At 69.3% G+C, this 230,686-nt stretch carries 196 protein-coding genes and 4 tRNA genes (1 of these 200 only partly in view); 65 read left to right on the top strand and 135 right to left on the bottom strand.

Annotation, left to right across the window (positions count from 1 at the left end):
- Window positions 1-535: the 3' portion of a helix-turn-helix transcriptional regulator gene (locus OG246_RS17145; protein ID WP_266462590.1), read on the top strand. The gene continues 308 nt to the left of window position 1, outside the view; 535 of the gene's 843 nt are visible here — the last part of the coding sequence; the start codon falls outside the window, past its left edge; its stop codon occupies window positions 533-535.
- A 204-nt stretch (window positions 536-739) separates the two neighbouring features.
- Here the strand turns inward: OG246_RS17145 and era are convergent, their stop codons facing one another.
- On the bottom strand, window positions 740-1,699 hold the full coding sequence (gene era / locus OG246_RS17140; protein WP_266462586.1) for a GTPase Era: 960 nt from the start codon (window positions 1,697-1,699) through the stop codon (window positions 740-742).
- A gap of 207 nt (window positions 1,700-1,906) precedes the next feature.
- Here era and OG246_RS17135 point away from each other — a divergent pair, with 207 nt between their 5' ends.
- Together OG246_RS17135 and OG246_RS17130 are read left to right on the top strand one after the other, a co-directional pair.
- Window positions 1,907-3,208, top strand: coding sequence for an ammonium transporter (locus OG246_RS17135; RefSeq protein ID WP_323178321.1), 1,302 nt, complete (start codon window positions 1,907-1,909; stop codon window positions 3,206-3,208).
- On the top strand, window positions 3,205-3,543 hold the full coding sequence (locus tag OG246_RS17130) for a P-II family nitrogen regulator (protein WP_266462583.1): 339 nt from the start codon (window positions 3,205-3,207) through the stop codon (window positions 3,541-3,543). The genes OG246_RS17135 and OG246_RS17130 overlap by 4 nt, the downstream gene beginning before the upstream one ends.
- On the opposite strand, the gene OG246_RS17125 is transcribed toward OG246_RS17130, so the two are convergent.
- The 5 genes from OG246_RS17125 to OG246_RS17105 form a co-directional block, all read right to left on the bottom strand.
- Complete coding sequence (locus OG246_RS17125; protein ID WP_266462580.1) at window positions 3,437-4,516, bottom strand: DUF916 domain-containing protein; 1,080 nt, start codon at window positions 4,514-4,516, stop codon at window positions 3,437-3,439. The two genes, OG246_RS17130 and OG246_RS17125, sit on opposite strands and share 107 nt — an antisense overlap.
- A 69-nt stretch (window positions 4,517-4,585) precedes the next feature.
- Complete coding sequence (locus tag OG246_RS17120) at window positions 4,586-5,902, bottom strand: beta-xylosidase (protein ID WP_266462577.1); 1,317 nt, start codon at window positions 5,900-5,902, stop codon at window positions 4,586-4,588.
- Window positions 5,903-6,140: 238 nt separating this feature from the next.
- Window positions 6,141-6,617, bottom strand: a complete 477-nt coding sequence (locus tag OG246_RS17115) for a hypothetical protein (protein ID WP_266462573.1) — start codon at window positions 6,615-6,617, stop codon at window positions 6,141-6,143.
- Window positions 6,618-7,034: 417 nt separating this feature from the next.
- Window positions 7,035-7,388: a cytidine deaminase gene (locus OG246_RS17110; protein ID WP_266462568.1), complete on the bottom strand. Its 354-nt coding sequence runs from the start codon at window positions 7,386-7,388 to the stop codon at window positions 7,035-7,037.
- 62 nt (window positions 7,389-7,450) lie between these two features.
- Window positions 7,451-8,272 carry a helix-turn-helix transcriptional regulator gene (locus tag OG246_RS17105; protein ID WP_266464292.1) on the bottom strand — a complete coding sequence of 274 codons (822 nt, stop codon included), beginning with the start codon at window positions 8,270-8,272 and terminating at the stop codon, window positions 7,451-7,453.
- A gap of 148 nt (window positions 8,273-8,420) precedes the next feature.
- On the opposite strand from OG246_RS17105, the gene OG246_RS17100 reads away from it, so the two are divergent.
- On the top strand, window positions 8,421-9,893 hold the full coding sequence (locus OG246_RS17100) for an MFS transporter (RefSeq protein ID WP_266462565.1): 1,473 nt from the start codon (window positions 8,421-8,423) through the stop codon (window positions 9,891-9,893).
- On the opposite strand, the gene OG246_RS17095 is transcribed toward OG246_RS17100, so the two are convergent.
- From OG246_RS17095 to OG246_RS17075, 5 genes are all read right to left on the bottom strand, one after another.
- A complete protein-coding gene (locus OG246_RS17095) occupies window positions 9,855-10,214 on the bottom strand; it encodes an MmcQ/YjbR family DNA-binding protein (protein WP_266462562.1) in 360 nt (119 codons plus the stop codon). The two genes, OG246_RS17100 and OG246_RS17095, sit on opposite strands and share 39 nt — an antisense overlap.
- Window positions 10,211-11,515, bottom strand: a complete 1,305-nt coding sequence (locus OG246_RS17090; protein ID WP_266462560.1) for a hemolysin family protein — start codon at window positions 11,513-11,515, stop codon at window positions 10,211-10,213. The genes OG246_RS17095 and OG246_RS17090 overlap by 4 nt, the downstream gene beginning before the upstream one ends.
- Complete coding sequence (ybeY, locus tag OG246_RS17085) at window positions 11,512-12,009, bottom strand: rRNA maturation RNase YbeY (protein ID WP_266462558.1); 498 nt, start codon at window positions 12,007-12,009, stop codon at window positions 11,512-11,514. Before ybeY ends, OG246_RS17090 begins: the two co-directional genes overlap by 4 nt.
- Before the next feature lie 35 nt (window positions 12,010-12,044).
- Entirely contained in the window at window positions 12,045-13,094 is a 1,050-nt protein-coding gene (locus OG246_RS17080) for a PhoH family protein (RefSeq protein ID WP_266462555.1), read from the bottom strand.
- 161 nt (window positions 13,095-13,255) lie between these two features.
- Window positions 13,256-14,047, bottom strand: coding sequence for an IclR family transcriptional regulator (locus OG246_RS17075; protein ID WP_266462552.1), 792 nt, complete (start codon window positions 14,045-14,047; stop codon window positions 13,256-13,258).
- Between the two features lie 107 nt (window positions 14,048-14,154).
- Between OG246_RS17075 and OG246_RS17070 the strand changes: the two genes are divergently transcribed.
- The 4 genes from OG246_RS17070 to OG246_RS17055 all read left to right on the top strand — a co-directional run bounded on the left by OG246_RS17070 (window position 14,155) and on the right by OG246_RS17055 (window position 19,907).
- The gene (locus OG246_RS17070) at window positions 14,155-15,168 is read left to right on the top strand and encodes a 5-dehydro-4-deoxyglucarate dehydratase (RefSeq protein WP_266462542.1); all 1,014 of its coding nucleotides are present in this window, start codon (window positions 14,155-14,157) and stop codon (window positions 15,166-15,168) included.
- Window positions 15,165-16,460 carry a glucarate dehydratase family protein gene (locus OG246_RS17065; RefSeq protein ID WP_266462539.1) on the top strand — a complete coding sequence of 432 codons (1,296 nt, stop codon included), beginning with the start codon at window positions 15,165-15,167 and terminating at the stop codon, window positions 16,458-16,460. The genes OG246_RS17070 and OG246_RS17065 overlap by 4 nt, the downstream gene beginning before the upstream one ends.
- A gap of 284 nt (window positions 16,461-16,744) precedes the next feature.
- Window positions 16,745-17,854: a carbohydrate kinase family protein gene (locus OG246_RS17060; protein WP_266462536.1), complete on the top strand. Its 1,110-nt coding sequence runs from the start codon at window positions 16,745-16,747 to the stop codon at window positions 17,852-17,854.
- 796 nt (window positions 17,855-18,650) lie between these two features.
- Complete coding sequence (locus tag OG246_RS17055) at window positions 18,651-19,907, top strand: MFS transporter (RefSeq protein WP_266462534.1); 1,257 nt, start codon at window positions 18,651-18,653, stop codon at window positions 19,905-19,907.
- A 9-nt stretch (window positions 19,908-19,916) separates the two neighbouring features.
- On the opposite strand, the gene OG246_RS17050 is transcribed toward OG246_RS17055, so the two are convergent.
- The 10 genes from OG246_RS17050 to hrcA all read right to left on the bottom strand — a co-directional run bounded on the left by OG246_RS17050 (window position 19,917) and on the right by hrcA (window position 30,855).
- On the bottom strand, window positions 19,917-20,909 hold the full coding sequence (locus tag OG246_RS17050) for an adenosine deaminase (protein WP_266462531.1): 993 nt from the start codon (window positions 20,907-20,909) through the stop codon (window positions 19,917-19,919).
- A 67-nt stretch (window positions 20,910-20,976) separates the two neighbouring features.
- On the bottom strand, window positions 20,977-21,882 hold the full coding sequence (locus OG246_RS17045) for a ribonuclease Z (RefSeq protein ID WP_266462528.1): 906 nt from the start codon (window positions 21,880-21,882) through the stop codon (window positions 20,977-20,979).
- A gap of 6 nt (window positions 21,883-21,888) precedes the next feature.
- A complete protein-coding gene (locus OG246_RS17040; protein ID WP_266462525.1) occupies window positions 21,889-22,242 on the bottom strand; it encodes a histidine triad nucleotide-binding protein in 354 nt (117 codons plus the stop codon).
- Between the two features lie 118 nt (window positions 22,243-22,360).
- Window positions 22,361-25,576 carry a S41 family peptidase gene (locus OG246_RS17035; protein WP_266462522.1) on the bottom strand — a complete coding sequence of 1,072 codons (3,216 nt, stop codon included), beginning with the start codon at window positions 25,574-25,576 and terminating at the stop codon, window positions 22,361-22,363.
- 64 nt (window positions 25,577-25,640) lie between these two features.
- Window positions 25,641-26,201: a hypothetical protein gene (locus OG246_RS17030; protein ID WP_266462519.1), complete on the bottom strand. Its 561-nt coding sequence runs from the start codon at window positions 26,199-26,201 to the stop codon at window positions 25,641-25,643.
- Window positions 26,202-26,303: 102 nt separating this feature from the next.
- A complete protein-coding gene (locus OG246_RS17025; RefSeq protein WP_266462516.1) occupies window positions 26,304-26,696 on the bottom strand; it encodes a VOC family protein in 393 nt (130 codons plus the stop codon).
- 31 nt (window positions 26,697-26,727) lie between these two features.
- Window positions 26,728-27,468, bottom strand: a complete 741-nt coding sequence (locus tag OG246_RS17020; RefSeq protein ID WP_266462513.1) for a 16S rRNA (uracil(1498)-N(3))-methyltransferase — start codon at window positions 27,466-27,468, stop codon at window positions 26,728-26,730.
- Window positions 27,465-28,565 carry a nitronate monooxygenase gene (locus tag OG246_RS17015; RefSeq protein WP_266462511.1) on the bottom strand — a complete coding sequence of 367 codons (1,101 nt, stop codon included), beginning with the start codon at window positions 28,563-28,565 and terminating at the stop codon, window positions 27,465-27,467. The genes OG246_RS17020 and OG246_RS17015 overlap by 4 nt, the downstream gene beginning before the upstream one ends.
- Window positions 28,566-28,698: 133 nt before the next feature.
- Window positions 28,699-29,838: a molecular chaperone DnaJ gene (gene dnaJ, locus OG246_RS17010; protein ID WP_266462510.1), complete on the bottom strand. Its 1,140-nt coding sequence runs from the start codon at window positions 29,836-29,838 to the stop codon at window positions 28,699-28,701.
- A complete protein-coding gene (gene hrcA / locus OG246_RS17005; protein WP_266462508.1) occupies window positions 29,839-30,855 on the bottom strand; it encodes a heat-inducible transcriptional repressor HrcA in 1,017 nt (338 codons plus the stop codon).
- Between the two features lie 172 nt (window positions 30,856-31,027).
- Here hrcA and OG246_RS17000 point away from each other — a divergent pair, with 172 nt between their 5' ends.
- Window positions 31,028-31,762 (top strand): MBL fold metallo-hydrolase, encoded by a 735-nt coding sequence (locus OG246_RS17000; protein WP_266462506.1) that lies wholly within the window; start codon window positions 31,028-31,030, stop codon window positions 31,760-31,762.
- A 45-nt stretch (window positions 31,763-31,807) separates the two neighbouring features.
- Window positions 31,808-32,614 (top strand): DUF3097 domain-containing protein, encoded by an 807-nt coding sequence (locus OG246_RS16995; protein WP_266462505.1) that lies wholly within the window; start codon window positions 31,808-31,810, stop codon window positions 32,612-32,614.
- Window positions 32,615-32,936: 322 nt separating this feature from the next.
- Here OG246_RS16995 and hemW read toward each other — a convergent pair whose 3' ends face one another.
- Both hemW and OG246_RS16985 read right to left on the bottom strand, forming a co-directional pair.
- The gene (gene hemW, locus OG246_RS16990; protein WP_266462502.1) at window positions 32,937-34,169 is read right to left on the bottom strand and encodes a radical SAM family heme chaperone HemW; all 1,233 of its coding nucleotides are present in this window, start codon (window positions 34,167-34,169) and stop codon (window positions 32,937-32,939) included.
- A gap of 53 nt (window positions 34,170-34,222) precedes the next feature.
- A complete protein-coding gene (locus tag OG246_RS16985; protein ID WP_266462499.1) occupies window positions 34,223-36,373 on the bottom strand; it encodes an ATP-binding SpoIIE family protein phosphatase in 2,151 nt (716 codons plus the stop codon).
- Window positions 36,374-36,476: 103 nt separating this feature from the next.
- Here OG246_RS16985 and OG246_RS16980 point away from each other — a divergent pair, with 103 nt between their 5' ends.
- Window positions 36,477-40,676 carry a HAMP domain-containing protein gene (locus OG246_RS16980; RefSeq protein ID WP_266462496.1) on the top strand — a complete coding sequence of 1,400 codons (4,200 nt, stop codon included), beginning with the start codon at window positions 36,477-36,479 and terminating at the stop codon, window positions 40,674-40,676.
- 12 nt (window positions 40,677-40,688) lie between these two features.
- On the top strand, window positions 40,689-41,273 hold the full coding sequence (locus OG246_RS16975; protein ID WP_266462493.1) for a two-component system response regulator: 585 nt from the start codon (window positions 40,689-40,691) through the stop codon (window positions 41,271-41,273).
- A gap of 51 nt (window positions 41,274-41,324) precedes the next feature.
- Here OG246_RS16975 and OG246_RS16970 read toward each other — a convergent pair whose 3' ends face one another.
- Window positions 41,325-43,199, bottom strand: coding sequence for a long-chain fatty acid--CoA ligase (locus OG246_RS16970; protein ID WP_266462490.1), 1,875 nt, complete (start codon window positions 43,197-43,199; stop codon window positions 41,325-41,327).
- A gap of 218 nt (window positions 43,200-43,417) precedes the next feature.
- Window positions 43,418-45,286, bottom strand: coding sequence for a translation elongation factor 4 (gene lepA / locus OG246_RS16965; protein WP_266462487.1), 1,869 nt, complete (start codon window positions 45,284-45,286; stop codon window positions 43,418-43,420).
- Between the two features lie 224 nt (window positions 45,287-45,510).
- Here lepA and rpsT point away from each other — a divergent pair, with 224 nt between their 5' ends.
- On the top strand, window positions 45,511-45,777 hold the full coding sequence (gene rpsT / locus OG246_RS16960) for a 30S ribosomal protein S20 (protein ID WP_121403109.1): 267 nt from the start codon (window positions 45,511-45,513) through the stop codon (window positions 45,775-45,777).
- A gap of 496 nt (window positions 45,778-46,273) precedes the next feature.
- On the opposite strand, the gene holA is transcribed toward rpsT, so the two are convergent.
- From holA to leuS, 8 genes are all read right to left on the bottom strand, one after another.
- On the bottom strand, window positions 46,274-47,260 hold the full coding sequence (gene holA, locus OG246_RS16955) for a DNA polymerase III subunit delta (RefSeq protein ID WP_266462480.1): 987 nt from the start codon (window positions 47,258-47,260) through the stop codon (window positions 46,274-46,276).
- 332 nt (window positions 47,261-47,592) lie between these two features.
- Entirely contained in the window at window positions 47,593-47,838 is a 246-nt protein-coding gene (locus OG246_RS16950; RefSeq protein WP_266462477.1) for a hypothetical protein, read from the bottom strand.
- A gap of 80 nt (window positions 47,839-47,918) precedes the next feature.
- On the bottom strand, window positions 47,919-48,749 hold the full coding sequence (locus OG246_RS16945; RefSeq protein WP_266462474.1) for an arylamine N-acetyltransferase: 831 nt from the start codon (window positions 48,747-48,749) through the stop codon (window positions 47,919-47,921).
- Between the two features lie 4 nt (window positions 48,750-48,753).
- Window positions 48,754-51,306 (bottom strand): ComEC/Rec2 family competence protein, encoded by a 2,553-nt coding sequence (locus tag OG246_RS16940; RefSeq protein ID WP_266462471.1) that lies wholly within the window; start codon window positions 51,304-51,306, stop codon window positions 48,754-48,756.
- 137 nt (window positions 51,307-51,443) lie between these two features.
- A complete protein-coding gene (locus OG246_RS16935; RefSeq protein WP_266462468.1) occupies window positions 51,444-52,301 on the bottom strand; it encodes a ComEA family DNA-binding protein in 858 nt (285 codons plus the stop codon).
- Between the two features lie 638 nt (window positions 52,302-52,939).
- Window positions 52,940-53,785 carry a DegV family protein gene (locus tag OG246_RS16930; protein WP_266462466.1) on the bottom strand — a complete coding sequence of 282 codons (846 nt, stop codon included), beginning with the start codon at window positions 53,783-53,785 and terminating at the stop codon, window positions 52,940-52,942.
- 72 nt (window positions 53,786-53,857) lie between these two features.
- A complete protein-coding gene (locus tag OG246_RS16925; protein WP_266464289.1) occupies window positions 53,858-54,589 on the bottom strand; it encodes a hypothetical protein in 732 nt (243 codons plus the stop codon).
- Window positions 54,590-54,801: 212 nt separating this feature from the next.
- Window positions 54,802-57,690, bottom strand: a complete 2,889-nt coding sequence (gene leuS, locus OG246_RS16920) for a leucine--tRNA ligase (RefSeq protein WP_266462464.1) — start codon at window positions 57,688-57,690, stop codon at window positions 54,802-54,804.
- 416 nt (window positions 57,691-58,106) lie between these two features.
- Here leuS and OG246_RS16915 point away from each other — a divergent pair, with 416 nt between their 5' ends.
- Both OG246_RS16915 and OG246_RS16910 read left to right on the top strand, forming a co-directional pair.
- Window positions 58,107-59,414 carry a ferric reductase-like transmembrane domain-containing protein gene (locus OG246_RS16915; RefSeq protein ID WP_266462461.1) on the top strand — a complete coding sequence of 436 codons (1,308 nt, stop codon included), beginning with the start codon at window positions 58,107-58,109 and terminating at the stop codon, window positions 59,412-59,414.
- On the top strand, window positions 59,411-61,030 hold the full coding sequence (locus OG246_RS16910; RefSeq protein WP_266462458.1) for an NADH-quinone oxidoreductase subunit NuoF family protein: 1,620 nt from the start codon (window positions 59,411-59,413) through the stop codon (window positions 61,028-61,030). The genes OG246_RS16915 and OG246_RS16910 overlap by 4 nt, the downstream gene beginning before the upstream one ends.
- Window positions 61,031-61,079: 49 nt before the next feature.
- Here OG246_RS16910 and OG246_RS16905 read toward each other — a convergent pair.
- Window positions 61,080-61,152, bottom strand: a tRNA-Ala gene (locus OG246_RS16905).
- A 148-nt stretch (window positions 61,153-61,300) separates the two neighbouring features.
- Between OG246_RS16905 and OG246_RS16900 the strand changes: the two genes are divergently transcribed.
- Window positions 61,301-62,485, top strand: coding sequence for a glycosyltransferase 87 family protein (locus OG246_RS16900; protein ID WP_266462452.1), 1,185 nt, complete (start codon window positions 61,301-61,303; stop codon window positions 62,483-62,485).
- On the opposite strand, the gene OG246_RS16895 is transcribed toward OG246_RS16900, so the two are convergent.
- From OG246_RS16895 to OG246_RS16885, 3 genes are all read right to left on the bottom strand, one after another.
- Window positions 62,454-62,687 carry a hypothetical protein gene (locus tag OG246_RS16895; protein ID WP_010986886.1) on the bottom strand — a complete coding sequence of 78 codons (234 nt, stop codon included), beginning with the start codon at window positions 62,685-62,687 and terminating at the stop codon, window positions 62,454-62,456. The two genes, OG246_RS16900 and OG246_RS16895, sit on opposite strands and share 32 nt — an antisense overlap.
- A gap of 3 nt (window positions 62,688-62,690) precedes the next feature.
- Entirely contained in the window at window positions 62,691-62,864 is a 174-nt protein-coding gene (locus tag OG246_RS16890; protein WP_266462448.1) for a hypothetical protein, read from the bottom strand.
- Window positions 62,865-62,933: 69 nt separating this feature from the next.
- Entirely contained in the window at window positions 62,934-64,298 is a 1,365-nt protein-coding gene (locus OG246_RS16885) for an MFS transporter (RefSeq protein WP_266464285.1), read from the bottom strand.
- Window positions 64,299-64,522: 224 nt separating this feature from the next.
- Between OG246_RS16885 and OG246_RS16880 the strand changes: the two genes are divergently transcribed.
- The gene (locus OG246_RS16880; RefSeq protein WP_266462445.1) at window positions 64,523-65,380 is read left to right on the top strand and encodes a helix-turn-helix transcriptional regulator; all 858 of its coding nucleotides are present in this window, start codon (window positions 64,523-64,525) and stop codon (window positions 65,378-65,380) included.
- Window positions 65,381-65,465: 85 nt separating this feature from the next.
- Here OG246_RS16880 and OG246_RS16875 read toward each other — a convergent pair.
- The 7 genes from OG246_RS16875 to OG246_RS16845 form a co-directional block, all read right to left on the bottom strand.
- Window positions 65,466-65,538: transfer RNA gene (locus OG246_RS16875), tRNA-Ala, on the bottom strand.
- Between the two features lie 106 nt (window positions 65,539-65,644).
- A complete protein-coding gene (locus tag OG246_RS16870) occupies window positions 65,645-66,316 on the bottom strand; it encodes a histidine phosphatase family protein (protein WP_266462441.1) in 672 nt (223 codons plus the stop codon).
- The gene (rsfS, locus tag OG246_RS16865; RefSeq protein ID WP_266462438.1) at window positions 66,313-66,756 is read right to left on the bottom strand and encodes a ribosome silencing factor; all 444 of its coding nucleotides are present in this window, start codon (window positions 66,754-66,756) and stop codon (window positions 66,313-66,315) included. Before rsfS ends, OG246_RS16870 begins: the two co-directional genes overlap by 4 nt.
- A 148-nt stretch (window positions 66,757-66,904) precedes the next feature.
- Window positions 66,905-68,668 (bottom strand): LCP family protein, encoded by a 1,764-nt coding sequence (locus OG246_RS16860; protein ID WP_266462435.1) that lies wholly within the window; start codon window positions 68,666-68,668, stop codon window positions 66,905-66,907.
- Window positions 68,669-68,687: 19 nt separating this feature from the next.
- A complete protein-coding gene (gene nadD / locus OG246_RS16855) occupies window positions 68,688-69,335 on the bottom strand; it encodes a nicotinate-nucleotide adenylyltransferase (protein WP_266464280.1) in 648 nt (215 codons plus the stop codon).
- 189 nt (window positions 69,336-69,524) lie between these two features.
- A complete protein-coding gene (locus OG246_RS16850; protein WP_198655517.1) occupies window positions 69,525-69,689 on the bottom strand; it encodes a hypothetical protein in 165 nt (54 codons plus the stop codon).
- A gap of 202 nt (window positions 69,690-69,891) precedes the next feature.
- Window positions 69,892-70,050 carry a hypothetical protein gene (locus OG246_RS16845; RefSeq protein ID WP_266462430.1) on the bottom strand — a complete coding sequence of 53 codons (159 nt, stop codon included), beginning with the start codon at window positions 70,048-70,050 and terminating at the stop codon, window positions 69,892-69,894.
- 96 nt (window positions 70,051-70,146) lie between these two features.
- Here OG246_RS16845 and OG246_RS16840 point away from each other — a divergent pair, with 96 nt between their 5' ends.
- Window positions 70,147-71,283 carry a M48 family metallopeptidase gene (locus OG246_RS16840; RefSeq protein WP_266462427.1) on the top strand — a complete coding sequence of 379 codons (1,137 nt, stop codon included), beginning with the start codon at window positions 70,147-70,149 and terminating at the stop codon, window positions 71,281-71,283.
- Window positions 71,284-71,346: 63 nt separating this feature from the next.
- Here the strand turns inward: OG246_RS16840 and OG246_RS16835 are convergent, their stop codons facing one another.
- From OG246_RS16835 to OG246_RS16735, 21 genes are all read right to left on the bottom strand, one after another.
- Complete coding sequence (locus OG246_RS16835; protein WP_266462423.1) at window positions 71,347-72,414, bottom strand: hypothetical protein; 1,068 nt, start codon at window positions 72,412-72,414, stop codon at window positions 71,347-71,349.
- A gap of 157 nt (window positions 72,415-72,571) precedes the next feature.
- Complete coding sequence (locus tag OG246_RS16830; RefSeq protein WP_266462421.1) at window positions 72,572-73,186, bottom strand: hypothetical protein; 615 nt, start codon at window positions 73,184-73,186, stop codon at window positions 72,572-72,574.
- A 143-nt stretch (window positions 73,187-73,329) separates the two neighbouring features.
- Window positions 73,330-74,616, bottom strand: a complete 1,287-nt coding sequence (locus tag OG246_RS16825; RefSeq protein WP_266462418.1) for a glutamate-5-semialdehyde dehydrogenase — start codon at window positions 74,614-74,616, stop codon at window positions 73,330-73,332.
- Window positions 74,617-74,689: 73 nt separating this feature from the next.
- Window positions 74,690-75,148 carry a hypothetical protein gene (locus OG246_RS16820; protein ID WP_266464278.1) on the bottom strand — a complete coding sequence of 153 codons (459 nt, stop codon included), beginning with the start codon at window positions 75,146-75,148 and terminating at the stop codon, window positions 74,690-74,692.
- A 205-nt stretch (window positions 75,149-75,353) separates the two neighbouring features.
- Complete coding sequence (proB, locus tag OG246_RS16815; protein ID WP_266462415.1) at window positions 75,354-76,481, bottom strand: glutamate 5-kinase; 1,128 nt, start codon at window positions 76,479-76,481, stop codon at window positions 75,354-75,356.
- A gap of 192 nt (window positions 76,482-76,673) precedes the next feature.
- The gene (locus OG246_RS16810; RefSeq protein WP_266462413.1) at window positions 76,674-78,764 is read right to left on the bottom strand and encodes a hypothetical protein; all 2,091 of its coding nucleotides are present in this window, start codon (window positions 78,762-78,764) and stop codon (window positions 76,674-76,676) included.
- A gap of 138 nt (window positions 78,765-78,902) precedes the next feature.
- Window positions 78,903-80,402, bottom strand: coding sequence for a bifunctional cytidylyltransferase/SDR family oxidoreductase (locus tag OG246_RS16805; RefSeq protein WP_266462410.1), 1,500 nt, complete (start codon window positions 80,400-80,402; stop codon window positions 78,903-78,905).
- A gap of 222 nt (window positions 80,403-80,624) precedes the next feature.
- On the bottom strand, window positions 80,625-81,827 hold the full coding sequence (locus OG246_RS16800) for a hypothetical protein (RefSeq protein ID WP_266462407.1): 1,203 nt from the start codon (window positions 81,825-81,827) through the stop codon (window positions 80,625-80,627).
- Between the two features lie 165 nt (window positions 81,828-81,992).
- The gene (gene obgE, locus OG246_RS16795) at window positions 81,993-83,429 is read right to left on the bottom strand and encodes a GTPase ObgE (RefSeq protein ID WP_266462405.1); all 1,437 of its coding nucleotides are present in this window, start codon (window positions 83,427-83,429) and stop codon (window positions 81,993-81,995) included.
- 135 nt (window positions 83,430-83,564) lie between these two features.
- The gene (gene rpmA, locus OG246_RS16790) at window positions 83,565-83,819 is read right to left on the bottom strand and encodes a 50S ribosomal protein L27 (RefSeq protein WP_028802588.1); all 255 of its coding nucleotides are present in this window, start codon (window positions 83,817-83,819) and stop codon (window positions 83,565-83,567) included.
- A 14-nt stretch (window positions 83,820-83,833) separates the two neighbouring features.
- The gene (gene rplU, locus OG246_RS16785; RefSeq protein ID WP_081221565.1) at window positions 83,834-84,154 is read right to left on the bottom strand and encodes a 50S ribosomal protein L21; all 321 of its coding nucleotides are present in this window, start codon (window positions 84,152-84,154) and stop codon (window positions 83,834-83,836) included.
- Window positions 84,155-84,428: 274 nt separating this feature from the next.
- On the bottom strand, window positions 84,429-85,223 hold the full coding sequence (locus tag OG246_RS16780) for a class I SAM-dependent methyltransferase (protein WP_266462396.1): 795 nt from the start codon (window positions 85,221-85,223) through the stop codon (window positions 84,429-84,431).
- A gap of 96 nt (window positions 85,224-85,319) precedes the next feature.
- Window positions 85,320-85,916, bottom strand: coding sequence for a dTDP-4-dehydrorhamnose 3,5-epimerase (gene rfbC, locus OG246_RS16775; protein ID WP_266462392.1), 597 nt, complete (start codon window positions 85,914-85,916; stop codon window positions 85,320-85,322).
- A 20-nt stretch (window positions 85,917-85,936) separates the two neighbouring features.
- A complete protein-coding gene (locus tag OG246_RS16770) occupies window positions 85,937-87,529 on the bottom strand; it encodes a glycosyltransferase family A protein (RefSeq protein ID WP_266462390.1) in 1,593 nt (530 codons plus the stop codon).
- Window positions 87,526-88,425, bottom strand: a complete 900-nt coding sequence (rfbD, locus tag OG246_RS16765; protein WP_266462387.1) for a dTDP-4-dehydrorhamnose reductase — start codon at window positions 88,423-88,425, stop codon at window positions 87,526-87,528. The genes OG246_RS16770 and rfbD overlap by 4 nt, the downstream gene beginning before the upstream one ends.
- The gene (gene rfbB, locus OG246_RS16760; RefSeq protein ID WP_266462385.1) at window positions 88,422-89,432 is read right to left on the bottom strand and encodes a dTDP-glucose 4,6-dehydratase; all 1,011 of its coding nucleotides are present in this window, start codon (window positions 89,430-89,432) and stop codon (window positions 88,422-88,424) included. The genes rfbD and rfbB overlap by 4 nt, the downstream gene beginning before the upstream one ends.
- Window positions 89,429-90,496: a glucose-1-phosphate thymidylyltransferase gene (locus OG246_RS16755; RefSeq protein ID WP_266462382.1), complete on the bottom strand. Its 1,068-nt coding sequence runs from the start codon at window positions 90,494-90,496 to the stop codon at window positions 89,429-89,431. The genes rfbB and OG246_RS16755 overlap by 4 nt, the downstream gene beginning before the upstream one ends.
- Window positions 90,497-90,754: 258 nt before the next feature.
- Window positions 90,755-94,690 carry an Rne/Rng family ribonuclease gene (locus OG246_RS16750; RefSeq protein WP_266462379.1) on the bottom strand — a complete coding sequence of 1,312 codons (3,936 nt, stop codon included), beginning with the start codon at window positions 94,688-94,690 and terminating at the stop codon, window positions 90,755-90,757.
- 245 nt (window positions 94,691-94,935) lie between these two features.
- Entirely contained in the window at window positions 94,936-95,790 is an 855-nt protein-coding gene (locus OG246_RS16745; RefSeq protein WP_266462375.1) for a TIGR03936 family radical SAM-associated protein, read from the bottom strand.
- Window positions 95,791-95,838: 48 nt separating this feature from the next.
- Complete coding sequence (locus OG246_RS16740; protein WP_266462372.1) at window positions 95,839-97,029, bottom strand: hypothetical protein; 1,191 nt, start codon at window positions 97,027-97,029, stop codon at window positions 95,839-95,841.
- 65 nt (window positions 97,030-97,094) lie between these two features.
- Entirely contained in the window at window positions 97,095-98,075 is a 981-nt protein-coding gene (locus OG246_RS16735; RefSeq protein ID WP_266462369.1) for an NADPH:quinone reductase, read from the bottom strand.
- Between the two features lie 239 nt (window positions 98,076-98,314).
- Between OG246_RS16735 and OG246_RS16730 the strand changes: the two genes are divergently transcribed.
- Complete coding sequence (locus OG246_RS16730) at window positions 98,315-99,877, top strand: recombinase family protein (protein WP_266464274.1); 1,563 nt, start codon at window positions 98,315-98,317, stop codon at window positions 99,875-99,877.
- Window positions 99,878-99,887: 10 nt separating this feature from the next.
- On the opposite strand, the gene OG246_RS16725 is transcribed toward OG246_RS16730, so the two are convergent.
- The 6 genes from OG246_RS16725 to OG246_RS16700 all read right to left on the bottom strand — a co-directional run bounded on the left by OG246_RS16725 (window position 99,888) and on the right by OG246_RS16700 (window position 105,282).
- Window positions 99,888-100,760, bottom strand: coding sequence for a hypothetical protein (locus tag OG246_RS16725; RefSeq protein ID WP_266462361.1), 873 nt, complete (start codon window positions 100,758-100,760; stop codon window positions 99,888-99,890).
- Window positions 100,761-100,975: 215 nt separating this feature from the next.
- Window positions 100,976-101,542: a hypothetical protein gene (locus OG246_RS16720; RefSeq protein WP_266462357.1), complete on the bottom strand. Its 567-nt coding sequence runs from the start codon at window positions 101,540-101,542 to the stop codon at window positions 100,976-100,978.
- A 243-nt stretch (window positions 101,543-101,785) separates the two neighbouring features.
- Complete coding sequence (locus tag OG246_RS16715) at window positions 101,786-103,144, bottom strand: replication initiator (RefSeq protein ID WP_323178320.1); 1,359 nt, start codon at window positions 103,142-103,144, stop codon at window positions 101,786-101,788.
- A gap of 289 nt (window positions 103,145-103,433) precedes the next feature.
- Entirely contained in the window at window positions 103,434-103,631 is a 198-nt protein-coding gene (locus OG246_RS16710; RefSeq protein ID WP_266462350.1) for a hypothetical protein, read from the bottom strand.
- On the bottom strand, window positions 103,628-104,929 hold the full coding sequence (locus tag OG246_RS16705) for an FtsK/SpoIIIE domain-containing protein (RefSeq protein WP_266462348.1): 1,302 nt from the start codon (window positions 104,927-104,929) through the stop codon (window positions 103,628-103,630). Before OG246_RS16705 ends, OG246_RS16710 begins: the two co-directional genes overlap by 4 nt.
- Window positions 104,929-105,282, bottom strand: a complete 354-nt coding sequence (locus OG246_RS16700) for a hypothetical protein (RefSeq protein WP_266462344.1) — start codon at window positions 105,280-105,282, stop codon at window positions 104,929-104,931. The genes OG246_RS16705 and OG246_RS16700 overlap by 1 nt, the downstream gene beginning before the upstream one ends.
- Window positions 105,283-105,445: 163 nt before the next feature.
- On the opposite strand from OG246_RS16700, the gene OG246_RS16695 reads away from it, so the two are divergent.
- Window positions 105,446-106,225: a GntR family transcriptional regulator gene (locus OG246_RS16695; RefSeq protein WP_266462341.1), complete on the top strand. Its 780-nt coding sequence runs from the start codon at window positions 105,446-105,448 to the stop codon at window positions 106,223-106,225.
- Between the two features lie 407 nt (window positions 106,226-106,632).
- On the opposite strand, the gene OG246_RS16690 is transcribed toward OG246_RS16695, so the two are convergent.
- The gene (locus tag OG246_RS16690; RefSeq protein WP_266462338.1) at window positions 106,633-106,929 is read right to left on the bottom strand and encodes a hypothetical protein; all 297 of its coding nucleotides are present in this window, start codon (window positions 106,927-106,929) and stop codon (window positions 106,633-106,635) included.
- A 327-nt stretch (window positions 106,930-107,256) separates the two neighbouring features.
- The gene (locus OG246_RS16685; RefSeq protein WP_266462334.1) at window positions 107,257-107,700 is read right to left on the bottom strand and encodes an ATP-binding protein; all 444 of its coding nucleotides are present in this window, start codon (window positions 107,698-107,700) and stop codon (window positions 107,257-107,259) included.
- 303 nt (window positions 107,701-108,003) lie between these two features.
- Here OG246_RS16685 and OG246_RS16680 point away from each other — a divergent pair, with 303 nt between their 5' ends.
- Window positions 108,004-109,374 carry a sporulation protein gene (locus tag OG246_RS16680; protein WP_266462331.1) on the top strand — a complete coding sequence of 457 codons (1,371 nt, stop codon included), beginning with the start codon at window positions 108,004-108,006 and terminating at the stop codon, window positions 109,372-109,374.
- 11 nt (window positions 109,375-109,385) lie between these two features.
- Here OG246_RS16680 and OG246_RS16675 read toward each other — a convergent pair whose 3' ends face one another.
- Both OG246_RS16675 and OG246_RS16670 read right to left on the bottom strand, forming a co-directional pair.
- Window positions 109,386-109,850, bottom strand: coding sequence for an SMI1/KNR4 family protein (locus tag OG246_RS16675; protein ID WP_266462329.1), 465 nt, complete (start codon window positions 109,848-109,850; stop codon window positions 109,386-109,388).
- Between the two features lie 89 nt (window positions 109,851-109,939).
- On the bottom strand, window positions 109,940-110,854 hold the full coding sequence (locus OG246_RS16670; protein ID WP_266462326.1) for an aminoglycoside phosphotransferase family protein: 915 nt from the start codon (window positions 110,852-110,854) through the stop codon (window positions 109,940-109,942).
- Window positions 110,855-111,317: 463 nt separating this feature from the next.
- On the opposite strand from OG246_RS16670, the gene OG246_RS16665 reads away from it, so the two are divergent.
- The gene (locus OG246_RS16665) at window positions 111,318-112,550 is read left to right on the top strand and encodes a dsDNA nuclease domain-containing protein (protein WP_266462324.1); all 1,233 of its coding nucleotides are present in this window, start codon (window positions 111,318-111,320) and stop codon (window positions 112,548-112,550) included.
- A 559-nt stretch (window positions 112,551-113,109) separates the two neighbouring features.
- Window positions 113,110-115,059: a hypothetical protein gene (locus tag OG246_RS16660; RefSeq protein WP_266462322.1), complete on the top strand. Its 1,950-nt coding sequence runs from the start codon at window positions 113,110-113,112 to the stop codon at window positions 115,057-115,059.
- Between the two features lie 513 nt (window positions 115,060-115,572).
- Here the strand turns inward: OG246_RS16660 and OG246_RS16655 are convergent.
- The 15 genes from OG246_RS16655 to OG246_RS16585 form a co-directional block, all read right to left on the bottom strand.
- Window positions 115,573-115,992: a hypothetical protein gene (locus OG246_RS16655; RefSeq protein WP_266462319.1), complete on the bottom strand. Its 420-nt coding sequence runs from the start codon at window positions 115,990-115,992 to the stop codon at window positions 115,573-115,575.
- A 117-nt stretch (window positions 115,993-116,109) separates the two neighbouring features.
- On the bottom strand, window positions 116,110-116,601 hold the full coding sequence (locus OG246_RS16650; RefSeq protein ID WP_266462316.1) for a hypothetical protein: 492 nt from the start codon (window positions 116,599-116,601) through the stop codon (window positions 116,110-116,112).
- Entirely contained in the window at window positions 116,591-118,018 is a 1,428-nt protein-coding gene (locus OG246_RS16645) for a tetratricopeptide repeat protein (RefSeq protein WP_266464271.1), read from the bottom strand. The genes OG246_RS16650 and OG246_RS16645 overlap by 11 nt, the downstream gene beginning before the upstream one ends.
- Before the next feature lie 447 nt (window positions 118,019-118,465).
- Window positions 118,466-118,888, bottom strand: a complete 423-nt coding sequence (locus tag OG246_RS16640) for a hypothetical protein (protein ID WP_266462312.1) — start codon at window positions 118,886-118,888, stop codon at window positions 118,466-118,468.
- 412 nt (window positions 118,889-119,300) lie between these two features.
- Complete coding sequence (locus tag OG246_RS16635; protein ID WP_266462309.1) at window positions 119,301-121,250, bottom strand: TIGR03960 family B12-binding radical SAM protein; 1,950 nt, start codon at window positions 121,248-121,250, stop codon at window positions 119,301-119,303.
- A 144-nt stretch (window positions 121,251-121,394) separates the two neighbouring features.
- Window positions 121,395-122,921, bottom strand: coding sequence for a CYTH and CHAD domain-containing protein (locus tag OG246_RS16630; protein ID WP_266462306.1), 1,527 nt, complete (start codon window positions 122,919-122,921; stop codon window positions 121,395-121,397).
- A gap of 127 nt (window positions 122,922-123,048) precedes the next feature.
- Entirely contained in the window at window positions 123,049-124,248 is a 1,200-nt protein-coding gene (gene rodA / locus OG246_RS16625; RefSeq protein ID WP_266462303.1) for a rod shape-determining protein RodA, read from the bottom strand.
- Window positions 124,245-126,515 (bottom strand): penicillin-binding protein 2, encoded by a 2,271-nt coding sequence (gene mrdA, locus OG246_RS16620; protein ID WP_266462300.1) that lies wholly within the window; start codon window positions 126,513-126,515, stop codon window positions 124,245-124,247. The genes rodA and mrdA overlap by 4 nt, the downstream gene beginning before the upstream one ends.
- A 98-nt stretch (window positions 126,516-126,613) precedes the next feature.
- Complete coding sequence (gene mreD / locus OG246_RS16615) at window positions 126,614-127,285, bottom strand: rod shape-determining protein MreD (RefSeq protein WP_266462297.1); 672 nt, start codon at window positions 127,283-127,285, stop codon at window positions 126,614-126,616.
- Between the two features lie 13 nt (window positions 127,286-127,298).
- Window positions 127,299-128,243: a rod shape-determining protein MreC gene (gene mreC, locus OG246_RS16610; protein ID WP_266462294.1), complete on the bottom strand. Its 945-nt coding sequence runs from the start codon at window positions 128,241-128,243 to the stop codon at window positions 127,299-127,301.
- Window positions 128,244-128,400: 157 nt separating this feature from the next.
- On the bottom strand, window positions 128,401-129,420 hold the full coding sequence (locus tag OG246_RS16605) for a rod shape-determining protein (RefSeq protein WP_266462291.1): 1,020 nt from the start codon (window positions 129,418-129,420) through the stop codon (window positions 128,401-128,403).
- 353 nt (window positions 129,421-129,773) lie between these two features.
- Window positions 129,774-130,187 carry a nucleoside-diphosphate kinase gene (gene ndk / locus OG246_RS16600; protein ID WP_266462288.1) on the bottom strand — a complete coding sequence of 138 codons (414 nt, stop codon included), beginning with the start codon at window positions 130,185-130,187 and terminating at the stop codon, window positions 129,774-129,776.
- A 104-nt stretch (window positions 130,188-130,291) separates the two neighbouring features.
- Window positions 130,292-130,669, bottom strand: coding sequence for a DUF4233 domain-containing protein (locus OG246_RS16595; RefSeq protein ID WP_266462286.1), 378 nt, complete (start codon window positions 130,667-130,669; stop codon window positions 130,292-130,294).
- Window positions 130,670-130,674: 5 nt separating this feature from the next.
- Window positions 130,675-132,204: a folylpolyglutamate synthase/dihydrofolate synthase family protein gene (locus OG246_RS16590; protein WP_266462283.1), complete on the bottom strand. Its 1,530-nt coding sequence runs from the start codon at window positions 132,202-132,204 to the stop codon at window positions 130,675-130,677.
- A 193-nt stretch (window positions 132,205-132,397) separates the two neighbouring features.
- Window positions 132,398-135,022 (bottom strand): valine--tRNA ligase, encoded by a 2,625-nt coding sequence (locus OG246_RS16585; RefSeq protein ID WP_266462279.1) that lies wholly within the window; start codon window positions 135,020-135,022, stop codon window positions 132,398-132,400.
- 136 nt (window positions 135,023-135,158) lie between these two features.
- Here OG246_RS16585 and OG246_RS16580 point away from each other — a divergent pair, with 136 nt between their 5' ends.
- Window positions 135,159-136,136, top strand: a complete 978-nt coding sequence (locus OG246_RS16580) for a hypothetical protein (RefSeq protein WP_266462276.1) — start codon at window positions 135,159-135,161, stop codon at window positions 136,134-136,136.
- A 67-nt stretch (window positions 136,137-136,203) separates the two neighbouring features.
- Here OG246_RS16580 and clpX read toward each other — a convergent pair whose 3' ends face one another.
- The 5 genes from clpX to OG246_RS16555 form a co-directional block, all read right to left on the bottom strand.
- A complete protein-coding gene (gene clpX / locus OG246_RS16575; protein WP_266462273.1) occupies window positions 136,204-137,490 on the bottom strand; it encodes an ATP-dependent Clp protease ATP-binding subunit ClpX in 1,287 nt (428 codons plus the stop codon).
- Between the two features lie 160 nt (window positions 137,491-137,650).
- On the bottom strand, window positions 137,651-138,331 hold the full coding sequence (locus OG246_RS16570; RefSeq protein WP_266462270.1) for an ATP-dependent Clp protease proteolytic subunit: 681 nt from the start codon (window positions 138,329-138,331) through the stop codon (window positions 137,651-137,653).
- Window positions 138,332-138,449: 118 nt separating this feature from the next.
- Window positions 138,450-139,055 carry an ATP-dependent Clp protease proteolytic subunit gene (locus tag OG246_RS16565; protein ID WP_266464267.1) on the bottom strand — a complete coding sequence of 202 codons (606 nt, stop codon included), beginning with the start codon at window positions 139,053-139,055 and terminating at the stop codon, window positions 138,450-138,452.
- Window positions 139,056-139,494: 439 nt separating this feature from the next.
- Window positions 139,495-140,880, bottom strand: a complete 1,386-nt coding sequence (gene tig / locus OG246_RS16560; RefSeq protein WP_266462268.1) for a trigger factor — start codon at window positions 140,878-140,880, stop codon at window positions 139,495-139,497.
- Between the two features lie 209 nt (window positions 140,881-141,089).
- A tRNA-Pro gene (locus OG246_RS16555) sits at window positions 141,090-141,166 on the bottom strand.
- Window positions 141,167-141,317: 151 nt separating this feature from the next.
- On the opposite strand from OG246_RS16555, the gene OG246_RS16550 reads away from it, so the two are divergent.
- Window positions 141,318-141,388, top strand: a tRNA-Gly gene (locus OG246_RS16550).
- Between the two features lie 161 nt (window positions 141,389-141,549).
- Here the strand turns inward: OG246_RS16550 and OG246_RS16545 are convergent.
- On the bottom strand, window positions 141,550-141,744 hold the full coding sequence (locus OG246_RS16545) for a hypothetical protein (RefSeq protein WP_266462266.1): 195 nt from the start codon (window positions 141,742-141,744) through the stop codon (window positions 141,550-141,552).
- Window positions 141,745-142,355: 611 nt separating this feature from the next.
- On the opposite strand from OG246_RS16545, the gene OG246_RS16540 reads away from it, so the two are divergent.
- Window positions 142,356-143,561 (top strand): acyltransferase family protein, encoded by a 1,206-nt coding sequence (locus OG246_RS16540; RefSeq protein ID WP_266462263.1) that lies wholly within the window; start codon window positions 142,356-142,358, stop codon window positions 143,559-143,561.
- Window positions 143,562-143,576: 15 nt separating this feature from the next.
- Here OG246_RS16540 and OG246_RS16535 read toward each other — a convergent pair whose 3' ends face one another.
- Complete coding sequence (locus OG246_RS16535) at window positions 143,577-144,029, bottom strand: HD domain-containing protein (RefSeq protein WP_266462260.1); 453 nt, start codon at window positions 144,027-144,029, stop codon at window positions 143,577-143,579.
- A 597-nt stretch (window positions 144,030-144,626) separates the two neighbouring features.
- Window positions 144,627-145,811 (bottom strand): PP2C family protein-serine/threonine phosphatase, encoded by a 1,185-nt coding sequence (locus OG246_RS16530; RefSeq protein WP_266462257.1) that lies wholly within the window; start codon window positions 145,809-145,811, stop codon window positions 144,627-144,629.
- 230 nt (window positions 145,812-146,041) lie between these two features.
- On the opposite strand from OG246_RS16530, the gene OG246_RS16525 reads away from it, so the two are divergent.
- Window positions 146,042-147,271, top strand: a complete 1,230-nt coding sequence (locus OG246_RS16525; protein WP_266462254.1) for a GNAT family N-acetyltransferase — start codon at window positions 146,042-146,044, stop codon at window positions 147,269-147,271.
- Between the two features lie 10 nt (window positions 147,272-147,281).
- Here OG246_RS16525 and OG246_RS16520 read toward each other — a convergent pair whose 3' ends face one another.
- Window positions 147,282-148,091, bottom strand: a complete 810-nt coding sequence (locus OG246_RS16520; RefSeq protein WP_266462251.1) for an Fpg/Nei family DNA glycosylase — start codon at window positions 148,089-148,091, stop codon at window positions 147,282-147,284.
- A gap of 188 nt (window positions 148,092-148,279) precedes the next feature.
- Window positions 148,280-148,768 carry a ribose-5-phosphate isomerase gene (locus OG246_RS16515; RefSeq protein WP_266462250.1) on the bottom strand — a complete coding sequence of 163 codons (489 nt, stop codon included), beginning with the start codon at window positions 148,766-148,768 and terminating at the stop codon, window positions 148,280-148,282.
- Window positions 148,769-148,986: 218 nt separating this feature from the next.
- On the opposite strand from OG246_RS16515, the gene OG246_RS16510 reads away from it, so the two are divergent.
- A complete protein-coding gene (locus tag OG246_RS16510; RefSeq protein WP_266462249.1) occupies window positions 148,987-150,468 on the top strand; it encodes an amino acid permease in 1,482 nt (493 codons plus the stop codon).
- Window positions 150,469-150,567: 99 nt separating this feature from the next.
- Here the strand turns inward: OG246_RS16510 and OG246_RS16505 are convergent, their stop codons facing one another.
- Window positions 150,568-152,598 (bottom strand): serine/threonine-protein kinase, encoded by a 2,031-nt coding sequence (locus OG246_RS16505; RefSeq protein ID WP_266464262.1) that lies wholly within the window; start codon window positions 152,596-152,598, stop codon window positions 150,568-150,570.
- A 193-nt stretch (window positions 152,599-152,791) separates the two neighbouring features.
- On the opposite strand from OG246_RS16505, the gene OG246_RS16500 reads away from it, so the two are divergent.
- Complete coding sequence (locus OG246_RS16500) at window positions 152,792-153,508, top strand: LPXTG cell wall anchor domain-containing protein (RefSeq protein WP_266462246.1); 717 nt, start codon at window positions 152,792-152,794, stop codon at window positions 153,506-153,508.
- A gap of 91 nt (window positions 153,509-153,599) precedes the next feature.
- Window positions 153,600-154,937: an FAD-binding oxidoreductase gene (locus tag OG246_RS16495; RefSeq protein WP_266462243.1), complete on the top strand. Its 1,338-nt coding sequence runs from the start codon at window positions 153,600-153,602 to the stop codon at window positions 154,935-154,937.
- Window positions 154,938-154,954: 17 nt separating this feature from the next.
- Here OG246_RS16495 and OG246_RS16490 read toward each other — a convergent pair whose 3' ends face one another.
- Complete coding sequence (locus OG246_RS16490; RefSeq protein WP_266462240.1) at window positions 154,955-155,545, bottom strand: biotin transporter BioY; 591 nt, start codon at window positions 155,543-155,545, stop codon at window positions 154,955-154,957.
- 559 nt (window positions 155,546-156,104) lie between these two features.
- Here OG246_RS16490 and OG246_RS16485 point away from each other — a divergent pair.
- From OG246_RS16485 to OG246_RS16450, 8 genes are all read left to right on the top strand, one after another.
- Window positions 156,105-157,397, top strand: coding sequence for an ROK family transcriptional regulator (locus tag OG246_RS16485; protein ID WP_266464258.1), 1,293 nt, complete (start codon window positions 156,105-156,107; stop codon window positions 157,395-157,397).
- A gap of 266 nt (window positions 157,398-157,663) precedes the next feature.
- Window positions 157,664-158,737: an ABC transporter substrate-binding protein gene (locus tag OG246_RS16480; RefSeq protein WP_266462237.1), complete on the top strand. Its 1,074-nt coding sequence runs from the start codon at window positions 157,664-157,666 to the stop codon at window positions 158,735-158,737.
- A 5-nt stretch (window positions 158,738-158,742) separates the two neighbouring features.
- The gene (locus OG246_RS16475) at window positions 158,743-159,606 is read left to right on the top strand and encodes an ABC transporter permease (protein ID WP_266462234.1); all 864 of its coding nucleotides are present in this window, start codon (window positions 158,743-158,745) and stop codon (window positions 159,604-159,606) included.
- Entirely contained in the window at window positions 159,582-160,328 is a 747-nt protein-coding gene (locus tag OG246_RS16470) for an ABC transporter ATP-binding protein (protein ID WP_266462231.1), read from the top strand. The genes OG246_RS16475 and OG246_RS16470 overlap by 25 nt, the downstream gene beginning before the upstream one ends.
- A complete protein-coding gene (locus OG246_RS16465) occupies window positions 160,325-161,683 on the top strand; it encodes an LLM class flavin-dependent oxidoreductase (protein ID WP_266462229.1) in 1,359 nt (452 codons plus the stop codon). The genes OG246_RS16470 and OG246_RS16465 overlap by 4 nt, the downstream gene beginning before the upstream one ends.
- 104 nt (window positions 161,684-161,787) lie before the next feature.
- On the top strand, window positions 161,788-162,687 hold the full coding sequence (locus OG246_RS16460) for a TauD/TfdA family dioxygenase (RefSeq protein WP_266462227.1): 900 nt from the start codon (window positions 161,788-161,790) through the stop codon (window positions 162,685-162,687).
- A gap of 149 nt (window positions 162,688-162,836) precedes the next feature.
- On the top strand, window positions 162,837-164,225 hold the full coding sequence (locus OG246_RS16455; protein WP_266462225.1) for an amino acid permease: 1,389 nt from the start codon (window positions 162,837-162,839) through the stop codon (window positions 164,223-164,225).
- 132 nt (window positions 164,226-164,357) lie between these two features.
- Window positions 164,358-164,999: a superoxide dismutase gene (locus tag OG246_RS16450; RefSeq protein ID WP_266462224.1), complete on the top strand. Its 642-nt coding sequence runs from the start codon at window positions 164,358-164,360 to the stop codon at window positions 164,997-164,999.
- Window positions 165,000-165,110: 111 nt separating this feature from the next.
- On the opposite strand, the gene OG246_RS16445 is transcribed toward OG246_RS16450, so the two are convergent.
- A complete protein-coding gene (locus OG246_RS16445) occupies window positions 165,111-165,737 on the bottom strand; it encodes a histidine phosphatase family protein (protein ID WP_266462222.1) in 627 nt (208 codons plus the stop codon).
- 210 nt (window positions 165,738-165,947) lie between these two features.
- Here OG246_RS16445 and OG246_RS16440 point away from each other — a divergent pair, with 210 nt between their 5' ends.
- Window positions 165,948-166,166 (top strand): hypothetical protein, encoded by a 219-nt coding sequence (locus OG246_RS16440; protein ID WP_266462221.1) that lies wholly within the window; start codon window positions 165,948-165,950, stop codon window positions 166,164-166,166.
- Window positions 166,167-166,169: 3 nt separating this feature from the next.
- Here OG246_RS16440 and OG246_RS16435 read toward each other — a convergent pair whose 3' ends face one another.
- Complete coding sequence (locus OG246_RS16435) at window positions 166,170-166,844, bottom strand: DsbA family protein (protein ID WP_266462218.1); 675 nt, start codon at window positions 166,842-166,844, stop codon at window positions 166,170-166,172.
- Between the two features lie 137 nt (window positions 166,845-166,981).
- Between OG246_RS16435 and pepN (OG246_RS16430) the strand changes: the two genes are divergently transcribed.
- Together pepN (OG246_RS16430) and OG246_RS16425 are read left to right on the top strand one after the other, a co-directional pair.
- Window positions 166,982-169,588 (top strand): aminopeptidase N, encoded by a 2,607-nt coding sequence (gene pepN / locus OG246_RS16430; RefSeq protein WP_266462216.1) that lies wholly within the window; start codon window positions 166,982-166,984, stop codon window positions 169,586-169,588.
- 273 nt (window positions 169,589-169,861) lie between these two features.
- Window positions 169,862-170,917 (top strand): hypothetical protein, encoded by a 1,056-nt coding sequence (locus OG246_RS16425; protein ID WP_266462213.1) that lies wholly within the window; start codon window positions 169,862-169,864, stop codon window positions 170,915-170,917.
- A 77-nt stretch (window positions 170,918-170,994) separates the two neighbouring features.
- On the opposite strand, the gene OG246_RS16420 is transcribed toward OG246_RS16425, so the two are convergent.
- The 5 genes from OG246_RS16420 to OG246_RS16400 all read right to left on the bottom strand — a co-directional run bounded on the left by OG246_RS16420 (window position 170,995) and on the right by OG246_RS16400 (window position 176,212).
- Window positions 170,995-171,675, bottom strand: a complete 681-nt coding sequence (locus tag OG246_RS16420; RefSeq protein ID WP_266462210.1) for a TetR/AcrR family transcriptional regulator — start codon at window positions 171,673-171,675, stop codon at window positions 170,995-170,997.
- Window positions 171,672-172,343 carry a DUF998 domain-containing protein gene (locus tag OG246_RS16415; RefSeq protein ID WP_266462207.1) on the bottom strand — a complete coding sequence of 224 codons (672 nt, stop codon included), beginning with the start codon at window positions 172,341-172,343 and terminating at the stop codon, window positions 171,672-171,674. Before OG246_RS16415 ends, OG246_RS16420 begins: the two co-directional genes overlap by 4 nt.
- 111 nt (window positions 172,344-172,454) lie before the next feature.
- Window positions 172,455-173,603 carry a serine hydrolase gene (locus tag OG246_RS16410; RefSeq protein ID WP_266462204.1) on the bottom strand — a complete coding sequence of 383 codons (1,149 nt, stop codon included), beginning with the start codon at window positions 173,601-173,603 and terminating at the stop codon, window positions 172,455-172,457.
- Between the two features lie 108 nt (window positions 173,604-173,711).
- The gene (locus OG246_RS16405; protein ID WP_266462201.1) at window positions 173,712-175,499 is read right to left on the bottom strand and encodes a TIGR03767 family metallophosphoesterase; all 1,788 of its coding nucleotides are present in this window, start codon (window positions 175,497-175,499) and stop codon (window positions 173,712-173,714) included.
- Window positions 175,500-175,762: 263 nt separating this feature from the next.
- Complete coding sequence (locus OG246_RS16400) at window positions 175,763-176,212, bottom strand: NUDIX hydrolase (RefSeq protein WP_266462198.1); 450 nt, start codon at window positions 176,210-176,212, stop codon at window positions 175,763-175,765.
- A 319-nt stretch (window positions 176,213-176,531) separates the two neighbouring features.
- Here OG246_RS16400 and OG246_RS16395 point away from each other — a divergent pair, with 319 nt between their 5' ends.
- Entirely contained in the window at window positions 176,532-179,843 is a 3,312-nt protein-coding gene (locus tag OG246_RS16395; protein WP_266462196.1) for a S8 family serine peptidase, read from the top strand.
- Between the two features lie 70 nt (window positions 179,844-179,913).
- Here OG246_RS16395 and OG246_RS16390 read toward each other — a convergent pair whose 3' ends face one another.
- From OG246_RS16390 to OG246_RS16360, 7 genes are all read right to left on the bottom strand, one after another.
- Window positions 179,914-180,300, bottom strand: a complete 387-nt coding sequence (locus tag OG246_RS16390; RefSeq protein ID WP_266462193.1) for a hypothetical protein — start codon at window positions 180,298-180,300, stop codon at window positions 179,914-179,916.
- Complete coding sequence (locus OG246_RS16385) at window positions 180,297-180,824, bottom strand: hypothetical protein (RefSeq protein ID WP_266462191.1); 528 nt, start codon at window positions 180,822-180,824, stop codon at window positions 180,297-180,299. Before OG246_RS16385 ends, OG246_RS16390 begins: the two co-directional genes overlap by 4 nt.
- Window positions 180,825-180,886: 62 nt before the next feature.
- Window positions 180,887-181,654, bottom strand: coding sequence for a hypothetical protein (locus tag OG246_RS16380; RefSeq protein ID WP_266462188.1), 768 nt, complete (start codon window positions 181,652-181,654; stop codon window positions 180,887-180,889).
- Window positions 181,655-181,764: 110 nt separating this feature from the next.
- Window positions 181,765-182,499: a hypothetical protein gene (locus tag OG246_RS16375; RefSeq protein ID WP_266462185.1), complete on the bottom strand. Its 735-nt coding sequence runs from the start codon at window positions 182,497-182,499 to the stop codon at window positions 181,765-181,767.
- A 2-nt stretch (window positions 182,500-182,501) separates the two neighbouring features.
- A complete protein-coding gene (locus tag OG246_RS16370) occupies window positions 182,502-183,050 on the bottom strand; it encodes an RNA polymerase sigma factor (protein ID WP_266464255.1) in 549 nt (182 codons plus the stop codon).
- A 135-nt stretch (window positions 183,051-183,185) separates the two neighbouring features.
- Window positions 183,186-183,923 carry a hypothetical protein gene (locus OG246_RS16365; RefSeq protein ID WP_266462183.1) on the bottom strand — a complete coding sequence of 246 codons (738 nt, stop codon included), beginning with the start codon at window positions 183,921-183,923 and terminating at the stop codon, window positions 183,186-183,188.
- Between the two features lies 1 nt (window position 183,924).
- On the bottom strand, window positions 183,925-184,458 hold the full coding sequence (locus OG246_RS16360) for a sigma-70 family RNA polymerase sigma factor (protein ID WP_266462180.1): 534 nt from the start codon (window positions 184,456-184,458) through the stop codon (window positions 183,925-183,927).
- Between the two features lie 157 nt (window positions 184,459-184,615).
- Between OG246_RS16360 and OG246_RS16355 the strand changes: the two genes are divergently transcribed.
- Together OG246_RS16355 and OG246_RS16350 are read left to right on the top strand one after the other, a co-directional pair.
- Complete coding sequence (locus OG246_RS16355) at window positions 184,616-186,658, top strand: TerD family protein (RefSeq protein WP_266462177.1); 2,043 nt, start codon at window positions 184,616-184,618, stop codon at window positions 186,656-186,658.
- A gap of 105 nt (window positions 186,659-186,763) precedes the next feature.
- On the top strand, window positions 186,764-187,780 hold the full coding sequence (locus OG246_RS16350) for an aspartate-semialdehyde dehydrogenase (protein WP_266462174.1): 1,017 nt from the start codon (window positions 186,764-186,766) through the stop codon (window positions 187,778-187,780).
- A gap of 273 nt (window positions 187,781-188,053) precedes the next feature.
- Here OG246_RS16350 and OG246_RS16345 read toward each other — a convergent pair whose 3' ends face one another.
- Entirely contained in the window at window positions 188,054-188,524 is a 471-nt protein-coding gene (locus OG246_RS16345) for a DUF1203 domain-containing protein (RefSeq protein WP_266462172.1), read from the bottom strand.
- 112 nt (window positions 188,525-188,636) lie between these two features.
- Between OG246_RS16345 and pepN (OG246_RS16340) the strand changes: the two genes are divergently transcribed.
- The gene (gene pepN, locus OG246_RS16340) at window positions 188,637-191,210 is read left to right on the top strand and encodes an aminopeptidase N (RefSeq protein ID WP_266462169.1); all 2,574 of its coding nucleotides are present in this window, start codon (window positions 188,637-188,639) and stop codon (window positions 191,208-191,210) included.
- A gap of 87 nt (window positions 191,211-191,297) precedes the next feature.
- Here the strand turns inward: pepN (OG246_RS16340) and OG246_RS16335 are convergent, their stop codons facing one another.
- The 4 genes from OG246_RS16335 to OG246_RS16320 form a co-directional block, all read right to left on the bottom strand.
- Window positions 191,298-192,068, bottom strand: coding sequence for a class I SAM-dependent methyltransferase (locus tag OG246_RS16335; RefSeq protein WP_266462166.1), 771 nt, complete (start codon window positions 192,066-192,068; stop codon window positions 191,298-191,300).
- A gap of 156 nt (window positions 192,069-192,224) precedes the next feature.
- Entirely contained in the window at window positions 192,225-193,205 is a 981-nt protein-coding gene (locus OG246_RS16330) for a LysR substrate-binding domain-containing protein (protein ID WP_266462163.1), read from the bottom strand.
- Window positions 193,206-193,228: 23 nt separating this feature from the next.
- A complete protein-coding gene (locus tag OG246_RS16325) occupies window positions 193,229-194,146 on the bottom strand; it encodes a DMT family transporter (protein ID WP_266464252.1) in 918 nt (305 codons plus the stop codon).
- 49 nt (window positions 194,147-194,195) lie between these two features.
- On the bottom strand, window positions 194,196-195,164 hold the full coding sequence (locus OG246_RS16320) for an EamA family transporter (protein ID WP_266462160.1): 969 nt from the start codon (window positions 195,162-195,164) through the stop codon (window positions 194,196-194,198).
- A gap of 123 nt (window positions 195,165-195,287) precedes the next feature.
- Between OG246_RS16320 and OG246_RS16315 the strand changes: the two genes are divergently transcribed.
- Window positions 195,288-195,791, top strand: a complete 504-nt coding sequence (locus OG246_RS16315; RefSeq protein ID WP_266462158.1) for a MarR family winged helix-turn-helix transcriptional regulator — start codon at window positions 195,288-195,290, stop codon at window positions 195,789-195,791.
- Between the two features lie 48 nt (window positions 195,792-195,839).
- Here the strand turns inward: OG246_RS16315 and OG246_RS16310 are convergent, their stop codons facing one another.
- The 3 genes from OG246_RS16310 to OG246_RS16300 all read right to left on the bottom strand — a co-directional run bounded on the left by OG246_RS16310 (window position 195,840) and on the right by OG246_RS16300 (window position 198,496).
- Window positions 195,840-196,085, bottom strand: coding sequence for a hypothetical protein (locus OG246_RS16310; RefSeq protein WP_266462156.1), 246 nt, complete (start codon window positions 196,083-196,085; stop codon window positions 195,840-195,842).
- Between the two features lie 89 nt (window positions 196,086-196,174).
- Entirely contained in the window at window positions 196,175-198,256 is a 2,082-nt protein-coding gene (gene malQ / locus OG246_RS16305) for a 4-alpha-glucanotransferase (RefSeq protein ID WP_266462150.1), read from the bottom strand.
- Complete coding sequence (locus OG246_RS16300) at window positions 198,257-198,496, bottom strand: hypothetical protein (protein WP_266464249.1); 240 nt, start codon at window positions 198,494-198,496, stop codon at window positions 198,257-198,259.
- Window positions 198,497-198,729: 233 nt separating this feature from the next.
- Here OG246_RS16300 and OG246_RS16295 point away from each other — a divergent pair, with 233 nt between their 5' ends.
- The 3 genes from OG246_RS16295 to OG246_RS16285 are packed head-to-tail and all read left to right on the top strand — an operon-like array spanning window position 198,730 to window position 201,316.
- Entirely contained in the window at window positions 198,730-199,263 is a 534-nt protein-coding gene (locus tag OG246_RS16295; RefSeq protein WP_266462146.1) for a PadR family transcriptional regulator, read from the top strand.
- Window positions 199,260-199,973, top strand: a complete 714-nt coding sequence (locus tag OG246_RS16290) for an ABC transporter ATP-binding protein (protein WP_266462144.1) — start codon at window positions 199,260-199,262, stop codon at window positions 199,971-199,973. The genes OG246_RS16295 and OG246_RS16290 overlap by 4 nt, the downstream gene beginning before the upstream one ends.
- Window positions 199,970-201,316: an FtsX-like permease family protein gene (locus tag OG246_RS16285; RefSeq protein ID WP_266462142.1), complete on the top strand. Its 1,347-nt coding sequence runs from the start codon at window positions 199,970-199,972 to the stop codon at window positions 201,314-201,316. Before OG246_RS16290 ends, OG246_RS16285 begins: the two co-directional genes overlap by 4 nt.
- Before the next feature lie 102 nt (window positions 201,317-201,418).
- On the opposite strand, the gene OG246_RS16280 is transcribed toward OG246_RS16285, so the two are convergent.
- On the bottom strand, window positions 201,419-201,955 hold the full coding sequence (locus tag OG246_RS16280; RefSeq protein ID WP_266462139.1) for an HNH endonuclease: 537 nt from the start codon (window positions 201,953-201,955) through the stop codon (window positions 201,419-201,421).
- A 272-nt stretch (window positions 201,956-202,227) separates the two neighbouring features.
- Here OG246_RS16280 and OG246_RS16275 point away from each other — a divergent pair, with 272 nt between their 5' ends.
- Entirely contained in the window at window positions 202,228-203,328 is a 1,101-nt protein-coding gene (locus OG246_RS16275) for a mechanosensitive ion channel family protein (RefSeq protein ID WP_266462136.1), read from the top strand.
- 9 nt (window positions 203,329-203,337) lie between these two features.
- Here the strand turns inward: OG246_RS16275 and OG246_RS16270 are convergent, their stop codons facing one another.
- From OG246_RS16270 to OG246_RS16245, 6 genes are all read right to left on the bottom strand, one after another.
- Window positions 203,338-204,291, bottom strand: coding sequence for a hypothetical protein (locus OG246_RS16270; protein WP_266462134.1), 954 nt, complete (start codon window positions 204,289-204,291; stop codon window positions 203,338-203,340).
- A gap of 72 nt (window positions 204,292-204,363) precedes the next feature.
- Window positions 204,364-204,867 (bottom strand): tetratricopeptide repeat protein, encoded by a 504-nt coding sequence (locus tag OG246_RS16265; protein ID WP_266462131.1) that lies wholly within the window; start codon window positions 204,865-204,867, stop codon window positions 204,364-204,366.
- 6 nt (window positions 204,868-204,873) lie between these two features.
- Window positions 204,874-205,203, bottom strand: coding sequence for a hypothetical protein (locus OG246_RS16260; protein WP_266462128.1), 330 nt, complete (start codon window positions 205,201-205,203; stop codon window positions 204,874-204,876).
- A gap of 110 nt (window positions 205,204-205,313) precedes the next feature.
- Entirely contained in the window at window positions 205,314-205,619 is a 306-nt protein-coding gene (locus OG246_RS16255; RefSeq protein WP_266462126.1) for a hypothetical protein, read from the bottom strand.
- A gap of 91 nt (window positions 205,620-205,710) precedes the next feature.
- Window positions 205,711-206,262, bottom strand: coding sequence for a hypothetical protein (locus OG246_RS16250; protein WP_266462121.1), 552 nt, complete (start codon window positions 206,260-206,262; stop codon window positions 205,711-205,713).
- A complete protein-coding gene (locus OG246_RS16245; protein ID WP_266462117.1) occupies window positions 206,244-206,888 on the bottom strand; it encodes a hypothetical protein in 645 nt (214 codons plus the stop codon). The genes OG246_RS16250 and OG246_RS16245 overlap by 19 nt, the downstream gene beginning before the upstream one ends.
- 398 nt (window positions 206,889-207,286) lie before the next feature.
- Between OG246_RS16245 and OG246_RS16240 the strand changes: the two genes are divergently transcribed.
- The 14 genes from OG246_RS16240 (at window position 207,287) to OG246_RS16175 (ending at window position 226,340) form a co-directional block, all read left to right on the top strand.
- Entirely contained in the window at window positions 207,287-208,120 is an 834-nt protein-coding gene (locus tag OG246_RS16240; protein ID WP_266462114.1) for a hypothetical protein, read from the top strand.
- Between the two features lie 214 nt (window positions 208,121-208,334).
- Window positions 208,335-209,546, top strand: coding sequence for an ROK family transcriptional regulator (locus tag OG246_RS16235; RefSeq protein ID WP_266462108.1), 1,212 nt, complete (start codon window positions 208,335-208,337; stop codon window positions 209,544-209,546).
- A 52-nt stretch (window positions 209,547-209,598) separates the two neighbouring features.
- Complete coding sequence (locus OG246_RS16230) at window positions 209,599-210,936, top strand: ABC transporter substrate-binding protein (RefSeq protein ID WP_266462104.1); 1,338 nt, start codon at window positions 209,599-209,601, stop codon at window positions 210,934-210,936.
- A 2-nt stretch (window positions 210,937-210,938) separates the two neighbouring features.
- Entirely contained in the window at window positions 210,939-211,880 is a 942-nt protein-coding gene (locus OG246_RS16225; protein WP_266462101.1) for a carbohydrate ABC transporter permease, read from the top strand.
- A 4-nt stretch (window positions 211,881-211,884) separates the two neighbouring features.
- Window positions 211,885-212,778, top strand: a complete 894-nt coding sequence (locus OG246_RS16220) for a carbohydrate ABC transporter permease (protein ID WP_266462097.1) — start codon at window positions 211,885-211,887, stop codon at window positions 212,776-212,778.
- 5 nt (window positions 212,779-212,783) lie between these two features.
- Window positions 212,784-214,049, top strand: coding sequence for a 6-phospho-beta-glucosidase (locus tag OG246_RS16215; protein ID WP_266462093.1), 1,266 nt, complete (start codon window positions 212,784-212,786; stop codon window positions 214,047-214,049).
- Window positions 214,046-215,059, top strand: a complete 1,014-nt coding sequence (locus tag OG246_RS16210) for an N-acetylglucosamine kinase (RefSeq protein ID WP_266462090.1) — start codon at window positions 214,046-214,048, stop codon at window positions 215,057-215,059. The genes OG246_RS16215 and OG246_RS16210 overlap by 4 nt, the downstream gene beginning before the upstream one ends.
- 616 nt (window positions 215,060-215,675) lie before the next feature.
- Window positions 215,676-217,172 carry a hypothetical protein gene (locus OG246_RS16205; protein ID WP_266462088.1) on the top strand — a complete coding sequence of 499 codons (1,497 nt, stop codon included), beginning with the start codon at window positions 215,676-215,678 and terminating at the stop codon, window positions 217,170-217,172.
- 14 nt (window positions 217,173-217,186) lie between these two features.
- Window positions 217,187-218,206: a glutamate ABC transporter substrate-binding protein gene (locus tag OG246_RS16200; protein ID WP_266462084.1), complete on the top strand. Its 1,020-nt coding sequence runs from the start codon at window positions 217,187-217,189 to the stop codon at window positions 218,204-218,206.
- 71 nt (window positions 218,207-218,277) lie between these two features.
- A complete protein-coding gene (locus OG246_RS16195) occupies window positions 218,278-219,603 on the top strand; it encodes a hypothetical protein (RefSeq protein ID WP_266462081.1) in 1,326 nt (441 codons plus the stop codon).
- Entirely contained in the window at window positions 219,600-222,131 is a 2,532-nt protein-coding gene (locus OG246_RS16190) for a serine/threonine-protein kinase (RefSeq protein ID WP_266462078.1), read from the top strand. The genes OG246_RS16195 and OG246_RS16190 overlap by 4 nt, the downstream gene beginning before the upstream one ends.
- Window positions 222,132-223,532, top strand: a complete 1,401-nt coding sequence (locus tag OG246_RS16185; RefSeq protein ID WP_266462074.1) for a PP2C family serine/threonine-protein phosphatase — start codon at window positions 222,132-222,134, stop codon at window positions 223,530-223,532.
- A 104-nt stretch (window positions 223,533-223,636) separates the two neighbouring features.
- Window positions 223,637-224,983 carry a VWA domain-containing protein gene (locus OG246_RS16180; protein ID WP_266462071.1) on the top strand — a complete coding sequence of 449 codons (1,347 nt, stop codon included), beginning with the start codon at window positions 223,637-223,639 and terminating at the stop codon, window positions 224,981-224,983.
- Window positions 224,984-225,056: 73 nt separating this feature from the next.
- Window positions 225,057-226,340, top strand: a complete 1,284-nt coding sequence (locus tag OG246_RS16175; RefSeq protein ID WP_266462068.1) for an FHA domain-containing protein — start codon at window positions 225,057-225,059, stop codon at window positions 226,338-226,340.
- A 27-nt stretch (window positions 226,341-226,367) separates the two neighbouring features.
- Here OG246_RS16175 and OG246_RS16170 read toward each other — a convergent pair whose 3' ends face one another.
- Entirely contained in the window at window positions 226,368-227,348 is a 981-nt protein-coding gene (locus OG246_RS16170; protein ID WP_266462066.1) for a methyltransferase domain-containing protein, read from the bottom strand.
- A 102-nt stretch (window positions 227,349-227,450) separates the two neighbouring features.
- Here OG246_RS16170 and OG246_RS16165 point away from each other — a divergent pair, with 102 nt between their 5' ends.
- Window positions 227,451-227,864, top strand: coding sequence for a globin (locus OG246_RS16165; protein WP_266462063.1), 414 nt, complete (start codon window positions 227,451-227,453; stop codon window positions 227,862-227,864).
- A 16-nt stretch (window positions 227,865-227,880) separates the two neighbouring features.
- On the opposite strand, the gene OG246_RS16160 is transcribed toward OG246_RS16165, so the two are convergent.
- The 3 genes from OG246_RS16160 to ettA are packed head-to-tail and all read right to left on the bottom strand — an operon-like array spanning window position 227,881 to window position 230,647.
- Window positions 227,881-228,573: a hypothetical protein gene (locus tag OG246_RS16160; RefSeq protein ID WP_266462059.1), complete on the bottom strand. Its 693-nt coding sequence runs from the start codon at window positions 228,571-228,573 to the stop codon at window positions 227,881-227,883.
- Window positions 228,570-228,980: a thioesterase family protein gene (locus OG246_RS16155; RefSeq protein ID WP_266462056.1), complete on the bottom strand. Its 411-nt coding sequence runs from the start codon at window positions 228,978-228,980 to the stop codon at window positions 228,570-228,572. Before OG246_RS16155 ends, OG246_RS16160 begins: the two co-directional genes overlap by 4 nt.
- 2 nt (window positions 228,981-228,982) lie before the next feature.
- Window positions 228,983-230,647, bottom strand: coding sequence for an energy-dependent translational throttle protein EttA (gene ettA, locus OG246_RS16150; RefSeq protein WP_266462053.1), 1,665 nt, complete (start codon window positions 230,645-230,647; stop codon window positions 228,983-228,985).
- Window positions 230,648-230,686 lie beyond the last annotated feature (39 nt).

Below are 230,686 nucleotides of genomic sequence, written 5' to 3'. Positions count from 1 at the left end.
GCCGGGGCTGCTGCTGATCCTCGACCGGCTGTACGACGCGCCCGCGATGATCGCGACGGACTACGGTGACGTGCTCGCCCAGAACGCGATGGCGGCGGCGCTCGTCGGGGATGCGGGCGGTGACCGCAACATGGTGCGCCGCTTCTTCACCGAACCGGGGGCCCGTGCCCTCTTCCCCGTCGAGGACCATCCTGAGCTGGCCCGTGCCCATGTCGCCAACCTTCGGGCCGTCACCGCGGCGCGGCCCGAGGATCCGCGGCCGGCTCGGCTGGTGGCCGAACTCCGGGCGGCCGGTGGGGAGTTCGCGGAGCTGTGGGACGCCCACGAGGTCGCCGTGCGGCGTGCCTCCACGAAGCGCTTCCGCCATCCCACCGTCGGCCTGCTCGAACTCGACTGCGAGATCCTGCTCAGCTCCGGCCACGACCAGTTCCTGATCGTCCACACGGCCCGCCCCGGCACGGAGTCCCACGAACGACTCCAACTGCTGCGGGTGGTGGGGCTGCAGGACCTGTCGCCGAGCGGGGGCCGGCCCTGAGTTTTTTCGCCCCCTCCGCCCCTTCCCGTCCCGTTCCTGGGGGCTCCGCCCCCAGACCCCCGCTTTCGGCCTGAACGGCCTCGTCCTCAAACGCCGGAGGGGCTAAAGATTTTTAGCCCCTCCGGCGTTTGAGGAGCGGGGGTTTGGGGGCGGAGCCCCCAAGTGACGGGAATGGGTAGGGGCGGAGGGGGCGAAAAAAGCCCCTCAGAACCCCAGCTTCCGCAACTGCCGAGGATCCCGCTGCCAGTCCTTGGCGACCTTCACATGGAGGTCGAGGAACACCGGCGTACCCAGCAGCGCTTCAATCTGCTTCCGGGACTTGATGCCGACCTCCTTCAGCCGCTTGCCCTTGGGCCCGATGATGATGCCCTTCTGGCTGGGCCGCTCGATGTAGACGAAGGCGTGGATGTCGAGGAGCGGCTTGTCGGCGGGCCGGTCCTCGCGGGGAAGCATCTCCTCGACGACGACGGCGATGGAGTGCGGCAGCTCGTCCCGCACACCCTCGAGCGCGGCTTCACGGATCAGCTCCGCGACCATGACCTGCTCGGGCTCGTCGGTGAGGTCACCCTCCGGGTACAGCGCGGGCCCCTCCGGAAGGAGCGGCACGATCAGGTCGGCGAGCAGATCCACCTGCTCGTCCGCGACCGCCGACACCGGCACGATCTCCGCCCACTCGAACCCGAGCTCGGTGCCGAGCTGATCGATGGCGATGAGCTGCTCGGCAAGCGTCTTGCCGTCGACGAGGTCGGTCTTCGTGACGATCGCGATCTTCGGCGTCTTCTTGATGGACGCCAGTTCCTTCGCGATGAACCGGTCACCGGGACCGAGCTTCTCGTTCGCGGGCAGGCAGAAGCCGATGACGTCGACCTCGGCCCAGGTGGTCCGCACGATGTCGTTCAGCCGCTCCCCGAGCAGCGTGCGCGGCTTGTGGAGCCCGGGGGTGTCCACCAGGATCAGCTGCGCGTCGGCCCGGTGCACGATCCCCCGCACCGTGTGCCGCGTGGTCTGCGGCTGGTTCGCGGTGATCGCCACCTTCTGGCCGACCAGAGCATTCGTGAGGGTGGACTTGCCCGCGTTGGGGCGGCCCACGAAGCAGGCGAAGCCGGCGCGGTGGTTGGCCTCGGACGGCTCGGATGACTCGGTACGAACGCTCATGGCGCCCATTGTCCCTGATCATCGGAGCCCTGCCGCACGGCGGACGAAAGCGGCGGCGGTCTCGGCCACGGAACGGTCACCACCGTGAGGTTCCGGAAACCCCCACGCAACACGAAACACGCCCGAAACGCGCGTGTGCACAACCGGAAACGCGGGCCCGTGACCCTCGGACGACGCCCCCACCCCGTTGGAGACACCGTGATCCTGGCCGCGCCCCTGGCTGTCCCCCACATCGACACCGGCGACACCGCCTGGCTGCTCGCCGCCACGGCACTCGTGCTGCTGATGACCCCGGGCCTGGCCCTGTTCTACGGCGGCATGGTCCGCACGAAGAGTGTCCTCAACATGCTGATGATGAGTTTCGTGTCGATCGCGCTGGTCACCGTGGTGTGGCTGGCCGCCGGCTACTCGCTCGCGTTCGGCGACGACGCCTTCGGCGGGCTGATCGGCGGACTGAAGCACGCGGGCATGGCGGGCATCGGCCCGGACAGCGTGCAGGGCACGGTCCCCACGATCCTCTTCGCGACCTTCCAGCTGACCTTCGCGATCATCACGGCGGCACTGATCAGCGGCGCGATCGCGGACCGCGCGAAGTTCGGCGCGTGGCTGGTCTTCGTACCGCTGTGGGCGCTGCTCGTATACGTTCCCGTCGCCCACTGGGTGTGGGGTCCCGGTGGCTGGATCCTCGACAGCCTGGGCGCGCTCGACTTCGCGGGCGGCCTGCCGGTCGAGGTCACCTCGGGCGCCTCCGGTCTGGCCCTCTGCCTGGTCCTGGGCCCGCGCCTCGGCTTCAAGAAGGACGCGATGCGTCCGCACAACCTGCCGATGGTGATGCTGGGCGCCGGTCTCCTCTGGTTCGGCTGGTTCGGCTTCAACGCGGGCTCGGCCCTCGGCGCCAACGGCCTGGCCGCCGCCGCCTTCCTCAACACCCTCACCGCCGGCTGCACGGGCCTGCTCGGCTGGCTCTTCGTGGAGCAGCGGCGCGACGGCCACCCCACCACGCTGGGCGCGGCGTCCGGCGCGGTCGCGGGCCTGGTCGCCATCACCCCGTCCTGCGGCTCGGTCTCCCTCCTTGGCGCGCTGGTCGTCGGTCTTGCCGCCGGTCTCGTCTGCTCGTACGCCGTGAGCTGGAAGTTCAAGCTCAACTACGACGACTCGCTGGACGTCGTCGGCGTCCACCTGGTCGGCGGCGTCATCGGCACGGTCCTCATCGGCGTCTTCGCGACGGAGTCGATGACGGGCGGCGCCGAGGGCCTCCTCTACGGCGGTGGGCTCGGGCAGCTCGGCAGGCAGCTGGTCGCCGTCGTGGCCGTCGGGGCGTACGCCTTCGCCGTCACGTACGGCATCGGGAAGCTGATCGACCGGGTCATCGGCCTGCGCGCGGACGAGGAGCAGGAGCAGACCGGCCTGGACCTTACAGTGCACGCCGAGACCGCCTACGATCACGGGGTCCTGGGGCACGGCGCCCCGGTCTCGTCCTCCGTCCCCTCCGCCCAGAAGGTCAAGGCCCAGGCATGAAGCTCATCACCGCGATCGTCAAGCCGTACCGGCTCGACGAGGTCAAGACCGCCCTCCAGGAACTCGGCGTGCACGGTCTGACCGTCACTGAGGCCAGCGGGTACGGGCGCCAGCGCGGCCACACCGAGGTGTACCGCGGCGCCGAGTACCAGGTCGACCTCGTCCCCAAGGTCCGTATCGAGGTCGTCGTCGACGACGCCGACTCGGACGCGGTCATCGACGCGATCGTCAGGGCCGCGCAGACGGGGAAGATCGGCGACGGGAAGGTGTGGGCGGTTCCGGTGGAGACGGTGGTGCGGGTACGGACCGGCGAGCGCGGCCCCGACGCGCTCTGAACACCCATGGCCATGTACGGCGTTGACGTTCTCCGGACGTCCACGGCCAGCTGCCGCCGCGCCGCGCTCTGATCACCACCAGGGCCCCGAGGAGCGCGGCCCCCAGCACCGCCGCCACCAGCCAGGGCAGCGCGAAGAACGAGGCGCTCGCCGACTCACGGGTGTCATGGGCCGAAGCCGTGAGCGTGACCTCGCCCCAGTCCAGCTGGGGCGCTCCCCGCCACGGCTCGCTCAGCCGGACCCGCTGCCCGGGCAGCAGCTCCGAGGGGATCTTGGTCAGTCCCCGCGAGAGCAGCGTACGGCCGAAGAGCCCCTCGGCCTTCAGCTGGACCTTCGGGTTCAGCGTCACGTTGCCCGTGTTGCGCAGGGTGTACGAGATGGTGGCGGTGCTGTCGCCCAGACCGGGTACGAGGGGCTGGTGGTGGGTGATGCGGACCTTCTCGACGGAGATGGCGGGCATCGTCGGGCCGCCGACCCGCAGGTAGATCCGGGCCGCGACCGCCCGCTGAACCCCCATCGCGAGGGCCCCGTCGCCCGCGTCGATCCGCTCGTCGAGCGCGACCAACGCCCCTGGGTGGTCCCCGGGTTCGGCCTTCTCCGGCACCCGGAGCGTGAACGGGACGGTGACCGAGCCGTGCGCGGGAACCGTCACCCGGGAGCGCGCGGGACGCGCCCACGCCCCGACCCCCCGCTGCTTCTCCTTGAGCGTGCGCACGGCGAACCCGCCGTCGCGCACGGTGTTGTACGCGTCGGCCGCGTACAGCCGGAAGGTCAGCGGCTCGCCGGTCTTGTTGGCGACCGTGACCTTGTCCTCGAGGGTCGTGCCGGGGTCGGCGGAGAGGTAGAAGTACGGCCGCGCGGCGAGTTTCGTCGAGACGGGGAAGACGGACCAGCTGCCGTTGTCGGCGGCGTAAGAGGGTGCGGCCTGTGAGGCCAGGAACAGACACAGGAGGAGAACGTACAGCTTGCGCATGGGTGCGGACCCCCACGGACGAGGTGGACGGGCGGGTGCGCGCCCGGCCACGAGGTGCGGATGGACGGATCAGCTGAGCGTCAGCGTGAGAACGCCTGAGTACGAACCCGGCGGGGTGAACGCCGGTACGTTCAGCGACAGTTGGGCGTCAGCGGTGAACTCACCACCGGTGACCGTGCCGTTGGGGGCGGACGCCAGTGTCGCTCCCGAACTGCCCACCGTGCCGGGCGAACCGGCCTGGCAGGTGCTCGGGCTCCCGGCCTTGGTGGCGCATGCCGGGGTCCAGCTCAGTTGTCCGGCGTCGATCTTGGCGCCGGGCGCGGTGAAGTCGGTGACCTTGCCGACCAGGGACCAGCCCGCGGGTCCGCCGCGGAAGTCCTGGACGGTCACCGTGTTCAGGGCGCCCGTCGACGGCCCGCCCTTGCCGAACTCGACGGCCGAGAGGTCGACGGTGTCGCCGTCCTGGGTCATCGACAACGACCCTGCGGTCACTGTGGTGTTGAGCTTCTGACTGTTCGGCGGGACCGGTGTGTTGTCGATGACGGTGTACGTGGCCGGGCCCGCGCCCAGGTCGCTGCTCCAGCTGCTTCCCTCGTACGCCACGACACCGGTCGTCGTCTTGTCGTTGACGGTCAGCGCGCCGGTGATGGCGCCCGCCGCGGTCGCGGTCACGGTTGCGGTGTCCGCGGTCTGACTGGCACCGGACCGTCCGGCGAGCGTGACGGTCGCGCCCGGGGTGAAGTTGCTGCCGGTGACGGTCACGCTGTCACCGGGGTTCCCTGAGGCCGAACCCAGCTGGATGGCACGGGTGTTGGGCTGGGGTGTGTCCGCAGCGGTGATCGTCTCGGAGACCGGCGCGGGCGCGTTGGTGACCGTGCAGGGGGTGTCCAGCTCCAGGATGTAGCTGGTGTGGATGTTGTAGTCGCCGGGCGAGAGCGTGATGGCGCCCGGACTGGTGACCGTGAAGGTGCCGGTCATGGTGAACCCCGGGAAGGGGGCGTTGCCCGCCACCGGGTCGTTCTTCTTCGGTCCCGCGACGGTGACGCTCCCGGTCTGGGCGCCGCCCAGCGTGACCTTGCCGGACGGCGTCATGATGTCGGCCGGCAGGCTGATGGCCGTGGGGTTGTTCGCGGCGGGCTTGACCACCTCGTACGTCACCGTGACGGTGTCGCCGACCGTGGGACTGGCGTTGTCCACCGTGATGACCGCGGTGGTGGTGCCGTCGATCGGCGGGATCCCCGCGATCTCCGGCGGGATGCAGTGCGTGGGGAAGTCCACGTTCGTGGCCGCCCCGGCCGGACCGGCCAGCGCGCCTGTGGCTGTGACCGCGAGAGCGGTCACCCCGAGGAGCGCCGCCCAGCGGCGTCTTCGAGCTGTCGAACCCATGATTGACATGGTTGCCCCCTCCTGAGGGATGCGGGCGCAGCGGCTCTTCTGCGCCGACAGGGGGCCATTGATGTGCGGGTAGTGTGAAAAGTCAATGGAATCCGGCCACAGCAACTGATGGACCATCAGATTTCGTAGATACCGCCAACAGTGCGCGGCAGAAGGCCAGTTGGACACGCGTCAACGCGAGGACCGGTGCCGCTGCGCGCGGGCGGCACCGGTCTGCGCGTACTGGGGCCTACTCGAACACGAACGGACCCGGGGACTGCGGCGCGTTCGCGTTGCAGGTGATGGGGATCCCGAAGACCACCAACTGCAGGGAGCCGCCGTAGGCCTCCAGGCTGTCACCGGGGGCGACAGTGCCGTCCAGGGGGCCGACCGAGACCCCGCCGCCCGCCGGGATGGCGGGGTTCTTCGTACCGCTGAAGACGCTGGTGCCGCCGCTCGCCTTCACCAGGGTCAGCGTGGCGCTGACCGTGTCCTGGTCCAGGGCGAGCGGGGTCGTGATCTCGGTGGAGGTGACGGTGATGGTCGCGGCCGTGCCGGTCTGCGTGGCCGTGAGGGTGGCCTCACCGTCGCCGACGATGCTGCAGGTCGCTGTGATGGTGGCCGTCAGTGGGGTGACGGCCGCGGCGGTCGGCGCGAACGCCAGCCCGGTCACCGCGAGGGTGCCTGCGGCTAACGCCGCGACACTCCCGAGTCGCTTGCTTCTCATCGGATTCCCTTCCCTTGTACGGGAATTGCCATGTGGGGATGGAGGGACGGCGCCGCCTTGCGCCGGGCACACGGACGCGTCACCGGTACGCCGGTGAGGGTGCGGAGTGTTGTGTACGCGGACCGCCCACGTACGTGGTGCGGGACGCCACGCGGCGGTGTTTCTGACGGTCCGTCGGAACTGACGGTTCCATTGATGCGCGAGCGGCTCGCCAACGCAAGCGATTGCCGACGGATTCCTCCAGGGGTCAGCAAAAGTGGCTGAAGGTTACCCCGGGTAAGTCTCTTTTTCGCCCCTAGCCGGAGGGGCTGATTTCAGCCCGTCCGGCGTTTGAGGACGAGCGCGTCAGCGCGAAACGGAGGTCTGGGGGCGGAGCCCCCAGAAACGGGACGGGAAGGGGCGGAGGGGGCGAAAAACTCAGCCCGCCACAACCCTCACCCGCAGAGCCCCGTCGGGCCCGGCGACCAGCACCGGCGTCCCGGCCCCGCCGAGATCCCGCACAGCCGCAAGATCCTCCGCAGCGGCGACCTCCGCCTCCGTCACCACCGCCGCCGCCTCCAACGACTTAGCCCCCGAAGCCACAGCCATCGCCACAGCCGTCCGCAGCGCACTCAGCCGCAACGAGGGCAGATCCACGGTCCCGGCGACATACGTACGCCCCGTCTCGTCCCGCACAGCCGCCCCCTCGGGCACACCGTTACGGGCCCGAGCCGAACGAGCCAGGGTGACGATCTTGCGGTCCTCGGGATCGAGGGCGGAGTTCTCGGTCATGGACCGAGCTTATCGACACGCCGGCCAGGACTTTCGTACACCCGGCCACCACTCCCCAGGTCCTAGCCCGCCACCGGATACATGGACCCCCGCCGCCCCTCCGGCGTAGCCAGCCACTCCAGCTTCGCCGCGGTGTTCGCCTCCGGCAGCGGCGTATGCAGGACGACGGTGAGATCGGGCCGCGCGGGCACCTTCATCGCGGTGGACTCGACGGCCAGCACCCCGACCAGCGGATGGTCGAGCTCCTTGCGGATCTGCCCCGCGTCCTGGATGTCCCGCCGCTCCCACAGCTCGGTGAACTCCGTACTGCCCGCCTTCAACCGGGCCAGCAGCTCCTGGAACCCCTCGTCGTCCGGGGCGGCGGCACAGGAGGCACGGAACTGGGCGACCACCGTGCAGGCGTTCCGCTCCCAGGTCCGGGAACGCCCCCGGTAGAGCGGGTCGTTGAAGAAGTCGACGATGCAGTTCTGGGAGTTCTCGGGACGCATGCCGAGGACCATGGTGGCGGCGTCGTTGTACATCACGCAGTTGTAGTACTGGTCCATGATGTGCGCCGGATACGGCATCCACGTGTCGATCAGCCGCCGCAGCCCGTCGCACATGTCCCGCACCTCGGGCGCGACTTCGGGCGCCGGCGGATTCAGCCCGGCGAGCACATACAGGTGGCGGCGCTCGGCGTTGCTCAGCCGCAGCACACGGGACACCGCGTCGAGGACCTGCGGCGAGACGGAGATGTCCCGCCCCTGCTCCAGCCACTGGTACCAGGACGCGCCCACCCCCGCGAGCACGGCGACCTCCTCACGGCGCAGCCCCGGGGTACGGCGCCGGGCCCCGCCGTCCGGCAGCCCCGCCTCGGCCGGAGTGACCCGCGCACGGCGGCTCATCAGGAACTCGCGCAACTCCCGCCGTCGGTGCGTCTTGAGCGCCGCGTCTTCAGCCACGTACGAATCCCCCTACTGGCGACTGGTGGTGCGACCACCAGCATAAGTTCCGGCTCCCCACGGTTATTCCGGCCGCAGCAAGCTCTTGCCCATGCCGACCGACACAACCTCCAGTCCCCTGAAACACCCGAAGCAGCGCCCCCTCGACACCCGCCGGTCCACCCGCCTGTCGACCCGCGACAAGCTCGTCCTCTTCGTGCTCTGCGCGGCCCAGTTCATGGTCGCGCTCGACTTCTCCGTACTGAACGTGGCGCTGCCCGTGCTCGGCAGGGACCTGGGTATGAGCCAGTCCGCCCTGCAGTGGGCGGTCACCGCCTTCGCGCTGCCGTCGGGCGGATTCCTGCTCCTGTTCGGCCGCATCGGCGACCTGTACGGGCGCCGCAGGCTGTTCCTGACGGGCCTCGCCCTGTTCGGCGCGGCCTCGCTGCTCGCGACCTTCGCCTGGGACCCGGCGTCGTTCCTGACCGCGCGGGCGCTGCAGGGTCTCGGCGCGGCGGCGATCGTGCCGACGGGCATGTCGCTGCTGACGACGACGTTCCCGGAGGGCCCGGCGCGCGACCGTGCCCTTGGCATCTCCGGCACGCTCCTGTCCCTCGGCTTCACGGTCGGCATGGTGGCGGGCGGCGTCCTGACCGACGTACTGAGCTGGCGTTCCACGATGGGCCTGCTCGCGGTCTTCGCACTGATCGTGCTGCCGCTGGCGCCCGGCCTGCTCCCCGAGTCCCGCACCCCGGACCGCCCGCGCCTGGACATCCCCGGTGCCGTCACGGTCACCGGCGGTCTGCTGGCCCTGATCTACTCGCTGTCGACGGCGGCCGAGCGCGGCTTCGGCGGCGCCGACGTCATCACGACCCTCGTCGCGGGCGTCGCGCTGCTCGCCGCCTTCGGGTACGTCGAGTCGCGCACCGAAGCTCCCCTGGTGAGTCTGCCGATGCTGCGCCGCCGCACGGTGGCGTGGGGCAACCTGGGCGGCCTGGTGACCTTCTCGATGATGTCGACGGTGGTCTTCGTCCTGACCCTGTACCTCCAGGAGACCCTGGACCTCTCCGCGTTCGAGACCGGCCTGGTCTTCGGCGTGCAGGGCGTCATGTCGGCCGTCGCCGGAGTGAACGCCCCGAAGGTCATCGGCCGCTTCGGCGCCCGCCGCACGCTGGTCGCTTCGCTGGCGGGCCAGGGCGTTCTCACCACCGCGCTGCTCGGCCTCGGCGAGGGCGGCCGGTCGGTCTGGCTGGCCACCGCCGCGGTCTCGCTGGCCAGCATGTGCCACCTCGGCGCGATCATCTCGTACGGCCTGACCGTCACCTCGGGCGTCCCCAACGAGGAACAGGGCCTGGCCACGGGCCTGGTGACCTCCACCCAGCAGGTCGGCCTCACCATCGGCATCCCGCTGCTCGGCATCCTGGCCACCACGTCCACCGACCTCCTGTCCGGAGTCCACACGGTGCTGTCCCTGGACGCGGCGATCCTGCTGGTGGCGGCGGTGCTGGTCGCGGTCGGTCTGGGACGGAGCCGCCGCCCGGAGACTTCAGGGGCGGTCGAGGCGGAGGCGGTCGGCCTTCGGTAGGCCGGCGACGACGAGGTCGTAGCTGTCCTCGATGAGCTCCCGGACCAGGCGGTCCGGGAGTTCGCCGTCGACCGTCACGGTGTTCCAGTGCCGCTTGTTCATGTGATAGCCGGGGATGATCAGGCCCGGATGCTCCTCGCGCAGCCGGACCGCGTCGTCGGGGTCGCACTTCAGGTTGACCGTCAGTGGCCGCGCGCCCAGATTCGTCAGCGCGAAGAGCTTGCCCAACACCTTGAAGACCGAGAGGTCCGGGTTGAAGGGAAAGTCCTCGACGGTCGCGTTGAAGGACAGGCAGAAGGCGCGAAGCCGCTGCGGAGTCACTCCGGCTTCTCCTTCTCGGCAGGATCCGCCGCGCCCACCGGCTCGACGAGCACCGTGACGATCTTGTTCCGGCGTCCGGCCGCAGCCTCCGCGGTCAGCCGCAGTTCCCGCCCGTCGGGCAGCTCGACCACCGACGAAGCCCCGGCGATCGGGACGCGCCCGAGCGCCTTCGCGAGCAGCCCGCCGACCGTCTCGACGTCCTCGTCATCGTACGCCTCGAAGCCGTACAGCTCGCCGAGGTCGCCGATGTCGAGGCGGGCGGTGACGCGGTAGCGGTCGTCGCCGAGCTCCTGGACCGGCGGCAGCTCACGGTCGTACTCGTCGGTGATCTCGCCGACGATCTCCTCGAGGATGTCCTCGATGGTGACGATGCCGGCCGTGCCGCCGTACTCGTCGATGACGACGGCGACGTGGTTGCGCTCCTGCTGCATCTCGCGCAGCAGATCGCCCGCGTTCTTGGTGTCGGGCACGAAGGTGGCGGGCCGCATGGCCGTCGACACCAGCTCGGACTCGGCCTCGCGGCTGATGTGCGTCTTGCGGGCCAGGTCCTTCAGGTACACGACCCCGACGATGTCGTCCTCGCTCTCCCCGGTGACGGGAATGCGCGAGAAGCCCGACCGGAGCGCCAGGGTGAGCGCCTGCCGGATGGTCTTGTACCGCTCGATGACGACGAGGTCCGTCCGCGGCACCATCACTTCCCGGACGAGGGTGTCGCCCAGCTCGAAGACGGAGTGCACCATGCGGCGCTCCTCGTCCTCGATGAGGGACTCCTTCTCGGCGAGGTCGACCAGGGCGCGCAGCTCGGCCTCGGAGGCGAACGGGCCGCGGCGGAAGCCCTTGCCGGGGGTGAGCGCGTTGCCGATGAGGATGAGGAGCGGCGGGATCGGGCCCATGATCCGCGCGAGCGGAAGCAGTACGTACGCCGCCGCCGTCGCCGTGTTGAGCGGGTGCTGGCGGCCGATGGTGCGCGGTGAGACGCCGACCGCGACGTACGAGACGAGAACCATGACGCCGATGGCGACCGCGAGGGCCTCCCAGGTCGCGTCGAACTCCTGAAGGCACGCGTAGGTGACGAGCGCGGAGGCGGCCATTTCGCAGGCGACGCGCACCAGCAGCGCGACGTTCAGATAGCGGGTCGGGTCGGCGGCGACCTTGGCGAGCTTCGCGCTGCCGCGCCGACCGGACCGTACGGCCTCCTCCGCCCGGAAGCTGGAGACGCGCGCGAGGCCCGCCTCCGCGCAGGCGGCGAGCCACGCGACGACGACCAACAGGACGGCGCCGGCGATGAGTTGCGGACTCATGACACGGTCGGGGCCGGTGAGGGACCCGTCATGCCCTTGTCCGCGCGCCAGCCGTCCACGATGGCCGCCTGAAGACCGAACATCTCGGCCTTCTCGTCGGCCTCCTCATGGTCGTAACCGAGCAGGTGCAGCACCCCGTGGACGGTCAGGAGCTGGAGCTCCTCGTCCATGGAGTGCTGCGTCTCTGCATCCTTGCCCTGCTGCTCGGCGACCTCCGGGCAGAGCACGATGTCGCCGAGCAGACCCTGCGGCGGTTCGTCGTCGTCCTTCGACGGCGGCCGCAGCTCGTCCATGGGGAACGACATGACGTCAGTCGGCCCCGGCAGGTCCATCCACTGGATGTGCAGCTGCTCCATGGCGTCGGCGTCCACGACGATCACCGAGAGCTCGGAGAGCGGGTGGATACGCATCCGCGCGAGCGCGTAGCGGGCGATGTCGAGGATCGCCTGCTCGTCGACCTCGGTTCCGGACTCGTTGTTGACGTCGATCGACATGGCTGTGCTGGTCTCCTGCTTTAAAGTTACGGCTCTTAGTGCCTGCGGCCCTTGTGGGAGCCGTTCTCGGTGCCGTTCTCGCTGTCGTACTTCTCGTACGCGTCGACGATACGGCCGACCAGCTTGTGCCGTACGACATCGCTCGACGTGAGCCGGGAGAAGTGGATGTCCGGAAGGCCCTCCAGGATGTCCTGGACCTGCCGCAGACCCGACTTCGTCCCGCTCGGCAGGTCGACCTGGGTCACGTCACCCGTGATCACGATCTTCGACTCGAAGCCGAGCCGGGTCAGGAACATCTTCATCTGCTCGGGGCTCGTGTTCTGGGCCTCGTCCAGGATGATGAAGGCGTCGTTGAGCGTACGGCCGCGCATGTAGGCGAGCGGCGCGACCTCGATCGTGCCCGCCGCCATCAGGCGCGGGATCGAGTCCGGGTCGAGCATGTCGTGCAGGGCGTCGTACAGCGGGCGCAGGTACGGGTCGATCTTGTCGTAGAGGGTGCCCGGGAGGAATCCCAGGCGCTCTCCCGCCTCCACCGCCGGGCGGGTGAGGATGATCCGGCTGACCTGCTTGGCCTGGAGCGCCTGGACGGCCTTCGCCATGGCGAGGTACGTCTTGCCCGTACCGGCGGGGCCGATGCCGAAGACGATGGTGTGCTTGTCGATGGCGTCGACGTACCGCTTCTGGTTGAGCGTCTTGGGGCGGATGGTGCGGCCCCGCCAGGACAGGATGTTCTGCGTGAGGACCTCGGCCGGGGTCTCCTCGCCGTCGCCCTCCCCGTTCTCGCTCGCTCTGAGCATCGCGATCGAGCGTTCCACGGCGTCCTCCGTCATCGGCTGCCCGGTGCGGAGCACCAGCATCATCTCGTCGAACAGGCGCTGGACGAGGGCGACTTCGCCGGCGTCGCCCACCGCGCTGATCTCATTGCCCCGGACATGGATGTCGGCCGCCGGGAAGGCCTTCTCGATCACGCGCAGGAGGGCGTCGCCGGACCCCAGCACAGTGACCATGGGGTGATTCGCGGGGACCGTGAAACGCGCTCGTGCCTGCCCCTGTGCGGGGGTCTGTGCTGTGGGTGTCTGAGTCATGGGCCGGCTCTGAGGCCTGCTTTTCCTCCTCGATCGGCACGCTTGCCACGGGGGCAGCCTTGCGATTCCAAGAGTACGACCCTGCACTGACAAGTCCGTAGGGCTTTTCACCGTGACGTGGACCGTCGACGCACCGTGACCTGGACCGTCGCCGTGCGGCCTCAGCGCCAGTGCGGGGCTCCCGCCGCCCCCGGGGCCGCCGTCTCGATCTTGGCCCGGATCTCGCGCATGACCGTGATGATCCGGTCCTCGTGGGCCGGGGTCAGCCGGGCCACCGGAACCGAGCAGCTGACGGCGTCCTGGGCGGGGACGTCGTACCGCAGGGCGAAGCCGAACCCGACGATGCCGAGGACGCCCTCCTCGCGGTCGACGGAGTAGCCGCGGGCGCGGGTGCGGGCCAGGTCCGCCGCGAGGGCGTCGCGCCGGGTGTGGGTGTGCGGGGTGGCGGCGGCGTACGGGCCCTCGGGCAGGTCCTCGTCGGGGCGCTCGGCCAGCAGGGCCTTGCCCAGGGCGCCCACGTGGGCGGGGAGCCGGCGGCCCACCCGGCTGATGGTGCGCAGGTACTCGTGCGATTCGCGGGTCGCGAGGTAGGCCACGTCCGTGCCGTCGAGGCGCCCCATGTGGATCGTCTCGCCGAGCGCCTGCGAGGCCTCGTCGAGGTAGGGGCGTACGGCGCGCACGCGCGGGTCCGAGTCCAGATAGCTGGTCCCCGTGAGGAGTGCGTGGATGCCGATGCCGTAGAGCGAACCTGTGACGTCCGTGCGCACCCAGCCCCGGCCGATCAGGGTCTGGAGCAGCGCGTACATCGAGCTGCGGGGCACTTCGAGCGCGTCCGCGAGCTCCTGGAGGCGTGCCGGACGGTCGCCCCGCGCGGCGAGCAGTTCCAGCAGTTCGACCGTGCGCGCGGCGGACTTCACCTCGCGCACTCCGCGCTCGTCAGTGGGTTCCGGCATGTGCAGATCGTAAGCGTGGCGGCCCGGCCCATTGACGTCTCTCGTTCGCGTACCTAATCTCCATCTTCATACGTAGACAACATCTACATACGGAGATGATGACAGGGATGACCGCGGACACGCACAGGAAGGCCGTCGTGGAGCGGCTGCGCGAAGGGATGGCACGCGGCGTGCTGTCGTTCCCGCTCACCAGCTTCCACCGCGACGGCTCCCTCGACCTCGACGGCTTCCGTACACATGTGGCCGCGCAGATCGCCACCGGCCCCGGCGCCGTCTTCCCGGCCTGCGGCACCGGCGAGTTCTTCTCGCTCGACGAGGACGAGTACCGGAAGGTCGTCGCCGCCACGGTCGAGGAGGCGGCGGGGCGCGTGCCCGTCGTCGCGGGCATCGGGTACGGCTGGGCCCAGGCCGCCCGGTTCGCGCGGATCGCGGAGGAGGCCGGCGCCGACGCCCTGCTGGTGCTGCCGCACTACCTCGTCGCCGCGCCGCAGGAGGGGCTCGTCGCACAGGTGGAGCAGATCGCCGTACGGACACGACTGCCCCTCATCGTCTACCAGCGCGGCCAAGTCACCTTCAGCGCCGAGTCGTTGAGGCATGTCGCCCGCATCCCCGGCGTCATCGGGCTCAAGGACGGCCACAGCGACCTCGACCGCCTGCAGCGGCTCACCCTCGCCGCGCCCGAGGGCTTCCTGTTCTTCAACGGGGCCGCCACGGCGGAGATCCAGGCCCGCGCGTACGCCACCGTCGGCGTCCCCGCGTACTCGTCGGCCGTGCACGCCTTCGCGCCCGAGATCGCCGACGCCTTCTTCGCGGCGCACCGGGACGGTGACGACGCCGCCATGGACCGGCTGCTGCGCGACTTCTACATCCCCTTCGTCGAACTCCGCGACCGGCGGCCCGGCTACGCCGTCTCGCTCGTGAAGGCCGCCGCCCGGCTCCGCGGCCACCCCGTCGGCCCGGTCCGCGCCCCGCTCACCGACCCGTCGCCCGCGGACCTCGCCGACCTGGAAAAGCTGCTCGCCACCGGACTCGCCCTCGTCCCCACCTCCACCTCCACCTCCGCTTCCACCTCCACCTCCACCTCCACCTCCACCTCCGCCTCCGTAGGAGCCGCCCTGTGACCCGCGATCTGACCATCACCGACGTCCGGCTGACCCCGATCCTGGTGGCCGACCCGCCGCTGCTCAACACGCAGGGCGTGCACCAGCCGTACACCCCCCGGCTGATCGTGGAGGTCGTCACGGCGGACGGCGTCACGGGCATCGGCGAGACGTACGGCGACGGCAAGTACCTCGAACTGGCGCGCCCCTTCGCCGACAAACTGGTCGGCCGCCAAGTCTCCGACCTCAACGGCCTGTTCACCGTCGCCGACGAGGTGGCCGTCGACCGGGGCCGGGTCGACGACCAGATCGACGTCGGCGGTCTGCGGGGCGTCCAGACCGCCGACAAGCTGCGCCTGTCCGTGGTCTCCGGCTTCGAGGTGGCCTGCCTGGACGCGCTGGGCAAGGCACTCGGGCTGCCCGTGCACGCGCTGCTCGGCGGCAAGGTGCGGGACACGGTGGAGTACAGCGCGTACCTCTTCTACAAGTGGGCCGAGCACCCCGAGGGCGTCGAGAGCGAGAAGGACGACTGGGGCGCCGCCGTCGACCCGGCCGGAGTCGTCGAGCAGGCGCGGAAGTTCACCGAGCGGTACGGGTTCACCTCGTTCAAGCTGAAGGGCGGTGTCTTCCCGCCGGACGAGGAGATCGCCGCCGTACGGGCACTCGCCGAGGCGTTCCCCGGGCATCCCCTGCGCCTGGACCCCAACGGCGCCTGGTCCGTGGAGACTTCACTGAGGGTCGCCGAGGAGCTGGGTGACGTACTCGAATACCTGGAGGACCCCGCACTCGGCACGCCCGCCATGGCGGAGGTCGCCTCCCGCACCTCGGTCCCGCTCGCCACCAACATGTGCGTGACGACCTTCGCGGAGATCCAGGAGGCCTTCACCAAGGGAGCCGTACAGGTCGTCCTGTCCGACCACCACTACTGGGGCGGACTGCGCAACACACGTGAACTCGCCGCCATCTGCCGCACGTTCGGCGTAAGCGTGTCCATGCACTCCAACACCCACCTCGGCATCTCACTCGCCGCGATGACCCACGTCGCCTCGACGGTCCCCGACCTCCACCACGCCTGCGACTCCCACTACCCCTGGCAGTCCGAGGACGTACTCACCGAGCGCCTCACCTTCGAGAACGGCTCGGTCAAGGTCTCCGACGCCCCCGGCCTCGGCGTCGAACTCGACCAGGACAAACTCCGCTTCCTGCACCAGCGCTGGCTCGACGACGACGGCAAACTGCACGACCGCGACGACGCGGCGGCGATGCGGATCGCGGCCCCGGACTGGGTCACACCGGCCGTGCCGCGCTGGTAGTCACCGGCGCCGCTTCCCTTCAAGCCGACCTCGCCGATCCTCTGGACTCACCGAGGTCGGTTTCCTGGTCCGCGGCGGCGGCCGCAACGACCGTATCCGGCCGCGCCCCGCGAGAGCCTCCACGCCCACCGCGCCGAAGGCCGCACCGGACGCCGCCCCCGGACCTGCGGGAACGGCTCCGGCGGGAGCCTGACGCGACGGCAGTTGCGGGCGTGCTCACCGCCGCTCCGCCCGCAGCGTGGTGCAGACTGACTTGAAATCAGCACCACGTCAGGGAGCGCACCGTGACCGCAGCCAACGGAGAGCGACCGTACAGCCATGCGCCCGTCGACCCGCTCGCCGGGCTGCGCGCGCCCCAGGATCCGCCCTGGGACGTCTACCTCACGGGCACCGTCTTCCTCGACATCATCTTCACCGGGCTCGACTCCGCCCCGGTGCGCGGGACCGAGTCCTGGGCGCGCGGGATGGGGTCGAGCCCCGGCGGCGTGGCGAACATGGCGACGGCGCTGGCGCGGCTGGGCCTGAAGACCTCGCTGGCGGCGGCCTTCGGGGACGACCACTACGGGGAGTACTGCTGGGACGCCCTGGAGCAGGGCGAGCACATCGACCTCTCCCCGTCCCGCACGGTGCCCGGCTGGCACTCGCCGGTCACCGTGTCGATGGCGTACGAGGGCGAGCGCACGATGGTCTCGCACGGCCACGAGCCGCCTCCGGAGGAGCCGGCGCCCGACTGCCCGCCGAGTGCGCGTGCCGCCGTCGCCGCGCTCACGCCGGGCAAGCCCGCGCCGTGGATCGCGCAGGCCGCGAGCAAGGGGGCCCGGATCTTCGCGGACGTCGGCTGGGACGACACGGGCGCGTGGGATCTGGCGGGGCTGTCCGACCTCGCGCACTGCGAGGCGTTCCTGCCCAACGCCGAGGAGGCGATGCGCTACACAGGCGCCTCCTCGCCTCGGGCCGCGGCCCACGCGCTCACGGAGCACGTGCCGCTCGCCGTGGTCACGCTCGGCTCCGAGGGTGCGTACGCCGTTGACGCCGGCACCGGCCAGAGCGCCGAGGTGCCCGCCATCGCCGTCGAGGCCCTGGACCCCACCGGCGCGGGTGACGTCTTCGTCGCCGGCTTCGTCATGGCCACCCTCGCCGACTGGCCCCTCGCCGACCGCCTCGCCTTCGCCGGCCTCACCGCCGCGCTCTCCGTCCAGGAGTTCGGCGGCTCCCTCTCCGCCCCCGGCTGGTCCGAGATCGCCGCCTGGTGGCGCCGCGTCCAGTCGGTCGACGACCAGGACCCCGCCGCCCTCGACCGTTACGCCTTCCTGGAGCCCCTACTCCCGGAGACTTCCCGCCCCTGGCCCCTGAGACGAGCAGTCCCCACCATCGGCTTCGGCCGCTCAGCCTGAACCCCCGGCCCCCACAGAGGCATTTTTTCGCCCCCTCCGCCCCTACCCGACCCGTACCTGGGGGCTGCCGCCCCCAGACCCCCGCCATCGGCCTGAACGGCCTCGTCCTCAAACGCCGGACGGGCTAAAAGATCTCCCCCAGCCGGGATGAAGAGTGGAGCCCCCACGGGTGGGTGGGGGATTGGGACGGCACCATCTCGTCCTCGGACGCCGGACGGGCTGAAACCCCAGCGGGGAATCGGGATGGCACCACCTCGCCCCCAAACGGCGGACGGGCCGGAGGATCCCCACCCGGACTGAAGAGCGCGGCCCCCACGGGTGGGCGGGGAATCGGAATAGCACTACCTCGCCCTCAGACGGCGGACGGGCCGGACGGTGCGCGCAGCCCCCACCCATGCGCGAGGGATCGGGACAGTGCTGCGGGAGGGTCGTCCCCCGGCCGCCCACGCGCCCGCAGCCACATACGTACGGAAGGGGCCGGGGGCCGGTACATCAAAAGCCCGTCGCGTACGTCCGCGTCACCGGACGCCTCACTGCTCGGCCAAGGTCTGATCCGTCGGCGACGGGCGGATGTACCGGCCCCCGGCCCCGACCCACCACCCAACCCCAGGGCGCAGCCACGACACGCACGGCTACCCCACCACCCCCACCCCAAACGCAACGTGCCTCACATCACACCACCCCCCCTTCTTCGCACCCCCACCCCCTTGATACAAATTGCCCGCGCGTTCCTGTCCGTCGACAGCCGCCCAACCCCCCTATTGAGCCGCTTCTTTCGCATGCCCTGGGAACGCCCGTGTCCGCCCGCACCACCCCCCGCCCCTGGCCCCTCGTCGCCCTTTTCACGGCCGGGTACCTCGCCCCGTACCTCCTCCCGACCACCGTCGGCAGACTGGACGCGGGCCTCCCCCTCTCCGCCACACAGGCCGGCTCCATCGGCAGCGCCCTGCTGCTGAGTTCGGCCATGGCGGGCTTCCTGCTCGCCTCGCGAGTCGACCGCTTCGGCCCCCGCAGGCTCGCCCAAGCGGGCCTGCTCCTCGCCGCAGCCGGCTACGGCACCGCCGCCACCACGACGACGATCCCCCTGGTCGTCACCGGCGCGATCCTCGGCGGCCTCGGCTCCGGCACGGCCACCACGGTCGCGGCCACCGGCATAGCCGCACAACGCGACCCCCACCGCACCACCACCCTGGGCCTCCTGGGCGTCTCCGCCCTCGCAGGCACGCTGTACCTGACGATCCCCCACCTGGGCGGCGCCCACGGCCTCCCCCTCGCCGCGATAGCGATCACCGCACTACTCGTCCTCCCCACAACCCGGCACCTCCCCACCCACACACGGCAACCCACCCCCCACACCCTCCGCATCTCAACCCCCCTCCCCCACCTACACGCCGGCGCCCTCCTCGCCACCGCCATGCTCTTCTGGTCCCTCGCCCAGAACTCCCTGTGGGGCGTCAGCGGCCGTATCGGCCTGGCCCAGGCGGGACTCACCGAGGTCACCGTCGGCGCGGTCTTCGCGGCGGCGCTCGGTGCCGGACTCCTCGGGGTGATCGGCGCGAGCGCGCTGGGCCCGCGCTTGGGACACGCGCTGCCGATCGGCGCGGGCACAGCCCTGATCGCCGGCTGCATCGCGCTCAGCGCGGCGGCGGACGACCTGACGTCGTTCGCGATAGGCGAGATCGCGTGGAACACGCTCTACCCGGTGGTGCTCTCGTACGTGATCGGCCTCGCCGCGTCCCTGGACCCGCGCGGCCGCTGGGCGGTCCTCGTAGGCTCCGCCTCCTCACTCGGCACGGCGTGCGGCCCGCTCACGGGCAGCCTGCTCTCCGCCCGGGCGGGCTACCCGGCGATGGGCACGATCCTGGCCCTCGGCCTGCTCCTGCTCACGGTCCCGATGACGGCCGTGGCCCTACGCACCAGGCGCGGCAGCACCCCCGAACACACGGTCGTGGAGATCTCGTTGGACGCGATCCCGGCCCAGCGGACGGCGTACGACACGGCAGGACCCCGGCAGGCAGCAACAGCGGCCGCACCGGGGCCCGGCCCCACGTAAAACGCCCGTCTACTCGAACTCGTACGCCGCCACCTCGGCGATGTACCGGGCCCGCCGCTCCTCGTCGTGCTCGAGGAAGGACGCCTCGAACGAGTTGCGGGCCAGCTCCCGCAACCGTTCCTGATCGACCCCCAGCGCTTCCCGCACCGCGTGGAAGGTGTCCCCGACGTATCCCCCGAAGTAGGCGGGGTCATCGGAGTTGACGGTGCACAGCAGCCCGGCGTCCATCATCGCGACCAGCGGATGGTCCTCCAGCATGTCCACGGCCCGCAGGCGTACGTTCGACAGCGGACACAGCGTCAACGGCACCCGCTCACGCACGAGCCGCTCGACCAGCGCGTCGTCCTCCATGCAGCGCAGCCCGTGGTCGATGCGCTCGACGCCGAGGACGTCCAGCGCCTCGGTGATGTAGGACGGCGGCCCCTCCTCACCCGCGTGCGCGACGCGCCGCAGCCCGAGCGCGGCAGCGGCCTCGTACACCTCGCGGAACTTGACCGGCGGGTGCCCGACCTCGGCGGAGTCGAGGCCGATGCCGACGATGCGGTCGAGGTACGGCTTCGCGGCCTCCAGGGTGTCCATGGCCGACTCGGCGGACTCGTCGCGCAGGAAGCACATGATCAGCTGGGTGGAGACACCGTGCGTCTCCTCACTGCGCGCGAGCGCGCGGGAGAGCCCCTCGACGACGGTCCCCATTCCCACCCCCCGCGCGATGTGCGCCTGCGGGTCGAAGAAGATCTCGGCGTGCCGCACGCCCTGCGCGGCGGCGCGCGCGAGGTAGGCGTTCGTGAGGTCTTCGAAGTCCTGCTCGGTACGGAGGACGGCCATGAGCTCGTAGTACAGGTTCAGGAACGACTGGAGATCGTCGAAGAGATACGCCTTGCGCAGCGCTTCGGTGTCCGCGTACGGCAGGGTCACGCCGTTGCGCGCGGCGAGCGCGAAGGCCAGCTCGGGTTCGAGGGTGCCTTCGATGTGGAGGTGCAGTTCAGCTTTGGGGAGGGGCATCAAATCATCGTAAAGGCGATTCCCCACAGCTCCGGAACCGGCACTCGAACTACCACCCGAACCACCGTCACCACCGCTTGGGAACCGGCACCCGAACCAGATCGTGCGCCACGGTCAGCTCCCCCTCGAACCCGGCGGCCCGAGCCTGCCGCTCGAACTCATCCGGTTCGGAGTACCGCTGACTGAAGTGCGTGAGCACGAGATGCCGTACGCCGGCGTCCTTGGCCACCCGGCCAGCCTGACCAGCCGTCAAATGGCCGTGATCCGAAGCAAGTTGCTCGTCCTGATCAAGAAACGTCGACTCGATGACAAGCATGTCGCACCCCTCGGCAAGCGCATACACCCCGTCGCACAGCCGAGTGTCCATGACGAACGCGAACCGCTGCCCGCGCCGGACTTCGCTCACCTCGTCGAGGGAGACTCCCGGAAGGGAGCCCTCTCGCTGCAGCCGCCCGACATCAGGTCCCCGGACCCCCCGCTCGGCGAGCCGCTCGGACAGCATCCGCCGCCCGTCGGGCTCGACAAGCCGGTAGCCGTACGACTCGACGGGGTGGGAGAGCCGCCGGGCCTCCAGCGTGTACGAAGCACTCACAGCGAGCACCCCATCGGCGTCGACCGGCGCTTCGGTGAGCGCGACGGTCTCGCGGTAGGCAGTCGCGTACCGCAGCCGGTCGAAGAACCGCTGCCCGGAGCGCGGATAGTGCGCGGTCACCTCGTGCGGCACCCGGTCGAGGTTGATGCGCTGGATCACCCCGGCGAGCCCGAGCGAGTGGTCGCCGTGGAAGTGGGTGACACAGATCCGGTGCAGATCATGGGCCGCGACCCCGGCACGCAGCATCTGCCGCTGCGTGCCCTCGCCGGGATCGAACAGCAGCCCCTCCCCGTCCCAGCGCAGCAGGTAGCCGTTGTGGTTGCGATGGCGGGTGGGGACCTGGCTGGCGGTGCCGAGGACCACCAATTCACGTACGGACAAGGCCGGTTACCCCGGCGGCCACTGCATGCCACGACCACCGAGGAGGTGGGCGTGTGCGTGGAAGACGGTCTGCCCGGCGCCGCTGCCCGTGTTGAACACGATGCGGTAGCTGTCGAGCTTCTCCTCGGCCGCGACCTGGCCGGCCTCGCGCAGTATGTCCGCGGCGATGCCGGGTTCGGCGGCTGCCAGTGCTGCCGCGTCCGGGTGGTGCACCTTGGGGATGACCAGGATGTGGGTGGGCGCCTGGGGGTTGATGTCCCGGAACGCCACGGTCGTCTCGGTCTCCTGGACCACGTCGGCCGGGATCTGCCCCGCGACGATCTTGCAGAACAGGCAGTCGTCCTGCGGCTCTCCCACCATGCGTGTGCCTCCTCACGTGGTCCGGTCAGTACGCCAGCATCGTATCGGCCCTACCGATCAAGGGCGCCCTGCCCGATAGGGGCGGATGTTCCAAGCCACAACGCACCCGCAGAAAAGATCAAAGCTGCGGCAAAGCGGGCGCAGCCTTCGCCGGGTTCTCGGCAAGCGCAGCCAGCGCGATCCGGATCGCCTCGTCCAACTGTGTGTCGCGCCCCGCGGCGTAGTCCTGCGGGGCCTGGACGACCTCGACGTCCGGATCGACGCCGTGGTTCTCCACGCCCCACTCGTAACCCTCGAACCAGAAGGCGTACTTGGGCTGGGTGACGAGGGTGCCGTCGACGAGCCGGTAGCGGCTGTCGATGCCGATCACGCCGCCCCAGGTCCGGGTGCCGACCACGGGACCGATGCCCAGCGCCTTGATGGCCGCGTTCACGATGTCGCCGTCGGAGCCGGAGAACTCGTTGGCGACGGCGACGACGGGCCCGCGCGGCGCGTCCTCGGGGTAGCTGTACGGGCGCATGCCGCGGGGCAGGTCCCAGCCGACGATCCGCCGGGCGAGTTTCTCGACGACGAGCTGGGAGGTGTGGCCGCCGCGGTTCTCGCGGACGTCCACGACGAGTCCCTCGCGTGCCACCTCGACGCGCAGGTCGCGGTGGAGCTGCGCCCACCCGGAGCCGACCATGTCGGGCACGTGCAGATAGCCGAGCCGTCCGCCGGACTGCTCGTGGACGTAGGCCCGCCGGTCGGCGACCCACGCGTGGTAGCGCAGCGGTTCCTCGTCCGCGAGGGGCACCACGACGGCGTGCCGCGGATCGCCGCCGCCGGACGGGGAGACGGTCAGCTCGACCGGCTTGCCCGCCGTGCCGACGAGCAGCGGTCCCGGCCCGGCCACCGGGTCCACCGGCCGCCCCGCGACCGCGACGATGGCGTCGCCGGCGCGCACGGCGACCCCGGGCGCGGCGAGCGGCGCGTGTGCGTCGGGGTCGGAGGTCTCCGAGGGGAGGATCCGGTCGATGCGCCAACTGCCGTCGTCGTGACGGGAGATGTCGGCCCCGAGCAGCCCCTGCGCACGGTCGCCGCCGCCCCATCCGCCGCCGCGCGGCATGACGTAGGCGTGCGAGGTGCCGAGTTCGCCCTGCACCTCCCACAGGAGGTCCACGAGGTCGTCGTGGGTGGCGACCCGTTCGAGCACCGGCCGGTACCGCTGAAGGACCCCGTCCCAGTCGGTGCCGCCGAGGTCGGGCCGCCAGAAGTTGTCCCGCATGAGGCGGCCGGTCTCGTCGTACATCTGCCGCCACTCGGCGGCCGGATCGACGGTCTGCCGTACGCGCGACAGATCGACGGTGATGTTGGTGTCGCTCTCGTCGTCGTTCGAGGCGCGCCGGTCGCTCGGTACGACCTTGAGCTTGCCGTCGGTCCACAGCAGGACGCGCTTGCCGTCGCCGCTGACGGCGAAGTGGTCGGCGTCGGCGGCGAGATGCTCGATGCGCTGCTGGACGAGGTCGTACCGCTCCAGTTCGGTCTTGGGGTCCGGGTCGTCGGGGGTGGCGCGGGAGGAGCCGAGCACTCCGCGGACGGGATGCCGCAGCCACAGCAGTCCGTCCTTGGCGGCGCGAAGGCCGGAGTAGCGGGCGGCCTCGACGGGGAACGGCACGATCCGGTCGGCGAGTCCGTCGAGGTCGATCCGGGTCGCGGGGGCGCCCTCGCTGTCGGGCGTCTCGTCCTTGTCGGGTGCCTCGAAGGGGCGGCCGTGGCGCTGCGGTCCGAAGGGCGAGGGGGTGGTCGCGGCGAGCGTGATGAGGTGCGGTCGCGAGCCGCCCACGAACGCGAGGTCGAAGACGTGCTCGTCGTAGACCGGGTCGAAGGACCGGGCCGAGAGGAACCCGAGGTGCTTGCCGTCGAGGGTGAACGCGGGTGCGTAGTCCCGGAAGCGGAGCGGGGTCGCCTCGGTCACCGACAGGTCGGTGGTGTTGGCGAGCTTGAGCTGGCGCAGCGGGCGCGGGCCGGGGTGCGACCAGGCGAGCCAGGCGGAGTCGGGCGAGAAGGCGAGGCCGCTGACGTCGCCGTTCTCGCTGCGGTCGACCTCGCGGACCTCTCCCGTCTCGCGCTCGACGAGCAGGACGCGTCCGTCGTGCGAGGCGACGGCGGCGCGGCTGCCGTCGGGTGACATCGCGAGGGCGAGGACCCGCCCGAGCTGTCCGGCGGCGAGCCGCCGAGGTGTCGCTCCGGGCGCGGCCCCGGTCGCGGGGGCGAACTCCAGGGCGTCGTCGCCCTCGGCGTCCGTCACCCACACCACATGTTCCTCGCCCTCCGCCCGGAAGGTGCGGGGCAGCCGGGCGCGTACGCCGGGTTCGGCGGCGAGCGCGCGGGCCGGGCCCGAGCGGTGGGTGACCCAGTGGACGGAGCCGCGCACGGCGATCGCGCTGCCGCGTCCGGTGTGGTCGGGCGCGGCGGCCCCGAACCAGCGGGAGGCGCTCACGGGATGCGGCTGCAGGTCGACGCGCTGTCCGCCGAGCCGCAGGTCGAGCCTGCGCGGTTCGGCGCCGTCCAGGTCGTCGAGGAGCCACAGTTCACCGGCGGACGCGTACACGACCCGGGTGCCGTCGGTCGCCGCGTGCCGGGCGTAGAAGCCGTCGATGGCCGTGTGCCGCCGCAGATCCGTGCCGTCCGCGAGTGACGAGTACAGCGCCCCGACGCCTTCGTGATCGGACAGGAAGGCGACCCGGTCCCCCACCCACAGGGGGTACTCCAGGTTTCCGTCCAGCCCTTCATGCAGCCGTACGAACTCCCCGTCGCCCTCCCGGTCGATCCACAGCTTGCCCGCCGTACCGCCCCGGTACCGCTTCCACCAGGCGGCCTCGCGCCCCATCGGAGCGGACAGCAGCAGCACGCCCCCGTCGCCGTGGGCGACGTCGCCGACGGGCCCGTACGGGAGGGTGGTGGCCGGACCGCCGTCGAGCGGGATCGCCCGCGCCCAGCTGCGGCGCAGGCTCGCCTGTCCCTGCGTACTGAGCGCGAGCACCTGCCCGTCGGGGGTCCAGCCGCGCACCTGGGTCTTCGAACTCCCCCAGTACGTCAGCCGTTTGGACGGTCCGCCGTCCAGCGAAGCGGCATGCACCTCGGGGGCGCCGTCACGGGTGGACGTCCAGGCGACGGTCGTCCCGTCCGGGGAGATGCGCGGATGGTTCACCGGAACGTTGTCGGCGCTGACCCGCCATGCGCGGCCCGCCCCGTCCAGCGGGGCGACCCAGACGTCGTCCTCGGCGGTGAAGGCGACCAGATCGCCGTGCAGATGCGGAAACCGGAGATACGCGGAGGGTGCGGACTCTGTCACCCGATCACCTTAGGCAGCGATCACGCCCCCGGACAGGGGTTTCGATCACTTACCTCCCCGCACGTCACTTGCCCTGGGGCCAGCACGTGGGGTTCCCCTGGCAGTAGATGGTCTTGGTGACGGTCACGGTCACAGTGGGGCCGGGCTGCTGTGGGTTGTTGACGGGCGGGGTGTATCCGGGCGTGCTGGGGGTGTCGCAGTTGCCGAGACCCTTCACGTGGAACCACTCCTTGCCGTCGATCCTGGCGGTCAGATCACCGCGTACGCACCGGCCGTTGACGGCCCGGGTGACCTTGCCCGTGACGGTGATGTCCTTCCCGTCCGAGGTCTCCCCCGTGCAGTCGACGTCCGCCACGGTGGTCTCGGTCGGCGAAGGCGTCTTCCCGGGCGTGTAAGCCTTGTTGCCGCCGCCGAACGACGCCGTGCAGCTGAGCCAGGCCACATCCGCCTTCTGCCGCTCGAGCTCCTTCGTCACGGTCTGGTCGGTCGTGTACGCCACGGAGGCGGAGCTCAGCCCTGCGGGGTCGCACGCGACGACGCCGCCCACGGCGACCGCCACGAGACCGGCCGCCGCCATCGTCCGCCGCTGTCCGGCCCGTCTTCCTATCCGCCTCAAAGCCCCCATGACTGGCAGCGTGCCACCGTCCCGGGTGACGCGGAAGACCGCATGCGGCCACTGCCGCATCCTCACGCGTCACACTCGAACACCTGGGCGCCGACCGCGGATTCAGGCGAGCAGCAGCTGCCACTCCTGCAGCTCCACCAGGTTCCCTTCCGGGTCCTTGAGGTGGGCGACGCGCATGCGGTCGGTCATGGGTGCGGGGCCGTGCAGGATGGTCGCGCCACGGGCCGTGATCTGCTCGCAGTACGTGTCCAGGTCGTCCACGCGAAGCACCACCAGCGAGCGGTGTCCCGTCGCCATGTCGCCCAGTTCGCCGAGGACTTGGGCCATCATCGCGCGGTCCTGGAGGGCGATGCCCGCCGAGCCGGTGACCGGGCTGAACTTCTCGTACGGTCCCCCGGTCGCGCCCGACTGGGGCTTGAGGCCGAGGACTTCCGCGTAGAAGCGGTAGCAGGCCGGGAAGTCGGAGACGAGCAGGCGTACTTGGGCGAGTTCCAAGGGGATCTCCATTGGTTCAGGACCAGCTGGTTCAGGACCAGCGACCGGTGCGGCCGAGCAGCAGCGCGGCCGCCGCGGTCCCGGCGGTCGAGGTGCGCAGCACGCTGCGCCCCAGGCGGTACGCCCGCGCGCCCGCCTCGGTGAAGAGCGCCAACTCCTCCGGGGAGACGCCCCCTTCGGGGCCGATCACGAGCACGATCTCGCCCTGTTCCGGGAGTTCGGCCGTGGCGAGGGGTTCGTCGCCGCTCTCGTGCAGGACGGCCGCGAGGTCGGCTTTGGCGAGAAGTGCGGCAACCTGCTTGGTCGTCATCGCGTCCGCGACCTCGGGGAAGCGGACACGGCGGGACTGCTTGCCGGCCTCCCGGGCCGTGGCCCGCCACTTGGCGAGCCCCTTCAGTCCCCGCTCGTCCTTCCACTGCGTGATGCAGCGGGAGGCCGCCCAGGGGACGATCGCGTCGACGCCGGTCTCCGTCATGGTCTCGACGGCCAGCTCGCCGCGGTCGCCCTTGGGGAGGGCCTGGACGACGGTGATGCGGGGCTCCTCCTCCGGCTCCTCGGCCACCGAGTCCATCTGGACGATGAGCCGGTCCTTGCCCTCGGTGTCGAGCACCACGCAGTCCGCCCACCGCCCGGCGCCGTCCGTGAGGATGACGTCCTCGCCGGCCCGCAACCGCTTCACGGAGACCGCGTGCCGCCCCTCGGCCCCGTCGAGGACGTAGCGTCCTCCGCCGCCCGCGTCGAAGTGCTCGACCACGAACACCGGCGCCGTCATCGGACCGCACCCCCCGTACCCGTCCCGGACTCCGGATCCGCCGACAACGCTGTCTTCGCAGCGGCGAGTTCGGCGCTCAGCACCTCCACCAGCTGCCCGGCCGGCAGTTCGCGTGCCATGCGGTGTCCCTGGCCCGCCCACAGCGCCATGCCCTGCGCGTCGCCCGCCTTGGCCGCCGCCTTGCGCAGCGGGGAGGTGAGGTGGTGAACCTGGGGGTACGCGGCGGGCGCGTACGGGCCGTGCTCGCGCAGGAAGCGGTTGACGAGTCCGCGTGCCGGGCGCCCGGAGAAGGCGCGTGTCAACTCCGTACGTACGAAAAGGGGGTTGGTCAGTGCCTGCTTGTGCACGGCGTGCGCGCCGGACTCGGGGGTGGCGAGGAACGCCGTGCCGAGCTGGGCCGCGTTCGCGCCGGCCGCGAGCACCGCGGCGATCTGGCTGCCCCGCATGATGCCGCCGGCCGCGACGATCGGGATCTGCACGGTCTCGCGGACCTGCGCGATCAGCGAGAGCAGTCCGATGCCGGTGCCGTCCGTCTCCGGGTTGTCCCGGTGGGTGCCCTGGTGGCCGCCCGCCTCGACGCCCTGCACGACGACCGCGGCGGCTCCGGCCCGCTGCACGGCGAGCGCTTCCTCGGCCGTGGTCGCGGTGACCAGGGTGAGGGTGCCGGCGCGGGCGAGGGAGTCCAGGACGTCGCGGGTGGGGATGCCGAAGTGGAAGGAGACCACCGGCACCGGGTTGTCGTGGAGGACCGCGAGTTTGGCGTCGTAGCCGTCGTCGCGGCCGCTGTCCGGGTCGCCGAGTTCGGTCTCGTACCAGGCGGCCTCACCCGCGAGCTGGTGGGCGTACACCTCGACGGCGGCCTTGTCCGCGTATTCGGGCTGCGGCATGAAGAGGTTCACGCCGAAGGGTCGTCCGGTAATCCCGCGCAGCTGCTTGATCTCCTGGTACATACCGTCGGCGGTCTTGTACCCGGCGGCGAGGAAGCCGAGCCCGCCGGCCTCGGACACGGCGGCCGCGAGATGCGGGACGGATACGCCGCCCGCCATGGGGGCCTGCACGATCGGGTGTGGGAAGAGATCGGTCAGTGCGGAGGACATGACGGCATGTTGTCACGTCCTCCGAACAAGTCCGAATCGAGCCTTCGCCCTGGCATAGGCCACCCGCACGTCCCGCCCCGGCCTGTGCGGCCCGGGGCGGAAAGGCCCACCTCAGCGAGTGCTGAAGGCGCTCTCAGCGACCGTTGAAGGCGTCCTTCAGGCGGGAGAACAGCCCCTGCTGCCCCGGCTGGAACTGCCCGATGGGCCGCTCCTCGCCGCGCAGCACGGCCAGCTCACGCAGCAGGCGCTCCTGCTCGGCGTCGAGCTTGGACGGCGTCATCACCTCGACGTGCACGACGAGGTCACCGCGCCCGCCGCCCCGCAGATGCGTGATGCCGCGCCCGTGCAGCGGGACCGACTGCCCGGACTGCGTGCCCGGACGGATGTCGATCTCCTCCATGCCGTCGAGCGTCTCCAGCGGCACCTTGGTACCGAGGGCCGCCGCGGTCATCGGGATGGTGACCGTGCAGTGCAGGTCGTCACCGCGCCGCTGGAACACGGCGTGCGGGAGCTCGTGGATCTCGACGTACAGGTCGCCGGCGGGGCCGCCGCCGGGGCCGACCTCGCCCTCGCCCGCGAGCTGGATCCGGGTGCCGTTGTCGACACCGGCGGGGATCTTGACGGTCAGCGTCCTGCGCGACCGCACCCGGCCGTCGCCCGCGCACTCCGGGCACGGCGTCGGGACGACGGTCCCGAAGCCCTGGCACTGGGGGCAGGGCCGCGAGGTCATGACCTGGCCGAGGAAGGACCGCGTGACCTGCGACACCTCACCGCGACCGCGGCACATGTCACAGGTCTGCGCCGAGGTCCCCGGCGCCGCGCCCTCACCGCTGCAGGTGCCGCACACCACGGCCGTGTCGACCTGGATGTCCTTCGTGGTGCCGAAAGCCGCCTCGTCCAGCTCGATCTCGAGCCGGATCATGGCGTCCTGGCCACGGCGCGTACGCGACCGGGGGCCACGCTGCGACGCCGTGCCGAAGAAGGCGTCCATGATGTCCGAGAAGTTGCCGAAGCCACCGGCGCCGAAGCCACCGGGGCCGCCCGCGCCGCCCGACTGGGACAGCGGGTCGCCGCCGAGGTCGTAGACCTGCTTCTTCTGCGGGTCCGACAACACCTCGTACGCGGCGTTGATCTCCTTGAACCGCTCCTGCGTCTTCGGATCGGGATTGACGTCCGGGTGCAGCTCGCGCGCGAGCCTTCTGAACGCCTTCTTGATCTCGTCCTGGGACGCGTCGCGGCGCACGCCGAGTACGGCGTAGTAGTCCGTGGCCACTTAGGACTCCGCCAGGATCTGTCCGACGTACCGTGCCACCGCTCGTACCGCTCCCATCGTGCCGGGGTAATCCATGCGGGTCGGTCCGACCACGCCGAGTTTCGCTACTGCTTCGTCGCCCGAACCGTAGCCGACGGAGACGACGGACGTGGAGTTGAGTCCCTCATAGGCGTTCTCGTGACCGATCCGTACGGTCATGCCCGAATCCCCGGCCTCACCAAGCAACTTGAGGAGCACGACCTGCTCCTCCAGCGCTTCGAGGACGGGCCGGATGGTGAGAGGGAAGTCATGTCCGAAACGGGTGAGATTGGCGGTGCCGCCGATCATCAGCCGCTCCTCGGTCTGCTCGACGAGCGTCTCCAGCAGAGTGGAGAGCACCGTCGTGACCGTACCGCGGTCCTCCGCCTCGAAGGCGTCGGGCAGGTCCTGCACCAGTTGCGGAACGTCCGAGAACCGACGGCCCGCGACCCGGCTGTTGAGCCGCGCCCGCAGATCCGCCAGCGACGTCTCCCCGAACGGCACCGGGCAGTCGATCATGCGCTGCTCGACCCGGCCGGTGTCCGTGATCAGGACGAGCATGACGCGGGCCGGAGCCAGCGACAGCAGCTCGACGTGCCGCACGGTCGAACGCGTGAGGGACGGGTACTGCACGACCGCGACCTGCCGGGTGAGCTGCGCGAGCAGTCGTACGGTCCGCCCGACGACGTCGTCGAGATCGACCGCGCCGTCGAGGAAGTTCTGAATGGCCCGCCGCTCGGGGGCGGTCATCGGCTTGACGCCCGCGAGCTTGTCGACGAAGAGCCGGTAGCCCTTGTCGGTGGGGATGCGCCCGGCGCTGGTGTGCGGCTGGGCGATGTACCCCTCGTCCTCGAGGGCGGCCATGTCGTTGCGGACCGTAGCCGGAGAAACCCCGAGCCGGTGCCGCTCGGTGAGGGCCTTGGAACCGACCGGCTCCTCCGTCCCCACATAGTCCTGGACGATGGCGCGCAGCACTTCGAGCCTGCGTTCACTGAGCATCGCGCACACCTCCAGCTGTCGTCCCGTGGTCCTGGTGGGCCTTTCGCCCTGGCACTCAGCGCGTGCGAGTGCCAGCGTTCCCCGGCCCAGTGTACGGCGGGGAGGTACGCCCCCGGCAAGGGCGGCCCCCGCGCGGTCGTGCCGACGACGTCCTCGCCGTTAGCGTCTGCCCATGAGCGTGACTTGGGAAGAGGCAGGCTGGGAGAGGGTGACGCCACGGGTCGGTCGACGGCGTCTTCCGGACTGGGACTGCACGACCGGACTCGTGGTGGGCGACGGGGCTGCACTGATGATCGACGCGGGGTCGAGCCTGCGGGAGGGCGCGCGGTTGCGTTCCGAGGCGCGAGGGCTGCTCGACGGCCGCCGGGTGACGCACCTCGCGCTCACCCACGCGCACTTCGACCATGTTTTCGGCGCGGCCGCCTTCTCGGGTGTGGAGGTGTTCGGGGCGGTGGGCCTGGACACGGTTCTCGCGCACGGCCGCGAGGGGCTGGGCGCGGACGCCGTACGCCACGGTCTCGACCCGCGGGAGGCGGACGAGGCCGCCGATCTGCTCGTCCGCCCCCGCCACCTCGTGTCCGGCGAGTGGACCCTGGACCTGGGCGGCGGCACGCAGGTCCTGCTCGCGAACGTGGGCCCCGGCCACACGGGCCACGACCTGGTGGTCCTGGTCCCCGGATCGACGTCATGGCCGGAGGTCGTCTTCTGCGGCGACCTGGTGGAGGAGTCGGGCGAGCCCCAGGCGGGCACCGACGCCGTCCCGTCCCACTGGCCGGCGGCCCTCGACCGGCTGCTCGACCTGGGCGGGGAGGACGCGTTGTATGTGCCCGGTCACGGGGCGGTGGTGAATGCGGGGTTTGTCCGGGCCCAACGGGACGCGCTGGCAGCCCGTTTCGGCGTGTCGTAGGAGGCCGTACGACACGGGGGCCCGGCTTCTCCTATCGTCATCCGAATGCGCCAGTACCAGCCGGACCTGACTCCGCCGTGGAAGAAGCCCAAGCCCGTACCCGAGGTCCCGGCGGACCCCGGTCTGGTGGTCGAGGAGCCCGGCACCGGTTTCTGCGGCGCGGTGATCCGTTGCGAGGCGGGCACGGTGACGCTTGAGGACCGCTTCGGCAAGCACCGGGTGTTCCCGCTGGAGCCGCGCGGCTTCCTCCTCGAGGGCAAGGTGGTGACCCTGGTCCGCCCCTCCGGCGCCGCTCCCGTACGTCCCGCCCGCACCGCCTCCGGGTCGGTCGCGGTGCCGGGTGCGCGGGCGCGGGTGGCACGGGCCGGGCGGATCTACGTGGAGGGGCGGCACGACGCCGAGCTCGTCGAACGCGTCTGGGGCGACGACCTGCGCATCGAGGGCGTCGTCGTCGAGTACCTGGAGGGCATCGACGACCTGCCCGCGATCGTCTCGGACTTCGCTCCGGGTCCGGACGCCCGCCTCGGCGTCCTCGTCGACCACCTGGTCCCCGGCACGAAGGAGTCCCGCATCGCGGACGCGGTCACCAGCGACCACGCCCTGGTGGTCGGCCACCCGTACATCGACATCTGGGAGGCCGTGAAACCGTCCTCCGTCGGCATCGCCGCCTGGCCCCGGGTCCCCCACGGCCAGGACTGGAAAACAGGCGTCTGCCGCGCCCTGGGCTGGCCCGAGAACACCGGCGCGGCCTGGCAGCACATCCTGTCCCGCGTCCACTCCTACAAGGACCTGGAGCCAGAACTCCTGGGCAGGGTGGAGGAACTGATCGACTTCGTGACGGCACCGGAGTGAGCGACAGGGGTGTTTTCTCGCCCCCTCCGCCCCTTCCCGTCCCGTTCCTGGGGGCTGCTGCCCCCCAGACCCCCGCATCGCGCTGACGCGCTCGTCCTCAAACGCCGGACGGGCTGAAAGATCTCTCCCGGCCGGGACTGAAAGATCTGCCGCGGGGGCGAAAGATCTGCCGGTCGGGGTTGAAAGGTTCTCTGGCCGGAACTGAAAGATTTCAGCTCCGGCCGGGGAAAGATTCAGCCCCTCCGGCGTTTGAGGAGCGGGGTCTGGGGCGGAGCCCCAGGAACAAGGGACGGGTAGGGGCGGAGGGGGCGAAAAAAGCCCCTCAGTCCACCAGATCCCGCACCACCGCATCCGCCAGCAACCGCCCCCGCAACGTGAGAACGGCACGACCGTCGTCGTACGCCCCGATCTCCAGAAGCCCCTCGGACAGCGCCCGCCGCGAGGCGGAGAGCCCGTCAGGGCGGAGCAGCGACAACGGACACCCCTCCCGCAACCGCAGCTCAAGCAGAATCCGCTCCACCCGCCGATCCTCCCCGGAGAGCAGCTCACGCCCCGCCCCGGGCGACTTCCCCGCTGCCAGAGCCCCGGCATAGGCCCCCGGATGCTTCACGTTCCACCAGCGCACCCCGCCCACATGGCTGTGTGCCCCGGGCCCGGCACCCCACCAGTCGGCACCACGCCAGTACAGCTCGTTGTGGAGGCACCGCCCGGCATCGGAGGTGGCCCAGTTGGACACCTCGTACCAGTCGAAGCCCGCCCCGGAGAGCACCTCGTCGGCGATGAGATACCGGTCCGCGTGGACGTCGTCGTCCGTCATGGGCACCTCCCCGCGCCGGATCCGCCGCGCGAGCTGAGTGCCCTCCTCGACGATGAGCGCGTACGCGGAGATGTGATCGGGCCCGGCACCGAGCGCCGCGTCCAGCGAGGCCCGCCAGTCGTCGTCGGACTCCCCAGGCGTGCCGTAGATGAGGTCGAGGTTCACATGCTCGAAGCCCGCCGCGCGGGCCTCGGCGACACAGGCCTCGGGCCGCCCGGGCGTGTGCGTGCGGTCGAGCACCTTCAGTACGTGCTGCCGGGCGCTCTGCATGCCGAAGGAGATCCGGTTGAAGCCCCCGGCCCGCAGGGTCGCGAGGTACCCGGGGTCCACGGACTCCGGGTTCGCCTCGGTGGTGATCTCCGCGTCGTCGGCGAGCCCGAACTCGTCACGGATCGAGGCGAGCATCCGTACGAGATCGGCGGCGGGCAGGAGCGTGGGCGTACCGCCGCCGACGAACACCGTACGGACGGGACGCGGGTCGTCGCCGAGCACCTTGCGGGCGAGGCGGACCTCGTCGATCAGTGTCTCCGCGTAGTTGTCGCGGGAGGCGAGCACGCCGCCGGTGCCCCGCAGCTCGGTCGCCGTGTAGGTGTTGAAGTCGCAGTAGCCGCAGCGGGTCGCGCAGTACGGCACATGGAGATAGAACCCGAGGGGGCGGTCGGCGGCCCCGGCCAGGGCGTGCGCGGGCAGCGCCCCGTCGTCGGGGACGGGCTCACCGTCGGGAAGTGCGGAAGGCATGCCTTCCATTGTCCCGTACGCCCGCCCGAACCTCGTACGAGCTGCGGCCGTGCCTATTCCGCCTGCAGCACCAGCAGCGCCATGTCGTCCTCCGGCGGCTTGGCACCGAACTCGTGGACGAGCCTGCGGATCCGTTCGGCGATCAGTTCGGCGCTCAGGCCGGTGCAGTCGGCCAGGGCCTCGGCGAGACCGTCGTCGTCGTCGAACTGACGGGAGCCGCTGCGGCGCTCGGTGACACCGTCCGTGACACACAGCAGGGTGTCGCCTGGGTACAGCTCGAAGGTCTCGGAGGCGTAGGTCGCGTCCTCGAAGACGCCGAGGAGGGTCCCCGGCCGGGCCACCTCGCGCACGTCGCCGTCCGGGCCGAGGAGCAGCGGCAGCGGATGCCCGGCGGAGGCCAGGGTGCAGCGCACTCCGCCGTCGAAGGGCACCAGTTCGCCGTACAGCATGGACAGGAAGCGCGTCTGCGGTCCGGGGTCCGCGGCGAGCCCGGGCCCGCCCGCCGCCACGAGCGCGCGGGCCGCCGCGTCCGCCGCCTCGGTCGCGTCGTCGAGCAGGAGCCTGTTGAGTCGGTCGAGGACGTCGGCGACCTCGTACCCCTCGCGGGCCAGCAGCCGCAGCCAGGGCCTGGCCAGGCCGATCACTACGGCGGCCTCGGGCCCCTTGCCCTGGACATCGCCGACGAGGAAGGACCAGCGCCCGTCGCCGGCCGGGAACAGGTCGTAGAAGTCGCCGCTGGGCCCGCCCTTGTCGAGCGGTTCGTAGACGAGGGCGCTGCGCACCCCGGGGATCTCGGCGACCGCGCCGGGCAGCAGGCCGCGCTGGAGGACCCGGCTGATGGTGGCCTGGCGCGCGTACTGGCGGGCCGCGCCGATGGCGAGGGCGATACGGCGGCTGAGGTCCTCGACGAGCCCCGTGATCTCGTCGGGGAAACCGGTCGCCCCGGCCCGCCCGATGACGAGCGTGCCCAGCGGCCGCCCACCCGCGATCAGCCGGTACGCGAGCGCCGCCCCGCTCACCCCGGGCCCGGTCGGCACATCCGACTCACCAGTTTCGTGCACGTCACCTGCCGCATCAGCCCCATGCCCGTCCAGGATCTCGCCCACCGGGCCCGTCCCGTCGCCCCCGCCCGAAGCCAGCGCCTCCCCGGGCCAAGGCACCGGTACGGCCCGGGAGCGTACGGAGTCGGGGAGCCGGGGCGGGTCCTTCTCCAGGGCGCGGCGCAGGTCCTCGATGCGGTTCTCGCTGCCGTGCCAGACGCGGGCGAGGCGCGGGCCCAGGGCGATGCCGAGGCCGCCGGCCCGGTCGGTGGCCTCGTCCTCCAGCCACACCGCGCACCAGTCGGCGAGGCGCGGCACGATCAGCTGTCCGGCGAGCGCGGCGACGAGATCCTCGTCGAGCTGCCCGGCGAGCAGGTCGGAGGCCTCGGCGAGGAAGGAGAGGGCGCCGCGGTTGAGCCAGTCGTGGTCCTGCTGGACTCTGCGCCTCGGCTCGGGGGCGAGTATCTCGGCCACCCGCAGCCCGCGTTCCAGGGCCTGTTCACCGGCGTACGCCTCCATCCTCTCGTCGACTTCCACGATCCTGCCGACGCCCGGGATCCCCTCCCTGCCCACGCCGAGGCCGCCTCCGGCGAGGGGCAGCCGCGCCCAGACGGTCTTGACGCCGGTGCGGTACGTGATCCCCCAGGCGTCGGAGAGCGCGGAGACGAGCCGCAGGCCGCGCCCGTACTCCGGTGTGCCGTACGGCTGTTCGCAGTTGTCGTCGCGTACCGCGCGTGAGGGGTGGTGGTCGGACACCTCGATGACCAGCGAGCCCGGCGAATCGCAGTCGGTGCCTGCGGCGCTGCCGGAAATCCCGATGCCATCGGTGTCCTGCCTGCTCACCCTGCTCCCCTGGCCCTCCTCGCCCTCCATGCGGCACGCGAGCTGGACGTCGGTGCCCGCGTGCACAACGGCGTTGGTGACGAGTTCGCTGACGACCACGAGGGCGTCATCGGTGAGCCGGTCGTCCATCATCTCGGCGCCGTGCGGAGCCAGTTCGGCCCACTCGGCGAGTGCGGCGCGAACAAAGTCGCGGGCGGCTCCTGGAGCGAGTGGGGTGCCCGGCAGCGAGGTGCGGGTGACGGTGTCCTGGCCGGCGCGGTGGTGCGCGGGCGCATCAAGGGCACGCGCCTCGGACTCCCGTTGCGTCGGAATGGCCCCCACGGTGCGGCTCCCTGAGCAGTTCGGACGAATAGGCCTCAGCCGATGCGGACACAGTGACAGACTGGCTGTGCCCATAAGCGCCGAGTTACCGAAGTGGGCCGCCATGAGTGAGAACAGTGGTATGCGTGTGCTCGAAGACGGACAGATTCGGGCATCGGATCTGCGCCCTCTGTTCGCCGCGATGACCGCCGCAAGGGACGGCGACTTCAGCAAAGTGCCGGAATCCGGACACGGCCTCGTGGCCGATCTCAGCACGATGTTCAACCAGATCATGGACCGCAGCCTGCACTTCAACTCCGAGGTGCAGCGCGTCCGCCGGGAGCTGGTGCGCCACGGCCGCCTCGACGAGCGCCTCTCGGCGAGCCCGGGCCAGGGCAGCTGGACGACCCAGGTCAACAACGTGAACCAGCTGCTCGACGCGCTGGTCGCACCCGCCGCGAACGCGACACGCGTCCTCGACGCGGTGGCCGGCGGCGATCTGACCCAACGGGTCGACCTGCACGACGGCAACCGTCAACTCCGGGGCGATTTGCGCCGGTTGGGGCGTGCCGTCAACAAGATGGTCGACCAGCTCTCCCTGTTCACCGGAGAGGTGACCCGGGTCGCGCGCGAGGTCGGCACCGAGGGACGGCTCGGCGGCCGCGCGAAGGTGACGGGTCTGTCCGGAAGTTGGCGGGACGTGACCGAGGCGGTCAACACCATGGCGTCCCGGCTGACCGCCCAGGTCCGGGACATCGCCCTGGTGACCACGGCGGTGGCCCGCGGTGACCTGACCCGCACGGTGACCGTCGAGGCGACGGGCGAGCTGCTCGAACTGAAGCTCACCGTGAACACCATGGTCGACCAGCTCTCCGCCTTCGCCGACGAGGTCACCCGTGTGGCCCGCGAGGTCGGCACCGAGGGGCAGCTGGGCGGCCGGGCCCAGGTGCGCGGTGTGTCGGGGGTCTGGAAGGACCTGACCGACAACGTCAACTTCATGGCCTCGAACCTGACCTCCCAGGTCCGCAACATCGCCCAGGTCACCACGGCCGTGGCCAACGGCGACCTGAGCCAGAAGATCACGGTCGACGCGCAGGGCGAGATCCTCGAACTCAAGTCGACCATCAACACGATGGTCGACCAGCTCTCCGCCTTCGCCGACGAAGTGACGCGCGTCGCCCGCGAGGTCGGCACCGAAGGCAACCTCGGCGGCCGCGCGCAGGTACGGGGCGTGTCGGGGGTCTGGAAGGACCTCACCGACAACGTCAACTTCATGGCGGACAACCTGACTTCGCAGGTCCGCAACATCGCCCTGGTGTCCACGGCGGTGGCTCAGGGCGACCTCGGCAAGAAGATCACCGTCGAGGCGAAGGGCGAGATCCTCGAACTCAAGTCGACCATCAACACGATGGTCGACCAGCTCTCCGCCTTCGCCGACGAAGTGACGCGCGTCGCCCGCGAGGTCGGCACCGAAGGCAACCTCGGCGGCCAGGCGCAGGTGCGAGGCGTGTCGGGGGTCTGGAAGGACCTCACCGACAACGTCAACTTCATGGCGCTGAACCTGACTTCCCAGGTACGGAACATCGCCCAGGTGACGACGGCCGTCGCGAACGGCGACCTCTCCAAGAAGATCACCGTCGACGCCCGCGGCGAGATCCTGGAGCTCAAGGACACCGTCAACACGATGGTGGAGCAGTTGCGCGCCTTCGCCGACGAGGTGACACGTGTGGCCCGCGAGGTCGGCACGGACGGCCGGCTGGGCGGTCGAGCCCAGGTGCTCGGCGTCTCCGGTGTCTGGGCCGACCTGACCGACAACGTCAACTACATGGCCGACAACCTGACTTCACAGGTCCGCAACATCGCGCAGGTCGCCACCGCCGTGGCCCAGGGCGACCTGTCCAAGAAGATCGACGTGGACGCGCGCGGCGAGATCCTGGAGCTGAAGACCACGATCAACACGATGGTCGACACCCTCTCCTCCTTCTCGTCCGAGGTCACGCGCGTGGCCCGCGAGGTCGGCTCCGAGGGGCAACTCGGCGGCCAGGCAAGGGTCGAGGGTGTGTACGGCACCTGGAAGCGCCTGACGACGAACGTGAACGAGCTGGCGCTCAACCTGACCACCCAGGTCCGCGCGATCGCCGAGGTGGCGTCCGCGGTGGCCCAGGGCGACATGTCCCGCTCCATCACGGTGGAGACCCAGGGCGAGGTCACCGAGCTCAAGGACAACATCAACCTGATGGTGGCCAACCTCCGCGAGACCACCCGCGCGAAGGACTGGCTGGAGTCGAACCTCGCCCGGCTCGCCGCGCTGATGCAGGGCCACCGCGATCTGATGGAGGTCGCCGACCTGATCCTGCGCGAGCTGACCCCGCTGGTGAACGCGCAGTACGGCGCCTTCTACCTGGCCGACCCCGAGGACGAATCCCTGCGGACCGCCATCCCGGCCAAGGGGCTCGCCTTCATCGCCGGGTACGGCTCGGCGCAGGGCGCGACCGTCGACACGGGCGGCATGCCGGTGCACGGGCTGGTCCGGCAGGCGGCGCGCGAGAAGAAGCGGATCCTGGTGGAGGAGGCCCCGCCGCACTACATCAAGATCAACAGCGGTCTGGGCGAGGCCTCCCCCGCAAGCGTCGTCATCATCCCGATCCTCTTCGAGGACAAGCTCCTCGGCGTGATCGAACTCGCCTCGTTCTCCCGCTTCTCCGACGTCCACCTGGCCTTCTTCGACCAGTTCGTGAACACCATCGGCGTCGCGATCAACACCATCATCGCCAACTCCCGCACCGAGTCCCTGCTCGGCGAGTCCCAGCGCCTGGCGATCCAGCTCCAGGACCGCTCGGACGAACTCCAGTCGCAGCAGGCCGAGTTGCAGCGCTCGAACGCCGAACTGGAGGAGAAGGCAGCGCTGCTGGCCACCAGCTCCCAGTACAAGTCCGAGTTCCTGGCCAACATGTCGCACGAACTCCGCACGCCCCTCAACTCACTGCTGATCCTGGCCCGCCTGCTGTCGGACAACCCGGACGGTCATCTCTCCGACCAGGAAGTGCAGTTCGCGACCACCATCCACCGTTCCGGCTCCGACCTGCTCCAGCTCATCAACGACATCCTCGACCTCTCGAAGATCGAGGCCGGCCGGATGGACGTACGCCCCAAGAAGCTCCCCCTCATCAAGCTCCTCGACTACGTCCACGCGACCTTCCGCCCGCTCACCCTCGACCGGGGGCTCGCCTTCGAGGTGGCCGTCGGCGACGACGTACCGCGCGAGATGTGGTCGGACGAGCAGCGGCTCCAGCAGATCCTGCGCAACCTGCTCTCCAACGCGATCAAGTTCACCGCGACCGGCCGGGTCGAGCTGCGCGTCAACCGCCTCAAGGACCCGGACCACGTTTTCACCCGCGAGAACAGCGACGACGTCATCGCCTTCGCCGTCTCCGACACCGGCATCGGCATCGCCCCGGAGAAACTCCCGGTGATCTTCGAGGCCTTCCAGCAGGCCGACGGCACCACCAACCGCAAGTACGGCGGCACCGGCCTCGGCCTGTCCATCAGCCGCGAGATCTCCGGACTGCTCGGCGGCCGGATCGTCGCCGAGAGCAAGCCAGGGCAGGGGTCCACCTTCACGCTGTACGTCCCCGTCATCAGCCCCGGGCACGCGCCGACCGGCCCCACCCACGAGGACCAGGACCTGCCCGTACCCGAGCTGTCCACCGAGCCGTACACCGCCCACGACACGGACGACACCTGGCCCACGCCCACCAAGCTGGAGGCGTGGAAGGCCGGCCGGGCGGGCCAGGTCCTGCCGGGGCGGCGGGTGTTGATCGTGGACGACGACATCCGCAACGTCTTCGCGCTCACCCATGTCCTGGGCCGCGTCGGCATGCCCGTCCTGTACGCGGAGAACGGCCGCGAGGGCATAGAAACGCTGGAGCGCAACCCCGACGTCGAACTCGTCCTGATGGACATCATGATGCCGGAGATGGACGGCTACGAGACGATCGCCGCCATCCGCCGCACGCCCCGCTGGACAGGCCTGCCCATCGTCGCGCTCACCGCGAAGGCGATGCCGGGAGACCGCGAGAAGTCCATCGCGCAGGGCGCCAACGACTACGTACCCAAGCCGGTGGACGTCGACCAACTGCTCACCGTCGTCTGCGCACTCCTCGACCCGGAGGGCACGAAGAACTCCGAGCTCCCGGAGAACCCGGAGGGCGCGAACGACACCGAGCGGCAGGCCAACGACGCTGCCGCCGCCGAGACTGCTGTACCCGTTGTACCGGGACCGAGCACATCAGGGGAGCCCGCGATCCCGCCGACGACTGAGTGAGGCACAGTCATCATGAGCGCTGAGGAAACGACCGACGAGCGCGCCAGCATCCTCCTCGTGGACGACATGGAGGACAATCTGATCGCCCTTGAGGCCGTCCTGGGGTCCCTCAACGAGCCGCTGGTGCGCGCGCGTTCGGGCGAGGAGGCGATGAAGGCGCTGCTGCGGCAGCGATTCGCCGTCGTCCTTCTCGACATCCGGATGCCCGGCATGGACGGCTTCGAGACCGCCGCGAACATCAAGCGGCTCGACCAGACCAAGGACGTCCCCATCATCTTTCTGACCGGCACGGACGCCGACGCGGGCTACGCATTCCGCGGGTACGCGACCGGAGCCGCCGACTACCTGACGAAGCCCTTCGACCCATGGGTGCTGCGCGCCAAGGTCACCGTCTTCCTCGACCTGCACCGAAAGAACCAGCAACTGGAACGTTTGCTCGCCCGTGAACAGGAACAATTCGACGAACTGGCCGCCCGGCTGAAGAAGATCGAGACGCACATGGCCGCGAGCAGCCTGCAGGACGTGTTCGAACTGCGCCACCAGGTACGGCAGATGGAGGAGCTGCTGAAGGAGATGCGAAGGGGACGGGGCCTGTGACTCCCCGCCCCCTTCGGGGACTTACGCCTCGGGGACTTACGCCTCGGGGACTTATGCCTCGCGCGATCCCGCGTACATCTCGTCGATGAGGTGCTTGTACTCGCGCTCGACGACCGGCCGCTTCAGCTTCAGGCTCGGCGTGATCTCGCCGTGCTCGACGTCGAGGTCGCGGGGCAGCAGCCGGAACTTCTTGATGGTCTGCCAGCGCTGGAGACCCTCGTTGAGCTCCTTGACGTAACCCTCGACGAGGCTGACCGTGGCGGGCGCGGCGACGACCTCGGCGTACGACTTGCCGGCGAGCCCGTTCTCCTCGGCCCAGACCAGAATTGACGGCTCGTCAAGAGCGATCAGCGCGGTGCAGAAGTTCCGGTCGGCGCCGTGCACAAGGATGTTGGAGACGTACGGGCACACGGCCTTGAACTGGCCCTCGACCTCGGCGGGCGAGATGTACTTGCCGCCCGAGGTCTTGATGAGGTCCTTCTTGCGGTCGGTGATGCGGAGGTAGCCGTCCGGGGACAGCTCGCCGATGTCACCGGTGTGGAACCAGCCGTCGGCCTCAAGGACCTCGGCGGTCTTCTCGGGCAGCCCGTGGTAGCCCTCCATGATGCCGGGGCCACGCAGCAGGATCTCGCCGTCGTCCGCGATGCGCACCTCGGTGCCGGGCAGCGGCTTGCCGACGGTGCCGGTGCGGTAGGCCTCACCGGGGTTCACGAAGGAGGCGGCGGAGGACTCGGTGAGCCCGTAACCCTCGAGGATGTGGATGCCGGCGCCGGCGAAGAAGTAGCCGATCTCCGGCGCGAGCGCCGCACTGCCCGACACACAGGCGCGCAGGTTGCCGCCGAAGGCCTCGCGGATCTTGGCGAAGACGAGCGCGTCGGCGACCTTGTGCTTGGCCCCGAGCGCGAAGGGGACGGAGGCGGATCCGGTACGGCGGAAGTTGTCCTGGCTGGCCTTCGCGTACTCGCGCGAGACCCCGGCCGCCCACTGGAAGATCTTGTACTTGGCGCCGCCACCGGCCCGTGCCTTGGCCGCGACCCCGTTGTAGACCTTCTCGAAGATGCGGGGCACGGCCGCCATGTACGTCGGCTGCACCACCGGCAGATTCTCGATGATCTTGTCCACCCGGCCGTCGACGGCGGTGACGTGCCCGACCTCGATCTGGCCGGAGGTGAGCACCTTGCCGAAGACGTGGGCGAGCGGCAGCCAGAGGTACTGCACGTCCTCGGTGCTGATCAGACCGGTCGCGGCGATGGCCTTCGCCATGTACGACCAGTTGTCGTGCGGGAGACGGACACCCTTGGGGCGCCCGGTGGTACCCGAGGTGTAGATGAGGGTGGCGAGCTGGTCGGAGGTGATCGCGCCGACCTTCTCCTTGATCAGATCGGGGTTCTTCTCCAGGTAGGCGGCGCCGCGGGCCTCCAGCTCGGCGAGGGTGAGAACCCACTCGCTGCTCTCGACGCCCGCGGGGTCGATGACCACGACATGCGTCAGCTCGGGAAGGTCGGCGCGCTTCTCCACCGCCTTGGCGAGCTGGGCCGCGTCCTCCGCGATCAGGACCTTGCTCGCGGAGTCCGAGAGGATGAACGCCGACTCCTCGGCGTTCGTCTGCGGATACACGGTCGTCGTGGCCGCGCCCGCGCACAGGATGCCGAGGTCCGCGAGGATCCACTCGACCCGGGTGGAGGAGGCGAGCGCGACGCGCTGTTCCGGCTGCACGCCCAGTTCGATCAGACCGGCCGCGACGGCGAAGACCCGCTCGGCGGCCTGGGCCCAGCTCAGCGACTTCCACTCGTCCGGGCCCTCGCCCGAGGTGGCGGGCACCGGGTAGCGGTACGCCTCGGCGTCCGGCGTGGCCGCCACACGCTCCAGGAAGAGGGCCGCCACGGACGGCGGACGGTTCTCGATCAGGGTCTGTGTGTCGCTCACGACATCCTCCGGGGCCCGCGGCAGCGCGGCTGGCTCAATGGTGCGGCTGTTGTTTAACTCGTGAGTAACTAGCGAGCAGTGATCAGAGTAAAGCCCGACCGGCCACTGCGTAAGAGGCCGCGGCCTGTCACTTCCTACAGAGCGCAACCGGGCGCAAGCGCAAGGGCCCGCCACGCCGAAGCGCAGCGGGCCCTTGGGAACAACGGCATTCCGCGGGTCTACTTCTTGCCCTTGCCCGAGCCGCTGTCCTCGTCACTGGACAGCACGGCGATGAAGGCCTCTTGCGGAACCTCCACAGAGCCCACCATCTTCATCCGCTTCTTGCCTTCCTTCTGCTTCTCCAGCAGCTTCCGCTTACGGGAGATGTCACCGCCGTAGCACTTGGCGAGGACGTCCTTACGGATCGCGCGGATGGTCTCGCGGGCGATGACCCGCGACCCGATGGCCGCCTGGATGGGAATCTCGAAAGCCTGGCGCGGGATGAGCTCGCGCAGCTTGGCCACGAGCCGCACTCCGTACGCGTACGCCGCGTCCTTGTGCGTGACGGCGGAGAAGGCGTCGACGCGGTCGCCGTGGAGCAGGATGTCGACCTTCACCAGCTGGGCGTCCTGCTCGCCGGTGGGCTCGTAGTCCAGGGAGGCGTACCCACGGGTCTTGGACTTCAGGTTGTCGAAGAAGTCGAAGACGATCTCGGCGAGGGGAAGCGTGTAGCGGATCTCGACCCGATCCTCCGACAGATAGTCCATGCCGAGAAGGGTGCCGCGGCGGGTCTGGCAGAGCTCCATGATCGAGCCGATGAACTCGCTGGGAGCGAGGATCGTGGCCCGGACGACCGGCTCGAAGACCTTGTCGATCTTGCCCTCGGGGAACTCGCTCGGGTTGGTGACCGTGTGCTCCTTCCCGTCCTCCATGTTCACGCGGTAGACCACGTTGGGCGCGGTGGCGATGAGTTCGAGGTTGAACTCGCGCTCCAGGCGCTCACGGATGACGTCGAGGTGCAGCAGGCCGAGGAAGCCGACACGGAAGCCGAAGCCGAGGGCCGCGGAGGTCTCCGGCTCGTAGACCAGGGCGGCGTCGTTGAGCTGAAGCTTGTCCAGCGCCTCACGGAGGTCGGGGTAGTCCGAGCCGTCCAGCGGATAGAGGCCGGAGAAGACCATCGGCTTGGGGTCCTTGTACCCGCCGAGGGCCTCGGTGGCGCCCTTGTCCTTGCTGGTGATGGTGTCACCGACCTTGGACTGACGGACGTCCTTCACGCCGGTGATGATGTAACCCACCTCGCCGACGCCGATGCCGTCGGCCGGTGTCATCTCGGGGGACGAGACGCCGATCTCCAGAAGCTCGTGCGTGGCGCCGGTCGACATCATCTTGATGCGCTCGCGCTTGCTGAGCTGGCCGTCGATGACACGGACGTACGTGACCACACCCCGGTACGAGTCATAGACGGAGTCGAAGATCATCGCGCGGGCGGGCGCATCGGCGACACCGACCGGGGCAGGGACGTCACGGACGACCCGGTCCAGGAGCGCGTCCACGCCGATACCGGTCTTCGCCGAGACCTTGAGCACGTCCTCCGGCTGGCAGCCGATGAGATTGGCCAGCTCCTCGGAGAACTTCTCCGGCTGGGCGGCCGGCAGGTCGATCTTGTTCAGTACGGGGATGATCTTGAGGTCGTTCTCCATCGCCAGGTAGAGGTTGGCGAGAGTCTGCGCCTCGATGCCCTGAGCTGCGTCGACGAGGAGAACGGTCCCCTCGCAGGCGGCGAGCGACCGGGACACCTCATACGTGAAGTCCACGTGCCCGGGGGTGTCGATCATGTTGAGGATGTGGGTCTTGCCCGGATCCTCGGTCGGCGCCCAGGGCAGTCGCACTGCCTGGGACTTGATCGTGATGCCGCGCTCGCGCTCGATGTCCATCCGGTCGAGGTACTGGGCGCGCATCTGCCGCTGATCGACCACTCCGGTCAGCTGGAGCATGCGGTCGGCGAGCGTGGACTTGCCGTGGTCGATGTGCGCGATGATGCAGAAATTGCGGATCAGAGCCGGGGCGGTACGGCTCGGCTCGGGCACATTGTTAGGGGTCGCGGGCACGCAGGGTCCTGTCTCTTGAGGCGCCTGTCGCCTCGGGTCGGATCGATACGTAGGCTCCATGGTCCCACGGGCGGGGAGCTGCGACCGGTTTGGGCCGGTCGCAGGAGCACTGGTAGCCTGGGTAGCTGTGTCTCATGCCCTCTCTGCAGGAGGCACACCCAAGGAAATCAAACGGCGAGTGAGACGTGCTGTCTCGCGCGCCTGAACCTGTAAAGGCTCATTCAGTGGCGAACATCAAGTCCCAGATCAAGCGGATCAAGACCAACGAGAAGGCTCGGCTGCGCAACAAGGCCGTCAAGTCCTCCCTGAAGACCGCGATCCGCAAGGCCCGCGAGGCAGCTGCCGCCGGTGACGTCGAGAAGGCCACCGAGTACACGCGCGATGCTTCGCGCGCGCTCGACAAGGCCGTCTCGAAGGGCGTCATCCACAAGAACCAGGCCGCCAACAAGAAGTCGGCGCTTGCTTCCAAGGTCGCTTCCCTCAAGGGCTGATCCAACCCGACTTAACCGCCGAATAGGACCCAGCGGACCCTCTCTACCGCTCCTACCCGGCACCCCTGGACCCACGCACGACCTGCGTTCGCCACGCGGGCGTGGCTCCAACATCTTGAACCGAGACCCCGTTTCCCCTTCCTTCCCCGGGAGGGCGAGCGGGGTTTTTGGCGTTCGAGAGCTCGGCGGGCAAGTTCCAGCCCATGAGGTGCATGAGCTCTAGCCCGTCCGGCGTCCGAGGACGAGGCGGTGGCGTCCCGAACCGCCACCCACCCGCGGGGGCGGGGGTGTTTCAGCCCGTCCGGCGTTGGAGGACGAGGTGGTGCCGTCCCGAACCCCCACCCACCCGTGTGGGCAGGGATTTCAGCCCGTCCGGCGTTTGAGGACGAGCGCGTCAGCGCGATACGGGGGTCTGGGGGCGGAGCCCCCAGGAACAAGGGACGGGTAGGGGCGGAGGGGGCGAAAAACCCCAAGGCCGACACCAGCCCAGGAGCACCTACCCCCGCCGGGATCGCGCAGCCCGAGCAATCACCACAACAGCCTTCTCCAGGGCGTACTCGGGATCATCCCCGCCCCCCTTGACGCCCGCGTCAGCCTCCGCAACCGCCCGCAGGGCAACAGCAACCCCATCCGGAGTCCACCCCCGCATCTGCTGCCGAACCCGGTCAATCTTCCACGGCGGCATCCCCAGCTCCCGCGCAAGGTCGACCGACCGCCCGTTCCTCGCCGAGGACACCTTCCCGATCGCCCGCACCCCCTGCGCCAACGCGCTGGTGATCAGCACCGGCGCAACCCCGGTAGACAGAGACCACCGCAACGCCTCCAGCGCCTCCGCAGCCCGCCCCTCCACCGCCCGATCGGCCACGGTAAAGCTCTGCACCTCGGCCCGCCCGGTGTAGTACCGCCCGACGACAGCCTCGTCGATCGTCCCCTCGACGTCCGCGGTCAACTGCGACACCGCGGAAGCCAGCTCCCGCAGATCACTCCCGATGGAGTCCACGAGCGCCTGACAGGCCTCAGGCGTGGCAGCTCTCCCCACCGCCCGGAACTCACTCCGCACGAACGCCAGCCGATCCGCCGGCTTCGTCATCTTGGGGCACGCCACCTCCCGCGCCCCCACCTTGCGCGCCGCATCGAGCAGCCCCTTGCCCTTGGCACCACCCGCGTGCAACAGCACCAGGGTGATCTCCTCGGCGGGCGCCCCCAGGTACGCCTTCACGTCCTTGACCGTGTCGGCCGGCAGATCCTGCGCATTGCGTACGACCACGACCTTCCGCTCGGAGAAGAGCGACGGACTCGTCAACTCGGCAAGCGTGCCGGGATGCAACTGGTCCGGAGTGAGATCGCGTACGTCCGTGTCGGCGTCGGCGGCCCTGGCGGCGGCCACCACCTCCTGCACGGCACGGTCGAGCAGGAGATCCTCCTGGCCCACGGCAAGCGTGACAGGGGCGAGAGGGTCGTCATTAGCAGTCTTCCTGGCCATCCCGACAAGCATCCCACGCGCCACTGACAACGCGTCCCGAGCGGTCGCACCCTGACGCCGCAGCCGGGTCACCGGGCTACCGGAACCGGGGTCGGGGTGCCGGAACCGGGGTCGGGGTGCCGGATCGGAGCCGAGGTCGGGCGCCGGACCGAGGCCGGGGGTCGGGGTGCCGGACCGAGGCCGGAGGTCAGGGTGCCGGACCGAAGCCGGAGGTCAGGGTGCCGGACCGAAGCCGGAGGTCAGGGTGCCGGGTGGACCACCTGTCCACGGCCGGCCGTAGACAACCCACGGTTCGCGAACCACCCCCACAACTCCCGCACCCCCGCGGAGCGCTACGGCTCCTCGCGCCAGCCGTCCCACTCCCCCACGAACTCGTCCAGTTCCTTGGGGTCGAGCCGCTCCTCGGCATCCCGCAGCACCACCAGCCACTGCGCGTCCTCGGCGTCGTCCTCACCGGCCAGCGCGTCCCGCACGAGCTGCGGTTCCTCATCCAGCCTGAACCTGTCACCGAGTGCCTCCGCGGCCTCTTCCGCGGCATCACGGTCGGGCAGTACCAGCACATGTCTCACATCACTCACGCAGACATTTTCCGATACGCCCGACAGGCCCGACACCAGGGGCACCCGTCACAGCACACCACCTCCCTCACCCAGCGCAGCTAACGCGCCTCCCTCACCTCCGGCACCCGCCCCAACTCGATCCCGAATCGGTCGCGATAGGTCGCCAACACCTCCTCGTCCGTGGCCAGCTCCGACACCTCCTTCGCCCCGTCGGCCGCCGTCACCGTGAAGTTCCGACCGCTGAGCGTGATCCTGCCGCCGTCCTCGGTGACCCGCGAACAGACCAGCGACCGCGCGAAATGCGATACCGGTGAGGTGCTGTGCCACCAGGCCCCGGTCACGAAGTCCCCGAGCACCCGCGGCCGCACCTCCAGCCGGTACTGCGTCTTGCCGTTCCGGATGACATCGAGGTCCTCCCGCTCGCGCGACCCTCCCGCACCCCGCACCCCCGCCGCGTCCGGCCCCGCCTCGACGACCCGGAACGTGCCCCCGGGATCCTCCTGCTCCCCCCGCTCCCCGAAGGCCAGCGGGTAGAGACTGTGCGCGCCGAACCCGACGTCGGTCAGCCAGTCACCCCCGTCCACCGTCCGCACCCGCAGCGCGAGATGGTCGTACGGAATCCCGAGCCGCCCCTCGTCGCCGTACACCCTCCCCGCCAGCAGCGTCACGTCGAAGCCCAGCGCCCCCAGCAACGCCCCGAACGCCCCGTTCAGTTCGTAGCAGAACCCCCCTCTGCGCGCACCCACCAGCTTGTCCAGCAGCCTCTTCTCCTCCAACACGATCTCCTCACCGAGGTGAATCGACAGGTTCTCGAACGGCACCGCCTCCAGATGGCGCCGGTGGAGCTCGCGCAGCGCATCGGACGTGGGCCACGCGGGGTACTGAGCCCCGATCCTGCGGAGGTAGGCGTCGGCCTGTGCGGAATTCATGACCTCAGTGTCTCGCCACGCTCAGCCCTCCGCCCGCACCTACGACCGCCAACGCCCCGTCCTCGTCGGTACGCAGCACCACGGCACCCCCTGCTTGCAGCGCCGCGACCGTGCTGGGCGCGGGATGCCCGTACGGGTTGTCCTTGCCGCACGAGATGAGCGCGAGCCGCGGGGCCACCCTGCGTATGAGGTCCGGATCCTGGTAGGCCGAGCCATGATGGGCGACCTTGAGGACGTCCACGGCTCCCAGCTCAGCAGCCGCGGGCGATCTCAACAACGCCTGCTGGGCCGGTGGTTCGAGATCACCGAGCAGCAGCATCCTCAGCCCCGCCGACCGTACGAGCAGGGTGACACTGGCGTCGTTCGGGCCGTCCGGCGTGGAGGCCGGGCTCGGCGGCGGCCACAGCACCTGCCATTCGAGACCGCCCGTGCGCCGCCACTCCCCCGCCACCGCCCGCGTCATCGGAATGTTCCGTGCAGCCGCCTCTCTTCTCACGAACTCGGCCTGGTCCGGCGGCTCTTCGAGACCGGTCGTCTCGATCGCGCCCACGGAACGCCCGCGCAGCACGCCCGTCAGCCCCGCCACATGATCGGCGTGAAAATGCGTGAGCACGACGAGAGGGATCCGGGTGATTCCGAGCGCCCCCAGACAGCGGTCGACCAGCACCGGATCGGGCCCGGCGTCCACCACCACTGCGGTGCCGTCACCCGCCGCGAGTACCGTCGCGTCTCCCTGTCCCACGTCGCACATCGCCATCCGCCAGCCGGGCGGCGGCCACCCCGTGATCACCCTGGTGAATGGCGGCGGCTGCACCACGACCAGCAGGAACAGCACCAAGCAGGCGCCGGTCAGCCACGGATACCTCAGGAGCCGCCTGCCGACGAACACGAGGGCCACGGCCACCAGGGCGAGCAGCAGCGCCCCTGTCCAACTGCCCGGCCAGTCCACTCCACTGCCGGGCAGCGCCGCCCCGGTACGGGCGATGTCCGCGATCCACTGGACGGGCCAACTCGCGCACCACGCCAAGGCCTTGGCAACGGGCAGCGCCACCGAGGCCGTCGCCAGCGTCGCGAAACCCAGCACCGTGGCCGGCGCGACCGCGAACTCCGCGAGCAGATTGCACGGCACCGCCACCAGACTCACCCTGGCCGAGAGGACAGCGACGACCGGTGCGCACACGGCCTGCGCGGCGCCGGCGGCAGCGAGCGCCTCGGCCAGGCGCGGCGGTACCCGACGCCTCTGGAGCGCGGCACTCCACCGGGGGGCCAGAGTGAGCAGCGCGCCGGTCGCCAGGACGGAGAGCACGAAGCCGTAACTCCGGGACAGCCAGGGGTCGTAAAGCACCAGCAGCAGGACGGCCGTGGCCAGCGCGGGGATCAGCGATCTGCGGCGGCCGGTCGCGATGGCGAGCAGCGCGATCGATCCACAGGCCGCGGCCCGCAGCACGCTCGGGTCCGGTCGGCACACGATCACGAAACCGAGCGTGAGCGCGCCGCCGAACAGTGCCGCTGCCCTTAGCGGTACACCGAGCCGCGGTGCCAGACCGCGCCGCTCGGCACGCTGGGCAAGGCCCGGTGGTCCGATGAACAGGGCGAGCAGGATCGTGAAGTTGCCCCCGCTCACAGCGAGCAGATGTGTGAGGTCCGTCGCCTTGAACGCCTCGTCCAGCTCCGGCGTGACCCGAGCAGTGTCCCCGACGACCAGTCCCGGAAGCAGCGCCCGCGCGTCCGCCTCCAGTCCGTCGGTCGCCTCCCGCAGGCCTTCGCGCAGCCCGCCGGCGAACCGCTGCGGCCCGGACGGCTCCCCCACCACCTGCGGCGGCGCACTCCCCCGAACCCGCAACACCGCCGCGATCTCGTCCCCACCCGACAGGGCCGGCGCAAGCCGTGCGGCCACCCGCAACCGCGTGGACGGCAGCAGCGACAGCCAGGGTGAACGCCCACCGGACAACTGAGGCGAGCCCCTTGCCGAACCTGCGTCGACGATCATCAGCACCGGCGTACGCGTCACCACGACATTCCCTTCCGCCCGCGTCACCCGCCGAACCTCCGCGTCGAGCAGCACGGCCGCCGGAGCCGCGTGATCTCCCTTGATCCGGGGCCGGGTGAGCCGTGGATCGGACGTGATCTCCACCTCGGCGGTCACTTGCGCGTACTGCCGCGCCAGGGCGGGAACAGGCCCCCGGCGCAGATCGGCCCCGTGCAACCCCGCGGAGGCGGCGGCCGCCGCGACACAGAGCAGCACAGCGGCGACGGACGCCCGGGGCCATGTACGCGACCGTTCTCCCAGATGCTCGCCGGCGAACGGAAGCCCCTCACGCCGTCCGCCGAACCGACGCCCCTCCTCGGTGTGCGCCTCCCTTCGCCCCGCCATCAGCAGCGCCCCGCCCACGACGAGGCAGAACACCGTGACGCCCGCGACCCACCCGGGCGGGGCACCCAACGTCACCGCCGCCGTCGCCCAGGCCGCCAGCGCGGGCGGTACGAGCCGTAAATCCGCTGGCCCTTCCTCCCGGGGATTCGAGGCTCCCAGCCGCTTGCCCGAGGCGACATGCACAGCCCGCCGATTCGCAACGCCGAGGCCGGGTCCGCCAACATCAGCGCCATTCCCAGACCCCGACCCCGCACCCGCACCGGCACCGGCACCGGCACCGGCACCGGCACCGGCGAAGCCCACAACCCTCCTCCGTCCACTCATGGCCGCACCAGATTCCGCAGATCGGCGAACCTGCGGTCCCCGATTCCATTGACCTCGCGAAGTTCGTCGACCGAGCGGAAACCGCCGTTCTGGGTGCGGTAGTCGACGATGTGCTGGGCCAGGACGGGGCCGACGCCCGGGAGGCCGTCGAGTTGCTCCACGGTGGCGGTGTTGAGTGAAACGGGAGCGGCGGGTTCCGCACCGCCGACGGTCCCACCAGTGCCGGCCGCGCCCGCGCCGGATCCCCCCGCGAACACGGGTGCACCGACCACGATCTGTTCTCCATCCGTGAGGAGGCGGGCGCGGTTGAGTCCCTCGGTGTTCGTGCCAGGACGCACTCCGCCCGCGGCTCGCAGCGCGTCCTCTACGCGAGAGCCGGACGGCAGGCGTTGGAGCCCCGGGCTGCGCACCTTGCCGCTGACATCCACCACGATCGCGGTCCCGGCCGCACCGAACGGGCCGGGTGACCCCGCCGAGGCGTCCGGCGCCGCCCCCTGCTGCTTCGCTTGTCCGGCCGGTTCGCCGAATGGAGCCGCAGCCCGTACGACCTCGGGAGCCCGCACCGACTGTGTCCGGCCTGCCCAGAAGTGCTGCACGGCGAAGACCGCGGCGACGACGAGCAGCACGGTGAGAGCGGCCACGCTCCTGCGTTCAAGCCCGCACCTCGACTGCAACCACAGCGGCATCCGCTCCCGCACGGCCGGCCCGACCCGATCCCGCCAGGCCCCCGCACCCGCGCCGGCGTCCGCGTCCAAAGCGAGATCGCCCCGCACACCAGCGTCGACAGCCCCACCCTCACCTGAAGCGCCGTAGCCGACCGCCCTGCCCACTCGGGCAGGATCACGGTCCCCCATCCCGCTCCCCCGGGCAGGACCGGGATCCTCCATCCCGCTCCCCCGGAAACCATCTCGGCCGACCGCCCCGCTCCCCCGGAAGGCATCACGGCCGACCGTCCTGCTCGCCCAGAAACCATCCGGGACCCCGGCCCCGCGTACCCCAAAATCACCATCACCACGATCCGCAGCCCCGCCGCGCCCCTCAAGCCCCCAGACATCAGCAACGCCCGCCCCCACGACAGTTCTCGCCCTCGGGCTGTCCCCTACGTCCCGGTCCCCCACATCCCAGTCCGCCCCCGGCGGCCCGTTCCCGTTCCCCAACTCCCGCCGTTCCCCGGCCCTTTCGGCGAAGAGCGCCTCCGCGCGCAGGCGGAGTGCCTCGGCCGAGGCCTCGCGGCGTCGGGCCCGGCCGCGGGGATGGTGGCGGCGATGCCGGGTGCGGCCGTCGGAGACGGGCCCGCGACCCGGGCCGCTGGTCGGAGTGGCTGTGCGTGAGCGTGATCGAAGTGCCATGCGGCGAGGATCCGGCACCTCGGCACATTCGCGATGATCTTGCTCGATTCCCGGGGACTACTGCCCAGTTGTGGATAACTGCTTCACCCACACGCGCCACACCCACCACATACGCCACGGCACCCCAACAGGCCCCTCTGGCCTCACCTGGGCGAGACAACAGCTCCCAGCAGCCCAGGCCCCGTGTGCGCACCGATCACCGCGCCGACCTCGCTGACATGCAGATCCGCGAGACCGGGCACCCGCGCCCGCAACCGGTCCGCGAGAGCCGCGGCTCGCTCGGGGGCGGCGAGGTGGTGGACGGCGATGTCGACCTGGGCGCTGCCCGCGCGGTCGGCGACGATCTCCTCCAGGCGGGCGATCGCCTTGGACGCCGTCCGTACCTTTTCCAGGAGTTCGATGCGGCCGCCGTCGAGCTGCAGCAGCGGCTTCACCGCGAGCGCGGAACCCAGCAGCGCCTGAGCGGCTCCGATCCGGCCGCCACGGCGCAAGTAGTCGAGGGTGTCGACGTAGAAGTACGTGGAGGTGCCCGCGGCCCGTTTTTCCGCGGCTGTCACCGCCTCGTCGATCGTGCCCCCCGCCTCCGCGGACTCCGCCGCGGCCAGCGCGCAGAAGCCGAGAGCCATCCCGACCATCCCGGTGTCCACCACGCGCACGGGCACCGAGGCTTCCCTCGCGGCGAGGACCGCGGCGTCGTACGTGCCCGAGAACTCGGACGACAGATGGAGGGAGACGATGCCGGTGGCACCCGCTTCGGCGACCCTGCGGTAGGTCTCGGCGAAGACCTCGGGGCTGGGCCGTGACGTGGTGACGGAGCGCCGCTTCTGCAGCGCCTGAGCCAGGGAGCGGGCCGAGATCTCGGTGCCCTCTTCGAAGGCCCGGTCGCCGAGGACCACGGTCAGGGGCACCGCTGTGATGCCGTGGCGCTCCATCGTCAGCGGCGGCAGGTAGGCCGTTGAATCGGTGACGATCGCGACATGGCGGGACATGAGCTGGAGGTTACCTGCCGGGGCGCACGGACGGCAGCCCGGCCCCTCCCACCTGCGGCTGGGGTGGCCGGATCAAGTCGTGCTCTCGGGGCGGGGCTTCTTCTGCCAGGGGTAGACGGGCCGCTGTCCCGGCGGGGTGATGGCGGGACGCGTCGGCTCCTCGGCCGTACGGGATTCCGGGCTGTCGGGCCAGGTCTGCCCGTCGGAGGCGGCCGGGTCCGGCGCCGGTGCCTCGGGCCAGGAAGCCGCGGACTCCGGCTCCGTGGTCCAGTGCCGCAGTGCGCCGGCCTCGACGTCTATCTGGGCGCTCAGCGAGTCCAGGTCGTCGTCCGCGAACCGGTGCGCCCGGTCACGCGCGGCCCAGCGCAACGAATCCGCCGAGTGTGTGATGCGCTCGGTGCGCTCGCGCAGCCCGGGCAGCAACGAGATGAGCGTGCGCCGGTCGGGCTCGGTCTCCAGGCGCTTGAGATCGGCGTCCAGTTCGTGCCCGTGTGCGCTGAGCCGCTCGAAGAGGCCGATGGACTCCTTCAGGGACTCGTCCTCCGTCACGCCCGCGTGCAGCGCGTCCTGCGTGGCCCGCATCGAGGTGCGCAGCTTCAGGCGGAGCTGGGCCAGCTCGCCCAGCGGGCCCGGCTGGGCGAGGGTCTTGGCGCGCAGCGTGGTGTCCTCGACGGTGCGACGGGCCTGCGAGATCGTGCGGTCCACACCGCGCTTGGCGGCACCGACCACCTTCACCGTGGCGTACACGCCCAACACCACGAACAGCAGGAAGAGCAGGGCGATCACTGTGATCACGGCTTCCACCACGCTCCTCCTCCGGCCGGTCGCGGGCAGCTGCCGCGGCACTCTTCAACGGTAAACGCTACGGGCAGGTTCGGAGTTCCAGAAGAACCCCGAACCTGCCCGTAGGGGACTACCCCGACGGCCGCACCCGACATCGTGCGAAGGGCACGGCGGCCGCAGGCCGACGAGGGTCCGGTCACCCGCCGGCTTTCGGCCACCCGCCGGCTTCCGGGCTACGCCGGAACGATGTTCACCAGCTTCGGCGCCCGCACGATCACCTTGCGGATCCCCGCACCACCCAGCGCGGCGACGACCTTCTCGTCGGCCAGCGCCGCCTTCTCCAGCTCCTCGTCGGAGATCGAAGGGGAGACCTCCAGGCGCGCCTTGACCTTGCCCTTGATCTGCACGACGCAGGTCACAGCCTCATCCACGACGTACGCCGGGTCGGCGACCGGGAAGTCCTGGTGGACGACCGAGTCGGTGCGGCCCAGCTTGCGCCACAGCTCCTCGGCGATGTGCGGGGCCAGCGGCGCGACCAGCAGCACCAGGGGCTCGGCGACCGTGCGCGGGACCGGGCGGCCCACCTTGGTCAGGTGGTTGTTCAGCTCGGTGACCTTGGCGATCGCGGTGTTGAAGCGCATGCCCTCCAGGTCCTGGCGTACGCCGTCGATGGTCTTGTGCAGGACACGCAGCGTGTCCTCGTCGGCCTCGGAGTCGACGACCGTGACCTCACCGGAGTCCTCGTCCACGACATTGCGCCACAGCCGCTGCAGCAGCCGGTACTGGCCCACCACCGCGCGTGTGTCCCACGGCCGCGACACGTCCAGGGGGCCCATCGCCATCTCGTACAGGCGCAGCGTGTCCGCCCCGTACTCGGCGCAGATCTCGTCCGGAGTGACCGCGTTCTTCAGGGACTTGCCCATCTTGCCCAGCAGCCGGGAGACCTTCTCGCCCTGGTAGTAGTACGCGCCGTCGCGCTCCTCCACCTCGGCGGCGGGCACCGCGATGCCACGGCTGTCGCGGTACACGAAGGCCTGGATCATGCCCTGGTTGAACAGCTTGTGGAACGGCTCGGCCGAGGAGATGTGGCCCAGGTCGAACAGCACCTTCGACCAGAAGCGCGCGTACAGCAGGTGCAGCACGGCGTGTTCGGCGCCGCCGACGTACAGGTCGACGCCGCCGGTCGGCTGTCCTTCGCGCGGGCCCATCCAGTACTGCTCGATGGCCGGGTCGACCAGCTTCTGGTCGTTGTGAGGGTCCAGGTAGCGCAGCTCGTACCAGCAGGAACCGGCCCAGTTGGGCATGGTGTTGGTCTCGCGGCGGTACTGCTGCGGACCGCGGCCGTCGCCCAGGTCCAGGGTGACGTTGACCCAGTCCTGGTTGCGGGACAGCGGGGTCTCCGGGGACGTGTTCGCGTCGTTGGGGTCGAAGGTGCGCGGCGAGTAGTCCTCGACCTCCGGCAGCTCCAGGGGCAGCATCGACTCGGGCAGCGGGTGGGCGATGCCGTCCTCGTCGTAGACGATCGGGAAGGGCTCGCCCCAGTAGCGCTGCCGGCTGAACAGCCAGTCGCGCAGCCGGAAGTTGACGGTGCCCGCGCCGACGCCCTTGCGCTCCAGCCACTCGGTGATGCGGGCCTTGGCCTCGGTGACGTCCAGGCCGTCCAGGCTGATCTCGTCGTTCGACGAGTTGATGATCTTCGCCTCGTACGACCCGAAGGCGTTGTCCCATGTCGAGGTGTCGGTGCCGCGGCCGTCGGTCGGCTCGACCACGCAGCGGATCGGCAGCTCGAAGGCGCGCGCGAACTCGAAGTCGCGCTGGTCACCGGCCGGGACGGCCATGATCGCGCCGGTGCCGTAGCCCATCAGGACGTAGTCGGCGATGAAGACGGGGACCTGCTCGCCGTTGACCGGGTTGGTCGCGTACGCGCCGATGAAGACGCCGGTCTTGTCCTTGGCCTCGGCCTGGCGCTCGACGTCGGACTTCGAGGCGGCCTGCGCGCGGTAGGCGGCGACGGCCTCGGCGGGCGTGGCGTGGCCGCCGGTCCACACCTCGTGGGTGCCTTCGGGCCAGGTTGCCGGCGTGAACTTCTCGACCAGCGGGTGCTCGGGCGCCAGCACCATGTAGGTGGCGCCGAACAGGGTGTCCTGGCGGGTGGTGAAGACCGTGATCGCTTCGCCGTCGATCGGGAAGTCGACGCGGGCGCCCTCGGAGCGGCCGATCCAGTTGCGCTGCTGCAGCTTGATGGCCTCGGGCCAGTCCAGTGCTTCCAGGTCGTCCAGCAGGCGGTCGGCGTAGGACGTGATGCGCATGTTCCACTGGCGCAGCTTGGCCTTGAAGACGGGGAAGTTGCCGCGCTCGGAACGGCCGTCGGCGGTGACTTCCTCGTTGGCCAGTACGGTGCCCAGCCCGGGGCTCCAGTTGACGGGCGCGTCGGAGGCGTACGCCAGGCGGTACTCGCTCAGGACGTCGGCACGCTCGGCCGGGCTCAGCTCGTGCCACGCGCGCGTGGAGCCGTCAGTCGCCGGTACGGCGCGCTCACCGCTCTCGAACTGGGCGACCAGCTCGGCGATCGGACGGGCCTTGTTCGCCTCGCCGTCGTACCAGGAGTTGAAGATCTGCAGGAAGATCCACTGGGTCCACTTGTAGTAGTCCGGGTCGATCGTGGCGAACGACCGGCGCTTGTCGTGCCCCAGACCCAGGGCACGCAGCTGGGACTTCATGTTGTTGATGGCCGCCTCGGTGGTGACCCGAGGGTGCTCGCCCGTCGACACGGCGTGCTGCTCGGCGGGCAGGCCGAAAGCGTCGAAGCCCAGGGTGTGCAGGACGTTGTGGCCCGTCATGCGCTGATACCGGGCGGATACATCGGTGGCGATGTAGCCCAGGGGGTGGCCGACGTGCAGGCCCGAACCGGAGGGGTACGGGAACATGTCCATGATGAACTTCTTGGGCTTGGCGACCAGCTCCGGGTCGCCCGCCAGGTCGCCGCTCGGGTTCGGAGCGTCGTACGTACCCTCGGCGTCCCAGAAGTCCTGCCAGCGTGCCTCGATCTCAGCGGCCAGCGCGGCCGTGTAGCGGTGCGGCGCGGCCACCTCGGAGGCGGCAGCGGTATTCGTCTCGCTCATGATCCTCAAAGCTCCATCGATCGTCTCTGCCAGCGGCTTAGGAAATGAAAAAACCCCTCGCACAGGAGGGGACGCCGCGCCGATGCCGACCACGATTCGTCAGTGGCCGGGACTGGTCAGCGCGGCTCGCTAAGCAGAAGGCGTACGGCACGCATGGCGTCAGGGTACCGCAGCCCCCGCGCGGGCCGCGACGAGCTTCCGAGGACCCGTCGGCACTCCGTGCCACTCCACGGAATCGTCACAAAAATCTGAACAACGTTCAAATATTACTTCGCGTAACGGACTCTAAGGGACAACACAAGGGCCTCACGGCCCTTAGATAACAACGCAATAACTCAAACGTCGCACTCATAGGTATGGCTCGACTTAGAGTGCGGCTTCGGGACCGCTTCCCCGAACTGTTTGGGAGTAACCCCATGACCCCTCGTCGTAAGAACAGCTCGCTTCCCCAGCCGGGCCGATCGGCTTACGGGGCCCTGACGGCTGCCGCGCTGTTGCTCATACCCGTGGTCGTGCTGGTCGGAGGTGACGGCCTGCGCGACTTCCTCAACTTCGGCGCCGGCGTGCTGTCGCTGGTCGCCCTCACCTGCTCCGTGGTGTGGGGAATCGTCGCCACCGACCGGCTGTTCCTCAACACACGCCAGCGACTGGTCGCGCAGGCCGTGCACAGAACGACCGCCGTGTCCTCGGTCGCCTTCCTCCTGCTGCACGTCTCGGTCAAGCTGGTGCTGGACCACACCACAGTGGTCGCCGCCGTGGTCCCCTTCGGGCTCGGCGTCACGGGCACCAACGGACTCATCGGCTTCGGCTCACTGGCCGGCCTGCTCATGATCTTCACGGCCATCACCGGTGCGCTGCGCAGCGCCTTCGCGTCCCCCGCGCCGATCGCCGCACGCTGGCGGGCCGTGCACATGCTGGCGTACCCGGCCTGGTGCTCGGCCCTGGTGCACGGCCTGTACGCGGGGCGTCCCGCCGCGACCTACGTCACCGTGATGTACAGCCTCTGCCTGGTCTTCGTGGCAGTCGCCCTGGCCCTGCGCTCGTCCTCCGGCCCCCTCAAGCGCGCCATCGCCGAGCGGATCCTCGCGATCATCGGAGAGAACAACCGCAACGGTGGCCGCCTCGCCCGTGAGGATCTCGAGGCATCCCGTGCCGCCGCGGGGGGCGCCTCCCAGCCGGGATTCGCCCCGCGCCCGCGGCAGTCCCTCGAGGACACGTATGTGCCCCAGCAGCGCATGGCGTCCCCCGCTTCGCCCTACGAGGCCCCGTACGACCCGGCCGCGACCAGCGGAAACAACGGCTTCGCAGCCGCCTACCGCGCAGTGTCGGGCCCTCCCGGCGGAGACGCCCTGGGCCCCGACCCGACCGAGCGCTTCCAGATGCCCATGGACATGCAGCCCACAGAGACGTTCCAGCGCGTCGACAACGGAAGCACGTCGGGCAGTTGGCCGATTCCCTCGCCGCCGCCCGTCGGTGCCGCGCCCCCCTCTGCCTACGACCCGCTCAATGACACGGGATACAACATCCCTGTCTATGACAATTCAGCCGCCAACACGTACGGCACGAGTGACGTGTACGACACCGGTGAGTCGAACGATGCCTACGGCACGTACAACCCCAACGACACGTACGACAGCGGTCCCACGACTGAAGTACTGCCGGGTGCCTTCGACGCTCCTGGCTCCGGTGAATCATGGAACGCCCCTTCCGGAGGCTTTAAGTGAACGAGGCCCTACCCGACGTCCCGGAAGTCCGCGTCGTCGGACTTCCGCAGCTCACGTCGGGTTTCGACCTGGTTGAACGACTCGATCTCCCGATGCACCTCAAGGTGCACGGGCCGCTCGAACCCATGGGCGGCGAGCAACTCGCGGGCCTCGCCGAAGCGATCTCCCTGAAGGGCCGCGGCGGCGCGGGCTTCCCCTTCGCCAAGAAACTGCGCTCCGTGGCGGAATCGGCCATCAAGAAGGGCATCCGCCCCGTGGTGGTCGTCAACGGAAGCGAGGACGAACCCGCCTGCCGCAAGGACACGGTGCTCATCAACCGAGCCCCGCACCTCATCCTGGACGGCGCACTGCTGGCCGCGGAGGCCATGGGCGCCCGCACCCTCGTGATCGGCGTGACCCGTGAGTCCACCCAGCGGTCCATGGAGGCCGCGCTGGCCGAGCGCGGCCTGAGCAACCGCCGCGGATCACCCCTGCGCGCGCGCGTGCAGCGCAATCCGGTGCGCATGGTGACCGGAGCGGCGGCCTCGCTGATCCGTTCCATCGACGGCGGCCCGGCCATCCCGCCCGGCCGCAAGATCAGCGCGTCGCAGACCGGTGTCGGCGGCGCGCCCACGCTGCTGTCCAACGCCGAGACGTTCGCCCAACTGGCCATCGCGGCCCGCATCGGCCCCGACCGCTACCGCAACACGGGCCTGTACGACGAGCCCGGCACCGTCATGCTGACCGTCTCCGGCGCCGTCGCCCGCCCCATGGTGATCGAGGTCCCGACCGGTGTACCGCTGCGGTACGTGCTCCAGCTCGCGGGCGCCCCGCCCATGCCGCAGGGCGTGCTGACCGGCGGGTACCACGGCAAGTGGCTGGACGCGGCGACGGTCAACGAGGCGATCGTCTCGCGCAACAACCTGGACGCGGTGGGCGGCGCCCTCGGCGCCGGCGCGATCCTCCCGATCACCCAGCAGACCTGCCCCCTCGGTGAGTCACTGCGAGTGGCGCAGTGGCTGGCCGAGGAGAGCGCGGGACAGTGCGGTCCCTGCTACCTCGGTCTGCCCGCCGCGGCACGCGGCCTGGAGGACATCCTCAACGGCGGCGGCCCGGCCGCCCTGGAAGCCGTGAAGCAGGTCGCCAAGGCCGTGAAGCGGCGCGGCGCGTGCTCGCACCCGGACGGCTCCGCGATGTTCATCGAGTCGACGCTCAAGGCCTTCACCGACGACCTCGCCGCGCATGTCCTCGGCAACGGCTGCGGAAGGCCCGTGGAGGGCGTTCTGCCGCTCTTCGAGGGCGGCCAGACCCCGACGGGCATCCCTGGCGGCCAGAACCAGCTGGAGGCGGGTCCTCCCCGCCAGAAGATCTACGTCGACTGGACGCTGTGCCGTGGGCACGGCCTGTGCGCGGACATCCTTCCCGAGGTCTTCGAACTGGGCGCCGACGGCTTTCCCACCGTCGCGCAGGCATCGGTGCCCCGGTACGCGGAGGCGAAGGCCCTGCGCGCCGTACGCCGCTGCCCGGCGCTGGCGCTGCGCCTCGAGGAGGACACCAGGTCCTCCGCCCCGGCGCGCAACAACCTGCCCGTGCTCTCCGAGAAGCGCGGCCGCCGGGCGCTCGGCTCCGGTCGCTGAACACGAAGAAGCGGGCCACCCTGATCGGGTGGCCCGCTTTCAACGTCTGTGGAGCTAAGGAGAATTGAACTCCTGACCTCCTGCATGCCATGCAGGCGCTCTACCAACTGAGCTATAGCCCCTTGTGGCCATGCGGCGAAGCCGCATCTTGACCGTGTCGCCCGGGTTTCCCCGGCGGCGACGCCAACATTACACGGTCCTCCGGGTGCACCACCAAATCGTTTCCGTGCTGTGCGGACAATACGGATATGCGGGATAGTGTCGGCCTTCGTGACCGTGATCGCCGCGCCCCGTGTCCGCCGCCGGGTGCCCGTCGCCCTGGGGGCGTGCCTGCTGTCGTTCGCGGCCTTCTGGTGCGCGCAGCGGGCCGCACACGTGTCGATGATCGACCTGATGGTGTACCGGGCGGAGGGCGAGACGGTCCGCGCGGGCGGCGACCTCTACGCACTGCGCACGACCGAGGCCCATCTGCCCACCACCTACCCGCCGTTCGCGGCGCTGCTGTTCACACCGCTGACGCTGCTGGACACGGCGAGCATGCGAACCCTGGCAACGGCCGGAAACCTGGCTCTTCTTGTGGGGTTCGTGGCCCTCTCGCTGCGGCTCGTCGGGCACGCGCGCGTGGAGCGCGTCTGGTGGGTCTCGGCGGCTGCCGTGTGGTGCGAGCCGGTGTGGACGACACTGCGGTACGGGCAGATCAATCTGCTGCTCGCCGTACTGGTGCTGTGGGACCTGTCACGCCGGCCCGGCCACCGCTGGGCCGGAGTGGGCATCGGCATCGCGGCGGCGATCAAACTGACGCCCGCGCTCTTCGCGGTGTTCCTCCTGCTCACCGGCGCCGTGGAGTACATGAGGCGGGGCTCCGCGGGGCCGTGGTTACGGCACGCGCGCGGGGCGGCCGTCGCGTTCGCCGGGGCGACGCTGCTGGCGGCGGCCGTCCTGCCGTACGACTCATGGCGCTTCTGGACCCGCATGGTCTTCGAGGCGGGTCGCGTGGGGCTCGTCGAGGACACCGCGAACCAGTCGCTGCGCGGCGTCCTGGCCCGACTGCTGCACACCACCGAGCCCGGCGTCTGGTGGGCCGCCACGGCGGCTGTGGTGGGCGCGGCGGGCCTCGCTCTCGCCGTGGCCGCGGAACTGCGCGGAGGGCGGGCCTGGGCGGTGCTCGCGTGTGCAGTGACGGCTCTGCTGGTCAGCCCGGTGTCGTGGTCGCACCACTGGGTGTGGTGCGTACCGATGGTGCTGCTCCTCGCGACGGCCAGCCGGACCGCCGCCCTCTGCACGGCGCCGGCCTTCTGCTCGTACGCGCTGTGGTGGGTGCCGCACGGCCCGGGCAGGCTCGAACTGCACCAGACCGGCGCCGAGTTGACCTTGTCGGCCCTCTACGTAGGGGCCGGTTCCGCTTTCCTGGCCCTCGCCGGGCTCAGGCTGTCGCGAACGAATAGAACCGCTTGAGCGTGCAGTGCTCGTCGAGGAGCCGGCCGTAGATCGGCTCGCCCTCCAGTTCGCGGTACGTCTCGATCGGGTCGCCCTTTATGATCAGCGCCCGCGCGCACTCCTCGCACCAGTACTGGTAGTCGTGGTTGACCGGTTCCATGTCGCGGACGATTGGCGTACCACTGCCGCACCAATCGCACTTTCGCCTGTGCGCACCCATCGATCAGCTCCAGCTGTGGCCGCAGGCCGTGCACACGTAGGAGATCCCGCCGTTGTCGCCGAGAACCTGGGCGACATGGACCGATCCGCAGGAAGGGCAGTCAAGGAGAGTTACTTTTCTGCGTGTCTGTGCCGCTTCGAGGAGATCGTCGACCTCCTCGAGGATGCTCGCAGGCATCGCTTCTCCCTCCCGTCGGGCCGCGCCCCCTTCCGGCCGTTTGATTCTGCCACGGCCGGAGCAATACGGTCAGCGACGCCTTCGTACCAGTCCGGACACGGCACCCAGCGTGGCCGTCCCGGCCAGCGCATACATGCACGCGAGGAGCGCGTCCGCAGAGGTATACGCCCCGGGGGCCCCAAGTGACTCAAGCCGGTTCAAGAAGAGTGTGCCGAAGGCCGCGACACCGATCAGCTGACCGAGCTGGGTGACCGTCGCGAGCAGCCCGCTGGCGTCCGCCGCGTCCTCGGCACGGACGGTGGCCAGGGCCTTGGTGAGGGTGGGACTGAAACCGAGCGCGAGGCCCACGCCCACCCCCGCGAACGCCACGTACAGCCACGGGCCGCCGTCACCTCCGTCCCGCAGCACACGTCCGACACCGGCAACGGAGATCGCCGCGAGGGCGAAGCCGGCCGGAATCAGGCTGCGCTGCCAGGACGCGGGCCAGTTGCGCCAGGTCAGACCGACCAGGCCGAAGACCACCGCGGTCGGTGCGAAGGTGAGCCCCGCGCGCAGCGCGCTGTAGCCGAGACCGCCCTGTATGTGCAGCGTGAGTGTGAAAAGGAAGCCGGCGTTCACGGCCATCACGGCCAGTAGCCGGAAGACCGCGAGGCCGACGCCGGGCTGCCGCAACACCCTCGGCGCGATCAGCGGCGCCCCGCCACGTCGGGCGAGGCGGGACTCGTACAGACAGAACAGCCCGAAGCACACCGCGGCCGCGCCCAGCGACAGCCAGGACCACAGCGGCCAGTCCTCCTCCTGCCCCAGCACGAGCGGCACGGTGAACAGCGAGACAGCGGCGGCGAGGAGGACGAGCCCCGGCAGGTCGAGGCCGCGCGAACGCTCGAGGGCCCGCGCGTCGTCCCGCGGCAGTATGCGTCGGCCGACGGCCAGGAGTACGACGCCCACGGGCACGTTGACCAGGAACACCGGCCGCCAGCTGGTGCCGAACAGGTCCGCGCTGACCAGGACGCCGCCCAGCACCTGCCCGGCCGCGGCACCGGTCGCGAGGACGGCCGCGTACGCGCCGAGCGCCCGGGCCCGCGCCTCGCCGCTGAAGTTGCGCTGGATGAGGCTGAGTACCTGCGGGATCATCACGGCCGACCCGGCACCCTGAACCAGCCGGAAGGCGATCAACTCGCCGGTGCCCTGCGCCAGTCCGCAGGCCAGCGACGCGGCCGTGAACAGGGCGAGCCCGGCCAGATAGACACGGCGGTGGCCGAGCCGGTCGCCCAGCCGCGCTCCGGTGATCAGCAGCACGGCGTACGCGATGGTGTATCCGGCGACCACCAGTTGCAGGCCCGCGCCGGACGCGTGGAGTTCGGAACCGATCGTGGGCACCGCGACGTTCACGATGAAGACGTCGAGCAGTGCCATGAACTGGGCCGCGAGCACCACCGCGAGCAGCCGTCCGGGGCGATTGTCAGTGCCAGGGGCTTTACTGGTCACAGGACTTGGACCTGCTGCGGGGCCTGGTCCCGAGGGGGTTGTCGTCGTCATGGCATCGAGCCTGACGGCGAGTGGATACGGGTAACGAGAGCCCGCCGATGCTGGTACTGACAGCACCTGGCAGCGGACGGGCCGAGCACGGACGATGGGTGACGGGGGATGTGATGCCGATGAACACGGCACAGCGCCGCAGGCCGGAGCTGGCCGCCTTCCTGCGCGGCAGGCGGGCGCGGGTGACACCCGCCGACGTGGGGATGCCGCCGGGCTTCCGGCGCCGCACACCCGGGCTGCGCCGCGAAGAGGTCGCGCAGCTCTCCGGCGTCGGCGTCACCTGGTACACGTGGCTGGAGCAGGGACGCCCGATCAACGCGTCCGCGCAGGTCCTGGACGCAGTGGCGCGCACGCTGCGCCTCGACCAGCCGGAGCGTGAGCATCTGTACCACCTGGCCGAGGTGCCGTACGAGCCGGATCCCCAGACCGCCGCGCGAGCCGTGGGCCCGCAGGTCCAGAGCATCCTCGACGCCCTCGACCCGCACCCGGCGGTGGTCTACAACTCACGGTTCGACATCCTCGCCACCAACCCCGCCTACCGCGACGTGTTCTTCGTGCCGGGCGCCCTCAAGACCCGGTCGTACAACGCGCTGTGGACGCTGTTCACGATGCCCGAGCCCGACTGTCCGCTGGTGTTCCGGGACACCGAGCTCCCGGTGATGGTGGCGACACTGCGCTCGTCGTACGGGCTCCATGCGGGCGAACCCGTCTGGGAGGACTTCATACGCAGGCTGTCGGAGGCCAGCCCTCTCTTCGCCCGACTGTGGAGCGTCGGCGATGTGGCGCAGCCGGGTTCGCGGGTGAAGACGTTCCGGCACACGGCGGTCGGTGAGATGCGGATGACGTCCGTCTCGCTGTCGATCCACGGCATGTCCGAGTGCCGGATCGTGGTCTACCAGCCGGACGACGAGGAGACGCATCTGCGGACGGCACGACTCCGCGACCTGAGGGCGGCACCGACAGCTGTTCAGACATAACTGTCCAGACAACGAAAAACCCCGTCCCCTGACGGGAACGGGATCATTCACCACTGATCTTTGACAACTCAAAAGAGTCGATCTGTGGAGCTAAGGAGAATTGAACTCCTGACCTCCTGCATGCCATGCAGGCGCTCTACCAACTGAGCTATAGCCCCGTGTGTTCTTCCCGCCCGGCGGGGCGAACAAGAAGAACTTTAGCCTGCGACCAGCCGGAAAGTGAAATCCGGTCCCGACGGGTCCGCGGGACCGGACAGGGGCCGCTCAGTCGTCGTCGCCGAGCACCGGTTCCGGCAGCGTGCCGGCGTTGTGCTCCAGGAGTCGCCAGCCCCGGGCGCCCTCTCCGAGGACGGACCAGCAGCAGTTGGAGAGCCCGCCGAGGCTCTCCCAGTGCTGGGATTCCAGACCGAGGAGACGGCCGATGGTGGTGCGGATCGTGCCACCGTGGCTGACGATCACGAGGGTGCCGTCGTCGGGGAGCTTTTCGGCATGCCGCAGCACCACGGGGGCGGCGCGGTCGGCGACCTCGCTCTCCAGTTCGCCTCCACCGCGGCGGACGGGCTCACCGCGCTTCCAGGCGGCGTACTCCTCGCCGTGCCGGGCGATGATCTCGTTGTGCGTCAGCCCCTGCCAGACGCCCGCGTAGGTCTCACGCAGGCCCTCGTCGTGGGTGACGTCGAGGCCGGTGAGCACGGAGAGCTCGGCGGCCGTGTCGGCGGCGCGCTTGAGGTCCGAGGCGACGATCACGTCGGGCTTCAGCGAGGCGAGCAGCCGAGCGGCGCGGCGGGCCTGGCCGATGCCGGTCTCGGTCAGCTCGACGTTCGTCGTGCCCTGGAAGCGCCGCTCGACGTTCCAGGACGTCTGGCCGTGCCGCCAGAGGATGACGCGGCGGCCCCGGCCGGGCTTCTTCCCGGCCTCGGCGCCCGCGGCGGTCACCGGAGCTCTCCGAGCTCGGCGGCGTCCTCCGCATCCTGGAGCTTGGCGTGCTCGGCGCCCTTGCCTCGGGTCGCCAGGGCGTCGGCGGGCAGGTCCAGCTCCGGGCAGTCCTTCCACAGCCGCTCGAGGGCGTAGAAGACACGCTCCTCGCTGTGCTGCACGTGCACCACGATGTCGACGTAGTCGAGCAGCACCCAGCGGGCCTCGCGGTCGCCCTCGCGGCGCACCGGCTTGGTGCCGAGCTCCTTGTTCAGCCGCTCCTCGATCTCGTCGACGATCGACTTGACCTGGCGGTCGTTGGGAGCGGACGCCAGCAGGAAGGCGTCGGTGATCGAAAGTACGTCGCTGACGTCGTACGCGATGATGTCGTGCGCGAGCTTGTCGGCGGCCGCCTGTGCGGCGGTCTTGATGAGCTCGATGGAGCGGTCCGTGGCGGTCACTACGCGGCTTTCCGTAGGCGGTCAGTAATGACTCAAGGGTCTCACGGACCGCCGACGACACCCCACGCGTTTCTCCGGCCCTGCCGCCGGCCGCCCCCGGGACGGCTCGTCGACCGTCCCGGGGCGGGCGCCCTCTCCCGCGTCCTGTCTACGAGGACGAGGGCTCGTAGTCCTGGCCGAGGACCACGGACACGTCCGCGTTGGAAGTGACCGTGCCCTTCTTCACCGAGGTGGCGGGCAGCCCCAGGGTCTTGGCGACCTCGGCGGCGTTCTCCTTCTGGGCGGCGTCGGCGTATGTGATCTGGGACACGCTCTGGCTGGTGGCGGCCGTGCCGGAGTCCAGGAAGGTGTAGCCGCCGTTGACCAGGACGACGCGGGCCTTCTCGGTGAAGTCCTTGTCGCCGGTGGCGTTCTTGATGCCGACGCGGACGGCGGCGCCCTCCTCCGGGCTCTTCACGGTGCCTCCGAGCACGTCCTTTACCACACTGTCGGTGGCCTCCTCGCTCAGGGTGCCGTCCTGCTGCACGGGAAGCAGCGCCGTCTTGTAGTCGCCGCCCTTGGCCTGGTCGGCGAGGGTCGCGAGGAAAGCGCCGAGATCCTTGTCGGTCAGCGACGGGTCGAGGATCTGCGCGAGGGTCTGCACGGTGATCGTCGCGGCCTGCGGGTCGGAGGACAGCTTGCGCAGCACGCCCTGCATGACCTGCCCGAACCGCTCCAGCTGGGCGGTCTGGGACTCGCCGGAGGCCTGGTAGGTGGCGTAGGCGACGGCCATCTTGCCGCTGAGGGACTGGTCCGAGCCCTTCTTCACGAGGGCCGCCTCGCCCTTCTTGTCGGAATCGGGGTCCGGCACATCGGCGTTGGTGTCGATCTCGATGCCGCCGACGAGTTCGACGAGATTGTTGAGGTACGGGGTGTCGAGACGCCAGGTGCCCTCGATGTCGGTGCCGAGCACCGTGTCGACGGCGTCCAGGGTGCCGGCCGAGCCGTCGTCGTCGACGGACTTGGCGAGCGTGGTCGTGCTGCCGTCGTCGTCCGTCAGGGCAAGGGAGTTGGGCAGCAGGACGCTGGTGCCCTGCTTGGTGGTGGTGTTGTTCACGAGCAGCATCGTGGAGGTGCCGCTGCCACTGGTGTTGTGGAGGTGGACGACGATCACGTCACGCTTCTGGGCGGCCGCGGACGTGGCGGTGCCGGATTTGTCGCTCGTCGACGACAGGCCGGGGAGCTTGCCCGCGTACCAGAGGTAGCCGACGCCGCCGGTAGCGACCAGGGCGAGCACCACGACCAGGCCGATGATCCGGCCGCGGGTGCGGCGCCTGGCCTCCTCGCGGCGTTCGGTGCGGTTCTCGGTGAACTTCAGCCAGTCGATGACGTCTTCGGAGTCGGCTTCCTGCTCCTCGACGAAGGCGAACTGCTCGGTGCCGTAGTCCCGGTCGGCCCGGGGCTCGCTCTTCTCCGCGGGACCCGCCTGCTGCGGGATGTAGGCGGTCTGCTCGGCAACCCGGGGCTGCTGACCGGTACTTGAGGTCTGCCCGGTCCGGCCCGCCTGCCCGGCCTGGCCCGTCTGCCCGTACGGGTCGTACCCCGTCGAGGTCCCGGCGGCACCGGGCGCGCCGGCGCCGTACGGGTCGTAGGAGTCCTGCGTGTTGTAGGTGGGGGCGGGCGGCTGCCGGCCGGTGTCATGGGACGACACAGGCGGCTGCTGACCGGTGTCATACGGCGACACAGGCGGCTGCTGGCCCGTCGCGTACGGGTCGTAGCCGTAGCCCTGCGGCTGCTGCTGTCCGTAGGTGTCGTAGCCCTGCTGCTGAGGCTGCTGGGGCGACACCTGCTGGTACACAGGCTGCCCGAACTCGTCGTAGCCGACGAGCTCGTACTGGTCGCCGCCCGCGTACCCGTCGTATCGGTCGTTCACCGGTGCCCCTCTCGGCTCACTAGCCGCGGTACAGCTCACGCTTGTCGATGTAGCGCACCACACCGTCCGGCACCAGATACCAGACGGGATCGCCCTTGGCGACCCTCGCGCGGCAGTCCGTGGACGAGATGGCGAGCGCGGGTACCTCGACGAGCGAGACACCGCCCTCGGGAAGCCCCGGATCGGTCAGGGTGTGGCCGGGCCGGGTGACCCCGATGAAGTGCGCGAGGGAGAACAGCTCTTCCGCGTACCGCCAGGTGAGGATCTGGCCTAGCGCATCGGCGCCGGTGATGAAGAAAAGGTCCGTGTCGGGGTTGAGCGCGCGCAGGTCGCGCAGGGTGTCCGTGGTGTAGGTCGGGCCGCCGCGGTCGATGTCGATGCGGCTCACCGAGAACGTCGGGTTCTCCGCGGTCGCGATGACCGTCATCAGATAGCGGTCCTCGGCCGGGGTGACCTTGCGGTCGGTCTTCTGCCACGGCTGCCCGGTCGGCACGAACACCACCTCGTCGAGGTGGAACTGCGCGGCGACCTCGCTGGCCGCCACGAGGTGTCCGTGGTGGATCGGGTCGAACGTTCCGCCCATGACGCCGAGGCGGCGCTTGCCCGGATTCGACGGGGCGTTCCCAGGACCGATCGTCAGACGCTTCACCACGCCAGGACTCACCATGTCAGGACTCATCGCACCAGAACCCACCGCGCCACGGGCGATCCCGCCGCTCACAGTGCCGTCGGCCGCGCCGCTCTCCGTGTCACCCGCCGGACCGGTAGGCATGTCCTGCTCTCCCATGCGTGCAGACCCTACCGGCCCGGTCTGTGGGCCCTGGTCGACAGGGGTCCCTGACCGTCCCGGTGGGTGTCAGCGGTCCCGGTTGAAACGCGTGGTGATCCACAGCAGCAGCATCAGGATGAAGAAGGCGCCGCCGCCGGTGAGGTAGGGGCTGAGGCTCTCGTGGTTGCCGCCGTGCTCTTCGCCCTCGGCGGCAAGAGTGACCAACTGTGCGGCGGTGCTGTGGAAGCTCATCTCGGCAGAACCTATCCGGTGTGGGCGGGATAAAGACGTCGGCCCATCGTAAGCGTGGGGCTCGGCCGCGATCACGCCGACTCCGCCGTTGGTGACGCGCGCCGCCCCGGCGACCGCTTACGCCGCTCGAAGCAACGTCGACCGCGAGGACGACGTCAGTCAAGGAGTAGGCCGGCGGTGAGCACGCCGGTCGACGAGAACCTCAGTCGTCCCGCTTGTAGCCGCGCAGCAGGAACCACGCCACAAGGACGGAGCCCAGCACCATCACGATCAGCACGACGCGGAGCAGATTGCCCGCCCCCTGCGTGTCTGCGGCGGCGGCCGCCTCGGTCAGCCGGAAGGCCGCGGGAATGTGCTCCATGGGGATAGCTCCTTACGGTGTGCTGCCCCTTGACGGTATCTCCGCCTACGCTGGAGCCCGCTTCGGGGGCACGGCACTCAGAGCATGGGGGAACACATGTCCGATGACAGCCACGAGCAGAACGGGCACGAGAACGTGCCGAGCAGGCAGCGCAGGCGCTTCGAGGGGATCTCCTCGCGGGCGTACGAACACCCGGCGGACCGCTCGGCCCTGGTGGCCCTGCGCAAGCTCAGCGGCTTCGACACGGTCTTCAAGGCGCTCAGCGGCCTGCTTCCGGAACGCAGTCTGAGGCTGCTGTTCCTGTCCGATTCGGTGCGCGTCTCGGACGCCCAGTTCGCGCACCTCAACGCCATGCTGCGGGACGCCTGTCACATCCTGGACCTGGAGAAGGTCCCGCCGATGTACGTCAACCAGGACCCGCAGCCCAACGCGATGTGCATCGGCCTGGACGAGCCGATCATCGTCGTCACCACCGGCCTCGTGGAGCTGCTGGACGAGGAGGAGATGCGGGCCGTCGTCGGGCATGAAGTCGGCCACGCGCTGTCCGGCCACGCGGTCTACCGCACGATCCTGCTGTTCCTGACCAACCTGGCGCTCCGGGTGGCCTGGATCCCACTGGGCAACATCGCGATCATGGCGATCGTGACCGCGCTGCGCGAGTGGTTCCGCAAGTCGGAGCTGTCGGCCGACCGCGCAGGGCTCCTTGTCGGGCAGGACCTGAAGGCCTCGATGCGCGGCCTGATGAAGCTTGCGGGAGGCAATCACCTGCACGAGATGAACGTCGACGCGTTCCTCGCACAGGCCGAGGAGTACGAGGCCGGGGGCGACCTGCGCGACTCCGTGCTCAAGATCCTCAATACCCTTCCCCGCACGCACCCCTTCACCACCGTTCGCGCCGCCGAGCTGAAGAAGTGGGCGGAGTCCCGCGACTTCCAGCGGATCATGGACGGCCACTACCCGCGACGCAGCGAGGACAAGGACACCTCGGTCGGGGACTCCTTCCGGCAGTCGGCGGCCAGCTACGCCTCCGACGTCAAGAACTCCAAGGACCCGCTGATGAAGCTGGTCGGAGACATCGCGGGCGGCGCGGGAGACCTCGGCGGCCGGGTGCGACGCGGCTTCGGAGGCTTCGCGAGCGGTTCACCGAAGGACACGGGCAGCTCGACCAAGGAAGCGCCACCGAGGGACACCGACGAGCACCCCGACGACGAGACCCCCAACGGCAACGGCTGACCGGAGACCAGCTCGGCAAAGGAGACCAGCTCAGCAAAACGGGCTCACAAGGCGCCCAGAAGCTCAGACCTTAGGCTGCGCGCTGGTCGCCAGTGATCCGCACAGCGCGGTGGCGCTGCCGGTCGCGTACGGGTCCGTACCGGCCGGGCCGCCCGCCTTCGCCGTCTGCCCCGCGAGCAGCGGGCGCAGCTGGTTGACCGAGTCCTCGGAGCAGGCGAGCGGACCGGCCTGGACGTAGGAGACGACCAGCTCCGCCTGGTGCATGCGCAGGTCGTCGCGGTCGAAGCGGAAGTGCAGCTCGCGCCGGACGGTGAAGAGCGAGGCGTCCGCCTTCTCGTCCGAGCCCGCCGGCTTCAGCGCGTACACGAAGGTGTGGTCGGCGATGACCTCAAGGGTGTTCGAGTCGAACTCGGCGGCCTGGAGGGTGCCCTGCACACGGATCTTGGGGTCGGCGAGCTCGACACGGGTCGCGTCGAAGCGGACCAGCCAGCCGGTGGGGACGTGCCGCCCGTCGGCGGCCGGGCGGTCGAAGCTCTCGTCGAACTGGTCGAGCTGCTGTGGGTCGAGCAGGATCCGTACGGGCCGGGTGGCGCCGCCGGTGAGTACCTCCGGGTCGAGGGAGGACTCGACGAGGTAGTCCTTGGCGGTGGTCAGGGCGGTGACGACCTGGCTGTCGGAGAAGTGCGCGGTGCGCCGGGAGGCTGGCAGCGTGATGCCTTCGGCACCCATGCGGAACTGGGCGGCCGGGCTGTTCGTGTACAGGTCCTCGGGGCGCATGGCTCCGGGTACCGCGCCCTGCGGGGCGAGCGGGATGACCGTCATCCGAAGCGGCTCGGGGGGCTGGGCTACGGGGGTCTGGTACGGGTGGCGGACGCCCATGTAGATCGCGGTGCCGAAGGCGACGGCGATCAGCAGGACGAGGATCAGCGCCTGCCGGGAGAGGCCGCGGTGGAGGGGTGGGCGGCGGCGTACGGCCGGGGCGTGGTCGGCCAGGCGCTCCTGCGCGGAGAACTCCTGGAGGCGGGCAGCGCGGACGAACGATTCGTCGAAGACGACGGATCGGTACTCGTCCTCTCCACCGGCGGAAGCACCCTCGGGTGTTCCCCCAGGTGGTTCTCCAGGCCCGCCCATACCTTCAGAGTAGGTCTCCGGGACCTCAGGTAAACGCCCTGCTACACGACAAGTTCTGACAGGTTCTCACCAGAGTCGTCCGAGTATTCGCACAGGGTTCGCCCTGGTGCCGGCAGCGGGGCCGAGCCCGGCTCGTCACGGGGTCGCCCCCGGTTCGTCACGGCGTGCGAGGGACCGCCGACACCGCCGGCTGGGAGTAGTCGGCCGAAGCGGAGGGGCTAGTGCCGGTGACCTTGTCCAGGCCTTGCTCCAAGCCCGTCGAGGCGGGCGGCGGGACCTGTTCCTGGCGGTTCGAGGAAGCCCCCCGGTAGACCGCCGCGAAGGCCAGGGCGACCATGCCGATGCCCATCACGAGGGCGAGCATCCAGGCGACGGGGCGTTGCCAGCGGGTGTGTTTTCCGTAGGCCCTGCCGTACGTTCCCGCCAGGCCGTAACGGCCCTGAAGGACCTCGGTGTCGTCCAGATCGTCCAAATCGCGGTCCCGGCCGAAATCACCGCGGGCATCCGGTCCGAAGCCGTCCTCGTAGCGCTCGTCGTCGCCGCGTGCGCCCCGGGTGTGCGCCCGGCGCGTCTCGGCCTCGGCTGCCTCCGCGCGGGCCTGGGCGGCCGAGAGCAGCCGCTCCACGGCGGTCGGCTCGTGGATCGCGGCAGCCTGTACGAAGTCCTCGTCGAAGACCACGGAGGCGAACTCTTCGTCCGCACCCCCGCGGTCGCGGTCGTCGTCGGGCTCCCAGCCGTCGGGAAACGGCGAGCCCCCCACGTCCTCCGGCACGGATCCAGAGTAGACCTGGGGTGTCAATTTGGGCAGACGGTATGGAAATTCATCCGCCTGACGAGACGCGTCTCACGCGCCGCGCGCCCCGTCCCCGCGCCGGACGCGCCCGCACATCGCCCGTACATCGCCGGGCGGTCGCCTTACCGCCGAACGTGTCCGTCCCCGGTGACGATGTACTTCGTGCTGGTCAGCTCCGGAAGCCCCATCGGCCCCCGCGCGTGCAGCTTCTGCGTGGAGATGCCGATCTCGGCGCCGAAGCCGAACTGGCCGCCGTCCGTGAAGCGGGTCGAGGCGTTGACCGCGACCGTCGTGGAATCGACCAGCTGGGTGAAGCGGCGGGCGGCCTGCTGCGAGGTGGTGACGATGGCCTCGGTGTGGCCCGAGGTCCACAGCCGGATGTGGTCCACGGCCCGGTCGAGCGAGTCGACGACGGCGGCGGCGATGTCGTACGAGAGGTACTCGGTCTCCCAGTCCTCGAGGGTGGCCTCGACGACGGTGGCCCTGGAGTCCTTGGCGTACGCGAGGACGCGCTCGTCGGCGTGCACCGTGACCCCGGCGTCCGCGAGGGCGTCCAGGGCACGCGGCAGGAACTCGGGCGCGATGTCCTGGTGGACGAGGAGCGTCTCGGCGGAGTTGCAGACGCTGGGCCGCTGCGCCTTGGAGTTGATCAGGATGTCGACCGCCATGTCGATGTCGGCGTGCGCGTCGACGTACACATGGCAGTTGCCGGTACCTGTCTCGATGACCGGGACGGTTGATTCCTGGACGACCGTGCGGATCAGCGAGGCGCCACCGCGCGGGATGAGGACGTCGACCAGCCCGCGGGCGCGCATCAGCTCGCGTACGGACTCGCGGCCCTCACCGGGCACGAGCTGGATGGCGTCGGCGGGCAGTCCGGCGCCCCCGACGGCGTCGCGCAGGACGCGGACCAGGGCGGTGTTCGACTCGAACGCCGAGGAGGAGCCGCGCAGCAGCACGGCGTTGCCGGACTTCAGGCAGAGGGCGGCGGCGTCGACCGTCACGTTCGGGCGGGCCTCGTAGATGATCCCGACGACGCCGAGCGGGACGCGGACCTGGCGCAGGTCGATGCCGTTCGGGAGGGTCGAGCCGCGGACGACCTCGCCGACCGGGTCGGGCAGGGACACGACATCGCGTACGTCCGAGGCGATCGCGCGCACGCGCTCGGGCGTGAGCGTGAGCCGGTCGATGACGGTCTCGCTCGTGCCGGCCTCGCGGGCGCGCGCGATGTCCTTGGCGTTGGCCGCGACGATCTCGCTCGTACGGACCTCCAGCGCGTCCGCGATCGCGAGCAGCGCGTCGTCCTTCTCGGCCCGCGGCAGCGGCGCGAGGTCGGCGGCGGCGGACTTCGCGCGGTAGGCGGCCTGGGTGACCGGAGACATCGAGTCGTACGGCGAGAGCGTGGTCATGTCGGCAGCGTAATGCTCCGAACGGGTCTGTATCGCCGCTGTCCCAAACTCCAAGACACCCGGCGAAGGCGGCTCAAAAGGGATGTACGCCGACGGGGGTCGCCGGCAGTGGTCCGTAGCCCTCCGCGATCCGCTGGTGGTAGGTCCCGCGGTCGATGACCTCCAGACCGACGATCTCCCAGGGCGGCAGTTTGGCGGTCTGCCGGTGCTCACCCCACAGGCGCAGCGCGACGGCCGCCGCGTCGTGCAGGTCGCGGGCCTCTTCCCAGTAGCGGATCTCGGCGTGGTCGTTGGCGTACCGGCTGGTCAGCAGAAAGGGGTGGTCGTGGGCGAGCTGCTCGAGACCGCGCCTGACCTCCTTCAACGGTGCCTCGTCACCCGAGACGCTCAGCGTGACGTGCCACAGCCGGGGCTGGTGCGCCGGTTCCCCGCTCGAGTACGTGTCTCCGGCCGCGACGCTGGTCAGCGCCCGTTCCTCGCCCACCGCACGGGAGGCGGCACCACCGCGGGACGCCGCCGCCCCAGGGCGCACTCGTCTCACGACGGCCTCCTTTACGCAATGGTCCGCAATGGTCCAGCTGAATCCGGGGGTCTCCCTGCAACAAAGTTGAGCAGGTGGGGCGCCGTCGCGTGGCGGTTTTACGGAACGTCCCCCCGCGGAGGACGGGCTTTCGGACGTTTATGGGGCAACTGGCACGTCGACGACATGGCGCCGCACGTACGGGTGCACGAGATCACTACAGGTGCAGCAGCACGAGAGCGTCCCTGTGTACGACTTCGCGTTCGTACTCGGGCCCCAGTTCGCGCGCCAGTTCCCTGGTCGAGCGTCCGATGAGCTGGGGGATCTCCTTGGCGTCGAAGTTCACGATCCCCCGGGCGACTGCCCGGCCCGTGCTGTCGCGCAGTTCGACGGGGTCACCGGCGGTGAACTCGCCCTCGACGGACGCGATACCCGCAGGCAGCAGCGACATGCGCCGCTCGACGACCGCGCGCACGGCCCCGTCGTCCAGGGTGAGCGCGCCCTGCGGCGTGGAGGCGTGCTGCAGCCACAGCAGCCGGTCGGTGGAGCGCCGGCCCGTGGGGTGGAAGTACGTGCCCGTGTCGCGCCCCGCGAGCGCGTCGGCGGCGTGGACGGCGCTCGTCACCACGACCGGGATGCCCGCGCCGGTCGCGATCCGGGCCGCCTCGACCTTGGTGACCATGCCGCCGGTGCCGACGCCGGCCTTGCCCGCGCTGCCCATGTCGATGCCGTCGAGATCGGACGGGCCACGTACTTCCGCGATCCGCGACGTACCGGGTTTGCCGGGGTCGCCGTCGTACACGCCGTCCACGTCGGAGAGCAGGACGAGCAGATCGGCTCGTACGAGATGGGCGACGAGCGCGGCGAGACGGTCGTTGTCGCCGAAGCGGATCTCGTCCGTGGCGACCGTGTCGTTCTCGTTGACGACCGGCAGGGCGCCCATCGCGAGGAGCTTGTCGAGGGTGCGGGAGGCGTTGCGGTGGTGGGCGCGGCGGCTGGTGTCGTCGGAGGTGAGGAGCACCTGTCCGACGCGGATGCCGTGGCGGGCGCAGGAGGCGGCGTAGCGGGCGACCAGGAGGCCCTGGCCGACGCTGGCCGCGGCCTGCTGCCGGGCGAGGTCCCTGGGGCGGCGGCGCAGTCCGAGGGGGGCGAGCCCGGCGGCGATGGCGCCGGAGGAGACGAGGACGACTTCCTTCTCGCCGCCGCTGCGGCACTTGGCGAGTACGTCGACGAGGGCGTCGACCCGGTCCGCGTCGAGGCCGCCCGCGGCGCTGGTCAGCGAGGAGGAACCCACCTTGACGACGATCCTGTGCGCCTGTGCCACGGCCTGCCTTGCCCCTGCCACCTGCTGTGCATCCCCTCGCGTCCGGTCCTGCTGCCCACCCGGCAATCTACGTGAAGGGGACCGGGCGTCGCGCATCGGTCCAGTTCCCGGACAGGCTTCTCGCGCGTTTCGCCCGGGTGTCACGCGGAAGGGCCCGGGTCCCGAGGTGAGTCCTCGGGAGCCGGGCCCTGAAGCAACCAGCGGAACCCGCGATCAGCCCTTGACCGCGGCTCCGTCGGTGTCGCCGGGAAGCGCACTCGCCAGGTCCGCGGCCGGAGCGCCCGCGGCCGAAGTGCCGTTCTCCTGGCCGAGGTTGCGCGTCTCGGCCTTCTGCGCCAGCTGCCGCACCGCGGAGTTGAACTGGTCGATCGAGGTCGGCTCGTCGGGCCCGAGCAGATACCGCTTCAGCTCCTGGCGTTCGGCGGCCTGCGCGTCGGCCGCCTGGTCGCGCACCGCGGCCAGCAACTGGCCCAGTTCGGCGGCCGAGTTGGACAGGATCACGGCGGCGCGTACCGCGGTGTTCTGCCGCTTGAACTGCTCGGCGCCGAGCTCCGCGGAGTCGGTGACGGCGTACGGCTTGCCGCTCGCGATGAAGTCGGAGACCACGCTGGAGATGTCCGAGACCATCGCGTCGGAGACGTTGAAGCAGTCGTACAGACGCGGTTCGGCACCCGTGACGACCTTGTGCTCCCAGCTGGGGATGGCACGCCAGTAGGCGTCGTCCCACTCGCCCCGCAGCCGGGCGATCTCCGCGTGCTTCTGGACGTCGACCACACCGTCCCGGCTGGCCTCGGCCTCGTCGCCCTTCTGGGCGCCGGCCCCGGACAGCTCGGCCAGGCGGGCCTCGATGCGGGTCAGCTCGGCCTTGGCCTGCGCCTGGACGGCCGTGTCGACGGTGAACCGGGAGTCGGCGGCGCGGGCGACGGCGGCCTTCTCGACCAGCGCGGTGATGCGTCGATGGGCGGCAGCGGCCTCGGCGCTGACGGTGCCGGTGAAGGGGTGCGGCTTGTACAGCACCCGGACCGGCGGGTCGGCCTTCACCAGCTTCTTCACGATGGTCTCGCCGGCGAGCACGAGGGAGGTGTTGCCGGGGTTGCCGTCCCAGCCCTCCCAGGTGGGCGCGTACAGAACCGTGGGAATGCCTTCCGGCACGCCCTGCCAGGGCTGGATCGGCGCCAGCTGCGGGCGGCCGACCTCGACGATGTCCTCGTCGCGGACGCCGACGTCGGCGATGGCGTAGCGGTCACGCCCGGCACGGCCGGCGGTCCACACCTCGTCGTACGCCTTGCTGAACGGGTTGACGCTGGCGAGCTTGTCGCTGTCGCCGTGACCGATGAAGACGTGCTTCATGGTCGGGACGCGCAGCAGGTGGATGTTCTTGCCGACGTTCGCCGCGTACAGCGCGACCCGCACCGTGGACAGGTCCATGTTCATCAGGTGCACCCCTCCGGGCACGCAGATGACCGGCACGGTGGTGGGCGCCATGAGCTCCAGGATGGCGCGCTCACGGAGGATGATCAGCGGCCGGGTGTCCAGCTCCTCCATCGTCTCGAGCCACATGTTGACCTGGTACGCGGAGTCCTTGGAGCCCGAGAAGTAGAGCGCCGTCTCCGGGCGGTGCTCGCGCAGCCAGGAGTCGGTCGCCGCCAGGACCTCGTCCGCGCTCGGCGGGGTGCTCTTTCCGCGGACGTACGGGACGAGCGCGACGACGTAGCCGAAGGCCAGCACCAGTGTGATGGCGATGCCGACGAACCCGTACACGGCCGAGTCGGTCGCCGCGGTGACGAGCACGCCGACGACCGCGGCCAGGTCGAGGTGGAGCATCTTCTCGGCGTTCCGGTCCAGCAGGAACGCCGGGGGCGCGTCCGGGATGCGGATGCGCGAGCCCAGGTCGAGGTTGCGGGTGGCGACGGGCATCTTGCGGCGCGACCGGATCAGCGTGACCAGCGCGCTGTGCGGGGCCTGGAAGCCGTAGAAGGCGAGGAAGCACGCGATCGCCGCGTAGAAGACCGTGCTCTCGGACAGGTCGGCGCGCGCCAGGAGCAGCACCAGGAGCAGCTGCCGGATCAGGAACCTGATGGACAGACCGGCCCGTACCTTGCTGAGGCGGTTGATCAGATAGCTGCCACGCCGGTGCAGATAGTGGTCCGCCAGGTACGTCACGGCGGCCGCGGCCGCGAAGGCGGGGACGCTCGGAATGAGCGCGGCGAGCATCAGGCAGGGGAAGCCCAGCATCATGAGGGCCGCCGCCGCCAGCTCGGCCGCGCTGCCCACCCGGGCGACGCGAATAGCGGTGGAAATCACGGAGAAACCTGCTCTTGAGGGGTGAGTGCCGGTTTAATGCCAAAAAAGAGAGTTTGAAATTTTACGGATTCAGGCCTCTGCGAATGCGTGGAAAACACGCGAACACAGAGGCCTGAATTCTGAAGATCGATTAATTGATTATGCCACGCCGTCCTGGCGGTCCAGGACGGCGGCCAGGGCCGCCTCGAAACCGGAGGCCGTTCCGGCACCGGCCGTCGGGTCCTGCTGACGGACGTCGATCACGTGCCCGGTGAGCTCGGAGAGCAGCACGTCGAGCGAGGTCTGCGCGACGGCCTCGGACGAGAGCAGCGAACCCGCGGGCTCCTGGCCGAACGCCTTGGTCCGCATCGGGGTCGCGGTGCGCTCGGGATTGATGCAGTTGACGCGGATGCCGTCGCCGGCCCACTCGTCGGACAGCGCCTGGGTCAGGTTGACCATGGCGGCCTTGGTCGAGGAGTAGAGGCTGTACTCGGCACGCCCGCGGGTGTAGCTGCTGGACGTGTACAGGAGCAGCTGGCCCTTGGTCTCGGCCAGGTACTTGTACGAGGAGCGGGCGATCTGCACCGGGGCCAGGTAGTTGACCTTCAGCGCTTCCTCGATGGTCGCGTTGTCGGTCTCGGCGAGCTTGCCGATGCGCAGCACGCCCGCGGTGTTGATGACGTAGTCGATGCGCCCGGTCTCCGCGTACGCCGTGGACAGCGCGTCGTCGACCTCCTCCGGGTTCTCGACGTGCGTGCCGGTGGTCGAGCGGCCCAGCGCGTACGTCTTGGCGCCGAAGCGCGCGGCGAGTTCGGCTATGTCCTTGCCGATGCCGTACGAGCCGCCGAAGACGACCAGGGTCTTGCCGGTGAGCAGCTCCCGGTAGGCGGCCTCGTCGGCCTGCTCGGGCGCGGCGGTGGAGGCGAGCTGGAAGAGCTTGTCGGCGATGAAGACGTCGACGGGCTGGGTGACCTTCATGTTGTACTCGTCGCCCGCGACGACGTGGATCGGCACGTCCGGCAGGTACTTGAGTACGACGCTGCAGTCGTCGGTGGCCTGGAAGTTCGGGTCGTTCGCGGCGACCTCGTAGGCCCGGCGGATCGTGGACAGCTTGAACGCCTGGGGCGTCTGGCCGCGGCGCAGCCGGGAGCGGTCCGGGATCTCGGTGATGAACTCGCCGTCCTCGCCGTGCGTGCGGGTCACGATGATCGTGTCCGCGGACGGGATGGCGACGTCGACGGCCTGGTAGCGCTCCAGGGCGGTGACGCAGTCGTCGATGACACGCTCGGAGAGCAGCGGGCGCACGGCGTCGTGGAACAGGACGTTGGCGTCCTCGCCCTCGGCCAGGCCCTCACCGAGGGCCGCGATGGCACGCTCGGTGGTCTCGTTCCGCGTCGAGCCGCCTTCGATGATCCTCGTCACCTTGGCGAAGCCCGCCTTCGCAACGATCTTCTCCACGTCCGGCACATAGCCCGGAGCCATCAGCACGATGATGTCGTCGATCGAATCGGCGTTCTCGAAGGTGGTCAGCGTGTGCTCGATGACCGCCTTGCCGGCGATCTTCAGCAGCTGCTTCGGAATCGACAGACCCACGCGCTGTCCGGTCCCACCAGCAAGGATCACTGCGGTGGTACGGGGCTTGGCAAAGTGCTCAGACACAGGTGACCTACCTTGGGGCGACAGGGAACCTACGAATGGTCCCACTTTCGGTTACTGGCATGCAAGGTGAGCGATGTCTGTTGCATATGTGCACGCAACCGATTATTCACCTTGCATGCAGGCGCCTTCCCAGAACCCGAACCGGATTGTCCGGATTTGCTGTGAGTAACTGCACACGATTTACGTGCGTCCTTCACTCCGGCGGCAAGTGCTTCGCCTCACTCAGGTCCGCTTCAGGCGCTTGAGAACCCGGTGACCCAGTACCCGGACGAGTTCCCTGGACGAGGTCTGGTGAACCGTACGCACCGGAGCCGCCCTGCGCGCAGGAGCGGCGGCGGCGACGGCGAGCGCCCCGTACAGCGCCTGGGCCGCCACCTCCGGAGCGATCCGCGCACCCGCCGGCGCCGCGCCCTCCGGAGCCGGTACGACGGCCGGTACGACGGACAGCAGCGCCGGATCGCCCAGAACCCGTACGCCCATGGCCCCGATCCGCCCGGCCATTTCCGCGCCGATACCCGCGGCGGCCTCCAGCGCCCACACCGGTGTGCTGATCCGCGCGTCTCCCGGAGCGGGGCGGCAGGTGTTCTTCATATGCATGACCGCGCCGCCGCGCACGAGCTTGGAATACAGCTCGTCGGGCAGTCCGTTGCCGCGGAATTCCATGTTGAGCTTCCGCAGCATTTCGGTCTCGGCGAGCGTGAGGGAGCGGTTGGCCGTGTCCGGCACCTCCTCCAGAAGGCCGTCGGGCAGGCCGAGGAGCGATTCGAAGGTGCGCATCAGGCCGCCGCGGTCGCTGTCGTCGACCACGACGACGGTGATGTTCTCCGCGCCGACGACCCGCGCCCAGCGCTCCACGAGCCGGTCGTGGCGGTGCCGGCGCCAGAAACTCGGGTTGGGCTTCTCGTACGGGGCCTTGCGCAGCATGTGCGTCAGCCAGTCCTCGTAGCCCATGCGCAGGCCGTTCTGCACGTACTGCTGCCACTGCGAGGGCATGATCTTCGCCAGCGGGCGCAGGGTGATCAGGACGTGTACGCGGTCCCGGCCCAGGTCGTCGACGATCCGGGCGATGGTCTCATCGTCGGGAGCGTCGGCGAAGAACTCGCTGCTGACCACCGAGGTGCGCTTCCCGGTGGCGTGCACCAGGTCCACGAGCCGCTGCCAGTGCCCCTCGGTGGGCTTGGTCTCGCCCATCATGCCGGGCCGGGCGCAGACCCCCAGGGCGGCCTCCATCGGGTGTCTGCTGGGCGCCGGGAAGACGACGCCGTGCTCGGCCATCGCATCCCTCGCGGCGAACAGCGCGCCCTGGATCGACGTGGTCCCGGTCTTGTGGGGACCTATGTGCAGCAGCCGGGAACCCACCGGAAGCGGGGCCGGCGCGGCCGTCTCAGCGGCCGCCGCGTCAGGTGTCGAACAATCAATCTCCATGGTAAGAGGACATTAAGAGCAGATGCTGAGGACAGACTGAGAATGCCCTGGGACTCGCGTGAGTCCCAGGGCACCGGTTTGTTCGTACGAGTGGAATGGGCCGTACGGGTTGTACGAGCCGGACGTCCCGGCACCTGTACCAGGCGCCCCGAGCAGCCAGGGAGCCTAGAAGGGCTCGAAGTCGTCGTACTCCTTCTCGGCCTCGTCCCGCTCCGCCTGCTTGTCACGGCGACGCTGGGTGGCGGGACGCGGCTCGTCCAGCCGGTGGTCCTCGCCACGGCGGCCGAGCATCTCCGCACCGGCCATGACCGTGGGCTCCCAGTCGAAGACGACCGCGTTCTCCTCGGGGCCGATGGCGACGCCGTCGCCCGAGCGGGCGCCCGCCTTCATCAGCTCCGTCTCGACACCGAGACGGCTGAGGCGGTCGGCGAGGTAGCCGACGGCCTCGTCGTTGCTGAAGTCGGTCTGGCGGACCCAGCGTTCGGGCTTCTCGCCGCGGACGCGGTAGAGGCCGTCCTCCTCGCGGGCCACGGTGAAGCCGGCGTCGTCGACCGCCTTCGGGCGGATGACGATCCGGGTCGCCTCCTCCACCGGCTTGGCGGCGCGTCCCTTGGCGACCACGTCGGCGAGCGCGAAGGACAGCTCCTTGAGGCCCATGTGGGCGACCGCGGACACCTCGAAGACGTGGTAGCCGCGCGACTCCAGCTCGGGCCGCACCATCTCGGCGAGGTCCTTGCCGTCCGGTACGTCGATCTTGTTGAGGACGACCATGCGCGGCCGGTCGCCGAGACCGCCGTACTGCTTCAGCTCCTCCTCGATGATGTCGAGGTCGGAGACGGGGTCGCGCTCGGACTCCAGGGTCGCCGTGTCCAGGACGTGCACCAGTACGCTGCACCGCTCGACGTGGCGCAGGAACTCCAGGCCGAGCCCCTTGCCCTGGCTGGCGCCGGGGATGAGCCCGGGCACGTCGGCGATCGTGTAGACCGTCGAACCGGCCGTGACCACACCGAGGTTGGGGACCAGGGTCGTGAAGGGGTAGTCCGCGATCTTCGGCTTGGCGGCGCTCAGCACCGAGATCAGCGAGGACTTGCCCGCGCTCGGGTAGCCGACGAGTGCCACGTCCGCGACGGTCTTCAGCTCAAGGACGATGTCCTGGAGGCCACCGGGCACACCGAGCAGCGCGAAGCCGGGCGCCTTGCGGCGGGCCGAGGACAGCGCCGCGTTGCCGAGGCCACCGCGGCCGCCCTCCGCGGCGACGTACGTCGTGCCCTGGCCGACCAGGTCCGCGAGGACGTTGCCCGCCTTGTCCTGCACCACCGTGCCGTCCGGCACCGGCAGGATCAGGTCCTGCCCGTCCTTGCCGGAGCGGTTGCCGCCCTCGCCGGGCTTGCCGCTGGTCGCCTTGCGGTGCGGGGAGTGGTGGTAGTCGAGCAGCGTGGTCACGGCCTGGTCGACGACGAGGATCACGTCACCGCCCTGGCCGCCGTTGCCGCCGTCCGGGCCGCCGAGCGGCTTGAACTTCTCCCGGTGTACGGAGGCACAGCCGTGACCTCCGCTACCCGCGGCGACATGCAGCTCGACGCGGTCCACGAAGGTGGTCATGGGATGTGCCTCCAGTTACGTACGGAAAGTCTTTTGGATGTCGTGCCCTCGTTAGGGCCACATCCATTGAAAACACGCGAAAGGCGGACCCGCTTCCCGAAAGGGAAGTGAGGTCCGCCTCGCGAAAAGTACCGGTCAGGCGACCGGAACGATGTTCACGACCTTGCGGCCACGGTGGGTACCGAACTCCACCGCACCGGCGTCAAGGGCGAACAGCGTGTCGTCCTTGCCACGGCCGACGCCGTTGCCCGGGTGGAAGTGGGTGCCGCGCTGGCGGACCAGGATCTCACCGGCGTTGACGACCTGACCGCCGAAGCGCTTCACGCCGAGCCGCTGAGCATTGGAGTCGCGACCGTTCCGAGTGGACGATGCGCCCTTCTTGTGTGCCATCTCTCCTCAGTCCCTTACTTCGCAGCCGCGGGGATCTCAGTGACCTTGATCGCCGTGTACTGCTGGCGGTGGCCCTGACGACGGCGGTAACCGGTCTTGTTCTTGTACCGAAGGATGTCGATCTTGACGCCCTTGTGGTGGTCCACGATCTCGGCCTGGACCTTGATCCCAGCCAGGACCCACGGGTCGCTGGTCACGGCTTCGCCGTCGACAACGAGCAGCGTAGAGAGCTCTACGGTGTCGCCAACCTTGGCAGTGGAAATCTTGTCAACCTCAACGATGTCGCCTACAGCAACCTTGTGCTGGCGACCACCGCTGCGCACGATGGCGTACACGCGGATCTCACTCTCTGACTCGAAGCGGGACCCTCGCAGTCCAGCCGCACGCAGGGCGAGCGGCCTCTCCCGGAGACCGGGAGGCTTCCGGAAGAGTCCGGAAGGAAGGGTTTACGAGGGGCATGGCGCGCAATGAACACGCCGACGGTCTAGGTTACGGGGCGCCGGTCGGGGGGTCAAACCGGGCCCTGGCAGGGGCAGCGCCCCGCATTTCAGCCGACGAAGTCGGCCTTGTCCCCCGGGCCGTCGTCCTCGGCCCGAGGGTCAATCGGTGTCAGCCGGCAACCGTTTCGATGCTGCGGCGGATGGGCGCGAACGCCGAGCGAGGGCGACGCAGATTGCGGGCCCTGACCAGGGCCGGCCAGAAGTCCGCCCCGAGCAGGGCCTCGCCCTGGATGGCGTTCTTGCGCAGCAGGACTTCCTCCGGGACGACCTGCGGGTCGTCCCTGCGGTACTCCTCCATGATCTTGTCGTAGTTGTCCTTCAGCACGGTGCTGGTCGGGTCCGCCCCGAAGATCGCGACGACACCGGTCGGAACCGTGTCGAGTTCCACCACCACAAGATCGGGGCGGAAGCGCCGCAGCACCTGCGCCACCTTGAACACGTCGCCGGTCCACATTCCGGTGTGCCGGTCGCGGGCCGCCTCGTCGACGTCGCGCGGCAGCATGTCGTCCAGCACGATCACGCTCGACCAGCGCGAGTGGCGCTCGACGTTCATGAAGTCCCGCAGTGCGAACTCGAAGAGGTGCATGCCGTCGATGAACGACAGGTCGAGCCGCGGCTCACCGCCGAGGAGGTTCAGCACATCGCGGCGGGCGAGCGCGCGGAACGGGTTGCGCCCGTTCCGCAGGTGGATCAGCGGGTCCTTCCGCTCGAAGAAGGCGTCGCTCGTCGCCTTGACCAGGTGCACGTCACAGCTGAGCTCCGACGTCACCTTGAATGCCGGGTCGATGGCGACCGTGGGGACTCGAGACAGCGTCAGGCTGCGGCCGTCATTGACTCCGATCTCAAGATAGTTGCGGGGTCGGTAAACCTTGTGCAGCTGGCGAAGAATTCCGTGCCGATCCACGTGGAACGCGCCCTTCACTGGCAGTTGACGAAACACCGATCCAACGGAAGCTAGCGGGGAGTTGACCGGGGAGTAAACACCTACCGGTCGGTAACCTCAGCGCTTGTCAAGGTCCGCACGATAAGCGATGCAGTCCTCGTATCTGGGGAGCAGTCCCTGAGCCGCCGCGTCCGCGAGCGTCGGAGCAGCAGCATCCTTGTCCGACAGCAACGGCTCCACGTCCGCCGGCCATTCGATGCCCAGCTCGGGATCGAGGGGATGGATGCCGTGCTCCCGCTGCGGTGCGTAGCCCTCGGAACAGAGGTAGACGACCGTCGCGTCGTCGGTCAGCGCCAGGAAGGCGTGGCCGAGACCTTCGGACAGGTAGACCGAGGCGTGTGTCTCGTCGTCGAGCCGGACCAGCTCCCACTGCCCGTAGGTGGGGGAGCCGACCCGGATGTCGACGATGGCGTCGAGCACGGCGCCGCGTACGCACTTCACGTACTTGGCCTGGCTCGGCGGCACGTCGGCGAAGTGGATACCGCGCAGGGTGCCGCGGCGGGAGACCGAGCAGTTGGCCTGGGCCAGGGACAGGTCGTGCCCGGTGCTCGCCCGGAAATCCGCTCCGCCGAACCACTCGTGGAAGCTACCGCGCTCGTCCGGAAAGACGTTGGGCTCGTAGACCCAGGCGCCTTCGATAGAGAGGGGTTTCATGATGTAGCGGGACCTCCGGGTCAGGATGCGAGAACTCGTTTGACCTTCTTGGCGACTCTGCGCCAAGCGGTCTGGGATCCGGCCGACTTGTCCGGCACCTTGTGCATGTTTCCGCCGATGTCCAGAGCCAGCCGCCCGTCCCGGGTCCAGTAGGGGGCGGCCTGGATGTTCTGGCGCTGCGAGCGCGCACCGCCGCAGGGCAGCAGTTCACTCACCGGGCCGCCCTCGACACGGGCCATCCGGTCGATCCCGAGCAGCTGGACGTTGACGTGAACGTCGTAGAGCCCCTTGGGGAGCCGCCCGCCACACGCGGCGGTGTCGGGGTCGATGCGGAGGGTTCCCTGGATCTCCACGGTCCCGTCAGCGGTGACAGTCACCTTGGACTCGACTTCGGGGAACCAGGCCTGCGACTTGTTGCGCTGTCGCAGCTGGAAATCGATGGCCGCACGGTTCTCGATGTCCTTGAAGGTCCAGTCGGGTCCGCCGTCGATCCCATGGACCAGGGCGAGGTCGAGGCCGTAGCCGTCGCCCAGCTTCCTGACCTTCACCGTGGCACCGTCCTCGTACCGCAGCCGGGCACGGAACGGCGCCACAAGGGCGCCCTTCCGCCAGCGCACGGGTCCGCTGAACTCGACCTCGCTGACGGCGTCGCGGTAACGCTTGGCCACCTTGCGCAGGTCCTCGACCCGGTCGGCCTCGAGCAGTTCGGCGCGGAACCGCCAGAGCGGCGGCAGCCCCTCACGGACGGAGTCCGAGTACTCCTCGACGACTACCTTCCGGGCCGCCTCGTAGTGCCCCATGCTGTGGGGATCGCCGTTCAGGAAACCCGTCGTGGCGGTGTTCCGCAGGACTTCGACCCGGTAGTTACGCGTCAGGAAGGCGTCGCGCGCCGGTCCGGGAGTCGTGTTGGCCTTGACGATCTGCGCGGTCTTGGCAAGCCACGGGTAGTACTCCGCCGGCTCGGTACGGCCCTTGCTGTTGTTACTGCCGTCGTCGCGCTTGCTCCAGTCGTAGCACACGACATCGCCGACGATCGTGATGCTCTTGGCGAGCGGAAAGGCCTTCGCCAGGAACATCTGGTCCTCGAGACGGCAGCGCCCTTCCTGGAAGGTGATGTCGTTGTCGAGCAGGAACTGACGCCGGAACATCTTGTGCGGAGTCAGCGTCTCGTACAGCTCGGCGAACTCCGGACCGGTGCGTTCGACCGACTCGCGGAAAAGGCGAATGGGGCCACGCATGTTCCCCTTCACCTTGCCGACGACGATGTCGGAATTGTTCTTCAGCGCCCGGTCGTACATGACCTCCAGCGCCTTCGGGCCCAAGCCGTCGTCCTGGTCGAGGAAATGCACGTACTCGCCGAGCGCGCTGGCGACACCGACGTTACGGGGGCGCCCGGGCCAGCCCGAGTTCGGCATGGAGAGCACCCGGAAGTTCTCGGTCTTCTCGGCCACCGACTGGAGCCGCTCCGCGGAGTCATCGGTCGACCCGTCGTCGACGAAGATCACCTCGATCTCCTCCTGCGGCAGCGTCTGCTTCAGGATCGAGCTGATCGGACGCTCGATGTACTCCCCCGCGTTGTAGACCGGGATGACGATGCTGACCTTCACGGTCATGGATTCCCCTCCTGAAGCTCTGCGACCAGCACGGGCATCGCGGAGCTGAGTCCTTCGGACCAGTCACGTATCGGTTCGATGCCGGCCTGCTGCCAACGATCGTGACCCAGCACGCTGTACGCGGGCCGGGGCGCGGGGCGGGCGAACGCCGCGCTGGTGGTCGGCCGGACCCGCGCCGCATCGGCGCCGAGCAGCCGGAAGATCTCCTGGGTGAAGCCGAACCAGGTGGTCTCGCCGCTACTGGTGCCGTGATACACGCCGGCCGGAGCGGTGCCGGCCAGCGCGGCCTGGCCCAGCAGGACCAGCCGGTCGGCCAGATCCACCGTCCAGGTGGGCTGACCTCGCTGGTCGTCGACGACGTCCAGGGTGTCCTTGACGGCTTCCAGCTTGATCATCGTGCGGACGAAGTTGCCGCCGCCCGCGCCGTACAGCCATGCCGTACGGACCACGAAACCGCTGTCGGGAAGCGTCGCGAGGACCGCCTGCTCACCGACCAGCTTCGTGCGGCCGTACGCGCTGCGCGGGCCGGTCGGGGCGTCCTCCGCGTACGGCTTCTCGGCATCGCCGGGGAAGACGTAGTCCGTGGAGACGTGCAGGAGTACGGCGTCCAGCTCGCGGCACGCCTCGGCCAGGTGGCGGGGGCCGTCACCGTTGATCCGCAGGGCGTCGTCCTCGCGGGTCTCCGCGTCGTCCACGGCCGTCCAGGCGGCACAGTTGACCACGACGGCCGGACGGTGCTCCGAGAGAACGGCCCGTACGGCGGCGGGGTCGGTGATGTCCAGGTCGGCGCGGGCGACCGCGACCGCCGGGACGCCGGCGCCGGCGAGCCGGGCCAGGACATCCTGCGCGAGCATCCCGCCCGCACCGGTCACCAGCCAGTTCCGGGTGTCACTCACAGGGCCGCGCGCTCCTTCAGCGGTTCCCACCACGCGCGGTTCTCGCGGTACCACTGGACCGTCTCCGCGAGACCCTGCTCGAAGGTCTTGCGCGGGACGTAGCCCAGCTCCTCGCGGATCTTGGTGCAGTCGACCGAGTAGCGGCGGTCGTGGCCCTTGCGGTCCTCGACGTACTCGACGCTGGTCTCCCAGTCGGCGCCGCACGCCTCGAGCAGCAGCCCGGTCAGCTCCTTGTTGCTGAGCTCCGTACCGCCGCCGATGTTGTAGACCTCGCCCGCGCGGCCCTTGGTGCGGACCAGGTCGATGCCCTGCACGTGGTCGTCGATGTGCAGCCAGTCGCGGACGTTGCCGCCGTCGCCGTACAGCGGGACCTTCTTGCCGTCGAGGAGGTTGGTGACGAAGAGCGGGATGACCTTCTCGGGGAAGTGGTGGTGCCCGTAGTTGTTCGAGCAGCGGGTGACGCGGACGTCCAGGCCGTGGGTGCGGTGGTAGGACAGCGCGATCAGGTCGCTGGAGGCCTTCGCCGAGGAGTAGGGCGAGTTGGGCTCAAGCGGGTGGGTCTCCGGCCAGGAGCCCTCGTCGATCGAGCCGTAGACCTCGTCGGTGGAGATGTGCACGAAGGTCTTGATGCCCGCCCGGTGCGCCGCGTCGATGAGCGTGTGGGTGCCCACCACGTTCGTACGGACGAACTCGGCGCCGCCGTCGATGGAGCGGTCGACGTGCGACTCAGCGGCGAAGTGCACGACCTCGTCGTGCTCGGCCATCAGCTTGCCGACCAGCTCGGGGTCGCAGATGTCGCCCTGCACGAAGGCGAATCCGGGGTGCTCGCGCACCTCGTCGAGGTTGGCCGGGTTGCCCGCGTACGTCAGCTTGTCCAGGACGGTGATCGAGACATCACCGGGACCCTGGGGGCCGAGCAGCGTACGGACGTAGTGGGAGCCGATGAAACCGGCGCCGCCGGTCACCAGAATCCGGGTCGGGCGGGCGGGAGAAGAAGGCGTCGTCATGAAGAGATCTGCACCTTGCTGTGATCACCGAGCACGAGCCGGTGGGCTGCGGGGTTGCGGGGGGCGGGAGTGACTTCGACATCGCGGCCGATCAGCGAGGCCTCCACCCGGCGCACGCCGGTGACGGAGGAGCCGCGCAGCACGATGGAGTACTCGATCTCGCTGTCCTCGATCCGGCAGTCCTCGGAGACGGAGGTGAACGGACCGATGTACGCGTCGCTCACCACCGTGCCGGCGCCGATGATCGCGGGTCCGACGATCCGGCTGCCGCTGACACGGGCACCCGCCTCGATGCGCACCCGGCCGATGATCTCGCTGTCCTCGTCCACCGTGCCCTCGTTCACCGGGTCCACGGTCTCCAGGACGGACCGGTTGACCTCCAGCATGTCGGTGACGTTGCCGGTGTCCTTCCAGTAGCCGGAGATCGTGGTGGAGCGGACGTCACGCTTCTCGTCGATCAGCCACTGGATGGCGTGCGTGATCTCCAGCTCGCCGCGCCAGGAGGGCTCGATGGAGCGGACGGCCTCGTGTATGGCAGCGGTGAAGAGGTAGACGCCGACGAGCGCCAGATCGCTCTTGGGCTTCTTCGGCTTCTCCTCCAGGCCCACCACCAGGCCCTTGTCGTCGAGTTCCGCGACGCCGAAGGAGGTGGGGTTGGGAACCCTGGTCAGCAGGATCTGCGCGTCGGGCCGGTCGGCCCGGAACTCCTCCACCAGACCGGTGATGCCACCGACGATGAAGTTGTCGCCGAGGTACATGACGAAGTCGTCGTCGCCGAGGAAGTCCTGGGCGATGAGCACCGCATGGGCGAGCCCGAGCGGCGCGTCCTGCGGGATGTAGGTGACCTTGATTCCGAACTGGGAACCGTCACCCACCGCCTCGCGGATCTCGTCGGCGGTGTCCCCGACGACGATCCCGACCTCGGTGACCCCGGCTTCGGCGATCGCCTCCAGGCCGTAGAACAGCACAGGCTTGTTGGCTACCGGCACCAACTGCTTGGCCGAGGTGTGCGTGATCGGGCGGAGGCGGGTGCCCGCTCCCCCGGAGAGCACGAGAGCCTTCACGTGTTGCCCCCAGATACTATGTTCATAAGGGAAAAATATCCCATTTTGTCTAAGTTTGATGTCAATCTCGCTCCTCATCTTAGCCCGGTCGTGCATCATCGATTCACACGTCGTTCACCTATGCGATTCACAGATGACGACCCGCGGTCCGGAATGATCCGGCCCATCACGCAAGAACGGCGGTGGCCCGCCCGGTTCTCACCGGGCGGGCCACCGCCGTTCTTCAGCCCCGTCGCGCGGGGCGCTGGAGGGACCGGGTCAGTCCTCCGTGACCGCCGACACCGTCGACTGGTCCTGCTGCTCGGCCGCCGCGGTCTTCTTCGACGCCGCCTTCTTGGCGGTCGTCTTCTTCGCGGCGGTCTTCTTCGCAACCGTCTTCTTGGCCACGGCCTTCTTGGCGGGGGCCTTCTTCGCGGTCGCCTTCTTGGCCGTCTTGCGGGCGGCCGTCTTCTTGGCCGGAGCCTCGGCGTCCGCCTCGGTTTCGGCCGTCTCGGTCACCGTCTCCGCCTGGACCGACGGGACGACCACGACGGCCGCCTCCTCGGACGCGGTGGGCGCGGTGGCCTTGCGGACGGCGCGACGCCGCGGGCGGGCCGGGGCCGCGCTCTCAGCGGGCGCCTCGACGGCCTGCTCGGCCTTCGGCTCCTGCGGGGCAGCCTCCGACACGGGCGCCGCGACCGGCTCCGTGACCGTCACGACGGCCTCTTCCGCGGCCTTCGGCGAACCGGCCGGGGCCGACACCTTCCGGGTCGCACGACGCCGCGTACGCCCCTTGGGAGCGGCCTCGTCCTCCTGTACGGCAGCCACGGGGGCCGGGGTCTCCTCGACCGCCTGGACAGCCGGAGCCTCGACGACCGGAGCCTGCGCGGCCGGTGCCTCGACGACCGGGTCCTCGACCGCGACCGGCTCGGCCTCGGCGACCTCGCGGGACTTCCGCTCCTCACGCCTGCCACGGGGAGCCCGCTCCTCGCCCTTGGGCGCACCCGCGGGAGCCGACGCACGCCGGGTGGCCCGGCGCCGCGAACGCCCACGGGAAGCCGCGGCCTCCGCCTCGGCGGCGCTGCTGTACAGCTCCTCGTCGGGCACGAACTCGGGCTGCGCGAACGGGACCGGAGCGGCGACCTCGGCAGCCACCTCGGCCTCGGTCTCGATCTCGTCCTCGTCGACGGATTCGTCGGTCTCCGTGCCCAGGGCCTCGTGCTCGTGCGTGTGCTCCTGCTCGGAACCGCCCCGGCCGCGCTTCTTGCGCTTGCCGCCGCCTCCGGCGGAGGTCGGCTGCTCCATGTGCACGATGACACCGCGGCCGTTGCAGTGGACGCAGGTCTCGGAGAAGGACTCGAGCAGACCCTGTCCGACGCGCTTGCGCGTCATCTGGACGAGGCCCAGCGAGGTCACCTCCGCCACCTGGTGCTTCGTACGGTCGCGTCCCAGGCATTCGAGCAGGCGCCGCAGCACCAGGTCCCTGTTGGACTCCAGGACCATGTCGATGAAGTCGATGACGACGATGCCGCCGAGGTCGCGCAGCCGCAGCTGGCGCACGATCTCCTCGGCCGCCTCCAGGTTGTTCCTGGTCACGGTCTCTTCGAGGTTGCCGCCCTGACCGGTGAACTTGCCGGTGTTGACGTCGACCACGACCATCGCCTCGGTCTTGTCGATCACCAGCGAACCGCCGCTGGGCAGCCAGACCTTGCGGTCAAGGGCCTTCATCAGCTGCTCGTCGATCCGGTACGTCGCGAAGACGTCGACCTCGGAGGTCCACTTCGACAGCCGGTCGGTCAGGTCGGGCGCGACATGGGCGACGTACCCGTGGATGGTGTCCCATGCCTCGTCACCGCTGACGATGACCTTGGAGAAGTCCTCGTTGAAGATGTCGCGGACGACGCGGACGGTCATGTCCGGCTCGCCGTACAGCAGAGTCGGCGCGTTGCCGCTCTTCGACTTCTTCTGGATGTCCTCCCACTGACCCTGCAGCCGCTCGACGTCACGGCGCAGCTCGTCCTCGCTCGCGCCCTCGGCGGCGGTGCGCACGATGACGCCCGCGTCCTCGGGGACGATCTTCTTGAGGATGGTCTTCAGTCGAGCGCGCTCGGTGTCGGGCAGCTTGCGGCTGATGCCGGTCATCGAGCCCTCGGGCACGTAGACCAGGTAGCGTCCGGGCAGGGACACCTGGCTGGTGAGGCGGGCGCCCTTGTGGCCGATCGGGTCCTTCGTGACCTGCACGAGCACCGACTGGCCGGACTTCAGCGCGCTCTCGATACGGCGCGGCCCGTTGGCCATGCCGAGCGCCTCGAAGTTGACCTCACCGGCGTAGAGCACGGCGTTACGGCCCTTGCCGATGTCGATGAAGGCGGCCTCCATCGACGGCAGGACGTTCTGCACCTTGCCCAGGTAGACATTGCCGACGTACGAGGTCGACTGCTCCTTGTTGACGTAGTGCTCGACGAGCACGTTGTCCTCGAGGACGCCGATCTGGGTGCGCTCGCCGCTCTGGCGGACGACCATCACACGCTCGACGGCCTCACGGCGGGCCAGGAACTCGGCCTCGGTGATGATCGGAACGCGCCGGCGGCCCTGCTCGCGCCCTTCACGGCGGCGCTGCTTCTTGGCTTCGAGGCGGGTCGAGCCCTTGATGGACTGCACCTCGTCGGACGGGTGCTCGTCCCGCTTGCTGCTGCGGGGCTCGCGGACCTTGACGACGGTGCGCTCGGGGTCGCTCTCGGCGGGCTCGGTGTCGGGACCCGAGTCACCGGCGCGACGCCGACGGCGCCGACGCCGACGGCTGCTGCTGGAGCCGCCCGACTCCTCGCGCTCGTCGCCCTCCTCGGCGTCCTCTTCGGCCTGCTCGGCGGTGTCCTCGGCGTCCTGCGCGGCCTGCTCGGCGGTGTCCTCGGCGTCCTGCGCGGCCTGCTCGGCGGCGTAGTCGTCGTCACCGGACTCGCCGTCCGACTCGGCGGACTCACCACGACGACGGCGACGGCCGCCACGGCGGCGACGACGACGGGAGCCCGCGGACTCCTCGTCACCCTCATCACCGTCTGCGGCATCCTCGACGTCCTCGGCGGGCTCCTCCACCTCTTCGGCGGCGGGCTCCACAGCCGCGGGCTCCTCCTCGACGGCCCGGCGGCGACGGCGCCTGCGCGGCCCCGTCTCCTCCTCGACGGCCTCAGGGGCTACGACGGTCTCGCGAACCTGCGGAGCGGCGGGGGCCTCGACGACCTCCTCGACCTCCTCCTCCGCAGCCTCGGCGGCAGCCGCGGCTGCGGCGCGCTCCGGCGTCTGGAACATCGGCTCGGTGAACACGGGCGCCTGGAACACGGCGACGGCCGGACGCGCGGGCTTGCGCGCAGACTCGGCTTCCTTCGGCGCGGGCGCGGAGAACCCGACGGCGGCCTTGCGCGTGGCGCGGCGGCGGCCGCGCCGCGGGGCCTCGTCCTCGGTCTGCGCGGGCTCGGCCTGCGCGACCTCGGTCTGCGCGGGCTCCTCGGGCTGGGTCTCGCTGGTCACGGGCGCCTCCACACGCTCGTCGACGGTGTCGCCCTCGGGCGCACCGGCGGGTGCGGAGACGCGCCGGGTGGCGCGACGACGGGTGGTGCGGCGGGGGGCGGCCTCCTCGACGGGGGCGGCCTCCTCTGCCTCGACGACGGCGGGCTCCGCCGGGGCGGCGTCGACGGCCGTCACCGGCTCCTCGACGGCCTCGGCGGCCTTGGGCGCGCCGGTGGGCGCGGAAGCGCGGCGGGTCGCACGACGACGCGGACGACCGGCCGGAGCGGCCTCCTCGGCTTCGACGGCGGCAACGGGGGCGGGTGCCTCGGCGGGCACCACGGTCTCCGCGACCTCAGCCGCCTCGGCTGTCTCCGACGCACCGGCGGGTGCGGACACCCGACGAGTGGCACGACGACGCGCACGACGCGGCGCGGCTTCCTCAGCCACCGCCTCTTCGGTGTCTTCGGCCTCAACGGTCGCTTCGACCGCTTCGGCCTGGACGACCGCTGCTGTTTCGTCCGCCTCCTCCGCGAGGTCGGCGGACGCCACGGCCGGTATGGCCGGCGCGGTGGTCTCGGCCACGGCTTCGGCGGCGCCCGTGGGCGGGCCGGCCGGGCGCGACGCTGCGCGGCGGCGGCGCCGCGGCGGCAGGGTGTCGCTGGGAGTGTTGTTGTTGTCGGAACCCTCAGTGGGTTCGATCGGCTCGAGCATGCGGGTGGATCTCCCGTCAGGCTCCCGGGCGCCGCACCTGGTCCGGCAGTGCCGGTGACGTCCGCGGCTCGCGCGATGCGCGGTGCCGCCGTCCGGGGCGCGGGCGCCGCACGGGAGCTCTCTGTGTCCTGTCTCGCCGGTTCCGTACGCCATGTGTGCGTACGGCCTGGCGAAAGTCTTGTGGTCGGTGCACTGCCCGACCCAGGTGGCTCCCGAGTACGAGGGCGGCGCTACGACATCTGTCCTTACGCGGGACCTTCCGGCACCGGCGCCTTCGCGGCGGCAGATCCGGCGACCGCCTCTTCGTGAGAGGGAGGGACTGCCATGACTGCCTCGCGGTCGGGCGCGAGCGGGTCGGTCACCGTGCCGGTCTCTTCATCGAACAGCCCCTGCGCCAGCCTGGTCACCGCAGCGGCGACCGGCGGCGCCAGGTCGGCCACGGCGCGAAGACCGGACAGGACGTCGTCGGGTCGAACGGCAGGCGTCACGTGCCGAACAACCAGCCGCAGTATCGCACAGGCCTGGTCGCTCGACCTATCAGCCTGTGGACTGTTCGTCTCACTGCTTGTCTCACTACTTGCTTCACTGCTTGCCGCAGTGCTTGATCCGCTGCTTGCTTCAAGGCTTGCCACGGCGGCGCGGGCGTCGAACGTCCGCATGCCGTTCTTGGTCTTGCGCTGCACCTCGACGGCCTCCGCCGCCTTGAAAGCCTCGACCGCGCGCTCCGCCTCTGCCGGGTCCACGCCGTCGAGGCGCAGCTCCCAGACGGAAGCGGTGAGCCGGTCGGCGAGCCCGGAGGTCCGGGCCTCGACCGCCTCGATGATGTCGAGCCCGACAGGCATCGACTCGTCGAGGAGATCGCGCAGCTTGTCCGGGTCACGCGCCTCGGTGAGCGCGATCTCCAGATACTCCGCCTCACTGCCCGTGCCGGTGGGTGCGGCATTGGCGTACGACACCTTCGGATGCGGCGTGAACCCCGCCGAGTACGCCATCGGCACCTCGGCACGGCGCAACGCACGCTCGAAGGCGCGCTGGAAGTCACGGTGGCTGGTGAACCGGAGGCGGCCGCGCTTGGTGTAGCGCAGTCGGATGCGCTGCACCGCGAGTGCGGGCGGCGGGCCTTCGGGCTGTCGCTTGCCCAGTGTCGTTCAGTCCTTCGTGAGAGCGGTCCTACTACTACCTAGAGTACGTGTCTCGTCGGCTCCCGGTTCCCTCCGGGACGCTCCGGAAGGAATGGGCGAGGGCTCGAGCGGCACCGGCTCGGGCTCCCCAGGCGCCCCGAAAAGCATCCGCCGGAAGTCCGCGCGGGCCTGCCGGGCGGACTCCCGGGCGGTCGCGAGGGCCTGCCGTGTCGCCCTTCCCACGCTGCGCGCGGCCTCGGCGGCGGGCCGCAGGACCGTGTCCCGGACGGCATGCCCGACGGGCGTCAGCACGCTCAGGTACACCCACCGCACCGGCTCCACGAAGATCCACCGGAAGAGTCGCCCGAGGAACCGCCCGACGGCGAGCGAGATGTACCCGGCGACGCGCCAGGCGTGCCCGAGCGCCTCACCGACCTCCCGCCCTATGACGACGAGCACACGCCCGATCGGCGCGAGCACCCACCGCCACACGGCGAGCGCGGGCAGCACCAGCAGCACACGCAACGTCCAGTAGAGCGCGACACCGATCCCGGTGAAGATCATCCGTACGAGCCACACGAGCCCCCGCACGGTCCAGGCGATGCCCCTCCCGACGGGCGCGAGGACCCACTCGTACAGCCACACACCCGGCACGACGAACAGATACCTCACCAGCCACGCGACGGCGGTGTACACCCCGGTCCCGACAGCCGCGAGCACCATCCCCGCGCCCTTCCCCAGCCAGGCGATCGCATGCCCGACGGGCGTGAGCACCCGCGCGTACACCCAGCCGGCCCCGGCCCCGATCCCCCGGAACACCCAGGCGATCCCGGCCCCGACACCCCGGGCCAGCCAGGCGAGCGCATGCCCGATCGGCGTCAGCACGGTCCGGTAGAGCCACACCAGCGGCACTACGACCAGCACGTGCCCGAGCCACCCGACCGCCTTCCCGGCCGGCACGACGACGTACCGCCACACCGTCACCAGCGGCCAGACGAACACCGCCCACGCCAGCAACGCCAGCGCCCGCCCCACCGGCCGCAGCGCGTAGTCCCGCAGAAACCGGCCACCGACGACCAGCGCGTCCCACACCATCCGCACCGGCACGACCAGTACGAGCACCACGATCCGCACCGGGATGCGGATCGCGACCGCGAGGCACCCCTCGGCCTGCGCCTGGGGTACGGGTCGCTCGGCGGGCGTTTTCTCCAGATCCATACCGACGTAGACGCATCAGCCCACCGCATGGATGCGCCCCGTCCGGTCCGGATCCGATAACGCTGTTACCGGGGGACGGTGACCAGCACGCGCCCCCGGCCGCCGGCGTCGACCCGGTCGTGGGCCTTGGCGATCTCGTCGAGCGGGCAGCGGTGGCCGATGTCGACGGTGAGGGCTCCGACGGCGGCCGCGGCGGTGAGATCGCGGGCGGCCTGGCGCCTGGCCCCGGCGGGGAAGTCGTCGCTGCCGAGCATGCGGAGGGTGACGTTGGCGAACAGCAGGGGCCAGAAGGGGAGTTCGGGGCGGTCGGTGCGGGTGGCGTAGGCGGCGATGACCGCGTCGTTCGCGACCACCGCGGCGTCCAGGTCGGCGTTGTCCGACAGGGCCACCTCGACGATGCGGTCGACGCCCCGCGGTGCATACGCGCGGATCGCCCCGGCCGGGTCGTCCTGGTCGAGGGCGACGGCGTGGGACACCACGGCGGGGTCGACGCGGTCCAGGTCCTCGCCGCGTCGCACCGTGGCGAGGACGGTGGCCCCACCCCAGCGGGCGAGCTGGGCGGCCAGTGAGCCGACGCCGCCGAGCACGCCGTGCACCAGCACGAGCCTGCCGTCGACCGGGCCGTCGGCGAACACGGTCCGGTGGGCGGTGATCCCGGGAATGCCCAGGCTCGCCCCGAGTTCGTCGCTCAGGTGCTCGGGCAGCGGCACCGCCAGATCCTCGGGTACGACGGTGTACTGGGCAGCGGTACCGAAGGGCCGGTAGGACTGGGCGCCGTACACCCACACCCGCCGACCGACCCGGCGTGCGTCGACACCGTCGCCCACCGCGTCGATGACACCGGCCGCGTCACTGTGCGGGATCACCCGGGGATAGGGCATGGCCGAGCCGAGCCAGCCGCGCCGTTTCTTGGTGTCGCCGGGATTGACACCCGACACGGTCACCTGGACGCGGACCTCGCCGGGACCGGGCTCCGGGTCGGGCAGTTCACCGACCCGAAGCACCTCGACAGCGGGACCCTGTCGCTCGTACCAGGACGCAAGCATGGTCAGCCCTCCTTGGCCCCACCGGCCCCGAGTGCCCGGCCGGGGCGATCCTCAGTGCGTGTGCCCGCTGACCGCAGGCTGGTTGACCGTCAGCGGCAGCAGCTTCTTGCCCGTCGGGCCGATCTGAATCGTCGTGTCCATGGCGGGGCCTATGGAAAAAGCCCCAAAACCAGGCCACGCTGGTCCGCATGGCGAAACGAGGACAACGACGGCTCGCGGCAGAGCGAGCGACGTACAACGTGGAAGCCGAGTGGACCAAGGCCGACCTTGCCTTGTTAGAGGAGTTGCAGCAAGCCGACGCACTTCTCCCCCAGGACGCTCCTCGGGCTCTGTTATCCATCCGTCTGTCTGTACTGACAGACGACACGACATCACCGGTGCGTCAGGAGCTCGACCTCCGCATCCTGGCCAGGGAGCGAGGTTGCCGAGTCGTCGGCGTCGCCTCGGATCTCAACGTGTCGGCGACGAAGGTTCCGCCATGGAAGAGGAAGGAACTCGGGGACTGGCTGAACAACCGCTCCCCCGAGTTCGATGAGCTCGTCTTCTGGAAGCTCGACCGCTTCGTGCGTCGCCTCTCCGACCTCTCAACGATGATCGAGTGGAGCCTGAAGCGCGGGAAGAACCTGGTCTCGAAGAACGACAGTCTCGACCTCACGACGACAGCCGGGAAGATCATGGTCACGATCATCGGCGGTATCGCCGAGATCGAGGCTGCCAACACCTCCACGCGAGTCATGAGCCTGTGGGACTACGCGAAGAGCCAGGAAGACTGGATCATCGGCAAGCCGACGTACGGCTACGTCACCGATGAAGACGACTCGGGGAAGCTCGTTCTCGTCATCGAGCCCGAGGCGCGCAAGGCACTGCACTGGGCTCGGCGCATGGCGCTTCGAGGACGCTCCGCCCGGTACATGGTGCGCTGCCTGAAGCGGTCCGGCCTGATGAGCCAGGGCCTCACCGTGGCCACGCTCCACCGCCGGCTCCGCAACCCCGCACTCCTCGGCTACCGAGTAGAAGAGGACAAGCAGGGAGGGCAACGACGCTCGAAGCCGATCCTCGGCAAGGACGGCAGGCCGATCAAGGTCGCTCCCCCTATCTTCACCGAGGAGGAGTTCGAGACCCTCGGCGCCGCTCTCGACAAGCGCAAGAAGAACCAGCCTCCACGCCGTGTCGGCGGAGCGACCCAGTTCCTCGGCGTCCTGCTGTGCGCCGACTGCAAGACGAACATGACCGTGCAGATCACGAACAACAGCTATGGGACCTACCACTACCTACGGTGCCGCAACTGCAAGAGCGGCGGGCTCAGCGCGCCCCACCCCAACCAGGTCTACGAACGTCTCGTAGAGGACGTGCTCAAGGTCCTCGGGGACTTCCCCGTACAGGTTCGCCAGTACGCCGAGGGTGCCGAGGTACGGCGGGAGATCAAGCGCCTTCAAGAGTCCATCACCCTATATATGAAGGAGCTCGAACCCGGGGGCCGGTACACGAAGACCCGGTTCACGAAGGAGCAGGCGGAGACGACGCTCGACAAGCTCATCGGGGAGCTCGAAGCCATCGACCCCGAGACGGCTCACGATCGATGGGTCAACGTCCACGGTGGCAAGACCTTCCGTGAGCACTGGCAGGAGGGCGGCATGGAAGCCATGTCCGCAGACCTGTACCGAGTCGGCATCCGATGCGAGGTCACCCGCACGAAGGTGCCGAAGGTACGAGCCCCGAAGGTTCACCTCCGCCTGCTGATCCCGAAGGACGTACGCGAGCGGCTCGTGATCCGAGAGGACGACTTCGCGAGTGCCCTCTAGGTGTGCCATCTCATGAGATTGGTGCCAGGGAACCGTGATCGACGAAGTTGTGGCCCTCTTCGGATTGGACGATGAAGACACCGGAGCCAGGAGGATCCTCCACGGATGCTCTGTGGATGCGAGCTGTCCACTCAGGGGTGGGCCACTGTGTGTCGCGGTCCCAGCGGATCCCTGTGAGGTTGACCGCAGCAGGGTTCACGGTGGTGAGGTCGGCACCAACGAAGTTATTTGCCGCGTCGGTCAGATTGCTACGGGCTTCGATGAAGTCGCGCGCTAGGCCGGGGTCAAGGACGCGGGCGCGGGCTCGGGCGTGGGTGAGAGCGGGGTCGAGGGCAGGGTCGAGGGCGTGGTCGAACTCGCGGGCAAGGGCGAGAGCCCGGTCGAAGTCGCGGTCGAGGTCACGGATGAGCTTGAGGTCACGGATGAGGTCGCGGGCGCGAGTGCGGGCCAGGTTGACCGCGCGGGTGACGGCGAAGTCGCGGTCGAGGTGGCGGCCGAGGCCGTCGCTGGCGAGGTCGATGGCGGTGTCGATGGCGCGGACGAGGTCGAGGGCGCGGTCGAGGTCGAGGGCCCGGTTGAGGTCGAGGCCGGGGTCGAGGGCGCGGTCGAGGGCGCGGTCGAGGGCGAGGGCAAGAGCGCGGGCGCGGACGAGTTCGCGGACGAGAGTGCGGGTGCTGGCGCGGGCGCGGATGCCGCCAGCGCGGCGGGCGAGGCCGAGGGCGCGGTCGAGGGTGAGGTCGCGGTCGCGGACGAGGTCGGGGGCGAGGTCCGGGTGAAAATTGAGGTCTTTGGCGGCGGTGTCCAGGAAATCTGCAACCTTTAGAAGGTGGCCGCGACGCCAGAGCCGCCATTGAGGAGACACGGCCTTCCAGCGAGCTGTCACGTCAGCCAGCCTCGGCCCTGTCAGGCCATCTTGGGTTGGATCGGCTTGGGAGGTCTCACTGGAGCGAGGAACATCGAGAACTGGGGCGGGACGAGACGTAGCAGGATCATTCGCCGCGAACAGCAGGGCGGAAGTCTTCAGGGGAGGCCGGAAGCCGGGAGAACGACGTGAAAACACAGCCAGGACGCAGCCCACGAAGGACTCGGCAGCAATCGTCACGCCGCGCCTCCTCCGCCAGTCGGATCCTGCTGTGCGGCAACGCCCGTGCCTGATTGTGGATTCCCTGCTGAAGGGCTGCCCGTCTGGGGCCCTGGCAGAGCACCATGCGACTGCCCAGGGCCAGACTGCAGCCCGTTTTCTTGAAGAACCTGCGGTTGCTGCTGCGCCTCTCCCACTACTCCGCCAAGAGCAGCCCGCCCCGCGCTCTTAACCATCAAGGGCACCAGTGTGGTGATCTGCTGGACAGCCGACAGCGCGCCCAACCCGATGAGAAACGTCGTCAGCGGATTCGTGCTTTGCGGATAGGTGGCTGCCACGACACCAGTCAGGGCTGCGCTGACGAGCAGCCGCAGTACCCCGGCGACGCAATACGCCTTCCAACCGGGTGCGGGCAGGTGCTCCTCGCCAGGCCGGATGTCAGTTCTGCGCTGGGGCGGATCGATCGTGTCCGACTGGACGTTCCATGGCATCTGACGGTGCCACTTGATGGACTTTATGACGTCGATGGCCTCCATGGAGGCGCCTCCGGCCGCTCCCACCATCGCCGCCATCAACCAATCCATGGTCCGAGGCTAGAAGGAATCACGTGGCGGGGAAGGAGTTCTCCGTAACCAACGTGCCGAGACAGCACATCTAGGAGTGTCCGTCGCCTCACTCGAACCATGTCTCAGGATCGAACGGTTGCTCATTGCCGTCATCGTCCACAATCACGATCTCGCTCTCGATCATGCTCTGTGCTTCGGTGGCCGGGCCGCGAGGTGAGCGGGTCTCGCACGGAAGCAGAGGCTCACGCTGAGATGCAGCGGCTATTGGCTCCACTCCCCCTCATCACGCACCGCGGTGAGAAGCTGCCGGGACTGTTCGAGGTCTTCGGCGACCCCAGCAGCGATCAGGGCAGCGCCCGGGGTGTGGCCGGACCCGGCATAGCGCCAATACGCATCGGTGACCGTGCCGGGGATGTCGGCATGGCCGACGTGGCGTGCACGTTCGGCGCGTAGGGCTGCGTATGTCGTCGAGTAGGCCCGGGACTTGGTGAGGATGTGGCCGCGATAGCCGAGGGTGTGGGCCCAGGCTCGGAGGTGCAGGGGTTCGTACGCGGGTAAGCCGCCGAGGCGCCAGCACGTTCGCATGAGGTTCCGTGCATGGTCGGATACCGGCGATGCGTCGATGTCGTCCCAGGTCGTGAGCCTGTGGTCGGTGCCGGCGCCGGTCTCGCTCGCTCCCTTGGTGACGTACTTGGCGACGTATGCGGCCACGGCGTCGTCATCCGGGCCGGGGCCGTCGGCGCGCAGGGGACGGACATCGACCTGGGCACCCCAGCGCAGGGAGAGTTCGCCGACGGCGGGACTGTACGGAGTGCGGACCAGGACCCGCCGGGCGGACGCGAGTACGGCATCGGCGAGCCGGGCCGCGGTGCCCCAGACCGGGGGTTCGTCGTTCGGTCCGGCCGGGCCGTCGAAGCGTACGACGGCGTGGATGTGGACGGCCGCCCGCTTCTGGTACTCCGCGATGCGGGCGAAGGAGAGCCGCGCGTGTGAGGAGAAGCGGGACTGCGTGAAGCCTACGGCTGAGGCGAGTTGGCGGCGGACACCGATGACGAAGCGGTCCCAGAGTTTGCCCGCGTGTGCGTGCCAGAGGACGTGGGCCGGGTAGTCGTAGCAGTCGGCACAGAGGGGTTGGCCAACGAGCGGATCGTTTGCGTCATGGACGGCACCGCAGCCAAGGAGGCGGCCATGACCGCATTCGCTGCGTTCACGACGGGGGCGGCAGCGCTCCCCGACGCGGTGTACCGGCCCGAAGGACGGTGCGGTGAGGGTGATGAAGAGCCGGGGGCGGTCGCGGACTGTGGCGGGGACGTTCTTGCCGCCGAGGAGGCCCGCGCGGATGAGGTGGAAGGTGTCTCCGGCGTGGAGTCGGGAGCAGGGTGCGCAGACGGTTGCGCGTCTGTTGCGGCAGCGGATGAGGAGGCGTTCGCCGGGTTCGGTGCGGGTGTCGTAGTGGTGCACGATCTCGCCGGTCGTTGGGTCGTGCGTTGTCGTCGAGCCGGACAGGTGCACGGGGTGCGCGCAGCCGCCCGTTGCCGTGATCTGTTCCAACCAGCGTGCGAACTTGGGGTCTTGGGCGATGCGTATCGCGTCGCGGTCTGCTTCGGGGAGCTGACGCAGGCGCGCCGCGCGGTCGAGGACAGCGCGCCTGTCAGCCGAGGTGGACTCGGGTGTGATGGTGGTGACCTTCCAGGGTGGGCCGCCGAAGCGGCACGGGTGATGGTTGGTGGCGCGCTATCGGTCATGGGGATCACTCCTGACGGATGTGGTGGGTGGAGGGTCAGCGGATGGTTCCGGTGCCCCGGCAGACGCGGCAGCGGCGAAGCCGTCCGGTCCAGGTCTTCCGAGCCCCGTCGCCCTTGCAGTGGGGGCATCTCACGCGGCGCATGGACATGGCGTTCCTTCCTGCTTAGAAGTGGGAGAAGCCGCTCAGGACCCAGGTCATGAAGCCGTTGATGGTGAGGCTGACCGGGGTCTGGCCGAGGTACATGCCGAAGAGGGCGATGCAGACGGCTTCCCAGGCGCGTACGTCCCGGGAGCGCACGAGGAGGAAGGTGATGATCCCGAAGACCACGACGAGGGACACGGCGGTACCTGCGCTGATCACTGGGAGCCTCCTTCGAGCACCGCGAGAGCTCGGTCTATGGCGGGCAGTTCGGGGGTCATCGCCGCGTACTTCCTGGCCGTTCCCGAAGCCTCTTCGGCCGATGTGAGGTGCGAGCGGGCGCGGCTCCAGCCACCGTCAGGCCCGGTGCAGACAGCCACCCCCTGTTCCTCCGCCGTAATCGACTGAGCAACAACAACCGCGTCCTTGTTGAGATCACCGAGCGTCATTTCCGCCGTGCCGGGGTCGTTGACCCGATGGCAGATCCGGCCGCCGAGTTGGGCCCGCAGCGCGGTGACGCCAGGTCCGAGGTCGGAGCCGACGCGTTGTCCGGCAACGACCAGATGGATGCCAAGTGCGGCACCGAGCTGGGCTATGCGCAGCAGGAGCGTGGAGCACTGTTCCGCCTCTGCCTTGCTCTCACGACGGCCGTCGGAGAGGTACAGCTCCGCGAGTTCGTCGACGATCACGACGACCGGCACCGGCCGCAGCTTCTCGGGCAGTTCCCAGATGGAGCGCACGCCCGCATCTCGGCAGACGCGCATACGCTCTTGCATGTCGACGACGAGCGCGGAAAGCACTGCGACCGCCTCGCGCCGGCAGGTCGTGAGCGCGCTCAATCGCCGGGCGAAGAGGCCGAGTTCCATGCCGCCCTTGCAGTCGATGCCGACCAGGGCGACGGGTTGTGGAGCGAGTTCGGTGATGAGCCGGGCGAGCAGGGTGGACTTGCCGGACCGGGTGGCCCCGGCGATGAGCCAGTGCGGCACGAGCCGCAGATCCATGACCCAGGCGCCGCCGCTCTCCAGTACGCCGATGAGCGCGGACAGGAGCGCGGCGGGCGCCGAGGCTAAGCCGGGCCGTGCCAGCGGGTCATTGGCGGTTGCGGTCAGGAGCACGAGGCCGCGTTCCGGCGAAGTGACCCGCACCGCGTGCACCCTCCAGGCGTGCACGAGCGCATCCGCCGCCTTGAGGTACGTCGCCGGGGTCTGGCCCGCGTGCAGGCGCACGGTCGCCGTCAGCCCCAGGCGGGTAGCGCGCGGGAACGAGATCCGGGGAGTGACCGGCCGCAGGGGATCGCCCTTGACGACCAGGTCCCCGAGGAGCCCGCGGGGCGGACGCCGCGATACGGAAAGGTCGTTGAGCATGGCGACCTTGCGCCAGGTGAACAGCACCCGGCACGCGGTCAGCGGGTAGCCAGCGAGGTACCAGTGCCAGGCCGGACGGTGCCGGCGCAGCAGGTCACCGAGGACGAGTACCCACGCGAGTGCGGCGAGAGTGAAGGCGAGCGCGGTCGGACCCATCACGCACCCCCGGCCTTAGCCGGTCCGGGCGCGGGTGTGCTGTGTACGGGGGTGATGGCGTCGGCGCGGAAGCTGATTCCGTGCCGGTCGCCCATGGCCCAGGCGAACGCGGTCAGTCCGGTGACCTTGAGGATCTGTCCTTCCTCGATGCCCTTCGGCTCACCGGCCACGGCGATCTCGATGACGGAGATACGCCGTCCGTCCTGGCGCACCATGACGGCGACGGTGTAGATCGTGTTGCCGTCGCGGTCCTTCTTGACCTCCTGTGTCTCGAAGTTGCTGATCTTTGCTTCCGGTGTGATGGCGCACCGCAGTACGCCCAGTCGTGCCGTGTCCACGGGTATGGACTGCATTACTTGGCCTCCTAGGCCAGTCAGGACGTCCGACATATTCAGACGTCACTTGTCATTACGAGTTACGACTATGTGGCTCTGTACGGCGAGGATGCAACTACTTATGCTGACGAGTGATGTCGCGCGTGCGACGTGCCTACGACTTCAACCCGAAGGTGCCGAGATGACGGAGATCCAGCGCCCCGGAGCGCTCTACCAGCAGGTGGCCGCCGCGATCCGGGAAGCGATCCTCAAGGGCGAGTTCGAGCCCGGCGCCCCGCTGCCCTCCGAGGCCCAGCTCATCGAGCGCTACAAGGTGTCCCGTCCCACCGTCCGCAACGCCGTCGCCGCCCTGCGTGCCGAAGGGCTGATCGAGGTGAGGCACGGCAAGGGCAGCTTCGTACGCTCCGACGGCCAGCCCTCCGTCACCCTCGAACGCCGCATCAGCCGCACGCCGGACGGAAAGTTCGTGATGCCCAACGGCGCCGTCTGGGACGAGGCCGAGGAGCCCACCCCGTACCGCTCGCACACCACGAAGGCCACCGGCCCGCTGCTCAAACTCGACGAGGAGGAAGCCCTCTTCGGCTGCGACCGGCTGCTCATCGACCCCGCCACCGGCACCCGAGCCATGCACCGCACACTGATCCCGTTCGAGGTGGCCGAGGGCATCCCGATGCTCGCCGAGGACCCGGACCGCCGCCCAGCCTCCGCCTACTGGATCCTCACCCAGGCCGGACACAAGCTGTGGTGGTCCGAGACGGTCCGCGCCCATATGCCGCTCCCGGACGAGCGGACCGCACTCCAACTCCCGGACGCGACACCGATCCTGCACCTGGCCCGCGTCACGCACGGCACCCACGACCGCCCCTTGATCCTCGAAGAACTCCGCGTCGGGGCGGACCGAGCCGAACTCGCCTACCGAATCACCGCCGACAAACAGCCCGCGCGACGCACCCGCACATGATCGACAACGGCAATCGGTCGAAATCCTCTGCACTTCCTCAAGGGCGCGCCTGCGGCGCGCCGGGCAGCCCGGCCGCCCCGGCCGGGCGTGCGGCGTGGCCGCCGGTCCCGTCCGGTCACCCGACTGCCCGCACCGCAGTACGCCAGAGGACGGGAGTCGTCGACCGGACGACTCGGGCCGGGGCCCACGGGGCTGGGGGTCGACGGCCTCCGAGACTTTAGGCAGCTCCCATGGGGCGAGCCTCGAAGAACAGGGGGCCCATCGGGCTATTGCGGGCAGCTCCAAGGACTGCCCGATCCGCTGGCGAGCGTAGGGCCCCCTGTTCACTCGCCCCATGGCAGCTACCGCCCAAAGTCTCTGCGGCCGGCGACGTGCCCACGCGCGCCACTCACCAGCGAAGGGGCGCCTCATGCCGCACCGCCGTCGCCGTCCGCGACCGCCGCCAGGAGGCCGGCGAGCCGTTCCGCAGCGTCCGGCCAGCCCGCCAGGCGCACGACCCCGCGCCCGCTTTCATCCGTTGAGGCGACGGCCCGTACCTCCGACAACTCGAACCCGGCACCGAGCAACGCCCGGTTCAACCGGTCGGCAGCCTCCCGCGCCTCGCGCCAGCCCGTCATGTAGTCGACGCCGGGCACCCACAGACCACAGTCCGCACCCGCGACGTCGAGACCATCGCTCAGCCAGTCCTCACCCGCGCCAGTCACCTTGCCCACCTCTGCCCTGATCTCGGTAACGGATCGTCAACTCTCTTTTGGTGCAGGGCAGATGCGCAGCGCAACGGCCCCGGTACCATCAGGCACCGGGGACCGCTGTCCCCTGCCGGACCACCCCAGTTGCTGTCCAGGCGCGGGGGTGGTCCGGTCTCGGTATGAGGTTGTGAAGCGCGGCCCCTCACTTCGGGAGGGGAGCTCCCGGGATCACCGAGGAGCCGCGCCCCTTACGGCCGGAGGGGTCAGACTCCGGCCGGTGTCCGGGCCGCCGTCCACTCCCGATCGCGTGGGAGCCAACAGGAGACGACGGCCCGAAGATCTCTACGTCGTACCGTCGAGGTCGAAGCGGCACCACACGGTCTTGCCGCCCTGCTCCCTCGGCGACCACCACACCGCATCGGCCAGCCGCTGAATGATCAGCAGCCCGCGCCCCCGGTCCGGCAACAGCGCCTCGGAGAAGTCGCCCACCAGTTCCGGCGAGACGAACTCACCCGCCGGAAGATCAGGCGGAGTCGAATCCTCATCCGCGACGCCGATGAACAGCCATCCGGGCCACGCCTTCACCAACACGTCGATCCGCCGTGCGGCACCAGGCCGCGTCAGGCAGTCGTCCGGCACCGCGTGGTGCACAACGTTGCCGACCAGCTCCGAGACGACGAGCCGGGCATCATCGACCATGTGGCCAAGTCCCCAGTCCTGGAGGCAGCCGCCGACCATGTTGCGCGCGGCGCACACGGTGCTCGTGGACTCGTCGAAGAGCGTCATCGCCCGGAAGTGGCCAGTCGAGGGATCTTGCGCCGCTTCACGCGACGAGACCGTCCCAAGGGTGTTCGCTCTGTGTTTGCTCGGTTGAGCATTCATGGCGTCCGTTCCCGACTGTCGACAGGCTCCGTAGCCCGTCGCTCCGTGCCGAACAGTGAACGGCGCGAGCCGCCCAGCCGGGAGCGTTCACCAGGGGGTTCACGTGAACACCGGCAAAGGCAAAGGGGGTTCGCCGATGAACCCCCCAATGTCACTGCGCTGTGCCACGATGAATACTCGCTGTCATTCTCGGGCTGGCAGGGGAGCATGAGCCGAGAGCCGAACGCGCACTTAATCGCCGCCATGGACGAGGCGAAGGTCTCGAACAAGGGCCTCGCGAAACGCATGCAGGATGCCGCCGCACGCCGCGGCACGAGTCTCGGCACGACGCACGTCGCCGTGCAGCGTTGGCGAGACGGCGCCGGCATCCAGCCCCAGACAGCAGCGATCATGGCCGATGTGCTCGGCGCCAAGCTGAACCGTCGCATCACGCCCAGCGATCTCGGGTTTTTCCGCCAGCTCCAGCAGCCCACACCGCAGCCAGTTGGCTACCCGGGCACCGTGCCCGATGTGCTGTCGATGCTGGACGGACTCGCCGAGGAGCGAGCCGACACCCCATCGGGCGGACCGCTGGTCATCGCGGACACCGATCTCAGCTCCGCAGTCCTGTCATGGATGGTGGCCCGCCCCGACGGTGTCCAGGCCGGCAGACCCGCTTCCCAACGCGTGGGAATGCGGGACGTCAAGGCCATCCGAGCAGCCGCCGACATGTTCATGCAGCTCGACTTCAAGTTCGGCGGAGGCCACGGCCACAAGGCCTTGCGGCACTACTTCCGGCACGAGGTCCTCCCGCTGCTGAGCGCGAGCTACAGCGAGCGGGTCGGCACAGCGCTCTTCGGCGCCGCCGCCGAGATCTCCCAGTTGCTCGCGTGGACCGCGTACGACTCCGGAAACCACCCGCTCGCCCACCGATACCTGACATCCACCCTGCGCCTATCTCAGGTGATCGACGACCGGATGTTCGGCGCCCGCATCCTCGGCAACCTCAGCCACCAGGCCAATTACCTCGGCAACCACGCCCAATCCGCCCAGCTCGCCCGCGCCGCCGTCGAGGGCGCGAAGGGCCGGGCCACCCCCCGAGCCATGGCGTTGAACTCGGCGATGGAAGCCCGCGCCCTGTCCAACGCAGGTGACCCAATCGGTGCCGGCCGAGCCATGAACGAAGCAGAACGCTACTTCGAGCGCGCCGACACCGCCGAAGACCCGGCATGGCTCAGCTACTTCGACTCCGCGGAACTCATGGGCGAGTTGTGCCACTGCTTCCGCGACCTCAAGATGCGCCGCGAGTCCGTCGAGCACGCCCAGCGCGCCGTCAACGACACCGACCCGAAGTACGCCCGAACCCTGGGGTTCTGCCGCATGGTGCTCGCCCAAAGCCAACTACTGAACGGCGAGTTGGAAGCCGCCGTCACCACCGCCAGCCTCGCAGTCGACGGCGGCGACTCCCTCCAATCCGCCCGCTTCCAGCGCTACGTCACCGACTTCCAGACCGAGGTCAGCGCCCACTCGACCAACCCCACCGTGGCCGCTTTCAACGACCAGGTACAGGACGCACTCGCCCGACTGGACGACGAGTAGCCTCCCTCAACTCACTGGTGCCCAGCCCAGTCGTGCCACTCACGCATCCAGCTCGCGAACGCGCTGCGCGCTTCCCAGTCAGTGGTCCCGTCGGCGTAAGGCGTCGCACACCCATCCCCCAGCCACCAGACGCGCCCACGCTGTGGTCCGGTTACGACCAGCACCCAAAACTCACCGTCCTCGCACCCCAGCAGAACCGAGCCATGCAGGTACAGGGCATGCAAGAGAGACGAGTGCCCGGCCTGGCCGTCGTAGTCGTACTCCCATTGCCACTCCTCATTCAGCGGGAAGGGCATGGACGGGTCGCGCGGAGCCGAGGCGTTGAACGGTTCTGGGCTCATCCAGTTCTCGGACTCCCAGCCGGTCCAGGTTGCCGGGATCTCTCCCAGCGGCAGCAGTCCGCGAGCGTCGGGCCGCTCAGCTCGTGTCCCGTTGGCGACCTCCGCCATGAACGTGCGATACGGCTCGGGAAGCACGACAGAGTGCTCCGCTTCCCAGGACTCAAGCACCGGCCAGCCAAGGGGAGGCAGCCGACTGTCCACGGGAACGACTACGCCCGGGCCGCTCACCAGGGGCACCAATCTCGGGGCCCATCGTCGTTCCGCAGCCCAGCAATACGCCGGCGGTACTCGGCCGCCGTCCGCTCGTCCTCCTGCACGTTCTGCATGAGCCACGTCGTCATGCCGAACTCTTGCAGTCCACGCAGCGTCTCGTACCCGTGCCAGTCGTACAGATCCCGCCCGTACGCGGCCACGAAGTCGGCGTACTGCTCATCGGTCTGCCACCCGAGGCTGTGATGTTCCGTGGCCGTGACCATCAGGTCCCACTCCGGGTGATCGAAGCAGAAGGCTTCGAAGTCGATCAGGATCACTTTCCCTTGATCGTCGACCATGAGGTTCTGCACGTGAGCATCACCGTGCACTGGACCCTTGGGGGTCTCGAACCGCAACTCGGCGTACTTGTCGCGCAGCTCCCGCCACCGCTTCCGCAGGAAGATCTTGTCATCCTGCGGGATCACGGCACGGTTGAGCCGCAGGTCTTGCTTGTCGAAGGGGTCGAACGACGGCAGCTCAAGACCATCTGGGAGCGACAAGGAGTGCAGATCCCGTAGGACGGCACCCAGTTCCCCGTATGTTGCCTTCCGGTCGCCCTCGACTATCAGATGCCAGAAGGTCACCGGATGACCGTCGATCAAGAACGGCTGCTCCAAGTCCTCAACGACGCGAGCCGCGCGGAACCCCTCACTCGTCAGCCACCGCGAGACAGCCACTTCGTTCCGCGCCGTCGGCAGCCACTCCTCCCCGCGCGCTACACGCACGATCACCGGTATCGAGGCCAGCCGGAACAACGCGTTCTCTCCAAGGCGGATCAACTCCGCATCTCTGTCGTCGAGGCCCGCAGCCTGGCACGCTGCGACCATCACCTGCGTCGCCCCCACCGATGTGAACCCCACTTCCGATCGAGCAGCGTCAATCGCCATGCCCGTACCAGCTCCCCTAGTCGCGCGCGATCAACCGGAGCACGCCGACAGGTGACCAACCCAGCGCGCACCGGACACACCACGACCGTACCGAGCCCATACACACAACGGCGAGACCACGACCTGGCGTCCACTACGAATAACAGCCGTAGCAAGGACGACCCATCCCTGAAGAAACCCCACGCCAGGCAGACCACTCGACGGCGGCGAAGGGGAAGGTTAGTCCCATTGGGCCCAAAACGATGTGTCCTCCAGGGCAACAGCCGTTCGAGGCTCACGACCACACGCGGGTTGGGTCAACTGGCGGTTGGAGGGTCAACCTCGCGACAGGACACCGATCTCGAAAAGACAGCCAACCTACTGCGCTTCGTAACTCAAGTCGCTAGCATCATTTACGGAGGGTGCCTGAAAAGGTGGACAAAACTCAATAATTGCGCAAACAATATCAAGAGCTGGGGGATGTGTGGATCTTGAGGAGTCGATCGACGACGGGCGAGACGGACTTCTTGCCGCACTTGCGCAAATGGACAGCGAGGAAACTGGCAGTGCTACGTTCGCGCGTTACCGCTGGCAAGCAAAGCAAGCTGTCAGGCACTGGCTCACATGCATGAGGAGAAATGACGGCCCGATCGCCGTTATCTGCGAGCGCACCGAAGACATTACTATTGTGCACCCCAAGAGAGTTCGTTTCGCGCAACTTAAGACACGCGACAAGGGCTCATGGAGCGCTAGCCTCGTCTGCGACAAAGGCCATGGCATAGATTCACTCGCTCGCACATATACGGCTGCGCGAAAGCTGGGCCTCCATGGCGTGTCCTCCTTTGAACTCTGGCTCGAAGGTCCAATGTCCGATGTCAAAGCAACTGTGGACTTCTTCAAGGATCCTCGAAACGCATCAGCCGAAATCCGAAAGAAGATTGTTGCTCGTGGTGTGCCACGAGCACAACTCGACGACTTCCTTCAAAGGCTGGTAATTCGGGTCCAGCAGCCCACGAGGGCGCACATTGACGCAGTGATCCTTTATGAGATGTCAGCATTATGGCCCGCTCATACGCATTCAGAACTGATAGACGTCTACGTTAGACTTCTAGACACCGCCTCAGCCGCTCAAGCGGGAGAGAGCACGATTGGGGAAGTGCATCGAATCCTGAATCGGAAGTTCAATCAGGAAAAGGATGGACTATCCGATGCTCAGGCTCTCGCAGGGCTTGGAGTACATCTTCTGGAAACGGATCAACTCTCCAGACTGACACCACCGCTAGCCGACGACACTGACGATGATCTACTTGCTCGGATTTCACGGGGTGAAGCCACATCAATGCTTGAGCTCAAGATGCGGAGGGCAGGCGCCTCTGAAAGTGTAATCAGGCAGGCTCAGGAGTTTCGAGCGGGCTCCGACATTCAGCGACTTATGGTTGTTGCGAGCCGCACGAACACAGAGCATGATTTTTCCAATCTACAGCAAAGAGTCCTTACCGTAGCGCGAGCTTGCGCACACAAAGTGCATTTGAATGCCGCTTCCAACCCTGCCGCTGCCGCGCGTCCTGCAGACGTGATCTCAGCGGAACTCTTGAGTCGGCCAAGCGAAATGGCGCAGCTCGACTCTGGTGACCTTTTTGGCCGAGACGGATTTCAAGTCTACGGGTTTCTTTGTCATCTTTCGGATGAATGCCACTTCCCTTGGAGAGCGGCATGAGAGAACAAGGAAGAAGCACTCACGCAATCAACAAGTTCAGGTTCCGATCGTCTCCAGAAGCAGAAGCCAGACTACTCTTGTTGATTGATGGCTTCAGTCGGACAAGGACCGGAACCCGATCTTTGGAGGGCCGCGTAAAGCTAGCAAAACTAGATTTCCTGCTCCGGTATCCACGTCACCTCAGTCGGGTTCTATCTTCACTCAACGTCAACACGTCAAACATGGATGCATTGGATGAAAACGAGGCGCCTCTAGATGCTCGAATGATGAGGTATCGGTATGGCCCCTGGGACCCTTCGTACTACGCGATCCTTGGGTCACTCATTGGCAGGGGTCTTGTAAGAGTTGAGCCGCTGCCTGGTTCCTCTGGGCTCGGATACTCCACCACTCCATTGGGGGCGGACCTTTCAACAAAGATTGGGAGTGACGAGAGCTTTCAAATAATCGTTAATAGAGTCAAAATCCTGCGTCGTAATTTGGATAAGTCAGGATCGACGTTGAAGGAGTATTTGTACTCCCTTCCCGAAGTTGCAGACTCAACCTGGCATGAGGAACTGACATGACACAAGACGAATCAGCTCCTACGAGCCGAACGAACCACCGATTGATGGTTCTGGGTATCGACTTGGTCGGTGGCAATCGGTCAGTCACTATGCAACCAGGCCTGAACTTCGTTCATGGAACAATCACCACAGGAAAGACGACGTTCGTTCGACTCCTCAGAGCTTTGCTCGGCACGGTCCCTGACGACCTTCCGGCTGAAACAGGCATCGTTTCTTCACTCAAAGCCGTCATCAAGACTGGAGAAAAGGTCTGGATCGTCAATCGCCCTCTAGTTACGACAAGAACCGCACCCGTTGACGTCGTCGAGTCTGATCCTCCAGCTGACGAAGAAGGCATCGCCATCCGACTGCCGGCCTCTGGTGCGAACACATCGTTTGGGCGCTTCATCCAGGATCAGACAAGCATTCCTGCCGTCTCCGTCCCCCAGGCGAAATCAAAGCCAGCCGGCAACCTGACGAGTGTGACGATGACCGACTGGCTCGGCTACTGCATCGTCACAGGCGACGAAATTGATTCGCAGGTCTTTGGGCATCTTCACCCATTCAGGAATCAGAAACGCAAGTGGATCTTTGAGCTTGCCTATGGTTTGTACGATTCGATCCTTGCCAAGCTAGCCGCGGACCTGAATCTAATCAATTCCCAAATCGCTGCACTCGAACACGAAGAGGAATTTCAACATAAGTTTCTGAGTGGCACCCCATTCGCAAATCAAGACGCCTTGGAAGCTCGTGTAAGTGAAATTGACCGCGACCTTAGCGCCGTGGATTTGGGTGGACGAGAAAAAGCTGAAGAAGTGATCCTCCTTCATGACGTAGAGAGGCTACGAAGAAAACTCTTGACGGTACGCACAGAATTGGCAATACTGGCCGACGAGTTTCGGCGAAACCAGGGACAGCTTCAAGATCTAGAAGATCTTCTAGGGCAATTGAAGAGTCAATTCGCGCGACTGACACGGGCCGTTGTTTCCGATGAATGGCTCGTAGACTTCGACTTCGTTGTCTGCCCACGATGCGGAAGCGACGTCTCCCCCGTTCGCTCGGATTCCGAACACTGTTACTTGTGCCTCCAGCCCCCTCAGCCGACGGCAAGTAGAGACGCGTTTATGACCGAGCAAGATCGTATCGTCGGGCAGATTCAAGAAACGGAGGCTATTATCGCGTCTCGCAAGAAGGCCCTGGAAGAAATCGCGGAAGGCTTGACGGAAAAACGGCATGCGGAAACCTTCTTGGCTGAGCAACTCAATGCCACGACAAATTCTTTTGTTTCTGACAGCGCGTCCGAGTTGCAGGAACTAGCCGCTCGCAAGTCTTACTTGCTAGCCGAGAAGTCCAAGATGGAAGACTACCGATCCGTGCTGGATAGGTTTCACGAGACAGGAAAATCTAGGCAAGAACTGGAAGAGAAGCGAGAAGAGATTGAGGAGGCTATCGAACGTCGCGACTTTTCGACCTCGGTAGCGGAAGGCAACATCGTCGCCCTCGAAGTTCGAATCAAAGAGTACCTGGAGAGACTCAACATTCCACTATTCGGGGACAGCCTCTCCGTAAAAATCAACAGGGAGACCTACCTTCCTGAGATCTCAGGAAGGACATTCAATGAGCTATCAAGCCAGGGGCTCAAGACGCTAGTCAATGTTGCGCACTCACTAGCGCACCACACTGTCTCTATCGACAGGGGGATTCCACTTCCTGGACTCTTAGTATTGGATGGCCTGTCTGCCAATGCGGGGAGAAAAGGATTCGATGCAGAACGAATCCAAGACATGTATCGATTGCTTCTCAATGTGGCAGAGGAATACGCAGATGATCTACAGATCATCGCTGTCGACAACGATGCTCCAGCGGTATTCGACGAGGCTCTGAGTGACAAAGTTGTTCTTCACCTAACCCCTCAAGACAAGCTGATCAGAGATCCTTCCGGTAACTCATTCTCCATCAGCGTCTAAAGAACGCTCAGGGTCGTCGCTCATCCCTCGGCTTTCGGGTGGTACACCTCAGACTGTCGTGGACACCGTTCGCGGCTGCGCCGGGTTGAAGGCGTAGCGCTCAGGCCTCGGCGAGAGCGACGCCGTTTGGGCAGGACACCCCTGTCCCTACGAGGGTGTACACAGCGAACCCTCAGCCTGTACCCGCCACAGCCAGGAACGTTCTCACCACTCATAGGCAGAGCGAGCCAATGGCCCAGGGATGGCGGCGCCAGTTGCCCACCATGCCAGGGTCCACTGTTCACTCGACGCCATCACGTACACGTTCCGCCTCTGGCAAGGGCCCTGTTCCACATGCCCACGCCTTGCCCCTCAGCGTGCACTCCTCGCGGTACCCCCGGATCGTGTCCAACCGGAACACCGTCGCCAAAAGGAGACAACCAGTACAGCCCGGGCGCGCGAAGAGCGTGGGCGAGCTTCGGCCGGCCGGAGTGTCGGGCGGACTATCGCCCAGCACCCGTTCTCATGCAACCCTCACGGTCGAATGGTGACGTTGTCCCCGGTGATAGCAACTCCGATATTCCGTGCGGCAATCGATCGCTCGCCCGACACTGTTACTGTCACGTTTCCCCCTGCATCAGCCAAGAGACTGGTGAGTTCCCTACTCAGTTCTGGATCTTCTCTAAGTATCCGTTTCATCTGCTGCCGCAATGCGCTCGCTGCGTCAGCATCATCAGGTTCGTCAGCCGCGTCGCGAACGGCCAATTCGAGCGCTCTACGACCTTCCAGCCCTTGTCGGCGCCACGCGGTTACCAGCATCTTCCGCCCAGCGTTCGACATCGCGTCTACGCTCACATCGCCGACTTGTTCAAGTGCTCGTTCCCCGTATACGCCCACTGCTGCCGCGAGATACGGCGCGAATCGCGCCATCAATTCTGCAGTATTTGTGGTCATGCAATCTACTTTCCCATAGAATTTCCAGGGACCGTGTGTATTTCACTACCGCGATATGCGGCTGGGGCAGCAACGTAGCGCGTCATAAACCTCGATCGCGCTGACGACTAGGCACCTTCACCCACCTGCAAGCGAATGCGCGATGGCCAGAGCGGCGACTTCGACTCCGATGACACGCGCCATCTTGAGCGCCCATTCTCCTGCAGATTTCAAATGAGCCAACGTACCCGGCGTGTCGCCGTTTGAAGCTGTAACTTCCGCTTGCGCAACTGCGCCGATCGACATGTCATGTTCCGCAGTTTTCGCCTCCTGCTTCATCGCTGATCGAAGAGTCTCTAGCTGGGCAGTCAGTGCTGGAAGGTCGAAGGGAGTCTCGGGGGTGCGATTTTGCTGCTGGAAAGTATTCCCTTCCACATGCCCATCGGGACCCACATTGCCCGCTTGCCCGGGAACGTTGTACGTGTCACCCATGTGCTTCACCTCTCGAATCACGAAAGCGTTCATTGGACCCTGAGACGAAATATCTCTAATCAATTCCGAGATATTCGTATTATCATTTTCACTTAGCTCGACAATTACGATTCTCGCCCGCCTGGAATCACTCGCCATTTTCGTACTCCTGCGAGTGATTTCGTGTTGACATACTGTTTAGCGCCTGATGGGCGCTGGCGAGGTTGTTCCGGCTGGTCAGAGCGCCAGGATGGTCATCACCGAGCACCCGCTCAGTCTGGGCTAGGACAGCTTCCAACAAAGGGATCGCTCGACCGAGGTCACCAGCGGCGTAGTACGCGCTGGCAAGGTTGTTCCGGCTGCTCAGAGTGTCTGGATGGTCATCACCGAGCACCCGCTCACGCTGAGCCAGGACAGCTTCCAACAAAGGGATCGCTCGACCGAGGTCACCAGCGGCGTAGTACGCGCTGGCAAGGTTGTTCCGGCTGCTCAGAGTGCCAGGATGGTCATCACCGAGCACCCGCTCACGCTGAGCCAGGACAGCTTCCAACAAAGGAATCGCTCGACCGAGGTCACCAGCGGCCTGATAGGCGCTGGCGAGGTTGTTCCGGCTGGTCAGAGTGTCTGGATGGTCATCACCGATGACCTGCTCACGCTGGGCCAGGACAGCTTCCAACAAAGGGATCGCTCGACCGAGGTCACCAGCGGCGTAGTACGCGCTGGCAAGGTTGTTCCGGCTGGTCAGAGTGCCAGGATGGTCATCACCGATGACCTGCTCACGCTGGGCCAGCACAGCTTCCAACAAAGGGATCGCTCGACCGAGGTCACCAGCGGCCTGATAGGCGCTGGCGAGGTTGTTCCGGCTGGTCAGAGTGTCTGGATGGTCATCACCGAGCACGTACTCACGCTGAGCCAGGACAGCTTCCAACAAAGGAATCGCTCGACCGAGGTCACCAGCGGCCCGATAGGCGCTGGCGAGGTTGTTCCGGCTGCTCAGAGTGTCTGGATGGTCATCACCGAGCACCTGCTCACGCTGAGCCAGGACAGCTTCCAACAAAGGAATCGCTCGACCGAGGTCACCAGCGGCCCGATAGGCGCTGGCGAGGTTGTTCCGGCTGGTCAGAGTGTCTGGATGGTCATCACCGAGCACCTGCTCACGCTGAGCCAGGACAGCTTCCAACAAAGGAATCGCTCGACCGAGGTCACCAGCGGCGTAGTACGCGCTGGCAAGGTTGTTCCGGCTGGTCAGAGTGTCTGGATGGTCATCACCGATGACCTGCTCACGCTGAGCGAGTACTGACTCGTAGAGAGGGATTGCTCGACCAAGGTCACCAGCGGCGTAGTACGCGCCGGCAAGGTTGTTCCGGCTGGTCAAAGCGTCGGGATGAGCACCGCCCCATACTTGCTCGAACTGGGCGACTACGTCTTCCAGCAAAGGGATCGCTTGTTCGGGGCTCCCGATGGCCTGATAAGTGCTGGCGAGGTTGTTGCGACTGATGAGGTTCTCTTCAGAAATAGTTCTCGCCCGAGCAACGGGTCCACTGACGACCGTGTGTCCTGAGGGAGGTGGCAACATCGCTGCGAGCCTCGGCAACGACTCCACGTCTTCACGCAACGCTCGCTTGACCTGCTGGCGCAAAGCTCCAGCAGCGTCTTCGTCATCCGGTTCTTCGACGGCGTCTCGTACTGCAATTTGTAGTTCCGCGCGCCCTTGCGGATCGCGTAGATCCTGTACCTCCTGCAGCAGCCGCCGCCCAATATTCGCTTTCGTGTCTACAGCCGAGTCTTCATCTCGGCTCAACGCCTGCGTGGAGTACGCCTCTAGCGCGGCTTCGAGATACGGCCTAGCCCGAGCCACAAAGTCTGCGATCTCCGTGTTCAACCTAGCCCCCATGGTCCGCTGCCCCTCAGCGCCCGAGACCAGTGTGCCCTTCCTAGCCTTCGCACAAGAGGGAACTGCGGAATCTAGTACATGGAGACAGCGAACCGCAGTGGAGGCATCACAGACGCGCAGGCGTACTCGTCAGCCCGCGAACCGGTTCACCTTCGTCACCTTGCACGTCACCTTTTGCGTGACCTGGTCCAAGCCGAGAACCGAGGTCTTCACCTTCTGGCCAGGCGCGACTGTCAAGGACAGAGCCGCGCCCTCAGCCAGACGCGTCCCATTCGATGCAGTGAACTCGACGCTTACGCCGTACGTCGAAGCCTTCGAGCTGCGGTTGTGGATCTCAAGCCCGGCCGAAGGGAACCGAGTTACCGGATCGACCGTGCATGACGTGACCTTCACATCGGCCGACGGCGGATTCGCCGGCGGATCCTTCGGGTCCTTGACCGTTTCCCCCAGCTCGATCACCAGCACAACGACGACGATGACGACCACGGCGGCCAGGGCCCCCGCGCAGCCCCAGAGACAGCCGCGCCCCCGCCGTTTCTTCTGCTGCGGCACCGCGGGAGAAGCCCAGCCCCCGGAACGAGCATGGTCGTCGCCCCGACTCCCCCACCGAGGACCATTCGCCGGCGGCCCACCCGAAGGCGGCTCACTCCCTGCCATGGCAGCCTCCTCCGTAGCGGACAACGCCACGCTAGGAAGCCAGACACCACCCCGCGAACCGAGAGCAGCCACTCAGGCGACGGTCAGCCTCGTATGGCCCCCTCTTGGACCGTCAGCCCCTCAGACCCACTCCACCTCGGAGTGAACGGTAGAAGAGCCCCCAGGCAGCGGCAGAGGCGTTCTCGGCGCCTCCCGCACGATCCCCTGCCGCTCACTCCGAGCGCCAAGCACCCTCAGGACAGCAGCCACCTCTTCCTCGCTGCCGTCCCCCAGCACCTCCACGACGCGCCGCAACCCCTCACTCACGTCAGTGAGCGTGTCCGCTGCCCGCGGCGCCCTTGACCGCCAGCGGTAGCAGCTTCTTCCCGCTGTTACTTACTTGTGGCCAAGTGTCCATCTGCGGGCACACGCCACAATCGAAGCACGGCGTCCACCGGCAGTCCTCGACCTCGGTCTCGTCGAGGGAGTCCTGCCAGTCCTCCCAGAGCCAGTCCTTGTCGAGGCCGGAGTCGAGGTGGTCCCAGGGGAGGACTTCCTCGTAGGTGCGCTCGCGGGTGGTGTACCAGTCGACGTCCACGCCGAAGGCGGGCAGCGTCTTCTCGGCGCAGGCCATCCAGCGGTCGTACGAGAAGTGCTCGCGCCAGCCGTCGAAGCGGCCGCCGTCCTCGTACACGGCGCGGATGACCGCGCCGATGCGGCGGTCGCCGCGGGAGAGCAGGCCCTCGACGATGCCGGGCTTGCCGTCGTGGTAGCGGAAGCCGATGGAGCGGCCGTACTTCTTGTCGCCGCGGATCTTGTCCCGGAGTTTGGTGAGGCGGGCGTCGGTGTCCTCGGCGGAGAGCTGCGGGGCCCACTGGAACGGGGTGTGGGGCTTCGGCACGAAGCCGCCGATCGACACCGTGCAGCGGATGTCGTTCTGGCCGGAGACCTTGCGGCCCTCGGCGATGACCTTCATCGCCATGTCGGCGATCTGGAGGACGTCCTCGTCCGTCTCCGTCGGCAGGCCGCACATGAAGTACAGCTTCACCTGGCGCCAGCCGTTGCCGTACGCCGTGGAGACCGTCCGGATCAGGTCCTCTTCGGAGACCATCTTGTTGATGACCTTGCGCATGCGCTCCGAGCCGCCCTCGGGCGCGAAGGTCAGGCCGGACCTGCGGCCGTTCCTCGTCAGCTCGTTGGCCAGGTCGACGTTGAAGGCGTCCACTCGCGTCGACGGGAGGGACAGGCCGATCTTGTCCTCCTCGTACCGGTCCGCGAGGCCCTTGGCGATGTCGCCGATCTCCGAGTGGTCGGCCGACGACAACGACAGCAGGCCCACCTCCTCGAAGCCCGTCGCCTTGAGGCCCTTCTCCACCATGTCGCCGATGCCCGTGATCGAGCGCTCGCGCACCGGGCGGGTGATCATGCCCGCCTGGCAGAAGCGGCAGCCGCGCGTGCAGCCGCGGAAGATCTCGACCGACATCCGCTCGTGGACCGTCTCCGCGAGCGGGACGAGGGGCTGCTTGGGGTACGGCCACTCGTCGAGGTCCATGACGGTGTGCTTGGACACCCGCCACGGGACGCCCGACTTGTTGGGTACGACGCGGGCGATACGGCCGTCGGTGAGGTACTCGACGTCGTAGAACGCCGGGATGTAGACGGAGCCCGTCTTCGCGAGGCGGAAGAGAACCTCTTCACGTCCTCCCGGGCGGCCCTCCGACTTCCAGGCTCGGATGATGTCCGTCATGTCGAGGACGGCCTGCTCGCCGTCGCCGATGATCACCGCGTCGACGAAGTCGGCGATCGGCTCCGGGTTGAAGGCCGCGTGGCCGCCCGCGAGGACGATCGGGTCGTCGAGCGTGCGGTCCTTGGACTCCAGCGGGATGCCCGCCAGGTCAAGGGCCGTCAGCATGTTCGTGTAGCCCAGCTCCGTGGAGAAGGACAGGCCGAAGACGTCGAAGGCCTTCACGGGGCGGTGGCTGTCCACCGTGAACTGGGGCACCCGGTGCTCGCGCATCAGCGCCTCCAGGTCCGGCCACACGCTGTACGTGCGCTCGGCGAGGACGCCCTCGCGCTCGTTCAGCACCTCGTAAAGGATCATGACGCCCTGGTTGGGCAGTCCGACCTCGTACGCGTCGGGGTACATGAGCGCCCAGCGGACGTCACAGGCGTCCCAGGGCTTGACAGTGGAGTTGAGCTCTCCGCCGACGTACTGAATCGGCTTCTGCACATGCGGGAGCAGAGCTTCGAGCTGCGGGAAGACCGATTCGGCTGGCATCTGGCAAACCTTCGTGAGCTGAGGGAGCAGAGGGAGCTGACTGTGCTGCCAGGGCTGGCTGACAGAGGTGACCATCTAGCCTAACGCGGCCCGAGGCACCCGCCGCACCGCCGGACCAGGACCCCGCCCCCGCCTGCCCCGCGATCAGACGGCCGCCCGGCCCACGATCGTCTCCCAGGCCTCCGGCAGAGCCGCCTCGGCCGCCGCGGCCCGCTGCTCCTCCCGCCCGTACAGCACCCCGTACGTGAAGGCGTTCTCCCCCGCCGCGTGTGCCTGGGCCGCGAGTCCGAGCACGGCCTCGCGGACCATCACGCTGTCCTGGTGGTCGCCGAGCAGGGTCTGCAGGGACTTCATCGACTTGACCAGGTCGGCGGCCGGCTTTCCCAGGGCGGGCGCGGCGGTCTCGGCCGCGTACCGGGTGCGCTTGGCCTTCTTGCGGGCCTCGTGCATCGCGAAGTCGCGGTCCGCGCCGGACGGCCGGTCGAGAGCCTCTTCGATCAGGTCGGAGACCTTCTTGAAGTCCTTGCGTACAGCGTTCGCGATCACCGTCGACGGGTCGCCCGCCGCCGCCTTGAGCAACGGCGGATCCGCGACGATCGCGTCGAGCGCGGTCAGCAGGTCGAGGTAGCGCTTCCCGTCGAGTACGGCGATCAGACGGCGCCTGGAGCCGGAGCTGCGGGCGTGCGACCAGGTGCGCAGCCGGGTGCGGACGGGCCCGGAGAGCAGATTGCGCGGCAGGTCGGCGAGGGACTGCGTCAGCCGCTCGGTGAGTACTTCCTGATCGCGGTCGACGCCCAACTCGCCCGCCAGCCACTTCAGTTCCTCGCCGATCGGGTCGGTGACGATGCGGTCGAGGACCTTGCCGTACGAGCGGAAGGCGCTGCGCATCCGGCGGGTGGCGACGCGCAGGCTGTGCACGGAGTCGTAGACGTCGCGGCGGACGGCGGGATCCAGCTCGACGATCGCGTCGCGCTGGGCGCGGATGTACGCGAGGACGTGGTCGCCCGCAGTGACCGGTTCCGTCTCCGGCGCGGGCGGCTTGGGCTTCTTGCCCTTCGTCTTCGGCGCGGTCTCCGCCAGCGCCTTCGCCAGCTTGGACGCCGAAGACGAGCGGACCAGGCCCGCCTTGCGGAGCTTCTTCTCGACCTTGTCGAGGAAGGCGGGGTCGCCGTCGTCCGCGAGCTCGACCTCGATCTCGGTCCACTCGGCGGTGCCCTCGCCGCCGCTGAGCCGCTCGGCGCGCACGCGGTCGAGGCTGACCTCGGCGAGCAGTGCGCCGGAGTCGTCGACGAGGTGGCGGATGTCGCGGGCGGAGCGCAGGCGTACGAGGGGGACGAGCTCGGCGTCGCGCACCCGGGAGCGTACGAGGCCGCTCAGCGAGCGGGGCAGGTCGTCGGAGAGCGGGGCCTGGATCTCGTCGCGGACGTCTTGGGAGACGGGGAGTTTGAGGTGCCAGCCGGCGTCGGAGCCGCCGGTGCGGCGGCGCAGCGTGAGCGAGGCGGCGGCTAGCCGCTGGTCGGCCGTGTCGTAATACGTGGCGTCGAGCTCGGCGACGCCCTTGTCGATGACGGACGCGACCCCCGCGACGCCCGTCAGTTCTGGCAGGCCCGCGTCACCCTCGGCCGCGGGACCTTCGTACTTCCGCTCGATCTCGCGCTTCGTGTCCGCCATGAACCGAATCTAGACGCGATTACGGCCCGGGGGCAGTCCCCCATGTGTCCGGACTTGCCATCTCGGCCACATTTGTCGTTTTCCCGGGTGTCGCCTCATGTTTTCCGGGGCGACACCCGAGCACCACCTAGGCCGACATCGGCCGCTGCACCCTGATCGACTGCAACAGCCCCACGGCCACCCACACCGCGAACATCGATGAGCCTCCGTACGACACAAAGGGCAGCGGCAACCCCGCGACCGGCATGATCCCGAGGGTCATGCCGATGTTCTCGAAGGACTGGAAGGCGAACCAGGCGATGATGCCGGCGGCGACGATCGTGCCGTACAGCTCGGTGGTCTCGCGGGCGATACGGCAGGCGCGCCACAGGATGACGCCGAGGAGCACCAGGATCAGTCCGGCGCCTACGAAGCCGAGTTCCTCGCCCGCGACGGTGAAGACGAAGTCCGTCTGCTGTTCGGGGACGAACTGGCCGGTGGTCTGCGAGCCCTTGCCGAGGCCGGTGCCGAAGAGACCGCCGGAACCGATGGCGATACGGGCCTGGTTGGTGTTGTAGCCGACGCCTGCCGGGTCGAGTTCGGGGTTGGCGAAGGCGGCGAAGCGGTTGATCTGGTACTCGTCGAGGATCTTGAGCTGCCAGACCGCGATCGCGCCGAGCGCGCCGGCGCCGAGCAGTCCGAACACCCAGCGGTTGGACGCGCCGGAGGCGAGCAGTACACCCAGCACGATGATGACCATGACCATGACCGAGCCGAGGTCGGGCATCAGCATGACGATCATCATCGGGACGGTGGCCAGGCCCAGCGCCTGGAGGACCGTGCGGTGGTCGGGATAGGGCTTGTCGCCGGCGTCCACGCGGGCCGCAAGGAGCATCGCCATGCCCAGGATGATCGTGATCTTCACGAACTCGGAGGGCTGGAGCGAGAAGCCGCCGCCGAGCACGATCCAGGCGTGGGCGCCGTTGACCGTGGCGCCCAGCGGGGTCAGCACCGCGAGGATCAGGGCGACCGAGAGGCCGTAGAGGATCGGGACGGCGGTGCGCAGGGTGCGGTGGCCGAGCCAGACCGTGCCGACCATCAGGCCGAAGCCGATGCCGGTGTTCATGAGGTGGCGGATCAGGAAGTAGTACGGGTCGCCCTGGTTGATCTCGGTGCGGTTGCGGGTCGCCGAGTAGACGAGGACCGAGCCGATGAGCGAGAGCGCGATGGCCGAGAACAGTATCGGCCAGTCGAGCCGCCGGGCCAGCGAGTCACGGGCGAACAACCGGGAGAGGCTGCCGCGTTCGGGTCCGTACCCGGAGACGGAGAAGTTGTTCGCGCCGGTCATGTGAGCAGTCTCCGATTCCCGGTCGTCCTGCGCCTGCCGCACCCTCGGGCTCTGCGCCGTCGGGTGTCACGGTTCTCCGCCGACGGCGAGGAGACCGTCGCGCCCGGGAGCTGTCCGTCGATCCCGCCGAGCGCCTCGGTCTCGCTGGCCTGCTCCTTCTCCGGGTCGTACTTCTCGATCTTCGGGGCGTCGATCGAACCGTCGGACTGGATCTTCGGCAGGCTCTTCTGCGGGGTGGGCAGCAGCGCCTTCTTGCTGTCGATCGTGCCGTCCGCGGAGACGCCGTAGAGCGCGTTGTAGATGTTGCGCACGGCGGGGCCCGAGGCGCCGGAGCCCGTACCACCCTGGGAGATGGTCATGACGACCGTGTAGTCCTTGGTGTACGTGGCGAACCACGAGGTCGTCTGCTTGCCGTAGACCTCGGCGGTACCCGTCTTGGCGTGCATCGGGATCTCGTCCTGCGGCCAGCCGCCGAATCGCCAGGCGGCCGTACCCTGCGTCGCGACTCCCGCGAGGGCACCGTCTATTTCGTCGCGCGTCTTGGACGTCATCGGCAGCTTGCCGTTCGCCTTCGGCGCGATCTCCTCGACGTTCTTGCCGTCGGCGCTCACGATGGCCTTGCCGACGGTGGGCTCGTACAGCGTGCCGCCGTTGGAGATCGCTCCGTAGATCGCGGCCATCTGGATCGGGGTGACGAGGGTGTCGCCCTGGCCGATGGAGTAGTTGACGGAGTCACCGGCGCGCATCTTGTTGCCTTCGAGGCAGTTCTCGTACGCGATCTGCTCGGCGTACGTGCCGCCCTTCTTGCCGTACTTGCACCAGGAGTCCTTGTTGGCCTCCCAGTAGCTTTCCTTCCACTGGCGGTCGGGGATGCGCCCGGTGACCTCGTTGGGGAGGTCGATGCCGGTCTCCGCGCCGAGGCCGAACTGGTGGGCCGTCTTGTAGAACCAGTCGTTCGGCTTCCCCTTCGGGTCGATGCCGCCGTCCTTCTTCCACTCCTCGTGCGAGAGGCGGTAGAAGACGGTGTCGCAGGAGACCTCAAGGGCCCGGCCGAGGCTGATCGGGCCGTAGCCCTTGGTCTCGAAGTTCTTGAAGGTCTGGCCGCCGATGGAGTACGAGCTGGAGCACTCGTAGGGGCCGTCGAAGGAGTAGCCCGCGTTGATGGCGGCGGCCGTGGGGACGACCTTGAAGATCGAGCCGGGGGCCGACTGGCCCTGGATCGCGCGGTTGAGCAGCGGGTAGTTGGAGGTCTTGCCGGTGAGCTGGGCGTAGTCCTTGCCGGAGATGCCGCCGACCCAGGCGTTCGGGTCGTACGTCGGGTTGGAGGCCATGGCGACGACGCGGCCGGTCTTGGCCTCCATCACCACGACGGCCCCGGAGTCCGCCTTGTAGTTCTCGCCGGTGTTCTTGTCGAACACGTCACGGGCGTCCTTCATCGCCTCGTTGAGCTGGTACTCGGCGACCCTCTGCACGCGTGCGTCGATGCTGGTGACGACGTTCGAACCGGGCTCGGCCGCGTCGCTCTCGGCCTGTCCGATGACGCGGCCGAGGTTGTCGACCTCGTAGCGGGTGACGCCCGCCTTGCCGCGCAGCTCCTGGTCGTACTGGCGCTCCAGGCCTGAGCGGCCCACCTGGTCGGAGCGCAGATACGGCGAGTCGCTGTCCTCGGCCTTGGTGATCTCGTCGTCGGTGACGGGCGAGAGGTAGCCGAGCACCTGGGCGGTGTTGGCGCCGCCGGGTGCGGCGTAGCGGCGTACGGCCTCGGGCTCGGCGGTGATGCCGGGGAAGTCCTCGGAGCGTTCGCGGATCTGCAGGGCCTGCTTGGCGGTGGCCTCGTCGGTGATGGGGATCGGCTGGTAGGGCGAGCCGTTCCAGCAGGGCTGCGGCGTCTTGGCGTCGCAGAGGCGGACCTTCTCCATGACGTCCTGGGGCTTCATGCCGAGGACGGCGGCGAGCTTGGTGAGGACGGCCTTGCCGTCGTCCTTCATCTTCAGCAGGTCGGTGCGCGAGGCGGAGACCACGAGCCGGGTCTCGTTGTCGGCGATCGGCACCCCGCGCGCGTCGAGGATCGAGCCGCGTACGGCGGGACTCACGACCTGCTGGACATGGTTGCCGGATGCTTCCTTGGCGTACTCGTCGCCGTTGCGGATCTGGAGGTACCAGAGGCGTCCGCCGAGGGTGCCGAGGAGGGAGAGTACGAGAATCTGGATGACGACGAGTCGGATCTGGACCCTTGGGGTCCGACCGGTCTCGGGGATGTTGGTCACTGCTGCTGCCTCCCCCTCTCAGTGTGCGTACGAGTCATACGAGTACACGGTGAACCTGTGTGGCCGGGCCACCGACCGGGCCACCAACTGGTGCGTGCTCAAAGCCGCTTGACCCCCTTGATGCGTCCCGCCCGGGCGACGCGTGCCTTGGCGGCCTTCACCCGCAGTCCCCCGCGCTGGCTGCCGATGCGCAGCCCGGTGCCGGACGACAGCCAGCCCGAGGCGACGTCGCCCGATTTGCCGCCCGAATTGGCCTCGGCGAGCGGATCGTTCTCGGCGCGTCTGGCCAGGGCCATCAGCCCGGGGACCACGAAGGGCGCGAGCAGCAGGTCGTACAGGGCGGCGGTGAACAGCAGCCCGGTGAGGCCCACATGGCGGGCGGAGGTGTCGCCGACGAGGGCGCCGACTCCGGCGTACAGCAGGGTGGATCCGACCGCGGCGGCGACGACCACGGCCATCGGTCCTGTCGCGGACTTGAGCTGGCCGCTCTCGGGCTTGACCAGGCCCGCCAGATAGCCGATGACGCACAGCACGAGGGCGTAGCGCCCGGCGGCGTGGTCGGCGGGCGGGGCGAGGTCGGCGAGGAGGCCGGCGCCGAAGCCGATGAGGGCGCCGCCGACATGGCCGTAGACCATGGCGAGGGCCAGCACGGTGAGGAGCAGCAGGTCGGGGACGGCGCCCGGGAGGTGGAGCCGGGCGAGGACGCTCACCTGGATCACCAGGGCGACAACCACCAGGGTGGTGGAGAGCAGCATCCGGTTGAAACGCATGGGGGTTCGGCTCCTACTGCTCTTGCTGCTGGCCGTCGACGGGCACGAGCGCCGAGGGGGTGACCGTCACGGTCACCGTCGGCGTGGGCGTTGGCTTCGGTTTCGGCGGCAGCACGGCGTCGCGCGGGTCCTTGCTGGGGGCCTCGACGACTACGCCGACGATGTCGAGCTTCGTGAACGAGACGTACGGCTTGACGTAGATGGTGCGGGTCAGGTCGCCGCCGGAGGGGTCGACGCGGGAGACCACGCCGACCGGGACGCCGGGCACGAAGGGCTTGTCGGCCTGCGAGCCGAAGGTGACCAGACGGTCGCCGTTCTTGATCTTGGCCTTGCCGTTGAGGAGTTCGACGCGGAACGGCTGGTCGCCCTGCCCGGAGGCGAAGCCGAGCTCGTCGGTGGACTCCATGCGCGTGCCGACGGTGAAGTCGGGGTCGTTGGCGAGCAGCACGGTGGCGGTGTTGGGGCCGACGGTGGTGACGCGCCCGACGAGTCCGTCTCCGTTGAGGACGGTCATGTCGCGGGTGATGCCGTCGCTGGAGCCGACGTCGATCGTGACGGTCCAGGAGAAGCCCTGGGCCGCTCCTATCGCGATGACCTCGGCGCCCTTGATGCCGTACTGGCCGGCGCCCGCCGTCTTCAGCATCTTGTCCAGCTGGGTGAGCCGGCTGCTGTTGCGGTCGTCGCTGCCGAGCTTCACCTTCAGGGCCGCGTTGTCCTTCTCGAGCTGGGCGATGCGGTCGTGCCGCTCGCCCGAGTCGCGGACCGCCGCGATCGCGTTGCCGACGGGGTCGACCGCGGACGCCACCCCGTTCTCGATCGGGCCGAAGACCGTGGCGGCGGCCCCCCGGGCACCGTCGACCGGTGAATCCTCGCCACCGCGGATGTCCACCGTGATCAAAGCGAACGCGATGGCGATCAGCAGCACCAGGAGCAGCCGGCTCTCTCGTGTGTCCCTCACGTGCGGCGGCCGTGCCTTCCTTCGTGGGTCAACAGGGGCGCACCCCGAGCAGAAATGCCAAGGGTGTTGAGGATGTTATGGGGGAGCTTATGCCTGAATATCAACGATCCGCCGTACGAGAAGGGTGCATCTCGTACGGCGGAATCGAAGAGTTACCTCATCTGCGCGGCTGGGCGTCCAGAACCTGCTGCAGCGCCTCGAACTCCTCGACGCACTTACCGGCGCCGAGCGCAACGCTGTCCAGCGGGTCCTCCGCGATATGGATCGGCATGCCGGTCTCGCGGCGCAGCCGCTCGTCGAGACCGCGCAGCAGGGCTCCGCCGCCGGTCAGAACGATTCCGCGGTCCATGATGTCGCCGGACAGCTCCGGCGGGCACTTGTCGAGAGTCGTCTTCACGGCGTCGATGATCGAGTTGACCGGTTCCTCGATGGCCTTGCGCACTTCGGCCGCGGAGATGACGACGGTCTTGGGCAGCCCGGACACGAGGTCCCGGCCGCGGATTTCGGTGTGTTCGTCATTGTCGAGGTCGTACGCCGAACCGATCGTGATCTTGATCTGTTCGGCACTCCGCTCACCGAGAAGAAGTGAGTACTCCTTCTTGATGTGCTGGATGATCGAGCTGTCCAGCTCGTCGCCCGCGACGCGGATGGACTGGGCGGTGACGATGCCGCCGAGCGAGATGACCGCGACCTCCGTGGTGCCGCCGCCGATGTCCACCACCATGTTGCCCGTGGCCTCGTGGACCGGCAGGCCGGAACCGATGGCCGCGGCCATGGGCTCCTCGATGATGTGCACCTGGCGCGCCCCGGCCTGGGACGACGCCTCGATGACGGCACGGCGCTCGACGCCCGTGATGCCCGAGGGCACACAGACGACGACACGGGGGCGGGCGAGATAGCGCCGCTTGTGGATCTTCAGAATGAAGTAGCGGAGCATGCGCTCGGTGATCTCGAAGTCGGCGATCACACCGTCCCGCAGCGGACGCACGGCAACGATGTTGCCAGGGGTCCGCCCGATCATCTTCTTCGCTTCCGCGCCGACCGCGAGAATTCCACCGGTGTTGGTGTTGATCGCGACGACGGACGGCTCGTTGAGTACGATCCCGCGACCCCTGACGTACACCAGCGTGTTGGCGGTCCCGAGGTCGACAGCCATGTCACGGCCGATGAACGACATTGAGTTCCCCATCAGGATTCGTCTGGCCTTCCCAAGTGGAGCTTTGACGGCTTTTTAGGACGGCGAGGTGGGTGCAGTGACGTGAAGGCTTCCATCGTAGACGCGCCTGCACGAACACTGCGCGAGGGTCTTCGCCATTGTCAGCAGATGAGACGCCGCCCCGCTCCTGGAGACGGGCCATCGGGGGTACGCGTTCCCCCGATCGGCACGCATATGCCACGGGACGGCCGGAAATCCACGGCCGCCCCAGGTCAGACACCCGAGTGGGGCTGACGCCCCCTCAGAAAGTTTCTCGAAATACTTACGGCCCGGTGCCTGCGGTTCGGTGCTCGGCCCGCTTCGGACCCGGCGGTTCAGCCGCGGCCGGGGAAGAAGATCTTCAGCTCACGCTCGGCGGACTCCTCGGAGTCGGAGGCGTGGATCAGGTTCTCGCGGACGATCACACCGAAGTCGCCACGGATGGAGCCGGGGGCGGCGGCGATCGGGTCGGTGGGCCCGGCGAGCGCGCGCACGCCCTCGATGACCCGGTCGCCCTCGACGACGAGCGCCACGACAGGACCCGACGCCATGAACTCCACCAGCGGCTCGTAGAAGGGCTTGCCCTTGTGCTCGCCGTAGTGCTGCTCCAGCGTGTCCTGGTCCAGCGTCCGCAGCTCCAGCGCGGTGATCTGCCAGCCCGCCTTGCGCTCGATACGGCTGATGATCTCGCCGGTCAGGCCGCGACGGACGGTGTCGGGCTTGAGAAGGACGAGGGTGCGCTGGCTCACTTGATGGCTCCTTCGATCACATGGTGTGCGGGGAACCGAGGCTACAGGGCGTGTCTGGGTGGGTGTTACGCAGCGTCAGGTGGTACGGAGGTACGCGGCCGCCACTACCCCGCGTTGCCCTCCGCCGGAGCCTGCCCCGCGCCCTGTGCCTGCGCCTGGGCCGCGAACCTGGCCTTGGCCTCGTCGATCTTCCGCCCGTAGTGGATGGACGCCCACCACAGGGCCCCGAAGGCCAGTCCCAGGATGAACATCGTCGGCACGATGAAACCACTGGCGACCAGCGCGATCTGCAGGGCCCAGCCGAGCTGGACGCCCCCGGGCCGCGTGATCATCCCGCAGAGCAGGACGCTCAGCGCCATCAGGATCCCGCAGACCGTCAACACCGTGGAGGTCGCCAGATCGGGATCCTTCATCGCGACCAGACCGGCGAACCCGATGACGAAGAACTCGCCGATCAGCGTCGAAGCACAGAGCGTACGCACAGTGTTCAGCCCCTCCCCAGCAGCAGTCGGGCCTCGCCGACGGTGATGACGGACCCGGTGACCAGCACACCGCTGCCGGCGTACTCGCCCTCTTCCTCGGCCAGCGTGATCGCGGCCTCCAGCGCGTCATCGAGCCGCGGCTCCACCTGCACCCGGTCGTCACCGAAGATCTCGACGGCGACACCGGCCAGCTCGTCCGTGTCCATCGCGCGATCACTGGAGTTCTGCGTGACCACGACCTCGGCGAAGATCGGCTCGAAGGCCTCGAGAACCCCTCGTACGTCCTTCTCCCCGCTCGCGCCCACCACACCGATCAGCCGGCTGAAGTCGAACGCCTCGCTGACGGCCTCGGCGGTCGCACGGGCACCGGCCGGATTGTGCGCGGCGTCCAGGACGACGGTCGGCGAGCGGCGTACGACCTCCATGCGGCCCGGTGCGGTGACCGAGGCGAAGGCCTTGCGGACGTTGTCGATGTCGAGGCGCTGGGTGTGCGCGGCGCCGACTCCGAAGAACGCCTCGACCGCGGCGAGCGCCACGGCGGCGTTGTGCGCCTGGTAGGCGCCGTGCAACGGCAGGAAGACCTCCTCGTACTCCCCGCCGAGCCCGCGCAACGTGACCAGCTGCCCGCCGACGGCGACCTGCCGCGCGACCACCCCGAACTCCAACCCTTCCCGGGCCACCGTCGCGTCCACCTCGACGGCCTTCTTCAACAGCACCTGCGCCGCGTCCACCGGCTGCTGCGCCAGGATGACGGTCGCGCCCTGCTTGACGATGCCGGCCTTCTCGGTGGCGATCTCACCGGGCGTTTCACCGAGCCGGTCGGTGTGATCGAGGTCGATGGGGGTCACCACGGCGACGTCCCCGTCGATGACGTTGGTGGCGTCCCAGCTGCCGCCCATGCCGACCTCGACGACGGCGACGTCCACCGGTGTGTCGGCGAACGCCGCGTACGCCATGCCGGTCAGCACCTCGAAGAACGACAGCCGGTACTCCTGCTGACCGTCGACCATCTCGATGTAGGGCTTGATGTCGTTGTACGTCTCGATGAACCGCTCGGCGGGGATCGGCGCCCCGTCGAGGCTGATCCGCTCGGTGATCGACTGCACGTGCGGGCTGGTGTACCTGCCGGTGCGCAGGTCGAAGGCGCCGAGCAGGGCCTCGACCATGCGGGCCGTGGACGTCTTGCCGTTCGTGCCCGTGATGTGGATCGACGGGTACGCCCGCTGCGGCTCGCCCAGCACGTCCATCAGCGCGGCGATGCGGCTGACGGACGGCTCCAGCTTCGTCTCGCCCCAGCGGGTCGCGAGCTCGGCCTCCACCTCGCGCAACGCCTTGTCGATCTCGGGGTCGGCAGGCCGGCCGGGCACGTCGGCCTCCGGCGCGCCACCGCCCTGCGTACGCAGGGTTCGGCTGCCGGCCTCGATCACCGCGAGATCGGGATCCCGGCCGGTCTCGGCTTCGACGATCTCGTCGAAGAGCCCAAACGGATCCTGCGGCTCTGACTCACTGCTGTCGTGCGGGGGAAGCTGGCTCACGGGGTCAGTCTACGGAGGGGTTTTCGCCCCCGCCGCCCCTACCCATTCCCGTCCCCTGGGGGCTGCCGCCCCCAGACCCCCGCCAAAGATTTTTAGCCCCTCCGGCGTTTGAGGAGCGGGGTCTGGGGCGGAGCCCCAGGAACAAGGGACGGGTAGGGGCGGAGGGGGCGAAAAAACCACCCCCCGCCCCCGGTCACGCCTCCGGCAGCCGCTCCAGTTGCTCCTTGATCCGGGCGATGTCCTCGTCCGCCTTGGCGAGCCGCGTGCGGATCTTCTCGACCACCTGGTCCGGCGCCTTCGCGAGAAACGCCTCGTTGCCGAGCTTCCCGTTCGCCTGGGCCTTCTCCTTCTCGGCAGCGGCAAGATCCTTGGCGAGCCGCTTACGCTCCGCGCCGACGTCGATCGTGCCGGAGAGGTCGAGCGCGACGGTGGCACCGCCGACCGGCAGGGTCGCCGTGGCCGAGAAGCTGTCGCCCTCGGGCTGGAGACGCAGCAGCTGCCGGATCGCCGCCTCGTGCGGAGCCAACGCGGTCCCGTCGAGGCTCAGCCGCGCCGGCACCCGCTGACCGGGCTGCAGCCCCTGGTCGGCACGGAAGCGCCGCACCTCGGTGATGACCTCCTGAAGCGTCTCGATCTCCCGCTCGGCGGCGGTGTCACGGAACCCACTGTCCTTCGGCCACTCGGCGACGACGACGGACTCACCACCGGTGAGGGTGGTCCAGAGCGTCTCCGTCACGAACGGAACGACCGGGTGGAGGAGACGAAGCGTCACGTCCAGGACCTCACCGAGGACCCGGCCGGACACCTTCGCCGGCTCGCCGCCCGCCATGAACGTCGTCTTCGACAGCTCGACGTACCAGTCGAACACCTCGTCCCACGCGAAGTGGTAGAGCGCGTCGGACAGCTTCGCGAACTGGAAGTCGTCGTAGAGCGCGTCGACTTCGGCGACGGTCTTGTTCAGCCGGGACAGGATCCAGCGGTCGGTCGCCGACAGCTTCGACGCCTCCGGCAGCGGCCCCTCGACCGTCGCACCGTTCATCAGCGCGAAGCGCGTGGCGTTCCAGATCTTGTTGGCGAAGTTCCGGGACGCCTGGACCCAGTCCTCACCGATCGGCACGTCGGTGCCGGGGTTGGCGCCGCGGGCGAGGGTGAAACGGACGGCATCGGAGCCGTACTTGTCCATCCAGTCCAGCGGGTCGACCACGTTGCCGAAGGACTTCGACATCTTCTTGCCGCGCTCGTCGCGGACCAGGCCGGTGAGGGCGATGGTCTTGAAGGGGACCTCGCCGTCCATCGCGTACAGGCCGAACATCATCATCCGGGCGACCCAGAAGAAGATGATGTCGTGGCCGGTGAGCAGGACGTCCGTCGAGTAGAACTTCTGCAGGTCCGGGGTCTGTTCGGGCCAGCCGAGCGTGGAGAACGGCCACAGCCCTGACGAGAACCAGGTGTCGAGAACGTCGGTGTCCTGGGTCCAGCCCTCGCCGCTCGGCGGCTCCTCGTCGGGGCCGACGCAGACGACCTCGCCGTCGGGGCCGTACCAGACGGGGATCCGGTGGCCCCACCACAACTGCCGTGAGATGCACCAGTCGTGCATGTTGTCGACCCAGTCGAAGTAGCGCTTCGACATGTCGGCGGGGTGGATCGCGACGCGGCCGTCCCGGACGGCGTCGCCGGCGGCCTGGGCCAGCGGGCCGACCTTGACCCACCACTGCATGGACAGGCGCGGCTCGACGGTCGTACGGCAGCGCGAGCAGTGGCCCACGGAGTGGACGTACGGACGCTTCTCGGCGACGATCCGGCCCTGCGAGCGCAGCGCGCCGACGATGGCGGAGCGGGCCTCGAAGCGGTCGAGTCCCTGGAAGGGGCCGTGGACGGTGATGACCGCCCGCTCGTCCATGACCGTGATCGACTCCAGGCCGTGGCGCTGGCCGATCGCGAAGTCATTGGGGTCGTGGGCGGGGGTGACCTTGACGGCGCCGGTGCCGAACTCGGGGTCGACGTGCGTATCCGCGACGACGGGGATGGTCCGGTCGGTCAGCGGCAGCTTGATCCGCTTGCCGACGAGGTGCTTGTAGCGCTCGTCGTCGGGGTGGACGGCGACGGCGGTGTCACCGAGCATCGTCTCGGCGCGGGTGGTCGCGACCACGAGGGTCTCGTCGCCCTCCCCGTACTTGATCGAGACGAGCTCGCCGTCGTCCTCCTGGTACTCGACCTCGATGTCGGAGATGGCGGTCAGACATCGGGGGCACCAGTTGATGATCCGCTCGGCGCGGTAGATCAACTCGTCGTCGTAGAGCTTCTTGAAGATGGTCTGGACGGCCTGCGAAAGACCCTCGTCCATGGTGAACCGCTCGCGCGACCAGTCCACGCCGTCCCCGAGCCGGCGCATCTGCCCGAGGATCTTGCCGCCGTACTCTTCCTTCCACTGCCAGACGCGCTCGACGAACGCCTCACGCCCGAGGTCCTGCCGCGACTTGCCCTCTTCGGCGAGCTGCTGCTCGACCTTGTTCTGCGTCGCGATACCCGCGTGGTCCATCCCCGGCAGCCACAGCGCCTCGAAGCCCTGCATGCGCTTACGACGCGTCAGCGCGTCCATGAGGGTGTGCTGGAAGGCGTGCCCCAGGTGCAGCGACCCGGTGACGTTCGGCGGCGGGATGACGATGGTGTACGCGGGCTTGTCGCTCTTCGCGTCGGCGGCGAAGTAACCCCGCTCGACCCAGCGCTCGTACAGCTTCCCCTCTACCTCGGCCGGCGCGTACTGGGTCGGCAGTTCGGAGGTGGGCGCTGGAGGCTGCTGCTGAGCGTTGTCGGTCACGGAGTCAGTTTAGAGGCGTCACGGGGGTGTCCCGAAACGCGTTTACTTCGTAACGGTGCGGCCCCCGAGGACGTGCGTCCCTGACCTGTACGCCAGGATGTCAGGAACACATAAGCTTCTGGAGGGGAACCCAGTAATGAGCTACAACCAGCCGGGCCCGTACGGCGGGCAGCCCCAGCAGCCCGGACCGTACGGTCAGCCGGGCCCCTACGGCCAGCAGCCCCAGCAGCCGCAGGCCGCCCCCCAGCCCGGCTATGGGTACCCGCAGCAGGCTCCCCCCGCTCAGCCCGGCTACGGCTACCCCCAGCAGGGTGCCCCGGGCGGCCCGCCGCAGACGCCGCCGTACGGCCAGGCTCCCTACGGCCAGCAGCCCCCGTACGGCCAGCAGCCCTACGGCGTTCCGCAGCCGCCTCCGCCCGGCGGTGGCAAGAAGAAGACGGCCCTCATCATCGGCGCCGTGGCGGTCGTCGCCGCGATCGCGGTGGGGGCGTACCTGGTCCTCGGCAGCACCGGCAGCAGCTCGGACGTGGCGGACGACGGCCCGCACAAGCTGACCACGCCCGCGAAGGTGCTCAGCGACGAGTACACGAAGGGCAGCAGCTCGGACAGCTCCGGCGGCTTCGACGAGAAGGACCTCAAGACCGCCGAGGACGCCGGCGTCACGGACGCCAAGGACGTGGATGCCGCGTACACGGCGGGGGACGACAGCAACCCGCTGGCGCAGAAGATGCTCCAGTTCATGGGCGTCTACGGCACCGTCGAGGACCCGGAGAAGGCCGTCGACGCCATGTTCGCCGACATGAAGAAGAGCGCGGGCGAGGACGACAGCGAGGGCGAGGTCGTAGGCAGCCCGAAGACCTTCACGCCCGCGGGTCTCGACGGCGCGATCCTCAAGTGCCAGGAGACCAAGTTCACGAACACCGAGGCCGGGTCCACCGATGAGTCCGGCCCCTCGGAGTTCAGCATGCCGGTGTGCATCTGGGGCGACAACAGCACCCTCGGCGTCACCATCTCGATGGACATGGCCAGCATCATGGCGGGCAAGGGCGCCGACCTCGACGCCGCCGCCGAGACAACCGCCAAGTTCCGTAAGGAAGTTCGGGTCAAGATCTGACCCCGCGCGTCAACGACGAAGGGGCCCCGGTCGGTTGACCGGGGCCCCTTCGTCGTAAGAGATCTGCCTACGCCGTCTTCTGCTCGCCCGGGCCGCGGCCCCGCGAGTCCCGCGGGATCAGTGTCGGGTTCACGTTCGAGTGGACGACGTCCGCGGTGATGACGACGCGGGCCACGTCCTTGCGGGACGGGACCTCGTACATCACGGACATGAGGACTTCCTCCATGATGGCGCGCAGGCCGCGGGCGCCGGTCTTGCGGAGGATGGCCTGGTCGGCGATGGCTTCGAGGGCCTCGCTCTCGAAGTCCAGCTCCACGCCGTCGAGTTCGAAGAGGCGCTGGTACTGCTTCACCAGTGCGTTGCGGGGCTCGACGAGGATCTGGAGGAGGGCCTCGCGGTCCAGGTTGTGGACCGAGGTGATGACGGGGAGGCGACCGATGAACTCGGGGATCATGCCGAACTTGACCAGGTCCTCGGGCATGACGTCCTCGAACTGGTCCTTGGCCTCGATCTCCCGCTTCGAGCGGATCGTCGCGCCGAAGCCGATGCCCTTGGCGCCGGCCCGCGACTCGATGAGCTTCTCCAGGCCCGCGAAGGCGCCGCCCACGATGAACAGGACGTTCGTCGTGTCGATCTGGATGAACTCCTGGTGCGGGTGCTTGCGTCCGCCCTGCGGCGGGACCGAGGCCGTGGTGCCTTCGAGGATCTTCAGCAGGGCCTGCTGGACGCCCTCGCCGGACACGTCGCGGGTGATCGAGGGGTTCTCGCTCTTCCGCGCGACCTTGTCGATCTCGTCGATGTAGATGATGCCGGTCTCGGCCTTCTTGACGTCGTAGTCCGCTGCCTGGATGAGCTTCAGCAGGATGTTCTCGACGTCCTCGCCGACGTACCCGGCCTCCGTCAGCGCCGTCGCGTCCGCGATGGCGAACGGAACGTTCAGCATGCGGGCCAGGGTCTGCGCGAGAAGGGTCTTGCCGGAACCCGTCGGGCCGAGGAGCAGAATGTTGGACTTCGCCAACTCGATGGCGTCCTCGCGGTTCTGACCCGTGCTGTTCTCACCGGCCTGGACGCGCTTGTAGTGGTTGTACACCGCGACCGAGAGCGCCTTCTTGGCCGGCTCCTGGCCTACGACGTACCCCTCGAGGAACTCGTAGATCTCGCGAGGCTTGGGAAGTTCCTCCCAGCGCACCTCGCTCGTCTCCGCGAGTTCTTCCTCGATGATCTCGTTGCAGAGATCGATGCACTCGTCGCAGATGTACACACCAGGGCCTGCGATGAGCTTCTTGACCTGCTTCTGGCTCTTGCCACAGAACGAGCACTTGAGCAGATCGCCGCCGTCACCGATGCGTGCCACGGTGTGCTTCCCCTTCGCCTGGGAGACGCCTAGGTCCAGCGGCTCCTGGTGCTGCCTTATGTCCGACGGTACCTTGCCTAGCCCCCCGTTCGGGCCCCCCTTGGCGCGGTTCACTTTGTCGTGAACCGCGTCAAGGAGCGGCAGATGCTACAGGGATACGTCAGACGACCGCGTTGTTGTTCATCTTCCGGGTGGAGATGATCTGGTCGATCAAGCCGTACGCCAGCGCGTCCTCAGCGGTGAGGATCTTGTCGCGCTCGATGTCCTCGCGGATCTTCTCGATCGGCGTGGTCGAGTGCTTGGCCAGCATGTCTTCCAGCTGCGCACGCATCCGGAGGATCTCGTTCGCAGCGATTTCGAGGTCCGAGACCTGGCCGCGGCCGGTCTCGCTGTAGGGCTGGTGGATCAGCACACGGGCGTTCGGAAGTGCCATGCGCTTGCCCGGCGTACCGGCGGCCAGCAGGATCGCGGCGGCCGAGGCAGCCTGGCCCATGCAGACCGTCTGAACGTCCGGCTTCACGAACTGCATCGTGTCGTAAATCGCCGTGAGCGCCGTGAATGAGCCACCGGGGCTGTTGATGTAGACCGAAATATCGCGGTCGGGGTCCATCGACTCCAGGCACAGCAGCTGCGCCATGACGTCGTTGGCGGAGGCGTCGTCGATCTGCACGCCGAGGAAGATCACGCGCTCCTCGAACAGCTTCGCGTACGGGTCGTACTCACGCACGCCCTGCGAGGTGCGCTCGACGAAGCGCGGGATGACGTAGCGGGACTCCGCGCGAGGACCGGTGTACTCGGCCTGCGTGCGGGCGAAGAGGCCGCTGCCGGGGTAGTCGTTCACTGTGTCTCCTGAAGAGCCTGGAAAGGGCTGAGGCGGTCGACTGGGGGCGCTGAAGGCCCTGCGCCGCCCCGTGGGGGCGATGGAGAGGCCCGCGCCGCCCTGGGGAGCGCTGAGGGGCTTACGCCGCCCCGGTGCCGCCGCCGCCCGGCATAGCGGCAGCGGTGGGCATGATGTCGTCGATGAGGCCGTACGCCTTGGCCTCGACCGGGTCGAACCAGCGGTCCCGGTCCGAGTCGCGGGTGATCTGCTCCACGGTCTGGCCGGTGTGGAAGGAGGTCAGCTCCGCCATCCGCTTCTTGGTGTGCAGCAGCCGCTCGGCGTGGATCTTGATGTCCGACGCGGAGCCGGCGAGGCCGGCCGAGGGCTGGTGGATCAGGATCTCGGCGTTCGGCAGCGCGAAGCGCTTGCCGGGGGTGCCGGCGCTGAGCAGGAACTGGCCCATCGAGGCCGCCATGCCCATGGCGATCGTCACCACGTCGTTCTTGATGTACTGCATGGTGTCGTAGATCGCCATACCGGCAGTGATCGAGCCGCCGGGGCTGTTGATGTAGAGGAAGATGTCCTTCTCCGGGTCGGAGGCAAGGAGCAGCAACTGCGCGGTGATCTTGTTGGCGATGTCGTCGTCGACCGCCTGGCCGAGGAAGATGATCCGCTCGCCGAGCAGCCGGTTGTAGACCTGGTCGCCGAGGCCACCACCGATAGGGTCGCCGGCAGCTGTGGGCATCAGATTCGTCACGTATCCACCTGCTCGTCTTACGACGGCGCCGGGCCGTCTCACGTCTTCGGCTGGGGCGTGGGACCCCGGTGCTCTACCGCCACGGGAGCGGCTGCACACCGCCTCTGGGCGGCTTCGGGGACTCCCCTGCCCTCGTCTTCATGGACCCTAACGCGCGGGTCCCTCCGGGGAATCCCGGAGAAGGAACTGTTCGCTGTGAGCGCATGCGTTGCACTGGCTTGAACGGGGGCTCAGTGGACCCCGGCAGGGGCGCGGGGAACTGCGCGCTCAGCCCTCTACGAGCCGCAGACGCGTCTGCCACGGGCGGTCCATAGGCGGGTGCGGCCTGTCGTGGGTTGCTCGCGCAGTTCCTCGCGCCCCTGAAAAGCGACGGGCCCCCGGGGGCAAGAAGTCCCCGGAGGCCCGTCGTGGCGTACTAGTGGGGCGGTCAGGCCTCGGTGGTTTCCTCGGCGGAGCCGTCCGTGGCCTCGGCGGCGACCTCGGTCGCCGTCTCGGTCTCGTCCTCGTCGTCGAGGTCCACGACCTCGCCGTTGGTGTCCTTGACGACGGCGGCCTCGACGACGACCGCGAGGGCCTTGCCGCGGGCGACCTCGCCGACCAGCATCGGGACCTGGCCGCCTTCGACGACGGCCTGGGCGAACTGGTCGGGGGACATGCCGGAGGAGGCGGCGCGCCGCATGAGGTGCTCGGTGAGCTCCTCCTGGTTGACGTTCAGCTTCTCCTTGTTGACGAGCTCGTCCAGGACGAACTGCGTCTTGATGCCCTTGACCGCGGCTTCCTCGGTCTCGGCGTCGAACTCCTCGGCCGTCTTGCCCTGGATCTCGAGGTACTTCTCGAGATCGAGGCCCATCTGGCCGAGCTGGTGGTGCTCGAGGTTGTGCTTACGGGTGTTGATCTCGTCCGCGAGCAGCTTCTCGGGGACCGGGACCTCGACCAGCTCGAGCAGCTTCTCCAGGACGCGCTCCTGGGCCTGCGTGGCCTGGTCGTACTGCTTCATGTTCTCGAGGCGCTTGCGGCTGTCGGCCTTGAGCTCGTCGAGGGTGTCGAACTCGGACGCGAGCTGCGCGAAGTCGTCGTCCAGCTCGGGCAGTTCGCGCGCGGCGACCTGGGTGACCTTGACGGCGACCTCGGCCTCCTTGCCGGTTGCCGAGCCGCCCTTGAGCTCAGAGGTGAAGGTGGTCTCGCCACCGGCCTCCAGGCCCTTCACGGCCTCGTCGATGCCGTCGAGCAGCTCGCCGGAACCGATCGTGTACGAGACGTCGGAGGCGATGCCGTCCTCCAGCACCTCTCCGTCGACCTTGGCCTCCAGGTCGAGGGTGACGACGTCGCCGTCCTGGGCGGCGCGCTCGACCGGGGAGGTCGAGGCGAAGCGCTCGCGCAGCTCGGTGACGGCCTTCTCGACGTCCTCGTCGCTGACCTCGACGGCGTCGACCTCGACCTCGATGCCGGAGTAGTCCGGGATCTCGATGGTCGGGCGGACATCGACCTCCGCGGTGAAGTTCAGCGTCTCGCCGTCCTTCAGCTCGGTGATGTCGACCTCGGGCTGGCCGAGGACGTTCAGCTCAGCCTCGTTGACCGCTTCGGTGTAGAACTTCGGGAGCGCGTCGTTGACGGCTTCCTCCAGCACGGCGCCGCGACCGAACCGCTGGTCGATGACGCGCGCCGGGATCTTGCCCTTCCGGAACCCCTTCACCGTGACCTGCTGGTTGATCTTCTTGTACGCCGCGTCGAGGCTGTCCTTGAGCTCCTCGAAGGGCACCTCAATGCTGAGCCGAACCCGAGTCGGGTTCAGGGTCTCCACGGCGCTCTTCACGGTTCGGTCTCCTTGTGGCTGACTTCTTGGGGGTTCTGCTGCGTGCGTCTGACGACTTCTGCTGAGTCGACCGGAGCACTGAGGCGGATTCGCGGCCCTTGAGAGACGTAACAGTGCAGACATACGGGCGCGCAGCTTGCATAGTAACCGCAGGCGGTACACGGCCCAAAAGGCGATCTTGACATCGTCCGGCCGATGGTCCGGCACGGTGGTCGGGGTGGCGGGATTTGAACCCACGGCCTTCCGCTCCCAAAGCGGACGCGCTACCAAGCTGCGCCACACCCCGTCGGTGCGACACGTAGGGTACATGCCCCCAGGGGGCACGGCTGCCGCATTTCAGGAGCGTGCACGGGGCACGTAACGGGGTGTGCGACGAAGGGGTGCGACCCGCTACGATGCTTTCTGTGCCGCGGTCACTGACCTGCGGTGCGTCCTGTGCGGGCGTAGCTCAATGGTAGAGCCCTAGTCTTCCAAACTAGCTACGCGGGTTCGATTCCCGTCGCCCGCTCTTCGTAGTCGCTTGGGGCCCGGTTCCACGGAACCGGGCCCCAAGTGCGTTCACGGGCGTCGCCCCCGCATGACATCCGGGCCCTATGGCATGCAGGCATGGTGGAGTCCCCGCGGCCCGGCTCTCGTCGCGGGGCGCTCTCGCCGGGCGCGGCCGTCCGCTCAGAACTGGATCGAGTTGATGGTCTCCGCCACCGAGTTGAGGAACCGTTGTATGTCGTCCGCCATGCCTGTGGACGCGAGGAAGAAGCCGAAGAGCACGGCTACCGCCGCCGGCCCTCCCTTGATCGATCCACCCCGTATCAACACCACCAGGACGATCCCCAACAGCAGCACCACTGACAGCGAAATGGCCACAACTGATCACACCCTACGGTCGGTCCGCTCTCCCGGCCCGGGGATGCAGCCCCACACCCCCGCCAGAACCATCGTGCCACCAACCCGGCTTCGTCATGCCGCGGGTGACACATCGTCGGCCACGGACTCCCGGCCTCCGCACCGCCGTTACACCTCCGTCCAAGTGAACAGCGGTGCTGTGCACCGTAATTCGAAGGTGTGTCCTCATAGGAAATTCAGAGCGACCGTTTCCATACCCACACATCCTGTTCGCAGGTAATTCGAATTGTTGCCACGGGCACATCACAGACTCCCTGAGCGGGCCACAAAAACCGCACGAACCGGACATGCCGCCAGAGTCACCCGCGGGCCTTATGCACCATTTAGTCGGGATGAATAAGGACAGAACGACCGCACGTGGTAAGCAAATCGATATAAGGAGTCACTTGCGAACCAGACCGCAAGCCCTCCTCATTCCTGGGTACTCGCAGGCAATAAGCAGGAATGACGTCGACGGTTTTACGGGAACACATAGACAACGCTAGGGTGCCTCAGATGTTCCACGCCGCCACGTCCCCCGTATGCGCAGCGAGGTCACGCATCATCTCCCCGAGTTTCTCCTCGGAGCGACTGTGACGAACTCGCTACGTCCGCAAGGCCATCGCGGAGCCGCACTCCCCCTGGCGCAGCAGCCGGCGCGGGGAGTGCCGAGTCCCCGCTCGTCCCCGACGCCGAAGGCCGCCACCTCCCTGACGCCGAAGGCGGCCACCGGTGCGGCCGCCCCGGGCACCAAGCCCGCGAAACAGCGCGACGCGTTCTTCGACAACGCCAAGTACCTGGCGATCGTGCTCGTGGCCATGGGTCACGCGTGGGAGCCGCTGAAGGGCCAGAGCCGCGTCCTCGAAGCGGCTTACACCGTCGTGTACGCCTTCCACATGCCGGCCTTCATCCTCATCTCCGGCTACTTCTCGCGCAGTTTCGACATGCGTGCGGACCGCCTCAAGCGACTGGTGACCGGCGTCGCCGTGCCGTACGTCGTCTTCGAGGTGGCGTACTCCCTCTTCAGCCGCTGGGCCGACGACAATCCGGGACAGTCGATCAGCGTGCTCGACCCCCTGTACCTCACCTGGTTCCTGGCCGCGCTCTTCGTCTGGCGGCTGACGACTCCGCTGTGGAAGCTGGTCCGGTGGCCGCTTCCGCTCGCCCTCGTCATCGCCATGCTCGCGAGCGTCTCACCGGACATCGGTGACGATCTGGACCTCCAGCGCGTACTGCAGTTCCTGCCGTTCTTCGTCCTGGGCCTGTTCATGAAGCCCGAGCACTTCCAGCTGGTGCGCCGGCGTGAGATCCGGATCCTGTCGGTACCGGTCTTCGCCACCGCGCTGATGGTGGGCTACTGGGCGGTGCCGCGGATGAACACGGGCTGGTTCTACCACCGCGACAGCGCGCAGCAACTGGGTGCGCCGTGGTGGACGGGGCCCGTCATGACGCTCGCTCTCTTCGGCTGCTCGCTGCTGCTCACCGCGTGCTTCCTCTCGTGGGTGCCGCGTCGCAAGCTCTGGGTCACGGTGCTCGGTGCGGGCACGCTGTACGGCTATCTGCTGCACGGCTTCCTGGTCAAGGGCGGCGAGTACTGGGGCTGGTTCGACCACGCGTGGCTGCACAAGCCGCTCGGTGAGGTCTTTGTGACCCTCGTCGCGGCTGCGGGCGTCACTCTGCTGTGCACGCCGCCCGTCCAGCGGGTCTTCCGCTTCGCGATGGAGCCCAGGATGGAGTGGGCCTTCAAACGGGACGCGACGGAGCTCGCCCGTGAACGGGCCGGGACCGCCAAGTCGTAGCTCTCCTGGCCGCGTTCAGGGAGCGAGGCCCAGCAGGGCGCGCATCGAGGCGTACTTCTTCGTCAGCCGGGCTCTGGTGTGTTCGTCGAGGACCGCGAGCCTCGCCGGGTCGGCGTTGTGCGCCAGGTCCGAGGCCTTCACCAGGAGGGCGCCCGGGGTCGTGCGGATACGTTTCGCGTACGACTCCGGGGGCTCGCCCTCGCGCTTGGTGAGCGCCAGCACGATGGCCTTCGTGCGGTTCGTCAGGGCGGCGTCGGTCAGCCACTCCTCCGACAGCGCCTCGTCCTCGACCGCGTCGTGCAGCCAGGCCGCCGCTATCTGTTCGTCGTCGCCGCCGCGGTCGCGGACGCCCTCCGCCACCGCGTGGAGGTGCTCGGTGTACGGCCGCCCCGCCTTGTCGGTCTGGGCGGCGTGCGCCTCACGGGCGAGGGCCTCGACTTCGGCCAAGGTCAGAAGAGTTCGCGTCACCCGACCAGTGTCACCCCACGCGCCGCACCGCGGACCCCGGACGGTCGCCCCGCCCCACCCAGTTTTTCTCGCCCCCTCCGCCCCTACCCGTCCCTTGCTCCTGGGGGCTCCGCCCCCAGACCCCCGCATCGGCCTGAACGGCCTCGTCCTCAAACGCCGGACAGGCTGAAAGATCTCCCCGGCCGAGGCTGAAGAGCGCAGCCCCCCGGGAAGAGTGGAGCCCTCTCGGGTGGGCGGGGGATCTGGACGGCACCAGCTTGTCCTCTCACGCCAGACAGTCGGGCTGAGTGATCTGCGGCCCGGGCGGAAGATTTCAGCGCCGGCCGGGGAGATATTCAGCCCCTCCGGCGTTTGAGGAGCGGGGTCTGGGGCGCAGCCCCAGGAACAAGGGACGGGTAGGGGCGGCGGGGGCGAAAAACCAACCCCCCACAGCGGACGCCTCGCAGCCGCCCACCGGCGGGAGGGGGCGTGCCGGTACGTCCAAAGCCCGTCGCGTACGTTCGCGTCACCGGACGTTTTCCTGCTCGGCCGACGTCTGATCCGGCGGCGACGGGCGGACGTACCGGCACGCCCCCGACCCACCCACCCGGCATCAGCTCAGACCACCGCCGCAGCCGCAGCCGCCCCGCCCTCCCGGCAGATCAGCAGCAGCGCCCTGTCGTCGTTCACATCCTTGGCCACCGCCTCGATGAGGTGCCAGGCGGCACCGTGGAAGCCGCCGGCGACGTAGCGGTCGGCTTCGCCGGTGAGGCGGTCGATGCCTTCCACGATGTCTCGTTCGGAGGTTTCGACGAGACCGTCGGTGAAGAGCATGAGGACGTCACCGGGGCGCAGGGAACCCTTGACGGGGTCGAACTGGGCACCGTCGTACACCCCGAGGAGCGGGCCTTCCGCAGCCTTCTCCTCCCAGCGCCCACTGCCCGCGCTGAGCTGGAGCCCAGGCGGGTGCCCGGCGGAGAAGAGCTCATAGTCGCCCGAGTCGAGGTCGAGGACCAGATGGATCGACGTGGCGAACCCCTCGTCCCAGTCCTGGCGAAGGAGATAGCCGTTCGCGGCGGTGAGGAACGCGTGCGGGGGAAGCGACCCCAGGAGGCCACCGAACGCCCCCGACAACAGCAGCGCACGCGACCCCGCGTCCATACCCTTGCCCGAGACGTCCGTAAGGACGACCTCCAGAGTCCGGCCACCGTTCGTCCGCGCCGCCACCACGAAGTCGCCCGAGAACGACTGCCCGCCGGCCGGCCGCAGCGCCATCTCCCGGTGCCAGCCCAACGGCAGCTGCGGCAGCTTGCTCTGCACCCGGATGCGTTCGCGCAGATCGAAGAGCATGGTGCCGCCGCGTCGCCACGGCACCCCGACCCGGCTCCTGAACTGCGCGATCAGCAGTCCGAAGAAGCCACAGGCCGCGACGACGAGAACCACACCCGGCGTGACCCGGGACGGACCCTCCGTGTACGGGCCGAGCTCCACGGACTCCACTATCAGCGCGGTGGCGGCCGCGGCGTACAGGCCCAGCAGGCTGGCGGGACGCAGCAGCAGGCCGCCCGCCACGATCGGGAGGACCAGGGCGGCCGGTGAGCACCAGACCGAGTTGGCCAGCGTGGTGGCCGCGATGAGCGGGATCGTCAGCAGCAGACCGGCCAGCGCGATCCAGTCGGACCCGTCGCCGCGGAAGTAGTCGACGGCGGATCTGCGCAGGCCGGTGCGGGCCCGGTGCGCCTGCTTCTTCAACCGGGCCGTGAACGTATCGGCCTCCGCGCGCCGCTCTCGTCCTGCTGCCATTAGTTCGGGACCCTATCCATCGGACCAGGTGCTTGGCACGGGAGGTCCCACTTGTCCCCCGTCCGAGCGCTCAACTTCACAGAGAAATCCACAGAAGACGTCCAGCAGACGTCCAGTAGACGTCACGGAAGGCGCCGGCGAAGACGTCTTGGAAGACCTCGCACAGGGCCTCCGCGACGGTGGGGAGAAATTCCCTGGCTCGTACCGCATTGCCCTGGTAGTCATGGCCTATGACGACTGACGTGCGGGTACTTCAGCAGACCGAGTGGAACGCGTGGTACGACAACCTGGTCCGCGCCTTCGGCGGAGTGCCGGAGTCGTCCGACGAGCGCGGACTTTACAACGTGCTTACAGAGTACGACCGTTCCATCGGAGTCTGGGACGGCGACCAGGTGGTGGGCACGGCGGGCGCGTTCAGCTTCCGCGTCACGGTGCCGGGCGGCGCCTCCGTACCGGCCGCGGGCATCACGATGGTGAGCGTCGCGGCCACGCACCGGCGGCGCGGGGTGCTGAGGTCCATGATGCGGCGCCAGCTGGACGACATCCGCTCGTGGGGCGAACCGCTCGCGGTGCTGACGGCGTCGGAGCCGGCGATCTACGGCCGGTTCGGCTACGGCATCGCGACGTATCAGCTCAACGCCGAGATCGAGACCAGCCGCGTACAACTGTCCGTTCCGCCCGGCACCGACGACGTACGCCTGCGGTACGCGGCACCGGCCGATGTCCTCGACGCGTGCGAGGCGGTGTACGCGCGGCTGGTGCCGGGGCGTCCGGGCATGCTGGCGCGGCGGCCCGGCTGGGAGCAGGTGGGGCTGCTCGACCCGGAGGGCGAGCGGGACGGCGCTTCGCCGTTGCAGTGCGTGGTCGCCGAGCGGGACGACGAGGTCGTGGGCTACGCCAGGTACCGGGTCAAGCCGGAGTGGGAACCGTCCGGGCCCAGGAGCGCGGTCGTGCTCGAGGAGCTGGAGGGTCTCGACCCGGCGGTGCAGGGCGCGCTGTGGCGGTTCCTCTTCGAGATCGACCTGACGTCCAGGCTCCGCACCCGCGGCCGGCCCGTCGACGAGGCCTGGCAGCACATGGTGTCCGACATCCGCCGCTGCAATCTGCGGCTGAGGGACGCGCTGCATGTGCGGCTCGTCGATGTCGGCGCCGCGCTGGAGGCGCGGACGTATCAGGCGCCGGTGGACCTGGTGTTCGAGGTCGAGGACGCGTTCTGCCCCTGGAACGAGGGGCGTTGGCGGCTCACGGGTGACGCGAAGGGCGCGTCCTGCGTGCGTACGGAGGACGCGGCCGATCTCGCGCTGTCCGTACGGGAGTTGGGGGCGGCGTATCTGGGTGGGATGCCCCTGGCCTCGCTGGGGGCGGCGGGCCGGGTGCGGGAGCTGCGCCAGGGTGCGCTGACGGAGGCCTCGGTGGGGTTCTCCTCGGCGGTGGCTCCGTGGCTGCCGCACGGGTTCTAGACCGGCCGGGTCAGGCTTTCTGGCAGGTCGGGCACCAGAAGAGGTTGCGGGCGGCGAGATCGGCGGTGCGGATCTCGCCGCCACAGATGTGGCAGGGCAGGTGTGCCCTGCGGTACACGTACACCTCGCCGCCGTGGTCGTCGACGCGCGGCGGGCGGGCCATGGCCTCGGGGGTGTGTTCCGGGCGGACGGTGTCGATGCGGTTGTTGCGGACGCCCTCGCGCATCAGGTCCACGAGGTCGGTCCAGATCGCTTCCCACTCGGCGGGGGTGATGTCCCTGCCGGTGCGGTACGGGTCGATGCCGTGCCGGAAGAGGACTTCGGCACGGTAGACGTTGCCCACGCCCGCGATGATCTTCTGGTCCATGAGGAGGGCGGCGATCGTCGTACGGCTGCGGGAGATGCGGTGGTACGCGGCCGACGGGTCGGCGTCCTGGCGGAGGGGGTCCGGGCCCAGGCGGTCGTGTATCGCCTGCTTCTCGTCGTCCGTGATCAGGGCGCAGGTGGTGGGGCCGCGGAGGTCGACGTACGCGGTGGGGTTGGCGAGGCGGAGGCGGACGGTGTCCGTGGGCGGGGGTGCGGGGGCGTCGCCGAAGTTGACCTTGCCGAAGAGGCCGAGGTGGATGTGGATCCAGTCCTCGGCGCCGAAGTGCAGGAAGAGGTGTTTGCCGTGGGCGTCGGCGGTGTCGAATTCGGTGCCGTCGAGGAGGGCTGCGGCGTCTGCGAACTTGCCCTGCGGGCTGGTTACGCGGGTGGCCCCGCCGGCGAACCTGGCCTCGTAGTCCTCGGCCAGGCGGTGAATCGTGTGCCCTTCGGGCACGGGTCCTCCCGTGTGTGCTCGGGCGGGGCACAGGGTTTTTCGCCCCCTCCGCCCCTACCCGTCCCGTACCTGGGGGCTGCGCCCCCAGACCCCCCTGACGCGCTGACGCGCTCGTCCTCAAACGCCGGACGGGCTGAAAGATCTCCCCCGCCCCCGCGGGTGGGCGGGGGATCGGGACTGCGGAAAACCTAGTCGCCCTGCGGGTGGTGCGCCGGGATCGGCGGCAGGTCGCCCGTCGTCTCGTAGGCCGTGAGCATGTTGATGCGGCGGATGTGGCGTTCGTCGCCGGAGAACGGGGTGTTGAGGAAGGTCTCGACGAACTTGGTCGCCTCTTCCTCGGTGTGCATGCGGGCGCCTACGGCGACGACGTTGGCGTTGTTGTGCTGGCGGCCCAGGGAGGCGGTCTCCTCGCTCCAGGCGAGGGCGGCACGCACGCCGGCCACCTTGTTCGCGGCGATCTGCTCGCCGTTGCCGGAGCCGCCGATCACGATGCCGAGGGAGTCGGGGTCCGCCGCCGTCCGCTCCGCGGCGCGGAGGCAGAAGGGCGGGTAGTCGTCCTGGGCGTCGTAGATGAGGGGCCCGCAGTCGACGGGCTCGTGCCCGGCGGCCTTGAGCCACTCGACGAGGTGGTTCTTGAGTTCGAGACCGGCATGATCGGAGCCGAGATACACGCGCATGCTCCGAGTGTGACACGGCTGTTTCGGATCGGCCTCGCCGGGTGCCACCAGCGAAATCTGCGAGCAACACCATAGAACCTCAAGGAAACCTCAAGTAACGATCTGGATTCAAAGGTTCACGAATTCCTTTACCTCCGATTCACTGGACCGGCTCGTACGCCCCACTGACACCACTCGTACGGGTCATCTGCTCGTCCGGCGAAAAGGAATCCCCCTACATGACCTCGCAGCCGACCCCCACGAAGGCCGCAAGCGGCCCCGGAGGCCCCGGAGAACCCGGTGGCGGCCTCCAGGCCGGACTCAAGAACCGTCATCTGTCGATGATCGCCATCGGCGGTGTCATCGGAGCCGGGCTCTTCGTGGGCTCCAGCTCCGGTATCGCCACCGCCGGGCCCGGCATCCTCCTCTCTTATGCCTTGGTCGGGACGCTCGTCGTCCTTGTCATGCGGATGCTCGGTGAGATGTCCGCCGCGAATCCGACGTCCGGTTCCTTCTCCGCGCACGCCGACCGGGCGCTCGGGCGCTGGGCCGGGTTCTCGATCGGCTGGCTGTACTGGTTCTTCTGGGTGGTCGTGCTCGCCGTCGAGGCCACCGCAGGCGCCAAGATCCTCGAAGGGTGGATTCCCGCCGTTCCCCAGTGGGGCTGGGCGCTCATCGTGATGGTCGTCCTCACCGCGACCAACCTCGTCTCCGTCGGGTCGTACGGAGAGTTCGAGTTCTGGTTCGCCGGGATCAAGGTCGTGGCGATCAGCGCGTTCGTCGTGATCGGCGGGCTCGCCGTCTTCGGTGTACTGCCGGGCGTCGACGCCGAACAGGCCGGACTCGGGAATCTCACCGGCCACGGCGGCTTCCTGCCCAACGGGCCCGGCGCCATCCTCACCGGAGTGCTGCTGGTCGTCTTCTCCTTCATGGGCAGCGAGATCGCGACCCTCGCCGCCGGTGAGTCCGAGGACCCGCAGCGCGCGGTCACCAAGTCCACCAACAGCATCATCTGGCGCGTCGGCGTCTTCTACCTCGGCTCGATCTTCGTGGTCGTGGCGCTGCTGCCGTGGAACGACCCGTCGATCAAGGAGCAGGGCTCGTACGTCGCCGCCCTCGACTCCCTCGGTATCGCACACGCCGGTCAGATCATGAACTTCATCGTGCTGACCTCCGTACTGTCCTGCCTCAACTCCGGGCTCTACACGGCCTCCCGGATGGCGTTCTCGCTCGGACAGCGGCGGGACGCACCGAAGGTGTTCGCGAAGACCACCTCGCGCGGTGTGCCGATGGCCGCGATCCTGGCGTCGGTCGTCTTCGGCTTCGTGGCCGTCTTCTTCAACTACGCGTACCCCAAGACGATCTTCCTCTTCCTGGTCAACGCGTCCGGTGCGGTCGCCCTGTTCGTCTGGCTCGTCATCTGCTTCTCGCAACTGCGGATGCGGAAGATCATCCAGCGCGAGTCGCCGGAGAAGCTGGTCGTGAAGATGTGGCTGTACCCGTATCTGACCTGGGCGACGGCCGCGCTGATCGTGTTCGTGCTCGGCTACATGCTGACCGACACGGAGCACGACGGCCGGGAGACGGTCCTGCTGTCCCTGCTCGTCGCGGCGGTGGTACTCGCGATCGCCGTGATCCGGCAGAAGAGGGGAGCGGGCGCGCCGTACGTCCAGCAGGTGGCTGACGATCCCCGCGACGAAGCTCCGGTGAAGGTCGGCTGAGGCCGGTCCAAAGGCAGTAGGGAGGGGCCCCGTGGCGTTCGTCTTCGCCTCGGGGCCCCTCCCTTTTCTCCCTTTTCGCGCCTCGGCTCACATCCCCGCTCACAGCACGGTGAAGGTCTTCTTGACCTGCTCATAGACCTGGAGCGCCTGGTCCTCGATGTCCGGCTGGTACCAGGTGTTGATCTGGTACGACTTCCCGTCGGCGTCGAAGCCGAGCAACTGGGCGTGCCAGCCCACTCCTTGGAGCGTGAAGAGGTACTCCCAGACGATCGCGGGCCGGCCCCGGAAGGTCGTCTCCTCCAGGCGGATCTTCCGGTAGCCCTGCCCCTGGCGGGCGTTCTGCTCCGAGGTCTCCCAGGTGTCCATGAGGTTTCCCTTGGCGAGGGAGGACTTGGCCGCGATCTCCTGCTTGCCGTCGGGCGAGGTGTAGTGCACCTCCGAGCCCGTCTTCAGGTCCCGCCGCCAGCCCTTGGGCGTCACCCACGCGTACCCGCCGGCCTCGCGGTGTGCTCCCGGGGGCAGGCTGGGCGGGCGCGAGGTGCCTTCGACGGTGGGCGATGCGCTGCCCGTGGGGCCGGTGGTCGCGGACGACGTCGGGGAGCCCACGTTGTTGTCGTCGGGCGGTCCGCCGATCACCGCGACGACCAGCCAGACGGCCACTCCCGCCGCGACCACACCGCTCGCGGCGGCCAGCCACAGACCGCGCCTGCTCCGGCGCGGGCCGGGGGGCCCGGCGGGTACTGCGGGGCCGGGGAGTTCGCCGGGCGGCATCGCCGTGTGGGCGGGCACCGTCGAGAACTGGGCCTCCGTCACCGCCTCCGCCGAGCGGGAGACCGAGGGGGTTGTCGAGCCGACCTCCGCGCGCAGTTCGGAGGGGACTTCGGTGGAGGCGTTGGAGGCACTCGACGCGTTGGACGTGTTCCGGGTGTCCGGGACGGCGGGGGCCTCCGCCGGGGTTTCCGCTGCCGCTTCGGCGCTTGGGACCGGTGGCGGCTCGGGCCGGGGCTTCTTGAAGTCGAGTGAACTCTTCCGCGTCGGGGTGCGCTGCGCCGGTATCGCGTCCTGCACGGGGTCGAGTTCCGGCGCGTCCGCGGGTTCCGGCTCGGGCTCGGGCTCGTAAGCCGGCTCGGGCTCCGGCGCGGAATCATGCGGGGGCTCCGGCTTCCGCACCGCCCCCATGAACTCCGCGTCCAGGAGTACGGGCGTGGGCGACTCGACGTGGACCGGTGGAACGGGTGGCGGCGCGGCTTCCGGCTCTTCGAGCGCCGGCTCGGCGACGGGTCCCGCGTCCGGCCCAGGACCGTTCCGTCCCGCCTCCGGTCCCGGTCCCGGGAACACCAACTGTCCGAGTTCCGCCTCGAGTTCCTCCAGACCGGGGCGCGTGGACGGCTCCTTCTCCAGGATGGCGGCCAGGATGTCCCGCAAGTCGCCCACGGAGGCGGGGAGTTCGGGCTCCTCGTACAGGACGGCGTGAAGCGTGGCCAGGGTGGTGGAGCGGGAGAAGGGGGAACGGCCGCCGAGTGCCGCGCAGAGGGTCGCGCCCAGGGACCACACGTCGGACGGCGGGCCCTGCGGGTGGCCGGAGACGCGTTCGGGCGCCATGTAGTCGGGGGAGCCGACCAGCATCCCGGCCATGGTGAGCGCCTTCGTGTCCTGGATCGCGGCGATGCCGAAGTCGGTGAGGACGACCCGGTGGTGACCGCTCCGCTCGACCAGCACGTTGCCCGGCTTGATGTCCCGGTGCAGCACTCCCCCGGCGTGCACCTGGCGCAGCGCCACGACCAGTTCGAGCCCGATACGGGCCGCCTCGCGGGTGCTGAGCGGTCCGTCCTCCACCACGATCTGCTCCAGCGAGCGGCCGGCGACCAGTTCCATGACGATCCAGAGCCGCTCGCCCTCGTCCACGACGTCATAGATGCGTACGACATTGGGGTGGTCGATCCTGGCCGTGGCCCTGGCCTCGCGCAAGGTGCGTTCCCTGCGGGTACGCGTGTCCTCCGGGTCGAGTCCGTCTATCCGCATTTCCTTGACCGCGACCTGCCGGTCGAGCATGTCGTCGGCGGCTCGCCACACCCGCCCCATTCCCCCCTGCCCAATGCTCTCGACCAGCCGATAACGCCCCGTCACCAATAATCCCGGAACACCGCCCCGCACATTCCCCGACAATCCCCGCACCCCCTCAACACCCATCACAATCACCCGTCACAACTGCACCACTCGGAAACACAATGGTCACACTTCATGCCGTACCAGCATAGTGCGGAGAAATCTTGTGGTACCTCTTCAAGTACTGCGAATTCAGGCGCAGCCAAGGGGGACGAACATGAGTTCTCGTCGCACGACGATCATCGCTGGATCGCTGCTCACGGCATCTTTCTCGGCCGTGATGATCCTTTCCTACACCGCCGTGGCGGACGACCAGGGACCGGGGAGCAGTGAGGGGGGAAAGGCGGTTGACGAGGCACCGGCGGGTGTAAAGCTGACCACGCTGCTGCCGGAGAAGATCTCCGTCGACAACAGTTCGCAAAAGACGGCACTTACCGCCACGGTAAAGAACGAAGGGACCAAGGAAAGCGGCGACATCAGGCTTTTGGTGGTCGGTTTCGACGGCATGACGGTCAAAGACGTAAAGGGCTGTGACGCCATAGCCGAAGGGGATCTTCCCGAGGGATCGAACAGTGGTTTCAGTTGTGCCGTCGGCAATCTCGCGGCCGGTAAGTCGCAGTCGTACGACGTCGACGCCACCTTCGATCTGAGCAAGACCGGAAAGATCTGTCTGCCGGTGCAGACGAGCGACGGTGCGAAGACGTACTGGCAGCAGGGCCCGGTGCCGTTCGGTACGACGAACCCGTCGCCGAACGCCCCGGCCACCCCGTTGCTGCTCGGCACCGACAACACTCCGGTGGCACCGGGTGGTGACAAGTTGCCGAGCACCGGCCCCGTGAGCGATGTCCTGCCGCTCGGCGCGGCGGGCGCGGCGCTGGTCTCGGCGGGGGCGGCGGGCCTGTGGTGGGTCCGCAGGCAGCCGCAGCAGCACTGAGTTGAGGTCAGGGGGTTGGGAGCCGGGCCCGGCTCCCAACCCCCTGCTCGTTGAAAAAACCTGACGGCACATGTCAGGTTATGGACCCACGATGACCGCCATGAACATCGTGGACAGCAAGGCGAATCAGCTCGTCCTCCGTCCCGGCGACGCCGGGTACGACGAGGAACTCGCCGGTTTCCAGACCGGTTTCACGCAGCGGCCCGCCGTGATCCACGCCGTCTCCTCGGCCGCCGACGTGGCCGCCGCGGTGCGGTACGCCGCCGCCGAGGGCCTGCCGGTCGGCATCCAGGCCACCGGGCACGGGCTGCCCGGCGAGGCAGAGGGCGGCGTACTGATCACGACGAAGCGCATGGACAAGGTGACCGTCGACCCTGAGGCGCGCACCGTCCACGTCGAGGCGGGCGTCCGCTGGGGGCAGGTGGTCGCGGCTGCCGGGCCTTACGGGCTCGCCCCGTTGAACGGTTCGGCGCCGGGTGTGGGCGCCGTCTCGTACACGCTGAGCGGTGGACTCGGCATCCTGGCAAGGGAGTTCGGGTACGCGGCCGACCATGTGCGCGCACTGGATGTCGTGACCGCCGACGGCCGGCTCCGCCATGTCACACCGGAGGCGGAGGCGGACCTGTACTGGGCGCTGCTCGGCGGCGGCCACAACTTCGGCGTCGTGACGGGGATGGAGATCGGCCTCGTGCCGGTGGCGCGGCTGTACGGCGGCTCGGTCTCCTTCGACGGGCGCGAAGTCGGTCCGGAGGCGGTGCTGCGGGCGTACGAGCGATGGACGCGGACCGTGCCGGACGGGCTGACCTCGTCGTTCGCGGCCGTTCCGTACCCGGACGTCCCTGCGATACCGGACCGGCTGCGGGGGCGGTACGTCATCTCCGTCCGCGTGGCCTACACGGGTGCCGACGGGGATCAACTCGTCGCCCCGCTGCGGGAGATCGGCCCGGTGCTCGCGGATTCGCTGCGCGAGATGCCGTACTCGGACAGCCACACCATCCACAGCGACCCCGCCTTCCCGCATACCTACTACGGCGACAGCTCGGTGCTGCGCGAGCTGGACGTCGATGCGGCGGCCGGGCTTCTCGCCCTGGCCGGGCCGGAGGCGCCCGTGATGTGCGTCGTGCAGATCAACCACTTGGGCGGAGCGCTGGCCGCTCCGGCGCCGAACTCCGTTCCGCACCGCGAAGGGCGGTTCCTGGTGCGGCTGTTGGCGATGGGCGACCGGGACACGGCTCGGGAGGTGCTGGATCCGGCGTTCGAGCGGCTCGCGCCGTGGGCGGTCGGGCGGGCGCTCAACTTCGCGTTCGGGGCGGGGGATCGTACGGAGGGGCTGTACGGGGACGCCGGAACGCGGAAGAGGCTCGCCGGGTTGAAGTCGGAGTACGACCCGGCGAACCTCTTCAACAGGAACTACAACATCGTCGGCTGAACCTCAGCGGTTGAGTTTCAGCGGTTGAGGAACTTCCAGGCCGTGGGCAGCACGCCCATCGCCAGGGCCGCCTTCAGGGCGTCGCCGATCAGGAACGGGGTCAGGCCGGCCGCGATCGCGGCGCTCGCCGACATGCCGGTGGCGAGGGCCAGGTACGGGACGCCGATCGCGTAGATGATCGCCTCGCCGAGCAGCATCGTGCCCGCCGTGCGCAGCACGGAGCGGTCGGCGCCGCGACGGGCGAGGGCGCCCACGACGGTGGCGGCCAGGAGCATGCCGAGGATGTAGCCGAAGGACGGGGCGGCGGTGCCGGAGCCGCCGCCGGCGAACCACGGCACGCCCGCCATGCCGACGAGCGCGTACACCGCGAGCGACAGGAAGCCGCGGCGGGTGCCGAGCGCGGTGCCCACGAGGAGCGCCGCGAAGGTCTGGCCGGTCACCGGGACCGGGGAGCCCGGGACGGGGAGGGAGATCTGGGCGGCGAGGCCGGTGAGGGCGGCGCCGCCGAGGACCAGGGCGGTGTCCCTGACGCGGGAGGCGGGGAGCAGGTCGGCGAGGACCTCGCCGGGGCGGATGCCCGTGCGGGTGGGGGCGGCAGCGGTGCTCATGGGGACTCCGGCGGGGTGGCGGCAGGTTCGGGACACGGTGACGCTATCCCAGGGGTGTGCGGGCGATCACCGTCAGCGGTCGACAAAGGGGGGAACCGGGGGTTGGTTGGCTTCTGACAAAGCGTGCGGTGTACACCCGTGGGGGCGTGATGCTGGTCACTGAGGTGGGGACGATTTGCCCACGGGGTGGGGGGCGGCGGGACTGTTGGGTCCCGCCAAAGCGTTTTTTCGCCCCCTCCGCCCCTACCCGTCCCGTACCTGGGGGCTGCGCCCCCAGACCCCCCTGTCGCGCTGACGCGCTCGTCCTCGAACGCCGGACGGGCTGAAGACTCTCCCCCGAAGAAAACCGCCCCTAGCAGGATCCGCCGGACAAGCCCTACCCTTCACCCCATGGTTGCCCAGGCTGAGAACTTCGCGTCGCGTCGCTATGTCGACCTGCGTCGCCAGGGCACGGCCACCTGTCGCCGCACGCTGTAGGGCGGGACGGAGCGGATCCGGCTCGCCGATACGAAGACGGCGCAGTGTCGGACCAGCCCCGAGGAAGTTCCCCATGCTCTCCATGCCCCGTACCGCGGCACCACCGCGGACCCGAGCCGCCGACAGCGCGCGCCGCAGGACCAGCGCCAGTGTCATCCTGCGGTCCGTGCTGGACCACGGACCGGTCGCCCGAAGCACCGTCGCCCGGCTGACCGGGCTGTCCCCGGCGTCGGTGACCGACTACTGCGCCCAGTTCGCGGCGCTCGGTCTGATCCAGGAAGCGTCCACGCCCCGGCAGTCGAAGGGCGTGGGGCGCCCGCACGTACCGGTCGACCTGGACGACGCCCGGTTCGTGGTCGGCGGAGTGCACGTGGCGGTGCCGTACACGACGGTCGCGCTGCTCGATCTGCGCGGCCGGGTGGTGGCGGAGCGGGAGCTGAGCCACAGCGGTGGCACCGAGCCGGGCCGGGTACTGGCGAACGCCGCCGACGGGCTCGGCGCACTGCTGGCCGAAGCGCCCGGCCGTACGCCGCTGAGCGTGGGCGTGGCCGGCGGGGGCTGGGTGGACCGGGACTCCGGGACCATCGTGGAGCACCCCATGCTGGGCTGGCGTGAGGTCGCCGTACGGGACGCGATCGGCGCGCGTACCGGGCTGCCGGTCCATGTGGACGGCCACTCGCGGGCGTTGGTCAACGGGGAGCGGCTGTTCGGGCGGGCGCGCGGCAGCCGGAGCGTGCTGCATCTGTTCGTCGGCAATGTGGTGGACGCGGCCTTCGCCACCCATGACCAGGTGCACTACGGTCCCCGCTCCCAGGCCGGTGCGATCGCCCATCTGCCGCTCGCGGGCGGCACGGAGCGGTGCGACTGCGGCCGGACGGGGTGCCTTCAGGCCGAGTTGAGCGAGCGGACGCTGTCCCGCCGGGCCCGCGAGGCGGGGGTCATCGCCGGTGTGAACCCGATGCACGTGGTGGCCGCGGCGGCGGACGGTGACCAGGTCGCCGTCCGGCTGCTGGTGGAGCGGGCCCGGATGATCGGGCGGGCGGTGGGGCTGCTGCTCGACGTCCTCAATCCGGACACCGTCGTCGTCACCGAGGTCGGGATCATCCACCGGGAGGACTGCCTGCGGGCGCTGCGCGAGGAGGTCGGGCCGGACCGGGCGGCGGCCGTCGTGCCGACGAGTTTCCCGGAGTCCGTGCTGGCCGTGGCGGGCGGTTCGGTGGCCCTCGACGTGTTCTACCGGGATCCGCTGGGCGTGTCGGCGTCGCCACCAGAGCCGTCACCGGAGCCGTCATCGGGCTTTCACCGGGGGCGATTTAATTCAGAAACTCCGAATGTTGACAGGCCTTACGGACGACCAGGAGCATCCTCCTCATGAGCAGCTCGCGGGTGCAGGTTCCGCTCACCAAGTGCCGTGTCGTCGACCTCATGCGGGTCGCGCGCACGCTTTGTTGCTGACGCGTTGACGCACTGACGATCACTCGGATCCCTCTTTTCGCCGCGCCTCCGGCGTGTGCCTCATGTGCCTCTTCACGCGCGCATTCCTCTTTGCCGGCTTCGCCCTGCCCGGCTTCGCCCTGCCCGGCTTCGCCCTGCCCGGAATTCCGCGCGCTCTCCTGCCACTTGAAGTCACGGAGTCCTCCCATGCCACCACTGTCCTCCTCCGCGTCCGGTATCGACCGGCGGCTGTTCCTGTCCTCCCTGCTCGGCGCCGCCGCTGTCGCCGGCCTCAGTGGCTGCGCGGGCAGCAGTGCCGCGAGCACCTCGGCCAAGGGGTCCACGTCCGCCCCGCTGTCCGCCAAGGTTCCCTCCGGTACGAGCCTGAAGATCGCCTCGTACCAGGGCCGACAGCAGGTCCAGTTCAAGCTGGCGGGCCTCGACGACCTGCCCTTCACCGTCGCCGACTGGCCGAACATCGGCGCCGGTCCCGATGTCATCAACGCCTTCCGCGCCAAGTCCCTGGACCTCGCCAACAACGCGGGTATCCCGCCGATCCAGGCGCACTACCAGGGCTTCGACGCGAAGATCGTCGCGATCAACGTCACCCGCAAGCCCAACTACGCCTTCGCCACCAAACCCGGCAGCGACATCAAGGACGCCCAGGGCTTCAAGGGCAGGAAGCTGGCCTTCTCGCAGGGCCAGGCGCAGGGCGTCGTACTCCTGCGCGCCCTGAAGGAGGCGGGGCTGCCGTACGACGATGTGGAGCTGGTGCCGCTGACCAGCAACCAGTTCCTCACCGCGCTCCAGTCCGGCCAGGTGGACATCGCCCCGCTCGCCAACGAGCAGGTGCCCGCCTATATCAAGCAGTACGAGTCCAAGGGCGCGCACATCATCGCCACCGACGTCGTGGACCTCCTCAACCTGCTGTGGGCGCCCACCTCCGTGCTCGCCGACCCCGCGAAGGCCGCCGCGGTCGCCGCGTACATCCCGCGCTGGGCGCAGGGCACCGTGTGGGCGTACGAGCACCCCGACAAGTGGAACGAGGAGTTCTTCGTCAAGACGCAGAACCTGAACCTCGCACAGGCCCAGGCGATCACCGAGCTCGCCAACAAGCCGCTGTACCCGCCGAGTTGGGACGAGGCGGTGAAGTGGGAGCAGGAGACCGCCGATCTGCTGGCCGAGGGCGGCTTCGTGAAGGCGTTCAAGGTCGACTCGCTCTTCGACCGGCGCTTCGAGGGCATCGCGGCGAAGTCCGTGGCCGCCGAGTACCGGAGTTGACCGCCATGACCACCACCACGACCGGCACCGTGACCGCCACTGCCACCACCACCGCACCCGTGGCGGTGACGGAGAAACCCGCTCGCGCCCGGCGCCGCGGGCTCGCACCCGGCAAGCGACTGCCCGCCGCCCGTCTCATCGGCCCCGTCCTCTTCGCCACCCTCTGGGCCGTCGCGTCCGCCGCCGGGCAACTGGACCCCGGCGCGATACCGGCGCCCTGGACCGTCCTCAGCACCGCGGGCCATCTGTGGACCGACGGCACGCTCCCCACGGATGTGCTCACCTCGCTGGAACGCGCCGCGTACGGGTTCGCCCTCGGCCTGACCGCCGGGGTGGTCCTGGCGCTCGCGTCCGGGCTCAGCCGGATCGGCGAGGCGCTGATCGACGGGACGGTGCAGCTCAACCGGGCCATCCCGACCCTCGGTCTGATCCCGCTGTTCATCCTCTGGCTGGGCATCGGCGAGACCTTCAAGATCGCGATCATCGCCATCGTCGTCTACATCCCGATCTATCTGAACCTGCACTCCGCGCTGTCCGGCATCGACCACCGCTATGTCGAACTCGCCGAGGTCCAGGGGCTGTCCAGGTTCGCCTTCATCCGGCAGATCGTCATCCCCGGCGCACTGCCCGGCTTCTTCGTCGGACTGCGGCTCGGGGTGACCGGGTCCTGGCTGTCCCTGGTCGTCCTGGAGCAGATCAACGCCACCAACGGGCTCGGCTACATGATGTTCCAGGCCCAGAACTACGGCCAGTCGGACGTGATCCTCGTCGGCCTGCTGATCTACGGGGTCTTCGGTCTGGTCTCCGACAGCGCGGTCCGTCTCATCGAACGGAGGGTGCTGTCATGGCGACGCACGCTGAGCAACTGACATCCACTCAGACGAAGCTCACCGTCCAACTCCGGGGACTGACACGCTCCTTCGAGGGCCGCACCGTCCTCGACGACATCGACCTCGACCTTCCGGCGGGCCAGTTCACGGCCCTGCTCGGGCACAGCGGCTCCGGCAAGAGCACGCTGCTGCGGGCCATCGCAGGGCTCGACCACACCGTCGTCGGCAGCGGGCAACTGACCGCCCCTGAGCGGGTGTCCGTCGTCTTCCAGGACTCCCGGCTGCTCCCCTGGCGCCGGGTCCTCGACAACGTACTGCTCGGCGCGGACGGCAAGGAGGCCGCCGAACGCGGTCGCGCCGCCCTCGCCGAGGTGGGCCTCGCGGGCCGCGAACGGGCCTGGCCCAATGAGCTGTCCGGCGGTGAGGCGCAGCGTGCCGCGCTGGCCCGCTCTCTGGTCCGCGAACCCGAACTCCTCCTTGCCGACGAGCCGTTCGGCGCGCTGGACGCGCTCACCCGGATCAAGATGCACGTCCTGCTGCGCGAGCTGTGGGAGCGCCACCGGCCCTCCGTGCTGCTCGTCACGCACGACGTGGACGAGGCGATCGTGCTCGCCGACCGGGTGCTCGTGCTCGACCAGGGGCGTATCGGCCTCGATCTGACCGTCGACATCCCGCATCCCCGCTCGTATCGCGACCCCTTGCTCGGCGAGTACCGCGAGCGGCTGCTCGCCGCCCTTGGCGTCACGGAGGACCACAAGTGACCACTGCACCCACCGCTTCCCGCCAACTCCACCTGAACGCCTTCCTGATGAACACCGGGCACCACGAGGCCTCCTGGCGGCTGCCCGAGAGCGATCCGTACGCGAGCGTCGACCTCGCGCACTACGTCAACCTCGCCCGTATCGCGGAGCGCGGCACCTTCGACTCGCTCTTCCTCGCCGACGGCCCGGTGCTGTTCAACAGCGTCGGCCAGCGCCCGTCCGGCACCCTCGAACCGATCACCCTGCTCACGGCACTGGCCGTCGCCACCCAGCACATCGGCCTGATCGCCACCGCCTCCACCTCCTACAACTCCCCCTACAACCTGTCCCGCAGATTCGCCTCCCTCGACCACCTCAGCGGCGGCCGGGCCGGCTGGAACATCGTCACCACCGCAGGCGCCGAGGCCGCCCGCAACTTCGGCCTCGACGACGAACCCGCCCACGCCACCCGCTACGAGCGTGCCGCCGAGTTCCTCGACGTGGCGCTCAAGCTCTGGGACAGCTGGGAGGACGACCTCGTCGTCGGCGACAAGGCGACGGGCGTCTGGGGCGATGAGCGCAAGCTCCATCCGCCGCGCCACAAGGGGACGTACTTCAGTGTCGAGGGCGCCCTCAACGTCCCCCGCACGCCCCAGGGTTACCCCCTCCTCGTACAGGCGGGGTCCTCCGAGGACGGCAAGCGGTTCGCGGCCCGGTACGCGGAGGCGGTGTTCACCGCGCAGCAGACCCTCAAGGACGCGCAGGACTTCTACGCCGACCTCAAGTCCCGTACGGGCGCCACCGGCCGGGACCCCGACCACATCAAAATCCTGCCCGGCATAGTCCCGGTCATCGGCTCGACCGAGGCCGAGGCGCGCGAACACGAGCGGGTCCTCGAGGACCACATCGTGTACGAGCACGGTCTTTACCGCCTGGAGCACCTGCTGCATCTGGAGCCGGGCACGCTCGAACTCGATGCCCTACTGCCCGCGGACCTGCCGCCTGAGAGCGCCGTCGAGGGCGCCAAGAGCCGCTACACGCTCGTGGTCGAACTCGCCCGGCGCGAGCGGCTCACCGCCCGTGAGCTCATCGGCCGGCTCGGGGGCGGGCGCGGTCACCTGACCTTCGCGGGCACGCCCGAGCAGGTCGCCGACGCGATCGAGGACTGGTTCCGGCTCGGCGCCGCGGACGGCTTCAACATCATGCCCGCCGTGCTGCCGTCCGGCCTCGAACTCTTCGTCGACCAGGTCGTGCCGATCCTGCGCACCCGCGGTCTGCTCCGCACGGAGTACGGGCCGCGGCAGACGCTGCGGGAGCGGTACGGGCTGCCGCGGCCGGCCAATCAGTACGCCGTCCCGGCACTCGCCTCCCACTGAAACCGCCCGCCTGAAGCCGCCCGCTGGAATCGCCCGAGAAGGAACCCACGGAACCGCCCGCTGAAGGAACCCGCAGACACCCTCAGTTGAAAGGACCGCCGCACATGTCCGAGATAGAGATCCGCAAGGTCACCGCGAAGATCGGCGCCCAGATATCCGGCATCGACATCGCCAAGCCCCTCGACGACGAGACCATCGCCGCCGTCCGTGCCGCCCTCAACGAGCACAAGGCGCTGGTCTTCGACGCCGAGGGCCTGGACGACGAGGGCCAGCAGGCCTTCGCCCGCCAGTTCGGCGACCTCACCACCGCCCACCCGACCGTGCCCGCGGTCGACGGCGCCCCGAACGTGCTGCCCGTGGACAGTGAGCGGGGCCGCGCCAACCACTGGCACACCGACGTCACCTTCGTCCTCAACCCGCCCCAGGCCAGCACCCTGCGCTCCATCACCATCCCGCCGTACGGCGGCGAAACCCTCATCGCCAACTCCGCCGCCGCCTACCGCGACCTGCCCGAGCCGCTGCGCCAGCTCGCCGACAACCTGTGGGCCGAGCACACCAACGACTACGACTACGCGGTGCCGGACGAGGAGATCGACGAGGAACAGGCCGAGCAGCGCGCCCAGTTCACGTCCATCAAGTTCCGCACCGCCCACCCGGTCGTCCGGGTCCACCCGCTGACCGGTGAACGCGGGCTGTTCATCGGCGGGTTCGCGCAGCGGATCATCGGCCTGTCGGTGGGCGAGTCCCGCAAGATCCTCGACATCCTCCAGGCGTACGTCACCCGGCCGGAGAACATCCTGCGCTGGCGCTGGTCCCCGAACCAGCTCGTCCTCTTCGACAACCGGATCACCCAGCACTACGCCATCGACAACTACGACGGACAGCCCCGCCGCCTGCACCGCGTGACCGTCGCCGGTGATGTGCCGGTCGGCATCGAGGGCAAGGAGAGCTACTCGATCGCGGGCGACGCCTCGCACTACACCTCGGTCACCGAAGTCGGGTAACCGAAGTGGGGTAAACGAAGTCAGGTAACCGGAGCCCCACCCTCCGTATCGCTCTCGTCCACATGCTGGGCGGCCGCTCCGCCCGACCGGAGAGGCCGCCCAGACTGGCGGCGTTTTTGCCCGCCTCACGTAATGGACGAGCCGCGCCCATGCCCCGCACCACCCTCGACGCCCCGCCCGGCACCCCGGACACGGACGTCTCCCTCTCCCACGGCCTCAAGCAGCGCCACCTGTCGATGATCGCCGTCGGCGGTGTGATCGGCGCGGGCCTCTTCGTCGGCTCCGGCGCGGGAATCGCCGCCGCCGGTCCCTCGATCGTCATCGCGTACGCCGTGAGCGGTCTGCTGGTCATGCTCGTGATGCGGATGCTCGGTGAGATGTCGGCCGCGTATCCGTCGTCCGGTTCCTTCTCGGCGCACGCCGAGCGCGCGATCGGCCCGTGGGCGGGCTTCACCGCCGGCTGGTCCTTCTGGGTCCTGCTGTGCACGGCCGTCGGCCTCGAAGGCATCGGCGCCGCGAAGATCGTCACGGGCTGGCTGCCCGGGACCCCGGAGTGGGCCTGGGTCGCCCTCTTCATGGTGGTCTTCTGCGTCGCGAACCTTGCCGCGGTGAAGAACTTCGGCGAGTTCGAGTTCTGGTTCGCCGCACTGAAGGTGGGCGCGATCAGCCTCTTCCTGGTTCTCGGCGTACTCGCCGTCGCGGGCGTCCTGCCCGGCACGGACTCCCCCGGGACCGCCAACCTGACCGACTTCCTGCCGAACGGCGGCGAGGGGCTCGTCATCGGCCTGCTCGCCTCCGTGTTCGCGTACGGCGGTCTGGAGACCGTGACGATCGCGGCGGCCGAGTCGGAGAACCCGGTGCAGGGTGTGGCCCGGTCGGTCCGTACGGCGATGTGGCGCATCGCGCTCTTCTACATCGGCTCGATGGCGGTCATCGTCACGCTCGTCCCGTGGGACTCGAAGGAGGTCGTCGAGAAGGGCCCGTACGTCGCCGCCCTCGACCACCTGGGCATCCCGGGCGCCGCGCAGCTGATGAACGTGGTCGTCCTCGTCGCCCTGCTCTCGGCGATGAACGCCAACATCTACGGCGCCTCGCGCATCGGATACTCGCTGGTGGAGCGGGGCCAGGGGCCGAAGGGTCTTGGCAAGGTCTCGGGCGGGGTCCCGCGCGTCGCCGTCCTCGCGTCGTCGGTCTTCGGCTTCGTGTGCGTCCTGCTCAGCTACTGGCGGCCCGACGATGTCTTCCCCTGGCTGCTGAACATGATCGGCGCGGTCATCCTCGTCGTCTGGATCTTCATCGCCGTCTCGCAGCTCCGGCTGCGGCGGAGGGTGGAGCGCGAGGCGCCGGAGAAGCTGGTCGTACGGATGTGGCTGTTCCCGGCGCTGACGTGGGTGGCGCTCGCCGGAATGGCCGGCATCTTCGTCCTGATGGCACGGGAACCGGACACGCGGGTGCAGCTCTACTCGACGGGCGCGATGACGGTGGCGCTGGCGGCGGTCGGGTACGCCCGGCAGAAGGCGCGCGCCGCCCGCGACTGACAGCTCTCAACTGCACGTCTCAACTGTGCGTCTCCACTGCACGAAGGCCCTCGCATGCGTCACGCGAGGGCCTTTTTGTTGCTAGCGTGTAGTTGCACATAGATTGCAATAAGAGGTCGGAGGGGACCCGCCATGCCCGTCTACACACTTCCTGAGCTGCCGTACGACTACTCCGCGCTCGCGCCCGTGATCAGCCCCGAGATCATCGAGCTGCACCACGACAAGCACCACGCGGCGTATGTGAAGGGGGCCAACGACACGCTGGAGCAGCTCGCGGAGGCGCGTGACAAGGAGTCGTGGGGCTCGGTCAACGGGCTGGAGAAGAACCTGGCCTTCCACCTCTCCGGCCACATCCTGCACAGCATCTACTGGCAGAACATGACCGGCGAGGGCGGCGGTGAACCGCTGGCCGCGGACGGCGTGGGTGAGCTGGCGGACGCGATCACCGAGTCGTTCGGCTCCTTCGCCGGGTTCAAGGCCCAGCTGACGAAGGCATCCGCGACCACACAGGGCTCCGGGTGGGGCGTCCTCGCGTACGAGCCGCTGAGCGGGCGTCTCGTCGTCGAGCAGGTCTACGACCACCAGGGCAACGTGGGCCAGGGCTCGGTCCCGGTCCTCGTCTTCGACGCCTGGGAGCACGCCTTCTACCTCCAGTACCGGAACCAGAAGGTCGACTTCATCGAGGCCATGTGGCAGGTCGTCAACTGGCAGGACGTGGCGCGGCGTTACGCGGCGGCGAAGTCCCGCGCGGATGTGTTGCTACTGACTCCCTGAGGCAGATATGAAGCGTCCTGCTCGTGATCGTCTTCTCAACCTTCACGTGGCAGGCGGATGGAAGGAGAGCCCCCGCGAGGACGTGACTCGCGGGGGCTCTCTCCATGTTCCCTACGCGCAGGGCACATTGAGCGCGATGAGGCCGGCCGACCTCTCGTCCATACGGAGTTCGCTCACCGCCGCGTTGCGCAGTTGCGGGAACACCCGGCGGTACTCGCCCAGCGGGATGGACAGCAGCGAGCACAGGGCCAGGCGGAGCAGGGTGTTGTGGGCGACGACCAGGACGCGCTCGCCCTGGTGGGCGGTCGCGATGCGGCGCAGGGCCTTCACGCCGCGGGCGGCCGCGGTGCGGGGGTCCTCCGCCTCCGGGAAGGGGTACGCCACCGGGTCCGACCGGAACGCCTTCGCCCTCGCCGGGTTCTCGGCCTCGAACTCCGCCAGGGTGCGGCCCTCCAGAATGCCGAAGTCGCATTCCCTCAGGGACGGTTCACGGGTCGCGGTGAGGCCGAGGGTTCTGCAGGCGGGGTCTGCCGTGGCGGCGGCGCGGGACACCGTCGACGTCCAGACCGCGTCGACCCCGTTTGCCGCGGACCAGTGGCCGAGGGCCTCCGCCTGGGCGTGGCCCTCGTCGGTGAGAGCGACGTCGCTCACCCCGGCGTAACGGTTCTCGGCGTGCCAGACGGTCTGCCCATGTCGGGCGAGGAGAAGGGTCGTCGTTGACCCGAGGGGCGTGCTCATTCCCCGCAGTATCCAGGGCGTGGGGGTGCGGCGTGGGGTGATCGCGGGGTTTCTTCGCCCCCTCCCCCGCAAGCAAGATTTTCAGCCCCTCCGGCGTTTGAGGAGCGGGGGTTTGGGGGCGGAGCCCCCAAGTGACGGGAACGGGTAGGGGCGGAGGGGGCGAAAAAACCCTAGGCTCGCGGCACCGGGGCGTCCCTCAAGGAGGCGTACATGCCGTACAAGTGGTGCCGGAACTGCGGCAGGATGCGGGACTTCCGGCGGCTGGAGGGTGACGCGGAGCGCGCGGCGGCCAGAGAGGTCACCGGGCAGCGCAACGTGGACGCCTACATCCGCTGCGCCCACGAGGGCTGCCGCCGAGTCCAGCGACACGGCAAGAGCAGCGACGGCGGGACCCTGCCCGAGGAGCTCCGGATCCCCGCCGCCGAGTGACGGTTACAGGTTGCTGAAGTCCGGTCCTGCCGTCCGCGACCGCTTGATCTCGTAGAAGCCGGGCGTCGACGCGACCAGCAGCGTGCCGTCCCACAGCCGCGCGGCGGCCTCGCCCTTCGGGGCGGGGGTGACGACAGGACCGAAGAAGGCGATCTGCTCGCCGTCGGCACCGGGGACGGCGATGACGGGCGTGCCGACGTCCTGGCCGACCTTGTCGATGCCCTCCTTGTGGGAGGCACGCAGCTGGGCGTCGAACTCGAAGTTCTCCTGGTCGGCGTAGTCGAGCAGGGAGGCCGGAAGGCCGACCTCGTCGAGCGCGGCGGCTATCGCCTCAAGGGTCGGGCCCTCACCCTGGTTGTGGATACGGGTGCCGAGCGCGGTGTACAGCGGGCCGAGTATGTCGTCGCCGTGCAGCTGCCAGGCCGCGGTCACCACACGGATCGGCTTCCACGCCTTGGTGGCGAGCAGCTCCCGGTACTCCTCGGGAAGCTCGTCCAGCTTCGGCTCGTTCAGCACCGCGAGGCTCATGATGTGCCAGCGGACCTCGATGTCCCGGACCTTCTCCACTTCCAGGACCCAGCGCGAGGTCATCCAGGCCCAGGGGCACAGCGGGTCGAACCAGAAGTCGACGGGGGTCTTGCCGGAACCGGAACTCGTCTGGGCGGTCTGCTCGGGCATGGGTCTCCTCGGAAAGCGGTCTTTCCGAGGGCAACACCACCGGCCACCCGACCCATTCCCGGGTGCCCCGCGTCAGGGGCACATGACAGGATCGGCCCTGTACCAACCTGTCGGACCAGCCCTGAGGGAGTGCCCCCGTGCCCGGTGAGAATCTGTCCCGCGACGAGGCCCAGGAACGGGCGGCGCTGCTGTCCGTCGACGGGTACGAGGTGTCCCTCGATCTGCGATCAGCCGTCGGGGACCAGGACACCGGCCGGGCCGCCGAGGGCGCGCCCCGCACCTTCCGCTCGGTGACCACCATCCGCTTCCGCTCCGCCGAGCCGGGCGCCACGAGCTTCGCCGACCTGATCGCGCCGAGCGTGACGGCCCTCTCGCTCAACGGCAAGGACCTCGATCCCGGCGAGGTCTTCGACGGGACCCGGATCCTCCTCGAGGACCTGGCGGCCGACAACGAACTCGTCGTGGACGCCCAGTGCGCCTACTCCCGCACCGGCGAGGGCATGCACCGCTTCGTCGACCCCGAGGACGGCGAGGTGTACCTGTACACGCAGTACGAGCCCGCCGACTCGCGGCGCGTCTTCGCCAACTTCGAGCAGCCGGACCTCAAGGCCCCCTTCCGTTTCGAGGTGCGGGCCCCGGAGGGGTGGACGGTCTGGAGCAACGGGGTCGGTGAACTCACCGACGGCGTCTGGAAGTTCGCGGAGACCAAGCCCATCTCGACGTACATCACCGCCTTCGCCGCCGGCCCGTACCACTATGTGACCGACAGCTACTCCCGCACCTTCGACGACGGTACGACGCTGGAGATCCCGCTCGGCGCGATGTGCCGCAAGGGCCTGGCGCCCTACTTCGACTCCGACGACGTCTTCCTCGTCACCAAGCAGGGCCTGGACTTCTTCCACGAGCACTTCGACTACCCGTACCCGTTCGGGAAGTACGACCAGGCGTTCGTGCCCGAGTACAACCTGGGCGCGATGGAGAACCCCGGACTGGTCACGTTCCGCGAGGAGTTCATTTTCCGCGGCAAGGTGACGCAGGCGTCGTACGAGGGCCGGGCGAACGTCATCCTGCACGAGATGGCGCACATGTGGTTCGGCGACCTCGTCACCATGGAGTGGTGGGACGACCTGTGGCTCAAGGAGTCCTTCGCCGACTTCATGGGCGCGTTCTCGCTGGTCGGCGCGACCCGCTTCAAGGACGGCTGGATCACCTTCGCCAACCGCCGCAAGGCCTGGGCCTACCGCGCCGACCAGCTGCCGTCCACCCACCCGATCACGGCGGACATCCGCGACCTCCAGGACGCCAAGCTCAACTTCGACGGCATCACGTACGCCAAGGGCGCCTCCGTACTGAAGCAGCTCGTCGCGTACGTCGGCCAGGACGCGTTCCTGGAGGGCGCGCGCCGCTACTTCAAGCGGAACGCGTACGGCAACACGCGCCTGGGCGATCTGCTGTCGGTCCTCGAGGAGACCAGCGGGCGCGATCTGGCGACCTGGGCACGGGCGTGGCTGCAGACCGCCGGGGTCAACTCCCTCACCCCGCAGGTGATTCTGAGCGCGGAGGGCCGGATCACCGAGCTGGCCGTACTCCAGGAGGCCGCTGTGCTTGCCCCGGCGGACCACCCCGAACTGCGCCCGCACCGCGTGGCGGTGGGCCTGTACCGGCGTACGCCCGACGGCGCCGTGGAGCGGTACGCGCGCGCCGAGCTGGACGTCGAGGGACCCCGCACGGTCGTCGCCGAACTGGTCGGCGCCGAAGCCCCCGAGCTCGTCCTCGTCAACGACGACGACCTGACGTACTGCAAGATCCGTTTCGACGAGGGCTCGTTGGCCACGCTGCGCGAGCGGCTCGGCGAGATCACGGACCCGCTGGCGCGCGCCCTGTGCTGGTCGGCGCTGTGGAATCTCACCCGTGACGCACTCATGCCGGCCCGCGACTTCATCGGCCTGGTGCTGCGCTTCGCGGGCCGCGAGTCCGACATCGGCGTCCTGCAGATGCTGCACGCCTGGGCCGACTCGGCGCTCACCTTCTACGCGGCGCCCGACTGGCGCGCGGAGGGCGAACGCCTGCTCGCCGAGGGCGCGTTGAAGGAGCTGCGGCTCGCGGAGCCCGGCAGTCAGCACCAGCTCACCTGGGCCCGCTTCTTCGCGCGGGTCGCCTCCGGCTCGGCCGATCTCCAGCTCCTGGGGGGCCTGTTGGAGGGCACGGCGAAGATCGACGGTCTGGTCGTCGACCAGGAGTTGCGCTGGGCGTTCCTGGAGCCGCTGGCCGCGCACGGAGTCGCCGACGAGTCCAGGCTGGCCGCCGAACTCGCCCGCGACGACACGGCGTCCGGCAAGCGCCACCAGGTCCGCTGTCTCGCCGCCCGCCCCTCCGCGGCGGTCAAGGCACAGGCCTGGGCTGCCGTGGTCGAGTCCGACGCGCTCTCCAACGCCCTCGTCGAGGCGACCATCGCGGGCTTCGACCAGCCCTCCCGGCGCGAGCTGCTCGCGCCGTACGCCGCGAAGTACTTCGACGCGATCGAGCGTGTCTGGGCGGACCGCTCCATCCAGATCGCGATGGACGTGGTGAAGGGCCTCTTCCCCTCCCTCCAGGACTCCCAGGAGACCCTGGACGCGACGGACGTGTGGCTGGCGGCGCACGAGAGCGCGGCGCCCGCGCTGCGCCGACTGGTCCTTGAGGCGCGGGACGATCTGGCGCGAGCCCTGCGCGGGCAGGCGTGCGACGTGGCGGCCGCGGGCTGACACCCGACGGCATCCCCCGAGGGCACCGGTTCCGCCGGTGCCCTCAGTGGTCGCGGAGCACCGGCGGGAACCGGCGCCCCGTGGTTAAGAAATATCGGCGCCCCCAGTGGTTACGAAATACAGGTATTCAGAGCCGTAACCCGTATTACTCCCCATCTGGACCAGCGCCTTTCGGCAGTCGAACGCCCGTACTTTAGGGCGGGCTTGTCTGGATTTGTCGACGGGCGTGTAACAGCGGTTAGAGGACGGATCCGGAGCGGGAAACCCCGGGTCATGAACCACAACACCCCGCTCTCCCACTCCCCCCGCCCCCTCCGTCACCTGTCCCACGTACAGCGGCGCGTGCTGACCACCGCGCAGTTGCGGGCGCACGGTGTGACGGCCGCGGAGACCAGCGAGCAGTGCCGGCCGGGCGGCCCCTGGCAGCAGTTCCTCCCGGGTGTCTTCCTCCTGCACCCCGGCCCGCCCACCTCCGAGGAACGCCTGCACGCGGTCCTGATGTTCGCCGCCCGCTCCCCCGCACAGCCGGTGGTGGCGATCCCCGTCCAGCCGGGCGCCGAGGACCCGCACGCCGCCCAGCCCTACACGGACGTCCTGATCACCGGCCTGGCGGCGCTGACCCTGCACGGCTTCACGTCGGCGCCCCCGCTGCTCTCCCTCGACAAGATCGACGTCATGGTCCCCCGGCTGCGCCGCCTGCGCTCCACCGGCTGCGTCCGCATCGTCCGTACACCGTCCCTCCCCACCCCCTCGTACGTCACCGGCGTCCCGGTCGCTCCCGTCCCCCGCGCCCTCGCCGACGCCGTCGCGGAACTGTCGGACGCGAACGCCGTACGCCGTCTGCTGACCGAGGCGGTACGCGCCGGGCACTGCGAACCGGCCGCGGTCGTACGGGAGTTGACCCAGGCCCGGCTGCTCTCGCGGCCCCATGTGGTGGACGCCGTGGACTCGCTCCTCGCCGAGGGCCGCGCGATCGCCGAGGACCGCCTGTACCGGATGGTGGGCGAGCACGGCCTCCCCGACCCCGTCTGGAACGTGGACCTCCGGCTCCCCGGCGGCCCCCACCTCGGCGGCCTCGACGCCTACTGGCCGGAGCAGGCGGTGGCCGTCGAGCTCGACACCCGCGCCCCCCGCCAGGACGAGGACGCCCTCTGGTCGGAGTACGCCCGCAAGCGCGAGCACCTGGAGCGCCTGGGCATCACCGTCGTGTACATCACCCCCAAGAAGCTGCGCGACTCGATGGAACAGCAGGCCACCGTCGTACGCACCGCCCTGATGGCGTCGAACGACCGCGATCCGGCGGCCTATGTCGTGGTGCTGCCCCGGTAGTGACGGACCGGGGTCGTATCAGGAGGGGAGAGGAGGGGCCGCCGGAATTCCGGCGGCCCCTCCTCGTCGTACGACGATCACTTGGTTCGTTCCTGCCCGGCGTCGTCCGGCGGCCGCACGGAGGGTTTGGGCCAGGCCCGGCGCAGCTGGCCGTCGGTCATGGCGGAGGTCTGTGCCGCCGGGGCCTCCTCCAGGCCGAAGCCCGTCAGCAGGACCTCGGCGTAGCGGCGCCAGGCGTCGGGTGCGACGTCCTGGGTGCGGTCGGCGACGGCGCCGACCATGTAGAAGAAGGCGTACACGTCGGCGCTCGCGAAGTCCTCGCGGACCGCGCCGGCTGCCACCGCCCGTTCCGCCAGGCCGTCCACGAGGCGGCCCAGGTGGTCGCGCATCTCGGCGATCGGCCGGGTGTCGATGCTCGCGTTGGCGAGGACGAACTCCAGCGCCCGGTCCCGGGCCCGCCATTGCGCGGCCTCGATCATGTAGTGGCGCAGCGCCCGCCCCGGGTCCGGCTGCTCCTCGGCCGCTGTCGCGAGCTGCAGGAACTCGGTGAACCGCTCGGTGAACAGGGCGTCGATCAGCGTCTGCAGGTCCGGGAAGCGCCGGTACACCGTGGCGACTCCGACGCCCGCCTCACGCGCGATCTCGTTGAGGGTGACGGCGGGCCCCCGCTGCGCGAACATGCGGTCGGCCGTCTCCATGATCAGCCGACGGTTTCGTTCCGCGTCCGCTCGCAGCGGGCGATGCGTTTCCGGGGTCACGCCAAGGCATTCTCCACCATCGCGGGGCTGCTCCGGCGGCTGACCAGGAGCAGTGCGCCCGTGCCGACGCTCCACAGCAGCCAGGAGTAGACACCGCCGCGCTCGAACACCCCCGCCGTGCTCTCCGACATGCCCACGAGAGCCTCGCTCAGCAGGCCCAGGGTGCCGACGGTGATGCTGAAGACGCGGTACGCCGGCGGCAGCCCGAGGCTCCGCAGCGATCCCGCCATGATCGCCAGCGTGTTCGCGCACAGAATGCCGACCGCCGCCCCCGCGACGTGGATGGCCAGACCGGCGCTCGCGCCGTCCCCGGAGCCGTGGAACAGCCCGACCAGCACCATGCCCACACCGTGCGCGACCGCGAGGGCGACGACGACGCGACGGGCGCGGCCCTTGACCAGGCCTGCCAGCAGCAGCACCCCGGTCGCGAACAGGATCCCTTCGAGCATGAACGACGTGTTCATCAACTGATGTGCCGGAGAACAGATTTCGCGGCCCTGGAACTGCGTACCGCAATCCGGTACGCCGAGGTCGCTGATGTAGTTCGTGGCGTAGCTGTAGGGCGGATCGGTCCAGGCTGCCGCGCTGATCGCTTCGGCTACGACCCATTGCACCGCGTTCACCACCAGGACCACCGCTCCCAGCGGAAGCCAAACCCTGCGCGACATCGGAACTCCTCTCACTGCGTCGTGGCAGACGTCGACGGACGTCTGCCACTCTACAGTAAGTGGATAGATCTATCCGATTAAGTCCTCGGGGTCCGCTCGAGGCCTCCGGCGCTAGTTACCGCAGAACTCCGCCTCCACCACCGCCTCGCTGTCCCCCGACCAGTCCCCGTTGAAGTTGAAGGACAGCGAGTGACGGCCGTCGGCGGTGGTCACGGCCTCCGATGTGGAGCCGTGGATTCCGCCGCCGTGGCCCCAGACATGGACCCCGCAGCTGAGTTCGCGCTCGATGAGACCGAGGCCGTACCCCGCGTTCGGGATCTCGTCGACTTTGATGGTGGTCTTCATCTCCTTGAGCTGCTCCGGAGGGAGGAGCCTGCCGCGGAGCAGGGCCGCGTAGAAGCGGTTCAGGTCGGAGGAGTCGGAGATCATCTCGCCCGCCGCCGAGGCGAGGGAGGGGTTGAGTTCCGTGACGTCGTACGTGGGTCCTGTGGCCGTCTCGGCGAGCTTGCCGTAGGCGCGGCTGCTCGGCTGGGGCACCTTGGGGTAGCTGCCGGGCACGAGCGTGGCGCGCAGGCCCAGGGGCTTGATGATGCGGTGGGTGATCTCCGACGCGAACGAGTTGCCGGTGACCTGCTTGATCACCATGCCGGCGAGTACGTAGTTCGTGTTGGAGTAGTTCCACGACGTGCCCGGGGTGAAGTCCGGCTTGTGGGTCATGGCGATCGCGACCAGCTGGGCCGGGGTCGCGGTGTCGTAGCGGTGCTTGAAGAAGCCGTCCTTCAGGAAGTACGTACGGCCGAAGTCCTCGTCCGCCGTGTAGTTGTAGATGCCGCTGGTGTGGTTGAGGAGCTGGCGGATCGTGATCCCGCGTCCGTCGTGGCCGTTGCCCCGGACCACGCCCGGGAGCCACTTCTCCACCTTGTCGTCCAGGGAGAGGCGTCCCTCCGCCTCCAGCTGGAGAAGGACGGTGGAGACGAAGGTCTTGGTGATGCTGCCCACGCGGTAGCGGTCGGCCGTGGAGCGCGGCTCGTTCGTCTTCAGGTTGCCCACGCCCGAGGTGGCGGACCAGGTGCCGTTCTTGTCCTTCGCCGTCGCGGTGACGCCGGGTACGCCGTCCTTCACGGCCGCGTCCATGGCCGTACGGGTCGCGCTGTGGTCGCCTCTCCCGGGTGCGGGTGCGGCGACGGCGGTCGCCGCGAGGGAGACGGTGGTCAGGGTCACGGCGCTCACGAGTCCGAGGCGCAGGGTGCGGGATGCCATGTCGTTTCCTTCGGTCGATGACGAGTCGATGAGATCGATGACGAATCGACCGAAGGGACCTGGGGCCCGTCGCGGAGGTTGCCTCACCTTGCGCCGGTTGGGTGCGTTTCAGCCCTTCTTGAGGACCAGCTCGGTGTTGCGGTCGCGCGACGCCCCCGCCAGGGCCGTGCTGGCGCCCGGCGCGTTGAAGGAGAGCTCGCGGTAGAGGGCGGCCAGGCCGGTCTGGGTGAGGTCGGTGAAGTCCGTGGCGTGCGGGGCGGCGGACTCGACGAGGGTGGTGAAGAGGGAGACCGTGCCGTCCTTGTTGTCCACCAGCTCGATGATGCGGGCGAGTTGGGGGAAGTCGACGTGCGAGGCGGTGGAGATCTCCCAGAAGGAGCGGCCGCCGGGCGCGGAGTGCGGGGTGATGAGGTTGCGGTGGATGTGGCCGTTCACCCAGGCCAGGACGTTGGCGTGGCTGCCGAGGAGGGCGATGACGTCGTCGCCGTCGTGGCGCCTCTCGTCGGGGCGGGCCGGGTCGCGGCGGGTGTTGCCCATCGACTCGCTGGTGTGGTGGCTGAAGACGACGGCGTACGAGTCCTTGTTGTCGCGCAGCGTCTTGTCGAGCCACTTCAGCTGGGCCGTCCCGACGGAGCCCTGGTAGTGGCCGCCCGGGTCGGTGGTGTCGAGGCTGATGCCGATGACGTCGTCGGAGATGCGGAAGGAGTAGTACTGGGTGCCGGCGGCGACGTTCGCCGACGAGTAGCCGTGTCCGACGGGGCCCTTGCCGACGTACGCCGGGTCGAGGTGCGTCTTGAGGTATTCGGCCGGGGTGAAGGGGGCGCGCATCTCGTCCGGGGTGATCGAGCGCAGGTCGCGCGCGTGCGCCTGAATGAACTCGAGGTACCGCGCGCCCTTGGGGTCCTTGTCGTTCCTGATGGTGTCCTGCAGGGCCTTGGACTGCGCCGCCGACGCGTTCATCAGCTTCTTGCCGCCGACGGCGAAGTCCCTGAGGAAGGGGTCGCTGTGGGTGGCGAAGGTGCCGAGCGGCATGGCGTCGTGGTTGCCGACCGTGGAGTACCAGGGGAGCTTGAGGCCGGGGCTGCGCAGTTCGGCGGTCGCGGCCGCCAGGAAGCCTTCGAGGTGCGGGAAGCCGGCCTGCTTGTCCGAGTCGCGGACGGTGGAGTCGGGCTGCCAGTACTGCTTGAGGCCGCTGTTCTGGACGCCCTCGTAGGTGCGCGGGTCGCCGGTGTTGGGGGTGATGCGGCCGCCGCTCATCACCTTCATGAACCATTCCAGCTCGGACTTGGCGTTGTTGTCCGTGTTGTCGCCGGTGGTCATGGCGAAGTGCAGCGGGGAGCCGGTGACGGGGGCTCCCGGCAGCGAGTTGACCCGCTCGACGAGCGAGACCGCGCCCTGCACGGACAGGATCTCGTGCGGGCGCCAGGCGTGGATGTCGGCCGAGCGCAGGAACTCCAGGCGCAGCGGGTGCTGAGTGTCCATCAGGTGCAGGTCGGTGAGCTGCACGAACGCGGCGAGCGGGGTGCGGCGGGCCGCCCGGCCCGCCTTGGCCGAGGCCAGGTCGCTTCGTACGACCCGCTTCCAGCCGGGGCCGTTGCCGAGCCGCCGGTATCCGGTGGAACCGGAGCGGGGGGTGGCGACGCTGCTCAGGGTGGTGCCGCGCGAGTACGGATTCAGCCGGTCGACGGGGGTCTGGCGGGACACCGTCACCGGCGCTTCGCCCGTTCCGGCGGCCGCGTTCGAGGCGGTGTTCGCGCCCGTCGCTGCCTGCGCGTCGGAGCCGGGCCGCAGGGCGATGCCGATCCCCGCGGAGATGGTCACCGCCCCGGTGGCGGCCAGCAGGGTACGGCGGTTGAGGTCGGATGCAGCGGCGGCGACAGAGCGTATGCGCGACATGGCGCGATCTCCCCGATTGCGAACGCGTCGACAGTGGTCACGAGGAGTGCGTGTCGCGAACTCCCCGCTCATACTGGATCGTTGACACTGGGGGTGACCTGGGCGTTAACAAGGCCACAACGGGCAACGCCGATCACCGTACGTGGATCTTGGACCCCCCTGCACGGCATGGAGCCCTTCCCGAACGGCCGGGAGGCGGTCACTCCGTGTTCATCTGCGGGGGTACTGAATTCGTTTGCGGGGGTACCGCGTTCGCGGCTGAGCTATTTCGCGATGCGGCCCGCGGCCGGACGCTGCCGCCACAGCGCGAGGCCGATATCGACCAGTCCGACCCGATTGAGAACGGTTACGGCATCCAGTGGGTGCCAGGCCGCGAAATCGGTGGTGCCGTTCACCTCGGGACGCAAGTCGCCGCCGACGATCCGCCCTTCGTAGACGAGCCGCAGGGCGTGGTGGTCGGCGGTGACCCCGAGGCGGCGCGGAACCGCACACCGGAACGAGTGCACGCCGAGCAGATCGGTGGCCTCGAAGACGTACCCCGTCTCCTCCTCGACCTCCCGGACCACGGTGTCGAACGGATCCTCGCCGTGGTCCATGCCGCCGCCGGGCAGCGTCCACTCGGGGATGCCGTCGTCGTCCCGGCCGCGGGCGAGCAGCAGCTCCCCGTCCCTGACGCATATGGCGTAGGCCGCCACCCTCAACTCCTCGCGCACTCCGTGACGTTAGCGCGGCCGGGCCCGGAAGGCGTCACGACGCTACGCGCGTCAACCCGAGGACCGAATCCGGCGGAGGGCCGAATCGAACGCGGAGGCGCAGGACACATCCGGCATTAGCCGGACATCACCCCCATGACGCATGGCGGAATTACGCCACGACTCCAACCCGCCACGGTCAACCCTCCCCAAACAACTGCCCCTTAGGTAAAGCTGAGCGGTCATCCGGGTTCACATACCGGACCGACACGATCGCGTCCCGACAGACCATCGGGGCAGGTCGTTCCACGCTCGTTCCTTATACCTACAAGGGATGCTGATGACCCCCGACCCTCAGCGCGCTCCGATATCGGGCGCGAGACGCGTGGCCCGCATAGCCGTGGCCGCGGGCATGGTGGCCGCGCTCTCCGCGGCCGGGCCGATACCCATGGCCTTCTCCGCAGGAACCGACACCCCGGTGGCGGACCCCGTCGTCAAGTCCGCGAGTGAGAAGCTCGGTTCGGACGACGCCGATCTCCTCGCCGACGCCAAGGCAGCCGGCGACAAGAACGTCACGATGATGATCGCCACCGCTCCCGGCCAGACCGAGCAGGTCGCCGACCAGCTGGACGCGGTGAAGGGCGGCTCCGTAGGCGAGACCTACGACAAGCTCGGCTACGTCCGCGCCACCGTCCCGACCGGCAAGGCCGACTCGGCCATCGCGGCCGCCACCAAGCTGACCTCCGTGCACGGGATCGACCTGCGCCAGGAGATCGCGCTCGACGACCCGACGCCGACGGCCGACACGGCGAAGAGCGCCAACAACGTTTCTACGGCGGCCACTTACCCGGCACCCTCCAAGAGCACGCCCGCCGAGAACCCGTACAACCCGTCCTTCGAGACGGGCGCCGTCGACTTCGTGCAGGACAACCCGAAGGCGGACGGCCGGGGTGTCACCATCGGCATCCTCGACTCCGGTGTCGACCTCGCGCACCCGGCGCTGCAGAAGACCACCACCGGCGAGCGCAAGATCGTCGACTGGGTCACCTCGACCGACCCGATCCTGGACAGCGACGCGACCTGGCGCGCGATGGTCACCGCGGTGACCGGGCCCACGTTCACCGACAGCGGCAGGACCTGGACGGCGCCCGCGGGCTCGTACCGGTTCAGCACCTTCCGGGAGTCCGCGACCACCGGCGGCGACGCCGCGGGCGACGCGAACCGGGACGGCGACACCACGGACACGTGGGGCCTCCTGTACGACGCGGCGGCCGGTACGGTCCGGGTCGACCTGAACAACAACAGCGACTTCAGCGACGACACCCCGCTGAAGCCGTACAAGGACGGCTACCAGGTCGGCTACTTCGGTACGGACAACCCGTCCACCGACGTCGTCGAGCGCCAGCCGTTCGTCGTGGAGATCCGCAAGGACGTACCCATGGACCCGTACGGCGGTTCCTGGGTCGGTCAGAAGCGCGACTTCGTCAACATCGGCGTCATCGAGTCCGAGCACGGCACGCACGTGGCGGGCATCACCGCCGCGAACGGCCTGTTCGGCGGCAAGATGAACGGCGCGGCCCCCGGCGCGAAGATCGTCTCCTCGCGCGCCTGCACCTGGACCGGCGGCTGCACCAACGTCGCGCTCACCGAGGGCATGATCGACCTCGTCGCCAACCGCGGCGTCGACATCGTCAACATGTCGATCGGCGGTCTGCCGGCGCTGAACGACGGCAACAACGCGCGCGCCGAGCTCTACACGCGCCTCATCGACACCTACGGCGTCCAGCTGGTGATCTCCGCGGGCAACTCCGGCCCCGGCGCGAACACCATCGGCGACCCCGGCCTGGCCGACAAGGTCATCTCGGTCGGCGCGTCCATCTCCAAGCAGACCTGGGCCGCCAACTACGGCTCCCAGGTGGAGAAGAAGTACGCGATGCTGCCCTTCTCCTCGCGCGGCCCGCGTGAGGACGGCGGCTTCACCCCGACGCTGACCGCCCCCGGTGCCTCGATCAACACCACGCAGACCTGGCTGCCCGGCGGCCCGGTCGCCGAGGCGGGCTACTCGCTGCCGGCCGGTTACTCGATGCTGCAGGGTACGTCGATGGCGTCGCCGCAGGCGGCGGGCGCTTCGGCGCTGCTGCTGAGCGCCGCCAAGCGGAAGGGCATCGACCTCACCCCGGCGACCCTGCGCACCGCTCTCACCTCGACCGCCGATCACATCAAGGGTGTTCAGGCGTACGAGGAGGGCGCGGGCCTCATCAACATCGTGGACGCGTGGGACTCCATCAAGGACGGCGCGACCGCCCACGACTACACGGTGAAGGCGCCGGTCGACACCGCGATCGACTACGCGCTCAAGACCCCGGGCTTCGGCACGGGTCTGTACGACCGTGAGGGCGGCCTCAAGGCGGGCCAGAAGAAGACGTACGACGTCACCATCACGCGTACGTCCGGCGCCGACAAGGCGCTCACCCACGAGCTGTACTTCGAGAACAACGCCGCCGGCACCTTCAAGATCGTCGGCGACGACGTGGTGAAGCTGCCGCTGAACCAGCCGGTGACCGTCAAGGTCCAGGCCGCGCCGAAGTCGGCCGGTCTGAAGAGCGCGATCCTCGAGGTCGACGACCCGAAGACCGAGGGCATCGACAAGCAGATCCTGTCGACGGTCGTGGTCTCCGCCCCCGTCAAGTACACGTACTCGGCGTCGGGTTCGGTGCAGCGCAACAGCACCACGTCGTACTTCGTCACCGTCCCCGAGGGCGCCAAGTCCCTCGAGGTCGCGATCGGCGGACTGAAGGCCACGAGCCAGACCCGGTTCATCGCCATCCACCCGTACGGCGTTCCGGTCGACAACACCGGCACCCCGTACTGCTACAACAACTACCTCAACGGCAACGGCTGCAAGCCCGACGTGCGTTCGTACGCGGACCCGCAGGCCGGCGTCTGGGAGATCGAGGTCGAGTCGCGCCGTACGTCGCCGCTGCTCGACAACCCGTACAAGCTCGACGTCTCCGTGCTCGGCGTGGCCTTCGACCCGGCCGTCGTCACCGTCCCCGAGGCCAAGGTCGGCACCCCGGCCCCCGCTTCCTGGACCGTGACGAACAACTACGCCGCGCTCGACGGCACCCTGAAGGGCGGCCCGCTCGGCTCCTCGCTGACCGCGCGGCCGACCATCGCCGACGCCGAGACACACACGACGACGGTCGAGGTGCCCGCGGGCGCCGAGTCCCTCGACGTCGCCATCGGCAACGTCTCGGACCAGGCGGCCGACCTCGACCTGTCGGTCTACTTCAACGACGAGGTGGACCCGGTCGCCACGTCCGCGGACGGCGACTCCGAGGAGGCGGTCTCCATCGCCTCGCCCGCCGCCGGAACGTACACCATCGTGGTCTACGGCTACTCGGTCCCGTCGGGCTCGACCGCGTACGACTACCAGGACGTGTTCTTCTCGTCCGCGCTCGGCACGGTCACGGTCGACGAGTCCACTCCGGTGAAGCTCGCCACCGGCGCCTCGGCCTCGGTGTCCGCTTCGGTCACCGCGGCTGCGGCCGCGCCCGAGGGACGCGAGTTCTTCGGACAGGTCCAGCTGGTGAACGCGCGCGGCACGGTCGCGGGCCTCGGCAGCGTGAAGATCGAGAAGGTCACCCCGTAGCACCCGGGTGACAGCCGAGGGGCGGGCGTCCGGAAGGACACCCGCCCCTTGTCTCTTCCGTGCGCCCCGGCTAGCCGGAGGTCCGGATCCCGCCGATGTTGACGTCCGCGCACACCTGCTCGATGAACTCACCGACCGCGTAACTGGACTTGCGGGCGGCCTCCTCGTGCTCCGGCTCAGCATGGTCGTACCAGGCGAGCAGCCGCTCGAAGTCCTCCGAAACTCCCTCGGGGAGGCCGTCGTTGAGGTCCTCGATGATGTGTTCGCGCTCGTGCACGGTGAGTTGCTCGGTCCGTTCCAGATCCAACGGAGCCGCCGTACGGCAGAACGCCTTGCTCTTCGCCGAATCCTTGAACTCATCCACCTCCGACTCCCCCAGGACGAGGAATCCGGTGGTGCCGAGCGCGAGCAGCGCCGCGGTCACCGAGGCGACGAGGAACCCCTTCCTCATGATCACGTCCCCGCCTTGATCGCGTTCAGGTCGTGCTGGTCGTAGTGGGTCGGCCAGATTCCCTTACCGCGCATGCAGGAGTTGTTGTCGGAGTCGTTGCTCGCCTTGCGGTGTCCCAGGTCCGCCGTGTGGCCGAACTCGTGGCAGCCGAGGCTGCGCCACTGCGAGGCGGTGAGGCCGTAGTACTGGTTGAAGCGGACGCGGATGATGTCGCACGAGGTCCACAGGGCGTTCCAGTTCGTGCAGTCCGTACGGCCGCTCCACTCGGTGTCGCCGTAGTCCGCGTCGTAGACCTCGATGTCACCGCCGCCCCACGAGGTGGTGATGACGCTGCGCTCCAGTTCGGCCTTGCCGTGGTTCATCGCGTTGGTGCCGTTGGTGGTCAGCTTGATGCCCTTGACCGCCTGGTTCCTGTTGTCCGGGTCGGTCCCGTCGTCGTCGTGGTCGGCGTGGGCCGCGGAGGGGAGCGCCAGGATGAGGGCGGCGGCCACGGCGAGCGCGGCGGTGAGCCGGGGAGAGAGTCTCGGCACGTCGGATCGCTTTCTGTCGGTACGGACGGCTGGAGTGCTGACACGCAGGGCCTGGCGCGCGATCATCCGCTCGTGGGCGACGCGCTGGGTTCCGAGCCGTCGTCGACGGAGTCGTCGGGGTAGGGCTCCTCACTGCCGTCGTCGGCCGCGGGCTCCGTCTGGGAAGCGCTGGGCGCGGCCGGCGGCTCCGATACGGTTTCGAGTTGATCGCTGTTCTCCGGCTGGAGCAGGTACCTGATCTGCAGCCCGAAATCGAGCGAGTCCATCCAGCCGATGGCCGCGGTGAGTTCCGACTCGGGATCCGCCGACAGTTTCAGGAACCCGTCACTGGTCTCCAGGGCTCGCCCCTGGGTGTTGACCAGCTTGTAGTGGCCGGCGGTCGTGCTCCTGGTGAGGAAGTAGTAGCCCTCGTCGCCGATCTTGCTCCAGGCGACGTTCTCCACCTGGTAGCCCGCTCCGTCCTCGTCCCAGCCCCACTCCTCGACGACGAGGGTGGACGGCAGCAGCGCCTTCTTGTAGCTCGTCTCGACGGAGAGGGTCACGTCGCGCGCCTGCTCGACACCACCGCTGTCCTCATCGCCGGTGCTCCGGCCGGGCTGGATGTCCGTCACCGTCGCCTTGACGATGTACGGCGTCGACCCGACCAACTGCTCCAGGTTCGCGAACTCGATGGTCTCCCGCCCGTGCATGATCCGCTCGGCCCGTGCGTCGAGGCGCGAGCCCGGGGACTCCTCCCCGAAGGCGCTCCAAGCGCCGACCCCGATGACCGCGCTCGCGGCGGCCACGGCGGCCGCGGTTCTCCACGAGAGCTTCGATCTGTTCGTACTCACGACACATCCCCCCTGGATGTAAATGGCATGCACCTGCCACAAAAATCACGCAAGGGAAAGGTAAAGGGATTGTGATCGAATACGCAACGGCTTTACTCAGAAGACCGGGATCATTCGAGGGGGCAGTCGACCCCCCGCGCACCGGGCAGGGCCTTCCCGACCCACTGGCGCCCCCATTCCAGGGCGTCGCGCACTGGCCCGGACGGCGCGTCGGGGCCACCGTCGGGCAGCGCCGGGTCACCCTCCCGGAAGGTCTCGAGCCCCTCCGCGGCGATCCCGGAGACCACGACCAGCATCCGCACGCCGATCCGGTAGTACGTCTTCGTCTCCGCACCCTCGGTGGTGAAACTCAGCTGCGGCTTCCCGCTCTCCGGCTTGTAGTAGCGGTCCACGTCCAGGACGACGCGGAACCTCTCGTCGCCGCCAAGGGCGTCGACGCGGGCCACCGTGCCCTCGGCCACGGCCGTGGAGCAGGCGATGGAGCCCTCGGCAGTGAGCCTGGCCTCGTCGGCGCCGCCGTCCACGGTGCCGTTGTGGGCGACGAGATAGGCGGCGGCCGTGCCGACCAGCGCGACGGCCACGGAGGCCGCGAGTGCGAGGACGACCTTGCGCGTACGCCGAGAGCGGCGGACGGGCGCCCGCGGTTCCGGCGGGGCGACGGGCGCCGTCGCGGCCGCCCGGGCCAGCCCGTCGCCGATCCGCCGTAGCTGTCCCTGTACGGCGGCCATGTCCCGTTCCGCTGCCGCGTGCCTGTCGGCGGCGGTACCGGGGTCCTGGGGCGAAGGCCGGCCCAGCAGCACCGCCATGAGCTGCTCGTCGTCCACCGGCTGCTCGTGCTCGTGCACCGTCAAGCCACCTCTTCCACTTGCAGCCGATCGCGCATCAGCTTCGCCGCCGCGTACAGCCTGCTCTTGACCGTTCCCAAGGGGATCCCCAGCTGCTCCGCGATCTGCGGCACCGAGAGGTCCGCGTAGTAGCGCAGGACGAGCAGTTGCCGCTGCGGGGCGGGCAGCGCGTCGAGTCCCTCGGCGACGGCGAGGGCCAGCAGCCCCTCCTCGGGACCGCCCTGCACCTGGGCATCCGGAGTACTCAAGAGTGAGAGCCGCTCGCTGACCCGCTCCTGACGGTGTTTCGTACGGTGCCAGTCAACGGCGAGGTTCGATGCCACCACCGCTGCCCAGGCGCCGACGTCACGCGGGGACTCCTCGCCACGTGCCCGGCGCTCCAGCAGTCGTAGCCGTACCTGTTGCAGCCCGTCCTGAAGGTCGTCCTGCGGTACGCCGCCGAGCGCCAGAACCGCGCGGACCCGGTCGGCCTGGGCCGCTTCGAGCGGATCCGCGTCGTGCGGGTCCTGGTCGGTGCGCGGGTCCTGGTCAGCGCGCGGGGATCTCCTGATCGGCACCGGTGCTCTCCCCCATCGTGTTTCTCCTATGACGCAGAAGCATCAGGGATCGTTCGACGGGGGCGGAACCCCATTCTGCGGAAACGGAGCCCAGAAGGAAACCGGGCCCGGATCAACGGCACGGTCGCCTCAACGGTCAGTGCACTCGAGTGTGTTCGCGTCCGGCAGCGCCGAGACGATCCACGCGCGTTCGCGGGCGATGTTCTCCTCCCCCTTGATCCAGGTGCCGGCGGACGCCGCGCCGGCCGGGATGCCGACGAGGACGTGGTCGCCCTTCTGCAGCCGCGGAACGATGTCCAGGTCCACAACGAGGATGACCTGATCCTTCCCCTTCTCCGGCTTGTAGTAGCGGCTCACGTCGAGGGTGATGCGGTCCTGGCTCGCGTCGGGGCCCGGCTCAACCTGCGCGACCGTACCCTCGACGACGAGCCGGGCGCAGGCGAGGTAGCCCGGGGTGCTGAGCGCGGACCTCTGGTCGGACTGCGCGTTGTTGTCCGCCGCTTTCTCCCCGCTACTGCTGTCGGCGGCCCCGACGCCGATTCCGTTCTGCGAGATGAGCCAGCCCATGCCGAGGACCATCGCGGCCACGGCGGCTGCGGCGAAGGTTCCCAGGGCGATGGGCAGGGCCCGGCGTGCGCGCCTCCTCGGCGCCCGTGCCGGCGTCGGCGCTGGTTTCGCTGCTTCCTTGCGTTCCGCGGGCTCCGCAAGCGCGTCCCCGATGACCCCCAGCCGCTCGCGCAACAGCGCCACATCCGCCATCGCCGACCCGTGCTCCGCCATGAACTCGGCGTCGTCCTGGGCTCCTTCGGGCAGCGGTTCGTCCGTGATCGCGGCCAGGAGCGCGTCGACACCTTCGTACTCGGCCACGTCACACCACCTCGTCCTCGTGCAGGCGGGTGCGCAGTGCCCGTACCGCCGCGTGCAACCTGCTCTTGACCGTGCCCTCCGGGATGCCGAGTTCCTCGGCTATGTCGCGGACGGGCAGGTCGGCGTAGAAGCGCAGGACAAGGACCTGGCGCTGGGAGTCGGGCAGTTCGTCCAGACCCTGGGCGACCGCGAGCGAGAGCACGCTGGAGTCCTCGTCCGAGGGGTGCTCCAACTGCCTCAGCGAGGCCAGGCGTTCACCGAGCCGCTCCTGACGGCGCTTGGCCCGGTGCCAGTCCATCGCCAGGTTGGACGCGACGACCGCCGCCCACGCGGACACGTCACGCGGCGCCTCGTCCCCCTTCGCCGCGCGCTCCAGCAACCGCAGGCGGACCTGCTGAACCCCGTCCGGCAGGTCCGCCTGCGGTACCCCGCCGAGCGCGAGCACCGCCCGCACCCGGCGCTCCTGCGCCGCGTCCAGGGGGTCGTCCACCTCCTGGACGCCCCCCTGGCCGCGGCGGGCCTTTCTGCGCAGCACAGCACCCCTCCCCTCCCCCGCGTTTCCTCTATGACGCCGGATCGGGCCAGAACGTTCGGCTCGCTTCCGCGGAGTTCCACGGACCCCCGGCCTCCACTTCTCTCTCTCATTTTCTTCTCATCGACTTCACGCCATGGTCACTGCCACGATGTGCCCCATGACGCACATCATCAAGGGCGCCAACATCCCTGTTCCCGCAGGTCTGTTGCGTGTCGCGGTCTGCCGGCGGAACGTGCCGGGGACCCCCTCCGTGGACGCCTCGGCACTACTGCTCGACGCGGTCGGCAGGGTACGGGGCGACGCCGACCTCGTCTTCTTCAACCAGCCCGCGCATCCCTCGGGCGCCGTACGGCACGCGGGGAACGGCGAGGGCGGCGGGCAGCTCGCCGAGTGGCTGGAGTTGGACCTGCCGCGGATCGAGCCCGCCGTGCAGCGGGTGTTGATAGCGGGGTCCTGCGACGGAGGGGTCTTCGGTGCGGTGCCCGGACTCGCCGTGCAGGCGCTCGCCGGGGACGGGGCGGTGGTCGCGCACTACGAGGTGACGGACGCGTCGAGCGAGACCGCCTTCGTACTGGGCGAGTTCTACCGGCGCAACGGGGAGTGGAAGTTCCGCGCGGTGGGGCAGGGTTACGCGTCGGGGCTCGCGGGGCTGGCGACGGACTTCGGGATCGTGGTGGCGGAGCCGGTGGCTCCGGTGGTGCGTACGGACATCTCGAAGACGAGCGAACCGCCGCCCGCCACCGTCATATCGATCCCCTCGCCGGCACAGGCGCCCGCACAGGCACCGGCACCGGGCTCCCTCGGCGCCGACTTCGCGCCCTATGCCCAGAGCGGCCGCGGCAACGGCGTGGTCTCCGTGGACGTACCCCTGCCGCCGGGTCCGGTGATCGTGGAGATCCGGGTTCTGGGCGACGACTACCTCAGTGTCGAGACCCTCGACCACCGCAACAAGAGGGACCGCCTCGTCTTCAACACGCTCCTGCCCGACTTCCACGGCCGCGCGCTGGTCCAGCCCCCGCAGGACCGTCCGCTGCGGCTGAACGTCGACTACAGCGGCGCCTGGACGGTCACCGTGCTCCCACTGTCGGCGGCCCGCCCGCTCGGCACCGCGAAGCTCACGGGCCGCGGCGCCGACGTCCTCGCCTACACCGGCACCGCGGCCGATGTGAAAGTCAGGTTCGACGGCGGCGCCGACCGCGAGCTCTTCCAGGTGAACCTCCACGAGGCCACGCACCTGGACGACCTCAGCCGGCACGACCTGATCGTCAACGAGATCGGCCGGCTCAAGCAGACCGTCCCGGTCCCCGACGGCCCGCTCCTGATCGTCGTCGAGAACGCCGAGGGCAACTGGGAGCTCACCGCCAAACCCCTGCCCGTCCGCAACCCGTCCGCCGGCCAGAAGACGGGCGTCTACGAAGGCCGGGGCCACAAGACGATCACGCTGGTCAACCCCCGCCCGGGGCGCCCGGCGCTGGTCCGGTACGACTTCCCGGGCGCCAAGGCCGACTACTCGCTCGAAGTGAAGACCGTCGACGAGTACGGCGACGAGGACAACTGGTTCACCGGCCGCGAGCGCGGAACCCGTGGCACGGCCCTGCTCTTCGCCGACGGCAGGGCCGAGCAGCCCGTACGGATCGGATGCTCGGGCGAGTGGACGCTGCGGCTGCTGCCCGAGGAGGAGGCTCCGCTGCTCACCGGTCCGGCCGAGGGCGTGGGCAGCACGGTTCTGCGCTATCAGGGACCGCCCACCCTGATGACGGTGCAGCGGACCTCGCGCGGCGACAACGAGCACCTGAGCGCGTGGGCCGTGAACCACCCGTACGGAAAGTCGGTGTCCATCGCCGACACCCTGGGCCGCCGCCGTCCCACTCTCGGCCCCGTGTGGGTCGACCCGGGCGGCACCTGCTTCGTGTCGGTCCGCGCCGCCGAGGGCACGAAGTGGCGCCTGGAGCCGGCCCCGATCGGGGCCGCGCCCGTGCTCGGCGCACGGACCCCGGGTGGCTGGTATGGAGTCGTACGTCACACCGGGCCCGAGGTCGAGATGGTGCCCGTCGCGACCGGCCTGATCCACGTCTTCGAACTGGACGAAAACCTGTTTCCGCACCGGCACATCACCGCATCTTCCGGTCCGTACCGCATTTCGAGCTCATTCCTCCATGTCCGGTCACTGGGCGAGTGGACGATCGAACTGCGCGGCTGAGGGAGTGGCGTCCCACACCCCGGGCAAAGGATTGGACACAGCGGCCCGGGTGAGACGCATGATGGAAACGCCCAGGCCATGCAATCGCCACGTGAAGGAGTCCTCGTGAGGGTCGGAATCGTCGGAGCCACCGGTCAGGTCGGCACGGTCATGCGCAGGATCCTGGTCGAGCGGGACTTCCCGGTCGACGAGCTGCGTCTGTTCGCCTCGGCCCGCTCGGCCGGGTCGGTCCTCGACGGTGTGACGGTCGAGGACGCCTCCACGGCCGACTACACGGGCCTGGACATCGTCATCTTCTCAGCGGGCGGCGCGACCTCGAAGGCGCTCGCCGAGAAGGTCGCCTCGCAGGGCGCCGTCGTGATCGACAACTCCTCCGCCTGGCGCAGGGACCCGGACGTACCCCTCGTGGTCTCCGAGGTGAACCCGCACGCGATCGCGGACCGGCCCAAGGGCATCATCGCGAACCCGAACTGTACGACGATGGCCGCGATGCCGGTGCTGAAGCCGCTGCACGAGGAGGCGGGCCTCGAGGCCCTCGTCGTCGCCACCTACCAGGCGGTCTCCGGCTCCGGTGTCGCCGGTGTGGCCGAGCTGCACGGCCAGGCCCTCAAGGTCGTCGCCGACGCCGACAAGCTGACCCACGACGGCTCCGCCGTCGACTTCCCCGAGCCGGGGGTCTACAAGCGGCCCATCGCCTTCAACGTGATCCCCCTCGCGGGTTCGATCGTCGAGGACGGGCTGCACGAGACCGACGAGGAGCAGAAGCTCCGCAACGAGTCCCGCAAGATCCTGGAGATCCCCGCCCTCAAGGTCTCCGGCACCTGCGTGCGCGTCCCGGTCTTCTCCGGGCACTCGCTCCAGGTGAACGCCCGCTTTGCGCGGCCGCTGAGCGTGGAGCGCGCCACGGAGCTCCTGGCCGGCGCCCCGGGTGTCGTCCTCTCCGACATCCCGACCCCTCTCGAGGCCGCCGGCAAGGACTCGTCGTACGTCGGCCGCATCCGCAATGACGAGACCGTCGACAACGGCCTCGCCCTCTTCGTCTCCAACGACAACCTCCGCAAGGGCGCGGCGCTCAACGCGGTGCAGATCGCGGAGCTGGTGGCGGCGGAGCTGAAGAGCTGACCGCCGGGGGGTGGGGGGTGGTTTTCTTCGCCCCCTCCGCCCCTACCCGTCCCTTGCTTCTGGGGGCTGCCGCCCCCAGACCCCCGCTGTCGGCCTGAACGGCCTCGTCCTCAAACGCCGGACGGGCTGAAAGATCTCTCCCCGGCCGGGACTGAAAGACTTCAGCTCCGGCCGGGGAAATCTTCAGCCCCTCCGGCGTTTGAGGAGCGGGGGTTTGGGGGCGGAGCCCCCAAGTGACGGGAATGGGTAGGGGCGGAGGGGGCGAAAAACCCACTACCCCCTGCGCACCTCGTACAGGAAGCAGCCGTACTCCACGGCCCGGACGTGGACCAGTGCCACGGCCGGGTCGTCGAAGGCGTTCCGGAAGGCCGCGTCGTCGGGAGCGGCGACCAGCTGTCCGCCCAGGATGCGCCCCTCGGCGGAGTAGCGGCGGACCGTCCGGTGGGCGTTGGCGAAGGGGTAGCCGGCCCCGTCCGGTCCCGCGCACGCCTCCGCGTGGATGAAGACCGGGCCCTGCTCGTCGTAAGCGCCGGGATCCACGCCCGTCGACGCGGCCCACCGCCGCAACGGCGCGTACGAGACCAGCGCGATCACCTCCCCAGGCAAGCTGCGCCGCAGACAGCAGCGCAGCGGCGCCCCACCCTCCTCATCGGTCACGGGAACCATCCCGCGCCCCGCGTCGTCGACAGAGCGCAGCTCCTTCAGGATCACGGGGGTGATGGCCCGTGCGGTGTACGTAGTCATGGCTCCAGAGTCACGCGCAGCCGCCCGCTTCTCCGGCGGGAAACGGACATCGCGTTCCGCGCGGATCCCGTGGAAGGATGGCGCAACCCACCCATAACGAGGAGATGACCGCGTGCCTGGCACAAACCTGACCCGCGAAGAGGCGCAGCAGCGGGCGCAGCTGCTCACCGTTGACTCGTACGAGATCGATCTCGACCTCTCCGGCGCGCAGGAGGGCGGCACCTACAGGTCCGTGACCACGGTGCGCTTCGATGTCGACGAGAACGGCGCGGAGTCCTTCATCGACCTGGTGGCCCCGGCCGTCCACGAGGTCACCCTCAACGGCGACCCGCTGGACGTCGACGCGGTCTTCAAGGACTCGCGGATCGCGCTGCCGGGTCTGCTGGAGGGCCGCAACGTGCTCCGCGTGGTCGCGGACGCCGCGTACACCAACACCGGCGAGGGGCTCCACCGTTTCGTCGACCCCGTCGACCAACAGGCCTACCTCTACACCCAGTTCGAGGTCCCGGACGCGCGCCGCGTCTTCGCGTCGTTCGAGCAGCCCGACCTGAAGGCCACCTTCCAGTTCACCGTGAAGGCGCCCTCCGGCTGGACCGTCATCTCCAACTCGCCGACGCCCGAGCCCAAGGACGACATCTGGGTCTTCGAGCCGACGCCGCGGATCTCGACGTACATCACGGCCCTGATCGTGGGCCCGTACCACAGCGTGCACAGCGTGTACGAGAAGGACGGGCAGTCGGTCCCGCTCGGTATCTACTGCCGTCCCTCGCTGGCCGAGTTCCTCGACTCGGACGCGATCTTCGAGGTGACGCGGCAGGGCTTCGACTGGTTCCAGGAGAAGTTCGCCTACGCGTACCCGTTCAAGAAGTACGACCAGCTCTTCGTGCCGGAGTTCAACGCGGGCGCGATGGAGAACGCGGGCGCGGTGACGATCCGGGACCAGTACGTGTTCCGGTCCAAGGTGACGGACGCCGCGTACGAGGTGCGTGCGGAGACGATCCTGCACGAGCTGGCGCACATGTGGTTCGGCGACCTCGTGACCATGGAGTGGTGGAACGACCTGTGGCTGAACGAGTCGTTCGCCACCTACACGTCCATCGCCTGCCAGGCGTACTCCCCCGACTCGCGCTGGCCGCACTCCTGGACCACCTTCGCCAACTCGATGAAGACGTGGGCGTACCGGCAGGACCAGCTCCCGTCGACGCACCCGATCATGGCGGAGATCCGCGACCTGGACGATGTGCTCGTCAACTTCGACGGGATCACCTACGCCAAGGGCGCGAGCGTGCTGAAGCAGCTCGTCGCGTACGTCGGCATGGACGAGTTCTTCAGCGGTGTGCAGGCGTACTTCAAGGCGCACGCGTACGGCAACACGCGGCTCAGCGATCTGCTGGGCAAGCTGGAGGAGACCAGCGGGCGTGACCTGAAGACCTGGTCGCAGAAGTGGCTGCAGACCGCGGGCATCAACATCCTGCGCCCGGAGATCGAGACGGACGCGAACGGTGTCATCACCTCGTTCGCGATCCGCCAGGAGGCCCCGGCGCTGCCTGCGGGCGCCAAGGGCGAGCCGACGCTGCGCCCGCACCGTATCGCCGTCGGCCTCTACAGCCTCGACGAGACCAGCGGCAAGCTGCTGCGCGACGAGCGCGTGGAGCTGGACGTCGACGGCGATCTGACGGCCGTACCGGAGCTGGTCGGCAAGCGCCGCCCGGACGTCTTCCTGCTCAACGACGACGACCTGTCGTACGCGAAGGTCCGCCTCGACGAGGACTCGCTCGCCTTCGTCACCGAGCACCTGGGTGACTTCGAGTCCTCCCTCCCCCGTGCCCTGTGCTGGGCCTCGGCCTGGGACATGACGCGCGACGCGGAGCTCGCGACCCGCGACTACCTGTCCCTCGTCCTGTCGGGCATCGGCAAGGAGTCGGACATCGGTGTCGTGCAGTCGCTGCACCGCCAGGTGAAGCTGGCGATCGAGCTGTACGCCGACCCGAACGCCCGCGAGGCCCTGCTGACCCGCTGGACCGACGCCACGCTGGCCCACCTGCGGGCGGCCGAGCCCGGCAGCGACCACCAGCTGGCCTGGGCGCGCGCCTTCGCGGCGACGGCCCGTACGCCGGAGCAGCTGGACCTCCTGGAGGGGCTGCTCGAAGGCCGGGAGACCATCGAGGGCCTGGCCGTCGACACCGAGCTGCGCTGGTCGTTCGTGGAGCAGCTGGCAGCGGTCGGGCGCTACGACGAGGCGGAGATCACCGCCGAGTACGAGCGGGACAAGACGGCGGCGGGTGAGCGTCACGCGGCCACGGCCCGTGCCGCGCGTCCCACCGAGGAGGCGAAGGCGGAGGCCTGGGCCCAGGTCGTCGAGTCCGACAAGCTCCCGAACGCCGTGCAGGAAGCGGTGATCGGCGGCTTCGTACAGACCGGCCAGCGCGAACTGCTCGCCCCGTACACGGACAAGTTCTTCGCCGTGGTGAAGGACATCTGGGACTCGCGCTCGCACGAGATCGCCCAGCAGATCGCGATCGGCCTCTACCCGTCCATCCAGGTCTCCGAGGAGACCCTCACCAAGACGGACACCTGGCTGGCCACCGCCGAGCCCAACGCGGCCCTGCGCCGCCTGATCTCGGAGTCCCGCTCGGGCGTCGAGCGGGCGCTGAAGGCACAGGCTGCGGACGCGGCCGCGTCGTAGTCGGTTCTACGGGTTCTACGTGAAGGGGGGCGTCCGGCATTGTGCCGGGCGCCCCCCCTCACGCTCGGCGGGAGCGCGACCCGGTACTCATGACTTGCGCGCGGTGAGGACCGGCTGGAAGAAGCCGCTGGCTTCCGGTGCCGCCCACTCGGGTCCGGTGAAGCCCGCCTCGGTGACGAAGCCGGTCAACCGGTCTCGGGTCAGGGCCCAGTAGGTGGTGCGCCGCACCTTGACGCGCCAGTCGTCGCCGTCCGGAAGGAGCTGGAAGAGCTCCAGGTCGTAGCGTTCGCCGTCCTTGTGCCAGTCCCAGAGCTGGAAGGTGACGGCTCGGCCGCCCGGCGTCCGCGCGAGCTGCGGAGGGGTCGAGACGGGCCGGGACCGCAGGATCTCGTCGTACGGGCGGGTGCTGAGGATCAGCAGTCCGCCCTCGCGGAGGACGCGGCGCATCTCGGCGAGCGCCGCGCGTACGTCCTCCTCGGCGAGCAGGTGGGGCAGGGCGTTGTCGGCACAGACGACGACGTCGAATACGGCGTCGGCGAAGGGAAGGTGCCGCATGTCGGCTGCCGCCGTGGGCAGTTGGAGCCCTCGGAGCGCCGCCTCACGCGCCGCACGGCCGACCGCGACCCGGCTGAGGTCGGAACCCGTGACCCGGTGACCGCGCAGGGCGAGCGCGATCGCCTGGGTGCCGATCCCGCAGGAGCAGTCCAGCACCGCCGCGGTCCCGGCACCGAACCGCGCGCCAACCATCGCGTCCAGGGCTTCGCCCTGCCGGGCCATGCTCGCGTCCCAGTCGGCGAAGATGAGGTGGTAGTCGGCCGCGAACTGATCGTAGAACCGTGCCACCGAAGCGTCGTCCATACTGCCCACCCCAGCAGCATGCCCGACCGGGCGCTCCGAGTCAGCGGTCCAGGGCCTGTCCGACCATTTCCGCCAGTCCCGCCGACGCCCGGAGGCGGCCCCGCGGCGTCAGGCGGCGAGAGTGCATGCATGACGCCGCGAGGCAGCCGGGAGTCGTCAGACAGGCGCCAGCCGCGCGGCCGCGTCCCGCAGGGCGTCGAGTACGTGGCCCACGGCGGGTGCGTCCTCGGCTCCCCGGCGCACCGCGGCGACCACGTGCCGGTGCGGACGGTCCGCGGCCAGTTCCCGCATGACGACGCCGTCCCGGCGTACGGAAGCCATCCGAGGCACCAGAGCGACACCCATCCCCGCCTCGACCATGGCCAGGATGGCCGTCCACCCGGCCGCGGAGTGCCCCTGGTGAGGGCTGAACCCGGCGGCCTCGCACGCCGCCCGGGTGATCTCCGACCATGGCCCGCTGCCGCCGAAGATCCACGGTTCGGCGGCGAAGTCGGCGAGCCGCACGGCCGGCGCCGACGCCAGCGGATGAGCTCGCGGCAGGGCCAGATCGAGCGGATCGGCGAGCAACGGCACCCGAGTGAACCGCGGATCCGCCGCGGACGGCGCCTGCGCGGCCAGCGACAGCGCGAGGTCCACCGAACCCGCGCCGAGCAGTTCGTACGCCTGAGCCGCCTCGGCCTCCCGCACCTGCACGGTGATCCCCGGATGCGCCTCGCCCAGCGCCCGTACGGCGGGTACGACCAGCGCGGGCACGGCGGTCGAGAAGGCGCCCACCCGCACCTCCCCCACCTCGCCCTGCACATACGCGGCCAACTCCGCGTCCGCCCGCTCCAGTTGCTCGAACACCGCCTCCGCGTGCCGCAGCACGAGCTCCGCCGCGCCGGTGAGCCGCACCCGCCGCCCCGAGGCCTCCAGCAACGGCACCCCGAGCTGCCTGGCGAGATTCGTCAGCTGCTGCGACACGGCCGAGGGCGTGAGCACCAGCGCCTCCGCGGTCGCGGTGACGGTCCCGTACTCCCGCAGAGCCCGCAGAATCCGCAGCTTCTTGATGTCCCACCTGTCGCACCTGTCGTACCTGTCGTACCTGTCACGTCTGTCGTAGCTGTCATCGCGGTCGGAGCTGTCGTACTCGGCCATGGCGGCAACCTATCCACACCCGGTCAGCGGGTCCCGCGGGCGGCGCCGAGGACGACTCCGCCGAGGATCAGAGCCATGCAGAGCAGCTGCGTCATGGTCGTCCGCTCGCCCAGGACGGCGTACGACAGGGCCGCGACGCACACCGGCTGGAGGTAGTAGACCGCTCCGGCGCGGGCCGCGCCGATCAGGGAGATCGCCTTGTTCCAGGCGAAGAACGCGACTGCGGAGGAGGCGACCCCCACATAGAGGAGGGGGCCGACGGTCGCGGGGGTGGGGGCGAAGGTCCCCTCGGCGCTCACGCTCATCGCGTACGCCGGGAGCAGCATCGCCGTGCCCAGGGCGAAGGTCGCGAACAGGAAGGTGAGGCCGGTGAGTTCGGCGGGCCTGCGGCGCAGGAGCGCGCTGTACGACGCGAAGCAGGTCGCCGCCGCGATCATCCAGAGGTCGCCCGTCGTGAAGTCCGCGACCGACAGCGAGCCCTTGCCGACCAGGAGTACGACGCCCACGCAGGCGATCAGCATGCCGACGACACGGCGCGCTCCCAGACGTACGCCGCCGGCCCGTTCGTACACCGCCATCAGGACCGGCGACGCGGCCATGATCATGCCCATGTTGCCCGCGGAGGTGGAGACGCCAGCCTGGTTGACCAGGGTGTTGTAGACGGTGACGCCGAGGAGGGCGGCCAGGAGGACGAAACGGAGGTGGCGTCGCAGGAGCGCCCGCTGCCGCCAGGCCTCGCGCGCCGCGAACGGGGCGACCGCCACCAGCGCGATCACCCAGCGCCAGAACGCCTGTTGCACGGGCGGCACGCTGTCGTGCAGGGCACGGGCGGCGACGAAGCTGCCGGACCAGACGACCGTGGCGACGACGGCGAGCGCGAGACCGGCGGTCCCGTTTCTCGCCGTGCTGCCGCTCGGACTGTGCGTACGGGTCCGGTCCAGGACTGCCACGTATGTCCCTTGCCTTTCGGTGGTCGGGGGAGGTTCCCGACTACCGTCGCAAGGCAGGACCTGTCACGTCCATCGAATCTTTTCGAGCATTCCTTTCAGGAGAACTGAAAGGTCCGACGCCCGCACTCGACGTGCGCGGCGTGCGCGGCCTCAGCTGACCGAAGACCGTCGCCCCGAACGCCACCGCCATGCCCGCCAACTGCACCGGCGTCAGCGCCTGCCCGAGCGCCGCCCAGCCGATCACGGCCGCCGTCAGCGGCGAGAGCGGGCCGAGGAAGGTCACCTGCGTGGCGCTGAGCCGGCCGATGCCGCGGAACCAGAGCCAGTACGCGACCGCCGTGTTCGCCAGCGCGAGATACAGATAGCCGCCGACCGCCCGGCCGTCCAGCGCGGGCGGCGCGCCCTCGACGATGAGGGCGACCGGCGCGATCAGCAGTCCGCCGGCCGTCAACTGCCAGGCGGTGAGCGCCAGTGGGCCGACCCCGTCCGGCCGTCCCCACCGCTTGGTGAGCACCGTGCCGGTGGACATCGACGCGGTCGAGGCGAGCGCCGCGAGCACGCCCACCAGGTCGAGCGCGCCCGCCGACTGCAGCACGACGAGGCTGACACCGAGGGCGGCGGCGATACCGGTGAGGAGGGTACGCAGCGTTGGGCGGTCGCCGAGCAGCAGCGCCGAGAGGCCCGCGACGAACAGCGGCCCGATCGAGCCGACGACCGCCGCCATCCCGCCCGGCAGCCGGTACGCGGAGAGGAACAGCAGCGGGAAGAACGCGCCGATGTTCAGCGCGCCCAGCACCGCCGCCTTCCCCCACCAGACGCCGCGCGGCAGCACCCGGGCCAGCGCGAGGAGCAGCAGTCCGGCGGGCAGCGCCCGCATCAGCCCGGTGAACAGCGGCCGGTCGGCCGGCAGGAACTCGGTGGTGACGGCGTAGGTGCTGCCCCAGGAGATGGGGGCGAGTGCGGTGACGGCTATGAGGAGGGCAGGGAGGGCGGGACGGGTCGCGGTCATGAAAGTAGCTTAGCCCTAAGCTACTTTCCAGCAAGCCACTTTCAACAAATCTACTTTCAGCTAAGCAACTTTCCGCCAAGCTACTTTCTTGCGACCGACCGGTCCGCGACGGATACTCGCCCCATGAACACGCCCAAGGACCCCGTCGACGCGATCATCGAGCAGTGGGCCTCGGTGCGGCCCGACCTGGACACCGCCGCGATGGAGGTCTTCGGGCGGATCTACCGGCTCTCCCGCACGATGGGCGACCGCATGGAGAAGGCGTACGCGCGCTTCGGCATCGCGCGTGGCGAGTTCGACGTACTGGCGACCCTGCGCCGCTCGGACGCCCCGTACACACTCTCGCCCAGGCAGCTCTCGGCCACGCTCATGCTCACCACCGGCGGGATGACCGGACGCCTGGACAAACTGGAGCGTGCGGGACTGCTGCGCCGCTCACCCGATCCGCACGACCGGCGCGGGCTCCAGGTGACGCTCACGGACGAGGGCCTCGCGCTGATCGACCAGGCCGTCGGGGCGGGGCTCGCCGTCCAGACGGAAGCGCTGTCCGCCCTGAACGAGGAACAGGCCGGCCAACTGGCCGACCTGTTGAGGGAGTTGCTCGCCGGAACCGGCGCCAACGCGTGACGGAGGGAGCTGGAACCGAACCTGGTCCAGCCCCGCTTCTGCCTACGCCTAGCTCTGCTTCTGACCCAGGTTCTTGTCGGACTTGTCGAGGACCATCACGAGGCCCGCGATGACCCCGAACAGCACGAGCGGCGTCAGCACGAAAAGACCCAGCGTGTCGATCACGCTCAGGCCCGTGCCGGGGTCGTCACCGTCGTCGCGGGTCAGCGCGAGCGCGGGAGACGTCATGAGCAGCATCATCAGCGTCGTACCGGCAGCCAGGGCGCCGGCGCGCAGGGCGTTCTTCTTGTCCACGGTGCCAACGTAGCGAACGCCCGAGTGGGCCGCGCGCCCGGGGGTGCCGTACGGAGGTCCCGGCGACTCCCGCCCGCGCCCCCGCCGCCTCACGCACGCACCCGCAGCACATCGATCAACGCGTGCAGCCGGGGCGAGGCCGCCAACTCCTCCAGTGTCACCGGCCGGCCCTCCGCATCGGCGATGGGCAGCCGCCAGTTCGGGTACTGGTCCCAGGTGCCGGGCAGGTTCTGCGGGCGGCGGTCGCCGACCGTGTCCGGGAGCCAGACGCCGATCATCCGGGCCGGAGTGCGCAGCAGGAACCGGTGCACGGCCTGGATCTCGGCCTCCTCCGAGACCGCGGACAGCCCGCCGGTCGCGCCCTGCAGCAGTCCGAGCCGGTTGAGCAGCGCCAGCCACTCCCCCGTCTCGGCGGCCGCGGCGGCCCGCTCCTCCGCCAAGGTGCCCGTCAACAGGCCCAGCCGGTCGCGGAGTTCGACGTGTTCGCCGGTGAGCCGGGCGGCTGTGGAGGGGAGGTCGTGGGTGGTGGCGGTGGCCAGGCAGTCGGCGCGCCAGCGTTCGGGGGGAAGGGGCAGTCCGTCGCCGTCCCAGTCGCGTTCGAACCACAGCACCGAGGTGCCGAGCACCCCGCGCTCGTGCAGCGTCTCGCGCACACCGGGTTCGACGGTGCCGAGGTCCTCGCCGATCACCAGCGCCCCGGCGCGCGACGCCTCCAGGGCCAGTACCGCGAGCATCGCCTCGGCGTCGTAACGGACGTACGTCCCCTCCGTGGGCGGCTGTCCCTGTGGAACCCACCAGAGCCGGAACAGGCCCATGACGTGGTCGATGCGCAGGGCGCCCGCGTACCGGAAGAGGGCGCGCAGGAGGCGGCGGTACGGGGCGTAGCCGGACTCGGCCAGGCGGTCGGGTCTCCAGGGCGGCAGGCCCCAGTCCTGGCCGCGTGCGTTGAAGGCGTCCGGGGGCGCGCCGACCGACATGCCCGCGGCGAAGTACTCCTGCTGCGCCCAGGCGTCGGCCCCGTCCGGATGCACCCCGACCGCGAGGTCGTGCACGAGTCCCACGGCCATGCCCGCGTCGCGCGCGGAGCGCTGGGCGGTGGCGAGTTGGGCGTCGGTGAGCCAGGCGAGGCGGCTGTGGAAGTCGACGCGGTCCATCAACTCGCCCCGGGCGCGGGCGGTTTCGGGCGAACGCGGATCGCGCAGGCCTTCCGGCCACTGCTGCCACCGGGAGCCGTACACCTCGGCGAGCGCGCACCAGGTGGCGTGGTCCTCCAGCGCCTCGCCCTCCTCGGCGAGGAAGTCGACGTACGCGGCCCGCCGCCCGGGCCCGAGCGGCACCTCGCGCACCAGCTCCAAGGCCTCGCGCTTGAGTTCCCACACGGCGTCGCGGTCGATCAACTCGCCCTTGCTCAGCACGGATTCACGCAGTCGCGCGGCGCCCTCCAGGAGCGTACGCACCCGGTCGCGGTCCTCGACGTAACCGAACTCGGGGATGTCCTCGACCCGCAGATGCACCGGGTCGGGGAACCGGCGGGAGGAGGGCCGGTACGGGGAGGGGTCGGTGGGGGTGCCGGGCACGGCCGCGTGCAACGGGTTGACCTGCACGAATCCGGCGCCGAGCGCACGGCCCGCCCAGGCGGTGAGTTCGGCGAGGTCGCCCAGGTCGCCCATGCCCCAGGAGCGGCGGGAGAGGAGGGAGTAGAGCTGGACGAGGAGTCCGTACGTGCGTCCGGGCGGTGACGGCAGGCGTGCGGGGGCGACGACGAGGTGGGCGTCGGCGGTGCGGCCGTCGGGGGCGGTGACGTGCAACGCGTGGACGCCGGGCGGAAGTTGCTCGGCGGATGCGCGGGTCTCGCCCTGTTCGGTGTCGATGCGGACGCGGGTGCCGTCGGGCAGTCCTGCCAGTTCCCCGGGCAGTCGGCCGCCCCAGCACACCAGCGTCGGTGGCAGCAGCCTGTCCCGCGTCTCGGCCTCCCGGGACGCGAGGGCGGCGCCGATGGCCTCCGGCGTGCTCGCGTCGACGCCGAGCGCCGCCAGTACCGCGACGACCGCGGCGTCCGAGGACGCGACCGTACGGTCCTGGGACGGGCTGTAGGAGGTGGCGACGCCGTGCAGTCCGGCGAGCCGGGACAGCGGCGTCGAGGGAGGGTCCGCGGGGCGGCCAGGTGCCATCTAGACCCCCGACGCGGCGCCGGTGGAGGTGGGCTCGCTCGTCAGGTGCGCCGCGTCGGCCAGCGGCGGCTCGCTGGTCAGCGGCTCGGCGTCGGGGAGTGGGGGCTCGCTGGTCAGCGGGGTCTCGGCGCAGGTGCTCTCCGCGCTGAAGACGCACAGCTGCGGGTCCTGAAGGTCGGCGGACGGTTGCGCCCCGCGTTTGGAGAGGGCCGAGAGCAGAAGGTGTGCCGATGCGGCCACGAGGGTCTCCTTGTCGTCGTACGGCTGGAAGCGGGTTACCGCAGCCCTACCCAGCGGGCGCGACGGCAGACGTACACGGACGAACAACGTGGTAGTGGTCACGTTCTGTTCCCGCGCAACCCCTCCAGGTTGGTGCAAGCAGGTCATTTCGGCCACTCTCGTCGCCGCCGCTCGCGAGACTTTCCCGGGCTCACTATTCACTCACTACATATATCGAGTACATAATGAACCGCATGAGCACCCGCCACATCCTGCTGGGGCTGCTCGCCGGAGGTCCCAGCCATGGGTACGACCTCAAGCGACGCCACGACGAACGCTTCCCGCAGGCCCGCCCGTTGGCCTACGGGCAGGTCTACACAACCTTGCAGCGGCTGGTCCGCGACGGTCTCGCGGAGGTCGAGGGGACCGGCTCGGACGGCGGCCCGGAGCGGACGCTGTACCGCTCGACCGACGACGGATCACGCGAACTGGCCCACTGGGCAGGGGAGATCACCCCGCCCGCGCCCTTCGTGACCAACGAGATCTTCGCCAAGGTCGTCGTCGCGATCCTCGCCTCGGCGGATCCGGCCGGCTATCTGGCGGCGCAACGCGCCGCGCACATGGCGCGGATGCGCGAGCTCACCTCGCTGAAGACCGCGCCCGGCGCCGGTCTCGCGACCGTCCTCTCGGCCGACTACGCCCTCAACCACCTTGACGCCGACCTCCGTTGGATGACCACGACGGCGGCCCGGCTCACCACTCTGACCGCGGAGGTCGACGCAGCATGAGCAACCCACTCCTGGCAGCCAGGGGCCTGTTCAAGGCGCACGGTGCCACCCGGGCCCTGCGCGGCGCCTCGGTGGACCTGCGCGCGGGCGAGATCCTGGCCGTCACCGGGGCCAGCGGCAGCGGCAAGTCCACGCTGCTGCACTGCCTCTGCGGCATCGTCCGCCCGGAGGAGGGCACGGTGCACTACGACGGTGAGCGCCTGGACCGCCTCCCCGAGAAACGGCTCAGCGAACTGCGGCGTACCGACTTCGGGGTGGTGTTCCAGTTCGGTCAGCTGATCCCCGAACTGACCGCGCTCGACAACGTGGCGCTGCCGCTGATGCTCGCGGGCACCGCGCGTACGACGGCCCAGGAGCGGGCGGGCGAGTGGCTGGAGCGGTTCGGCGTACGCGGGCAGGAGGCGCTGCGGCCCGGTGAGATGAGCGGCGGCCAGGCGCAGCGGGTGTCGCTCGCGCGGGCCCTCGTGACCGGCCCGAGGATCGTCTTCGCGGACGAGCCGACCGGCGCGCTGGACTCCCTCGCCGGGGAGCAGGTGATGACCGCGCTGGTGCACACGGCCCGCGAGTCGGGTACGGCGGTCCTGCTGATCACGCATGACGCGCAGGTGGCGGCGTACGCGGATCGGGAGGTCGCGCTGCGGGACGGGGTCGTGGCCGGCGGCCCCGCGGTCGGCTCGGCGGTCGACGCGTCCGTGGAGGTGTCCCCGTGAGGACCGATCTCAGGCTCGCGCTGCTGCTGACCCGCGGTTCCGACCGGCGGGAGTGGTGGCGGATCACGCTCACAGCTGTCGGGGCGGGGCTCGCCACCGGCTTCGGTCTTGCCGCGGTCGCGGTCGCCTCGCTGCGGGGGCTGCACCACCTGTCCATCGGCAACGGTCTGCTCGACCGTCCCGGCGAGCGCTCCGGCATCGTCCTCACGCTGCTTCTCCTGCTCGTCCCGGTGCTCGGCTTCCTCGGGCAGTGCGCCCGCATCGGTGCCGTACACCGCGACCGGCGGCTGGCCGGGCTGCGCCTGGCGGGGGCCTCTCCGGCCCAGGTGCGGCGGATCGCCGCGCTGGAGGCGGGGCTCACTTGCCTCGTGGGCTCGGCGGTCGCCACCGTCTTCTCCGCGCTGCTCCTGCTGGTCGAGTGGCAGCATCCGCCGGTCACCGTCTGGGCGGGGTTCGCGGTGATCGCCGTGGCCGTGCCCCTGCTGGGCGCGCTGATGAGCACGCTCGCGCTGCGCCGCGTGGTCGCCTCGCCGCTGGGCTGGGTGCGGCGGACGCGACCGAGCACGGGCCGGGGGCCGGGCACAGCGTTCCTGATGGCGGCACCGGTGATCCTGTTCGTGGGGCTCGTCATGGCCCCGGACGACTTCGGCGGGTTCGGCACGGCGCCGCCGCTCGTCCTGGGCGTGGTGATCGTCACCGGTGCGGGCGCCGTACGGGTGACCGGCGCCACCGCCCGCCTCACCGGCCGCCGGCTCGCGGCCCGCACCGGAGACCCGGCGACACTCATCGCCGCCGAGCGCCTGCGCGACGACCCGTGGGCGGCTGCCCGCACCCACGCGGCGGTCCTGCTGGTGACCGTGGTGGGGACCGGTTTCATCGGCGTACGGCAGGTGCTGCTTGACACACTCCACACGCGCGGCCCCGAGATGATGGCCTTGGACATGTCCTTCTACACGACCGGTGTCGATCTGACGGGCGCCGCGATCCTGGTCGCCGTGGCGATCACCCTCTCCGGCCTCGCCGTCGGCACCGCCGAGTCACTGGCCACCCGGCGCCGCGGGCTGGCCGCGCAATCCGCCGCCGGGGTGCCGCACGCCGTACTCGGCCGGGCGCTGCTCCTGGAGACGGCCCTGCCGCTGGCCCCCGCGGTCGCGCTGGCCGGCGCCGGGGGCATGGCGATCAGCGTCTGGTACGCGGTGCTCGCCGACGGCGACGGCGGATCGGTGCCGCTGCTGCCCCTGCTGGTCCCCGTCGCCGTATATGCCGCATGCCTGCTTGCCGCCGCCACGTCACTGCCGCTGCTGCGCCGCTCCGTCCACCCGGCGGAGCTGCGCTATGCGTGACATTTCGCACAGCCGCTGTACGCGGGCATGACGGCCGGCTCCCCGGGAGGCACAGGGGTCCTCCCGGGGAGCCGGAACGAGGCAAGACGAAGGCCCGGATCGTCAGGCGGAAATGCCGTCGATCCGGGCCATCGCGTCTTCCGCGCCGTACGGCTGCAGGTAAGGCAGCCAGCGCGGGTCCCTATGTCCGGTTCCGATGATGCGCCAGGCGAGCCCCGATGGCGGGGCGGGTTTATGGCGCAGGCGCCAGCCGATCTCGACCAGGTGACGGTCGGCCTTGGTGTGGTTGCAGCGGCGGCATGAAGCCACCACGTTCTCCCAGGCGTGCTGACCTCCGCGGGAGCGCGGGATGACGTGGTCGACGCTGGTTGCGACGCCACCGCAGTACATGCACCGGCCGCCGTCGCGGGCGAAGAGCGCGCGACGGGTGAGTGGAACGGGCCCCCGATAAGGGACCCGTACGAACCTCTTCAGCCGGACCACGCTGGGTGCGGGGACAGTAACGGTCGCGCTATGCATAAAGGCGCCGGATTCCTCGAGGCTGACAGCCTTGTTCTCCAGTACGAGGACGAGCGCGCGGCGGAGCGGTACGACGCCGAGCGGCTCGTACGACGCGTTGAGGACCAGGACGTGCGGCACGGATGCCTCCTTGTACGCCGGCGGCGCGTGGCTCGCGCCGGGACGATCTGTGGCCAGTGTCCCCGAATGCCTGGTGGAAGCGCCACCATGTCCCGGTAACGGGCTGGGAGTGTTTTCGACCACACACTCTTCATCCCCAGGTGAGTACGGCCTCTCCCCTGCACATGGCAACGATCGACACACAATGCCCCGTTAGTGTGGTGGTTCTGCCCGATCGGTGCCCCTCATGTGTCCCTGCCGCGGGCGGACAGCTACGCCTGGAGGTACCTGCTGTGTCCTTGCCCGTCCTAGTGGCCGCCGCCACGCCTTCGCCGTCCCCGTCTCCTTCCTCGACGGCGACCGACCCGGCGACCGCAACGCTTCAGGACGCCCAGGAAAGCGCGACCAATGCCGCGAGCTGGGTCGAGCAGAACTGGTCGACGTGGCTCAGCATCGGCCTGCGGGTCCTGCTGATCGTGGTGATCGCGGCCGTGCTGAGAGTGGCGGTACGGCGGGCGATCAGCAAGCTGATAGAGCACATGAACTCCACCGCTCAGGCGGTGGACGGCACCGCGCTCGGCGGCCTCCTGGTGAACGTCGAACGCCGCCGCCAGCGCTCCCAGGCCATCGGCTCGGTGCTCCGCTCGGTCGCGTCCTTCGTGATCATGGGCACGGCCGCGCTGATGGTCCTCGGCACCTTCGAGATCAACCTGGCGCCGCTGCTCGCCTCGGCGGGTGTCGCGGGCGTGGCGATCGGTTTCGGCGCCCGCAATCTCGTCACGGACTTCCTCTCCGGCGTCTTCATGATCCTTGAGGACCAGTACGGCGTCGGCGACACGATCGACGCGGGCGTCGCCTCCGGCGAGGTCGTCGAGGTCGGCCTCCGCGTGACGAAGCTCCGCGGCGACAACGGCGAGATCTGGTACGTCCGCAACGGCGAGGTCAAGCGCATCGGCAACCTCTCCCAGGGCTGGGCCACGGCCGGTGTCGACGTCACGGTCCGTTCCTCGGAGGACCTGGACCACGTCCAGGCCGTCCTCAACCAGGTCGGCGAGACCATGAGCAAGGCCGAGCCCTGGAACGAGCGTCTCTGGGGCCCGATCGAGGTCCTCGGCCTCGACAACGTCTTCCTCGACTCGATGGTCGTCCGCGTCTCGGCGAAGACGATGCCCGGCAAGGCACTGATCGTCGAACGCGAGCTGCGCTGGCGTATCAAGCGGGCCTTCGACGCCGCCGACATCCGGATCGTCGGCGGCCTTCCGGCCCAGACGGAGGACGAGGCCGCGCCCGCCGACCCGACGGCCGGCATGGCGGCCCCGTCCGCCTACGCCTCCTCCACGTCCCCGCAGTCCCAGGCGGCCTCGCCTCTGACGCCGCCGAACGTGACGAAGTAGCAGCGACGCTCAGAGCAGGTCCTCGTCGGGTGCGCGGACGCCGCCCTTCTTCTCCCGCAGCGTCGCGCGCACCCTCTCGAGCACCTGCGGGAAGTCCAGCGGGTCGTTCGAGTCGACGGTGACGTCGGCGGCGCTGGACACCCGGAGGGTGACCGAGGTGCGGTCACCGCTGGAGACGACGATCTGCATCTGCCGAACGGTGTCGAACCGCGCGAAGGCCGCCCGCTGCGAAGCCCTCGGCTGGATGGTGATGCCGCCCCTGTGCAGCGGCACGGACGCGGTGCGCACGGCCACCACGTCCTGGTAGTGGTACTCGTGCGTCTGCTCCGACTTCAGCTGACCGCTGTACAGGTCGAGTTCGCAGCGGTAGATGGCCAGCAGGTAGTGGGTCGGGCAGATCACCATGAACTCGTACTTCGAGTACCGCATCCGGCCGTCGTCGCCGAAGGCGCTGTTGCAGGGGAACGCGGGGCCCCAGACCACCATTTGGTTGTCCCCGGGTCCGCCCACACCGCTCTGCGGCCCGGAGTTGGCGGCGATGTCGTCGAAGCTCGCCCCGCCGGATCCGGTGACGCCGCGGGGCGTCACCAGGTCGGCGGGCGTGAGTCCGAGCTGCGGCAGCGACCGGTTCACGATCGAGAAGGCGTCCGTGGCGATGAGCTGGTCGATCTCCGCGTCGGAGGGGCGCGGCATGGCCAGGGCGTACGCGGCGTCGTACGCGCGCTTGGCGTTCCAGCCCTTGACGCCGAGGATGAAGCCGACCACCAGCCCGACGGCGCCCAGGAAGGAAGCGTCTCCCCCGGCGGCGAGCAGCACCACTCCGAGTACGAGGCCACCGCCGCCGAACGCCATCTTCAGCTGGGCGGCCTTCAGGTCGGCCGGATTGGGCGGGTCCACGAAGTAGCGGGCGATCCACTGAGCCGGCGGACGCGTGGGTACCCCTGGAGGCGTGGGTGTGGTCACGTGAGTTCTCCTGAAGATCGAACAGGGATGAGCGAGCGGGATGCCGAGCAGGGTGGGGTGCCGAGCGCGGTGTCAGCGGCGCAGCGAGCCTTCGAGCAGGACCCATGTCGGGCTGTCCGGCACGGGCACGTGCGCGAGGATTTCCCGGCCGCGTGCCGGGTCGACGAGGGTGACGAGCCGACGGGTGTCGGGCGTCGGCTGCCTCGGCCGACCGCTGCCGCGGGCGAGCATGGCGTCGTTGATGACGAGCGCGAGGACCTTGGCGTGGTGACAGCCGGGATCCTCGGTGGCCAGCCGTACCAGACGCTCCGTCAGAGCCTGGGTCTGCCGCGCGCCGTAGCGGTCCGGGTGGCAGCCGCGCAGAGCGGCGACCACCAGCCGGAAGCGGGCGAGGCTGTCGCCGGGATCCGTCTCGAGCACCTGTTTCAGATGGCGGATCGCACTCTCGTACTCCCGCTCATTGAGCGCCGCCTCGGCCGCCGCCCGGTGATCCACCTGCGGCGGGCCGTAGTTGTTGATGGTGTCCGCTTGCTGAATGAGGTCAGCCTGCTGGCGGTCGATCCTGAAGTCAGCCATGCCGGGTCAGCCGAGCGGCAGTGCGGCGGCGATCGCCTCGAGCGAGCCGACGATCCCGGCCGCCGTCGCGACCCCGGCGAGCAGCTCCGCGGCCTTCGTCAGCGCGGCTCGGATCCGGCCCGGACGCGCCTCGGGGGACGAGGCCTCCTCCAGCGCACCGACGAGCTCGGTGGCCGCCAGGGCCGCGCGGTCGTCGCCCTGCGTGGACTGCGCCCGCAACTCTTCGATGAGCCGGGTCAGCGTCTGCGTCAGCTCGCCCGGTACGCCACCGTGGTTGTGGATCACGTCGGCCTGCTGGATGTTGCCGCTCTGTTGGTTGATATTGAAGGTCGCCACTGAATCCCCCGATGCGTCAGATACGTACAGCGACCAGCGTAGGACTCCGAGTCCCCTTGGTTGTACGGGAATGACGAACTTCGTGGGGAGAAGCCGCGACACCGGACGGATCAGTACAGCCCCAGTGCCAACAGGAGTGCGGCACCGGCGGAGACGAGGACCGAGAAGCCCAGCCGGGCCACCAATACCCGCTCAAGAACCCTCCGCAGCCGCGGACTTGGGAAGATGCGCGCGGCCCAGGTGACCGGAAGGCCGGCCAGCGCCACGAAGGCGAGGACGAACAGGGGGTGCCGGTAGGTGAGTTCGGGATCCCCCGCTTCCCCTGCCCGGTCCCGAAGGCCGATCAGCGCCGCGACCCCGCACCACGTGAAGGCGCACCCCGCGGTGAGGACGGTCTCGAACAGCGCGAACAGCAAGGGCCTTCGCCTCGCGAGCTGCCACACGGACGGCGTGTGACCGGCTCCGGCTTCACTTACGGCACCCGACACTTGGCGCTCCCCCTCTACTTCACCCCGCGCCGCCGGGGCCGGTGGACAGTGCCCGCCGCCGGTCCTCGATGAGCGCCCGGTAATCCTCGTGCCAGGGGGCATCGAGCGCCAGAGCGCGGACCTCGTCCGCGCGGCGGTAGGGCCCACGGGAACGGCGTACGACTTCGACGACCGCCCAGGCCGCCAGCAGGGGAAGACCCCAGCGGAGCCAGGACTCGGGCACGAGCGCCGTCATCGCGACGCCGATGCCGCCGGCCACCGCGAACGCGATACGCAGGCCCCGGACATGGGCCTTGGGCCCGAACGTCTTGGGCCCGAACGGGGCAACCTCTCCCTCGGGCAGCTCATGGAGCCACGCGACGCGCCCCAGCCGCGCCGCGACCACCAGGCCCCAGACCGGTGTGAACAGCACCGCCGCACAGGCCACCGCCCGCACCCACTCGTCCGGAACCACCCACACCCCGGCACCGGCCGCCACCGCGACCGCCCCGTGCACCCACGGCAGGTACAGGCGCCGCGCCAGGAGCTCGCCCTCGGCCCGGGCCAGTTCCCTCATCCCGTCGGAGACCATTCGCGATCCGCCCCTCTGCCGCCGGCCGGTGCCATCGCCGGGCCGCCCCCGCGCTTCCGCGCCCTGTCACCCTCGACGCCGGCCGACGCCACAACCCGCGCTATCTGGCACACCGCGACGAAGGAAGCGCCCTTCCGCAGTCCCGCCACCCCCGAGTTGCCCTCTCCGTTCCGGATGTCGAGCAGGACGGTCCCGGAGTGCGCGTCGAAGGCCAGCGATCCCCAGACGGACAGGTCCACGCGCCCGGGGCGCCAGCGGAACCTGATCTCCTCGCGGCCCCTCTCGGCGACGAGGAACACCCGGTCGGAGGCCGTCAGTTCACCGCGGACCCGCTCCTTCCACCCGTCGGAGACGCCCACCGTACGAAGCGAGTGGATCTGCCTCTCGTCCAGGGCCCGCACGGAGAGTTCCACACCGGCGCCGCGTGCCAGTTTCGCCAGCCTCAGGCACCCGACGGCCGCCCATACGAGACTCACGGCTCCCCACACCAGGACGCTGGAGACCAATTCCTGGCTCACGGTTCCCCATGTGAAGCCGTCCTGCCAGAGGCCGAGGACCAGTTTCACGCACATCACCGGGGTGCACCGTGCCGCGGCCGACCGCCAGCACGCCATCAACAGCCTCACGAGTCGCCTCCCCGGGACGAACGGTTCACCCTCATGCGGCGGGATCATTGGGCAGGAACCTGTGAAGACGGCCGCGCAGCGGATTCCGCATACCTGAAGACGCGACAAATACGCCCTCCCCAAAAGGGCAAATCCCCCGCCAAGTACCCCGGAACCCGCCCCACCTGGGCATCCGTTGATTGTAATGAACACGTGACACGTGTAGAACGCGCTACGGATCCGCCGACGACTCGAGGCCGACTCCGGGTCGAAGCCAGGTCTACGGCCGGCACGAAATTAATCTCCTTCACATACCCCCCGCATTCCCGTCACCTCCGCGGCCCTCTACTGTCACCCCAACAGCGGGCCCTTGTTCTGGAGCTCAACGCCCAGGGGCCCGCTTCGAATGTGGGGAATCCATGCGCAAGTTCGCCATAGGCACCGCTGTGTGCGGTGCTCTGGCTCTGTCCGCCCTGGCTGTGCCGACCGCGTCGGCCGCCACTCCGGACCTCTCCTTCTCCGGCGTGGTGGTCAACGGCGGCAAGGCGATCGTCGTCGGCACCACCGCCACGGTGAAGATCCCGGTCACGTACACGCTGACCCGCCCGGCAGACCTCGTGATCGACTACAAGAACAACGCCGCGGGCATCATGCTCTACCGCGGTTCGCTCGCGACGCCCGAGAACACGATCGAGAACGACGCGGCGCCCGTCTGCACCGCGACCGCCACGACCGCCACGACGGTGACCGAGTCCTGCAAGGAGACGATCGCCCTCGACCCGTACGACTACCTGTTCGAGGCCGCGGACGCGACCACCTGGAAGGCCGCCGGCTTCTACGGTCACATCGCCGAGGACAGCGACGACTCCGACGGCCACGTCAGCTTCGAGTACGGCTACGACGCGTGGGGCGGTCTCGGCACCGCGCAGATCAAGCGCGCCGCCAAGCTCACCACCAACGCCACCCCCGAGCCGGTGAAGAAGGGCGCCACCCTCACCGTCAAGGGCGCCCTGACCCGCGCCAACTGGGAGACCAGCAAGTACTCCGGCTACACCGGCCAGTCGGTGACCCTCCAGTTCCGGGCCAAGTCCAGCAGCACGTACAAGAACGTGAAGACGGTGAAGTCCGGCACGTCCGGCGCCCTCTCCACCACCGTCAAGGCCTCCGCCGACGGCTACTACCGCTACACGTTCGCGGGCACGACCACGACCGGCGCCAAGTCCGCCGCCGGTGACTACGTCGACGTGAAGTAACGACGTGAAGTAACGGCGAGCGTCCCGGCGCCCACCTCACCGCCCCCGCAGGTAACGAGTCTGTTGCCTCGGGGGCGGTTTCTATTGACGCCCCCTTGGCCGCCGTTCTACGTTCCTCCCACCGAATAGGAAACTTTCCTAACAGTGATCAAGCGGTGGACTTCCGCCCGCGATCACTGAAAAGCTGGGCGGTCGAGAGGCAGGTGTCGCACACATGGCAGGATCCGCCGGTACGCCGGGCACTCCACGCGTCCTGCGCGCCATGAACGACCGCGCCGCCCTGGACCTGCTGCTCGCACACGGCCCGCTGACCCGGACCAGGATCGGCAAGCTCACCGGCCTCTCGAAGCCGACCGCCTCGCAACTCCTGGCCCGCCTCGAGGCGGCCGGCCTGGTGATCGCCACCGGGACCAGCGAGGGGCGACCGGGCCCCAACGCCCAGTTGTACGTGGTCAATCCGGGCGCTGCCTACGCGGCGGGCCTGGACGTCACCCCCGAGCGCATCCTCGCCGCCGTCGCGGACGTGACCGGGCGGACGGTGGGCGAGTACGAGCTGCCCACACCCGGCCGGCGCCCCGCCGAGCCCGTCGTACGCCAGGTCACCGACGCCCTCGACGGCGCGGTCAAGGAGGCGGGGCTGGCCCCCGACGACATCCACCGGCTCGTCATCGGAACGCCCGGCGCCTTCGACCCCAACACCGGGCGGCTGCGTTACGCATCGCACCTTCCCGGCTGGCACACCCCGAGCCTCCTCGACGAACTCGCCGCCGCGCTACCCATGCCGGTCGAGTACGAGAACGACGTCAACCTCGTCGCCATCGCCGAGCAGCGACTGGGCGCCGCCCAAGGGCACGACGACTTCGTACTGCTGTGGAACGAGGGCGGCCTCGGTGCCGCGCTCGTCCTCGGCGGGCGACTGCACCGCGGCTGGACCGGCGGTGCGGGCGAGGTCGGCTTCCTGCCGGTGCCGGGCGCGCCGCTCGTGCGCCAGGTGACCAAGGCCAACAGCGGTGGCTACCAGGAGCTGGCCGGTTCGCAGGCCATCCCCAAGCTGGCGCGCGAGCTGGGTATCCGGCCCGTCCCCGGCGGTCCGTACGCCGAGGCCGCCGCCGCCCTCGTCAAACAGGCCGCCTCCCACAACGAGGGCCCCCACCGGCAGCTCCTCAAGACGTACGCGACCGGGCTCGCCACCGGTCTGGCCTCGCTCGTCTCCGTGCTCGACCCCGAGCTCGTCGTGCTCAGCGGCGCCTCCCTCACCGCGGGCGGCGAACCGCTGCGCGCCCTGGTCCAGGCCGAGCTGGAGGAGCTGGCCGCGTCCCGGCCACGCCTCGTGATCGGCGACGTACACGAACACCCCGTGCTGCGCGGCGCGTTGGAGAGCGCCCTGGCGGCCACCCGCGACGAGGTCTTCGACACCTCCCGCTGAACCGCAAGTCCCTTCCGCGAACACCTTCACCCTGCCCTAGGGAGACCCCGTCATGCCCGGAATGTCCCGCAAAGCGGCGGTCGCGCTCGCCGCCTCCGCCTCCATAGCCCTCCTCACCTCCGCCTGTACCGGCCAGACCGAATCCGGCGCGGACGACGACGCGTCGAAGGAGACGACGATCAACTTCTGGCACGCCTGGAGCGCGCCCGGCGAGGTCGCCGCCGTGAAGTCCCTGGTCGCGGGGTTCGAGAAGGCGCACCCCAACATCCACGTGAAAATCGTCGGCAACATGACCGACGACAAGATCAACCAGGCGCTGCGCGCGGGCGGTTCGAAGGCGCCCGACGTGATCTCGTCGTTCACCACCAACAACGTCGGCAAGTTCTGCTCGTCGGACGCGCTCGTCGACCTCAACCCGCTCTTCGAGAAGTCGGGCATCGACCCTGAGACGACCTTCCCGGCGGCGATGAACGAGTACACCCAGTTCGACGGCAACCGGTGCTCCGTGCCGCTGCTGGGCGACGCGTACGGCCTCTACTACAACAAGACGGCGTTCGAGAAGGCGGGCATCACCAGCCCGCCGAAGACCTGGTCCGAATTCCAGGCCGACGCCAAGAAGTTGACGATCACTCAGGGGAACACGTACAAGCAGCTCGGCTTCATGCCGAACTACCACGGCTGGGAGTCCACCACCGAGCACTACCTCGGTCAGTTCTCGCCGACGTACTTCGACAAGGACGGCAAGTCGACCATCGCGACGGACCCGGCCGTCACCGCCGGTTTCACGGTCCAGAAGAAGCTGGTCGACGAACTCGGCGGCTACAAGAAGCTGGAGACCTTCCGCGCCACCCTCGGCGACGAGTGGGGCCCCAAGCACCCCTTCCAGACCGGCCAGGTGGCGATGCAGCTCGACGGTGAGTGGCGCCTGGGCATGGCCGTCGACGCCAAGACCGACTTCGAGATCGGCGTCGCCCCGCTGCCCGTCCCCGACGACCAGGCCGACCAGTACGGCAAGGGCTACATCACCGGCACCATCGCCGGCATCGCCGCCACCAGCCAGAAGCAGAACGCGGCCTGGGAGTTGGTGAAGTACATGACCACGGACACCGACGCGGTGGTCGGCTTCTCCAACGCCATCCACAACGTGCCGTCCACGCTGGCCGCCCTCAAGTCCCCGAAGCTGAAGTACGACCCGCGCTTCAAGACGTTCCTCGACATCGCCGCGAACCCGAACTCGACCACGTCCCCCGCGTCGATCAACGGCGGCGTCTACCTCGCCACTCTCCAGAATTTCGGCTACGAGTACGAGAGCGGCAAGGCCACCGACCTGCAGAAGGGCCTTGAGGACACGGCCAAGCAGATCGACACGGACATCGCGCAGGCGAAGTGACGATGAGCACCATCACGTTGGCGTCGAAGCGCCGCAGGTCGGCGCTTCGGACGTTCGCCTTCATGTCGCCCTGGCTGATCGGCTTCGCGGTCTTCTTCGCGTACCCGATGATCTCGACGATCTACTTCTCGTTCATGCACTACGACGGCTTCAAGCCGCCGACGTGGGTCGGAACGAAGAACTGGACGTACGTCTTCGAGAGTTACCCCTACTTCTGGCCCGCCCTGCGCAACACCCTGTGGCTGGTCGTCATCATGGTGAGCCTCCGGGTCCTGTTCGGCCTCGGTATCGGCATGCTCATCACGAAGATCAAGACGGGTACGGGCGTCTTCCGCACCCTCTTCTACCTGCCCTACCTCGCCCCGCCGGTCGCCGCGACGATGGCGTTCGCGTTCCTCCTCAACCCCGGTACGGGCCCGGTCAATTCGATGCTGGAGAAGATCGGCATCCCGGCGCCCGGCTGGTTCAACGACCCCACCTGGTCGAAGCCGGCGCTCACCCTGCTGGCCCTCTGGGGCATCGGCGACCTGATGGTCATCTTCATGGCCGCGCTGCTCGACGTACCGAAAGAGCAGTACGAGGCGGCGGAGTTGGACGGCGCGTCGGCGTGGCAGCGCTTCCGCTTCGTCACGCTGCCGAACATCTCGCCGATCGTGATGTTCGCGGTCGTCACCGGTGTGATCCAGGCGATGCAGTTCTACACACAGCCACTCATCGCCGGGAAGGTCGCCTCGGGCGTGATCCAGGGCGCGGGCACGCAGTTCGAGCCCGGTTATCCGGAGAAGTCCACGCTCACCCTCCCCCAACTCGTCTACAACCTCGGCTTCCAGCGCTTCGACTACGGCTCGGCATGCGTCGTCGCCCTGGTGCTCTTCGTGCTGTCGATGGCGTTCACCGCGTTCCTGATGCGGCGCCGGGGCGGTCTCATCCAGGCAGGTGACTGACCTCATGACCCAAGTACTGGACAGGCCGGTGGAGTTGAAGACCCCGGCCTCACCCGCCGAACGCACCGCCCGCCGCAAGGCACTCCTGGAGTGGATCGCGGTCCACTCCCTCGGGGTCGCGGCCGCCCTCTTCTTCACGCTCCCCTTCGTGTTCGTGTTCCTGACCTCGCTGATGAGTGACTCGCAGGCCCTCAGCCGCGACCTGATCCCGCACACCTGGGAGTGGGCCAACTACAAGAAGGTCTTCGACACGCCAGGCTTCCTCACCTGGTGGAAGAACACGCTGATCTACGCCGGTCTCGGCACGGTCCTCAGCGTCGTCTCGTCGATCCCGGTGGCGTACGCGCTCGCCAAGTTCCGCTTCCGGGGCCGGAATCTGTCCCTGATGCTGGTGATCTCGATGATGATGCTGCCGCCGCAGGTGGTCATCATCCCGATGTACCTGTTCTGGGCGAAGCAGTTGGATCTGTCGGGCACGCTGTGGCCGTTGATCATCCCGATGGCGTTCGGAGACGCGTTCTCGATCTTCCTGCTGCGGCAGTTCCTGATGACGATCCCGAACGAGTACCTGGACGCGGCGAAGGTGGACGGCTGCGGGGACCTGAGAACCCTGCTGAAGGTAGTCCTCCCCATGGCGAAGCCGGGGATCGCGGCCGTAGCCCTGTTCCAGTTCTTCTACGCGTGGAACGACTACTTCGGCCCGCAGATCTACGCGTCGGAGAACCCGGGCGCCTGGACCCTCAGCTACGGCCTGGAGTCGTTCAAGGGAATGCACCACACCGACTGGAACCTCACCATGGCCGCGACCGTGCTGGTCATGGCCCCCGTGATCCTCGTGTTCTTCTTCGCGCAGAAGGCGTTCGTCGAGGGTGTCACGCTCACCGGAGTGAAGGGTTGACACGTATGAAACTCACCGTGGTCGGCGGAGGGTCGACCTACACCCCCGAACTCATCGACGGCTTCGCCCGGTTGAGGGACACCCTGCCCATCGAGGAGCTGGTGCTCGTCGACCCGGCGGCGGAGCGCCTGGAGCTGGTGGGCGGCCTCGCCCGGCGGATCTTCGCGCGGCAGGGGCACCCCGGCCGGATCGTCACGACCGCCGATCTGGACGCGGGGGTCGAGGGCGCGGACGCCGTACTGCTCCAACTGCGCGTCGGCGGACAGGCGGCACGCAACGAGGACGAGACCTGGCCGCTGGAGTGCGGCTGCGTCGGGCAGGAGACGACCGGCGCGGGCGGCCTCGCCAAGGCGCTGCGCACGGTGCCCGTGGTCCTCGACATCGCGGAGCGCGTCCGCCGCACGAACCCGGACGCCTGGATCATCGACTTCACGAACCCGGTCGGGATCGTGACGCGCGCGCTGCTCCAGGCCGGCCACAAGACCGTCGGACTGTGCAATGTGGCGATCGGCTTCCAGCGGAAGTTCGCCGCGCTGCTCGGGGTCACCCCCGCCGATGTGCACCTCGACCATGTGGGCCTCAACCACCTCACCTGGGAAACCGGTGTGCGCCTGGGCGGTCCCGAGGGCGAGAACGTCCTGCCGAAGCTCATCGCCGAACACGGCGACACGATCGCCGACGACCTGCACCTGCCACGGAGCGTCGTCGACCGGCTGGGCGTCGTCCCGTCGTACTACCTGCGCTACTACTACGCGCACGACGAGGTGGTGCGGGAGCTGCGGACCAAGCCCTCCCGGGCATCCGAAGTGGCGGAGATGGAACGGCAGTTGCTGGAGATGTACGGCGATCCGACGCTGGACGAGAAGCCGGAGCTGCTCGCCAGGCGCGGCGGCGCGTACTACTCGGAGGCCGCCGTGGACCTCGCGGCGTCGCTGCTCGGCGGTGGCGGCAGCCCCTACCAGGTGGTGAACACGTACAACAACGGGACGCTGCCCTTCCTGCCGGACGACGCCGTGATCGAGGTACAGGCCGCGATCGGCGCCCAGGGCCCTGCACCGTTGCCCGTGCCCTCCGTGGACCCGCTGTACGCGGGCCTGATGGCGAATGTCACGGCCTACGAGGACCTGGCCCTGGAGGCTGCCCTGCACGGCGGCCGCGACCGCGTGTTCCGCGCGCTCCTCGCCCACCCCCTCATCGGCCAGCACGCGTACGCCGACGCCCTCACCGACCAGCTGATCGCGCACAACCGGGAGCACCTCGCGTGGGCATGACCTCATCGGGATCCGGCGCCGGGACGGCCGCCGGGTCCTCCCCCGCGGCCCTGGTCCTGGCCATCGACGCGGGGAACAGCAAGACCGACGTCGCCGTGCTGGCCGCGGACGGGCGGGTGGCCGGCACGGCGCGCGGCGGTGGATTCCGGCCGCCCGTCGTCGGGGTCGAGGTGGCGGTGGACTCGCTGGCCGAAACCGTCGGCCGGGCCTTCGCCGAAGCGGGCGTCGGCTCCGTCGCCCATGTCGCCGCCTGCCTCGCCAACGCCGATCTCCCCGTCGAGGAGGAGCGGTTGGCGGCCGCGCTGCACGCGCGCGCGTGGGGGGCGAGTGTGGAGGTGCGCAACGACACCTTCGCGATTCTGCGGGCCGGGATCGCCGAGCCGCGCGGGGTCGCCGTCGTCTGCGGCGCCGGTATCAACTGCGTCGGCATGCGGCCCGACGGGCGTACCGCGCGCTTTCCCGCGATCGGGCGTATCTCCGGGGACTGGGGCGGTGGTTGGGGCCTCGCCGAGGAGGCCCTGTGGCATGCCGCGCGCGCCGAGGACGGCCGGGGCGGGCCCACCGCCCTCGCCCGCACCCTCCCCGGCCACTTCGGCCTCACCTCCATGTACGCCCTCATCGAGGCCCTCCACCTGGAGCACCTCGACGATGCCCGGCGCCACGAGCTGACGCCGGTCCTTTTCTCCACCGCGCTGGACGGCGACCCGGTCGCCCGCTCCATAGTCGACCGCCTCGCGGACGAGGTCGTAGCCATGGCCACGGTCGCCCTGACCCGCCTCTCCCTCCTCGAGGAACCGACCCCGGTCCTACTCGGCGGCAGCATCCTCGCCGCCCGCCACCCCCAACTCGACACCCGCATAAGCGAACTACTGGCCACCCGCGCCCCCAAGGCGATCCCCCAGGTCGTCACAGCCCGCCCGGTACTGGGCGCCGCACTCCTGGGCCTGGACCACGTAGGAGCCCCGGACGAGGCACACGCACACGTGCGGGCGTTCTACGAGGGGGACTGAGGGTTTTTCTCGCCCCCTCCGCCCCTACCCATTCCCGTCCACTTGGGGGCTCCGCCCCCAAACCCCCGCTCCTCAAACGCCGGAGGGGCTGAACACCTTCAGCCCGTCGGCGTTTGAGGACGCGCCTGTGCCATCCCGATCCCCCACCCACCCGTGGGGGCTGCACTCTTCAGCCCCGGGCCAGGTATCTCCAGCCCGTCCGGCGTCTGAGGACGAGGCAGTGCCGTCCCGATCCCCCACCCACCCATGGGGGCTGCACTCTTCAGCCCCGGGCCAGGTATCTCCAGCCCGTCCGGCGTTTGAGGACGAGGCCGTTCAGGCCGACAGCGGGGGTCTGGGGGCGGCAGCCCCCAGAAGCAAGGGACGGGTAGGGGCGGAGGGGGCGAAAAACCCACCCCCGGCCCCCACCCCGAACGGGAACCGAACACATACCGAGTGCGTGTTCAGGGGAGGGGGCCTTGCGGGGAGCTTCGCGCTGCGCTGCGATCCGAACAAGATCGAGTCAAGAACTGTGCGGATGTCAGTCCCTGCGGCGATACTTGCGGCCGTGCACCTTCGTCCGTGCTCCCCACGCACGGAACAGAGGTGACAGACGGATGACCATGGGGGAGGTCAAGTGACACACCCGCCGAACGGCAGCGCGGCGCCACCGGGACAGCCGGGAACGCCGGCACGCCCAGCCACGCCCACGATGCCGGCCGTACCACCGCAATCCGGCCCACCGGCCCCGCGGAAGCCCGGCCCCACGACGCCCAACACGCCCGCGCACACGCCCCCGCCCACTCCCCCACGCCGCACGGCCTGGGCGGAAGGCGTAGACACCCTGCGCACCGCGGCGACGACGGAACCGGGCCGCCTACGGATCATCGGCGCCGTACTCGCCCTGCTGGTCGTCGCGTTCGGCGCGGTGACCGCCTGGCAGATGACGGACCGCTCGGCCGCCGCGGACGACGTGCTGAACAGCAGCCAGCCGCTGAGCGCCAGCGCCGCCGACATCTACCGCTCACTCGCGGACGCCAACACCGCGGCCTCCAGCGGCTTCCTCGCGGGCGGCCAGGAGACGAAGGCGTCCCGCACGCGGTACGAGGCGGACATCAGGACGGCCGCAGAGAAGCTGGTCACCGCCGCGGCCAACTCGGAGCCCGGCTCCCCGTCCGCGGACACCATCGCCAAGCTGAACAAGCTGCTGCCGGAGTACAAGGGCCTGATCGAGCGGGCCCGCGCCAACAACCGCCAGGGCTTCCCGCTCGGCGGCGCCTATCTGCGGTACGCGAACGCGACGATGCAGGACAAGATGCTCCCGGCGGCCAAGGATCTCTACACCAAGGAGAACCAGCGCCTGGAGGCCGACTACGCCGACGCGACGCCCTATCCGTGGGCCGCCATCGGCCTCGGCGTGCTCGCGCTCGGCGGACTCGCCTGGGCCCAGCGGCGCAACTACCGGCGCACGAACCGGGTGTTGAACCAGGGCATGGCCGCCGCCACCGCCGCCTCCGCGGTCGTACTCCTCTGGCTCGTCGTCGGCCACAGCGTGGCCCGGGCGGGGCTGAACGACTCCTACGACCACGGCGTCCGCTCGCTGAACGTGCTGAACGACGCCCGCCTCGCGTCGCTGAACGCGCGGGGCAACGAGAACCTGACGCTGGTCAGCCGCGGCGCGGAAACCAAGGAGTTGAAGGACGGCACGGTCGTGGACGCCTTCGACTACGACTTCCAGCAGGAGATGGACGACCTCACCAAGAAGCTGGCCGCCGCCGCGGAGCTCGCCGACGACAAGGCGGGCGAGGAGCCGGTGGCGGCCGCGACCGGCAACATGAAGGAATGGAAGGTGCGCCACGCGGAGGCCCGCAAGGCCGACGACGGCGGCCAGTACCAGGCGGCGCTGGACAAGGTGATCGGTTCCAAGAGCGACAAGCCGACGGGCGAGTGCTTCGACGGCGTCGACAAGAACCTGGAGCTGGCGCTGGTGCAGGAGCAGAGCGAGTTCAAGCAGGCGGCGAGCAACGGCCTGGACGCGATGACCGGTCTGTCGGTGGGCGCGGCGGTCCTCGCGGTGCTGGCCGCGGCGGGCGCCCTGCTGGGTATCGGACGCAGGCTTTCGGAGTACCGGTGAGAGGAGGAGCGGCAATGAGTGCACGACGTCTGAGGGCAAGCCTGAAGGGCTGGGGCGGCGTGGGTGCGATGGCCGTCGCCTGCGCACTCACCGCGGTGTTCGCCCTGTTGCTGCCGCTGAGCAGCGCGCGCGGCGACGGCAGCACCGGCATCGGCGGCCAGGGCGTGGGCCAGGGCACCCAGGCGAAGGCCGACGAGTGCACCGATCCGCAGGACCAGAGCCTGACGCCGTCCGCCGTGGACGGCGCGACGATCGACGCCATCAAGAAGCGCAAGGACCCGCGGCTGATCGTCGGCGTCGACCAGAACAGCTTCCGCTGGGGCTACCGCGACCCGAACAACACGAAGAGCGGCAGCGACCTCGAGGGCTTCGACATCGACCTCGTCCACGCGATCGCCGATGACATTCTGGGCGACCCGAACGCCGTACAGTTCCGCGCCATCCCCACCAACCAGCGCATCCCCGCCATCCAGAGCGGCAAGGTCGACATGGTGGTCCGCACTATGACGATCACCTGCTCCCGGCTCGAACAAGTCGCGTTCTCCGCGCCCTACTTCGAGACCGGCCAGCAGGTCCTGGCCCCGATCAACTCGACCATCACGGGGTACGACAAGTCGCTGGCGAAGCAGAGGATCTGCACGGCGACCGGCTCCACCGCGTACGACAAGCTGGACGCCGACAAGAAGGCGGGCGAGCTCGTCTCCACCGCCGACATCTCGACCACGGTTCCCAACCAACTCGACTGCCTGGTAAGGCTCCAGCTCGGTGAGGTCGACGCCGTGGTGACCGACGGCGCGCTGGCCGCCAGCCAGGCCGCACAGGACCCCACGGTCCAGCTCAAGGGCAAGACCTTCACCACCGAGTACTACGGCGTGGCCATGAAGAAGGGTTCCGACGATCTGGTGCGCCGGGTCAACCGGGTCCTGGAGAACTACCGCCAGAGCGGCTGGCAGACGGCGTACGACAAGTGGCTCTCCCCGACCCTGGGAGCCGACTCCCCGTCGTCGAATCCGCCCGCCGCGAAATACAAGTAGCGGTACAGGCAGCAGTAGCAGTACTGGTAGCGGTACAAGTAGCCGACACGGCCGAAAGCGAGAGGTGATCGATGGGCGTCACGGGACCCCCCGGGCCGGTGATGGACCGGGACGAGGTGGACCGTGCGCTGGCGCGCCTCGGCGCGGAGCACGAGGCCATCGAGACCTCGCTCCTCTCCTTGCAGGACCACGCGGGCCGCAGACTCCTCGAAGGCGCCGAGCTCACCGGCACGACCAAGGAACGCTGGTCGGCCGCGGAGGCCTCGATCACCCTGCTGTGGGCGTACTTCGACGCGTACGCCGACGCGTTGCGCTCCGCCCGCGAGATCCGCTCCCGCAGACGCTGGTCCAGCCGCGAGGACCTGTCGGAGCTGACCGAGCTGCTGCGCGGCGCGAGCATCACGGTCGCCGGGTCCGCCACGGCCACCGCGAACGCGCCGACGCTCGTCGGCACCGGCAAGCTCAGCGAGCAGTTCTCGCTGGTCGCGCTTGTGGAGCGGATGAACGAGCTGTACGCGTCCTCGCTCGACATGGTCATCGCCGCCGACGCGGTGTGGTCCGCGCTGCCCGCCCGGATAGATTTACTGGCCGCGGAGCTCCAGCGCACCCGGCGGCTCGCGCACTCCGTCGGCGTACGCCCCGGGGAGCACCCTGCGGGCGACGACCTGGAGCGGATCACCCGCACGCTCACCAGGCTGCGCGAGCGCGTGGTGTCCGACCCGCTGGCCTTCTGGCTTCCCACGCAAGGGAGTTCGGCCCCCGGCGGCGGGCGCCCCGACACGACGACGTACGACCACGAGGCGCGTGCCCTGGAGGACGTGCGCCGGGAGATCGACGCCGTGCTCACCGTCCGGCAGGACGCGGAGGCGCGCCTGGTGAAGCTGCGTGACGTGCTGAGCCGCGCGGACCGAACGCTCGCCGAGGCGAGGAGCGCCCGCGGTGAGGTGCTCGCGAAGATCGCCGCGTCCGAGGTGCCCGCGGTCAGCGGCCCGCCGACCGTGCTCCAGGAGCAGCTGGCGACGGCCGCCGAGTACCGCAGACACGCCCAGTGGCACCGCCTCTCGCCGCTCCTGGAAGCGCTGGAGGAAAAGGCGGAGGACGAACTCCTGCGCGCCCGCGAGTCGTTGACCGCGGTCACGCAACCGCTGGCGGTCCGCGCGGAGCTGCGCGGCCGCCTCGACGCGTACAAGGCGAAGGTCGCCCGGCACGGGCTCGCGGAGGACCCGTTCCTCATCGAGCGCTACGACGCGGCGCGCCGCATGCTGTGGAGCGCGCCCTGCGACCTGCGCGTCGCGGAGGACGCCGTACTGCGCTACCAGCACGCGGCGGCCGACCTGCTCAGCCCGCGGGTGCCCCCGCAGGGCAGTGGGCCACAGGACCGTAGGGGGGACTCATGAGTCAGAAGTGCCAGCGGCCCGGTTGCTCGGGGTCGTACGAGGACATGGGCGGCGGCGAGCTGTACTGCGACACGTGCGGTCTGGCGCCGGTCGTGTCCGCGGGCGGATCGTTGGGGTCGCCGCCGACCGGGATCACCGCGGGCGGCCGGAGCTCACGGGGCTCGGGCAGTTCCAGCAGCAGTTCGCGGGCGAGTTCCCGTGCGTCGTCGCGGTCCTCGCAGTCGCGGCGCTCGGTCTCCGGGCGCCTCTCCCGCTCGCTGTCGGGCTCCTCGACGGGCCGCTCGGTGTCGGTCCGCAGCTCGGGTTCGACCGCCGGTTCCTCGGGACGCGGCCGGCTCGGTGTCGGCCTGGTCGAGGTGCCGGGTGTGCCGCGGCCCGACCCGCGCGGGATGGTCCAGGACAACCCGGAGGTGCCCGAGCGCAAGCGGTTCTGCTCGCGCTCCGACTGCGGGGCGCCGGTGGGGCGTTCGCGCGGTGAGACGCCCGGGCGCACGGAGGGGTTCTGCACGAAGTGCGGCCACCCGTACTCGTTCGTGCCGAAGCTGGCCACGGGCGACATCGTGCACGGCCAGTACGAGGTCGTGGGCTGCCTCGCGCACGGCGGGCTCGGCTGGGTGTATCTCGCCGTCGACCGCGCGGTGTCCGACCGCTGGGTGGTCCTCAAGGGCCTGCTCGACACGGGCGACCAGGACGCGATGGCGGCCGCGATCTCCGAGCGCCGCTTCCTCGCGGAGATCGAGCACGCCAACATCGTGCGGATCTACAACTTCGTCGAGCATCTCGACCAGCGCACCGGTTCCCTCGACGGTTACATCGTCATGGAGTACGTCGGCGGCAAGTCCCTCAAGGAGATCGCCAACGACCGTCGTACGAAGGCCGGGAAGCGGGACCCGCTGCCGGTGGAGCAGGCGTGCGCGTACGGCATCGAGGCCCTGGAGGCGCTCGGCCACCTGCACAGCCGCAACCTCCTGTACTGCGACTTCAAGGTCGACAACGCGATCCAGACCGAGGACCAGCTCAAGGTCATCGACATGGGCGCGGTGCGCAGGATGGACGACGACGAGTCGGCCATCTACGGCACGGTCGGCTACCAGGCGCCGGAGGTGGCCGAAGTCGGCCCCTCGGTCGCCTCCGACCTGTACACGGTCGCGCGCACGCTGGCCGTGATGACCTTCGACTTCCAGGGCTACACGAACGTGTTCGTGGACTCCCTGCCCGACCCGGACAACATCGAGGTCTTCCGCCAGTACGAGTCGTTCTACCGGCTCCTGGTGCGCGCCACAGACCCCGACCCGGCCCGCCGGTTCGCCTCCGCGCAGGAGATGGCCGAGCAGCTGACCGGCGTGCTGCGCGAGGTCGTCTCCGTCCAGACCGGGCGTGCCCGCCCGGCGCTCTCCACCCTGTTCGGTCCCGAACTCAAGGTCACGGACACGGAGTTGTTCGGGACACTGGACGGGGACGTGTCGCGGCTCGGGGTGCGGGTGATGCCGGTCGGGCGCCGGCAACGGGCGCTGCCCGCCGCCAACGGTGGCGGACTCGCCATCACTTCGCGTGCTCCGGCCCCCGTCGACACCGGCAACCTGGTCAAGTCCGTCCAGGCCGCCGCCACCGCACTCGCGCTGCCCGTCCCCCGGGTCGACCCGGGCGACCCCAACGCCGGTTTTCTCGCCGGGCTCATGGCCTCCGCACCCGCGGAGCTGATCACCGCGCTGCACGCCGCGCCCACCGGCTCCCTGGAGCTGCGTCTGCGCGAGCTGCGGGCCCGCCTGGAGATGGGCGAACTGGCCGACGCCGCCAGGGCACTCGAGGCTTTGGAGACGGACCACCCGGACGACTGGCGGGTGGTCTGGTATCGGGGCGCCGCGGCCCTCGCGACCGGCGAGCACGAGATCGCGGCGCTGTCCTTCGACGCGATCTACGACGCGTTCCCCGGCGAGCCCGCGCCCAAGCTGGCCCTCGGCGTGTGCGCGGAGGTGCTCGGGCAGCTGGACAACGCCGCCGAGTACTACCGCCTGGTGTGGACGACCGACCCCAGCTATGTGAGTTCGGCGTTCGGCCTGGCCCGGGTGCAGCTCGCCTCGGGCGACCGCCGTGGCGCCGTACAGACGCTGGAATCCGTACCGGAGTCGTCGATCCACTACACGGCGGCGCGGGTCGCGGCCGTGCGGGCGCGGCTGCGGCAGCGACTCGCCGAGGAGGCGGCCGCCGCGCCGTTCCTGGAGGACCTGACAGCTGCTGCGGGGCAGGTCGAGGCCCTTGACGGATACGGTCTCGACGCGGTGCGACGCGAGCAGTTGTCCACAGAAGTACTGGGCTGCGCCCTGGACTGGGTACTCTCCGGTAGCCAGGCGTTCCCACCGGCCTCCGGCGGCGGACGTGCACTGCTCGGCAGCGAGCTGGACGAGCGCGGCCTCCGCTTCGGTCTGGAGCGTTCGTACCGCACGCTGGCCCGCCTCGCTACGGGCGGCGAGGAGAGGATCGACCTGGTGGAACGTGCCAACCGTTACCGCCCCCGGACGTGGGTGTGATTGATGTCCCAGATGCCCCAGCCGACGGCCCTTTCGCGGTGCCCCAGTTGCGAGGAGCCGCTGGAGGCGGGTGACCGCTTCTGCGGTGCGTGCGGGTACGACCTGTCGGCGGTGCCCGAGCCGCCCCAGGACGAGCCCACGATCACCATGAACGGCACATCGCCGCGCCCTCCTTCGTCCGTCTCGTCCGTGGACTGGCCCGTCGCCCCGGAGGTGGACAGCTCCGACATTCCGGCGCCGGTGCACCGGGCGACGGACATCCGGGGCACCGACTCGGGCGGCACCGAACTCCCGCGCGCGGCACACGAGTCCGCGGGCGTACGGTTCGACAGGCCACGCGAGCCGGACGAGTACCCCTTGGCTCCCCCGGCCGAAGCACGGCCCGAAGCCCGGTCGGAAGCTCTGGCCGAAGCCCGGCACGAAGCCCCGGCCGAGCCCCCCGCCGACCCCCGCACCGCCGACCTCGCGACAACTCCTCCCGCGGGCACCCGACTGTGCGTCGCCTGCCGCGCGGGCAGCGTCGACAACGACGGCTACTGCGAGAACTGCGGGCACGCGCAGCCACGCGAACGCGACCACATGGAACAGGAGTTGAGCGCGGTCTCCGCGGTCAGCGACCGGGGCCTGCGCCACCACCGCAACGAGGACGCGTTCACGCTCTCGACGACCGCGCTGCCCGACGGCGCACCCGCCGTCGTCGCGATCGTCTGCGACGGCGTCTCCTCGGCGACCCGCCCCGACGAGGCCTCCCTCGCCGCCTCCCGCGCGGCGGGCGAGTCGCTGCTCGCGGCGCTGCCGCTGGGCACGCACCCGCAGCAGGCCATGCACGAGGCGATCATCGCCGCCGCGGAGGCCGTCAACTCCCTGGCGGACGCGCCCGCTTCGCACGACGAGCACGCCCCGCACGTGAACGCTCCCGCCTGCACCCTCGTCGGCGCCGTCGTCACCCCCACCCTGCTGATCATCGGCTGGGTCGGCGACAGCCGCGCCTACTGGATCCCCGTCGACCGCGCCTCCCCCCCGGCCCGGCTCACCGAGGACGACTCGTGGGCCGCGCAGATGGTCGCCGCGGGCCTGATGAACGAGGCGGAGGCGTACGCCGACGAGCGCGCCCACGCGATCACGGGCTGGCTCGGCGCGGACGCGTACGAACTGGAGCCGCACACCGCTTCCTTCAAACCGGACCGGCCAGGTGTAGTGGTGGTATGCACCGACGGGCTGTGGAACTACGCGGAGGCGGCCGAGGACATGGCCGAGGTCGTACCCCTCGACGCCGCCGAGCGTCCGCTGCACAGCGCGCAGGTCCTGGTGGGCCACGCCCTGGACGGCGGGGGCCACGACAACGTAACAGTGGCGGTCGTACCGTTCCCGGCCCCCGTACAGGGGGCAGGATCGGCCTGAGGCCGCGAACGGGGAACGGCCTCGGACCGGAGGGGACCGGTCCGAACACAGTCATCGGCCCCCGTGGTACGCACCACGGGGGCCTTGAGGGGGACAAAGAAGGCATGGCCAATTTCTCGAAGTCGAACGTGCCGCAGTTCTCGGTCGACGTCTACCAGAACGAGTACCTTCCCGACGGCGCCCGCGAGGTCAACGCGATCGTCACGGTGAGCGCGACGGGCGGCGGCACCATCGGAAGCGCGGTCGCCGCGCCCCACCTGTACACCGCCGGGCAGGCCCCGGACGCGGCCGTGGCGATCATGGTCGACTGTTCGGGCTCGATGGACTACCCGCCGACCAAGATGCGGGGCGCCCGCGACGCGACGGCCGCCGCGATCGACTCCGTACGCGACGGGGTGCACTTCGCGGTGATCGGCGGCACCCATGTCGCCAAGGAGGTCTACCCGGGCGGCGGCCGGCTCGCGGTCGCCGACACGGCGACCCGCGACCAGGCCAAGCAGGCGCTGCGCAAGCTGAGCGCGGGCGGCGGCACGGCGATCGGCACCTGGCTGCGCCTCGCCGACCGCCTGCTGTCCTCGGCGGACGTCTCGATCCGGCACGGCATCCTGCTCACCGACGGCCGCAACGAACACGAGTCACCGGAGGACCTGAAGGCCGCCCTGGACTCCTGCGCCGGGCGCTTCACCTGTGACGCGCGCGGTGTCGGCACGGACTGGGAGGTCAAGGAGGTCACCGGGATCGCCTCGGCGCTGCTCGGCACCGCCGACATCGTCGCCGACCCGGCCGCCCTCGCCGCCGACTTCACGCACATGATGGAGACGGCCATGGGCAAGGAGGTCGCGGACGTCGCCCTGCGGCTCTGGACGCCCGTCGGCACGGAGATCAAGTTCGTCAAGCAGGTCGCCCCCACGGTCGAGGAGTTGACCGGCCGCCGCACCGAGGCCGGCCCGCGCGCCGGGGACTATCCGACCGGATCCTGGGGCGACGAGTCCCGCGACTACCACGTGTGCGTGGAGGTCCCCTCGGCCGGCATCGGCCAGGAGATGCTGGCCGCCCGGGTCTCGCTGGTGATCCCGCAGAGCGACGGAAGCGTGCAGAACCTCGGCGCGCAGGGCCTCGTACGGGCGGTGTGGACCGACGACATGGCGGCTTCCACGTCGATCAATCCGCAGGTCGCGCACTACACAGGTCAGGCGGAACTGGCACAAGTCATCCAACAGGGCCTGGATGCACGCAAAGTGGGAGATGTCGACGGAGCAACGGCCAAGCTGGGCCGGGCCGTTCAGCTCGCCAGCGCCTCGGGCAACGCCGATACTGCGAAACTGCTTGCGAAGGTGGTCGACGTTGTCGATGCCGCTGCAGGTACTGTGCGATTGAAGGCAAGGGTCGAGGAAGCAGACGAAATGACCCTTGAGACACGGTCCACAAAGACTGTTCGTGTAAAGAAGTAAGCGACCCCGGCTCCCCCAGGAGCTGGAGAAACCCGGCCATACCGGCCGGAAAAGGAGAGGGGGAAGCGCCGACATGCCGACCTGCCCGAACGGACACCAGTCGGGTTCCGACGACTGGTGCGAGGTCTGCGGTCACCGCATGGCCGGTGCCGTGCCCCCGCCCCCTCCGCCACCGCCGCCCGCCGCCGGGTACGGCTATCCCGGCTCGCCTCCGCCGCCCGGCGCCGGAGGCCCTGGCGGCCCCGGAGGGCGCCCGCATCTCTCCGCCGTGCCCGACCACCCCGCGCCGGAGCTCTGCCCGCAGTGCCGTACGCCCCGTGAGGGCGCGGCGCCGTTCTGCGAGCAGTGCCGGTGGAACTTCCTGACCAATACGGCGACCTCGTACACGCCCGCCGCGCCGCGTCCGCAGGCCCCCATGCCCGGGGCTCCTGGGGGTCCCGGCGGACCTGGTGGCCCCGGTGGCCCTGGTGGCCCTGGTGGCCCGAATCCGGCGCAGCGGTTCCAGCAGGGGCCGCCCACCGGAGCCGGGCACGGTCAGGACCCGTTCGAGTACCAGAGCTCGCGGCCCTCGCAGATGAACCGTCCCGCCGAACCGATTCCGCCGGGTCCGCCCGGACCGTACGGCGGCGGCCCCTCGCCCTTCGGCGGCGACCCCTCCCGCCCGGTCCCGCCGCCCCCCGGGCCCACGCCCGGCGCCCCGCAGGCCTTCACACAGCAGCCTGCCTCCCCCGGGTACCCCCAGGGCGCCCCGCCGGCGCAGGGCGGCCCGTCCTTCGGCGGCGGTGACGACGACTGGGTGATCTCCCCGCCGTCGGCAGGCAGCCCCGGCGGACCGGGTACGCAGGCCGGTCCCGGCCGCCCGAACGGTCCCGGCCCGGCCCAGGGCGGCGGCTACGGCTACCCGCAGCCCGGCACGACCCAGGCCCCGCCCGGCCCGTCCTACCAGCAGTCGCTCAACTGGACCGCGACGATCGGTCCCGACCGCGAGTACTTCATGGCGATGATGCAGCGCTCGGGCCCCGAGGCCGCGGGCCTGAACCTGCCCGCGTACTCACCGGAGCAGCAGCGCCCGCTCACCGGCAACCAGATGACGATCGGCCGCCGCCGGCACTCCACCGGCGAGTCCCCCGACATCGACCTGTCGGTGCCCCCGGAGGACCCGGGCGTCTCCCACCAGCACGCGGTCCTGGTCCAGCAGCCGGACGGCAGCTGGGCGGTCGTCGACCAGAACTCCACCAACGGGACCACGGTGAACGGCGGCGAGGAGCCCATCCAGCCCTTCGTGCCCGTACCGCTCCAGGACGGGGACCGGGTGCACGTGGGCGCCTGGACGACGATCACGATCAGGCGCGGCTAGTACCTGGCCGGACGGACCACCGAGGCGTCACGGCAGCGGCCAGGTGTACGGCCCCTCGGGGTCGTCCAGCCACGCCCAAACCCGCTCGCCGTCGACCGTGATCCCGTACCGCTCGCGCACCGGCTGCTCCTCGCGCTCCCACAGCGCGTACGCCTCGTACGGGTCCAGGCTGCCCGCGGTCAGGGTCAGCAGGAACCGGAACAGCTCGTGGCTCCTGGCCCGGGGCGGCAGCCCGCCCAGGTGCGGCTCCTCCGGCTCGGGCCGGGTGTCGCCGCGCAACGGCACGAAGTAGGCGGGCGTGTGCAGGAAGCGCCCTTCGGCGTACTCGCCGTCCCGTACCCGCAGGGTGATCAGGCCGGTGGCCAGCGGCGCGAGGATACGGGCGCCGGGGCTGCACTGGGGCAGCCAGGCGCGCGGCACCGAGGTCAGCGTGCAGGTGGCGATGATCCGGTCGAAGGGGGCGCGCTCCGGGACTCCGCGGGCGCCGTCCCCGGTGACGACGGTCGGCCGGTAGCCGGCGATGGCCAGATGGCGGCGCGCGGACTCGGTGATCTCCGGGTCGAGGTCGACGGTGGTCACGAACGCGTCGCCGAGCCGGTGGGCGAGCAGAGCCGCGTTGTACCCGGTCCCGGCCCCGATCTCCAGCACGGCGTCCCCGTCCTCCACCTCCAGCTCCGTCAGCATCTTCGCCATCAGCGAGGGCTGGCTGCTGGACGAGAGCAGCTCGCCGTCCCGCACCCGGGTGGCCAGCGGGGCGTCCGCGTACGCGCCGCGCAGCCAGCGCTCCCGGGCCCTGGGGTCGGGGTCCTCGCCCCATACCCGCTCGAAGCCGCCCACGGCCCCGACGTAGTAGTACGGCACGAAGAGATGGCGCGGCACCGCCTCGAACGCCTCCCGCCAGACCGGATCGGCGTCCCAGGCCCCACTTCTGTCGATCTCACGTACCAGCGCCGCCCGCGCCGCCATGGCGAGGTCGTCGGGCTCCTGGTCGAGAGCGTGCGCGCTCATACCTCCACTGTGCTGCGGGAGGGGCCGGGAGGCGAGCGCCGGGCCTCGCGCGGATGGGGTGTGGTCCTAAGCCTTGAGTCCTCGGTCATCCCGTCTGAGACCATGGGTGATGTGACAGAGATCCGGCGCGGAACGCTTCAGGAGCAGACCTTCTACGAGCAGGTCGGCGGGGAGGAGACCTTCCGCCGCCTCGTGCACCGTTTCTACGAGGGAGTCGCCGGGGATCCGGTGCTGCGGGCCATGTATCCCGAGGAGGACCTGGGTCCGGCCGAGGAGCGCTTCACGCTGTTCCTCATCCAGTACTGGGGCGGCCCGACGACGTACAGCGAGAACCGCGGCCACCCCCGGCTGCGGATGCGCCACGCCCCCTTCGCCGTCGACCAGGCCGCGCACGACGCCTGGCTCAAGCACATGCGCGTCGCCGTGGACGAGCTCGGCCTCTCCGAGGAGCACGAGCACACGCTGTGGAACTACCTGACGTACGCGGCGGCTTCGATGGTGAACACGGCGGGCTGACCCGGGGCGCTGCGAGTCAGCGGACGCTGATGTCCAGGGCGCCGAGTCCCGCCCGGCGTACGGCGATCGACCCGTACGGGGTGCGCAGCCGCAGCCATGCACCCGACGAGTACAGCCCCAACGGGCTTTCGTCAGGCGACACTTGGCGTGCGGGCCGCAGGAATCCCAGGGACTGCGCCGCGTGCGCGGCCCGTACCGGCAGGTCGGTGTCGCCGACCGGCCGGGACCAGATCTCCCGCCCGATCCGGTCGAGTTCGGCGCGCGTACGCCGATCGACCGCCAACTCCTGTGTACGGGACCGGAATTCGGCCACCGCGGCGGCGACCATCGCCCGTACGGCGTCCGGTGCGGGCAGCCCAGGTTCCTGCCGCCAGCCGCGGCGGGGCGGCAGCACTCCGGCCCACGGCGGCCCGGTGACGGCCCCCGGGACGGCCACGGTGGACGCCGACTCGTCGACGGACTCCAGGAGTTCACCGGCCGAGACGGTCACGTCGAGCAGGACGTCGAGCCCGTCCTCGTACGGCTTGGCAAGGCGCGCCGTACGGATCGCGAGGACCTCGAAGGACGGCGGGCGCCCGAAGACCGCGAGCGTGGTGCCGGACGCCTGGAGGCGTACGGCGGCGGCGCGGTCGTAGTGGATCAGCCTGGAGAGGAAGGCGGCGAGGTCCGCCGCCTCCCCCTCGTCGGCGAGGTGCAACAGGGCCGTCATGCGGCGACGGCCTCGTCCTTGTCGTCTCGGTACTCCGCGAGGAACTCCCGCTCCTCGGCGGTGAGTCGGCGCGGCCGCTGGGCCTCGAAGTCGAACGGCACAATCACCGTCGCGGCCCGCACGTACACCTGGTCGGGGTCCTTGACCTCGTAGGTGATCGTGAACGACGCCGCCCGGATCTCCGTGATCCACAGCTCGATGTCCACCGGCGTGTGCCGGTGGACCAACTGCCGCTTGTAGTCGATCTCGTGGCGCGCCACCACAGACCCCTGCTTGAAATCCTTCTCCGGGCGGAACAGGAAGTCGATGCGTGCTTCCTCGAGATAGCGGAGGAAGACCACGTTGTTGATGTGGCCGTACGCGTCCATGTCCGCCCAGCGCAGTGGGCAGTGGTAGATGTGCCGCAAGATCAGCCCCGGGTCAGCTTCTTGTAGGTGGCACGGTGCGGGCGCACCGCGTCCGCACCGAGTCGCTCGACCTTGTTCTTCTCGTACGACTCGAAGTTGCCCTCGAACCAGTACCACTTCGACTCGCCCTCGTACGCGAGGATGTGCGTCGCGACCCGGTCCAGGAACCAGCGGTCGTGGGAGATGACCACGGCCGCACCGGGGAACTCGAGCAGCGCGTTCTCGAGCGAGGACAGGGTCTCCACGTCGAGGTCGTTGGTGGGCTCGTCGAGGAGCAGCAGGTTGCCGCCCTCCTTGAGGGTCAGCGCCAGGTTCAGGCGGTTGCGCTCACCGCCGGAGAGGACACCGGCGGGCTTCTGCTGGTCCGGGCCCTTGAAGCCGAAGGCGGACACATAGGCGCGCGAGGGCATCTCGACCTGGCCGACGTTGATGTAGTCGAGCTCGTCGGAGACGACGGCCCACAGCGTCTTCTTGGGGTCGATGTTGGCGCGGCTCTGGTCGACGTAACTGATCTTGACGGTCTCGCCGACCTTGATCGCACCGGAGTCCGGGGTCTCCAGACCCTGGATCATCTTGAACAGCGTGGTCTTGCCGGCGCCGTTGGGACCGATGACCCCGACGATGCCGTTGCGCGGCAGCGTGAAGCTCAAGTCATCGATGAGGACCTTGTCGCCGAAGGCCTTCGAGAGGTTGTTGACCTCGACGACGATGGAGCCCAGACGCGGGCCCGGCGGGATCTGGATCTCCTCGAAGTCCAGCTTCCGCATCTTGTCGGCCTCGGCTGCCATCTCCTCGTAACGGGCGAGGCGCGCCTTGGACTTGGTCTGACGGCCCTTGGCGTTGGACCGGACCCACTCCAGCTCTTCCTTGAGCCGCTTCTGACGCTTCTCGTCCTTGCGGCCCTCGACCTTGAGGCGCGTGGACTTCTTCTCGAGGTACGTGGAGTAGTTGCCCTCGTACGGAATCGCGCGGCCGCGGTCCAGCTCGAGGATCCACTCGGCGACGTTGTTCAGGAAGTACCGGTCGTGAGTGACGGCGACGACGGCGCCCGCGTACTTCGAGAGGTGCTGCTCCAGCCAGTTCACCGACTCGGCGTCGAGGTGGTTGGTGGGCTCGTCGAGGAGGAGCAGGTCGGGAGCCTCGATCAGCAGCTTGCAGAGCGCTACGCGGCGCTTCTCACCACCGGAGAGGTTGGTGACCGGCCAGTCGCCGGGCGGGCAGCCCAGCGCGTCCATGGCCTGCTCCAGCTGCGCGTCGAGGTCCCAGGCGTTGGCGTGGTCCAGGTCTTCCTGGAGCTTGCCCATCTCGTCGAGGAGCGCGTCCGAGTAGTCGGTCGCCATCAGCTCGGCGACCTCGTTGAAGCGGCTGAGCTTGCCCATGAGCTCGGCGGCGCCGTCCTGGACGTTCTGCAGGACCGTCTTGGACTCGTCCAGCTGCGGCTCCTGCATGAGGATGCCGACGCTGAAACCGGGCGACAGGAACGCGTCACCGTTGGACGGCTGCTCAAGGCCCGCCATGATCTTGAGAACGGTGGACTTACCGGCGCCGTTCGGCCCCACCACACCGATCTTCGCTCCGGGCAGGAAGCTCAGGGTGACGTCATCAAGAATCACCTTGTCGCCGTGCGCCTTGCGCGTCTTGCGCATGGTGTAAATGAACTCAGCCAAGAGAAACCGTCCGGACGCTTGAAATCGGCAGTGGGCAGA

This window comes from Streptomyces sp. NBC_00620 (assembly GCF_026341825.1).
GTDB lineage: Bacteria > Actinomycetota > Actinomycetes > Streptomycetales > Streptomycetaceae > Streptomyces.
The sequence above is the reverse complement of the archived record's forward strand: the minus strand, read 5'-3'. Positions and strand labels throughout refer to the sequence as shown.

Bases quoted from the DNA above. Each gene is read 5' to 3' on its own strand.
- OG246_RS16695 (WP_266462341.1), top strand. From the start codon at position 105,446: ATGACGGAGATCCAGCGCCCCGGAGCGCTCTACCAGCAGGTGGCCGCC.
- OG246_RS17075 (WP_266462552.1), bottom strand. From the start codon at position 14,047: ATGCCGGAACCCACTGACGAGCGCGGAGTGCGCGAGGTGAAGTCCGCC.
- OG246_RS17015 (WP_266462511.1), bottom strand. From the start codon at position 28,565: ATGTCCTCCGCACTGACCGATCTCTTCCCACACCCGATCGTGCAGGCC.
- OG246_RS16980 (WP_266462496.1), top strand. From the start codon at position 36,477: ATGAGTGAGAACAGTGGTATGCGTGTGCTCGAAGACGGACAGATTCGG.
- OG246_RS16455 (WP_266462225.1), top strand. From the start codon at position 162,837: ATGCCCCGCACCACCCTCGACGCCCCGCCCGGCACCCCGGACACGGAC.
- OG246_RS16335 (WP_266462166.1), bottom strand. From the start codon at position 192,068: ATGGACGACGCTTCGGTGGCACGGTTCTACGATCAGTTCGCGGCCGAC.
- OG246_RS16635 (WP_266462309.1), bottom strand. From the start codon at position 121,250: ATGCCAGCCGAATCGGTCTTCCCGCAGCTCGAAGCTCTGCTCCCGCAT.
- OG246_RS16440 (WP_266462221.1), top strand. From the start codon at position 165,948: ATGCCGTACAAGTGGTGCCGGAACTGCGGCAGGATGCGGGACTTCCGG.
- OG246_RS16215 (WP_266462093.1), top strand. From the start codon at position 212,784: ATGAAACTCACCGTGGTCGGCGGAGGGTCGACCTACACCCCCGAACTC.
- OG246_RS16740 (WP_266462372.1), bottom strand. From the start codon at position 97,029: ATGGATCTGGAGAAAACGCCCGCCGAGCGACCCGTACCCCAGGCGCAG.
- OG246_RS16195 (WP_266462081.1), top strand. From the start codon at position 218,278: ATGGGCGTCACGGGACCCCCCGGGCCGGTGATGGACCGGGACGAGGTG.
- OG246_RS16435 (WP_266462218.1), bottom strand. From the start codon at position 166,844: ATGCCCGAGCAGACCGCCCAGACGAGTTCCGGTTCCGGCAAGACCCCC.
- OG246_RS16345 (WP_266462172.1), bottom strand. From the start codon at position 188,524: ATGACTACGTACACCGCACGGGCCATCACCCCCGTGATCCTGAAGGAG.
- OG246_RS16645 (WP_266464271.1), bottom strand. From the start codon at position 118,018: ATGTTGCCACCTCCCTCAGGACACACGGTCGTCAGTGGACCCGTTGCT.
- OG246_RS17090 (WP_266462560.1), bottom strand. From the start codon at position 11,515: ATGAGTCCGCAACTCATCGCCGGCGCCGTCCTGTTGGTCGTCGTCGCG.
- OG246_RS16605 (WP_266462291.1), bottom strand. From the start codon at position 129,420: ATGTCGTTCATCGGCCGTGACATGGCTGTCGACCTCGGGACCGCCAAC.
- OG246_RS16240 (WP_266462114.1), top strand. From the start codon at position 207,287: ATGCGCAAGTTCGCCATAGGCACCGCTGTGTGCGGTGCTCTGGCTCTG.
- OG246_RS16250 (WP_266462121.1), bottom strand. From the start codon at position 206,262: ATGGTCTCCGACGGGATGAGGGAACTGGCCCGGGCCGAGGGCGAGCTC.
- OG246_RS16450 (WP_266462224.1), top strand. From the start codon at position 164,358: ATGCCCGTCTACACACTTCCTGAGCTGCCGTACGACTACTCCGCGCTC.
- leuS (WP_266462464.1), bottom strand. From the start codon at position 57,690: ATGAGCGAGACGAATACCGCTGCCGCCTCCGAGGTGGCCGCGCCGCAC.
- OG246_RS17110 (WP_266462568.1), bottom strand. From the start codon at position 7,388: ATGACCGAGAACTCCGCCCTCGATCCCGAGGACCGCAAGATCGTCACC.
- hrcA (WP_266462508.1), bottom strand. From the start codon at position 30,855: ATGCTCAGTGAACGCAGGCTCGAAGTGCTGCGCGCCATCGTCCAGGAC.
- OG246_RS17020 (WP_266462513.1), bottom strand. From the start codon at position 27,468: ATGACGGCGCCGGTGTTCGTGGTCGAGCACTTCGACGCGGGCGGCGGA.
- OG246_RS16415 (WP_266462207.1), bottom strand. From the start codon at position 172,343: ATGTCGCGCAGGGTTTGGCTTCCGCTGGGAGCGGTGGTCCTGGTGGTG.
- OG246_RS16200 (WP_266462084.1), top strand. From the start codon at position 217,187: ATGAGTGCACGACGTCTGAGGGCAAGCCTGAAGGGCTGGGGCGGCGTG.
- OG246_RS17120 (WP_266462577.1), bottom strand. From the start codon at position 5,902: ATGGGTTCGACAGCTCGAAGACGCCGCTGGGCGGCGCTCCTCGGGGTG.
- OG246_RS16410 (WP_266462204.1), bottom strand. From the start codon at position 173,603: ATGGCATCCCGCACCCTGCGCCTCGGACTCGTGAGCGCCGTGACCCTG.
- OG246_RS16660 (WP_266462322.1), top strand. From the start codon at position 113,110: ATGACACAAGACGAATCAGCTCCTACGAGCCGAACGAACCACCGATTG.
- OG246_RS16935 (WP_266462468.1), bottom strand. From the start codon at position 52,301: ATGGGGGACCGTGATCCTGCCCGAGTGGGCAGGGCGGTCGGCTACGGC.
- OG246_RS16800 (WP_266462407.1), bottom strand. From the start codon at position 81,827: ATGGAGATTGATTGTTCGACACCTGACGCGGCGGCCGCTGAGACGGCC.
- OG246_RS16840 (WP_266462427.1), top strand. From the start codon at position 70,147: ATGTCCGATGACAGCCACGAGCAGAACGGGCACGAGAACGTGCCGAGC.
- holA (WP_266462480.1), bottom strand. From the start codon at position 47,260: ATGGCCAGGAAGACTGCTAATGACGACCCTCTCGCCCCTGTCACGCTT.
- OG246_RS16210 (WP_266462090.1), top strand. From the start codon at position 214,046: ATGACCTCATCGGGATCCGGCGCCGGGACGGCCGCCGGGTCCTCCCCC.
- era (WP_266462586.1), bottom strand. From the start codon at position 1,699: ATGGGCGCCATGAGCGTTCGTACCGAGTCATCCGAGCCGTCCGAGGCC.
- OG246_RS16655 (WP_266462319.1), bottom strand. From the start codon at position 115,992: ATGACCACAAATACTGCAGAATTGATGGCGCGATTCGCGCCGTATCTC.
- OG246_RS16895 (WP_010986886.1), bottom strand. From the start codon at position 62,687: ATGGGTGCGCACAGGCGAAAGTGCGATTGGTGCGGCAGTGGTACGCCA.
- OG246_RS16890 (WP_266462448.1), bottom strand. From the start codon at position 62,864: ATGCCTGCGAGCATCCTCGAGGAGGTCGACGATCTCCTCGAAGCGGCA.
- rodA (WP_266462303.1), bottom strand. From the start codon at position 124,248: ATGACCGGCGCGAACAACTTCTCCGTCTCCGGGTACGGACCCGAACGC.
- OG246_RS16220 (WP_266462097.1), top strand. From the start codon at position 211,885: ATGACCCAAGTACTGGACAGGCCGGTGGAGTTGAAGACCCCGGCCTCA.
- OG246_RS17130 (WP_266462583.1), top strand. From the start codon at position 3,205: ATGAAGCTCATCACCGCGATCGTCAAGCCGTACCGGCTCGACGAGGTC.
- OG246_RS16515 (WP_266462250.1), bottom strand. From the start codon at position 148,768: ATGCGCGTGTATCTCGGCTCCGATCATGCCGGTCTCGAACTCAAGAAC.
- OG246_RS16525 (WP_266462254.1), top strand. From the start codon at position 146,042: ATGACGACTGACGTGCGGGTACTTCAGCAGACCGAGTGGAACGCGTGG.
- malQ (WP_266462150.1), bottom strand. From the start codon at position 198,256: ATGGCACCTGGCCGCCCCGCGGACCCTCCCTCGACGCCGCTGTCCCGG.
- OG246_RS16425 (WP_266462213.1), top strand. From the start codon at position 169,862: ATGAACCACAACACCCCGCTCTCCCACTCCCCCCGCCCCCTCCGTCAC.
- OG246_RS16735 (WP_266462369.1), bottom strand. From the start codon at position 98,075: ATGCTTGCGTCCTGGTACGAGCGACAGGGTCCCGCTGTCGAGGTGCTT.
- OG246_RS16295 (WP_266462146.1), top strand. From the start codon at position 198,730: ATGAGCACCCGCCACATCCTGCTGGGGCTGCTCGCCGGAGGTCCCAGC.
- rfbC (WP_266462392.1), bottom strand. From the start codon at position 85,916: ATGAAACCCCTCTCTATCGAAGGCGCCTGGGTCTACGAGCCCAACGTC.
- OG246_RS16670 (WP_266462326.1), bottom strand. From the start codon at position 110,854: ATGGCGATTGACGCTGCTCGATCGGAAGTGGGGTTCACATCGGTGGGG.
- OG246_RS17115 (WP_266462573.1), bottom strand. From the start codon at position 6,617: ATGAGAAGCAAGCGACTCGGGAGTGTCGCGGCGTTAGCCGCAGGCACC.
- OG246_RS16480 (WP_266462237.1), top strand. From the start codon at position 157,664: ATGCCACCACTGTCCTCCTCCGCGTCCGGTATCGACCGGCGGCTGTTC.
- OG246_RS16315 (WP_266462158.1), top strand. From the start codon at position 195,288: ATGAACACGCCCAAGGACCCCGTCGACGCGATCATCGAGCAGTGGGCC.
- OG246_RS16160 (WP_266462059.1), bottom strand. From the start codon at position 228,573: ATGACGGCCCTGTTGCACCTCGCCGACGAGGGGGAGGCGGCGGACCTC.
- OG246_RS17070 (WP_266462542.1), top strand. From the start codon at position 14,155: ATGACCGCGGACACGCACAGGAAGGCCGTCGTGGAGCGGCTGCGCGAA.
- OG246_RS16355 (WP_266462177.1), top strand. From the start codon at position 184,616: ATGACGCACATCATCAAGGGCGCCAACATCCCTGTTCCCGCAGGTCTG.
- OG246_RS16165 (WP_266462063.1), top strand. From the start codon at position 227,451: ATGGGTGATGTGACAGAGATCCGGCGCGGAACGCTTCAGGAGCAGACC.
- OG246_RS16320 (WP_266462160.1), bottom strand. From the start codon at position 195,164: ATGACCGCGACCCGTCCCGCCCTCCCTGCCCTCCTCATAGCCGTCACC.
- OG246_RS16880 (WP_266462445.1), top strand. From the start codon at position 64,523: ATGAACACGGCACAGCGCCGCAGGCCGGAGCTGGCCGCCTTCCTGCGC.
- OG246_RS16485 (WP_266464258.1), top strand. From the start codon at position 156,105: ATGCCCCGTACCGCGGCACCACCGCGGACCCGAGCCGCCGACAGCGCG.
- mreD (WP_266462297.1), bottom strand. From the start codon at position 127,285: ATGCGTTTCAACCGGATGCTGCTCTCCACCACCCTGGTGGTTGTCGCC.
- OG246_RS16330 (WP_266462163.1), bottom strand. From the start codon at position 193,205: ATGGCCGAGTACGACAGCTCCGACCGCGATGACAGCTACGACAGACGT.
- OG246_RS16225 (WP_266462101.1), top strand. From the start codon at position 210,939: ATGAGCACCATCACGTTGGCGTCGAAGCGCCGCAGGTCGGCGCTTCGG.
- hemW (WP_266462502.1), bottom strand. From the start codon at position 34,169: ATGCCTTCCGCACTTCCCGACGGTGAGCCCGTCCCCGACGACGGGGCG.
- OG246_RS16845 (WP_266462430.1), bottom strand. From the start codon at position 70,050: ATGGAGCACATTCCCGCGGCCTTCCGGCTGACCGAGGCGGCCGCCGCC.
- OG246_RS16175 (WP_266462068.1), top strand. From the start codon at position 225,057: ATGCCGACCTGCCCGAACGGACACCAGTCGGGTTCCGACGACTGGTGC.
- OG246_RS16395 (WP_266462196.1), top strand. From the start codon at position 176,532: ATGACCCCCGACCCTCAGCGCGCTCCGATATCGGGCGCGAGACGCGTG.
- OG246_RS17080 (WP_266462555.1), bottom strand. From the start codon at position 13,094: ATGACTCAGACACCCACAGCACAGACCCCCGCACAGGGGCAGGCACGA.
- OG246_RS16680 (WP_266462331.1), top strand. From the start codon at position 108,004: ATGAGCCGAGAGCCGAACGCGCACTTAATCGCCGCCATGGACGAGGCG.
- OG246_RS16850 (WP_198655517.1), bottom strand. From the start codon at position 69,689: ATGAGCTTCCACAGCACCGCCGCACAGTTGGTCACTCTTGCCGCCGAG.
- OG246_RS17105 (WP_266464292.1), bottom strand. From the start codon at position 8,272: ATGAGCCGCCGTGCGCGGGTCACTCCGGCCGAGGCGGGGCTGCCGGAC.
- OG246_RS16825 (WP_266462418.1), bottom strand. From the start codon at position 74,616: ATGACCACGCTCTCGCCGTACGACTCGATGTCTCCGGTCACCCAGGCC.
- OG246_RS16565 (WP_266464267.1), bottom strand. From the start codon at position 139,055: ATGCCCACAGCTGCCGGCGACCCTATCGGTGGTGGCCTCGGCGACCAG.
- OG246_RS16720 (WP_266462357.1), bottom strand. From the start codon at position 101,542: ATGGATTGGTTGATGGCGGCGATGGTGGGAGCGGCCGGAGGCGCCTCC.
- OG246_RS16930 (WP_266462466.1), bottom strand. From the start codon at position 53,785: ATGTCCCGCCATGTCGCGATCGTCACCGATTCAACGGCCTACCTGCCG.
- OG246_RS16230 (WP_266462104.1), top strand. From the start codon at position 209,599: ATGCCCGGAATGTCCCGCAAAGCGGCGGTCGCGCTCGCCGCCTCCGCC.
- OG246_RS16445 (WP_266462222.1), bottom strand. From the start codon at position 165,737: ATGAGCACGCCCCTCGGGTCAACGACGACCCTTCTCCTCGCCCGACAT.
- OG246_RS16630 (WP_266462306.1), bottom strand. From the start codon at position 122,921: ATGGCGGACACGAAGCGCGAGATCGAGCGGAAGTACGAAGGTCCCGCG.
- OG246_RS16510 (WP_266462249.1), top strand. From the start codon at position 148,987: ATGACCTCGCAGCCGACCCCCACGAAGGCCGCAAGCGGCCCCGGAGGC.
- OG246_RS16975 (WP_266462493.1), top strand. From the start codon at position 40,689: ATGAGCGCTGAGGAAACGACCGACGAGCGCGCCAGCATCCTCCTCGTG.
- obgE (WP_266462405.1), bottom strand. From the start codon at position 83,429: ATGACCACCTTCGTGGACCGCGTCGAGCTGCATGTCGCCGCGGGTAGC.
- OG246_RS16750 (WP_266462379.1), bottom strand. From the start codon at position 94,690: ATGCTCGAGCCGATCGAACCCACTGAGGGTTCCGACAACAACAACACT.
- nadD (WP_266464280.1), bottom strand. From the start codon at position 69,335: ATGGTGAGTCCTGGCGTGGTGAAGCGTCTGACGATCGGTCCTGGGAAC.
- rpmA (WP_028802588.1), bottom strand. From the start codon at position 83,819: ATGGCACACAAGAAGGGCGCATCGTCCACTCGGAACGGTCGCGACTCC.
- OG246_RS16405 (WP_266462201.1), bottom strand. From the start codon at position 175,499: ATGTCGCGCATACGCTCTGTCGCCGCCGCTGCATCCGACCTCAACCGC.
- OG246_RS16700 (WP_266462344.1), bottom strand. From the start codon at position 105,282: ATGCAGTCCATACCCGTGGACACGGCACGACTGGGCGTACTGCGGTGC.
- OG246_RS16915 (WP_266462461.1), top strand. From the start codon at position 58,107: ATGACCCCTCGTCGTAAGAACAGCTCGCTTCCCCAGCCGGGCCGATCG.
- OG246_RS16500 (WP_266462246.1), top strand. From the start codon at position 152,792: ATGAGTTCTCGTCGCACGACGATCATCGCTGGATCGCTGCTCACGGCA.
- OG246_RS16650 (WP_266462316.1), bottom strand. From the start codon at position 116,601: ATGGCGAGTGATTCCAGGCGGGCGAGAATCGTAATTGTCGAGCTAAGT.
- OG246_RS16530 (WP_266462257.1), bottom strand. From the start codon at position 145,811: ATGGCAGCAGGACGAGAGCGGCGCGCGGAGGCCGATACGTTCACGGCC.
- OG246_RS16495 (WP_266462243.1), top strand. From the start codon at position 153,600: ATGACCGCCATGAACATCGTGGACAGCAAGGCGAATCAGCTCGTCCTC.
- OG246_RS16290 (WP_266462144.1), top strand. From the start codon at position 199,260: ATGAGCAACCCACTCCTGGCAGCCAGGGGCCTGTTCAAGGCGCACGGT.
- OG246_RS17050 (WP_266462531.1), bottom strand. From the start codon at position 20,909: ATGCCCCTCCCCAAAGCTGAACTGCACCTCCACATCGAAGGCACCCTC.
- OG246_RS16190 (WP_266462078.1), top strand. From the start codon at position 219,600: ATGAGTCAGAAGTGCCAGCGGCCCGGTTGCTCGGGGTCGTACGAGGAC.
- OG246_RS16770 (WP_266462390.1), bottom strand. From the start codon at position 87,529: ATGACCGTGAAGGTCAGCATCGTCATCCCGGTCTACAACGCGGGGGAG.
- ybeY (WP_266462558.1), bottom strand. From the start codon at position 12,009: ATGTCGATCGACGTCAACAACGAGTCCGGAACCGAGGTCGACGAGCAG.
- OG246_RS16180 (WP_266462071.1), top strand. From the start codon at position 223,637: ATGGCCAATTTCTCGAAGTCGAACGTGCCGCAGTTCTCGGTCGACGTC.
- OG246_RS16475 (WP_266462234.1), top strand. From the start codon at position 158,743: ATGACCACCACCACGACCGGCACCGTGACCGCCACTGCCACCACCACC.
- OG246_RS16170 (WP_266462066.1), bottom strand. From the start codon at position 227,348: ATGAGCGCGCACGCTCTCGACCAGGAGCCCGACGACCTCGCCATGGCG.
- OG246_RS16685 (WP_266462334.1), bottom strand. From the start codon at position 107,700: ATGACGCTCTTCGACGAGTCCACGAGCACCGTGTGCGCCGCGCGCAAC.
- OG246_RS16580 (WP_266462276.1), top strand. From the start codon at position 135,159: ATGAGCTACAACCAGCCGGGCCCGTACGGCGGGCAGCCCCAGCAGCCC.
- OG246_RS17125 (WP_266462580.1), bottom strand. From the start codon at position 4,516: ATGCGCAAGCTGTACGTTCTCCTCCTGTGTCTGTTCCTGGCCTCACAG.
- rfbB (WP_266462385.1), bottom strand. From the start codon at position 89,432: ATGACGACGCCTTCTTCTCCCGCCCGCCCGACCCGGATTCTGGTGACC.
- OG246_RS16460 (WP_266462227.1), top strand. From the start codon at position 161,788: ATGTCCGAGATAGAGATCCGCAAGGTCACCGCGAAGATCGGCGCCCAG.
- OG246_RS16470 (WP_266462231.1), top strand. From the start codon at position 159,582: ATGGCGACGCACGCTGAGCAACTGACATCCACTCAGACGAAGCTCACC.
- OG246_RS16995 (WP_266462505.1), top strand. From the start codon at position 31,808: ATGCGCCAGTACCAGCCGGACCTGACTCCGCCGTGGAAGAAGCCCAAG.
- OG246_RS16835 (WP_266462423.1), bottom strand. From the start codon at position 72,414: ATGGGCGGGCCTGGAGAACCACCTGGGGGAACACCCGAGGGTGCTTCC.
- OG246_RS17000 (WP_266462506.1), top strand. From the start codon at position 31,028: ATGAGCGTGACTTGGGAAGAGGCAGGCTGGGAGAGGGTGACGCCACGG.
- OG246_RS16945 (WP_266462474.1), bottom strand. From the start codon at position 48,749: ATGAATTCCGCACAGGCCGACGCCTACCTCCGCAGGATCGGGGCTCAG.
- OG246_RS17030 (WP_266462519.1), bottom strand. From the start codon at position 26,201: ATGGGGGCTTTGAGGCGGATAGGAAGACGGGCCGGACAGCGGCGGACG.
- OG246_RS16235 (WP_266462108.1), top strand. From the start codon at position 208,335: ATGGCAGGATCCGCCGGTACGCCGGGCACTCCACGCGTCCTGCGCGCC.
- OG246_RS17040 (WP_266462525.1), bottom strand. From the start codon at position 22,242: ATGGTGGGAGAGCCGCAGGACGACTGCCTGTTCTGCAAGATCGTCGCG.
- OG246_RS17100 (WP_266462565.1), top strand. From the start codon at position 8,421: ATGCCGACCGACACAACCTCCAGTCCCCTGAAACACCCGAAGCAGCGC.
- OG246_RS16265 (WP_266462131.1), bottom strand. From the start codon at position 204,867: ATGGCTGACTTCAGGATCGACCGCCAGCAGGCTGACCTCATTCAGCAA.
- OG246_RS16490 (WP_266462240.1), bottom strand. From the start codon at position 155,545: ATGAGCACCGCTGCCGCCCCCACCCGCACGGGCATCCGCCCCGGCGAG.
- OG246_RS16705 (WP_266462348.1), bottom strand. From the start codon at position 104,929: ATGGGTCCGACCGCGCTCGCCTTCACTCTCGCCGCACTCGCGTGGGTA.